This is a genomic window from Faecalibacter bovis (genome assembly GCF_017948305.1).
Classification (GTDB): domain Bacteria; phylum Bacteroidota; class Bacteroidia; order Flavobacteriales; family Weeksellaceae; genus Empedobacter; species Empedobacter bovis.
Genome location: NZ_CP072842.1, coordinates 1,020,414 through 1,251,099, shown reverse-complemented (window position 1 = coordinate 1,251,099; position 230,686 = coordinate 1,020,414). Strand labels below are relative to the sequence as shown.

214 protein-coding genes, 3 tRNA genes and 1 other RNA gene (2 of these 218 only partly in view) are annotated in these 230,686 nt (G+C 31.2%); 112 read left to right on the top strand and 106 right to left on the bottom strand.

What is annotated here, in order from left to right; all coding sequences use genetic code 11:
• The 3 genes in view from J9309_RS05960 to J9309_RS05950 are tightly spaced (at most 59 nt apart) and all read right to left on the bottom strand, a layout consistent with a single transcriptional unit that may run on beyond the window.
• Positions 1-1,801: the 5' portion of a DNA gyrase/topoisomerase IV subunit A gene (locus J9309_RS05960; RefSeq protein WP_230477646.1), read on the bottom strand. It extends 761 nt beyond the left edge of the window; the window shows 1,801 of its 2,562 coding nt (coding positions 1-1,801); it begins with the start codon at positions 1,799-1,801; its stop codon lies beyond the left edge, outside the window.
• Position 1,802: 1 nt separating this feature from the next.
• On the bottom strand, positions 1,803-2,294 hold the full coding sequence (locus tag J9309_RS05955) for a hypothetical protein (protein WP_230477645.1): 492 nt from the start codon (positions 2,292-2,294) through the stop codon (positions 1,803-1,805).
• Positions 2,295-2,353: 59 nt separating this feature from the next.
• On the bottom strand, positions 2,354-4,210 hold the full coding sequence (locus J9309_RS05950; RefSeq protein ID WP_230477644.1) for a DNA topoisomerase IV subunit B: 1,857 nt from the start codon (positions 4,208-4,210) through the stop codon (positions 2,354-2,356).
• 122 nt (positions 4,211-4,332) lie between these two features.
• Between J9309_RS05950 and J9309_RS05945 the strand changes: the two genes are divergently transcribed.
• Positions 4,333-5,478, top strand: a complete 1,146-nt coding sequence (locus J9309_RS05945) for a methionine aminotransferase (RefSeq protein ID WP_262897286.1) — start codon at positions 4,333-4,335, stop codon at positions 5,476-5,478.
• A 32-nt stretch (positions 5,479-5,510) separates the two neighbouring features.
• On the opposite strand, the gene J9309_RS05940 is transcribed toward J9309_RS05945, so the two are convergent.
• The 3 genes from J9309_RS05940 to J9309_RS05930 form a co-directional block, all read right to left on the bottom strand.
• Positions 5,511-6,323 carry a T9SS-dependent choice-of-anchor J family protein gene (locus tag J9309_RS05940; RefSeq protein WP_230477642.1) on the bottom strand — a complete coding sequence of 271 codons (813 nt, stop codon included), beginning with the start codon at positions 6,321-6,323 and terminating at the stop codon, positions 5,511-5,513.
• Between the two features lie 100 nt (positions 6,324-6,423).
• Positions 6,424-7,515 (bottom strand): redox-regulated ATPase YchF, encoded by a 1,092-nt coding sequence (ychF, locus tag J9309_RS05935; RefSeq protein ID WP_230477641.1) that lies wholly within the window; start codon positions 7,513-7,515, stop codon positions 6,424-6,426.
• A gap of 97 nt (positions 7,516-7,612) precedes the next feature.
• Positions 7,613-7,993: a hypothetical protein gene (locus tag J9309_RS05930; RefSeq protein ID WP_230477640.1), complete on the bottom strand. Its 381-nt coding sequence runs from the start codon at positions 7,991-7,993 to the stop codon at positions 7,613-7,615.
• 92 nt (positions 7,994-8,085) lie between these two features.
• Between J9309_RS05930 and J9309_RS05925 the strand changes: the two genes are divergently transcribed.
• The gene (locus J9309_RS05925; RefSeq protein WP_230477639.1) at positions 8,086-8,601 is read left to right on the top strand and encodes a thioredoxin family protein; all 516 of its coding nucleotides are present in this window, start codon (positions 8,086-8,088) and stop codon (positions 8,599-8,601) included.
• Positions 8,602-8,636: 35 nt separating this feature from the next.
• Here the strand turns inward: J9309_RS05925 and J9309_RS05920 are convergent, their stop codons facing one another.
• A complete protein-coding gene (locus J9309_RS05920; protein WP_230477638.1) occupies positions 8,637-9,332 on the bottom strand; it encodes an ABC transporter ATP-binding protein in 696 nt (231 codons plus the stop codon).
• 237 nt (positions 9,333-9,569) lie between these two features.
• Between J9309_RS05920 and J9309_RS05915 the strand changes: the two genes are divergently transcribed.
• From J9309_RS05915 to J9309_RS05850, 14 genes are all read left to right on the top strand, one after another.
• A complete protein-coding gene (locus J9309_RS05915) occupies positions 9,570-10,391 on the top strand; it encodes a prephenate dehydratase (RefSeq protein ID WP_230477637.1) in 822 nt (273 codons plus the stop codon).
• A complete protein-coding gene (locus tag J9309_RS05910) occupies positions 10,388-11,524 on the top strand; it encodes a pyridoxal phosphate-dependent aminotransferase (RefSeq protein ID WP_230477636.1) in 1,137 nt (378 codons plus the stop codon). Before J9309_RS05915 ends, J9309_RS05910 begins: the two co-directional genes overlap by 4 nt.
• A complete protein-coding gene (locus tag J9309_RS05905) occupies positions 11,521-12,372 on the top strand; it encodes a prephenate dehydrogenase (RefSeq protein ID WP_230477635.1) in 852 nt (283 codons plus the stop codon). The genes J9309_RS05910 and J9309_RS05905 overlap by 4 nt, the downstream gene beginning before the upstream one ends.
• A 36-nt stretch (positions 12,373-12,408) precedes the next feature.
• Entirely contained in the window at positions 12,409-13,488 is a 1,080-nt protein-coding gene (locus J9309_RS05900; RefSeq protein WP_230477634.1) for a bifunctional 3-deoxy-7-phosphoheptulonate synthase/chorismate mutase type II, read from the top strand.
• A gap of 6 nt (positions 13,489-13,494) precedes the next feature.
• Entirely contained in the window at positions 13,495-14,412 is a 918-nt protein-coding gene (gene rsgA / locus J9309_RS05895; RefSeq protein ID WP_230477633.1) for a ribosome small subunit-dependent GTPase A, read from the top strand.
• Positions 14,413-14,481: 69 nt separating this feature from the next.
• Positions 14,482-14,709, top strand: a complete 228-nt coding sequence (locus J9309_RS05890) for a hypothetical protein (protein ID WP_230477632.1) — start codon at positions 14,482-14,484, stop codon at positions 14,707-14,709.
• Between the two features lie 39 nt (positions 14,710-14,748).
• Complete coding sequence (locus J9309_RS05885; RefSeq protein WP_230477631.1) at positions 14,749-16,716, top strand: tetratricopeptide repeat-containing sensor histidine kinase; 1,968 nt, start codon at positions 14,749-14,751, stop codon at positions 16,714-16,716.
• Complete coding sequence (locus J9309_RS05880) at positions 16,713-17,381, top strand: response regulator (protein WP_230477630.1); 669 nt, start codon at positions 16,713-16,715, stop codon at positions 17,379-17,381. The genes J9309_RS05885 and J9309_RS05880 overlap by 4 nt, the downstream gene beginning before the upstream one ends.
• Positions 17,382-17,473: 92 nt before the next feature.
• Entirely contained in the window at positions 17,474-17,746 is a 273-nt protein-coding gene (locus J9309_RS05875; protein ID WP_230477629.1) for a hypothetical protein, read from the top strand.
• Positions 17,747-17,950: 204 nt separating this feature from the next.
• On the top strand, positions 17,951-18,403 hold the full coding sequence (dtd, locus tag J9309_RS05870) for a D-aminoacyl-tRNA deacylase (protein WP_230477628.1): 453 nt from the start codon (positions 17,951-17,953) through the stop codon (positions 18,401-18,403).
• A 9-nt stretch (positions 18,404-18,412) separates the two neighbouring features.
• On the top strand, positions 18,413-20,305 hold the full coding sequence (locus J9309_RS05865; protein ID WP_230477627.1) for a DUF3857 domain-containing protein: 1,893 nt from the start codon (positions 18,413-18,415) through the stop codon (positions 20,303-20,305).
• A gap of 3 nt (positions 20,306-20,308) precedes the next feature.
• Positions 20,309-22,327 carry a DUF3857 domain-containing protein gene (locus J9309_RS05860; RefSeq protein WP_230477626.1) on the top strand — a complete coding sequence of 673 codons (2,019 nt, stop codon included), beginning with the start codon at positions 20,309-20,311 and terminating at the stop codon, positions 22,325-22,327.
• Between the two features lie 93 nt (positions 22,328-22,420).
• Positions 22,421-22,747 carry a nucleotide pyrophosphohydrolase gene (locus tag J9309_RS05855; RefSeq protein WP_121934014.1) on the top strand — a complete coding sequence of 109 codons (327 nt, stop codon included), beginning with the start codon at positions 22,421-22,423 and terminating at the stop codon, positions 22,745-22,747.
• 1 nt (position 22,748) lies between these two features.
• Positions 22,749-23,978 carry a 3-phosphoshikimate 1-carboxyvinyltransferase gene (locus J9309_RS05850; protein WP_230477625.1) on the top strand — a complete coding sequence of 410 codons (1,230 nt, stop codon included), beginning with the start codon at positions 22,749-22,751 and terminating at the stop codon, positions 23,976-23,978.
• A 40-nt stretch (positions 23,979-24,018) separates the two neighbouring features.
• On the opposite strand, the gene J9309_RS05845 is transcribed toward J9309_RS05850, so the two are convergent.
• Together J9309_RS05845 and J9309_RS05840 are read right to left on the bottom strand one after the other, a co-directional pair.
• A complete protein-coding gene (locus tag J9309_RS05845) occupies positions 24,019-25,854 on the bottom strand; it encodes an ABC transporter ATP-binding protein (RefSeq protein WP_230477624.1) in 1,836 nt (611 codons plus the stop codon).
• A 143-nt stretch (positions 25,855-25,997) separates the two neighbouring features.
• Positions 25,998-26,423, bottom strand: coding sequence for a DUF2147 domain-containing protein (locus J9309_RS05840; RefSeq protein ID WP_230477623.1), 426 nt, complete (start codon positions 26,421-26,423; stop codon positions 25,998-26,000).
• A gap of 299 nt (positions 26,424-26,722) precedes the next feature.
• Here J9309_RS05840 and epsC point away from each other — a divergent pair, with 299 nt between their 5' ends.
• The 6 genes from epsC to eco all read left to right on the top strand — a co-directional run bounded on the left by epsC (position 26,723) and on the right by eco (position 32,757).
• A complete protein-coding gene (gene epsC, locus J9309_RS05835) occupies positions 26,723-27,499 on the top strand; it encodes a serine O-acetyltransferase EpsC (protein ID WP_230477622.1) in 777 nt (258 codons plus the stop codon).
• A 15-nt stretch (positions 27,500-27,514) separates the two neighbouring features.
• The gene (gene cysK / locus J9309_RS05830) at positions 27,515-28,423 is read left to right on the top strand and encodes a cysteine synthase A (protein WP_230477621.1); all 909 of its coding nucleotides are present in this window, start codon (positions 27,515-27,517) and stop codon (positions 28,421-28,423) included.
• A gap of 162 nt (positions 28,424-28,585) precedes the next feature.
• Complete coding sequence (gene clpB / locus J9309_RS05825) at positions 28,586-31,195, top strand: ATP-dependent chaperone ClpB (protein WP_230477620.1); 2,610 nt, start codon at positions 28,586-28,588, stop codon at positions 31,193-31,195.
• Between the two features lie 102 nt (positions 31,196-31,297).
• Positions 31,298-31,972, top strand: coding sequence for a TIGR02117 family protein (locus tag J9309_RS05820; protein ID WP_230477619.1), 675 nt, complete (start codon positions 31,298-31,300; stop codon positions 31,970-31,972).
• A gap of 137 nt (positions 31,973-32,109) precedes the next feature.
• Positions 32,110-32,183: transfer RNA gene (locus J9309_RS05815), tRNA-Asn, on the top strand.
• Between the two features lie 112 nt (positions 32,184-32,295).
• A complete protein-coding gene (gene eco / locus J9309_RS05810; protein WP_230477618.1) occupies positions 32,296-32,757 on the top strand; it encodes a serine protease inhibitor ecotin in 462 nt (153 codons plus the stop codon).
• Between the two features lie 39 nt (positions 32,758-32,796).
• On the opposite strand, the gene J9309_RS05805 is transcribed toward eco, so the two are convergent.
• From J9309_RS05805 to era, 3 genes are all read right to left on the bottom strand, one after another.
• Entirely contained in the window at positions 32,797-34,044 is a 1,248-nt protein-coding gene (locus J9309_RS05805; RefSeq protein ID WP_230477617.1) for a DUF445 domain-containing protein, read from the bottom strand.
• Positions 34,045-34,132: 88 nt separating this feature from the next.
• Positions 34,133-34,918, bottom strand: coding sequence for a universal stress protein (locus J9309_RS05800; RefSeq protein WP_230477616.1), 786 nt, complete (start codon positions 34,916-34,918; stop codon positions 34,133-34,135).
• A gap of 113 nt (positions 34,919-35,031) precedes the next feature.
• A complete protein-coding gene (gene era / locus J9309_RS05795; RefSeq protein ID WP_230477615.1) occupies positions 35,032-35,919 on the bottom strand; it encodes a GTPase Era in 888 nt (295 codons plus the stop codon).
• A 212-nt stretch (positions 35,920-36,131) separates the two neighbouring features.
• Here era and J9309_RS05790 point away from each other — a divergent pair, with 212 nt between their 5' ends.
• Positions 36,132-36,401: a hypothetical protein gene (locus J9309_RS05790; RefSeq protein WP_230477614.1), complete on the top strand. Its 270-nt coding sequence runs from the start codon at positions 36,132-36,134 to the stop codon at positions 36,399-36,401.
• Positions 36,402-36,434: 33 nt separating this feature from the next.
• Here J9309_RS05790 and J9309_RS05785 read toward each other — a convergent pair whose 3' ends face one another.
• Entirely contained in the window at positions 36,435-37,469 is a 1,035-nt protein-coding gene (locus J9309_RS05785; RefSeq protein ID WP_230477613.1) for an acyl-CoA synthetase family protein, read from the bottom strand.
• A gap of 129 nt (positions 37,470-37,598) precedes the next feature.
• Here J9309_RS05785 and scpA point away from each other — a divergent pair, with 129 nt between their 5' ends.
• The 3 genes from scpA (at position 37,599) to J9309_RS05770 (ending at position 43,118) form a co-directional block, all read left to right on the top strand.
• Complete coding sequence (scpA, locus tag J9309_RS05780; protein ID WP_230477612.1) at positions 37,599-39,731, top strand: methylmalonyl-CoA mutase; 2,133 nt, start codon at positions 37,599-37,601, stop codon at positions 39,729-39,731.
• Positions 39,732-39,812: 81 nt separating this feature from the next.
• Positions 39,813-40,334, top strand: coding sequence for a hypothetical protein (locus tag J9309_RS05775; RefSeq protein WP_230477611.1), 522 nt, complete (start codon positions 39,813-39,815; stop codon positions 40,332-40,334).
• 48 nt (positions 40,335-40,382) lie between these two features.
• On the top strand, positions 40,383-43,118 hold the full coding sequence (locus J9309_RS05770) for a TonB-dependent receptor (RefSeq protein WP_230477610.1): 2,736 nt from the start codon (positions 40,383-40,385) through the stop codon (positions 43,116-43,118).
• A gap of 46 nt (positions 43,119-43,164) precedes the next feature.
• Here J9309_RS05770 and J9309_RS05765 read toward each other — a convergent pair whose 3' ends face one another.
• Entirely contained in the window at positions 43,165-43,677 is a 513-nt protein-coding gene (locus J9309_RS05765; protein ID WP_230477609.1) for a DUF2480 family protein, read from the bottom strand.
• Between the two features lie 130 nt (positions 43,678-43,807).
• Between J9309_RS05765 and lpxB the strand changes: the two genes are divergently transcribed.
• The 4 genes from lpxB to J9309_RS05745 all read left to right on the top strand — a co-directional run bounded on the left by lpxB (position 43,808) and on the right by J9309_RS05745 (position 47,393).
• On the top strand, positions 43,808-44,923 hold the full coding sequence (gene lpxB / locus J9309_RS05760) for a lipid-A-disaccharide synthase (protein ID WP_230477608.1): 1,116 nt from the start codon (positions 43,808-43,810) through the stop codon (positions 44,921-44,923).
• Between the two features lie 119 nt (positions 44,924-45,042).
• On the top strand, positions 45,043-45,486 hold the full coding sequence (locus J9309_RS05755) for a hypothetical protein (RefSeq protein ID WP_230477607.1): 444 nt from the start codon (positions 45,043-45,045) through the stop codon (positions 45,484-45,486).
• Positions 45,487-45,505: 19 nt separating this feature from the next.
• Positions 45,506-46,072, top strand: coding sequence for an RNA polymerase sigma factor (locus J9309_RS05750; protein WP_230477606.1), 567 nt, complete (start codon positions 45,506-45,508; stop codon positions 46,070-46,072).
• Entirely contained in the window at positions 46,047-47,393 is a 1,347-nt protein-coding gene (locus tag J9309_RS05745) for a porin family protein (protein ID WP_230477605.1), read from the top strand. The genes J9309_RS05750 and J9309_RS05745 overlap by 26 nt, the downstream gene beginning before the upstream one ends.
• A gap of 15 nt (positions 47,394-47,408) precedes the next feature.
• Here the strand turns inward: J9309_RS05745 and J9309_RS05740 are convergent, their stop codons facing one another.
• The gene (locus J9309_RS05740; protein WP_230477604.1) at positions 47,409-47,813 is read right to left on the bottom strand and encodes a DUF2141 domain-containing protein; all 405 of its coding nucleotides are present in this window, start codon (positions 47,811-47,813) and stop codon (positions 47,409-47,411) included.
• A gap of 112 nt (positions 47,814-47,925) precedes the next feature.
• On the opposite strand from J9309_RS05740, the gene J9309_RS05735 reads away from it, so the two are divergent.
• Positions 47,926-49,929 carry a ComEC/Rec2 family competence protein gene (locus J9309_RS05735; protein WP_394369294.1) on the top strand — a complete coding sequence of 668 codons (2,004 nt, stop codon included), beginning with the start codon at positions 47,926-47,928 and terminating at the stop codon, positions 49,927-49,929.
• Here J9309_RS05735 and J9309_RS05730 read toward each other — a convergent pair.
• The 4 genes from J9309_RS05730 to J9309_RS05715 all read right to left on the bottom strand — a co-directional run bounded on the left by J9309_RS05730 (position 49,919) and on the right by J9309_RS05715 (position 56,041).
• Positions 49,919-50,362: a thioredoxin family protein gene (locus J9309_RS05730; RefSeq protein ID WP_230477602.1), complete on the bottom strand. Its 444-nt coding sequence runs from the start codon at positions 50,360-50,362 to the stop codon at positions 49,919-49,921. The two genes, J9309_RS05735 and J9309_RS05730, sit on opposite strands and share 11 nt — an antisense overlap.
• A 15-nt stretch (positions 50,363-50,377) precedes the next feature.
• Positions 50,378-52,141, bottom strand: coding sequence for a peptide MFS transporter (locus J9309_RS05725; protein WP_230477601.1), 1,764 nt, complete (start codon positions 52,139-52,141; stop codon positions 50,378-50,380).
• A 136-nt stretch (positions 52,142-52,277) separates the two neighbouring features.
• Entirely contained in the window at positions 52,278-53,861 is a 1,584-nt protein-coding gene (locus J9309_RS05720) for a peptide MFS transporter (protein ID WP_230477600.1), read from the bottom strand.
• A gap of 17 nt (positions 53,862-53,878) precedes the next feature.
• Positions 53,879-56,041, bottom strand: a complete 2,163-nt coding sequence (locus J9309_RS05715; protein ID WP_230477599.1) for a S9 family peptidase — start codon at positions 56,039-56,041, stop codon at positions 53,879-53,881.
• A 180-nt stretch (positions 56,042-56,221) separates the two neighbouring features.
• On the opposite strand from J9309_RS05715, the gene J9309_RS05710 reads away from it, so the two are divergent.
• From J9309_RS05710 to J9309_RS05695, 4 genes are read left to right on the top strand one after another with little or no spacing between them, the layout of a single operon-like run.
• Positions 56,222-57,574: a hydroxymethylglutaryl-CoA reductase, degradative gene (locus J9309_RS05710; RefSeq protein WP_230477598.1), complete on the top strand. Its 1,353-nt coding sequence runs from the start codon at positions 56,222-56,224 to the stop codon at positions 57,572-57,574.
• Position 57,575: 1 nt separating this feature from the next.
• Positions 57,576-58,064 (top strand): YkgJ family cysteine cluster protein, encoded by a 489-nt coding sequence (locus tag J9309_RS05705; protein WP_230477597.1) that lies wholly within the window; start codon positions 57,576-57,578, stop codon positions 58,062-58,064.
• Positions 58,064-58,348, top strand: a complete 285-nt coding sequence (locus J9309_RS05700) for a hypothetical protein (RefSeq protein WP_230477596.1) — start codon at positions 58,064-58,066, stop codon at positions 58,346-58,348. Before J9309_RS05705 ends, J9309_RS05700 begins: the two co-directional genes overlap by 1 nt.
• Before the next feature lie 53 nt (positions 58,349-58,401).
• Complete coding sequence (locus J9309_RS05695) at positions 58,402-58,812, top strand: PH domain-containing protein (RefSeq protein WP_230477595.1); 411 nt, start codon at positions 58,402-58,404, stop codon at positions 58,810-58,812.
• Positions 58,813-58,970: 158 nt separating this feature from the next.
• Here J9309_RS05695 and J9309_RS05690 read toward each other — a convergent pair whose 3' ends face one another.
• From J9309_RS05690 to J9309_RS05585, 22 genes are all read right to left on the bottom strand, one after another.
• Positions 58,971-60,011 carry a TonB-dependent receptor gene (locus J9309_RS05690; RefSeq protein ID WP_230477594.1) on the bottom strand — a complete coding sequence of 347 codons (1,041 nt, stop codon included), beginning with the start codon at positions 60,009-60,011 and terminating at the stop codon, positions 58,971-58,973.
• Between the two features lie 28 nt (positions 60,012-60,039).
• On the bottom strand, positions 60,040-60,699 hold the full coding sequence (locus J9309_RS05685; protein ID WP_230477593.1) for a hypothetical protein: 660 nt from the start codon (positions 60,697-60,699) through the stop codon (positions 60,040-60,042).
• The gene (locus J9309_RS05680; RefSeq protein ID WP_230477592.1) at positions 60,689-61,258 is read right to left on the bottom strand and encodes an RNA polymerase sigma factor; all 570 of its coding nucleotides are present in this window, start codon (positions 61,256-61,258) and stop codon (positions 60,689-60,691) included. Before J9309_RS05680 ends, J9309_RS05685 begins: the two co-directional genes overlap by 11 nt.
• A 202-nt stretch (positions 61,259-61,460) precedes the next feature.
• A complete protein-coding gene (locus J9309_RS05675; RefSeq protein WP_394369293.1) occupies positions 61,461-62,234 on the bottom strand; it encodes a type III pantothenate kinase in 774 nt (257 codons plus the stop codon).
• Positions 62,234-64,090 carry a M1 family metallopeptidase gene (locus tag J9309_RS05670; RefSeq protein WP_230477591.1) on the bottom strand — a complete coding sequence of 619 codons (1,857 nt, stop codon included), beginning with the start codon at positions 64,088-64,090 and terminating at the stop codon, positions 62,234-62,236. The genes J9309_RS05675 and J9309_RS05670 overlap by 1 nt, the downstream gene beginning before the upstream one ends.
• 114 nt (positions 64,091-64,204) lie before the next feature.
• Positions 64,205-65,593 (bottom strand): NADH-quinone oxidoreductase subunit N, encoded by a 1,389-nt coding sequence (locus tag J9309_RS05665; protein ID WP_230477590.1) that lies wholly within the window; start codon positions 65,591-65,593, stop codon positions 64,205-64,207.
• A gap of 20 nt (positions 65,594-65,613) precedes the next feature.
• Positions 65,614-67,026, bottom strand: a complete 1,413-nt coding sequence (locus J9309_RS05660) for a complex I subunit 4 family protein (RefSeq protein ID WP_230477589.1) — start codon at positions 67,024-67,026, stop codon at positions 65,614-65,616.
• A 6-nt stretch (positions 67,027-67,032) separates the two neighbouring features.
• Positions 67,033-68,925: an NADH-quinone oxidoreductase subunit L gene (nuoL, locus tag J9309_RS05655; RefSeq protein ID WP_230477588.1), complete on the bottom strand. Its 1,893-nt coding sequence runs from the start codon at positions 68,923-68,925 to the stop codon at positions 67,033-67,035.
• Positions 68,926-68,929: 4 nt separating this feature from the next.
• Entirely contained in the window at positions 68,930-69,256 is a 327-nt protein-coding gene (gene nuoK / locus J9309_RS05650; protein ID WP_230477587.1) for an NADH-quinone oxidoreductase subunit NuoK, read from the bottom strand.
• 22 nt (positions 69,257-69,278) lie between these two features.
• Positions 69,279-69,797 (bottom strand): NADH-quinone oxidoreductase subunit J family protein, encoded by a 519-nt coding sequence (locus J9309_RS05645; RefSeq protein WP_230477586.1) that lies wholly within the window; start codon positions 69,795-69,797, stop codon positions 69,279-69,281.
• Positions 69,797-70,300, bottom strand: a complete 504-nt coding sequence (gene nuoI / locus J9309_RS05640; RefSeq protein WP_230477585.1) for an NADH-quinone oxidoreductase subunit NuoI — start codon at positions 70,298-70,300, stop codon at positions 69,797-69,799. The genes J9309_RS05645 and nuoI overlap by 1 nt, the downstream gene beginning before the upstream one ends.
• A gap of 20 nt (positions 70,301-70,320) precedes the next feature.
• Positions 70,321-71,370, bottom strand: coding sequence for an NADH-quinone oxidoreductase subunit NuoH (nuoH, locus tag J9309_RS05635; RefSeq protein WP_230477584.1), 1,050 nt, complete (start codon positions 71,368-71,370; stop codon positions 70,321-70,323).
• A gap of 25 nt (positions 71,371-71,395) precedes the next feature.
• Positions 71,396-72,478, bottom strand: a complete 1,083-nt coding sequence (locus tag J9309_RS05630) for a 2Fe-2S iron-sulfur cluster-binding protein (protein ID WP_230477583.1) — start codon at positions 72,476-72,478, stop codon at positions 71,396-71,398.
• A gap of 7 nt (positions 72,479-72,485) precedes the next feature.
• Complete coding sequence (nuoF, locus tag J9309_RS05625; protein WP_230477582.1) at positions 72,486-73,841, bottom strand: NADH-quinone oxidoreductase subunit NuoF; 1,356 nt, start codon at positions 73,839-73,841, stop codon at positions 72,486-72,488.
• Positions 73,841-74,332 carry an NADH-quinone oxidoreductase subunit NuoE family protein gene (locus J9309_RS05620; protein WP_230477581.1) on the bottom strand — a complete coding sequence of 164 codons (492 nt, stop codon included), beginning with the start codon at positions 74,330-74,332 and terminating at the stop codon, positions 73,841-73,843. The genes nuoF and J9309_RS05620 overlap by 1 nt, the downstream gene beginning before the upstream one ends.
• Positions 74,333-74,349: 17 nt before the next feature.
• Positions 74,350-75,597, bottom strand: a complete 1,248-nt coding sequence (locus J9309_RS05615; RefSeq protein ID WP_230477580.1) for an NADH-quinone oxidoreductase subunit D — start codon at positions 75,595-75,597, stop codon at positions 74,350-74,352.
• Between the two features lie 7 nt (positions 75,598-75,604).
• Entirely contained in the window at positions 75,605-76,141 is a 537-nt protein-coding gene (locus J9309_RS05610) for an NADH-quinone oxidoreductase subunit C (RefSeq protein WP_230477579.1), read from the bottom strand.
• Positions 76,142-76,154: 13 nt separating this feature from the next.
• Entirely contained in the window at positions 76,155-76,727 is a 573-nt protein-coding gene (locus J9309_RS05605; RefSeq protein WP_230477578.1) for an NADH-quinone oxidoreductase subunit B, read from the bottom strand.
• A gap of 31 nt (positions 76,728-76,758) precedes the next feature.
• Entirely contained in the window at positions 76,759-77,124 is a 366-nt protein-coding gene (locus J9309_RS05600) for an NADH-quinone oxidoreductase subunit A (protein ID WP_230477577.1), read from the bottom strand.
• A 223-nt stretch (positions 77,125-77,347) separates the two neighbouring features.
• Entirely contained in the window at positions 77,348-80,713 is a 3,366-nt protein-coding gene (mfd, locus tag J9309_RS05595) for a transcription-repair coupling factor (protein ID WP_230477576.1), read from the bottom strand.
• Between the two features lie 95 nt (positions 80,714-80,808).
• Entirely contained in the window at positions 80,809-81,243 is a 435-nt protein-coding gene (locus J9309_RS05590; protein ID WP_230477575.1) for a hypothetical protein, read from the bottom strand.
• Positions 81,244-81,385: 142 nt separating this feature from the next.
• Positions 81,386-82,177, bottom strand: a complete 792-nt coding sequence (locus tag J9309_RS05585) for a DUF2797 domain-containing protein (protein ID WP_230477574.1) — start codon at positions 82,175-82,177, stop codon at positions 81,386-81,388.
• A gap of 53 nt (positions 82,178-82,230) precedes the next feature.
• On the opposite strand from J9309_RS05585, the gene J9309_RS05580 reads away from it, so the two are divergent.
• The 3 genes from J9309_RS05580 (at position 82,231) to J9309_RS05570 (ending at position 85,492) form a co-directional block, all read left to right on the top strand.
• Entirely contained in the window at positions 82,231-83,745 is a 1,515-nt protein-coding gene (locus J9309_RS05580; RefSeq protein WP_230477573.1) for a GH3 auxin-responsive promoter family protein, read from the top strand.
• Between the two features lie 126 nt (positions 83,746-83,871).
• On the top strand, positions 83,872-84,420 hold the full coding sequence (gene ruvC, locus J9309_RS05575) for a crossover junction endodeoxyribonuclease RuvC (protein WP_230477572.1): 549 nt from the start codon (positions 83,872-83,874) through the stop codon (positions 84,418-84,420).
• 49 nt (positions 84,421-84,469) lie between these two features.
• Positions 84,470-85,492, top strand: a complete 1,023-nt coding sequence (locus J9309_RS05570; RefSeq protein ID WP_230477571.1) for a glutaminyl-peptide cyclotransferase — start codon at positions 84,470-84,472, stop codon at positions 85,490-85,492.
• Between the two features lie 122 nt (positions 85,493-85,614).
• Here J9309_RS05570 and J9309_RS05565 read toward each other — a convergent pair whose 3' ends face one another.
• From J9309_RS05565 to J9309_RS05550, 4 genes are all read right to left on the bottom strand, one after another.
• Positions 85,615-86,109 (bottom strand): hemerythrin domain-containing protein, encoded by a 495-nt coding sequence (locus tag J9309_RS05565; protein WP_230477570.1) that lies wholly within the window; start codon positions 86,107-86,109, stop codon positions 85,615-85,617.
• A 51-nt stretch (positions 86,110-86,160) separates the two neighbouring features.
• A complete protein-coding gene (locus J9309_RS05560) occupies positions 86,161-86,595 on the bottom strand; it encodes an RrF2 family transcriptional regulator (protein WP_230477569.1) in 435 nt (144 codons plus the stop codon).
• A gap of 137 nt (positions 86,596-86,732) precedes the next feature.
• Positions 86,733-87,317: a 50S ribosomal protein L25/general stress protein Ctc gene (locus J9309_RS05555; RefSeq protein ID WP_230477568.1), complete on the bottom strand. Its 585-nt coding sequence runs from the start codon at positions 87,315-87,317 to the stop codon at positions 86,733-86,735.
• Positions 87,318-87,361: 44 nt separating this feature from the next.
• Entirely contained in the window at positions 87,362-88,297 is a 936-nt protein-coding gene (locus tag J9309_RS05550) for a ribose-phosphate pyrophosphokinase (RefSeq protein WP_230477567.1), read from the bottom strand.
• Positions 88,298-88,581: 284 nt separating this feature from the next.
• On the opposite strand from J9309_RS05550, the gene J9309_RS05545 reads away from it, so the two are divergent.
• From J9309_RS05545 to J9309_RS05535, 3 genes are read left to right on the top strand one after another with little or no spacing between them, the layout of a single operon-like run.
• Positions 88,582-90,498 carry a polysaccharide biosynthesis protein gene (locus J9309_RS05545; RefSeq protein ID WP_230477566.1) on the top strand — a complete coding sequence of 639 codons (1,917 nt, stop codon included), beginning with the start codon at positions 88,582-88,584 and terminating at the stop codon, positions 90,496-90,498.
• On the top strand, positions 90,495-91,244 hold the full coding sequence (locus J9309_RS05540; protein ID WP_230477558.1) for a polysaccharide biosynthesis/export family protein: 750 nt from the start codon (positions 90,495-90,497) through the stop codon (positions 91,242-91,244). The genes J9309_RS05545 and J9309_RS05540 overlap by 4 nt, the downstream gene beginning before the upstream one ends.
• A gap of 1 nt (position 91,245) precedes the next feature.
• The gene (locus J9309_RS05535) at positions 91,246-93,636 is read left to right on the top strand and encodes a GumC family protein (protein WP_230477557.1); all 2,391 of its coding nucleotides are present in this window, start codon (positions 91,246-91,248) and stop codon (positions 93,634-93,636) included.
• 55 nt (positions 93,637-93,691) lie between these two features.
• Here J9309_RS05535 and J9309_RS05530 read toward each other — a convergent pair whose 3' ends face one another.
• Both J9309_RS05530 and J9309_RS05525 read right to left on the bottom strand, forming a co-directional pair.
• Positions 93,692-94,465: a TrmH family RNA methyltransferase gene (locus J9309_RS05530; protein ID WP_230477555.1), complete on the bottom strand. Its 774-nt coding sequence runs from the start codon at positions 94,463-94,465 to the stop codon at positions 93,692-93,694.
• A gap of 40 nt (positions 94,466-94,505) precedes the next feature.
• The gene (locus J9309_RS05525; RefSeq protein ID WP_230477554.1) at positions 94,506-94,838 is read right to left on the bottom strand and encodes a DUF4377 domain-containing protein; all 333 of its coding nucleotides are present in this window, start codon (positions 94,836-94,838) and stop codon (positions 94,506-94,508) included.
• Between the two features lie 197 nt (positions 94,839-95,035).
• On the opposite strand from J9309_RS05525, the gene J9309_RS05520 reads away from it, so the two are divergent.
• The 3 genes from J9309_RS05520 to J9309_RS05510 all read left to right on the top strand — a co-directional run bounded on the left by J9309_RS05520 (position 95,036) and on the right by J9309_RS05510 (position 97,242).
• Positions 95,036-96,328, top strand: a complete 1,293-nt coding sequence (locus tag J9309_RS05520) for a peptidase U32 family protein (RefSeq protein ID WP_230477552.1) — start codon at positions 95,036-95,038, stop codon at positions 96,326-96,328.
• A 15-nt stretch (positions 96,329-96,343) separates the two neighbouring features.
• Positions 96,344-96,574: a ferredoxin gene (locus J9309_RS05515; RefSeq protein WP_121933947.1), complete on the top strand. Its 231-nt coding sequence runs from the start codon at positions 96,344-96,346 to the stop codon at positions 96,572-96,574.
• 110 nt (positions 96,575-96,684) lie between these two features.
• Positions 96,685-97,242 (top strand): 5-formyltetrahydrofolate cyclo-ligase, encoded by a 558-nt coding sequence (locus J9309_RS05510; protein ID WP_230477550.1) that lies wholly within the window; start codon positions 96,685-96,687, stop codon positions 97,240-97,242.
• Here the strand turns inward: J9309_RS05510 and J9309_RS05505 are convergent.
• Together J9309_RS05505 and J9309_RS05500 are read right to left on the bottom strand one after the other, a co-directional pair.
• On the bottom strand, positions 97,206-97,793 hold the full coding sequence (locus J9309_RS05505) for a hypothetical protein (protein ID WP_230477549.1): 588 nt from the start codon (positions 97,791-97,793) through the stop codon (positions 97,206-97,208). The genes J9309_RS05510 and J9309_RS05505 overlap by 37 nt on opposite strands.
• Positions 97,794-97,797: 4 nt before the next feature.
• A complete protein-coding gene (locus tag J9309_RS05500) occupies positions 97,798-98,874 on the bottom strand; it encodes a hypothetical protein (RefSeq protein ID WP_230477548.1) in 1,077 nt (358 codons plus the stop codon).
• 275 nt (positions 98,875-99,149) lie between these two features.
• On the opposite strand from J9309_RS05500, the gene J9309_RS05495 reads away from it, so the two are divergent.
• Together J9309_RS05495 and J9309_RS05490 are read left to right on the top strand one after the other, a co-directional pair.
• Positions 99,150-99,380, top strand: a complete 231-nt coding sequence (locus J9309_RS05495; protein ID WP_230477546.1) for a hypothetical protein — start codon at positions 99,150-99,152, stop codon at positions 99,378-99,380.
• A gap of 24 nt (positions 99,381-99,404) precedes the next feature.
• Positions 99,405-99,635, top strand: coding sequence for a hypothetical protein (locus J9309_RS05490; protein ID WP_230477544.1), 231 nt, complete (start codon positions 99,405-99,407; stop codon positions 99,633-99,635).
• 49 nt (positions 99,636-99,684) lie between these two features.
• Here J9309_RS05490 and J9309_RS05485 read toward each other — a convergent pair whose 3' ends face one another.
• From J9309_RS05485 to J9309_RS05475, 3 genes are all read right to left on the bottom strand, one after another.
• On the bottom strand, positions 99,685-100,734 hold the full coding sequence (locus J9309_RS05485) for an NAD(P)-dependent alcohol dehydrogenase (RefSeq protein ID WP_230477543.1): 1,050 nt from the start codon (positions 100,732-100,734) through the stop codon (positions 99,685-99,687).
• A 71-nt stretch (positions 100,735-100,805) separates the two neighbouring features.
• Positions 100,806-102,923 (bottom strand): prolyl oligopeptidase family serine peptidase, encoded by a 2,118-nt coding sequence (locus J9309_RS05480; protein WP_230477540.1) that lies wholly within the window; start codon positions 102,921-102,923, stop codon positions 100,806-100,808.
• Positions 102,924-102,930: 7 nt separating this feature from the next.
• Positions 102,931-104,256: a hydroxymethylglutaryl-CoA synthase family protein gene (locus J9309_RS05475; protein WP_230477538.1), complete on the bottom strand. Its 1,326-nt coding sequence runs from the start codon at positions 104,254-104,256 to the stop codon at positions 102,931-102,933.
• A gap of 156 nt (positions 104,257-104,412) precedes the next feature.
• Between J9309_RS05475 and J9309_RS05470 the strand changes: the two genes are divergently transcribed.
• Positions 104,413-104,994 carry a DUF308 domain-containing protein gene (locus J9309_RS05470; protein ID WP_230477537.1) on the top strand — a complete coding sequence of 194 codons (582 nt, stop codon included), beginning with the start codon at positions 104,413-104,415 and terminating at the stop codon, positions 104,992-104,994.
• A gap of 34 nt (positions 104,995-105,028) precedes the next feature.
• Here the strand turns inward: J9309_RS05470 and J9309_RS05465 are convergent, their stop codons facing one another.
• The 4 genes from J9309_RS05465 to J9309_RS05450 form a co-directional block, all read right to left on the bottom strand.
• Complete coding sequence (locus J9309_RS05465) at positions 105,029-105,934, bottom strand: SPFH domain-containing protein (protein ID WP_230477535.1); 906 nt, start codon at positions 105,932-105,934, stop codon at positions 105,029-105,031.
• Between the two features lie 50 nt (positions 105,935-105,984).
• Positions 105,985-106,311 carry an iron-sulfur cluster assembly protein gene (locus J9309_RS05460; RefSeq protein WP_230477533.1) on the bottom strand — a complete coding sequence of 109 codons (327 nt, stop codon included), beginning with the start codon at positions 106,309-106,311 and terminating at the stop codon, positions 105,985-105,987.
• A 202-nt stretch (positions 106,312-106,513) separates the two neighbouring features.
• A complete protein-coding gene (locus J9309_RS05455; RefSeq protein WP_230477528.1) occupies positions 106,514-107,677 on the bottom strand; it encodes a hypothetical protein in 1,164 nt (387 codons plus the stop codon).
• 36 nt (positions 107,678-107,713) lie between these two features.
• Positions 107,714-110,458: a TonB-dependent receptor domain-containing protein gene (locus J9309_RS05450; RefSeq protein WP_230477526.1), complete on the bottom strand. Its 2,745-nt coding sequence runs from the start codon at positions 110,456-110,458 to the stop codon at positions 107,714-107,716.
• A 198-nt stretch (positions 110,459-110,656) separates the two neighbouring features.
• On the opposite strand from J9309_RS05450, the gene J9309_RS05445 reads away from it, so the two are divergent.
• Together J9309_RS05445 and J9309_RS05440 are read left to right on the top strand one after the other, a co-directional pair.
• Complete coding sequence (locus J9309_RS05445) at positions 110,657-111,337, top strand: response regulator transcription factor (RefSeq protein WP_230477524.1); 681 nt, start codon at positions 110,657-110,659, stop codon at positions 111,335-111,337.
• A 176-nt stretch (positions 111,338-111,513) separates the two neighbouring features.
• On the top strand, positions 111,514-112,377 hold the full coding sequence (locus tag J9309_RS05440) for a sensor histidine kinase (protein ID WP_230477523.1): 864 nt from the start codon (positions 111,514-111,516) through the stop codon (positions 112,375-112,377).
• Here J9309_RS05440 and J9309_RS05435 read toward each other — a convergent pair whose 3' ends face one another.
• Positions 112,378-112,782, bottom strand: a complete 405-nt coding sequence (locus tag J9309_RS05435; protein WP_230477520.1) for a hypothetical protein — start codon at positions 112,780-112,782, stop codon at positions 112,378-112,380.
• 120 nt (positions 112,783-112,902) lie between these two features.
• Here J9309_RS05435 and J9309_RS05430 point away from each other — a divergent pair, with 120 nt between their 5' ends.
• Together J9309_RS05430 and J9309_RS05425 are read left to right on the top strand one after the other, a co-directional pair.
• Positions 112,903-115,896 (top strand): leucine--tRNA ligase, encoded by a 2,994-nt coding sequence (locus J9309_RS05430; RefSeq protein WP_230477519.1) that lies wholly within the window; start codon positions 112,903-112,905, stop codon positions 115,894-115,896.
• A gap of 263 nt (positions 115,897-116,159) precedes the next feature.
• Positions 116,160-116,702, top strand: a complete 543-nt coding sequence (locus J9309_RS05425) for a GNAT family N-acetyltransferase (RefSeq protein WP_230477518.1) — start codon at positions 116,160-116,162, stop codon at positions 116,700-116,702.
• A gap of 40 nt (positions 116,703-116,742) precedes the next feature.
• Here J9309_RS05425 and J9309_RS05420 read toward each other — a convergent pair whose 3' ends face one another.
• On the bottom strand, positions 116,743-117,819 hold the full coding sequence (locus J9309_RS05420; RefSeq protein ID WP_230477517.1) for a baeRF3 domain-containing protein: 1,077 nt from the start codon (positions 117,817-117,819) through the stop codon (positions 116,743-116,745).
• A 180-nt stretch (positions 117,820-117,999) separates the two neighbouring features.
• On the opposite strand from J9309_RS05420, the gene J9309_RS05415 reads away from it, so the two are divergent.
• Entirely contained in the window at positions 118,000-118,944 is a 945-nt protein-coding gene (locus J9309_RS05415; protein WP_230477516.1) for a hypothetical protein, read from the top strand.
• Between the two features lie 37 nt (positions 118,945-118,981).
• Here J9309_RS05415 and J9309_RS05410 read toward each other — a convergent pair whose 3' ends face one another.
• From J9309_RS05410 to J9309_RS05395, 4 genes are all read right to left on the bottom strand, one after another.
• Positions 118,982-119,416: a cytochrome c oxidase assembly factor Coa1 family protein gene (locus J9309_RS05410; RefSeq protein WP_230477515.1), complete on the bottom strand. Its 435-nt coding sequence runs from the start codon at positions 119,414-119,416 to the stop codon at positions 118,982-118,984.
• Between the two features lie 18 nt (positions 119,417-119,434).
• On the bottom strand, positions 119,435-120,127 hold the full coding sequence (locus J9309_RS05405; protein ID WP_230477514.1) for a hypothetical protein: 693 nt from the start codon (positions 120,125-120,127) through the stop codon (positions 119,435-119,437).
• Positions 120,128-120,625: 498 nt separating this feature from the next.
• Positions 120,626-121,252 carry a WG repeat-containing protein gene (locus J9309_RS05400; RefSeq protein WP_230477513.1) on the bottom strand — a complete coding sequence of 209 codons (627 nt, stop codon included), beginning with the start codon at positions 121,250-121,252 and terminating at the stop codon, positions 120,626-120,628.
• A gap of 6 nt (positions 121,253-121,258) precedes the next feature.
• Positions 121,259-122,869, bottom strand: coding sequence for a T6SS effector amidase Tae4 family protein (locus tag J9309_RS05395; RefSeq protein ID WP_230477512.1), 1,611 nt, complete (start codon positions 122,867-122,869; stop codon positions 121,259-121,261).
• A 539-nt stretch (positions 122,870-123,408) separates the two neighbouring features.
• Here J9309_RS05395 and J9309_RS05390 point away from each other — a divergent pair.
• The 4 genes from J9309_RS05390 (at position 123,409) to J9309_RS05375 (ending at position 125,278) form a co-directional block, all read left to right on the top strand.
• Positions 123,409-124,164 carry a hypothetical protein gene (locus J9309_RS05390; protein WP_230477511.1) on the top strand — a complete coding sequence of 252 codons (756 nt, stop codon included), beginning with the start codon at positions 123,409-123,411 and terminating at the stop codon, positions 124,162-124,164.
• The gene (locus tag J9309_RS05385; protein WP_230477510.1) at positions 124,164-124,565 is read left to right on the top strand and encodes a DUF5675 family protein; all 402 of its coding nucleotides are present in this window, start codon (positions 124,164-124,166) and stop codon (positions 124,563-124,565) included. Before J9309_RS05390 ends, J9309_RS05385 begins: the two co-directional genes overlap by 1 nt.
• Positions 124,566-124,947: 382 nt before the next feature.
• Positions 124,948-125,127 carry a hypothetical protein gene (locus J9309_RS05380; protein ID WP_228063639.1) on the top strand — a complete coding sequence of 60 codons (180 nt, stop codon included), beginning with the start codon at positions 124,948-124,950 and terminating at the stop codon, positions 125,125-125,127.
• Positions 125,128-125,137: 10 nt separating this feature from the next.
• Positions 125,138-125,278, top strand: coding sequence for a hypothetical protein (locus J9309_RS05375; protein WP_230477509.1), 141 nt, complete (start codon positions 125,138-125,140; stop codon positions 125,276-125,278).
• A gap of 33 nt (positions 125,279-125,311) precedes the next feature.
• On the opposite strand, the gene J9309_RS05370 is transcribed toward J9309_RS05375, so the two are convergent.
• Positions 125,312-125,731, bottom strand: a complete 420-nt coding sequence (locus tag J9309_RS05370) for a DUF6943 family protein (protein ID WP_230477508.1) — start codon at positions 125,729-125,731, stop codon at positions 125,312-125,314.
• Positions 125,732-127,144: 1,413 nt separating this feature from the next.
• Here J9309_RS05370 and J9309_RS05365 point away from each other — a divergent pair.
• A complete protein-coding gene (locus tag J9309_RS05365) occupies positions 127,145-127,351 on the top strand; it encodes a hypothetical protein (RefSeq protein ID WP_230477507.1) in 207 nt (68 codons plus the stop codon).
• A 157-nt stretch (positions 127,352-127,508) separates the two neighbouring features.
• Here J9309_RS05365 and J9309_RS05360 read toward each other — a convergent pair whose 3' ends face one another.
• Together J9309_RS05360 and J9309_RS05355 are read right to left on the bottom strand one after the other, a co-directional pair.
• Positions 127,509-128,039, bottom strand: a complete 531-nt coding sequence (locus J9309_RS05360; RefSeq protein WP_230477506.1) for an ImmA/IrrE family metallo-endopeptidase — start codon at positions 128,037-128,039, stop codon at positions 127,509-127,511.
• 11 nt (positions 128,040-128,050) lie between these two features.
• Positions 128,051-128,374, bottom strand: a complete 324-nt coding sequence (locus J9309_RS05355; protein ID WP_230477505.1) for a helix-turn-helix transcriptional regulator — start codon at positions 128,372-128,374, stop codon at positions 128,051-128,053.
• Between the two features lie 586 nt (positions 128,375-128,960).
• On the opposite strand from J9309_RS05355, the gene J9309_RS05350 reads away from it, so the two are divergent.
• From J9309_RS05350 to J9309_RS05340, 3 genes are read left to right on the top strand one after another with little or no spacing between them, the layout of a single operon-like run.
• Positions 128,961-129,605: a multiubiquitin domain-containing protein gene (locus tag J9309_RS05350; RefSeq protein ID WP_230477504.1), complete on the top strand. Its 645-nt coding sequence runs from the start codon at positions 128,961-128,963 to the stop codon at positions 129,603-129,605.
• Entirely contained in the window at positions 129,580-130,752 is a 1,173-nt protein-coding gene (locus J9309_RS05345; protein WP_230477503.1) for a ThiF family adenylyltransferase, read from the top strand. The genes J9309_RS05350 and J9309_RS05345 overlap by 26 nt, the downstream gene beginning before the upstream one ends.
• On the top strand, positions 130,742-131,059 hold the full coding sequence (locus J9309_RS05340; RefSeq protein ID WP_230477502.1) for a DUF6527 family protein: 318 nt from the start codon (positions 130,742-130,744) through the stop codon (positions 131,057-131,059). The genes J9309_RS05345 and J9309_RS05340 overlap by 11 nt, the downstream gene beginning before the upstream one ends.
• A gap of 27 nt (positions 131,060-131,086) precedes the next feature.
• On the opposite strand, the gene J9309_RS05335 is transcribed toward J9309_RS05340, so the two are convergent.
• The 8 genes from J9309_RS05335 to ssrA form a co-directional block, all read right to left on the bottom strand.
• Positions 131,087-131,839 (bottom strand): hypothetical protein, encoded by a 753-nt coding sequence (locus tag J9309_RS05335; protein WP_230477501.1) that lies wholly within the window; start codon positions 131,837-131,839, stop codon positions 131,087-131,089.
• Between the two features lie 6 nt (positions 131,840-131,845).
• Positions 131,846-132,298, bottom strand: a complete 453-nt coding sequence (locus J9309_RS05330) for a hypothetical protein (protein WP_230477500.1) — start codon at positions 132,296-132,298, stop codon at positions 131,846-131,848.
• Positions 132,299-132,351: 53 nt separating this feature from the next.
• Entirely contained in the window at positions 132,352-132,957 is a 606-nt protein-coding gene (locus J9309_RS05325) for a P-loop NTPase family protein (protein WP_230477499.1), read from the bottom strand.
• Between the two features lie 14 nt (positions 132,958-132,971).
• On the bottom strand, positions 132,972-133,844 hold the full coding sequence (locus tag J9309_RS05320) for a transcriptional regulator (RefSeq protein ID WP_230477498.1): 873 nt from the start codon (positions 133,842-133,844) through the stop codon (positions 132,972-132,974).
• 183 nt (positions 133,845-134,027) lie between these two features.
• A complete protein-coding gene (locus tag J9309_RS13635; protein ID WP_394369291.1) occupies positions 134,028-134,303 on the bottom strand; it encodes a helix-turn-helix domain-containing protein in 276 nt (91 codons plus the stop codon).
• Positions 134,304-134,618: 315 nt separating this feature from the next.
• The gene (locus J9309_RS05315; protein ID WP_230477497.1) at positions 134,619-135,437 is read right to left on the bottom strand and encodes an RteC domain-containing protein; all 819 of its coding nucleotides are present in this window, start codon (positions 135,435-135,437) and stop codon (positions 134,619-134,621) included.
• A gap of 75 nt (positions 135,438-135,512) precedes the next feature.
• A complete protein-coding gene (locus tag J9309_RS05310) occupies positions 135,513-136,739 on the bottom strand; it encodes a site-specific integrase (protein WP_230477496.1) in 1,227 nt (408 codons plus the stop codon).
• Between the two features lie 320 nt (positions 136,740-137,059).
• Positions 137,060-137,456: a transfer-messenger RNA gene (ssrA, locus tag J9309_RS05305) on the bottom strand.
• Between the two features lie 141 nt (positions 137,457-137,597).
• On the opposite strand from ssrA, the gene J9309_RS05300 reads away from it, so the two are divergent.
• The 3 genes from J9309_RS05300 to J9309_RS05290 are packed head-to-tail and all read left to right on the top strand — an operon-like array spanning position 137,598 to position 140,560.
• Entirely contained in the window at positions 137,598-139,103 is a 1,506-nt protein-coding gene (locus tag J9309_RS05300; RefSeq protein ID WP_230477495.1) for an aldehyde dehydrogenase family protein, read from the top strand.
• Positions 139,104-139,131: 28 nt separating this feature from the next.
• The gene (locus J9309_RS05295; RefSeq protein ID WP_230477494.1) at positions 139,132-140,175 is read left to right on the top strand and encodes a zinc-dependent alcohol dehydrogenase family protein; all 1,044 of its coding nucleotides are present in this window, start codon (positions 139,132-139,134) and stop codon (positions 140,173-140,175) included.
• Between the two features lie 10 nt (positions 140,176-140,185).
• Complete coding sequence (locus J9309_RS05290) at positions 140,186-140,560, top strand: DUF779 domain-containing protein (protein ID WP_230477493.1); 375 nt, start codon at positions 140,186-140,188, stop codon at positions 140,558-140,560.
• A gap of 86 nt (positions 140,561-140,646) precedes the next feature.
• Here the strand turns inward: J9309_RS05290 and gltX are convergent, their stop codons facing one another.
• Entirely contained in the window at positions 140,647-142,155 is a 1,509-nt protein-coding gene (gene gltX, locus J9309_RS05285; RefSeq protein ID WP_230477492.1) for a glutamate--tRNA ligase, read from the bottom strand.
• A gap of 143 nt (positions 142,156-142,298) precedes the next feature.
• On the opposite strand from gltX, the gene J9309_RS05280 reads away from it, so the two are divergent.
• The 4 genes from J9309_RS05280 to J9309_RS05265 all read left to right on the top strand — a co-directional run bounded on the left by J9309_RS05280 (position 142,299) and on the right by J9309_RS05265 (position 147,609).
• Positions 142,299-143,165 carry an MBL fold metallo-hydrolase gene (locus J9309_RS05280; protein WP_230477491.1) on the top strand — a complete coding sequence of 289 codons (867 nt, stop codon included), beginning with the start codon at positions 142,299-142,301 and terminating at the stop codon, positions 143,163-143,165.
• 88 nt (positions 143,166-143,253) lie between these two features.
• A complete protein-coding gene (locus J9309_RS05275) occupies positions 143,254-144,831 on the top strand; it encodes a PSP1 domain-containing protein (protein WP_230477490.1) in 1,578 nt (525 codons plus the stop codon).
• Between the two features lie 16 nt (positions 144,832-144,847).
• Positions 144,848-145,279: a gliding motility lipoprotein GldH gene (locus tag J9309_RS05270; RefSeq protein WP_230477489.1), complete on the top strand. Its 432-nt coding sequence runs from the start codon at positions 144,848-144,850 to the stop codon at positions 145,277-145,279.
• Between the two features lie 8 nt (positions 145,280-145,287).
• On the top strand, positions 145,288-147,609 hold the full coding sequence (locus J9309_RS05265; protein WP_230477488.1) for a penicillin-binding protein 1A: 2,322 nt from the start codon (positions 145,288-145,290) through the stop codon (positions 147,607-147,609).
• 48 nt (positions 147,610-147,657) lie between these two features.
• Here the strand turns inward: J9309_RS05265 and J9309_RS05260 are convergent, their stop codons facing one another.
• Positions 147,658-147,939 carry a hypothetical protein gene (locus tag J9309_RS05260; protein ID WP_230477487.1) on the bottom strand — a complete coding sequence of 94 codons (282 nt, stop codon included), beginning with the start codon at positions 147,937-147,939 and terminating at the stop codon, positions 147,658-147,660.
• A gap of 90 nt (positions 147,940-148,029) precedes the next feature.
• Here J9309_RS05260 and metG point away from each other — a divergent pair, with 90 nt between their 5' ends.
• Positions 148,030-150,066, top strand: a complete 2,037-nt coding sequence (metG, locus tag J9309_RS05255; protein ID WP_230477486.1) for a methionine--tRNA ligase — start codon at positions 148,030-148,032, stop codon at positions 150,064-150,066.
• A gap of 132 nt (positions 150,067-150,198) precedes the next feature.
• The gene (locus tag J9309_RS05250; protein WP_230477485.1) at positions 150,199-151,170 is read left to right on the top strand and encodes a hypothetical protein; all 972 of its coding nucleotides are present in this window, start codon (positions 150,199-150,201) and stop codon (positions 151,168-151,170) included.
• A gap of 21 nt (positions 151,171-151,191) precedes the next feature.
• On the opposite strand, the gene cls is transcribed toward J9309_RS05250, so the two are convergent.
• Positions 151,192-152,670, bottom strand: coding sequence for a cardiolipin synthase (gene cls, locus J9309_RS05245; RefSeq protein ID WP_230477484.1), 1,479 nt, complete (start codon positions 152,668-152,670; stop codon positions 151,192-151,194).
• A 150-nt stretch (positions 152,671-152,820) separates the two neighbouring features.
• Between cls and J9309_RS05240 the strand changes: the two genes are divergently transcribed.
• From J9309_RS05240 to J9309_RS05230, 3 genes are all read left to right on the top strand, one after another.
• Positions 152,821-152,893, top strand: a tRNA-Phe gene (locus J9309_RS05240).
• Positions 152,894-153,035: 142 nt separating this feature from the next.
• Complete coding sequence (locus J9309_RS05235) at positions 153,036-153,383, top strand: phosphomannose isomerase type II C-terminal cupin domain (protein WP_230477483.1); 348 nt, start codon at positions 153,036-153,038, stop codon at positions 153,381-153,383.
• Between the two features lie 41 nt (positions 153,384-153,424).
• Entirely contained in the window at positions 153,425-153,859 is a 435-nt protein-coding gene (locus J9309_RS05230) for an adenylyltransferase/cytidyltransferase family protein (protein WP_230477482.1), read from the top strand.
• A 38-nt stretch (positions 153,860-153,897) separates the two neighbouring features.
• Here J9309_RS05230 and J9309_RS05225 read toward each other — a convergent pair whose 3' ends face one another.
• Positions 153,898-154,815: an AEC family transporter gene (locus J9309_RS05225; protein ID WP_230477481.1), complete on the bottom strand. Its 918-nt coding sequence runs from the start codon at positions 154,813-154,815 to the stop codon at positions 153,898-153,900.
• A 130-nt stretch (positions 154,816-154,945) separates the two neighbouring features.
• Here J9309_RS05225 and der point away from each other — a divergent pair, with 130 nt between their 5' ends.
• A complete protein-coding gene (gene der / locus J9309_RS05220; protein WP_230477480.1) occupies positions 154,946-156,253 on the top strand; it encodes a ribosome biogenesis GTPase Der in 1,308 nt (435 codons plus the stop codon).
• A 114-nt stretch (positions 156,254-156,367) separates the two neighbouring features.
• On the opposite strand, the gene J9309_RS05215 is transcribed toward der, so the two are convergent.
• Positions 156,368-156,441, bottom strand: a tRNA-Arg gene (locus J9309_RS05215).
• 188 nt (positions 156,442-156,629) lie between these two features.
• Here J9309_RS05215 and J9309_RS05210 point away from each other — a divergent pair.
• Both J9309_RS05210 and J9309_RS05205 read left to right on the top strand, forming a co-directional pair.
• The gene (locus J9309_RS05210; RefSeq protein WP_230477479.1) at positions 156,630-157,688 is read left to right on the top strand and encodes an ABC transporter substrate-binding protein; all 1,059 of its coding nucleotides are present in this window, start codon (positions 156,630-156,632) and stop codon (positions 157,686-157,688) included.
• A gap of 1 nt (position 157,689) precedes the next feature.
• Entirely contained in the window at positions 157,690-158,181 is a 492-nt protein-coding gene (locus tag J9309_RS05205) for a MepB family protein (protein WP_230477478.1), read from the top strand.
• Between the two features lie 45 nt (positions 158,182-158,226).
• Here the strand turns inward: J9309_RS05205 and pheS are convergent, their stop codons facing one another.
• The 6 genes from pheS to J9309_RS05175 form a co-directional block, all read right to left on the bottom strand.
• A complete protein-coding gene (pheS, locus tag J9309_RS05200; RefSeq protein ID WP_230477477.1) occupies positions 158,227-159,246 on the bottom strand; it encodes a phenylalanine--tRNA ligase subunit alpha in 1,020 nt (339 codons plus the stop codon).
• A gap of 135 nt (positions 159,247-159,381) precedes the next feature.
• Positions 159,382-160,824 carry a pyruvate kinase gene (gene pyk, locus J9309_RS05195; RefSeq protein WP_230477476.1) on the bottom strand — a complete coding sequence of 481 codons (1,443 nt, stop codon included), beginning with the start codon at positions 160,822-160,824 and terminating at the stop codon, positions 159,382-159,384.
• Positions 160,825-160,853: 29 nt separating this feature from the next.
• The gene (locus tag J9309_RS05190) at positions 160,854-161,312 is read right to left on the bottom strand and encodes an IPExxxVDY family protein (protein WP_230477475.1); all 459 of its coding nucleotides are present in this window, start codon (positions 161,310-161,312) and stop codon (positions 160,854-160,856) included.
• Positions 161,313-161,316: 4 nt separating this feature from the next.
• Complete coding sequence (gene rnc, locus J9309_RS05185; RefSeq protein WP_230477474.1) at positions 161,317-162,069, bottom strand: ribonuclease III; 753 nt, start codon at positions 162,067-162,069, stop codon at positions 161,317-161,319.
• Positions 162,069-163,322, bottom strand: coding sequence for a beta-ketoacyl-ACP synthase II (gene fabF / locus J9309_RS05180; RefSeq protein WP_230477473.1), 1,254 nt, complete (start codon positions 163,320-163,322; stop codon positions 162,069-162,071). Before fabF ends, rnc begins: the two co-directional genes overlap by 1 nt.
• An 18-nt stretch (positions 163,323-163,340) precedes the next feature.
• A complete protein-coding gene (locus tag J9309_RS05175) occupies positions 163,341-163,577 on the bottom strand; it encodes an acyl carrier protein (RefSeq protein ID WP_019975541.1) in 237 nt (78 codons plus the stop codon).
• A 226-nt stretch (positions 163,578-163,803) separates the two neighbouring features.
• Between J9309_RS05175 and pckA the strand changes: the two genes are divergently transcribed.
• On the top strand, positions 163,804-165,375 hold the full coding sequence (gene pckA / locus J9309_RS05170; RefSeq protein ID WP_230477472.1) for a phosphoenolpyruvate carboxykinase (ATP): 1,572 nt from the start codon (positions 163,804-163,806) through the stop codon (positions 165,373-165,375).
• Between the two features lie 58 nt (positions 165,376-165,433).
• Here pckA and J9309_RS05165 read toward each other — a convergent pair whose 3' ends face one another.
• The 7 genes from J9309_RS05165 to J9309_RS05135 all read right to left on the bottom strand — a co-directional run bounded on the left by J9309_RS05165 (position 165,434) and on the right by J9309_RS05135 (position 173,574).
• Positions 165,434-166,435: a class I SAM-dependent methyltransferase gene (locus J9309_RS05165; RefSeq protein ID WP_230477471.1), complete on the bottom strand. Its 1,002-nt coding sequence runs from the start codon at positions 166,433-166,435 to the stop codon at positions 165,434-165,436.
• A 2-nt stretch (positions 166,436-166,437) separates the two neighbouring features.
• Positions 166,438-167,145, bottom strand: coding sequence for a tRNA1(Val) (adenine(37)-N6)-methyltransferase (locus J9309_RS05160; RefSeq protein ID WP_230477470.1), 708 nt, complete (start codon positions 167,143-167,145; stop codon positions 166,438-166,440).
• Positions 167,138-168,538: a sensor histidine kinase gene (locus J9309_RS05155; protein WP_230477469.1), complete on the bottom strand. Its 1,401-nt coding sequence runs from the start codon at positions 168,536-168,538 to the stop codon at positions 167,138-167,140. Before J9309_RS05155 ends, J9309_RS05160 begins: the two co-directional genes overlap by 8 nt.
• Positions 168,539-168,601: 63 nt before the next feature.
• A complete protein-coding gene (locus J9309_RS05150) occupies positions 168,602-169,189 on the bottom strand; it encodes a riboflavin synthase (RefSeq protein ID WP_230477468.1) in 588 nt (195 codons plus the stop codon).
• Positions 169,190-169,291: 102 nt separating this feature from the next.
• Complete coding sequence (gene glmS, locus J9309_RS05145; protein WP_230477467.1) at positions 169,292-171,139, bottom strand: glutamine--fructose-6-phosphate transaminase (isomerizing); 1,848 nt, start codon at positions 171,137-171,139, stop codon at positions 169,292-169,294.
• A 12-nt stretch (positions 171,140-171,151) separates the two neighbouring features.
• Positions 171,152-172,741: a DUF4270 domain-containing protein gene (locus tag J9309_RS05140; protein ID WP_230477466.1), complete on the bottom strand. Its 1,590-nt coding sequence runs from the start codon at positions 172,739-172,741 to the stop codon at positions 171,152-171,154.
• A gap of 20 nt (positions 172,742-172,761) precedes the next feature.
• On the bottom strand, positions 172,762-173,574 hold the full coding sequence (locus J9309_RS05135) for a glycogen/starch synthase (RefSeq protein WP_230477465.1): 813 nt from the start codon (positions 173,572-173,574) through the stop codon (positions 172,762-172,764).
• Between the two features lie 131 nt (positions 173,575-173,705).
• Between J9309_RS05135 and panC the strand changes: the two genes are divergently transcribed.
• From panC to J9309_RS05120, 3 genes are all read left to right on the top strand, one after another.
• Positions 173,706-174,548 carry a pantoate--beta-alanine ligase gene (gene panC / locus J9309_RS05130; RefSeq protein ID WP_230477464.1) on the top strand — a complete coding sequence of 281 codons (843 nt, stop codon included), beginning with the start codon at positions 173,706-173,708 and terminating at the stop codon, positions 174,546-174,548.
• A gap of 70 nt (positions 174,549-174,618) precedes the next feature.
• Positions 174,619-174,966, top strand: a complete 348-nt coding sequence (gene panD, locus J9309_RS05125) for an aspartate 1-decarboxylase (protein WP_230477463.1) — start codon at positions 174,619-174,621, stop codon at positions 174,964-174,966.
• A gap of 23 nt (positions 174,967-174,989) precedes the next feature.
• The gene (locus tag J9309_RS05120) at positions 174,990-176,018 is read left to right on the top strand and encodes a lysylphosphatidylglycerol synthase transmembrane domain-containing protein (protein WP_230477462.1); all 1,029 of its coding nucleotides are present in this window, start codon (positions 174,990-174,992) and stop codon (positions 176,016-176,018) included.
• Here the strand turns inward: J9309_RS05120 and J9309_RS05115 are convergent.
• Positions 176,002-176,721, bottom strand: coding sequence for a hypothetical protein (locus J9309_RS05115; RefSeq protein WP_230477461.1), 720 nt, complete (start codon positions 176,719-176,721; stop codon positions 176,002-176,004). The genes J9309_RS05120 and J9309_RS05115 overlap by 17 nt on opposite strands.
• A gap of 284 nt (positions 176,722-177,005) precedes the next feature.
• Here J9309_RS05115 and radA point away from each other — a divergent pair, with 284 nt between their 5' ends.
• Entirely contained in the window at positions 177,006-178,370 is a 1,365-nt protein-coding gene (gene radA / locus J9309_RS05110) for a DNA repair protein RadA (protein WP_230477460.1), read from the top strand.
• A 48-nt stretch (positions 178,371-178,418) separates the two neighbouring features.
• Here radA and J9309_RS05105 read toward each other — a convergent pair whose 3' ends face one another.
• Together J9309_RS05105 and J9309_RS05100 are read right to left on the bottom strand one after the other, a co-directional pair.
• The gene (locus J9309_RS05105) at positions 178,419-180,113 is read right to left on the bottom strand and encodes an Ig-like domain-containing protein (protein ID WP_230477459.1); all 1,695 of its coding nucleotides are present in this window, start codon (positions 180,111-180,113) and stop codon (positions 178,419-178,421) included.
• A gap of 27 nt (positions 180,114-180,140) precedes the next feature.
• Positions 180,141-180,806, bottom strand: coding sequence for a ComF family protein (locus J9309_RS05100; protein ID WP_230477458.1), 666 nt, complete (start codon positions 180,804-180,806; stop codon positions 180,141-180,143).
• Positions 180,807-180,847: 41 nt separating this feature from the next.
• On the opposite strand from J9309_RS05100, the gene J9309_RS05095 reads away from it, so the two are divergent.
• Entirely contained in the window at positions 180,848-181,294 is a 447-nt protein-coding gene (locus tag J9309_RS05095) for a 6-pyruvoyl trahydropterin synthase family protein (protein ID WP_230477846.1), read from the top strand.
• A complete protein-coding gene (locus J9309_RS05090) occupies positions 181,270-182,097 on the top strand; it encodes a UDP-2,3-diacylglucosamine diphosphatase (RefSeq protein ID WP_230477457.1) in 828 nt (275 codons plus the stop codon). Before J9309_RS05095 ends, J9309_RS05090 begins: the two co-directional genes overlap by 25 nt.
• Here J9309_RS05090 and J9309_RS05085 read toward each other — a convergent pair.
• On the bottom strand, positions 182,032-182,976 hold the full coding sequence (locus J9309_RS05085) for a DUF6427 family protein (protein WP_230477456.1): 945 nt from the start codon (positions 182,974-182,976) through the stop codon (positions 182,032-182,034). The two genes, J9309_RS05090 and J9309_RS05085, sit on opposite strands and share 66 nt — an antisense overlap.
• Positions 182,977-183,015: 39 nt before the next feature.
• Between J9309_RS05085 and J9309_RS05080 the strand changes: the two genes are divergently transcribed.
• The 9 genes from J9309_RS05080 to J9309_RS05040 all read left to right on the top strand — a co-directional run bounded on the left by J9309_RS05080 (position 183,016) and on the right by J9309_RS05040 (position 192,830).
• Positions 183,016-183,207: a hypothetical protein gene (locus tag J9309_RS05080; protein ID WP_230477455.1), complete on the top strand. Its 192-nt coding sequence runs from the start codon at positions 183,016-183,018 to the stop codon at positions 183,205-183,207.
• A gap of 156 nt (positions 183,208-183,363) precedes the next feature.
• Entirely contained in the window at positions 183,364-184,290 is a 927-nt protein-coding gene (locus J9309_RS05075) for a eukaryotic translation initiation factor 2 subunit alpha (protein WP_230477454.1), read from the top strand.
• Positions 184,291-184,305: 15 nt separating this feature from the next.
• Positions 184,306-185,550, top strand: coding sequence for an oligosaccharide flippase family protein (locus J9309_RS05070; protein ID WP_230477453.1), 1,245 nt, complete (start codon positions 184,306-184,308; stop codon positions 185,548-185,550).
• Entirely contained in the window at positions 185,547-186,794 is a 1,248-nt protein-coding gene (locus J9309_RS05065) for a hypothetical protein (RefSeq protein ID WP_230477452.1), read from the top strand. Before J9309_RS05070 ends, J9309_RS05065 begins: the two co-directional genes overlap by 4 nt.
• Complete coding sequence (locus tag J9309_RS05060) at positions 186,791-187,903, top strand: glycosyltransferase family 4 protein (protein WP_230477451.1); 1,113 nt, start codon at positions 186,791-186,793, stop codon at positions 187,901-187,903. The genes J9309_RS05065 and J9309_RS05060 overlap by 4 nt, the downstream gene beginning before the upstream one ends.
• Positions 187,900-188,985, top strand: a complete 1,086-nt coding sequence (locus tag J9309_RS05055; protein ID WP_230477450.1) for a DUF1972 domain-containing protein — start codon at positions 187,900-187,902, stop codon at positions 188,983-188,985. Before J9309_RS05060 ends, J9309_RS05055 begins: the two co-directional genes overlap by 4 nt.
• A 23-nt stretch (positions 188,986-189,008) precedes the next feature.
• A complete protein-coding gene (locus tag J9309_RS05050) occupies positions 189,009-190,280 on the top strand; it encodes an O-antigen ligase family protein (protein ID WP_230477449.1) in 1,272 nt (423 codons plus the stop codon).
• 1 nt (position 190,281) lies between these two features.
• On the top strand, positions 190,282-190,998 hold the full coding sequence (locus tag J9309_RS05045; RefSeq protein ID WP_230477448.1) for a glycosyltransferase: 717 nt from the start codon (positions 190,282-190,284) through the stop codon (positions 190,996-190,998).
• A gap of 2 nt (positions 190,999-191,000) precedes the next feature.
• Complete coding sequence (locus J9309_RS05040; RefSeq protein WP_230477447.1) at positions 191,001-192,830, top strand: glycosyltransferase family 39 protein; 1,830 nt, start codon at positions 191,001-191,003, stop codon at positions 192,828-192,830.
• A gap of 269 nt (positions 192,831-193,099) precedes the next feature.
• On the opposite strand, the gene J9309_RS05035 is transcribed toward J9309_RS05040, so the two are convergent.
• The 3 genes from J9309_RS05035 to wecB all read right to left on the bottom strand — a co-directional run bounded on the left by J9309_RS05035 (position 193,100) and on the right by wecB (position 196,350).
• Positions 193,100-194,527 (bottom strand): exopolysaccharide biosynthesis polyprenyl glycosylphosphotransferase, encoded by a 1,428-nt coding sequence (locus tag J9309_RS05035; protein WP_230477446.1) that lies wholly within the window; start codon positions 194,525-194,527, stop codon positions 193,100-193,102.
• A gap of 18 nt (positions 194,528-194,545) precedes the next feature.
• A complete protein-coding gene (locus J9309_RS05030; protein WP_230477445.1) occupies positions 194,546-195,103 on the bottom strand; it encodes a hypothetical protein in 558 nt (185 codons plus the stop codon).
• 131 nt (positions 195,104-195,234) lie between these two features.
• Complete coding sequence (gene wecB / locus J9309_RS05025; protein ID WP_230477444.1) at positions 195,235-196,350, bottom strand: non-hydrolyzing UDP-N-acetylglucosamine 2-epimerase; 1,116 nt, start codon at positions 196,348-196,350, stop codon at positions 195,235-195,237.
• 138 nt (positions 196,351-196,488) lie between these two features.
• Between wecB and J9309_RS05020 the strand changes: the two genes are divergently transcribed.
• The 8 genes from J9309_RS05020 to J9309_RS04985 all read left to right on the top strand — a co-directional run bounded on the left by J9309_RS05020 (position 196,489) and on the right by J9309_RS04985 (position 206,443).
• Entirely contained in the window at positions 196,489-197,085 is a 597-nt protein-coding gene (locus J9309_RS05020) for a thymidine kinase (protein ID WP_230477443.1), read from the top strand.
• A 13-nt stretch (positions 197,086-197,098) separates the two neighbouring features.
• On the top strand, positions 197,099-199,537 hold the full coding sequence (locus J9309_RS05015; RefSeq protein ID WP_230477442.1) for a bifunctional UDP-N-acetylmuramoyl-tripeptide:D-alanyl-D-alanine ligase/alanine racemase: 2,439 nt from the start codon (positions 197,099-197,101) through the stop codon (positions 199,535-199,537).
• Between the two features lie 45 nt (positions 199,538-199,582).
• Positions 199,583-201,832, top strand: a complete 2,250-nt coding sequence (locus J9309_RS05010; protein WP_230477441.1) for a patatin-like phospholipase family protein — start codon at positions 199,583-199,585, stop codon at positions 201,830-201,832.
• 4 nt (positions 201,833-201,836) lie between these two features.
• Positions 201,837-202,259 carry an rRNA maturation RNase YbeY gene (gene ybeY / locus J9309_RS05005; RefSeq protein WP_230477440.1) on the top strand — a complete coding sequence of 141 codons (423 nt, stop codon included), beginning with the start codon at positions 201,837-201,839 and terminating at the stop codon, positions 202,257-202,259.
• Positions 202,260-202,312: 53 nt separating this feature from the next.
• The gene (mnmG, locus tag J9309_RS05000; RefSeq protein WP_230477439.1) at positions 202,313-204,184 is read left to right on the top strand and encodes a tRNA uridine-5-carboxymethylaminomethyl(34) synthesis enzyme MnmG; all 1,872 of its coding nucleotides are present in this window, start codon (positions 202,313-202,315) and stop codon (positions 204,182-204,184) included.
• A 3-nt stretch (positions 204,185-204,187) separates the two neighbouring features.
• Positions 204,188-205,081 (top strand): class I SAM-dependent methyltransferase, encoded by an 894-nt coding sequence (locus J9309_RS04995; RefSeq protein ID WP_230477438.1) that lies wholly within the window; start codon positions 204,188-204,190, stop codon positions 205,079-205,081.
• Positions 205,082-205,208: 127 nt separating this feature from the next.
• The gene (locus tag J9309_RS04990) at positions 205,209-205,724 is read left to right on the top strand and encodes a lipocalin family protein (protein ID WP_230477437.1); all 516 of its coding nucleotides are present in this window, start codon (positions 205,209-205,211) and stop codon (positions 205,722-205,724) included.
• A gap of 17 nt (positions 205,725-205,741) precedes the next feature.
• Entirely contained in the window at positions 205,742-206,443 is a 702-nt protein-coding gene (locus J9309_RS04985; protein ID WP_230477436.1) for an OmpA family protein, read from the top strand.
• A gap of 72 nt (positions 206,444-206,515) precedes the next feature.
• On the opposite strand, the gene J9309_RS04980 is transcribed toward J9309_RS04985, so the two are convergent.
• From J9309_RS04980 to J9309_RS04965, 4 genes are all read right to left on the bottom strand, one after another.
• Positions 206,516-207,604: a hypothetical protein gene (locus J9309_RS04980; RefSeq protein WP_230477435.1), complete on the bottom strand. Its 1,089-nt coding sequence runs from the start codon at positions 207,602-207,604 to the stop codon at positions 206,516-206,518.
• Between the two features lie 109 nt (positions 207,605-207,713).
• Positions 207,714-209,108, bottom strand: a complete 1,395-nt coding sequence (locus tag J9309_RS04975) for a chloride channel protein (RefSeq protein ID WP_230477434.1) — start codon at positions 209,106-209,108, stop codon at positions 207,714-207,716.
• A 26-nt stretch (positions 209,109-209,134) separates the two neighbouring features.
• Positions 209,135-209,848 carry a pirin family protein gene (locus tag J9309_RS04970; protein WP_230477433.1) on the bottom strand — a complete coding sequence of 238 codons (714 nt, stop codon included), beginning with the start codon at positions 209,846-209,848 and terminating at the stop codon, positions 209,135-209,137.
• A gap of 423 nt (positions 209,849-210,271) precedes the next feature.
• Positions 210,272-211,228 carry a 2-hydroxyacid dehydrogenase gene (locus tag J9309_RS04965; RefSeq protein ID WP_230477432.1) on the bottom strand — a complete coding sequence of 319 codons (957 nt, stop codon included), beginning with the start codon at positions 211,226-211,228 and terminating at the stop codon, positions 210,272-210,274.
• A gap of 248 nt (positions 211,229-211,476) precedes the next feature.
• Between J9309_RS04965 and J9309_RS04960 the strand changes: the two genes are divergently transcribed.
• Together J9309_RS04960 and J9309_RS04955 are read left to right on the top strand one after the other, a co-directional pair.
• Positions 211,477-211,902: a SufE family protein gene (locus J9309_RS04960; RefSeq protein WP_230477431.1), complete on the top strand. Its 426-nt coding sequence runs from the start codon at positions 211,477-211,479 to the stop codon at positions 211,900-211,902.
• Positions 211,903-211,909: 7 nt separating this feature from the next.
• Entirely contained in the window at positions 211,910-212,908 is a 999-nt protein-coding gene (locus J9309_RS04955; RefSeq protein ID WP_230477430.1) for a glycosyltransferase family 9 protein, read from the top strand.
• A 67-nt stretch (positions 212,909-212,975) separates the two neighbouring features.
• Here the strand turns inward: J9309_RS04955 and J9309_RS04950 are convergent, their stop codons facing one another.
• The 4 genes from J9309_RS04950 to rpiB form a co-directional block, all read right to left on the bottom strand.
• Positions 212,976-213,653, bottom strand: coding sequence for a LysE family translocator (locus J9309_RS04950; protein ID WP_230477429.1), 678 nt, complete (start codon positions 213,651-213,653; stop codon positions 212,976-212,978).
• A 47-nt stretch (positions 213,654-213,700) separates the two neighbouring features.
• Complete coding sequence (gene rnr / locus J9309_RS04945; RefSeq protein ID WP_230477428.1) at positions 213,701-215,857, bottom strand: ribonuclease R; 2,157 nt, start codon at positions 215,855-215,857, stop codon at positions 213,701-213,703.
• Positions 215,858-216,279: 422 nt separating this feature from the next.
• Entirely contained in the window at positions 216,280-217,284 is a 1,005-nt protein-coding gene (gene asnA, locus J9309_RS04940) for an aspartate--ammonia ligase (RefSeq protein ID WP_230477427.1), read from the bottom strand.
• Positions 217,285-217,516: 232 nt separating this feature from the next.
• On the bottom strand, positions 217,517-217,951 hold the full coding sequence (gene rpiB, locus J9309_RS04935) for a ribose 5-phosphate isomerase B (protein WP_230477426.1): 435 nt from the start codon (positions 217,949-217,951) through the stop codon (positions 217,517-217,519).
• Between the two features lie 540 nt (positions 217,952-218,491).
• Between rpiB and J9309_RS04930 the strand changes: the two genes are divergently transcribed.
• The 11 genes from J9309_RS04930 to J9309_RS04880 form a co-directional block, all read left to right on the top strand.
• Positions 218,492-219,682 (top strand): phosphoglycerate kinase, encoded by a 1,191-nt coding sequence (locus J9309_RS04930; protein ID WP_230477425.1) that lies wholly within the window; start codon positions 218,492-218,494, stop codon positions 219,680-219,682.
• A 780-nt stretch (positions 219,683-220,462) separates the two neighbouring features.
• On the top strand, positions 220,463-221,446 hold the full coding sequence (locus tag J9309_RS04925; protein ID WP_230477424.1) for an AAA family ATPase: 984 nt from the start codon (positions 220,463-220,465) through the stop codon (positions 221,444-221,446).
• A 14-nt stretch (positions 221,447-221,460) separates the two neighbouring features.
• Entirely contained in the window at positions 221,461-222,333 is an 873-nt protein-coding gene (locus J9309_RS04920; RefSeq protein WP_230477423.1) for a DUF58 domain-containing protein, read from the top strand.
• A 1-nt stretch (position 222,334) separates the two neighbouring features.
• A complete protein-coding gene (locus J9309_RS04915; RefSeq protein ID WP_230477422.1) occupies positions 222,335-223,300 on the top strand; it encodes a BatD family protein in 966 nt (321 codons plus the stop codon).
• Positions 223,300-224,316, top strand: coding sequence for a vWA domain-containing protein (locus J9309_RS04910; RefSeq protein WP_230477421.1), 1,017 nt, complete (start codon positions 223,300-223,302; stop codon positions 224,314-224,316). Before J9309_RS04915 ends, J9309_RS04910 begins: the two co-directional genes overlap by 1 nt.
• Complete coding sequence (locus tag J9309_RS04905; protein ID WP_230477420.1) at positions 224,316-225,329, top strand: VWA domain-containing protein; 1,014 nt, start codon at positions 224,316-224,318, stop codon at positions 225,327-225,329. The genes J9309_RS04910 and J9309_RS04905 overlap by 1 nt, the downstream gene beginning before the upstream one ends.
• 13 nt (positions 225,330-225,342) lie before the next feature.
• Complete coding sequence (locus J9309_RS04900) at positions 225,343-226,200, top strand: tetratricopeptide repeat protein (protein WP_230477419.1); 858 nt, start codon at positions 225,343-225,345, stop codon at positions 226,198-226,200.
• On the top strand, positions 226,200-228,020 hold the full coding sequence (locus J9309_RS04895) for a BatD family protein (protein WP_230477418.1): 1,821 nt from the start codon (positions 226,200-226,202) through the stop codon (positions 228,018-228,020). The genes J9309_RS04900 and J9309_RS04895 overlap by 1 nt, the downstream gene beginning before the upstream one ends.
• A 158-nt stretch (positions 228,021-228,178) precedes the next feature.
• Entirely contained in the window at positions 228,179-228,802 is a 624-nt protein-coding gene (locus J9309_RS04890; protein ID WP_230477417.1) for a hypothetical protein, read from the top strand.
• 66 nt (positions 228,803-228,868) lie between these two features.
• Complete coding sequence (locus tag J9309_RS04885) at positions 228,869-230,374, top strand: histidine kinase (protein WP_230477416.1); 1,506 nt, start codon at positions 228,869-228,871, stop codon at positions 230,372-230,374.
• A gap of 2 nt (positions 230,375-230,376) precedes the next feature.
• Positions 230,377-230,686 carry the 5' end (the start) of a LytR/AlgR family response regulator transcription factor gene (locus J9309_RS04880; RefSeq protein WP_230477415.1) on the top strand. Its footprint extends 431 nt past the window's final position, so only the first 310 of its 741 coding nucleotides appear in the window; the start codon lies at positions 230,377-230,379; its stop codon lies off the right edge, out of view.

The window sequence follows — 230,686 nt, the reverse complement described above, 5'->3', positions numbered from 1 at the left end:
CTTCTGCTTCACCATTCGGATTAGCCGAAAAATAAAGAACTTCTGAACCCTTATTTCCGTTTGTTAAATCGTATTCTTTATCACGAGTAATTCCTGTAACAGCAAATCTTTTTTGATATGCCGGTCCATTTTTACCATCACGATAAATTAAGTTATAAATTGTTCTTTTATCGTTTTTACGCCAAACACCAATATGTATAATTCCTTTGCCGACAAATGTTTTAACGTCGACTTTAGTAATTAACATACTACCATCTTGTTTAAAAACAATAATATCGTCAATATCAGAACATTCGAAAACATACTCATCTTTCTTTAAAGATGTACCGATAAAACCTTCTACTCGATCTACATAAAAACGAGTATTGGCAACAGCTACTTTAGTAGCGTCTATATTATCAAACGTACGAATTTCTGTTTTTCTGACTTTATCTTTCCCGTATTTCGCTTTTAAACTCTTGAAGTATTCAACTGCAAAATCAATTAAGTTTTCTAAATGATGTTTAACTCCAACAATTTTATCTTCTAAAGAATCTAAATATTGTTGTGCTTTATCTAAATCAAATTTAGATATACGTTTAATTTTAATTTCAGTTAAACGAATGATATCTTCTTCGGTAACATCGCGTAATAAATGAGAAATGTGAGGTTGTAAACCTTTACGAATTGCTTCTATTACACCTTCCCAAGTTTCTTCTTGTTCAATATCATGATATATACGATTCTCTATAAAAATTCTTTCCAACGAAGAAAAATGCCATTGTTCTTGTAATTCATCAAGTTCAATTTCTAATTCGCGTTTTAATAATTTTAAAGTATTATCTGTATTGTATCGAAGAATTTCTGAAACAGTTAAGAATTCTGGATGTTTGTCATTAATTACACATGCATTTGGTGAAATAGAAATTTCACAATCTGTAAATGCATAAAGTGCATCAATTGTTTTATCTGGTGAGATCCCAACCGCTAAATGAACTAAAATTTCAACTTCGGCCGCTGTGTTGTCTTCAATCTTTTTGATTTTAATTTTGCCTTTATCATTGGCCTTTAAAATAGAATCGATTAAAGAACCTGTTGTAGTTCCGTAGGGAATTTCTGTAATTTTAAGAAGTGTTTTATCTTCTTGTATAATTTTAGCACGAACTCTTACTTTTCCACCGCGTAACCCATCGTTATAATCAGAAACATCAATTAAACCAGCTGTTTGAAAATCTGGAAATATTTGAAACTTCTTCCCTCTAAGATGTGCGATTGAAGCATCAATTAACTCGTTAAAATTATGAGGTAATATTTTAGTTGATAAACCTACCGCAATCCCCTCTACACCTTGTGCTAATAGTAGAGGGAATTTGATAGGTAAATCAATGGGTTCTTTATTTCGACCATCATAAGATGGTTGCCATTTTGTAGTTTTTGGATTAAAAACAACTTCTAATGCAAATTTTGTTAATCTTGCTTCGATGTAACGAGCTGCTGCTGCACGGTCACCAGTATATACGTTACCCCAGTTTCCTTGCATATCAATTAACAAATCTTTTTGACCAATCTGAACAATTGCGTCCGAAATTGCTCCATCCCCGTGAGGATGATACTTCATTGTATTTCCTACAATGTTTGCTACTTTGTTGTAACGACCATCTTCTAATTCACGCATTGAATGTAGAATACGGCGCTGTACGGGTTTTAATCCATCATAAATTGATGGTATTGCACGTTCTAAAATCACATAAGAGGCATAATCAAGAAACCATTCTTGGTACATTCCTGATACTTTCTTGATACTCTCTTCTTCTATATGCATATTATGCTACTTTTGATTTTATTTGTTTTTGGTTTTGTTGAATAATTTTATCAAGTTCTGAAGTGATGCTATTTCTTTCTTCAGAAGAAAGAATTGATAATTGCAATTTAACTTTAACAACATTTGACTCTTTTTTACTGTTAATAAATAAAGTAAGATTGTCGTTTAAGACACCTCTTTTTATTTCATAACTGTTCAGTTTATACTTTGGTAAGTCAACTCTTTTGTCTTTTGAGCTTAAAAATGAGAAAATCCCTACTCTTTTAACATTAAGAGTTAATCCTTCACCGGAAGTATCAAATTCGTAATATTGCCAGCCTACAAATAGCATGGATATAGCAATAGGAGAAATTAAAATTCCAACATATAATTCGTCAATTGCCGTAAATGATAGGATATTTAGATACAATAATGCAAATCCTACCAATAAAGTTAAAAGAATTATGTTTAAAATTTTAACAAGACTCTTTACTTTTTTGTTATTCAATTTCATAATTAAAAGTTTAGTTAGTGTATTTTATATTTAGTTAGTTTGGTAAAAATAATAAAAATTTATATTTCGTTTGTAACCATATCTAGGGATAAATTATTAATAATAAATTCTTGTCTTGTGGGTGTGTTTTTACCCATATAAAATTCTAGCATTTCGTCAATAGAACTATCTTTTCCTATCATTACAGGTTCTAAGCGAATATCTTTGCCGATAAAGTTTTTAAATTCATCTGGCGAAATTTCTCCTAATCCTTTGAATCGTGTAATTTCAGGGTTTTTTCCTAGTTCATTTATTGCATCTATACGCTCTTGTTCCGTATAACAATATCTCGTTTCCTTTTTATTTCGCACCCTAAATAAAGGTGTTTGCAAAATATATAAATGACCATCTTTTATCAACTCTGGAAAAAATTGTAGGAAAAATGTAATCGCTAATAAACGAATATGCATCCCATCAACATCGGCATCGGTAGCGATAACGACATTGTTATAACGTAAATCTTCTAAACCTTCTTCAATATTTAAAGCAGCTTGTAAAAGATTAAATTCCTCGTTTTCGTATACAATTTTCTTAGTTAATCCATAAGAATTTAATGGTTTACCACGCAAACTGAAAACCGCTTGTGTTTCTGGATTTCTACTTTTTGTAATTGATCCAGAAGCTGAATCCCCTTCGGTAATAAAAATGGTAGTATCTAAACGTAATTGAGCTTTTGGATCGTTATAATGCTGACGACAATCTCTTAATTTTTTATTGTGTAAACTTACTTTTTTAGCACGTTCACGAGCTAGTTTACGGATTCCTGAAAGTTCCTTGCGTTCAGTTTCAGATTGTTTAATCTTACGTTCTAACGCCTGAGCAACTTCTGGGTGTTTATGTAAATAGTTATCTAAATTCGTTTTAACAAAATCATTAATAAACGTACGAACCGTAGTCATACCTGGTCCGATTTCGTTTGATCCTAATTTTGTCTTCGTCTGAGATTCGAAAACTGGTTCAATAACTTTAATAGAAACTGCACTGATAATCGACTTTCTAACATCTGCAGGATCGTAGTTTTTATTATAAAACTCTCTCACCGTCTTAGCAATCGCTTCTTTAAACGCTGTTAAATGCGTTCCACCTTGCGTTGTGTTTTGACCGTTAACAAATGAATAATATGTTTCTGAATATGATTTTGAACTATGCGTTAATGCAATCTCGATATCTTCACCGCGTAAGTGAATGATGTCGTAAATCGTTTCATCCTCGATATTATCGCGTAATAAATCTTTTAAACCTTCAGTCGAATAGAATTCTTCACCATTGAATGTAATCTTCAAACCTGGATTTAAATACACGTAGTTTTTCAACATACGTACGATGTATTCTTTTCTGAATTTAAAATTTAAAAAGATGTTTTTATCTGGAACGAAAGTAATTTTAGTTCCTTTACGCAACGAAGTTTCCTTCTCTTCTTCTTGATTAATTAAATCTCCTTTAGAAAATTCAGCAATTCTGGTTTTACCATCACGAACAGACTGAACTTTGAAATATGTAGATAAAGCATTAACTGCTTTTGTACCAACACCATTAAGACCAACAGATTTCTTAAAAGCTTGTGAATCGTATTTTCCACCAGTATTCATTTTAGAAACAGCATCAACCATTTTCCCCAAAGGAATACCACGACCGTAATCTCGGATCGTCACCTCATCATCACGTAGATTAATTTCAACTGATTTCCCAGCTCCCATAACGAACTCATCGATACAGTTATCAATAATCTCTTTAAGTAAAATATAAATTCCGTCATCTTGAGAAGACCCATCCCCTAACTTACCGATATACATCCCTGGACGCATACGAATATGCTCTTTCCAGTCTAAGGTTTTAATATTATCTTCTGTATAATTGACTTGATTTAATTCAGACATTGGCGTTTATCGTATTAGAATTCTGTAATTTACAAATTTACTAAAAAAATACTAAAATCTTTTTGGTAACTTTAATCTTAAAATAATTGTAACAATACTTCAAACTCCTACATAACGTAATTATGTCAAATATGAATTCCAAATTACCTCATTTAGAAACTACTATATTCACGGTAATGAGTAAACTGGCGAGCGAAAATCAGGCAATAAATCTTGCACAAGGTTTTCCTGATTTTGATCCACACTCATCATTAATAGAGAGTTTAAATTATTATTCGTACCAAAATTACAACCAATACGCGCCAATGATTGGCGTCGAAAAATTAAGAAATTTTATTGTAGAGAAAGTTGAAAAATTTCATAAATCAATTTATCATCCTGAAAATGAAGTCACAATTACAAACGGAGCAAGTCAAGCAATCTTTACAGCTATTGCCGCTGTTATTGAAAAAGGTGATGAAGTAATTATTTTCGAACCTGCTTATGATTTGTATAAACCTGCGGTAGAAATGTTTGGTGGCGTTGTAAAACCAATTCGACTTACCTATCCAGATTATAAAATTGATTATTCTAAATTAAAAGAATTAGTAACTGAACAGACTAAACTTGTCATCTTTAATAACCCGAATAATCCTTCAGGAAAAATTTTTAGCGAAGATGATTTAATTCAAATCGAAGCGATATTAAAAGATAAAAATTGTTTTATTATCAGTGATGAAGTTTATGAACACATGACTTTTGACGGCAAAGAACATCAAAGTTTTGCTCGAATTCCTTCGTTAAAGGATAGAACATTTATTACTTCATCTTTCGGGAAACTGTGTCATGTTACTGGATGGAAAGTTGGTTATGTTTTGGCTGGAGCTGAATTGATGAAAGAATTTAGAAAAGTACATCAATACAATGTTTTTTGTGTACATACTCCTTCTCAATACGCTATTGCGGATTACTTAGAGGATGAAAATAATTATTTGGAATTGAATAATTTTTTCCAACAAAAAAGAAATTATTTTGTAGATGGTTTGGCCTCAACAAAATTTGAACTTATTCCTTCTGAAGGAACATATTTTATTTCGGCGAATTATAAAAATTATTCTGATTTAAATGATCGTGCTTTCGCTGAAGAATTAACCATTAAAAATAAAGTTGCAACCATTCCTTTTTCAGCTTTTTATCATGATAAATTTGATGAGAATGTGATACGTTTTTGTTTTGCTAAACAAGAAGAAACTTTAGACGCTGCATTGGAACGTTTAAATCAGTTATAAAAAAAAAGCCACTCGTAGGAGTGGCTTTTTTTTTATTGAATAACAATTTTTCGTGAAACAACTTCTTTCTCGTTGTAGAAATTCACAATATATATTCCTTTTGATAAAGCAGAAACATCTACCGATTGTCCTTTAACTTGACTTACTTTTTTACCAGATAGATCAAAAACTCTTACTTCGTTTACATTTTCAAAACCTTGAATTTTAACAACTTTTTGATCTTGATAAACCATAGCTTTTTCTTTCTTAATATCAGATGTATTTAAACCAGGTGTAAATTCCACTTTCACATCATCAACCCCAATAAATAAAATATCTTCACAATCGTAATGTCTAAATACAATTTGAACATCTTGCCCTCCGAATTCAGATATATCAATATTTACAACTTTTGCCTCTGTTGCATATCCTCCATCTAATGTTTCTTCGAAAACTGGTGTTTCGTTTCCTGTAAATTCAGCACCAGCTGGAATAACATAAACAGCATAGTGTTCTTCGAAATAACCTTCTTCATTATCGGCAGCAGCTACCTTAAAAGTTAAATCTAATGTTCCATTTTCTGGTAATAAAATTACTGGACTTGTTAATGTATTATCTGGAGTTAATGGCGCGTAGAACCAAGACCACGACCAAGCAAATCCTCCTACAAAAGACAAAACTTCTGCTTCACCCGAATCTTCATCTGTTACCAATTCCCAAGAATCATTGTCTCCATCCCTATCTGCTATCGTCCATAAACTATGAGTTTCTGTTGTAGCAAATGTTTCTTCAAAAATTGTTGTGGTTTGAGCTGTAGTAAATGAACCAACTAAGATTGATCCAAGCAAAAATAAATTTTTAATCATATGTAATTTTTAATGTAATTCATTGTTAATCGCTTCAAATATAGATAAAAAAAATCTCAACCAAATTGGTTGAGATTTTATATGTGATGAATTTAAATTCTTATACATTAAATAAGAAGTGCATAATATCACCGTCTTGTACGATGTATGCTTTTCCTTCTACATTTAATTTTCCTGCTTCACGACATTTAGCTTCCGATCCGTAAGTTACGAAATCTTCAAACTTAATTACCTCAGCACGGATAAATCCTTTTTCGAAATCAGTGTGGATAACACCAGCAGCTTGTGGTCCTGTAGAACCTTTTTTGATTGTCCAAGCTCTTACTTCTTTTACACCTGCTGTAAAGTAAGTTTCTAAGTCTAATAATTTATAAGCAGAAACAATTAAACGGTTTACACCTGGTTCTGTTAATCCTAATTCTTCTAAGAAAATTTGACGCTCTTCGAAAGTTTCTAATTCGTTGATATCTGCTTCGATTTGAGCAGCTAAAACTAAAACTTCAGCTTTCTCATCTTTTACAGATTCTTTTACTTTCTCAACCCACTCGTTACCATCTTTCGCATCAGACTCGTCTACGTTACATAAGTATAAAACAGGTTTAGCTGTAATTAACTGTAAAGAATCAACAATTTCTTGTCCTTTTTCGTCTAATTCCATTACACGAACATTCTTTAAGTCTTCTAAGTGAGCTGTAACTGCTGTTAAAACCTCAACTACTTTTTGCTCATCTTTGTTACCTGCTTTTGCTGCTTTTTTAGACTTTTCAATACGTTTTGTAACTGTATCTAAATCTTTTAATTGTAACTCGATATCAATCGTTTCTTTATCACGAATTGGATCTACTGAACCATCAACGTGTGTAATGTTTTCATTTTCGAAACAACGTAAAACGTGGATAATCGCGTGACACTCACGAATATTTCCTAAGAATTGGTTTCCTAAACCTTCACCTTTACTCGCACCTTTCACTAAACCAGCAATATCTACAATTTCTACAACTGCAGGTACAACACGCTCAGGATTTACAATTTCTTCTAACTTGTATAAACGAGGATCTGGAACTGAAACTGTTCCAACATTTGGTTCAATAGTACAGAAAGGATAGTTTGCCGATTGCGCTTTTGCATTCGATAAACAGTTAAATAAAGTCGATTTACCTACGTTTGGCAATCCAACGATTCCACATTTCATATATGATGATTCTTTTATTATTACTTATAAATCAGAATGATGTTCTGATAAAATCTGTGCAAAGATAATGATTTCCATCAAAGATTACTAAACCTAATTATCTAACCCATTTAACAAGAACGCTTCGACCGTTATAACTTTTAAATTTTCCGTTAAAACAATCACACTCTTTTATATATTGCATCTGGTAAATATTATACGTTTTATTGTAATTCTGTTTTCTAAAATTTAAATTAGGATACTTTAATATGATTGAATCTGCACTATCCGCTGCTAATCCATCATTATAATCAAAAATTATTTGTGGACTTTTAGCTAAATTTAAAGTTATCAATGCTGAATCTGATACAAATCCATTTTCGTTTGTGACTTCATATCCTAAAAATATCTGTCGCCAATTACCGTTTAGAGATTTCGTCTTCGTTGCACAACTTGTTACAGTTAAAATGAATATGATAAAGAATACTATTTGCTTCATATTATTAAATATTAAAGATCAATAAGTTAATAAAAACATTTCAAAATTCTAAAACTTCTACTTACATTTACTCTACAAATTCAATAGAGATTATGAAAATCAAAGCAATCATCTTCAGTTTATTCATTCTTTTTGCAAGCAATATTAAGGCGCAAACTGCTTCAGAAATTATGGATAATGCATACAATCAAGCGAAAATTGAAAATAAAAATGTCTTTTTAATCTTCCATGCCTCTTGGTGCGGATGGTGTAAAAAGATGGAAAAAAATATGGAAGACGATTTAGTAAAAGAATATTTCGATTCTAATTATGTCAAAGCCTTTATTACTGTAGAGGAACGTGGCGAAAAAGCAAAATTAAATACTCCTGGAGGAAACAACTTGGTTGAAAAATTAGGTGGTAAAAATCAAGGTTTACCTTATTGGGTTATTCTTGATGAAAAAGGTAATGTTTTGAAAGATTCAAGAATCAACGGTGAAAATGTTGGTGGACCAGCTTCTGAAAAGGAAGTTGATTTTTTAATATCTGTTTTAGAACCAACTTCTAAAAATCAAAAAATTGATCCTGATAAAATTAAAGAAGTATTTATTCTGAAGAAAAAATCTTAATGAAATATAAAAGCCATCATAAATGATGGCTTTTTTTATTTTGTTAACGCTTGAAACGCTTCTTCTAAATTTTGATATTGTCCTTTGAAATCTTCAATTGGTTGATCGGCTACAATTTCACCTTTATTCAACAAAATCACACGAGAGCATAACGCTTCCACTTCTTGCATAATATGTGTAGAAAGTATAATCGTCGTATTTTTCCCTATTTCGCGAATCAATTCTCTAATTTCAATAATTTGATTTGGATCTAACCCATTTGTTGGTTCATCTAAAATCAAAATTTGTGGTTTGGATAAAATAGCTTGCGCCAAACCAACACGTTGTTTATATCCTTTTGATAGTTGATTTATCTTCTTATGTTGTTCCGGATTTAAGCCAACTTCTGCAATAACTTCTGCAACTCTTTGCTTTTTTTCTCCGCGAATGTTCATCACAAATTCCAAATATTCTTTCACATACATATCCATATACAACGGATTATTTTCCTGTAAAAAACCTATTTGACTTTTTGTTTCTATCGGATTTGTATTAACCGAAGAATTATTTACTAAAATATCTCCACAATCTGGAATAATAGCATTGGTAATACTCTTCATTAATGTTGACTTTCCAGCTCCGTTCGGACCTAGTAAACCAACTACTTCACCTTGCTCTATCGAAAACGACACCTTATTCAGTGCCAGTTGATTACCGTACTTTTTTGTTAAATCTTTGATAACAATTCCCATCCAATGAAAAATTTTTGATAAAATTATAAAAACGTAATTAGGATTAAAAAATTATTTATAGCTTTGTTTCAGATTTTTACAGAAATGACAATGTTTAATTATTTTAACGCATTTTTCTTTTACTTTTTTGGATGGTATTCAGAAGAGCAGGGACTGCGTTGTCATAATTGATTATATATATTAATAAGATAAAAAGTCCCACGGAAACGTTGGGACTTTTTTTTTGCCTAAAACAAAATGAAAACAAAAGTTGCAATCCAAGGCGTAAAAGGTTCGTATCATCACGAAGCAGCAGCCAATTATTTAGGAAATGATATCGAATTATTAGAATGCGATACTTTCAAACAATTAGCAAAGGCTTTGGAGAAAGGAAAAGTAGATAAAGCAGTGATGGCAATTGAAAATACAATTGCAGGAGCAATTTTACCAAATTATGCTTTAATTACTAAATATGGATTAAAAGTAGTTGGTGAAATCTATTTATCGATTCAACATCAATTGATGGTACAAAAAGGAAAAACAATTGACGATATTAAAGAAGTTCGCTCGCATCAAATGGCTCTTTTACAATGCGACAAATTTTTGGAAAAACATCCGGATTGGAAAATTGTAAATGATGTTGATACAGCTTTAACAGCAAAAGATATTGTTGATCAAAATTTAGATTTCGTTGCGGCAATAGCTTCTCGTAAGGCGGCAGAAGTTTATGGGTTAGATATTTTAGCATCGAGCATACAAACTTTTCAAGATAATTTTACTCGATTTTTTGTTTTAGAACGCGAGCATATCGATTACGAAGATTTCAATAAAGTTTCGATGCGCTTCTCTGTAAATCACAAAGCAGGTGCATTAGTTGAGGTTTTGAATCATATTGCGGAATGTGGAATTAATATGGATAAAATTCAGTCCGTACCAATCATTGATAAACCTTGGGAATATTCATTCCACATCGATATTACATTCTATGATAAACAACAATATTATACGCTTTTAGGCAAAATCGCGAAAAAATTAACAGATTTAGAAATCTTAGGAGAATACAAAAAAGGAAAAGAATGATAGCAGAAGCCCAACGTTTACAAAGTGTTCAGGAATACTATTTCTCAAAAAAATTACAAGAAATAGCGAACATGCAAACGGATATTCCAATAATTTCTTTAGGAATTGGAAGCCCTGATTTGCAACCAGCACCAGAAGTTATTGAAACTTTAATCAAAGAATCACAAGCTGGTGTAAATGGCTATCAAAGTTATCGTGGATTACCTGAGATGAGAAACGCAATGGCTCAATTCTATCTTTCAAAGTTTGAGGTTGAGGTCAATTCTAATTCTGAGATTTTACCATTAATAGGTTCTAAGGAAGGAATTATGCACATTTCAATGGCTTTTTTAAATGAAGGTGATAAAGTTTTAATTCCAAATCCTGGTTATCCTACTTATACTTCGGTGACTGAATTGATACAAGCCGAACCTTTATTTTATGATTTAAAAGGTGAAAATAATTGGTTGCCTGATTTTGAACAATTAGAAAAATTAGCCGAACAAAAACCAAAAATTATGTGGATCAATTATCCCCATATGCCAACTGGAGCAACTGCTTCACGAGAAGTTCTTGGTCAATTAGTTGCTTTTGCAAAACGCCATCAAATTTTAATTGTGAATGACAATCCATACAGTTTCATTCTAAACGATCATCCAACAAGTATTTTATCGATCGATGGAGCGAAAGAAGTTGCCATAGAATTAAACTCGTTAAGTAAAACTTTTAATATTGCGGGATGGCGAATTGGAATGGTTTTAGGAAAAGAAGAATTTATCCATTCGATTTTAAAAGTGAAATCGAATATGGATTCGGGAATGAATTATGCGATTCAGAAAGCTGCTGCTAAAGCTTTAGAAGTTTCAGAAGAATGGTACGATAATTTGACAAAAATATATGCTGAAAGACGACAAATCATCTATCAAATCTGTAATAAACTAAATGTAAAATACGATCCAAACGCAGTTGGAATGTTTATTTGGGCAAAACTTCCGGAAGGAATTGATGATAAATCTTTTATCGACGAAATCCTTTACACTAAAAAAGTATTTATCACACCGGGAAGTATATTTGGAAGCAATGGCGAAGGTTATATTCGTTTTTCACTTTGTGCACCAGTTGAGAAATTAACCGAAGTTTTAAAAAGATTATGAAAAATGTAAGTATTGTCGGATTAGGATTGATTGGAGGTTCGTTTGCTTTGGCTTTGAAGAAAACTGGTTTAGCTGAAAATATTATAGGAATTGATACCAACATCAATCATCAAATAGAAGCATTAGAACTTGGTATTGTTAATGAAATAGATAATCTGAAAGAAGCTGTTTTACGAAGCGATTTAGTTGTATTAGCCATACCGATAAATGCAGCTCAGCAATTTTTACCAGAAATCTTAGATTATATACCTGAAGAATCTATCGTGATGGATATGGGATCTACGAAAGCAGGTATTTGTGAGATTGTAAAAAATCATCCGAATCGTAAAAATTTTGTTGCCACACATCCAATTGCCGGTACAGAAAATTCAGGTCCAAGCGCTGCTTTTGCTGAATTATTTCTGAATAAAGTTTCAATCATTTGCGATCCTGAATTAAGTGCTCCAAGTGCGGTAAAAAAAGTTAAAAAGATTTACCAAAATTTATGGACAAACGTAAGCACAATGTCGTCTGAGGCGCATGACAAGCATATTGCATTCGTTTCTCACCTTTCTCACATTACATCTTTTGCTTTAGGGCAAACTGTTTTGAATATTGAGAAAGATGAAAAAGCAATTTTTGATATGGCTGGTTCTGGTTTCGAATCAACGGTTCGTTTAGCTAAAAGTTCGCCGGATATGTGGACACCAATTTTTATCCAAAACCGAGAAAATTTGCTAAATGCTATTGATGCTTATGAAGAACAAATAAAAAATATGCGCCGAATGATTGAGGATGCAAATCCAGAAAACATTCACCAATACCTATCGAATACCAACGATATAAGAAGAATATTAAATAAAAAATAAATACCTAAATCTATATACCTTAAATTTGTAACAATTATGGAAAATAATAACTGGATTAACCAATTCGAAAAACCACTAATTATCGGTGGTCCATGTAGTGCGGAAAGCGAAAAGCAAATGATGACAATAGCAGAAGAAATTGACAAAGATTATGTCAAAGTTTTTCGTGCTGGAATTTGGAAACCACGTACAAAACCAAACTGTTTTGAAGGTGTTGGTGCAATCGGATTAAACTGGTTGAAAAAAGTAAAAGACGAACATGGTATGATGATCGCTACTGAAATTGCGAACGCAAACCATGCAAAATTAGCTTTAGAATATGATGTTGATGTTTTATGGATCGGAGCTCGTTCTACGGTAAATCCATTTACAGTTCAAGAAATTGCTGAAGCTTTACGCGATACAGATAAAATCGTTTTAGTAAAAAATCCTGTCAATCCAGATTTAGATTTATGGATTGGAGCATTAGAACGTTTAGCTGGTCAAGGAATTAAAAATTTAGGTGCAATTCATCGTGGATTCTCGACTTACAAAAAGACGAAATACCGTAATAATCCGCAATGGCAAATCGCATTAGATTTTAAAAATAAATTACCAAATATTCCTATGATTTGTGATCCATCACACATCTGCGGAAACAGAGAAGGATTATTCGATGTATCTCAGCAAGCTTTCAACTTTGAGTATGATGGTTTAATGATCGAGACACACTGTAACCCTGATGAAGCGTGGTCTGATGCTTCACAACAAATTACACCTGCTCGATTAAAAGAAATTTTAGTAGATTTAGAATTGCGTCAATCTGACGATCCTGATTCTATTTATAAAGCAGGAATCGATAATTTACGTCATCAAATTGATGAATTAGATAGCTCTATTTTAGATACCATTGCACAACGTATGAAAATTGCTAATGCTATTGGAAATTTAAAGAAAGAACATAATGTTGCAGTATTCCAACCAGAACGTTGGAAACAGATTAAAGAAAATTCAGTTAAAGCTGGAGCTTCTTTAGGATTGTCAGAAGATTTTATTGATAAATTATTACAGGCAATACATCAAGAATCTGTTGCGCAACAAAACAAGATTATGATTAAAAAAGAAGAAAAAATATAATTCAGTTTGAAGGGAATTGTAACAAAATCTACAGGTAGTTGGTATCATCTTCGCACAGAAGATGGTTCAACTTACCAAGCCAGAATAAGAGGAAAATTTAGAATTGCTAACATCAAACACACGAACCCTATTGCGGTTGGTGATGAAGTTGATTTTGAAATAGACAAAGACGATGTCGCAGTAATTACTAAAATCCACGATCGAAAAAATTATATTATCCGTAAATCGGTTAATTTATCAAAGAAAACACACATCATCGCCTCAAATATTGATGTTGCGTTTTTGGTTGTAACAATGGCAAATCCTAAAACATCTTTCGGTTTTATCGATCGATTTTTAATCACTGCCGAAGCTTATCACATACCTGTTGTCATTTTATTCAACAAGATTGATGCTTATACAGAAGATGAATTAGAAGATTTAGCGTTATACAAACACATTTATAATACTATCGGATACGAAAGTTTGGATATTTCTGCTGAAACTGGTTTAAACTTAGATTTAGTTAAAGAACGAATGAAAGACAATATTAGTTTAGTTTCAGGACACTCAGGTGTTGGAAAATCTACATTAATTAATGCTTTACATCCAGATTTAAACTTAAAAACGCATCAAGTTTCTGATTTCAATAGTAAAGGACAACACACGACAACGTTTGCACAAATGTTCGAATGGCCTTTCGGCGGATTTATTATTGATACGCCAGGAATTAAAGAATTTGGTTTAGTTCATTTAGAAAAATCTGAACTTCAGAATTATTTTCCTGAGATTTTTGAATTAAGAAGCGAATGTAAATTTGATAATTGCATCCACGTTAACGAGCCTAAATGTGCTGTTCAGGATGCGGTTGAATCGATGCAAATCGCACCTTCTCGTTACGAGAATTACGTCACTTTTTTAGAAGAAGAAATTTATAATCAATAAATAGTTTACATAAAAAGCATAATCATTAGATTATGCTTTTTATATTTGACATTGATTAACAAATTGATTTTGAAAGCCTTTTACATTACACTTTTCCCTCTTTTCTTTTGTCTTACTTCAACAAGTATTTCAACAACAAATTCTACAGAAGTTTATTTATGTAATAGTAAATACGGTGAAAAATATCATTTTTCATCAAATTGTAGAGGATTAAAAGCATGTAAAAATCCAATTATAAAAGTTACACTTTCTGAGGCTAAAAAACGTGGAAAAACTATTTGCAGATACGAAGATTAATCGTTTTTTTTATCAGAAATTTTTGCTAATTTTTCAAAGATGAAAATACGCACAATATTAAAATATTTACTTGCCTCAATCTTCTTAATTTTATTATTTAACTGTAATAAAAATAAAGTAGAAAATATAAAAAATCAGGTTACGGATTCTTCTTCAATTCCAACTTTAATAGAAGAAGCGAATGACAATAATCTTCCTGATAAATCAAGAATTCAACGTCTTGATAAAGCGATTTCACTCGCAAAAGAAATCAATAATGATTCTTTAGAGTTCAGAGCCTTAGAATCGAAAATGTATCTTTTGTCTGAACTTGGAATGAAAGAAAGTGCGTTAAAATTAAATCATGAAATTTTAAAAAGATCTAAGGATTTAAAAAATAATAAATACATCGCTAACTCTTATTTCTTATTCGGAAACTACTATTACGAGGAGTATAATACAGATAGCGCTTATTACTATTTTAATAAATCGAAAGACGAGTTTATTAAGCTGAAAGATAAAGATGGTATTGCTAAAAACAGTATTAATCTTGCCATGATTTTAAACGATGTGGCATCTTATTTTGAAAGTGAAAAATTATCGTTAGAAGCTTTAAATCAAGTTAAACACAATCAAAATCATCCATTTTTAACTCCAATTTATAACAATCTTGCTGTTTCCAGCGGAAGTTTGTTAAACTACAAAGAGGAATTATATTGGTACGATAAGGCTTTAGAACTTACTGATGATCCGTATTACATCATATCAATCAATCATAATAAGGCAGTTGCTTATACTTTGTTAAAAGATTACGACAAAGCAATTTATATTTTAGAAAAAATAAAACATGACGATATTTTAAAACAATATCCAAACATAAAAGCACGTATTTTAGATAATCTGAGTTATGCAAAATGGTTGAAAAATAACAATGCTGATGTAATTGATGATTATAATGAAGCTGTAAATATTTTTATTGAGACTGAAGATAATTTTGGACTTAGCACCGTTTACGATCACTTATTTGATTACTACAAAAAAATTGATACAAAGAAAGCATTAGATTATGCTTACAAAAAATATCAGATTACTGAATCTTCTAACAATACAGAAGGTAAAGTAAATGCCCTGAAAAGAATTATTGTTTTAAATCCAAACCAAAAGGATATTGAAAAGTTTATTGATCTTTCAGATAGTTTGCAACACATCAACAGTAATTCAAAATATCAATTCGCAAAATTAGAATATGATGTGGATGAAAACAGAAATAAGGTTTACACACTTTCGTTAGAAAATGCAAACAAAGAAATTAATTTACAACGAGCTAAAGTTTCAATAATTATTGCTGTTGCAAGTTTAGTTATCGGAATCATAATATTTCTTAGTTATTGGTACAACATCAAGCAAAGACTTAAACAGGAAACATTAGAAACTATTTATGAAACTGAGGTAAAATTCTCTCAGAAATTACACGATGAGTTGGCGAATGATTTATTTACAACCATCACTTTAGTAGAATCTATTGCTTTTGAAAATACCGAACTAAAAAATAAATTAATTCATAATCTAGATCACATATATTCACAAACACGAAATATCTCTCGTGAAAATAATATTATTGATACAACTAATTTTAAACAAGAATTAGACATCATGCTGGGCTCGTTCAAATCAGAACAAGTCAATGTATTATCGAAAGGAATTGAAAGTATTAATTGGGATAAAATTGAAAATCAAATCAAAATATTAATTTATCGTGTTTTGATGGAGCTGATGACCAACATGAAAAAACACAGCGATTGTAGTTTAGTTGTATTAAATTTTCAACAAGAAGCCGATCAAACACTTGATATAAAATATGTTGACAACGGCACAAAAATTATTGATGAAAATAAGATCCATAAAAATGGTCTTAAAAATGTGGAAAACCGTATTATTCAATTAAATGGAAGTATTAATTTTGACGGCTCAAAAGGCTTCAGAGTCTTTATAAAAATTCCAACAAGTAAGAAATACAAGCTATTATGATCCGAAAAATATTAATCGCAGAAGATATTGATAGTATCAATACTGGTATAATTTCTATACTAAAAGATAAATATGACTTCGAAATTGAACATGCAAACTCGTGTGATAAAGCACTTTTAAAAATCAAAAAAGCAACTTTAGAAAACACACCTTTTGATTTGTTAATTTCAGATTTATCCTTCAAAACAGATGGTCTTTTAGATCCAGAATTAAAAAATGGTGAAGAATTGGTTTCTGCTGCAAAGAAAATTCAATCCAATTTAAAAACTATTATTTATACCATTGAGGATAAACCAGCCTTATTAAAAAGATTAAAAGATGAGGTTGAAGTCAATTCTATCGTCTTAAAAGGATTAAATAGTTTAATTGAATTATGTACAAGCATCGAGAAGCTTAACACTGGCGAAAATTATTTTACGACGGAGGTTTTACATAAAATAAAAAACAATTCTACGACAACCATCGAAGAATATGACATTACAATTTTAGACTTATTATCGCAAGGTTTTACACAACAAGATATTTCAACTACCTTAAAATCTAAAAAGATTAAACCTTCGTCTGTTAGCGCTATCGAGAAAAGAATTGGCGAATTAAAGACTACACTAAAAGCGAATAATAGTATACATTTAGTTGCTATTGCAAAAGATATGTTTCTTATTTAAAGAAATAAATTAATTTTTTTTCTTCATTTTACGGAATTCCGTAAAAATATAATTTTTAATCAATCTACATTTGCTGTGAAATAATAACCGACATGAAACACTTATACGTGGAAGTCACTTTCGATTTCGATGAGCAATACAAAAATGAAAAAGAAATATTTTTGGATTATTTAATAAGTGAAGATTGGGTTAATCTTGATTGTGAAAGAAACTGGAAAGTTGGTTTCAATCAAAAATTAATTATTAACGACAGAATAGCAATTATAAAAGATGATTTAGAAATTGCATCTAAAATTTCAAAAATAAAAGCTGTGGATTATGCAATTGTCTTAGAAGACAGTTTCTATTTCGGCACTATAAATTAATAAAAAACTAACGAAACTTAAATACCTACAACATCTAACTAAACTTAAAACAAACTAACCCTAACAACCAACTAACCCTAACAACCAACTAACCCTAACAACCAACCTTATTATAATCAAGTCTGTTCTGTCCTAACACTTAACAGGCTTTTTTATTTTTATATCTCTCGATATTCTCTAATTTTATAATCTGAATAAAGCTAAATGAGAATTATAATACAGCGCGTTCAACACGCTTCAGTAAAAGTTGAAAACAATATTACAGGAAAAATCAATCATGGTTTATTGGTACTCGTTGGCTTTGAACCTGATGATAATAAGGAGGATTTTGAGTGGATTAGCAAAAAAATTGTTCAATTACGCATTTTCGGAGACGATAATGGTGTAATGAATTTAGATATCAAACAAGTTAATGGCGAAATATTAGTTGTTTCTCAATTCACATTACACGCTGCTACAAAAAAAGGGAACAGACCTTCTTACATCAGAGCATCCAAACCAGAGGAAGCTAAAATACAATATAATACGTTTTTAAACGTTTTAAAAAATCATATCGATTCTGACATTCAAACTGGTATTTTTGGAGCAGATATGAAAGTTGAACTTTTGAATGATGGCCCTGTAACAATCTTTATAGATTCAAGAAACAAAGAATAAAATTATACAATGAATAAATTTCTACCTGCTACTCTATTTTTAATCCCAATAAGTTTATTATCACAATTTTATCCTGTTGATCAAATTCCTACAGAATTAAAGAAAGATGCTTATGCTGTTATTCGATCAGATAAAACCGATGTTCAACTCAATTCAATCAACGAATTTAAATACACCAACGAAGTTGTAATTTCAGTTTTAGACAAATCAGGAGATAGTTACGTTGATGCTTATCAACACTACGATCCAAATACGAAAATCGACCTTTTTGAAGTTGAAATTTTTGATGGAAACGGAAAATCGATCAAAAAATTTAAACCTAAAGACTTGTCTGATGCAAGTGCTGTTTCTGGTGGACAATTATATACAGATAATCGTATAAAATATTTAGAGTTTACACCAACATTTTATCCTTATACGGTACGATACAAAGTAACGACTACTAATAAAAATACCTTGTCATTGCCAAGATGGTTTCCTATTTCAAACGGAAATCTTGCAGTAGAAAAATCAAGTTATACATTCACTAACAACACTTCGTTTACACTTCGTCATTTAGAAAAAAACTTAGAGAATTATAACATTATTAAAAATAAAACGGATAAAACGTTTAATTACGAATTAAACAATTCAAAACCTTTACAAGACGAAGATTACATGATTAATTGGCGAAATATTATGCCGCATGTAATTATTGCAAGTGACCAAATTAATATAGACGGTACACAAGGTAAATTTGATAATTGGAACGATTACGGAAAATGGTCGTATCAATATCTTGTAGATGGTAAATTAGATTTTACACCTGCACAAAAAGCTTATTTCCGAGATTTGGTAAAAGATGCTAAAACAGAGAAGCAAAAAGTCGCAATTTTATACCAATACATGCAGAAAAAAGTTCGTTACATTGGTGTACAATTAGGTATCGGTGGGCTTTCGCCATTTCCAAACTCTTATGTAGAATCTAAAAGTTACGGCGATTGTAAGGCACTTTCTAATTATATGATTGGAATGTTAGATGCAGTCGGAATTAAAGGATATCACACGGTGCTTTTTGCCAACAATAATTCTGTTGATATTGATGATCAAATGATGTATCAGCAAGGAAATCATATGATTGTTTATGTTCCATTAGCTGATGAAGATATTTGGATTGAAGCGACAAGCCAAACAAGTCCATTCAATCACTTAGGGCAATTTAGTGGGAACAGAAATGTTTTAATCTATCATGAAAATGGTGGTAAAATTATTCCTTCTCAGGTTTTTGATCACAATAATAATATCTTAACAACGAAAGGTACAATTGAAATCACACTTGAAGGAAATGCTAAAATTGATTTGCACGAAACTTCTAAAGGATTATTTTACGATGATAATTCGTTTGTGAAAACTTATTTACATAAAGATCAGATCGATCATTTCAAACGTAAATTTCCAGTTTTAGCTCAACCAAATATTAATGATATTCGCTTCGAAAACGATTGGGAAAATGCTAGTTTCGAAACTTTCTTAAAAGTTACTTCTTCCAATTTTGCTAAGAAACAAGGAAACAATTTAATTTTTAATTTAATACCGGCCAATAACGAAACTTCTACGTTGAAGAAAGCGAAAGAAAGAAATTACGATTTCCACATTTCACGAGGTTATACTGATATTATGGAATTTGAAATTATTGTTCCCGAAAATGTAAAAACTCCAATTCAGATTCAACCTATTGAAATTAAATCTGAATTTGGTTCGTATCATTTAACAGTAGAAAAAACAGCTCAAAACAAGTATATTTTAAAAAGAACTTACAAACAAATTAAAGGAAATTACGAAAAAGCTAAATTTAATGATTATGTTGAATTTAGACGTCAAGTGTCAGCCAATGACAATATCAAAACACTACTAGAATTCTAACACATGAAACAATACATTACAATTGGTATAGCATCTTTAGCTGCTATTTCTACACAAGCACAAGATATTAAATTCGGAAAATTTACAACCGAAGAAATTACAAAAACAAAAAGTACAATTACACCAACTGCTCCTGCAGAAGTGTTATATTCTAGTGCTAAACATAAAATTGATTGGGATCAGAGTACGGGTGATTTAATGAAAACTTCTATCATTACTTACCGTATCAAGATTTTTGATAAAGATAAAACACCAGATCATTTACTAACGTTAGAAATTCCTCTGGGTAAAGGAAATTCAAAATCTGATTTTGAAAAAATTCAGTCTTTAAAAGCTTCAACTTTTACTCCTGAAGGAAATGGAATGAAAGAATATAAAGTTGAAAAGAAAGATATTTTTACTAAAAATGTTCACAACTTTCTAGATCTTCAAACATTAACTTTTCCTAATGTTCAAAATGGATCAATCATCGAATATGCTTACGAAGTAAAATCACCATTTTACTACAATACAGACACTTGGTATTTCCAAGAAAGTGTTCCTGTTGTAAAAAGTAATTTAGTTTTAGAAACAAACGAAGTTTTAAACTATAGCGACGATTTTAGAGGTCAATATATTTTAAAACCTACAACTTCTAGCAAAAGAGAAACTGCAAATTACAAAACTCAAGGAAGTAGAGGTATTAATAATACAACGGATGAATTTAGAGCTAGCTCAATTGGATCTTATGAATATGTCATAAACACTAAATCTTATTCAGCAGAAAATTTACCTGGTTACGAAAAAGAAGCTTATGTATTAAATCCACGTAACTTGTTATCATCTGTTCGATTCGAATTAGCTTCATATATGCCTAAAAATGGAACGCCACAATATTTCTCAACAACTTGGGAAAAAATTGGTAGAGATTTAATGGATAGCGAAAGTTTTGGACGTCAATTAAATGGTAATTCATTTTTAGATGATAAAGTAAAAGAAATAATTGCTGGTAAAACTGATGAACTTGAAAAAACGACTGCAATTTTTGATTTTGTAAAAACAAATTACAAATGGAATAATTACAGCGGAAAATCAACTGATTCAGGAATCCGTAAAACATATAACGAAAAAACAGGAAATGCGGCAGACATCAACTTAATGCTAATTTCTATGTTAGAAAAAGCTGGTCTTAAAGCGAATCCTGTTGTTTTAAGTACAGTTCAAAACGGAATGTTGAATTACGTTTTCCCTTCTATGGCAAAACTTAATTACGTTATTGCTGCGGTAAACATCAACGGAAATGAAGTTTTAATGGACGCTACTGATCCAAACTCTAAAGTAAATTTATTACCATTAAGAGCATTAAATCACCGTGGAATTTTAATTTCTAAAACAGGAGTTAAAGAAGTTAATCTTGTCAATACAATTATGTCTACAGACAAAACACAAATTGTCGCTACATTAACTGCTGATGGAAAACTAAACGGAACATATAACAATTATCATGATAATTATTTCTATATCAACGATAAAAGCGAAATCCAAGAAGATCCAAAAGCATTCGAAAAAGATTTTATCGAGGAATATACTTTCGATATCGAAAACTTTAAATCAGTAGATAATAATGAAAATTTAATTCGTCATTCATTCAAATTCAGTAATGTACAAACGGATGTTATCGGAAATAAAATAATTTTAAATCCTTTAATTTTCACAGCTTTAGAAAATCATAACCTAAACTATGAAAACCGTAATTATAATATCGAATTTGGAACTCCGATGACAATTTCTAAAATTGTTAAGATTAAAATTCCTGAAGGTTATAAGGTAGAAAGTTTACCAAAAGAATATCAAGAAAAAATCATAAATGATGCAGCTGGATATGCTTATAAATTCGAGGAAAAAGACGGATTTATCCAAATCACTTCTGCTCGTGTTTTACCATACAGTATTTTACCATCAGACTATTATAAACCATTCAAAGAGTTTATGAATAAAGTCGTAGAGGCAGAAACTCAGCAGATAGTATTAGTTAAAATCTAATCAACAATATATTTTAAATTATAGCCAATGGAAAACTCCATTGGCTTTTTTTATTTTGTACATTTACTATTCATAATTAAAAAATCAGACGAAATGAGTTTAAAACAAGCACAACAAGACGTAGATAATTGGATCAATAACCATGGTGTTCGTTATTTTAACGAATTAACAAATATGGCTCAATTAACAGAAGAAGTTGGAGAAGTTGCGCGAATTATCGCTCGTCGCTATGGTGAACAATCAGAAAAAGAATCAGATAAAAACAAAGATTTAGGTGAAGAATTAGCAGATGTTATTTTTGTTGCTCTTTGTTTAGCTAATCAAACTGGTGTTGATTTAGAATCTGCCTTTTACAAAAAATTAGATATTAAAACACAACGCGATCACGACCGTCATCAGAATAACGAAAAATTAAAATAAGATGATTTTAATTTCGAAAGAAAACACAATCATAAAAGATAAATTACAAATCACTGGATCAAAAAGTGAGAGTAATCGTCTTTTATTATTAAATCAATTATTTCAAAATGCTTTGACTTTAGAAAATGTTTCAAATTCTGAAGATTCTCAACTAATGGCAAAAGCGTTAGCAAATACAAGCGATTTAATTGATATACATCACGCCGGAACTGCCATGCGTTTTCTTACCGCGTTTTATTCTATTCAAGAAGGTCGTTCGGTAACCCTAACAGGTTCTGATCGTATGAAACAACGTCCGATTGGAGTTTTAGTTGATGCTTTAAACCAATTAGGTGCAGATATTACATACCTAGAAAACCAAGGATTTCCACCTCTTAAAATTAACGGTAAAAAAATTACAACATCTTCTATTACAATTCCAGCAAATGTAAGTAGCCAATATATTTCGGCTTTGATGTTGATTGGAACGCAATTAGAAAATGGATTAACAATAATATTAGAAGGTAAAATAATTTCTGTGCCTTACATCCAAATGACGATTCAATTATTGAATAAAATTGGGGTAAAAGCTGAAATGAATGGTCAAGAAATTAAAGTTGAATACACGCCTAAAATTGAATCTAATATTTTGCAAGTGGAATCAGATTGGAGTTCTGCTTCATACTTTTATTCTTTGATTGCCTTAAGCCCAAATAGTGAAGTTACTATTTCTACCTATTTTGAGGATTCTTTACAAGGTGATTCGGCTTTACAAACAATTTATAAAGATCATTTTGGTGTTGAATCGACCTTTGATAATGGGAAATTAACTTTAAAAAATATTCCTGATTTCAATTATTCTGATGTTATAACTTTAGATTTAAATAACACGCCAGATATTGCTCAAACAATTGCTACGACTTGTGTTGGTTTAGGTTTAAAATGTCATTTAACAGGATTAGAAACTCTTAAAATTAAGGAAACCGATCGTTTAATTGCTTTGCAAAACGAATTGACTAAATTCGGTGCAATCGTTGTTATTACAGAAGATTCTTTAACAATTAAAGGATATAATATTTTCGAAGAAACTCCTATTCTAGCAACATACAACGACCATAGAATGGCAATGTGTATGGCTCCTTTAGCGGTAAAATATCCTATCAAGATAGAAAATGAAATGGTTGTTGAAAAATCTTATCCAACATTTTGGGAAGATTGGAAACAACTAGGTTTTGCAATAAAAAATTTATAAAAAAAAGCATCGATTAATCTCGATGCTTTTTTTATGTTACTTAGCTAAAATTTTGCATGCTGACCAAATTCGCATAAGCACCATTTTTATCAATTAATTCGTTATGACTTCCTTGCTCGATAATTTTTCCAGCTTCCATCACAACAATTTTATTCGCATTTTGTATCGTAGATAAACGGTGTGCAATAACCAAAGATGTTCTATTTTGCATCATGTTATTCAATGCATTCTGAACTAATTTTTCTGATTTTGTATCCAATGCAGATGTCGCTTCGTCCAACACCATAATAGGAGGATTTTTATAGACAGCACGAGCAATGGACAATCGTTGTTTTTGCCCACCAGAAAGTTTACTTCCACCTTCTCCTACACCTTCATTGTATTGTGCTGGTTGCTTTACAATAAACTCTTCAGCATTCGAAATTTTTGCAGCTTTAACAATTCCTTCCTCACTCGGTTTTGGATCGCCTAACGCGATATTGTTAGCTATAGAATCATTAAATAAAATCGAATCTTGAGTTACCAAACCAAATAAATCACGATAGTTTTTAAGATTAATATCCTTAATATTTATTCCATCAATTAAAATCTCTCCTGATTTTACATCCCAAAAACGAGTCAAAAGATTTGCAAGTGTTGATTTTCCTGAACCTGACTGACCAACAAGAGCTACGGTTTCACCTTTATTTATTGTTAGGTTAAAGTTCTCTATGATGGTTTCATCTCCATATCCAAAACTTACATTTTTAAACTCAATTTTATCTTCGAAAGAATCTAATTTTTTAGCATTTTCATTATCTTTAATCGACACATTTGCATCTAAAATTTCGAAAACACGTTGTGCAGAAACTTCACCTTTTTGTATGTCTGATAAGGCTTTAGAAAACTTTTTAATTGGATCTAATAAGGTGTAAAATGTACCGATATAAAAGATAAATTCTGATCCTGACAATCCATTTCCTTCTAAAGATAATTTACCTCCGAAAAACACAATTAAACCTATTGTTACTGCACCTAAAAATTCGCTGGTTGGCGATGCTAAAGCGCGTTTTTTCATTACTTTTTGCAAGTAACTTCTATAGCGATTTATCGATACATCAAACCTTCCTTTTATTTGATCTTCAGCATTAAAAATTTTAATAATCTTTAAAGCAGCTAACGTTTCATCAACATAGGTAATAATGTTTGATAATTCGGTCTGTGCATGTTGTGCAGCACGTTTTAAACTCTTTCCAATCAAAGAAATAATAGTTCCCATAATTGGGAAAACCAGTATTGCAAACAACGTTAATTCTGTACTTGTAATAAACAATACGGTTACGAAGACAATAATCATAATCGGTCCGCGTATAATTTCTACAATTGAATTTAAGATATTGCTTTCTACTTCATTCACATCATTTGATATACGCGTAATCATATCTCCTTTTCTCTTTTCTGTGAAGTAAGAAATAGGCAATTCTAAAATTTTATTGTGCAAATCGATACGCAAATCACGTGTTACTCCTGATCGTAAATCGACTAAACACGTTTCTGACAAATAACTAAATATGTTTCTAAAAAGAAATGCAACGATAAATAGCACACACGAAATGGCTAGAATATAAATTGGACCTTCAGCATTTGCTAATTGACTAATGTAATAGCCTGAATAATTAGATGCAAAATCTTTTAGATCCATTATTTTTCCTGAAAATTCAGGTTTTGATATAATCTTACCTTTTTCTTCCCCGAATAAAATTCCTAAAATAGGCATCATAAATGCCAAGGCTACAACATTAAATATTGCATAGAGTATATTAAAAAATATCGCTGTTGCAAAGGAGGTTTTATAGGGTTTTATATAAGATAATGCTCTTTTTTTGTATGAACTCATTGATATGAATAATTTAAAGATTTCAGATGAATCTGAACGTGCAAATTTAAGTAAAAAAATAATGACTATTTTCAAAGTAGAAAATAGTCATTATCAAGAGTTTTGTTTTGAGTTTTTGTGGTTTGATTACTTGAGTAACCTTTTTATTTTACTTTTTGCCAAGTTTGAGTTCTGCCGACTAATGATATTCCGACATACCCTCTAACATCTAATTTATCTTTTCCGTTTAATCTTAAAGACGCTTTATATTCTTTTCCGCTATTTGGATCAATAATTTTGCCACCAGACCATTCATTTCCGTCTTTTTTTAGACCTGAAAGAATAACCAATCCTTTAATTGGTTTTCCAGCTAAAGCTCCTTTACATTTATCACATTTAGAATTCTCTTTACCTTTCGTCAAGATTTTTATTACTTTTCCATATAACATTCCATCTTTTTCGAAAATTTCCACGTGAGATTTTTCTTTCCCCGTTTCATCATCTATAGTTTTCCACGTACCAATTGGAGATTGTCCAAATACTAAAGTTCCGATGAACATGAAAAATGTAAATAAAAATGATATTTTCATAAATAGTGATTTTGTGTTACTAAAATATGAATTTTTAGTGTAAAATAAACACTAGAATTGAAAAAAATCAATTTTAATCAAAAGTTTAACATTACTTCAATTAAATATTGATTTTCAAGCCATTAAATTAAACTCAAATAGATAAACATTGGTGTGTTTTATTCAATCAAGAACATTATTGTGTAACCTATTTTTTTACAGATTTTAGTTTATGATTAATTTTTGGAAGATTTTTAATTAATTATGAAATATTACTACATTTGTCTATAAATATTATAGAGTTAATAGGTAATTAAAAAATGAACTCACTTAGTAAATATAGTTTACCATTTAATAAAAAGGAAGTTGAAAAAATTGTAGAGTCTATTATATATGATTTAATTTTTAGTCAGCCCAATAAAGAAAATACACCTGATCAAGTAAAGTCGTATTTTATTGATATATTAAATAGAATTGTTCCCGAAGAGAAAGCTAATTTCATTGCAGAAAAATTTTTCGACCAATTAGAAGATATCAAAACGGAGTTAGAACAATTAATTTTAATATTCTTTAATAATGATCCTGCTTCCAAATCCGAGATAGAAATCATTGTTTCATATCCTGGATTTTTTGCAATAGCTGTTCATCGTTTAGCAAACACATTGTACAAATTAGATACACCAATACTACCTCGTTTCTTTGCTGAATACGCCCACAAACAAACCGGTATTGATATACATCCAGGTGCAAGTATTGGCAAAAATTTTTATATCGATCACGGAACTGGAATTGTAATTGGAGAAACTACAATTATTGGTAATAATGTTAAAATTTATCAAGGTGTTACGCTTGGTGCATTTTATGTTTCAAAAGATTTAGCTGACCAAAAACGCCATCCTACAATAGAAGATAATGTTACCATATATGCCGGCGCAACAATTTTAGGTGGAACAACGGTGATTGGCGCAAATTCTACAATTGGTGGAAATGTATGGATTACGAAAAGTGTACCGCCCGATTCTATCGCTTACCAAGAATTTCAACCAATTATCAAACAAAAAAATAACAATCAATCAGATGATTTTTATGTCATCTAATCAAAATTTTTAATAATGATTTTAAATAATATCCTAGAAGCTATCGGAAATACACCGATAATTAGATTAAGCAGACTTTTCCCAAATCACGAAGTTTACATCAAATTAGAAAAACAAAATCCTGGTGGATCTATCAAAGATCGCATTGCTTTAGCCATGATCGAAGATGCTGAAAAAGCAGGGATTTTAAAACCCGGAGGAACCGTTATCGAACCAACTTCTGGAAATACCGGAATCGGATTATCATTTGTAGCAGCTGTAAAAGATTACAAAATGATTATTACTATGCCAGAATCAATGTCGATTGAAAGACGTAAAATCATGGAAGCATATGGTGCTGAATTTGTTTTAACTCCGAAAGAATTAGGGATGAAAGGTGCAATTGCGAAAGCACAAGAATTAGCGGAAACGATTGAAGGTGCTTGGGTTCCTCAACAATTCGAAAATAATTCGAATCCAACTATTCATTACAATACTACTGCAAAAGAAATTCTAGCTGATTTTCCACAAGGTGTTGATTATTTAATAACAGGTGTTGGAACTGGTGGTCATTTATCTGGAATTGGAAAAGCTTTAAAAGAAGTTAATTCTGCCACTAAAGTTATTGCTGTAGAACCTTTAGATTCTCCTGTAATTTCTGGTGGAAATCCTGGTCCTCACGCAATTCAAGGAATTGGTGCTGGATTTATTCCAACTAATTTAGATATAAATGTATTGGATGAATCGATTCAGATTTCAAAAGAAGAGGCTTTTGATTTTGCACGCAAAGCAGCGAAAGAAGAAGGTTTATTTGTCGGAATTTCAACCGGAGCGTCATTAGCTGCAGTTGCTAAATCGCTAGATAAAATTTCTTCTGATGCAAAAGTTTTAACTATAAATTACGATACTGGTGAACGTTATTTGTCAGTTGAAGGTTTGTTCTAAAAGTATCTAAATTTGAAAATATAAAGGAGATATTTGTCAAAATGTCTCCTTTTTTTATATAAAAACGACAAAAAGTCAGTATAAATCATTGAATATCAATTTGGAATTTATTTTGATTAAACCTATCCGAACAAACAAATCAACGAACAAAATAAAAAACAAATGGATTTTAATCAGTTTACAATAAAAGGGCGCGAAGCAATTCAAGCTGCACAACAAATTGCGGCTGGAAATCAAAATCAAGCCATAGAACCAAGCCATATTTTAAGTGGAATGTTTGATGTTGATGAAAATGTAATTTCATTAATATTAGAACAACAAGGCGCAAACCTTACGCATATCAAAAACGAATTGGATATAGAAATTAATAAGTATCCAAAAGTACAAGGACAACAAGGTAATCATCTATCCAATAGTGCAAATGCTGTTTTACAATCTGCTCAGCAATACGCTAAGGAAATGCAAGATGATTTTATTACGTTGGAACATATTTTATTAGGAATAATTAAGAATGTATCACCTACAAGCCAAATTCTGAAAGATCAAGGTGTAACATTCGATAACACCAAAAAATTAATTACAGAATTGAGAAAAGGAGAAAGAGTAACATCAGAAAATGCAGAAGGAACTTACAATTCCTTAAACAAATACGCGAAGAACTTAACTGAATTAGCCAAAGAAGGAAAATTAGATCCTGTAATTGGTCGTGACGAAGAGATTCGTCGTGTTTTACAAATCTTATCACGAAGAACTAAAAACAACCCAATTTTAATTGGTGAACCTGGAGTTGGTAAAACTGCAATTGCTGAAGGATTAGCGCATCGTATCATTGATGGTGATGTGCCTGAAAATCTTTTAAACAAACAAATCTTCTCATTAGATATGGGAGCTTTAGTTGCTGGTGCAAAATATAAAGGAGAGTTTGAAGAAAGATTAAAAGCTGTTGTAAAAGAAGTAACTTCTTCTAACGGGGAAATAATTTTATTCATCGACGAAATCCACACTTTAGTTGGTGCCGGAGGTGGTGGTGAAGGCGCTATGGATGCCGCAAATATTCTAAAACCAGCTTTAGCGCGTGGAGAATTACGTTCGATTGGTGCAACAACTTTAAATGAATATCAAAAATATTTTGAAAAAGATAAAGCATTAGAACGTCGTTTCCAGAAAGTAATGGTGGAAGAACCAGATGAAGAATCTGCAATTTCGATTCTACGTGGTATCAAAGATAAATACGAACAGCACCACAAAATCGGAATTAAAGATGAGGCAATTATTGCTGCTGTAAAATTATCAACACGTTATATTTCTGATCGTTTTTTACCAGATAAAGCCATCGATTTAATGGATGAAGCTGCATCGAAGTTAAGAATGGAAATGAATTCTAAACCTGAAGAATTAGATAAATTAGACCGTAAAATCGTTCAGTTAGAAATTGAAATTGAAGCGATTAAACGTGAAGATGACGAGAAAAAATTAAACTTATTACGCGAAGAATTATCAAATCTTCAAGATGAAAGAAATCAATTCAGCGCGAAATGGCAAGACGAGAAAAACAAAGCTGATGAAGTTCAAGATTTACGTAAGACAATTGAAAACATCAAATTTGAAATCGAAAAAGCAAAGCGTGAATATGATTATGCAAAAGCATCTAAATTAGAATTTGAAGATTTAGTAAATGCTAAAAAAGCATTAACAGAAGCTGAACAAAAATTAGAAGAAAATAAGCACAATAAATTGGTAAAAGAATTTGTTGATGCAGATGATATCGCAGAAGTTGTATCGAGATGGACAGGAGTTCCGGCTCAGAAAATGATGCAATCTGAACGTGAAAAATTATTACACTTAGAAGACGAATTACACAAACGTGTACTTGGGCAAGAAGAAGCGATTGTTGCAGTAGCAGATTCAATTCGCCGTTCTCGCGCAGGATTAAGTGATGAAGGAAAACCAATTGGTTCGTTCTTATTCTTAGGATCAACTGGGGTTGGTAAAACTGAATTAGCGAAAGCTTTAGCAGAATTCCTTTTCGATGATGAAAATGCAATGACGCGTATCGATATGTCCGAATATCAAGAACGCCATGCAGTTTCTCGTTTAGTTGGAGCACCTCCGGGATACGTTGGGTACGACGAAGGTGGACAGTTAACGGAAGCGGTTCGTCGTCGTCCATATTCGGTAATTTTGTTAGATGAGATAGAAAAAGCGCATCCAGATGTATTTAATATTTTATTACAAGTATTAGATGATGGACGTTTAACTGACAACAAAGGACGTGTCGTAAACTTTAAGAATACGATCATTATTATGACATCGAACTTTGGTTCGCATACGATCTTAGAAAAGTTTGCAGATATTGATGAGGATAATGTGGCTCAGATTTATGATGATACAAAAACAGAAGTTTTTGACGAGTTAAAACAAAACTTCCGACCAGAATTCTTGAATCGTATTGATGAGATAATTCTATTCCGTCCATTAAGTCAAAATCAAATCAGCGGAATAGTTGGAATTTACTTAAATGCTGTCGCTAAAAAATTAGCACAACGTGATATTACTTTAGATATTACACCAGAAGCATCTGCTTATTTAGCTCATAAAGGATATGATCCACAATTTGGTGCAAGACCATTAAAACGAGTGATACAACAAGATGTATTGAACGAATTATCTAAAGAAATTCTGAAAGGAAATATCAATGATAATGATGCTGTATTAATCGATTACTTAGATGAAAAACCAGGAAACAAATTAGTTTTCAGAACGAATGCTTAACATATAATCCATTTATGAAGTCGATTTCATATTAAATATTTTAGTTAATTGTATCCCGTCACGTGTGACGGGATTTTTTTATCTTTAAGGAAATCAATCTCTATGAAAAAAATATTCAAATACTTTCTAAAATCAATCGGACTTTTGTTTGGATTATTATTCGTCTACATCTTAGCTGTTATCATCCTACCATTAATCCCTGTAAACAAAACAACCTCATCATCAAATGATTGGGTAGAAATCTACATTTTAACCAATGGAATGCATACCGATATTGTACTTCCTGTTGAAACTGATGTGATAAATTGGTCTGATTTAATTCCTTTTAGTGATACAAAAGCAAAACAACCCATGAAATATATTGCTTTTGGTTGGGGAGATAAAGGTTTTTATTTGGATACACCTGAATGGAAAGATCTAAAATTTTCTACTGCTTTTAAAGCTGCATTTTGGTTAGGAGATTCTGCTATGCACACCACGTTTTATAATACAATTACTGAAAATGAAGATTGTAAAAGAATGACAATTAGTAGAGATGAATATATTAAAATAGTAGAATATATAAAGAATTCTTTTGAATTGGATACAACAGGAAATGTACAACTTATACCAACTGAAATGGTTTACGGAAATAATGATTCTTTTTACGAAGCGAAAGGTACATACAACATCTTTTTTACTTGTAATACTTGGGCAAGTGATGCATTAAAAGAAGCAAAACAGACGGCTCCGCTATGGACTGCATCGCAACAAGGGATTTTTCATCATTATAATTAAAAAAAAATAAAATTTTTTCTAATTCATTTTCAATAAGTTGCCCTATTTAAGCGACTTTCAAGTGAAAAAAAGTTTAAAAAATATTTGGAGATATAAATTTTCGCTCTATATTTGCAACACAATATCGATAACGATACTCCTCCTTAGCTCAGTTGGTTAGAGCATCTGACTGTTAATCAGAGGGTCCTTGGTTCGAGCCCAAGAGGAGGAGCAAAAAAGACAATCAAATTTTGATTGTCTTTTTTTTTGGCTTTAATTTAACAAACTTCGCACAACCATTGGCACTACTTTTTCATCTTATCGATATAATCAAAAATTAAAAAATGAAAAAGTTACTGTTATTAAATATTTTAACTTTCAGTTCAATAACAAGTTTTGCACAAATGAAAGAAGATATAAAAATGTTTCCAAAACCAGATAAAGATCAAGTACAGAAAGTCATTCGAGTTGAACCTCGCGACAACGAAAATGATTTTATGATTGAGATTATGATCGGTAAAAAAACGATGACAGATTCTTGTAATAATCATTTCTTGATGGGAAAACTTGAAGAAAATAATCTGGAAGGTTGGGGATATTCATATTATAATTTTACAACTGACGGAAATATAGCTGGAACTTTAATGGGATGTTCTGATAATAAGTCAGTAGAAAAAATAGTTTATTCACCATCAGAAAAAGTAAGATACAATAGTCGTTTACCAATTGTAATTTACACGCCTAAAGGGTATGAAGTAAATTACAGAATTTGGTCAGCTTCTGATAAAACATATAATGCTGAATAATAATTAAAAAAGCTCAACAATAAATGTTGAGCTTTTTTTTTACCAATTCAAAAATAATTGGGTAATTGCATATATTATCAAACCGACGATACCACCGACAATTGTACCATTGATACGAATAAACTGTAAGTCTTTACCAACTTCTAATTCCAACTTATCACTTAATTCTTTACCTTCCCAATCCCCTACTGTTGTACTGATTAAATCTTCAACTTCAGTAACATTTCTTAAAATCATACGGTAAAGAAAATGACGTATCCAACCATTAATTTTATGGACTAAATCTTCATTATCATTTAAATTATTAGACAATTTTTCGATGTTTTTATGGATGTATTTCTGCAAAGTAGAATCCTCTTGATCAAAGCTTTCAGTTAAATTCTCTTTGATTGATTGCCATAAATCCGTAGCATATTCTACAATACGTTCTGGCGTTACAAATTCATCACGCATTGCGTTTATTTTTTGTTCCCAATACGGATCTGATTTCGCTTTATTAGCAATGTTTAATAATGAATTTTGTATATTTTTTCGAATTGGATGTTCCTGATCCTGCTCTATTTCTTCAATAAAACTAATCACACCATTTACAACACCTTTCGATATTTTTTTACCTGCAAAAAATGAAATAACAGGATGTTTTTCATTGATTTTGTCTTCTATTAAAACATCACTTTCTTCTATGTAAGCTTTAGCTTTAGGCAAAATAACATCTAAAATTTCGCTGTGTTTATCTTTTTCAACCAGATAAGTAACTGCGGTTGAAGCTAATTCTTTAAGATCAAATTGTTTTAGAATTTCATCACCTTTTAAAGACAAAAAATCCACCACTTCTTTATCATCTAAATCTTTGACAACTTTCTTTACAAAACCTATTATCTCTTCTTGTAAAACTTCTTGATTCGTTTTTTTATTTAACCAATCAGCAACAAATTTTACAACGTCTAACTTTTCTATATAAGGACGAATATTGGTTGAGGTTAAGAAATTATTTGTTACAAAACTTCCTAGATTATCACCGATTGAATTTTTACTACGTTCAATCAAATTTGTATGCGGAATTTTTAATCCTAATGGATACCTGAACAATGCAGTTACAGCAAACCAGTCGGCTAGTGCACCAACCATTGCAGCTTCAGAAAATGCTTCTACGTAACCAATCCATTCTGCTTCAGATTGCTTGCTTAAATATACCATTGCTGCGTATAATAAAGCCATAAGTACAAACAAACCTGTTGCGATAGATTTATGTTTTACTAGACTTTGTTTTTTTTCTACTTCTGTCATCTGTTCAAATTGTATTATAAATTTCGCAAAAATTTAGCCAATAAAAAAAGCGATGTTAAACATCGCTTTTCAATGGTATTGGATTTGATTATTTTTCTTTTAAAACTAAGATTGCAAAATCAGCACTTGTTAATAAATGTTTACTGTAGCTTTCTGTAAACAAACGTTGAAATGGATTTAATTCACGATTCATTATTCCTAAAACATCTATGTGATACATTTTACAGTAATCTAATAATGCAGATTCTACATCATCGTTTTTAATAACTTCTACCTTCACATCTGGATGATTAACTTCTAACTCGCGTTTGTTCATAATCATATCAACACTCATATTTTTATTCTCGACATGAACAATATCTAAAGTTGATTGATGTTTTTTAGCAAAACTTATCATTTGGTTAATCGCTGATTCTTCTTTTGGATCAAACATAGATGCGAAAGCGAATTTTCTATTTTCCTCAAAAACTACATTATGAGGAACTGCAAGCACAGGAACCGGCGAATTGTTGATTACTGCAAGAGTTTGAGAACCGAAAAATTTCTGTCCAAAGCTATTTTCACCATTCGTTCCCATTACGATGTAATCTATATTTTCTTTATTTACAACATCAAGAACTGTTAATAATAAATCTCCAATTTCTAAAGAGCTTTTTATATTAATATCTTCTAATTGATTTTCCTTAGCGATTGCTTTTAATTGGTTTACTTTCGTTTCAAATTCATCTTCATGCATATTTAAATACTCTTTTAGATGAGTTTTTAATGTAATTAAACGAATATCTGCATCGATTGCTTTCGCAAGATTCAACGCATATAAAAATGCATTATTAGCTGTTTTAGAAAAATCTGTTGGAAATAATATTGTTGCCATAAGGGTTTATTTTAGATTTTGTTTTATCTCTTTATAAATTTACAAAAAATCAAAATCTTATGCATAAAAAAAGCGTTGAATATCAACGCTTAACTTTTATTTAAAATGATTATTTAATAACCAAAACGACGTAAATCATTTTCTTTCTTACGCCAGTCTTTCTTAACTTTAACAAAAAGCTTTAAGAAAACTTTTTTATCGAAGAATTTTTCTAACTCTTCTCTCGCTTCCTTTCCTACTTTAGATAAAGATTCACCTTTATGTCCGATGATAATTCCTTTTTGAGAATCACGTTCAACAAAAATTTCAGCTTCGATTGAAATTAAATTAATTTCTTCTTTGAAACGTTCTGTTACAACTTCAACCGAGTATGGAATTTCTTTTGAATAGTTTAATAATATTTTCTCACGAATTACCTCGTTTACGATAAAACGCTCCGAACGATCTGTTAATTGTTCTTCTGGATAATATTGTGGACCTTCTGGCAACATGTCTTTAATTTTAGTGACTAACATGTCTACATTTACATTTTCTTTTGCAGAAATAGGCAAAATCTGTGCAGCAGGTAATAATTCGTGCCAATATTCAACAGCTTCGTTCAGACGGTCAGGTGTAGCTGTATCAATTTTATTTAATAATAAAATTATTGGTGTAGAAGTTTTTTGAAGACGAGCAAATACTTCTTCGTTTTTTAAACGTTTTTCTCCGATTTCAACAACGTAAAGAATCACATCAGCATCTACTAATGATTCGTTAACGGCATCCATCATCTTAGTTTGTAATTCGTACGCAGGATCTAAAACACCAGGTGTATCAGAAAAAACAATCTGATAATCATCCCCAGTTAAAATTCCTTTGATACGATGACGTGTAGTTTGTGCTTTATGTGTAGCAATTACTAAACGTTCTTTCATCATTAAATTCATTAACGTTGATTTTCCTACGTTAGGATTACCAATGATGTTAACAAAACCGGATTTAAATTTCTTTTCGTCTGACATATTGCAAAATTACGAAATTCAGATGATATATTAAGAATAAATAAATCTTGGTCAACTTTTTGAATATTATAAAACAACACTTTATCACGCGTATATTGGTGTAATAATTTTATGAAATTTTTAATGACGTTTGTTAGTTTTTTAATTTCCGATTTTGTACATTCGGTAACGTGTGAAAAGAAAAATATTAAAACCATAAATAAGACAGAACGATGATTAAAGCTGAATTAATTGAAAAGGAGGAAGTTCAAAATTATAAATTTTTAAATGCGCCATTAACTGAAGTTCACGTACAGAAAGAAAAATTATTAGGAGCTGTACGTTTAGGAAACGAGTTTAAATCAAAAGCTTACATTACATTCCAAACAGATCAAGGACCAAAGAAAATTGAAACTACGGTTTGGACTGTAACTGAAAAATATTTACAAATTAAAAATGGTGTTTTAATACCATTAACTTCATTAATAGATATTCAATATTAAAAAAAGCCGACTTATTAGATAAGTCGGCTTTTTTTAATTTATGGTTAATAATCTTTTCACTTCTTTACGAATGGCTGCTCGGTCATTATTTTCTGGAAATTCTCCTAAAAAGAATGTTTGTTTAGGAATTTCATGTTCTTTTAATCCGTCAGTTGGGTAATTAAATTCTTCCATATAACGTCTTTCAACAATCAACGTTACCACTTCTTGACCCGATTCTTTTTCTGGGAAATTCATTACCACAAAACGCGTTGCAATATATGGTTTCAAAACTTCTTCGATATGATCAAAGTTTATAATTGTATCGTTATCATCATCTAAATATTCTCCCGAAGTTAGCCATCTAAAGCTATGATCATCATTAATTACAACTGCTTTTTGGGTATTGATACGTTCTTGAAAATTTGGCGAATCTATAATTAATTGTCCGTCGTTAGATCTAACAATGTTTACATTTCCAATCGTCGAATAGTTTTCTTCATTCAATTTTCTCACTGCAATTGGAAAAGATTTCACACTAAAAACTTCATAAATCATTTGATCTTGATTGTTACTAATTAACAATTCTTTTGTTTCATCTTTTATTCCATTGGTTTCGACTGCAATTTTTTCAATTCGGTGTAATACATCACTAGATTGTTGCACTTGTGCCTCTGTTAAATAAACATAATTCAATCCCCAATGAATCGTATTTTGATCCTGCCCTGTGTACGGAATCCTAATATCATTAGTTGGCTCTACGCAATACGCTTCCATTTTACCTTCAATTGCTTGTGCTAACGCAATAACACCATCTTTCATGGTAATAGAATTAGCAATCAAAGTCGTATCACCTTGCTTTACATTTGTATATTTATTTAATTCTTTAACAGTATTCTGAATATTTTCACGCTTCATTGCAATTGTAAAAATATTTTCACCTTGCATCTCGTTAATTTGAATTTCACTATTTAGTTCTTGATATTTTTTTAAAAAATTTAAAATATCCAATTGCCATTCCGTCGCTTTATTTTCATCGATAGTGGCAATAATCTCATTAATTGTTTGATTATTAAAGTCTAATTTCATGTTGGTTGTTTTTTGATTTAATAAAAAACTTCAATAACCCTACCAAAAACCTCTTTATCATATAGTTGCAAAAATCATTTTACATAAAGATTTGAAAAATTATCTGTCGATATTTTTTATATTAGCGTTATGAATCACAAAACAGATTTTTCAAATTTAAAATTTGAAAGAAAATTAAATTCAACTCAACCAGAAATGGTAGATTTTGAATTAGATAGTTTACAAGTCAAGAATAATTATACTTATAGCGATGTAAAAAATCTAAAACAAACAGATTTTTTACCAGGTTTTGCACCCTTTTTAAGAGGGCCATATACAACAATGTATGTGCGTCAACCTTGGACAATTCGCCAATATGCAGGTTTTTCTACTGCAGAAGAATCAAATGCATTTTATAAAAGAAATTTAGCAGCTGGACAAAAAGGACTTTCTGTTGCCTTCGATTTAGCTACGCATCGCGGCTACGATTCTGACCACGAACGTGTAGTTGGCGATGTTGGAAAAGCTGGTGTTGCTATTGATTCTGTTGAAGATATGAAGATTTTATTTGATGAAATTCCATTAGATAAAATTTCAGTTTCGATGACAATGAATGGTGCAGTTTTACCAATTTTAGCATTCTACATTGTTGCTGCAGAAGAACAAGGCGTTTCGCAAGAACAATTATCTGGAACAATCCAGAATGATATATTAAAGGAGTTTATGGTGCGTAATACGTACATCTATCCTCCTACACCATCGATGAAGATTATCGCGGATATTTTTGAATATACTTCTAAATATATTCCTCGTTTCAACTCTATTTCTATTTCGGGTTACCACATGCAAGAAGCCGGTGCAACTCCTGTTTTAGAAATGGCCTATACATTAGCCGATGGTTATGAATATGTGAAAACAGGATTAAATGCAGGATTAAAAGTTGATGACTTTGCTCCACGTTTGTCTTTTTTCTGGGCTATTGGTATGAATTTTACGCAAGAAATTGCAAAAATGCGTGCAGCTCGTATGCTTTGGGCAAAATTAATGCAAGAATTTGAGCCTAAAAACCAAAAATCGTTGATGTTACGTACACATTGTCAAACATCTGGATGGAGTTTAACCGAACAAGAACCTTACAATAATATAGGTCGTACAGCAATCGAAGCGTTAGCTGCTGCGTTAGGTGGAACACAATCTTTACATACGAATGCATTGGACGAAGCGATTGCCTTACCAACAGATTTCTCGGCTCGTATTGCACGTAACACGCAGATTATTTTACAAGAAGAAACTCAAATTTGTCGTACTGCCGATCCAATGGGTGGAAGTTTCATGATTGAAGCTTTGACTAATGAAATGGCAAATCAAGCGTGGGAATACATCCAAGAAGTTCGTGAATTAGGTGGAATGACTAAAGCTATCGAAGCTGGCATTCCGAAAATGCGAATAGAAGAAGCTGCTGCTAAAAAACAAGCGAAAATTGATTCTGGCGAAGATGCTATTATTGGTGTCAATGCGTATCAATCTAAATTAGAGCAACAAGAATTTGATATTTTAGATATTGATAATACTGCAGTTCGTCAAAAACAAATTGATCGTTTAGATCAAATTCGTGCAACGCGTGACCAAGCTAAAGTTGATGAAATTTTAGCGCAGATTACGGAAGCTGCTAAATCTGGAAACGGAAATTTATTAGAATTATCAATCGAAGCTGCTCGTCGTCGTGTAACTTTAGGAGAAATTTCTGATGCTTTAGAGGTTATTTACGGAAGACATAAAGCTATTACAAGAGGAATACAAGGAGTTTACGCTATGGACGCAGGAAAAATGGAAAGCTTTGAAAAAGCTAGAAAATTAGCTGACGAATTTGCAGAATTAGAAGGTCGTCGACCAAGAATTATGGTTGCTAAAATGGGACAAGATGGGCATGACCGCGGCGCTAAAGTAGTTGCAACATCTTATGCTGATATGGGATTTGATGTGGACATTGCTCCATTATTCCAAACTCCAGCAGAAGTTGCAAAACAAGCCATAGAAAATGATGTTCATATTTTAGGAGTTTCCTCATTAGCCGCAGGACATAAAACTTTAGTACCTGAAGTGGTTAAAGAGTTAAAATCATTAGGTCGTGATGACGTTTATATTGTTGTTGGAGGCGTAATACCTAGACAAGATTATGATTTTCTTTTAGCTAACGGAGCTCATTCTATCTTCGGTCCTGGAACTAATTTAGCAGAATCTGCTATAGAAGTTTTAGAAAATTTAATTAAAGAATATAAATAAAAAAATAAAAAGATTGATTCCTGTCAAATACTTTGGTTAGCAGGAATTAATCTTTAATTTTACAGAAGTAAAAATCAGAATATGAACAGATCTCTACGATTAACCTTAAAAACTACCTTTATCCTTATTATCGTTTGGTTTATTAGTTATTTCGTTTTCGGAGAACACATTAGTTTAGAGTTTTCTGATTATAATTTTGCTCTTTTCTTTCCAAAAATTTTAACTTTCGCAACAGGTGCTAGTATTTACTTTTTATTCTTACTTAGCATAAAAAAAGCTGACGGTTGGAATATAAAAAATATCCTAAAATTTGTATTCGGAATTATAATCGGAATTATCCCTTTCTTTCTTTTTAAATACTACTCTTCAGTAGGAAATTGCCAAAATTGGGAAGTAACAAAAAAAGTAAAATCTACCTTATACGAATCAGTTTCATCATCTTCAGAAACCATAAAATTAATAGAAACTTATTGTTTAGAAATGGATTTGCGTGAAGAGAAAACGTATAGAGTAATGGCAATAACTCCAATTTTCAATACAATTTCTCCGATTGATACATTAAAAATTAATGATACAAACTGGAAAAAAATAAAAAAGAATTAAACTTTAGGTAAGATTTTTGGTCTAATCTGTAGACTATAAAATCAATATATGCCAAAATTACTTTCATTCTTGATTTTCGCTTTATTTAGTACTTTAACTTTCGCACAAGAAAAAATAAGTTTAAAGGGAAAAATTCAAGATCAAATCCAACTTCCATTAGTTGATGCAACTGTTATAATCGGAAATACTGCCGATTCTTTACAAATTGCTTCAACTGTAAGTGATGAGAATGGAGATTTCACAATTGAAATACCTGTTCAAAACAAACCTATCTACGTCATTATCGAAGATCCTATCGAAGGAATCTACAAAAAAAGTTTTGATAAATTAACGACTCCTTACGATTTCGGAAATGTTGAATTAAGCATTCAACGTTATGAATTAAAAGAAGTTTTATTAACAGTAGATCCTGTTGTTGTAAAAAATGACACGATTGAATACAACGCGAGTTCTTATACCGTAAAACCTAATGCTAATTTAGAGGCACTTTTACGAGAACTTCCTGGCGTTGATGTTGATGATGATGGAAAGATTACTGTAAATGGTAAAGAAGTTAATGAAATTTTGATTGATGGAGAGCCATTTTTTGGAACTGACGGAAAAATTGCTTTAGAAAATATTCCAGCAGATATCATCAAGAAAGTTCAAGTTTCAGATTTCAAAACTCGTAACGAAAAATTCTCAGGAGAACGCTCTCGTTCTGATAAATCTTCTATCAATGTTACTTTAAAAGAAGACAAAAAACAAGGGTATATGGCTGAGGGTACAGTTGGTTATGGGACAGATAATCGATACGAAAGTAATTTGATGGCAAATTATTTTAAAGGAAGTCAAAAATTTAGTTTAGTAGCTTCTTCAAATGATATTGCAAGTACAGGATTAGCCAATGGTGCAGGTTCTTTCGGTCGTGGTCGTATGGGCCGTCGAGGAGGAAATGGAATCACAAATAGTTCAAGTATTGGTTTTAATTATAATGATAAATTTAGCGATAAACTTACTGTTGGCGCTAATTATAACTTTAATCATACTTATAATAAAAACGAGAATTATACTCGTCAAGAGAACTTATTACCAGAAAATATTTATACAACTGAGTCTAATTTAATTTCAAAATCTGAAAACTTTAGTCACAACTTTGGTGGTACGTTAGAGTGGAATAATAATTTAACTAAAATATTCTTTGCTCCGAAATATACTCATAGCATCAATAATTCATCAACTTTAAGCGATAGTCAATCGATTGATGAAAATGGTGAATTACGAAATGAAAGTTTTGCGGATAATAAAAAGGAATCTAAATCAGATAATTTTGGTTCAGAGATTACACTTTACCAAGGTTTTAAAGATAATTCATACATCAATGTAATCGGTAATTTAACTTTTGATCAATCGAAGCAAAACAACAGAATCAATTCAAGTACAATATTCAACAACAATAATTCTCCAGATGATATTCGTAATCAATTAGAGGATTATAACTCGAAGAATAATAATTTCAATTTTGAGTTGAATTATACACGCCCAATTAGTGATTCATTGAAAATTGCAGTTGGATCAAGATACAATTATAACTATATCGAGAACGATGAAATAACTTGGGATTATGATGAAATCACAGGTCAATTTGTATCACAAAACGATTTATTTACACGTTTTACTGAAACAAAACTGAATAAAATTACACCTTATGCTGAATTACAGTTAACGAAAAGTAAAATTTCAGGTACGTTAAAAGCTGGTACTGATTTTTATAATCAAAGAAATTTTGGTTTATATAGAGGTGATGATTACAACTTAACAGTTCAGGAAACTTTACCAATGATTGAGGCGAATATTAGATATAAATTAGGAAATAATAATTTATCTTTCAATTACCGTTATAATACAAGTTTAGCTTCGTCTAACCAATTATTAGCAATCGAAAACTTATCAAATCCATTGAATATTTTTGTGGGTAATCCTGATTTAGATCCGAATCGTGCACACCGATTATCTTTAAACTTTTCAAACTTTGATCGTAAAACAAAACAAGGTTTCAATGTTAATTTAGGATATAATTACAACGAATCTAGTATTGTAAATTATTCAACTGTTGACGAAAATTTAATCACTCGATCAACTTATACAAATATCGAAGGTAATTATAACGTAAATGCTGGTTTCTTTTACAGTAAACAATTAAGTAAATCTGGAAATAAATTAAACTTAAACGCAGGTGTACAAACAAATTATGCTCGCCAACAAGGTTACAGAAACTCAAGATTATACACAGCATACAACTCTAGTATTACACCAAACATTCGATTAACGTATAAATGGAATGAATATTTAACATTATCGCCATCGTATAACCTAAGATTCTCAAGCTCTAATTACGAGAACTACACGATAGATCAACAATCTAACACGGTTCATAATTTTAGTTTAAGAACAATTACAACTTGGCCAAAGAATTTAACTTGGACGAACGAATTTTCTTACAATAACAATTCGAGAATGGCAGCTGGTTTCAAAAGAGATTTCTTCTTATGGAACATGCAAATGATGTATTCTTTCTTCGATAATAAATTACAAGCCGGAGTTAAAGTGTATGATTTATTGAACCAAAATAATAGTTACACAAGAACAATTTCTGACGAATATATTCGTGATGAAAGAAACAGTATTTTAACTCGTTTCGTGATGTTCTCTGTAACATTTAATTTAAATCAATTTGGTGGAAAATCAGCAGGAACTCCAAATCCACAAAGAGGTGGAGGAATGAGACTAAATCAAGGATTTTAATCCAAACCGAAATAAAAAAAAGCCACTCGAATCGAGTGGCTTTTTTTTATGCTTTTTTCTTTTTATAAAGAGGAACGGTACTACAAGCTTCGCCAAACATAATTGAATTGGCAACAGGTTGTAACTTTTCGACCAACTGAATATAAGCTGAATCTGGAACCGGTTTTTTAGAACAACCTTTTACAATAATACGTCCATCTACATATTCATCAATCGGTAATGCATTAATGATTTCTGTGTACAAAATCTGATCTAAATCTTGTAAAGTTCCATGAATTACACGTTTTGCAATAGGCTGTAAATAAGTCGCTACTAAAATATAAGCCCACGATGGTACAATTGCATCAGCTGTATTAGTCATTGCAACATATTTCCCTTCATACTGCGACCAATCGTGTTCTTTTAAATTCTGACGGAAATCTTTTTCTCTCAAGATTAACTCTTCATAAAGCCAATCTTTTAGATCAAAAACTACACGAGGACCTTCTGGGTAAAAATCCTCTAAATCCAGATTAATTAAGCCACTATTGGCAATTTTATTTATTATTTCGTCTGACATTTTGTTCAAATTTGATGTAGTAAAATTACGAATATTAATCAATATCAAGAACATTGTCATTCGTGTTTCGAGATAAACTAATTTCTTATTTGTAATTAATTATCTTTGTATCAAAGTAAATTATATTCCTTTGAAATATTATATTATTGCAGGTGAAGCTTCGGGCGATTTACACGCTTCGAATTTAATGAAAGAAATCAAAATCAAAGATCCAAACGCGCAGTTTCGTTGTTGGGGTGGCGATTTAATGGAAGCTCAAGGTGGTGAAATTGTTAAACATTACCGTGATTTGGCTTTTATGGGATTTGCAGAAGTGATTATGAATATTCGTACAATTACAAAAAATCTTTCATTCTGTAAAAAAGATATTCAAGCTTACCAACCCGATTGTGTAATCATGGTTGATTATCCTGGTTTTAACTTACAGGTTGCACCTTTTATCAAGTCTTTAGGCATCAAAATTTACTATTATATTTCTCCACAAATTTGGGCTTGGAAAACAGGACGTGTACATAAAATCAAAAAATTAGTTGATAAAATGTTCGTGATTCTTCCCTTTGAAGAAGAGTTTTATCAACGATATGATTATAAAGTTGATTTTGTAGGAAATCCATTATTAGATTCATTAAATAATTTACCAGAAGTAAATGAAAAGGAATTTAAAACGAAATTTGGATTAGATGACCGACCGATTATAGCAGTTTTACCTGGAAGTAGAACGCAAGAAATTAAAGTTAAATTACCTTTGATGTTATCGGTAGAAAAAGATTTTCCTGATTATCAATTTGTTGTTGCAGGAGCACCATCACAACCAACAGAAAACTACAAAGCCATCGCAGGGAATGATTTAAAAATTGTAGAAAACAGAACCTATGATTTACTTCGAATTTCTCATGCTGCGTTAGTTACATCAGGAACGGCTACTTTGGAAACAGCTTTATTAAAAGTACCTGAAGTGGTTTGTTATAAAGGAAATGCTCTTTCTTATGAAATCGGAAAACGAGTAGTAAAAAATATTAAATTCATTTCTTTGGTTAATTTAATCATGGATCGTGAAGTGGTAAAAGAATTAATTCAATACGATTTAACGTACGAAAATATTAAACACGAATTGAACTTAATTTTAAATTCTCCTAAGCGTGAACAAATCTTGAATGATTACGAAGAATTGTATCATAAGTTAGGTGGTGTTGGCGCATCTGTACGAACAGCCAACTTAATTACAAAAGATTTATTCCTAAAATAATTTGATCCTCTTACTTCAAGTAAGAGGATTTTTTTGTTTAAATGTTAAAATTTAAATACTTACGCAACCTTTTCAGTTTTTCACATCTTATCTTTATATAACTTTAAAAAAACATGATTATGAAGATGACTAAATTTTTCAGCTACCTATTTTTATTAGTATTTATTGGTGTTACAACTGTTAGCTGTTTAGATGATGATTCTAACGAACCTTTTTACACTTATGGTTTTATACCAGCAACTGCCATTGATGTAAATTTAGATTCAATCCAACCAGTTTCGCAACCTACAAACGTTAAAATCTCGTTTAACTTAGCAGGAAGTTGTCAAGAATTTTTAGAATTCAGAAGAATTTTACCAGCAGATGCAAACGATACAAAAATCGGAGTATTTGGTTCACAAAAAAATAATTCTGCATGTACGAATGATATCATTACGACTGTTAAAACTTTAAAATTTACTCCAACAACTGCAGGAGAACAAACAATTAGAGTTTGGGCTGGTAAAGATCCAGGAGGTGCAGATATCTACATTTCAAAAACTATTACAGTACCATCAGAATAAAAATACGTTTATATAAGTTTTGGGAAACCCAATAGAAAAAATTGTACTGCTATGCAAAAAAAAGGATAGGAAGGGACAAGAACTTTTATACCAACAGTTCTCTCCTATTCTTTTTTCTATTTGTCTACGATATGCAGATAATTACGAAGACGCGCAGGATACTTTTCAGGAGGGTTTCATTTTAATTTTTAATAAGATCGATCAATACAATTTTGAAGGTTCTTTCGAGGGTTGGATGAAGAAAATTATGGTTAATCTTTCACTTGATAAATACCGCAAAAATCATAATTTTAGTAACAATGAAATTGATCAAATCCCTGATTTATCATCTGATGAAGATAATGACGAATTTGATTATGAATATGACGAAATACTCTCAGTCATTCAGACACTTCCCTCCCAATACCGACAGGTTTTTAATCTTTATGTAATCGAAGATTACTCGCATCAAGAGATTGCAGATTTACTCCAAATTTCAGTAGGAACATCAAAATCAAATCTCTCACGAGCACGAAGTTTTTTAAAACAAAAATTACATCAATTAAAATCTCAAGTAAACAATGAACAAGTTCGATCATCATATTAAAAATAAACTTTCAGAACATCAAACTCCTCCAATTGATGCGTGGAAAAATATTGAAGAGAAATTAGATCAAAAGAAGAAAAAAAGAATTATTCCTTTTATTTTTTGGATCTCATCTTCTGCTGCATGTTTAGGTATAGCTGGTGTAACTTACTTTTTTCATGCGAAAGAAAATACAACAAATCAACCTGAAATTGTACATAAGGATAAGACTATAAATTCTATTCTAAAAAAGAATAACACTTTAGATTCTTTAAATAATTTAAAGGATACTAACAAAATTATTAACATTGTTAATAACGGAAACAAACACTCAAAATCAGAAAGTTACAATAAAACAAATCAGTTAAATTCGGTCAAAAATTCAGATTTTAAAAGCGCTGAAAATGATTATAATAATTTTGATTTAGGAGAATATTTAGGAACTAAAAAAACTAATTCAACAAATAATCAACAGGTTATTGATGAAAAGATATTTTCTAATCAATTGATAACTCAGAATCAAATTGATCAAAAAGATGAATCAAATAAAGAGAAAACAATCGAGGAAATCTTGATTGAAGAGAAGGCAAAGGTTGATCTTGATCCGAAAAAACTCGATCCTAAAACTAAGTTTTCTGTTTCTACATTTGTTTCAACTTCAACTTTTTTAAAAGAAGAATCAATACTTTCAAACTCGTTTAATACACACGAAATTGACAATAAAGTAACTGTGGCTTATGGTGCTAAATTAGCCTATCAAATCAACGATAAATTAAAAATACGAACGGGAATATCTAAACTTGATTTTGATCAAAACACAAAAGATGTTGTTATGGCGAGCACTTCTGCAATACAAAGTACAAATGTTATCCCGTTGTCTTCTAATATTAGAACAAACAATAATAACATCAAATACAACGGAAATTTGCAGGTTATTACCAATCATCAAGATTATCCAACTACGTTTTATAGTACTGAAAAAAATACCATGAATCAAAGGGTTGAATTTCTTGAAATTCCGGTTGAAATTGAATATCGTTTAAATAACAAATCTCAATTTAACATTTATTTAGTTGGTGGTGGAAGTTATATGATTTTAACTAAAAATGATATTTTTATTGACAATCAAACCTACGGCAGAAGTAAAATTGGTAAAGCAGAAAACTTAAATGATTATAGCTATTCGGCTAATGCAGGTTTAAAATTTGAATATTTGCTTTCTGAAAAAGCTGGAATTAATCTTGAACCTAATTATAAATTTTTAATTAATCCGTTAAATAATTTTTCAAATAAAGAGAATTCTTTACTCGGAATTGGGATTGGATTTTCATATAAATTTTAACAACAAAGGCGAAGATTATTCTTCGCCTTTGTTGTTATTTAATTCTATAATAATGTTATTATTTTTCTTCGAAGCATACACTTTTGCTTCTTCAAAAGTTGGTTCGCGTAAAAATGGTTCTTCATCTCCAGAATAACCATAAGGTTCTTTACGAACTCCAAAAAAACTTCTGTCTAATGTTTTGTTTCCATTAGTATCTACAAAAACTTTAACTGCGTAATACGTTTCCTCAATGTTCTTAAAAGTTGTTTCGTACTGATTTAAATCTTTAATTGGAACGTATAATTTTTTAAATGCGTTTTGTCCTTTCGTATAATTTTCTACATTTCTATAAAATTCGATTGACAAAAAACCTTCCACTTCTCTCAGGTTTTTAATTGTAAGTTTTACATCTGTTTGCGCCATTAAAAACTGAGACATAAACAGCGTAATAAACAATAAAAAATGCTTCATATATACATTTATTTTTAAATAAATGAATGTCAAATAATTAAAACCTAATATTTAGACCTTCATTTTGTAAATTATTAGGATGAAAAAGCACCTATTTTCATATCTAGTAATTTGTCTTGCTCTTGGAATTTTTCTTTCTGAAAAGCTAATTCTTGCCGCAAATTTACGAATTTATTTTATTATTCTGTTCTTTAGCTTGTTTACCAGCCAATTAATCAATAACAGTATAATTAAAACTTTTGCATTTTGCTTTCAATTTGTAATCATTGGATTTTTGATAAATAATGCAAATAAAACCAATCATACAGAGACTTTAAGGCTAAGTGATCAAGCTAAAATTAACTATCTCGTTTTAGATAACAAGTACAAATCTACTTCCAAATATTATAAGTATAAAGCAAAAAATTTAACAAATGATCGTGTCGGATTAGTTCATATTCCGATAGATTCTATCAATTATTATCCTCAAGATACTTTGATCATTTATGCTAAAACCTATCCCTTAACTTCTGTCAAAAATCCGTACCAATTTGATTATGCAGCGTATTTGCGTAGACAAAATATAGATCATACGATTTACGTAAATCATGTACTAAAACATAAATCAAACCATAATTCTTGGAAAAAATTTACCGTAAAATCAAAGGATGAAATCAGAGAAAAGATGAAAAAATTTGGTTATTCAATCGAAACCAGATCTATTATTTCATCCATGCTTTTAGGTGACAGAAGCGAAATTTCTACAGAATTAAATGATAGCTATGTAGCGACTGGTGTTGTACATATTTTGTCCATTTCGGGTTTACATGTAGTGATGATTTACTTTATTCTGAATTTTATATTAAAGCCTATTTTATGGTTGAAAAATGGTAAATATATCCGAATCATCGTATCGCTAATCATCATTTGGATATTTGCTTTTTACGTCGATATGCAACCTCCTGTGTTTCGTTCAGCTCTTATGATTTCAATTTATTACATCTCCGATTTACTAAAAAGACCGAAAAATATCTATCATACCATTGCTCTAAGTGCGTTTATTATATTAATTTTTCAGCCAAAATACTTGTTTGATGTTGGTTTCCAATTAAGCTTTTCGGCTGTATTTTTTATCGTTTGGTTAAATCCTATTTATAAAAAATTCTATCAACCAAAACGTAAAATCAGTTCTTATTTATACGATTTATCCACTACAAGCATTAGTGCGCAATTAGGTACAATGCCATTTTCAACCTACTATTTTAATCAGTTTTCCGGACTATTTTTATTAGGTAATCTGGTATTAATTCCAGCTTCTTTTTTAATGATTGTAGGTTCTATAATTGCGATTTTACTTCTTAGTTTAGATATTAATTTTTCAACTTTTACATTCATTTTCAACTTTTATATTGAGTCCTGTAACTCTTATATCAAATGGTTATCAAATTTTGATTCTTTCGTTTTTAAACAAATTTATATTGGATCTTTTTCAGCGATTTTAATCTTACTTATCCTGTATCATATCAGACCATTAATTTTAAAATATTCAAAAACTTCTTTGATCGTTATTTTAATCTCATTGTTTGGAATAGCTGTAAATAGATTTATTGATGTAAATCGAATTAGAAAGAGCAGAGAAATTGTGATTTTCAATCAATTTAAATCAAGTTTAATTGGAGTAAGAAATGGACAAAATTTAAAAATATTTAGTTCAGAAAATTTAGATTCTAGCCTCACGAAACAATATACAATCCGACCTTTTGAGATAAGAAATAGAATTAAGAAAACGGAGTATTACGCTATCGATTCTGCTACTATTAGTGATGAATTTTATAAATCAAAATCATTTTTAATCGTTGAAAACATATCCATATTTGTTGGTCAAAATCTGAATCAAATTCCAGAGAAAACCGATTATATTTTAGTTCGAAATTCGAGTTTTAAACCTGAAAATTTATCCAATTTACAGCAAATAAAAAGGGTAATTGCTGATGGAAGCAACTACCCTAATTATGTTGATGAATTAGATTCTGTTCTAAAAAAACAATCTAATTCTAATTTATGGAAAACCTCTGAGAGAGGTTATTTTCAAATTAAATTTTAATGTCTGAAGTAAAATTTTCAGCTGAACGATATCCAAGAATTATCTTATCTGTATTCCCTTTATTATCAAGAATTACTGTAGCTGGATAACTTAATCTACCGTTAGTCATCACATAGGCTAAATAATTAGCTTTTGCTCCAGCGATATAAGTAAAATTAATACCTAAAAACGAAACCATTTCTTTTGTTTCTGCATTAAATTTTACTGGTATGTAATTCTCGTTTACATATTTTACTACGGCAGGATCAACGAAAGTTTCTTTATCTAATTTCTTGCAGTATCCACACCAATTTGTATAAATATTGAATAAAATTGGCTTTTCCGGATTCGCATTACTTGCTTTTGTAGCATCATCTAAAGACATCCAATTGATTCCTTGCGCAAAGGTAATTGATGTAATAAATAAAGCTAATACGGTAATTAAAATTCTCATATTGTTCAATTAAAATTATTTAACTCCGTGCATTAATTTCTTCATAATTGGATTTAATCCAATAACGATAACCCCTGCAACAATCGGTACAATTGTAAAAATTAAGAAGAAAGTTGATAACGAATATGCTTCTGTAATTTTTTCGATTTGTCCTCCAATAATCGCTGCTAATTTGTTACCAATTGCGATTGCTAAATACCACATACCAAACATGAATGCAATCATACGTGCTGGTACTAATTTAGAAACGTAAGATAACCCTACTGGAGATAAGCATAACTCACCTAAAGTGTGGAATAAATAAGCTAATACTAACCAAATCATAGAAACTTTAACACCTTCTTGAATTCCGTGAGATCCGAAAGCTAATAAACCAAATCCAATCGCCATAATGATTAATCCTAAACCATATTTAACAGCTGCTGGTGGGTTTAATTTAGAATCCCAAATCTTAGAAACTGAAGATGCAAATGCAATGATGAAGAAAGAGTTTAAGATAGAGAACCAAGAAACTGTAATTTCAGACGATTCTGCTGTAAACTCACGGTATAACATCCAGATCGCTACTCCCCAAATTCCAACAAAACAAATTACTTGTACAATGTTTGTTAAAGGTGCTTTTCCAAATGTTTGTTTTGATAATAATGCAACTACATAAGTGATAATTATTAATGGAATAATTGTTAATGCAGCATTTACAAGATTAAAAATCGTTAAAGAAGTTCCTTCTAAAGTTCTATCAACATTATCACGAGCAAAGATTACTAATGATGACGCTCCTTGTTCGAAAGACATCCAGAAGAAGATTACGAAGAATGCGAAAATAATTACCGCAATCATACGCTCACGAACAACTTTTGTATAACGTGTTAAACGAGAAATTACAACTCCTAAGAATAAGATTAAAGCTACTAAAATTGCAACATCTTGTCCTTTTAATCCAAACATTTCAAAGTTGAATAAATTCATATTTCCAACTTTAGATAATGGATCGTTGAATGCATAACCTAAACCTAAAACAGTCATTACAGCGATTAAAACTTTATCAATCATTGTAAATGGATTTGGCTTATCGTTAGGATCCGTAGATTCTTTAGCTACACGAGCAGCTTCAGCTTTTTGCTCAGCAGTTGGAGGATCTCCAATAGTACCAAAAATAGGTTTAGCAAACCAGAACTGTAAAGTACCTAATAACATGAAGATACCAGCTAAACCGAATCCCCAGTGCCATCCTACTTTTTCTGCTAAGTAACCACATAACATCATTCCGAAGAATGCTCCAGCGTTTACACCCATGTAGAAAATTGTATAAGCACCATCCTTTTTCTCAGGATAATTCTTGTACATTTCTGATAAAATAGATGTCATATTAGGTTTAAAGAAACCTGTACCAATTACTAAACAAGCTAAACCAATGTACATAAAAATTGGTGCTTCTAAAGCCATCGAGGCATGACCTATGGTCATAATTAAGGCTCCAATTACTACTGCCCAACGGTAACCTAAATACTTGTCAGCTAAGATTCCACCAAAAATTGGCGTAATGTATAATAACATCGCATAAGTTCCATATAAAGCTCCTGCTTGTTCAGCATCCCAACCCCATCCAGAGAATGGACTTCCGTTGATAATTGCTGATGTTAAGAAGTTGATTAATAAGACACGCATCCCATAAAAAGAGAAACGCTCCCACATTTCTGTAAAGAATAGGACAAACAATCCCGACGGGTGTCCTAATACTTTAGAGTCGAAAAAGTTTTGTTCTTGAACTGCACTCATTATTGTTTATTTACTATTTGTATTGAAAAATTATACTAACATTATCTTAAGATTTTGTTAGCAATCAACGAAAATAAAAAAAACCTCTGATAAAGCAGAGGTTTTTTTTATTTAAAATACTTTTTTTGAAAATTGATTAATTAATTCCGTGCATCATTCGTTTTAAGATAGGATTTAATGCAACCAAAATCAATGCAGTAACTGCAGGGATAATTGCAAAAATCATAAAGAAATACGACATCGAATGTGTTTCTACAATTTGATCGATATAAGAACCTAAGAAACCACCAATAAAGTTGGCGATTGCCGAAGCACAGAACCAGAATCCGAATAGTAATCCTAAGAATTTTTTCGGAGATAATTTCGATACATACGATAATCCTACTGGAGATAAACATAATTCTCCCGTTGTATGGAAGAAATAAGCAATTACTAACCAAACCATACTAACAGAAGCTGTTTTTGCTCCTTGTGGAATTTCCAATGCACCGTATGCTAATGCAGCGAATCCTAATCCTACTAACACTAAACCTAAAGCAAATTTTACTGGTCCAGAAGGATTCCAGATTTTCTCCCAGAATTTACTAAATGATGATGCTAATGCAATAATGAAGAATGAATTTAAGATTTGGAACCATGAAGCCGCAACTTCTGTTTCAACAGAGTTAAACTCTCTAAATATTTTCCATAATCCTAATCCCCAAATTATCACAAAAGAAATCGCTGTGAAAATAATTGTTAATGGATATTGTTTATAAATCTTTTTTGCTAATGCATAAAGTACAATTGTTACAATTGCAATTGGTACAATTGTTAAAATCGTATCAATCCATTTGAATGAAGTTGCAGCTCCACCTTCTAATACTCGTTGTGTATAATCTTTTGCGAAAATAGACATAGAACCTCCTGCTTGTTCAAAAGCTAAGAAGAAAACAATACTCGCTATCATCAATACAGCAACTACGATTAATCTATCTCTAACTACATTGGCAGGAATTACTTCTTCCTCTTCTTCGTTATTAGCGATTTTTTTATCATGAAAAGCCTGAACTTCTTTAGGAGATTCACCAATAATTCCGAAGATTTTTTCTCCAAAATAGAATTGTAACATTCCAAAGAACATAAAAACTCCAGCTAATCCAAAACCATAATGCCAACCGATTTTTTCTCCAATGTATCCACACAATAACATTCCTAAGAATGCACCTGCGTTAATACCCATGTAGAAAATCGTGTACCCAGCATCTTTTTTAGAACTTGTGTCAGGATATAAATTACCAACCATCGACGAAATATTTGGTTTGAACATTCCATTTCCAAGAATCATTAATGCTAATCCTAAATAGAAGAACCAAGGAGCGATCCCTTCAAAAGCCATTGATAAATGTCCTAAAGTCATAATCAAAGCTCCGATCAAAATTGCTTTTTTGTAACCTGTAAATTTATCGGCAATAATTCCTCCTAATAACGGTGTTAAATAAACCAATCCTGTGTATACTCCATATAATTTCATGGCTTCAGAATTCGTCCATCCCCAACCTCCATCGGCAATTGTGCTGATTAAGAATAAAGTTAATAATGCACGCATTCCGTAGTAACTGAATCGTTCCCACATTTCTGTAAAGAACAAAACAAATAATCCTGCAGGGTGACCATTTACCATTTTATCATCCATCCCCAAGCTGTGAAGATGTTTAATTAATCCTGTGTCTTGACTCATATTTTAGTGTTTTGATTTTATAAATTTTTCTTTAAGAAATTTGTCATTTGACGGTATAAATGAACTCGTGTATTTCCACCATAAATTCCGTGGTCTTTATCTGTGTAATACAACATTTCGAAATCTTTATTGGCTTGGATTAATGCTTCAGATAATTCGAATGCATTTTGTGCATGTACGTTATCATCTGCTGTTCCGTGAACCAATAAGAAACTTCCTTTCTTAAATTTATCCACATGGTTAATTGGCGAATTGTTGTCATAACCAGATGCATTTTCTTGTGGAGTTCTCATAAAACGTTCAGTATAAACAGTATCGTAAAAACGCCAGTTTGTAACCGGAGCTACAGCAATAGCTGCTTTGAAAACGTCATTTCCTTTGAATAAAACATTAGACGACATATATCCACCGTAAGACCATCCCCAAATTCCGATTCGTGACGCATCTACATAAGGTAATTTTCCAATCTCAACAGCAGCTGCAATTTGATCTTCTACCTCATATTTTCCTAATTGCATGTATGTTACTTTTTTGAAAGCTTCTCCTTTGTAACCAGTTCCACGTCCATCAACACAGAAAACTAAATAACCTTCTTGTGCTAACATTTGGTGCCAATAGTCATTTGTCGATTGCCATGTATTATTCACGTTCTGAGAACCTGGTCCAGAATATTGATACATCAATACTGGATATTTTTTATTTGGATCAAAATCTTTTGGTTTAATCACATAAGCATTCAATTCGTGACCTGCAGCGGTTTTTAAAGTGAATAATTCTTTTGTTCCGATATTATCCGCATTCACACGCTCTTTCACGTGCTCATTATTCATGATGATTCCTAAATCTTTACCTGTTTTAGTTTCTACTAAACTTACTGTACGAGGTGTATCGATATTTGAGAATGTGTTGATGAAATAAGTGAAATTCTTAGAGAATGCCGCATTATTTGTACCTGCTAACTTTGTTAACTGTGTTGTTTTCTTTCCATCTAATGAAACAGCAAAAATCTGACGTTCAGTCGAAACACGTTTTCCATTATTAGCTGTCGATTGGTAATAAATTGTTTTGTTCGTAGGATTATATCCATAGTAACGTGTTACTTCCCAATCTCCTTTCGTAATTTGACGAATTAATTTTCCATTCTCAGCATAGTGGTACATGTGATTGTTTCCGTCACGCTCAGATGCCCATAAGAATGAATTATCATTTAAGAATTCTAACGTAAAATGATCCGTTTCAATCCACGCTTTATTAGTTTCAGTAAATAACTTGTTTACTTTTTGCGTGTTGATGTCATAAAAAGAAACATCTACATTATTGTGATGACGGTTTGAAGTGATTACCGTTAATAAATTCGATTTTTTCGAGAATTTGATTTGAGGAATGTAATAATTCTGTACTCCACTTAAATCAACTTTATCCGTTTTATTTGATTTTACATAGTACACATGTAAAGTAACCTCTGAATTATCTTCACCAGCTTTTGGGTATTTGAATCTTAATTCTTCTGGATATAAATTGTTGTAATAAATCGGAATATTAATTTCTTTTACTTTCGATTCATCAAAACGGACAAAAGCTAAAGCTGTTCCGTCTGCATTCCAATCGAAGTGACGAACAAATCCAAATTCTTCTTCATAAACCCAATCACAAATCCCGTTGATGATTTCATTTTTCTTACCATCTTTTGTGATTTGTGAAACTTGATTTGATTTTAAATCTTGAACATATAAATTATTCTCGAAAGCAAAAGCTACTTTAGAAGCATCTGGCGAGAATAAAGGTTCTTGAATTGCTTTACCATTAAAAACACTTACTTTAGATTTCGTTTGCGTATCAAAAACTTCATAAGTTGCCGTATTTGAATGACGGTAAATACTAACTGTGTTGTTTTTTAATAATACATAACGCTCGTCTGAAGAAAATTCGTACCCTTGAAATTTTCCAGGAACCAAAACGACATCTTTATCGATTGATTTATTCAAAGTTGATTGATACGTTTTCTTTACTAAACCTTGTTCGTTTAATATGGTATAATTTTCTCCATCATTCATCGAGTTCACACCACGCAAACTACGTTCGCTGTATTTTCCTCCATAAATATTTTCTAAAGTAATTTTCTGTGCATAAGTATACATACTTACCGTACAAACCAGAAAACTTAATAAAGTCTTTCTCATAATCTTATCCTAAAACATGTGTATAAACAATCAAATATAGTAAAATACTTATTCGCTCAGTCGTTAAAGCATCGCATTTGTACTAAAGAATGTTAAATAATTATGCAATTCAGTAATATTTATTCACCTTTATAAAACAAAGGTTCTTAATTTTGCAACAATTAAAATTTATCATCCAATATGAAACATCAACCAGTTGAAGGATTTTCGAAATTATCGAAAGAAGGAAAAATTGAATGGTTAGTAAACGAATATCTTAACGGTGACGAAAAAGCTATCCAAACATTGAAACAATATTGGAACGACGATGCAGACTTACAAAAACTGCACGACGAATTCTCTGAAAATACAATTTCTAACTTTTATATGCCTTTTGGTTTAGCACCAAACTTTTTAATCAACAACGAATTATATACCATTCCAATGGCCGTTGAAGAATCTTCGGTAGTTGCTGCTGCTTCTAAAGCTGCAAAATTCTGGTTAGATCGTGGAGGATTTAAAACAACTGTTCTTTCTACAACAAAACTAGGACATGTACATTTTATGTACGAAGGTGATGTTGAAAAATTAAGAACTACATTCGAAAATACAATCAAAGCTAAATTAATTGAGGAAACCAATGATATTACTAAAAATATGCGTGCGCGTAATGGTGGTATTTTAAATTTAGAATTAATTGATAAAACTGCTGATTTAGAAAACTATTTCCAAATTAAAGGTTCTTTTGAAACAGTAGATTCAATGGGAGCGAATTTCATTAACTCATGTTTAGAGCAATTTGCAAAAACATTGAAAAATGAAATTGATGCTGATAACACATTTACTTTTGAAGAGAAAGAATCAGTACAAATCGTGATGTGTATTTTATCAAACTATACTCCAGATTGTATCGTACGAGCAGAAGTTTCTTGTCCTGTTGAACAATTAGCAGAAGGAAATGTTTCGGCTGAAGAATTTGTTGAAAAATTCTCTCTCGCCGTTCGTATCGCAGAAATTGAACCTTATCGTGCAACTACGCATAATAAAGGAATCATGAACGGAATTGATGCGGTGGTTATCGCAACTGGAAACGATTTCCGTGCTGTGGAAGCTTGTGCACATACTTATGCAGCAAAAGATGGTCAATATTCTTCGTTAACACATTGCGAAGTGAAAGATGGAGTTTTCCGTTTTTGGATTGATTTACCAACAGCTTTAGGAACAATTGGTGGATTAACATCTTTACACCCAATCGTAAAATTAGCTTTAGGAATCTTAGGAAAACCTTCAGCATCTGAGTTGATGGGAATTGTTGCTGTTGCAGGATTAGCACAAAATTTTGGCGCTTTACGTTCGTTGGTAACAACAGGAATTCAGAAAGGTCACATGAAAATGCACTTGATGAATATCTTGAATCAATTAGAAGCTACAGACGAAGAAAAACAATATTTTGTAAACTTTTTTAAAGATAAAACAGTTTCTCACCACAACGTAATTGAGGAATTCTGTAATTTAAGAGGTGTAAAATCTGTAGAAGAAATTAAAAAAGATTAGGTTGAATTTAGAAGAATATTTCAGAAAAGCACGCGAAAAACAAAAAGAACATCAAGCGTTTTTAGCAAAGCTGAAGAAAAAACCACCTAAAAATTTAGACCAACAAATGGAGGAAATCCACGAAGAGGTTTTTGATCGTATCGATTGTCTTTCGTGTGCCAACTGTTGCAAAACAACTGGACCTCTATTTACCAATAAAGATATTGAACGTTTGGCGCATGTGTTTCGTTTGAAACCGAGTCAATTTATCGAGAAATATCTGCGTATTGATGAAGATAACGATTACGTCTTACAACAAACACCTTGTCCATTTCTGGATTCGGATAATTATTGTTTGGTGTACGAAGATCGACCAAAAGCTTGCCGCGAATATCCACATACGGATCGTAAGAAGTTTTATCAAATCAATCATCTCACAATTAAGAACACATTAATTTGTCCGGCGACTTATGAAGTGGTGGAACAAATGCAAAAAGAAATAAAATTGTAATGATAGTAACGTATACAATTATTGCTTTTATCTGTTTATTGATTCCTACAATTCATCAATTGATTTGGGGTTTTAAAGCAAAAGATCGTTTAACGATTAATAAAACAGGAATTAGAAGTGCAATCATGCAATTGGCAGGAACTGCAATCGCATATATTTTATTTACTAAAATGGAAGGAACTAATCCTAATTTAGCATTTCAAACCGGAATTACATTTTTAATATCGGTAGGATTGGTAGTTATAATTCAGCATTTACTAATGACCATTCGATCGAATAAATAAAAGATTAAGCTACCTTTTGGTAGCTTTTTTTATCTTTATACAAATCGAATCATATGATTATAAAATATCCATCTAAAATTGGAATTGAATTGGTCGTTTTATTCTTATTTGTCCTTTTACCCGTTTTCTATTTCTTAATAACAGATTTTAAGATTGCAGGATTTCTTGTGGTAGTATTTTTAATTCTATTTTTCATTTATCTCTTCACAAATACGTATTACCTTATCAATAAAAATTCGAATCAATTACTTGTAAAAAGTGGGATTTTAGTAAAAATTACAATTGACATTGATAAGATTAGAAAAATTAAACCATCCAAAAGTTTAATAAGTTCTCCTGCATTATCGCTTGATCGAATTGAAATCTTTTTTAATACATACGATTCGGTACTAATTTCTCCCAAAAACAGAGAAGATTTTATACGTCAATTAAAACATATTAATCCGACTATTGAGTTTGAATAAATACACAAACGCGAAGCTAAAGGCCTCGCGTTTGTTTATGTTATAAAATTAGTTTCTTCAACAAGTTCTGAATCTCAGCCATTGTCAAGGTGAACTTGTTTCAGCTTATCATTTTTGCATTATGTGATTCTGAAATAAATTCAGAATTATTATTCTTATTAAAATCCGAAATTAACACCAAATTGAAACATTTTACGATCGTCAAAAGTGTTTTTATCAAAATAATTTGAAAATTCTTTGCGAGCATAAATATTGACTGAATTAATTCTGAAAGTTAGTTGCGCACCGTAAACAAAAGGGTTCAGATTATAATCTTTTTTATCGCGTTGGCTAATATCATCACCTTTTACAATGTTATTGTTCGATAATTTTACACCACCATAAACATTTGCTGTAATTGCTAAATCTTTCTCTTTGTAATATGTAAAATCATCTACCGAAACCTTATTACCAAAGGTATATTGTAACCCTAAAGGTACAATTAAATAAGAACCTCTTAGCTTACTTTTATCCAATTTAGTTTCGCTATGTTGCAATGTTGTATTTCCATCCGCACCTCTTACAAATTTATAATCGTCATCCAAACGAGTTGTACGCCAAGAGAAAACCATACCTGATTTTAACGACCATGGACTAGCAGCGTTAAACTGTTTTGTATAAGTTAAACCTAATTCAAAATTATTTGCAAAACCTAAACGATCATCCAATTGTTCATCCTTTTTTTCTGTAAACCCCATGAATCCATAACCGATATAACCTGTTAGATTATGCGTTGCTCTGTGCTTCTTTTTTAAATCTTCTAAAGTTGGAATTTCATCTGTATCATTTCCATTCAAAATTGCAAAAGCAACTTGCTTTTTAATCAAATCATCTAAATCAAAATTTACTTTCTGGATTCTTTCATTAATAATTTCTGAAGAAGCTTCCGCTAACTGAATTTTAGTTTCATCTGCTTTTTCTTTCGTTATTTTACCTTCCGCAATATCTTTTTCTAATTGCTGGATTGCTGAATCTAATTTCGCTTTTTCTTCATTTACAATTTCTTTGATTTGCAACTGAAATTCGTCCATTTTTTCACGAACTTTAGGACTTACTTTATCTTGATCTCCTTTTTTATTAAAGTCAATTCCGATACTTTGTGCCAACATTGGTGTAGCAAAAAAGCACAGCATTCCTGCTACAATAATTTTCTTTATCATATGTAGTATTTTTTAATTAGTGAATGGATTATTTTTTATTCAGATCGATAACTGCAACTTTCGATTTCTGATTGTTTGATTCTTTTAAAGATTCTTTATTTTCGATAGAATACAACAACATATTTGGATCCACATAATTTCCTTTTTTCTTAGGATTTACTTTCACCGTATCTAAATTCGTTGCAATTTGATTCTGATTTGATTTTAATCCAGTTGCCAAATTCGGCACTTGTATAGGATTTGCAACTTTAGGTTGTTCTTGAATTATTTCTTTTGTTGGTTGGACTGCAATTTGAATATCAGATTCTGAATTTTCGCGTTTTAGAGATTCAACTTTAGTTTCAGCATCAGCTTTAGAATTTGAACTTTCTACCAATTGAACTTCATTTCCTGAATTGATTTTAGATTTATCTTCAACCGTTTCTTTAGTAGAAATTGTATCCTTTATCGCATTAAGATCATGAGATACAAATTCTGTATTTTGAGTTTTATTTTGAGTAAAAAATATCGTTGTACAAACAGCTAATCCGATAACCGTAGCTGCAATAGCCCACCATTTTGTCGTTGATTTTTGTAAAACAATTTCTTGTTGATTACCTAATCTGGCTTGAATGCGGTCAAAAGCATCGTGCGATGGTTCAATTTCCTTTTGATTAACTTCTGATTGTATATATTCTTTAAATTTCATTTTGAACTCTTTTTTGGGTTAGGATGATTTCTTTTAACTTGGCTTTTGCACGAAACAATTGTGTTTTACTTGATGAAACCGAAATATTCAAAACTTCTGCAATTTCTTGATGCGAATAATCTTCTAATATGTGAAGATTAAAAACTAATCTATACGCTTCTGGTAATTGCTGTAAAACCTCTTCTACATTAAACGTAAATTCTAATTCGTCTAATTCATCATCAATACCATCATAATCTGTTACTCTGGTATCGTCCAAATAAATCAAGGTTTTGTTTGATCGTAAAAAGGTTAAACATTCATTAACCATTATTCGGCGAATCCACCCTTCAAAGCTTCCCTTATTTTCAAATTTTTGAATGTGATTAAATATTTTACAAAATCCATTAATCATACAATCTTCCGCATAAAAGTTGTCAGAAATATAGCTTCTACAAACGGCTAGCATCTTTTTAGCGTGTAGATCGTATAATTCGCGTTGAGCTTTTTTATCATTTTTTTTTAACCTTTCGATTAAAAGCTCTTCCACTGATTTTTTAGATTTTATAAATAAATTCATGTGTGTAATTTGGGTCGCTTTATAAATAAGATGCAGCTTTTAAAAAAAGGTTACACTTACTATTGAAATTTTATTAAAAATAAAAAAAGTGACTCAGAATATCCGAGTCACTTAATAAAGATTAAACTATTTTATAATCTGAATATTTTACTTGTTTGTAATGATGTTGCCAAGTACATCAACAGTTTGATATAAAGTCCTATTATTTCTCGAATGAATCTTTATTTAATTCATAAAGAATTTTTAATCCTTTAATCGTGTGTAAGCGATCATCATGATGAATCTTATCTGAAAGTGGTTTATAGATTCCGCCTAAACCTCCAGTTGAAATCACCGTACAATCTGCACCTAATTCTTTGTTGATACGATCAATCATTCCTTCGACCATTGAAAGGTAACCAAACACCATTCCTGATTGCATACATGTTACCGTATCGCGACCTAAAACCGTACTCGGAGCCTTTAACTCGATTTCTGGTAACTGAGCAGTTTCTCCAACCAAAGAATTTAAAGCAGTGATAATTCCAGGCGCAATAATTACTCCTGTCACTTCCCCAACCTCATCAATTGCCAAGAAAGTTAGAGCTGTTCCGAAATCGATAACAATCTTTTTTCCCTCAATTCCTGAATGATGTGCAGAAACTGCATTGGCATACAAATCAGTTCCCATTTGTTTCGAATACTGAATGATTCCTCCTGGCGTATCACGATTTACAATCATCGGATTGAAACCATGGATTTTTTTCAACGCTATTTTAACATTCATTGTCAAAGGAGGAACAACAGATCCAATTACAATATCTGTAATCTCTTCTTTTTTGATCCCAAACGGTTCGTACATGTTACTAAACTTTGCAAAGAATTCGTATTCTGTACGTGCTGGTTTGGAATTAATTGTCCAAGTAACTACTGAATCGTCTGATTTAAAAACGGCAAAACGAATATTCGAATTGCCGATATTTACTGCTAATAACATTATTTGTTGTATACGTTATTTTTGTAATCTACGTCTGCTAAACGCTTTGTAGGATCAATTACAATTGTCTTAACAGCTTTAGAAGTTTTCACTTCATAAACTGGATTTGTCCAGAAAGCATCTGTTAAAACTGTACGTTTTACACCTTGGTATTCTACTAAATTTTCTACTGGTTTTTCTCCACGCATTTCACGTAATGGAATGTAGAATAACTCTTTTGTTCCGTCAGTATATTCAACTAAAACATCTAAAGGCATTGCAAAATCTGATTTATTTACAACGTTGAAACTGTTACCTTGAACATTCTCTATCGCGTAATCAATTTTACGGGTTGTATTGATGAATAAGTTGAAATACCATTTTAAATTAACTCCAGAAACTTCCTCCGCAACACGTTTAAAATCGTTTGGCGTTGGGTGTTTGAATTTCCATTGTTTGTAAAATTCTTGGAAAGTTTTATCTAAATTTTCGTTTCCGATAATATATCCTAATTGAATAGCTAACACTTGACCTTTGTAGTAAGCTTCTAAAGAATACGCATAGTTTGTGTTGTAATAATCAGCTAATAAACTTGCTGGTTCCTCTTTTCCTGATAATGCTAAATTAATGTAACCTTTGTATGCATCTAAATTTGGATTAGAAGCTAAAGTAGTCTGTTTTTCGAAAACTTGTAATGATGCTAAATTCTCAACATACGATGTAAATCCTTCATCAAACCACTCATCAACCGTTTCGTTGATTCCGAATAAATGTTGGTACCAAGAGTGAGCTGCTTCGTGGTAAATTACACCTACTAAAGAAGATAAACTTCTTTCTCCTGTAATTAAAGTAACTGTTCCGTATTCCATACCACCGTCACCACCTTGTACTACAGTGTACGTTGGCCAAGGGTAAGCACCGAATTTATCTGCTGCATAATCAAAAAATTCAGTTGTATAAGGCATTGCCTCTTTCCAAACTTTAGTAGTTTTTTCTCCTGGAATGTAAACTAAATAAACTTTTACACCACCTTTAGAAGTTCCTTCATCCACTACGAAGTTTTTGTCGGCTGCCCAAGCAAAATCGTGAATATTGTTTGCTTTAAACTTCCATGAAGCTCTACCGTTTTTCTCTACAATTTTTGCATTCGCATCATAACCTTTTACTTCTTTTGGATTTTGTAAAACTCCAGAAGCACCAATTACATAATCTTTACCAATGTTAATTGTAACATCAAAGTTTCCGAAAGGTGCGATAAATTCACGTCCTACATACTCATCTAAATGCCATCCGAACTCATCAAATTGAGCCATTTTTGGATACCATTGTGTCATCGAATATGCAACTCCTTCTTTTGAATTACGTCCCGAACGACGAATTTGTTCTGGTACTTGTGCTTCCCAAACCATATCAAATGTTGTTGATTTTCCTGGTTTAATAGGCGTTGCTAATGTTACTTCTAAGATTGTTCCGTCCACTTTGTAAGAAGTTGCCTTCCCGTTTTGAGTTAACGATTTAATCTTTTGATAACCCATATTATCTGGTCCTAAAGTCGCGATACGCGATTGCATTTTAGGGTTTTCTTTTGTTCCAATGTTTGAAACCATACGTTTATCTGGATCAGCAATATTTGCTAAACGGTAATCCATCATCGATTGTGGTTGAAACGCATTGAAGTATAAATGGAAATACACTTTATTCAAGCTTTGACCTGAATTGTTTGTATACTTCAACTTCATCTTACCATCGTATTGATATAAATCGTCTTTAATATCAATCGTCATTTTGTAATCTACCTTTTGTTGCCAATATCCTTTGCGTTGTCCAAAAACAAATTGAACTAAGAATAAGCAAAGAATTAATGTAAATTTTCTCATGTTAACTTATCTATAAACTTTAGTATTTCAAACATACAAAAAAAGCCCGGTATCCTCTTTCGATTCAACCGAGCTTTTTCACTTTATGGGTGAGAATTTAGTTGTTTTTAATTGTTACCACATTGGTGTTGCTAAAAATGAAGGCAAGATTCCAGGGAAAATTCCCATTACAATTAACACAATAATTCCGACAACTAATAATGCAGTTGTTAAACCATCTTGCGTTTTAATGTTAGATTGACCTTCTTTAAAGTACATATGAATAATCACTTTAAAATAGTAATACATTGACAATACCGCCATTACTAAAGCAATTACAATAATCACTAAGTTTTCAGCATTTGCTCCACCAATACTTAATGCCATAAATTTCGCAATAAAACCTCCTGTTAATGGAATTCCTGCTAGTGAAATTAATGCTACAGAAGTTGCAGCGGCTAAGAATGGATTGGCTTTTCCTAAACCAATTAAATCTTCGTATTTCTCTGCTTTTGTTTGTTGAATCGTATAGAAAATAATGAAATTCGCTACCGAATAAACAATTGTATAAAAGAATAACGCTTCTTTAGAAACTGAATTGACTTGGAATAAAACGAACAACATGAAACCAGCTTGAGCGATGGATGAATAAGCCATCATTTTCTTCACTGAATTTTGCGTTACCGCTCCGAAGTTTCCTAACACTAAAGTTAAAACGATAATTGTGCCTAATAAAACTCTTAAGTAGCCACTATATTCAGCATCTGCTGGGAATTGTTGCATCACTAAGATAAATCCTAAGAATGAACCTCCTTTCACAATTGTCGACATGTATGATGTGAAAACTGTCGGCGTTCCTGCATAGACATCTGGTGTCCACATGTGGAAAGGTGCAGCACCTACTTTAAAGCAGAACGAGAATATGATTAAAATCCATCCTAAGTAATAAATCATTTCAAAGTTTTGATCAAACTTGTCAATGTTTTCTACTAAAAATGTTCCTGTTGCTCCGTATAAAAATGTAATTCCTAATAATAAAAATCCAGTTGAAAAAGCTCCCATCAAGAAGTATTTTACAGAAGCCTCTGTACTTTTTAAACTTTCTTTGTTTGTTCCTGCAATGATGTACATCGGAATCGACATTAATTCAATCCCTAAGAACATTAAAACCAAATTATTGAATTGCCCTAAAACAGCAACTCCTGTGAAAGAGAAGAAGATCAGTGCGAAATATTCGCCAACGTGATTTCCAACTTTTCCAAATTGGTCTTTATTGATTAATAAATAGAATACTGCCAACGCAGCTAATCCTATGATAAATGATACTCCGTAAAGCGACTCTCCAATCATATTTGGGAATCTACCATCCAACATCTTGCATCCATTCAATTCGAATACTCCACCAATAATGATTGCGATAAACATTAAAGCTGAAATAAAAGTTAACGCACGACTGTTTTTGATGTAGAAACCACTAAACATTAAAATGATTCCTGAAAGTGCTGAGATTATAATCGTATTCATACTGTTTAATTCAAAAATGTTTAACGTGCGATAATTTCAAAGATTGGCGTTGGATAAATTCCTAAGAAAATCACGATAATAGCTACAACAGCTAAAACCAAGATTACTCCAGACGTATCTTTTGTACGGTCGTTCAAGTCGATATTCTTTACTTCACCGAATAAGATTGCTCCGGCTAATCGAAGCGTATAAACCGCTGAAAGGATAACTCCTAAACACGCAAATACTGCTAAGATTTTATTGTAACTAAATAAAGCATTCAACATCATAAACTCACCAATAAACGAACTTGTTAACGGTAAAGCCACATTTGCTAAACCAAAAATCATCAACAGAATTGCTAATGTTGGATTGGCTGTAGCTAAGCCTTTGATCGAATTGATGTCTTTTACGTTGTATTGACGCTCTAACACATCAACAATTAACCAAAGCCCTAAAACCACTAAACCGTGAGAGAACATTTGGAAGTAAGCACCTTGCGTTCCGATTTCGTTTCTTGTAAATAAAGCCACAAAAATTAACGCTAAATGCGCAATCGAACTATACGCAATAATCTTCTTGATGTTTTTTGTACTTAAAGCAATTAAAGAAGCATAGATTAAACCGAAAATTGCTACATATAAGAAGTAATCAAAAAGCTCAGAAATTGAAGGAAATAATCCTAAAAACCAATGAACCACTGCAAATAATCCCATTTTTGCCATCAATGCACTTAAAACAACTGTAACCGGAGTTGGCGAAGTTTTGTACGCTGTTGGTTGCCACGTGTGGAATGGGAAAATTGGAATTTTAATTACAAAAGCAATCAAGAATAATAACGCTAAGAATGTATTCGTTGAGAAATATGGCGTTGTTACTTGCTGTACATCTGTAATTAAAAATGAAACTGGTTTCAAGTTAAATCCGATATAGATGATTCCCGCTAACATAAACATCGATCCTAAAACTGTGTAAAGGAAGAAAGTCATATTCGCTTTAATCTTATCTGCACCTTTCCCCCAAATTCCGATTAAGAAATAGATAGGAATCAAGACGATTTCCCAAAAGAAATAGAATAAAATTAAATCGTTTGCTAAGAATACACCGTTCAATCCAGCTAATGCGATTAATAATAATCCGTAAAAACTGTTAGAATATTTTTGATCTGATGAACCAATGTAAATGAATAAAGCAGCATAAACCAGATTCGATAATAACAACATCAAACCACCTAAACCTGTTCCGTCTAAGGCGATGTATGTTTTTACATTATTAAACGAAAACCAGTCGGCTTGATACGCCATTTCTTTTCCGTTACAAGACAAGTAAAAGAATAAAGCTACCAATGCACCGCTCACTAATGCTCCTAACCACTTTTGTGGTTTTTGTCCATTCATAAGGAGCATAAAAACACCTACGATGAATGGGAATATGATAAATAAAGGTAAAAGCATTTCTGTCTATTTTATAAAATAATCAATGAAAAATATTCCGATACCTAATGTTACACCAACGATAATCATTAAGATATAGAAACCTACATTTCCGTTTTGTAGCGCACGAACACGTTGCGAAGCACGAGCTGAAAAAGTTCCAACTCCACCTACTAAAGCAACTAATCCTGCTTTCTCTACATATTTCTTTAAAACATCACCGATTTCAGTGATTGGCTTTACAATTGCGCCATCGTATACCTCATCGATATACCATTTGTTCGCAAAGAATTTCGCCAAACCTGTCGCTTCACCTTCCTCAACATTGCTGCTGAATTTTTTCACGGCAACTAAAATTGCTGCGATAACACATACAAATAATGCAATCATCATGATCCATTCTGTTGAATTTGCTACATGATGCGCTTCCCCAACATTTACTACCCCACTTAAGAAGGTTTGTAATTTGTGTCCGTCTTGCATGAACAATGCTGGAATTCCGATGTAACCAGCAACAACAGATAAAACTGCTAAGATGATTAATGGAATCGTCATTGGAGCTGGACTTTCGTATGGATGAGCTTCTTTGTTTCTTAACTCACCTAAGAAAGTCATTGCATATAAACGGAACATATAGAATGCTGTCATTACAGAAACGATAAATCCTAAACCGTAAATCACAGGGTTAGAAATAAACATTCCTAATAACATTTCGTCCTTTGAGAAGAATCCTGATAAACCTGGAATACCTGCAATCGCTAAACATCCAACTAACATGGTAATGTGAGTGATTGGCATATATTTTTTCAGTCCACCCATCTTCGTCATATCTTGTTCGTGATGCATTCCGTGAATCACAGAACCTGCACCTAAGAATAATAACGCTTTGAAGAACGCGTGCGTCATTACGTGGAAAACGGCTGCGATATAAGCACCAGAACCAATTGCTGCGAACATTAAACCTAACTGAGAAACTGTTGAATAAGCCAACACTTTCTTGATGTCGTTTTGTTGCATCGCGATTGAAGCTGTGATTAAAGCAGTTGCCATTCCGACATATTGAATAATTTCTAATGTAAATGGTGCTAAAGCAAATAACTCATTGCAACGTGTAATCATAAAGATACCTGCTGTAACCATCGTTGCTGCGTGAATTAAGGCAGAAACTGGTGTTGGTCCGGCCATCGCATCTGGTAACCACGTGAATAATGGTAATTGTGCTGATTTACCTGTTGCTGCTAAGAACAACAATAATGTAATACCTACAATTGTTCCTGAAGCAATTGCTTTAGAATTTTCGCCTAATTGCGCAAAAACAACTTCGTATTCTAACGTTCCGAATTGGTTAAAAATCCAAAACATCGCTAATAAGAAACCAACATCACCAATACGGTTCATAATGAAGGCTTTCTTCGCTGCTTTTACATAATCTGGATTTGTGTACCAAAATCCAATCAATAAGAATGAACATAATCCTACACCTTCCCATCCGATAAACATAATGAAGAAGTTGTTCCCCATTACCAATAACAACATAAAGAAGATGAACAAGTTTAAGTAAGCAAAGAATTTCCCGAATCCTTTGTCTTCACTCATATACGCTGTACTGTAAAGGTGGATTAAAAATCCAACTCCAGTAATAATCAATAAGAATAAACTTGTTAATGCATCAATCTGAAAAGCAAATGGCACTTTGATTGTTGGTAAGTTGATGATATCAAAATACTTTACAATAATTGGTGCTGCATCCGCGCCAGAAGGTACATTCATAAAAACGACAACAGACAAGATAAAACTTGTTAAAACTGCTGCGCTTCCGATAAATCCAACTAAAGAGTTAGATAAAACTTTTCGTCCTAAACCGTTAATTAAAAATCCAATGAATGGAATTAACGGGATTAACCATAAATAACTTTCCATTCTATTATCCTTTTAAACGTTTTAAAACATTAATATCTACACTATACACTTTACGGAATAATAAGATAATTACCGATAAACCAACGGCAACCTCAGCAGCGGCAACAACCATAATAAAGAATACTAAAAGTTGTGCATCTGTTCCGTTTTGTAACTCAGGATTTTTCATGTAGTGCATTTTAGAGAATGCCACTAACAATAAATTGACTGAGTTTAGCATTAATTCGATACACATAAAAATGATGATTGCGTTACGACGAATCGCCACACCTGTCATTCCTATCGCGAAAAGAACTAATGATAATATTATATAATAACTAATTGGTAACATTTTGTACTTCGATTTTTAATTATTAATTCACTAATTCATCGTCTTTTTTCGACAAGATGACTGCTCCAATCATCGCTGAAATAAAAAGAATACTACTTAATTCGAATGGCAAAACATATTCTGAGTATAACAACGTTCCAAGGTTGTTGATTAAACCAACTTCTCCTTCGAATAATTGTACTCCTTGCTTCGTTGCTTCTGGCTGACCAATTAAAATTCCTGCTGTTAACGCGACAAATAAAAGACTCGTTAAACTAGCTGCTAATAATTTGGTTGCTTTTCCAAACGTTTTCTTTTCCTCGTTCAAGTTCATTAACATCACTACGAATAAGAACAGTACCATAATTGCACCGGCGTAAACGATAATATTAACAATAGCCAAGAACTGCGCATTCAGTAAAATGTAATGTCCACTGATGCAAAAAAAAGTAATGATTAAGTATAAAATAGAATGCACAGCACTTTTACTGAACACCATTAATAACGCACTCAACACTGTTAAGCCCGATAAAACGTAAAATAAAATTTCTGTTATTTCCATTATTTCGTTGCTTTTGGGTGAGGAATTAATAAATCTTCTTTTGTATAAATGAAGTTTTTACGATCATAACTTGCTGGCGCTACTGTTTGAGATAAATAAACCGCATCCTTCGGACAAGCTTCTTCACAGAATCCACAGAAAATACATCTCAACATATTGATTTCGTATTTTGCTGCATACTTTTCCTCGCGGTATTTATTTTCTTCACCTGGTAAACGTTCAGCCGCTTCCATCGTAATCGCTTCCGCTGGACACGCTAAGGCACAAAGTCCACAAGCTGTACAGTTTTCACGACCTTCTTCATCTCTATTTAAAACGTGTAATCCTCTAAACACAGGACTAAACGGTCTTTTCTCTTCTGGATAATTGATTGTTGCTTTCTTCATAAAGAAGTGCTTCAACGTAATCATCAATCCTTTTACGATTGCGATTAAATAGATGCTTTCCCAAAAATTCATTGGTTTGCGGTCTATCTCTTTCGCTCTATTTGTAAGTTTTTCCATTTTTGTTGAGGTTTTGATGATTAATTATTCATTAATAAAATTACTAATCCAGTGATCAACATATTAATTAAAGCCAATGGCAATAATTTTTTCCAACCTAAATCCATTAACTGATCGTAACGGAAACGAGGAATTGTCCATCTTACCCACATATAGAAAAAGATGAAGAAACATGCTTTTCCAAATAATGTAGCAAAATGTAAGATTGCTAACCAGTTTGCACCAATTGTTTCTCCTAAAGCCACATCATTTACAAATGGAATATCATATCCACCAAAATAAATCGTTGCGATAATTGTTGAACTGATGAACATATTGATGTACTCGGCAAATAAGAAGAATCCCATTTTCATTGATGAGTATTCTGAGTGATAACCTCCGATTAACTCATTCTCTGCCTCTGGTAAATCAAAAGGTGTACGATTCGTTTCAGCGAATGAACAGATTAAGAAGATTAAGAATCCTAAAGGTTGTAAAATCACAAACCAGAAACCATCTTGTTGTTGAGCTACAATATCACTTAATTTTAATGATCCTGTAAACATCAAGATTGTAATCAATACTAATCCCATTGGTAACTCGTAAGAGATAATTTGTGACGCTGCACGTAATCCTCCCATTAACGAGTATTTGTTGTTCGATGCCCAAGCTCCTAACATAATTCCATACACTCCTAAACTTAATACACCTAAAATGTATAAGAATCCGATGTTGATGTCTGCAATTTGTGGAACCACGATGCGATCTCCAATCTCAAAAGGTGTTGACCAAGGAATAACTGCACCCGTCATACAAGCAACAATCATTGCCAGAGCTGGACCTAAGATGAATAAGAATTTATTTGCATCTTTTGGTGTGATTTCCTCTTTCGAGAATAATTTTAAACCGTCGGCTAAAGGTTGTAATAAACCAAAAATACCGGCACGGTTCGGACCTAAACGGTCTTGTAAGAAAGCAGCAACTTTACGTTCTGCCCAAGTAGAATAAGCTGCAACAGCTAGCGAGAAACCAATCATAACGCCAACTAAAGCTAACTTTTCTAAAACAAAAGCAATTTGTTCTTCCGTCATTTGTGTTAATTTAATTTACGTATGATTAATCTTTATAGTCGTTACTTGTTGCTGGACCATGAATTTTAGAAATATCACGATCTGGCTCATTCACTTCCGAAACATTATGAATGTCTAACAAGATTTTTGGATCTCGTTTAACAACTTTCGGGAATGTTTCTTCTGGTTGAATTTTATTCGCTGTATAATGTCCTTGTCGAATCACCGAAGTTTTCGATACCTCTGCTGGTTTTTCTAATGTCCAATCGTTAATATCTTTCTTATCGAAACGACATGTATTACAAATCCAATCTTCCACCTCGTTCCATTGATTCTTGCGAGCTGTTACACGGAAAACTTCATTTCCACGGAACCAAATCTGAGCTTTACCCGAACAAGTTGGACAATCGCGATGTGCATCAACCGGTTTTAAGAACCACACACGATTCTTGAAACGGAAAGTTTTATCTGTTAATGCCCCAACTGGACAAACATCAATGATATTTCCGATGAATTCGTTGTCTAATGCTTTATGAATATGTGTTGAAATTTCTGCGTGATCTCCTCTGTTCATTACACCGTGCTCACGACAACCTGTAATTTGGTCGGCTGTTTTTACACAACGGTAACAAAGAATACAACGATTCATATTCAACTCGATGTTTGGACCTAAATCTTCTTTTGGAAACGTACGACGATCAAATTCGTAACGTGTTGCTTCTGCACCGTGTTCATAGCTTAAATCTTGTAATTTACACTCACCTGCCTGATCACAAACTGGACAATCTAACGGGTGATTGATTAACAACATTTCAACGATACCTTTACGCGCTTCAACAACTTTTTCAGAAGTTTTGTTTCCGACAACCATTCCGTCCATCACCGTTGTACGACACGATGGAACTAATTTTGGCATCGGACGTGGATCAGCCTCGCTTCCTTTCGAAACTTCAACCAAACACGTTCTACAGTTTCCACCAGTGTTTTCTAATTTTTCGTAGTAACACATCGCTGGCGGAGCAATTTCTTTACCAAGCATACGAGCGGCCTGAAGGATCGTCGTACCCGCAGGAACTTCGACCGTTTGGTCATCTATGGTAACTTTAAATAATGGAGTTTCTTCTGCCATCTTCGTATTAATTTGTGGTTTGAATTATTTCTCTCGGTTTACCATAATTTGCTAAACCATAATTACGAACTAAACATTCAGGATTATCAATGTGCCATTCGAACTCATCACGGAAGTGACGAATTGCTGCTGCAACTGGCCAAGCCGCTGCATCTCCTAATGGACAAATTGTGTTTCCTTCGATTTTACGTTGAACATCCCATAACAAATCGATATCAGACATTTTTCCTTGTCCTTCGTGGATTCGTTTTAAGATTTTTTCCATCCAACCTGTTCCTTCACGACAAGGCGAACATTGTCCACACGATTCGTGACGATAGAAACGAGCCAATGTATAAGTATGATAAACAATATCTTGATCTTCATCTAAGACGATAAATCCTCCAGAACCTAACATTGTTCCGGTTTGGAATCCACCTTCTGATAAACTTTCGTAGTTCATTAATCGAGGTGAACCATCCGAAGTTGTTAACAATAAAGTTGCAGGAACAATCGGCACAGAACTTCCTCCAGGAATACACGCTTTTAGACGTTTTCCATTGGCAATTCCGCCACAATATTCTTCTGAAAAGATGAACTCTTCCACCGATAAATCAAAATCAATTTCGTAAACACCTGGTTTGTTAATATTCCCACAAGCTGAAATTAATTTAGTTCCTGTTGAACGTCCAACACCTCTTTCTGAATAGGCTTGTCCTCCAATCTCGATAATTGGAACAACTGCAGAGATCGTTTCAACATTGTTCACTACTGTTGGTCTTCCCCATAATCCTTTAACAGCTGGGAAAGGTGGTTTTAAACGAGGATTTCCACGCTTACCTTCCAAAGATTCTAATAATGCAGTTTCTTCTCCACAGATGTAAGCTCCACCTCCACGTTGAACCACGATTTCTAAATCGTAACCAGAACCTTGGATGTTTTGTCCTAACCAACCTGCTTCTTTTGCTTCTGCAATGGCTTCTTCTAATATTTCAGCAACCCAAGCGTATTCGCCACGGATGTAGATAAAAGAAGTATTTGAACCTAAACAATACGATGAAATTAAAATTCCTTCAAGTAATAAATGAGGAATATATTCCATTAAGAAACGGTCTTTGAATGTTCCTGGTTCAGATTCGTCAGCATTAACCACCAAATGTCTTGGAACACCTTCTGGTTTTGCTAAGAAACTCCATTTCATTCCCGTTGGGAATCCAGCTCCTCCACGACCACGTAATCCTGAAGTTTTAACTTCTTCTAAGATTTCGTCCGTTGTCATTTTTAATGCTTTAGCAGCATTAGCATAACCGCCGTTTTCGAAGTATGTTTTAAAATATCGAATCCCTGGAACATCAATATTTTTCAATAATAACTTTTGTCCCATTAGGCTAATTTTTTCAATTCTTCTAACAATTCATCCACCTTTTCTATCGTCAAATTCTCACGATAGGTTTTACCCAATTGCATCATTGGTGCATATCCACAAGCGCCTAAACATTCAGCTGGCTTTAACGTGAATAATCCGTCGGCAGAAGTTCCACCTTCGGTAATATCAAGTTTAGTTTTGATGTGCTCGATAATTTTGTCCGAACCACGTAACATACAAGGTCCTGTTTGACAAACTTCTAAAACAAATTTCCCAACTGGTTTTAAATTAAACATCGTATAGAAAGATGCTACTTCGTACACCTCAACTGGTAAAATTTGTAAAATCTGAGCGACATAATCTAAATGAGGCGTATCTAACCAACCTCCAAACTCTTCTTGTGCAACGTGTAAAATAGGAAGCAACGCACTTTTTTGTTTTCCTTCTGGATAACGTGCGATAATTTCATCAACTTTTCGTTGTGTTTTCTCTGAAAACTGAATACTCATTTTCTTAGTAGTTTTAGTTACGCATCAAGTTCACCAGCAATCAAGTTCAAACTACTCATCGTAATGATGGCATCTGAAATCATTGAACCTGTGATTAATTCTGGATACGCTTGATAATAAATGAAACAAGGACGGCGGAAATGTAAACGATAAGGTGAACGACCTCCGTCTGAAATTAAATAGAATCCTAATTCACCATTCGCAGCTTCGATGGAATGATAAATTTCGCCTACAGGCATTTCTACCTCTCCCATAATAATTTTGAAGTGATAGATTAAGGCTTCCATTTTGGTATAAACGTCCTTTTTCAGTGGTAAATAATATTCTGGTGCATCAGCATGATGAACAGTTGCCTCTTCACCTTCTAATGCATTAATTTTTTCTAAAGCTTGTTCGATAATGCGAAGTGATTGTCTCATTTCAGCATTACGAACCATAAAACGATCGTAACAATCCCCCGTTTTACCAATTGGTATATCAAAATCGAATTCTTCGTAACGGCAATATGGTTTTGCAACGCGTACATCATAATCAACACCTGCCGCACGTAAATTTGGCCCTGTAAAACCGTAGCTTAAAGCACGTTCTGCTGATATTCCACCAACGCCTTGTGTACGATCCATAAAGATTCGGTTACGCACAAAAAGGTTTTCAAACTCAGTTAAAACATCTGGAAATTCTTTTACAAAACGATCAATTTTTTGCCAAGCTACATCAGAGAAATCACGTTCGAATCCACCGATACGTCCGATATTAGTTGTTAAACGAGAACCACCAATTTCTTCGTAGATTTCGTAAATTAATTCACGGTACTTCATCATATAAAGGAATCCTGTAAAAGCTCCAGAATCAACTCCCATAATTGATGAACATACAATATGATCGGCGATACGCGCTAATTCCATAACAAGCACACGCATATAAGATACACGTTTAGGAATTTCAATTCCTAAGAATTTTTCTACTGTTAAGTGCCATCCTAAATTATTTAATGGCGCTGAACAATAATTTAAACGGTCTGTTAATGGTGTGATTTGATATAACGGACGACGTTCTGCAATTTTTTCGAATGCACGGTGAATATAACCTACAGTTGGAACTGCAGATTTGATAATTTCACCATCAATCTCTAATATATTTTGGAAAACCCCATGCGTTGCTGGGTGAGTTGGTCCTAGATTAAGTGTAATTGTACTTTTCTCTAAAGATCCGTCAGGAAGTTCTATTGTTCCTCTTTTTTCCTTTTTTTCTTTAATTTTTCCCATTACTCAATTAAGATTTAACGTTAAAATGTCCAAAATTGAAATCGCCACCACGACCAAACATTTCGTCATCTTTGTCTTTACGTGTTTGATCTTCTAAAGGATATTCTTTACGTAATGGGTGATAATCCATTTCATCTACATTCATTACACGAATCAGATTTGGATGTCCTAAAAATTCTACACCATAAAAATCGAAACATTCGCGCTCTAACCAGTTCGCTGTTTCAAAAATCTTAGTTGCCGTAAAAATTTTTGGTTCTGAAATAGGCAATGCAAATTTTAATCGCACATAAACATTCTTATACATATTATATAATAAGTATGTTACGACTAATTCTTCATTGGTATTATTCGGGTAATGAATGGCAGTTAAATCTGTTAAAAATTTAAACCCTAATTGCTCATCATCCACAAGATGTTGAATGATTTTTAAGTTATAATCTTTATCAGCGTGAATAATTAAGATTCCGTGTTGTTCTTCCCAACCGTAAATATGTTCTTGGAATTTGTGAACTAAACGGTCTTTAATAAAACTATTTTCCATCGCGTTTATGTTCTTATTTGATTCCGTAACTAGCTAATAATTCTTGGTATTCTGGACTACTACGACGTCTTACACTTTCCGTTTCAACTAAATCTTGAATACGCATAATTCCGTCGATAATCGCTTCCGGACGTGGTGGACAACCTGGCACGTAAACATCTACTGGAATTACTTCATCAATTCCTTGTAAAACTGAATATGTATCGAAAACTCCTCCCGAACTTGCACAAGCACCAACCGCAATAACCCAACGAGGTTCTGCCATTTGGATATAAACTTGTTTAAGCACAGGCGCCATTTTCTTAGAGATTGTACCCATTACCATTAACAAGTCGCACTGACGAGGTGTAAAGGCTAAACGCTCAGATCCGAAACGTGCTAAATCGTATGTTGAACCCATTGTCGCCATGAATTCAATCCCACAACAACTTGTCGCAAAAGGCAATGGCCAAATCGAATTTTTACGAGCCAATCCAACTACTTTAGATAATTGCATTGCCATAAACCCTTCGCCCTGATGTCCTTCTGGCGCATCTACAACTTTTACGTTTGTATTATGCGTTACAGGTCTTTTATTATGTATCATTTTGTGTTTTTTTTAGAAGTAAAACAGAAGATTATTTTTCCCAGTTTAATGCACCTTTTTTACGAGCATAAGCGTACATTACAAAGAATAAACCTACGAATGTTACAACTGCTGCAAATCCTTCCCAACCTAATTCTTTAAAGTTTGCCGCATACGGATAAAAGAAAATCACCTCTACATCAAATAAGACGAATAAAATCGCAACTAAGAAGTATTTAATCGCGAATGGTTGGCGAGCATTTCCTTGTTTTTCAATTCCAGATTCGAAGTTCTCTAACTTTTCGTCGGTCTTACGAGAAGGTCCTAAAAAATGTGTAGCAACGATTGTAATTGCAACAAATGCGAATGCACAGATGAATAAGATTAAAATTGGAAGATAATTATATGATGTTTCCATAACAGAACTATTTTTTTGTGGTTTTTGAGTGCTAAAAATAATAATATTTATCCTAAATTAAATCATTAAGACATTTTGCATCAAATAGTTAAATTCTTATTAAGATAAATATCAATATATTTTATCCGTAACAGACATTACGGTTATTGAAAAAAAAAAGAGCAAAACCGAAGTAATGCTCTTTCATTCAAATTCAATATTTTATAAAATTTGTAAGTTTTTTTTAACTATTTATTAAATTATTTAAGTATTCTAATGCTTGTTTCACATTTTTCACATTCTCAAACCTCAATAACAAAGTCGGATACTCCTCACCATTTTTAGGCGGTTTTTCTTTAAAACTAATATTTTTAGAGTTTGATTGCACGTTATTTAAAACCAGTCTAAATTCATCTGATTGATAAAATTCTGATTGAGGTTTACTTATAAAATAACATAACATAGAACCCTTTTTCAATACAACCTTTTCAAAACCTAATTTTTTCGAAACCCATTTTAATTCTACTGATAAAAGTAAATTCTCTGCTTCTTTTGGCAACTCACCAAAACGATCAATTAAATTAGATCTAAACTTTTCTAAAACTTGCCTATCCTCAACATCTGCTAATTCTTTGTAAAGAATTAAACGTTCTTCTGAACTTTCTATATATTCATCAGGTAATTGAACTGGCAAATCTGTATCTATCTGAACTTCTTTTACATATTCGACTACTTGACCATTACGCTCTTCTTCAAATAAATCTTTAAAATCAGTTTCTTTTAATTCTTCGATCGCTTCATTTAGAATTTTCTGATAAGTTTCAAACCCAATATCCATCATAAATCCGGTTTGTTCACCTCCTAAAAGATTACCAGCTCCACGAATTTCCAAATCTTTCATTGCGATATTAAATCCTGAACCTAAGTCCGAAAATTGTTCAATTGCTTGAAGTCTTTTACGAGCTTCATCCGTTAAAACAGAGATTGGAGGCGCAATAAGATAACAAAATGCTTTACGGTTACTACGACCTACACGACCACGCATTTGATGTAAATCTGCTAAACCGAAATTTTGAGCATCATTAATTAATATTGTATTTGCGTTTGGTACATCTAAACCTGATTCGATAATCGTAGTGGAAACGAAAACGTCATAACGACCATCAATAAAATCTAAAAGAACCGCTTCTAATTCTTTTCCGTCCATTTGCCCGTGACCTGTTGCTACGCGAGCATCCGGAACTAATCGTTGTACCATTCCGGCAATATCTTTTAACGATTGTACACGATTATGAATGATATATACTTGTCCTCCACGCTGCATTTCGTACATGATTGCATCACGGAAAACTTCTTCATTAAAACCGACCAATTGTGTTTCGACAGGTTGACGATTAGGTGGAGGCGTTTTAATTACAGATAAATCACGAGCCGCCATCAATGAGAATTGAAGTGTACGAGGAATTGGCGTAGCCGTAAGTGTTAACGTATCAATATTTTCTCGTAAAGTTTTTAATTTATCTTTAACTGCGACACCAAATTTATGCTCTTCATCAACAATCAATAATCCTAAATCTTTATATTCTAATTTTGAATTAACTAATTGATGAGTACCAATGACAATATCAACTTGTCCCGATTTTAATCCCTCTAATGTATCTTTTTTCTTTTTTCCTGTAACAAAACGATTTAGGTAAGCCACTTTTACAGGCAAATCTTTCAAACGCTCTGAAAATGTTTTATAATGTTGGAACGCAAGAATTGTTGTAGGAACCAAAACTGCAACTTGTTTTCCATCGACTGCTGCTTTTAATGCGGCACGGATCGCAACCTCAGTTTTTCCAAACCCTACATCACCACAAACCAATCGGTCCATTGGACGATCAGATTCCATATCAGCTTTAACATCTTGTGTCGCTTTGAACTGATCTGGTGTATCTTCATAAATAAACGAAGCTTCTAACTCGGTCTGTAAATAGGTATCTGGTGAAAAAGCAAACCCTTTACGAGTACGGCGTTTTGCGTATAATTTAATCAAATCGAAAGCAATTTCTTTTACTTTTGCTTTCGTTTTATTCTTCAGGTTTTTCCATGCAGGAGAACCTAATTTAGAAATTTTTGGTTCGGCACCGTCTTTACCACGAAACTTTGCAATTTTGTGTAAAGAATGAATATTGACGTATAAAATATCGTTGTTTTGATAAATTAATTTGATCGATTCTTGCCTTGTTCCATTATTATCAACAGTTACTAAACCAGCAAATTTCCCAACTCCATAATCAATATGTGTTACAAAATCTCCGACTTGTAACGTGTTGATTTCTTTTAATGTGATGGATTCTTTTTTAGAGAAAGACGAACGAACATTGTATTTATAATAACGTTCGAAAATCTGATGATCTGTAAAACAAGTAATCTTCAACTCTTCATCGACAAAACCTTGATATAACGAGCCTAAAACCGGAATATAAGAAACATCCTTTCCTATATCGTCAAAGATTTCTTCAAAACGCTTGATCTGTGTTTCATTTGAACATAATAAAGCATTACGAAATCCATTTTCCTTTCGCTCATTTAAATCATCAATTAATAATTCGAATTGTTTGTTAAAAGACGGTTGTGGCTTAAAAGGAGAATCTAATGTTTCTACGGTTTCGAAATACGATTTATTTGATAATTCAATCACACCGAAATTCACCAATTGATGTAAAAAACCATTCTGATCCAAGAATAAATCTTTAGGTTCAGCACGTTTAATTTCAGATTTTAAATTAACATAAATTTCTTCTGCTTTCTCGAAGTTCTTTTTAATCTGATTAGAAACAACATCGATATTTTTTGTGATAAACAATGAATCTTTCGGAATGTATTCCAAAAAGCTTTCTCGTTTTTCATCGATTGCTTTATTCTCTAAGTTTGGAATAATTGTGATTTCTTTTGTAGTAGCAATTGAAAGTTGAGAATCGATATCGAATGTACGAATGGTTTCCACTTCATCCCCAAAAAGAGAAATACGGTAAGGATGTTCACCCGAATAAGAGAAAACATCTATAATTCCTCCACGAATAGAAAACTCTCCTGGTTCTGATACGAAATCAACCTTATTGAAATTGTACTCGAATAACATTTCAGAAATGAATTCAATTCCAAGTTCAGATCCAACTTTAACTTTTAACGTATTCGCCGATAAAGCTGTTTTTGTCACTACTTTCTCCAGTAATGCATCGCTATAAGTAACTATAATTTTCGGTTTCTTATTGGCTAAAGCATTTAATACTTCTGTACGAATTACTACGTTTGCATTCTGAATTTCTTCTATTTCATAAGGTCTGCGATACGAACTCGGAAAAAATAAAACTTCCTCTTTAGAAAATAGAGATTCTAAATCATTCAAATAATACGCAGCTTCCTCTTTATCATCTAAAAGTAAAAAAATAGGACGTGGTAAACGCTGATAAAGTTGTGCAGTTAATAGACTTAATCCAGAGCCTAAAAAGCCTTTTATATTTAACTTTTGTTGTGGATTATTCTTAAAATTAGCAATAAGCTTCTGTACGAATTCTGATGAATCGTATAAGCTTAGGACATTATGAATTGTTTTTTGTTCCAAAGTAGAACAAATATAATGAAACTATATTTTTTGTGTGCAAGTTTGATAATTAGCAAATTGTTAAAAAAAAAGAAGTCCTAAGACCTCTTTTAATTTTATTTTACTGAATCAACTTTTATCGTATCTACGGTAGCAGCTTTTTCTTTAATATCGTAAGAATATGCAACCACTTTCGGATGTTTTTTTATCGATTTAATTTTAAATGTTTCTGTACCAATTCCATTCTCATATTCAACATCGTATGTCGATACATAAACCACTTGTCCGTTGTCATCTTCTTCTTTAATATCCTTTAAGTTGAAGATATCTATTTTACCAAATTTCCCTTGTGCTTCTTTCACTTGCGCTTCTGTAATACCCTCCAATACATAAGGCAAAGAATCCTTTATAGTTTCACGATATTTAAAAACATCTAACGCAGGACGTTCAATCTGATATTTTTGTAATTCACCTTTCTTCTTTCCTCCACAAGATGTGAAAACAAAAGCAGAAATAGCAACCAATCCTAATAATAATTTATTAAAACTCATAATTGTTAATTTTTTTGTGTTTTGATACAGACTAATATAATCATTTTTTTAATAATTTATGATTTATTTAACTAAAATTCAATTCATTAAAAAAAGCGCATCATTACTGATACGCTTGTTATATTAGTTAAATTTATTGCGATTAAATCTCAACTTTCACATAAAAACCTTCGTGTCCACGAACGTTGAAAACAGAATTATCTTCAAAAATTAAATACTGTCCTTTAATTCCTTTTAAAACCCCTTCAATAACAGACGTTTTTTTCAAATTCGTTGATTTCACTTTTTCAGGATATTCCAAAACTGGATAATCTAATTTATAAACTTCTGGCTCATCAACTAAAAATTGACGAAAATCTGGATTTACATTTTCTTTTACAATTTCGAATTGTTCATACAGATTAATTTCAGGCACATCATTTTTTAACATGCGTTGCCAATTGGTTTTATCAGCCATTACATCTTTCAAAGACACCTCAATCATACCTGCTTCATAACGATTATTTGTACGAGCGATTACAATTGCTTCAGAAGCACCTTGATCAATCCAACGTGTAGGAATCTGCGTTTCGCGAGTTACACCAACTTTAATACCTGATGAATTAGCTAAATAAACAATATGAGGTTGTAGTTCAAATTTTTGTTCCCAAGCCAAATCACGTTGTTCTATACCTAAATGTGCAGTTGATAATTCTGGACTTATGATGCTTGGATTAGCTTCAGGTAACGTAAAAAAACAGTTTTTACAGTATCCCATTTGATAAATTTCCTTATCATCACCACATCCTAAACATTCGTAATGATCAAAAGTAACCTTGATTTTCTTTCCTAAAACTCGATTCATTGTTACAAAATCGTGCTTAAAATCCCAGTAATATTTTATCGGATTTCCATTTTCAGTAATCATTTTACGAATTTGCCCTTCAAACTGCATATCTTATCAAAGTTTAATTAAATTTGTGAGTAAATCTACAAATTTTTTGAAGAATGGGATTAGTTAATAAGATCATGGAAATTATGATGCGCAGCCGTATGAATGCGATTGAAGATAGCATCAAAAATCCAGTTGGTACGCAAGAACGTGTCTTATTTGATAACATTAAAAAAGCAAAACATACTATATACGGACGTGAGTTTGGATTTAATGAAGCGAATACAATTCATAAATTTCAAAATCAAGTCCCAGCAGTTCATTACGAAGATTTTGAACCTTATATCGAGTTAGCTCGTAAAGGTGAAAAAGACGTTACATGGAACGGAAAAATTAAATGGTTTGCTAAATCTTCAGGTACAACAAATGCAAAAAGTAAATTTATTCCGATAAGTAATGAATCTTTAGAAGATTGTCATTATGCTGCCGGAAAAACTATGTTTGCTTTGTATTTGAACGCTAATCCTAATACTGAGATTTTCTTAAATAAAAACCTTCGTATTGGAGGAAGTAGTGAATTATTTCAAAAATACGATACTCGTTTTGGAGATTTATCAGCTATTTTGATTGATAATTTACCATTTTATGCAGAAATGAAAAACATACCGAATCGTGAGATTTCGTTGATGTCGGATTGGTCTCTAAAAATGGATGCAATTATCAATGCTACAAAAAATGAAAGTGTAGGTTCTTTAACAGGTGTTCCGTCTTGGATGTTGGTTGTTTTAAACAAAATGTTGGCAGACACTGGAAAAACAAACGTACATGAATTATGGCCAAATTTAGAAGTTTTCTTCCATGGTGGAATTAGCTTTACGCCGTATGCAGAAAATTATAACTTAATAACAGGTAAAAAAATAAATTACTTCGAATTATATAATGCATCAGAAGGATTCTTTGCAATACAAGATCAATTAATTGAAAAAGACATGTTGCTTTTATTGGATAATGGAATTTTTTATGAATTTGTTCCAATGGAAGAATTTGGTTCTGAAAACGCACGTTACTTGACGATTGGAGAAGTTGAAGTCGGAAAAAATTACGCCATGGTTATTACGACAAATGGTGGTTTATGGCGATACATTATTGGTGATACAATCAAATTTACATCTATAAATCCTCATCGAATCGTTGTTACTGGACGAACGAAACATCATATCAATGTTTTTGGGGAAGAGTTAATGATTGATAATGCGGAAACAGCTTTGAAACGTGCTTGTGATAAAACTAATGCTATTGTTTCAGAATATAGTGCCGGACCTATTTTTATGCAAGGAAAAGAAAAAGGTGCGCACGAATGGATTATTGAATTTGATCGTGAACCGTCTAACTTTGATGAATTTGTAACTATTTTAGATCAAAGCTTACAAGAAATTAATTCGGATTACGAAGCAAAACGATATAATAATATGACCCTGAATCCTCCAATTGTTCATCAAGCTAAACCAAAATTATTTATTGAATGGATGGCGTCTCGTGGAAAATTAGGAGGCCAAAATAAAGTCCCTCGATTATCTAATACAAGAGAATTCATCGAACCGTTGATTGCTTTAAACAAAACAAATTTTTAATATTATAAAAGCTAGGATAATTTCTAGCTTTTTCTTTTTAGTCAAAAGTTTTATTAAATCAATGAGTATTTATCAGAACATTAATGCAAATCAAAATTCGTAATAAAATATCGTAAATTTGTTCCGATGGAAAGAATCATATTAGGTATTGATCCTGGAACAAATGTCTTGGGTTATGGTTTGATAAAAGTGCAGGGAAACAAAATTTCGTTAATTGCTTTGGGTGAATTATTATTGAATAAATTACCAAATCAAGAAATGAAACTGAAACGTATATTTGAAAAAATTATTATGTTAATCGACGAATATCATCCCGACGAATTAGCCATCGAAGCACCTTTTTTAGGACAAAATGCACAATCAATGTTAAAATTAGGTCGCGCACAAGGTGTTTGTATTGCTGCTTGTTTATCAAGAGAAATTCCATCTACCGAATATGCACCAAAGAAAATAAAAATGGCAATTACCGGAAACGGAAACGCTTCTAAAGAACAAGTTGCTGCAATGTTGGTACATTTAGTTAATTTGAAAGAATTACCAAAACGTTTAGATGCAACAGATGGTTTGGCGGCAGCAGTTTGTCATTATTTGAATTCTGGAAACAAAATAACACAACAAAAATCTTATTCGGGTTGGGATTCGTTTGTAAAATCAAATCCTAATCGAACAAAGTAATATATTTGTAGTAAGATTTCATAACATACTATATTAGAATTAATTCTCTATGAAAAAGATATTTTTAATGGCTCTTGTAGCCTCTGCTATGATTACTTCTTGTAAAGATGAAGGGGCAGCAAATAACAATGCAATTACTGAAATTGTATCAGGAATTGAACAAAAACAGTATAAGTTAGGTGATAAAATCAACATCGATTTTTCGGCTTTAGAAGGAGTTGATAATGTAAGAATTACTATTGATGGAAAAGATGTTCCTAATGGATCTACCATAACAAATGAAGTTGTAGGATTAGGAAATCATTCTATTTTTATTGAATTCTTAAAAGGTACAGAAGTTAAAAATTCGAGAGAATTTACCTTTATCGTTTTTGGAAAAGAAGCAGCAGCTACTTGGTCATACGAATTGGTAAATACATACCCTCACGATAATAAATATTTTACACAAGGATTTTATTATAAAGATGGAAACATTTTTGAAGGAACTGGTTTGCGCAACGAAACATATTTGGCAAAATACAAATTGGGTGATGCTAAAGCAAGTAAAGAATATAAGGTTGTTGAAAATGTTTTTGGTGAAGGTATAACTGAATTGAATGGAAATATTTACCAATTAACTTGGCAGGATAGAGCAATTTTAAAATACGATCAAGATTTTAATAAACTGGATCAAATTAACATGCCTGGCGAAATCATGGAAGGTTGGGGAATTACAACAGTTGGCGATCAATTAGCTGTTTCCGAAGGTACTCAACGAATTCATTTTTTTGATGCTAATTTCAAATATCAACGCACTATTCAGGCCGTTGACAATCAAAATGTGTATTTAAAATTAAATGAGTTAGAGTATAAAGATGGTTTAATTTACGCGAATGTTTACGAATCGGGAACTATCTTGGCTATAGATCCAGCTTCAGGACAAGTAAAAGCTAAATTAGATTTAAGTGAGTTTAAAACGAAACAAACAGGTCCACAAGCTGATGTACTAAATGGAATTGCTTTTAAAGGCGATAATATGTTAGTAACAGGTAAGAAGTGGGATAATATATACGAGATTAAGATTAAGAAATAACATAAAAAGAAAGCCTTGCAATAGCAAGGCTTTCTTTTTACCACAAATAAAAATTCACACTGCAAATAGAATTCTTATTATTCAAAAATCATCTAAAAAATTATAAGTATTATTTTACGTTATTATTCCCAAAAGTGGTCATCCCAATTAGCATTTGTTGGTAATTGACCTAAAGCTTCGTTAATAGCTTTTAATTGTTTTTGAGTCGCTACATTTTCAATTTCTGGTAAGATATTTTTCTCTTCGAAACGAATATGTAAATCTAACTCTTCTTCTATATAAATTAAATTCTTCATCGGATTTGACCCGATTTTGAATAATCTTCTAATTCTTCTGTGCTCCTTTAAAGCTCGTTTTACTATATAATTATCCTCACTTAAAATTGTAAACAACAACTTCTCCTCTATTTCCATTTTCGGAAATAAAATATTTTCACCGTACCAATTAACATAAGCTACAATTCTCTCAATCTCAACATTTCGATCAATTCCTGTTCTAATATTCCAACAAAAAAACAAAGTTTTATGATGTTTAGAACATGCTTCATATACTGTCTGGTTAAGAGACGATGTAAAACTTAATTGATTTGAGCTTTGTATTTCGGTAAGTAGTTTCATAATTGGAATCTATTAATCGGATATTTTTGTCTTATTTAGTTTCAAATTTTTTTAATGTTTTAGAAATGCCAAACCATTATCAATGTCGTCAATTAAATCATTCATAGACGTCACTTCCAACATTTTTTGCAAATCTTTACGAACCATAAAAATTCGTTTATGTAAAGCACATGGTCTTGCTGCATCACATTCATTCAAACCTAATACACAGCTGTGGTATAACCCATCTCCGTCTATGGCTTTAATGATGTGTACTAATTTAATTTCTGTTAAAGATTTTGGATCCATTTCAAATCCTCCCATTTTTCCTTTGACAGAACTTATAATCCCATTCTTCACAAGTTCTTGTAAAATTTTAGCTGTATATGCTTCAGGCGAATTGACAGAAGCTGCAATTTGCTTCAAATTCACACGATTTCCACCGATAGATTCACGAGCGATAAAAATACTCGCCTTAATACCATATTCGCATGCTTTTGAAAACATTATACCTCTATTCTTGTTTAATTTTACTTTGCAAATATAATAAATTATTTAACTCGGACAAATTTATCTTTATTAAAAATATGAAAATAAAAAAACCACCTCGATTGAGGTGGTTTAAATTTATTTAAAGAGAAATATTAATCTTCATCTTCTTCTAAATCCGCATCTTTAACAGCGTTACGAGAAGTACGGATAGCAACAACTACTGCATTGTCTGGGTGAGCAAAAGAGTACTTTTCGTTCTTTAAAGACTCGATGTACATTTTGTGACCAATTCTCATTGGAGTAATGTCGATTTCGATTTCGTCTGGTAAATTAGCTGGAATAGCACGAACTTTAACTTTACGCATGTTGAAACGTAAAACCCCTCCGGCTACTAAACCACGAGCACGTCCTACTAAACGAACTGGAACTTCCATAGTAACTGGTTTGTTCTCGTCTAATTGGTAGAAATCAGCGTGGATGATACGATCTGTAACTGGGTGGAATTGGATATCTTGTAAGATAGCCTCAAACTTAGTTCCATCGTTTAATTCGATAGTAACTGTGTGAGCTTCTGGAGTATATACTAATCCTTTGAATGCTTTTTCATCTGCAGAAAATGCAACTGGCTCAGTTCCACCGTAAATCACACAAGGTACTTGTTCAGCATTACGTAAGGCACGTGTAGCAACTTTACCTACGTTTTCTCTTTTTACACCTTGAATTGTAATAGATTTCATAATAAAATTATATATAAAAATTAAAAATTTGTTTTTGTAACCAATTAGATAACAAAACGTTGACTAATTGATTTATTGCTATGTACTAGATGCATAACATCAGCAAAAAGCGGAGCGCAAGATAATACTTTTATTTTACTTACACTAGAATTTTTTAATGGAATACTATCAGTTACAGCAATTTCTGTTAACATTGAGTCTTGTAAACGCTCAAAAGCAGGTCCAGATAAAATTCCGTGAGTTGCGATTGCACGTACTGATAATGCGCCTTTAGACATAATTAGTTCAGCAGCTTTAGCTAAAGTTCCAGCTGTATCAATCATATCATCAACTAAGATTACATTTTTACCAACAACATCACCAATTAACATCATGCTATCCACATGATTTGCTTTTTTACGCTCTTTGTGGCAGATAACAATTTCCGCGTTTAAATGCTTAGCATAAGTATTTGCGCGTTTTGCTCCTCCCATATCAGGCGAAGCGATGCATAAATTATCTAAATTTAAACTATTGATATAATCTACGAATATTGTTGAAGCAAATAAATGGTCAACAGGAATTTCAAAAAATCCTTGGATTTGATCAGCATGTAAATCCATTGTCATTACACGAGTCGCACCGGCAGACATTAACATTTTCGCTACTAATTTAGCTCCGATTGGAACACGAGGAGCGTCTTTACGATCTTGACGCGCAAACCCGTAGTAAGGAATTACTGCTGTAATCGATTTTGCAGATGCACGTTTTGCAGCATCACACATTAATAATAACTCCATTAAGTTATCTGTTGGTTGATGTGTAGATCCAATTAAGAAAACGCGTGCACCACGAATTGGCTGTTCGAAAGCTGGAGTAAATTCTCCGTCGCTAAATTCAACGATTTTTAAATTACCTAATTCTTGACCATAATGGTCTGCAATTTTAGTGGCTAACTCATGTGAACCACGTGTAGAAAAAAGAAATGCTGATTGTTCCATTGTTTGTTTTGGGAATATTTGTGCAAAAATACTATTTTTATAGGATTTACGTTGTTAAAAAAAGTAAAATTTCCAATGAAATTAATCGGTTAATTCTGCTTAAAATATCTATTTTTAAACTGTTATAAATACTTCTACTTGAAAAAGAAGTTTTAATTAGACATTATATCAAAATTATTTTATGATATTTGTAAAAATCTTTTAATAAATCATTAAAAGTTAACAACAAACACATAGTCAAAATAACAGCCTAATTTATTAACTGTTATCTCTAAAAGAACCAAATGATAAGTAAAACTAAAAATAATTTACTTAAAAATTTACCTCGATGGGTGATATTGGTAATTGATTTAAATATTGTAGCCTTTACCTACATAATTAGTAACTTTATTATAAACAATTTCACTAATAATTTCAACCTGGTAAATGTATATTTAAAACTACCTATAGTTGTTACTGTATACGCTATATTATATTTACTTTTCGGGACCTACAAAGGTGTAATAAGACAAACAGGGTTAAAAGATGCCCAAAATGTATTTATAGCAAATATTTTATCCTTTTTTGTACTTTTAACTTTCTCTGTTTTTATTAGAAACACAATGGATTTGACAGATGAAACGGTTCATTTTTATCGTTTCTCTTATTCAATTTTATTCATCCACTCTTTTGTTGCAACTGTGGCAATGGTTTTTGCGAGGATTTCCTATAAATCAACATATGCCTATTATTTAGGGAATAATAAAAGAGGTAAAAAAGTAATCATTTACGGTGCAGGAGATTCTGGAGCAATTACATTAAATGCACTTGCAGCTGACCAAAAATCTGATGCTCAAGTATTATGTTTTATTGACGATGATCCTAAAAAATCTGGAAAAAAGATTAACCGATTAATGGTTCATCATTCATCAATTTTAACTGATGAATTTATCCAAAATAACCAAGTAGATGAAGTAATCATTTCTATCCAAAATATTTCAAAATCCCAATTATTAAAAATTTCAGAAAAATTAACTGAATATCCAATTAAGGTTAAAATTACTCCTGCAATTAATGATTGGATTAATGGAAATTATTCTACAAGACAGATTAAGCATTTAAAAATTGAAGATTTATTAGGTCGTGACTCAATCGAATTAAATAATCCGATCGTTGAAAATGAATTAGAAAATAAAACGATTTTAATTTCAGGAGCAGCAGGATCTATTGGTAGTGAAATTGCTCGTCAAGTGGCACGTAAAAATTTCAAAAAATTAATTTTATTAGATATTGCTGAATCAGCATTGTACGACGTGGAACAAAGCATGGTTTCTAACAAAAAAAATGATATTGAATATATCATTGGAAATGTAAGAGATTTAGATCGAATGAAAAATATTTTCGAGCTGCATAAACCTGATTATATCTACCATGCAGCAGCTTATAAACACGTTCCTTTAATGGAAAAATATCCCTACGAAGCGGTTAATACGAACGTAAGAGGAACTAAAATAATGGCAGATTTATCGCATGAATATAATGTTGAGAAATTTGTAATGGTTTCTACGGATAAAGCTGTTAATCCAACAAACGTAATGGGCGCAACAAAACGATGTGCTGAAATTTATGTTAGTTGTTTAAATGCGCTTTCAAATACCAATTTCATTGTGACTCGCTTTGGTAATGTCTTGGGTTCTAACGGATCTGTTATACCTTTATTTAAACGTCAATTAGAACAAGGTGGACCTTTAACAGTAACTCATCCTGAAATCACGCGTTATTTTATGACAATTCCGGAAGCTTGTCAATTGGTATTAGAAGCGGGGACAATGGGAAAAGGTGGTGAAATTTTCGTATTTGATATGGGCGAATCAATGAAAATAATTGATTTAGCTAAGCGAATGATTCGATTAAGTGGTTATAAATATCCACAAGAAATTGATATTAAAGTTATTGGACTAAGACCTGGTGAGAAAATTTTTGAAGAATTACTTGCTAGTGATGAAAACACAACCAAAACTCATCATGAAAAAATCATGATTGCAAAGGTTAATTATTCAAAATGTGAAAATACGTTTGAAAATATTTCAACACTTTGTTATTTTGCGAAAGAAACAGAGTATAATAGAGATAATATTGAACTTGTTCGAAAAATTAAACAAATCGTTCCTGAATTTAAATCTCAAAATTCTACCTTTGAAATTCTAGATCAACAAGCATGAAAATCAAATTAAAAAACATTCTATATCTAATTGTGTTTTCATTCATCATTTTTTCTTGTGCAAAAAGAGAAGATGTTGTCTATTTTAATGATGCGCAAACCATCAATACTTTTGTGCAAGAAAACGCACCTAAAATTCAGATTAACGATAAATTAAAAGTTAGCGTGTACGCTACTGATGCAACAACTACAGCTCCTTTTAATTTACAAAGTTCCTCTACAAACGATACGGAAGGTAAAACATATTTAGTAGACCAAAATGGTGCTATAGATATGCCTATTTTAGGAAAAGTTAATGTGAAAGGTTTGACTCGTATTGAGGCTCAAGATTTAATTCAAGAAAAAGTATCTTTTTATATCAAAAACACTTCTGTAAATGTATCATTTGCAGATTTTAAGATTACAATTTTAGGTGAAGTTAATAGTCCTGGAACTAAAGTTTTACCATCTGAGAAAGTTTCTATTATTGATGCAATTGGTTTAGCAGGAGATTTAAAAATTAATGGTGTAAGAAATAATATCATGGTAATTAGAAATACTGAAGGACAAGTTGAATCTCATCGTGTTGATTTAACATCTAAAGAAGTATTTAATTCACCTGTATATTATTTAGCTCAAAACGACGTAATTTACGTTGAACCAAACAAATCAGCAATACAAAATGCTTCAAGTACAAGAACTATAACAATTGCTGCAAGTATCATTGGATTAGTACTTTCAATTACAACTATCATCACTCGATTATAAAATGGAAAACAACAAAGAAATTGATTTTGGACAAAATTCAAATAGTTCATTTGATCTTCGTGAAATCATTTTTCCTTATTTAAAATATTGGTATTTATTTGCTATCGGATTAATCATCGCATTAGTTTGTGCAAATACCTACTTAAAATATGCGATTAGTACTTATGCTGTAAGCGCCAAAGTATTGGTTAATAGTAAAAATGCTAAAAATATTGAGTTAGCTGCTTTAAATAACAGCATGTTAAATAAAGAAGCAGATGCTGAATTAGCTGATCAAATAGAAATTATTAAATCTCGTCGAATCATCTCTCAAGTTGTTGACGCCAAAGATTTAAACATCTCTTATACACGAGTTGGTCGAATTAAAGAAATTGAAGTTTACGGTAAAAATTCCCCAATACAAGTTAAATTCATTAACCCTTTAACTTCAAATAGTGATAAACTTTACGGAAATTATAGAATTCGAATTCTATCGCCAACAAGTTTTGAATTAATTGATGAAATTGGTGGAACAAAAAAATATAATTTCGGTCAGAAGATTTACAATTCTACTGGCGATTTTATTATTTTACCAAATCCTGATAAAGATTTAAGAAGTGAAAATGGTTCTGAAATTATCATTCGATTTTCACCATTTATTTCAACAGTAAATTCATATAAAGGTAGAATTCAGATTTCTCCTTCAAGCGAAAATTCTCGTATTTTAAATTTAAGTTTAGTTGATAATGTTCCTAATCGTGCCATTGAATTTATTGACGAATTAGTTAATGTTTATAACGAAGATTTAAAAAGTGATGATGCGAAAATCACTGAATCAACATCTAAATTTATCAATGATCGTTTGGTTATTGTTACGAACGAATTACAAGGTGTTGACCGTAGTTTAGAGAGTTATAAAACATCAAATAAAATCACAGATTTAGAATCAGAAGCTAGTATTTTCTTAGGCGAATCTACACAAACTGAAAAACAAATTTTAGATTATAATACACAATTATCGTTAGTAGACTTTATGAATAAAGCGCTACAAACAAATCGTGATAATTTGTTGCCAACAAACATTGGGTTAACTGATGGTACTATCACTAGCACAATTAGTCAATACAACGACTTAATTTTAGCAAAAGAAGAAAAATTAAAGAATGTAACGGAGCATCATAATGATGTAAAAACGCTTCAAAAACAAATTAATGATGTAAAAATTAATTTAAAATCAAGTTTTAAATTATATCGTAATAATATTCAAACATCATTAAATTCATTACAATCAAAACAATCAAATCTTAACAATCGTATATCTAAAATACCTGCTCAAGAACGTGTCTTTAAAGACATTTCAAGACAGCAACAAATTGTAGAAGCTTTATATTTGTTTTTACTACAAAAGCGTGAAGAATCTGAAATTAAAGCAGCTTCTACACCAGAACATATAAAGATTGTTGACAGTGCTTACGGAAACGGAGGTGCGGTTTCTCCTAATTCTCGTATGATTTATATGGGATCTATTGCGTTAGGATTAGCCATACCATTTGCGTTTGTTTTCTTACGTCAATTATTAAATAATAAAGTACACACAAAAGAGGATTTAGAAAAAATTGTTGGAGCACCAGTTGCTGGTCAAATCCCGAATAGTAAGGTTAAAATTATTGAAAGAAATGATACTTCTGTTACGGCAGAATCTTTCAGAATGTTACGTACCAACATCAATTTCTTTATCGATAAAAATAAAAAAGACGGAAAAGTTATCTACATCACATCTTCAATTTCAGGTGAAGGTAAAACTTATGTAGCTACCAATTTATCTCAAATCTATACATTTTCAAATGACAGAGTTTTATTAATTGGAGCTGATATTCGTAATCCTAAAATTTTAGATTATTTGGATTTGGATGGATTTTCGAGAAAAACGGCAGGATTAACTAATTTCTTAGCAGATTCTGACATTTTACCTAGTGATATAATTATAAATAAACCTGGTGGTTTTAACTTTGATTTTGTAAATGCAGGTGTAATTCCACCTAATCCAGCAGAATTATTAATGAATGGCCGATTTGCTGAAATCATTAATTACGCAAAAGAACACTACGATTATATTATTGTAGATACTGCACCTGTAAATTTAGTTACAGATACGGTTTTAATTGCTGAAAATGCTGATCTAACTCTGTATATTTCTAGAGCAAATTATACAGATAAAAATGTAATGGATATTCCAAAGCATATGTACCAAGAAAACATCTTAAAAAACATGAATATGATTATTAATGATGTTGACATGAATAGAGGTTATGGATACCGCTATGGTTACGGATATGGCTACGGGTATGGCTACGGTTACCAATACAATGGGAAATTACCATGGTACAAGAAAATTTTAAGAAAATTCAAATAACAGTAAACATAAAAAAGCCACTCAAATTGAGTGGCTTTTTGTTATTTTAAAAGAATTATTGTCTTTGTCTTACGGCTTCATACACGCAAATTGCTGCTGCATTACTCACGTTTAAAGAATCTACAAATCCTAACATCGGAATTTTAATTAAAGCTGCTGAATTATCGGCCCAAAAATCAGATAATCCTGTCGCTTCTGTTCCTAAAATAATTGCAGAACCTGAAGTAAAATCAGCTTCGTATAAACTAATGGTTTCGTCGCGCAAGAAAGTTGAAATGATCTGAACATTTTTATTTTTTAAATAATCTAAAACATCTTCTTTAGATGCCGACGCAATTTGATTCGTAAATAAAGTTCCGACCGATGATCTAATTACATTCGGATTAAAAAAATCTACCGTTTCATCACAAACTATTACAGCATCTACTTTTGCACCATCACCGGTTCTTAAAACAGCACCTAAATTCCCTGGTTTTTCAACCGCTTCTAATACGACAACTAAAGGATTTTCAGGTAAATTTAAATCTTCTAATTTTGATGCTTTCGTTTTATAAACTCCAATAATACCACCTGTAGATTTACGATATGCAATCTTTTCAAAAATAGCTCGAGTAATTTCAAATCGTCTTGGATTATCGAATTTTATATTTGCATCATAAATATCTTCACAGATATAAATTTCAACTGCTTCGTAACCTCCTTTAATTGCTAATTCATTTTCTTGAGTTCCCTCAACAATAAACAATCCTTGATTTTTACGTTCTCTCGATTTATCTTGCAATTTCAGCAAGTTTTTTATTTTTTGATTTTGAAGACTTTCTATTTGCATACTGCAAAATTAAAATAATTTCAGGCAATCGCAATCTATATTATTTCTTTGTCTTTTTTAACACTTTAATCAAATGATATTGAATGGAAGATGCATCAGCTGGAACTGGATCCGAAACCTTAGTTTTCTTTATAAGTAATTCATATTCATAACCTGATTCATACGAAAATCCATCAATAGCAGAATAAAAATAAGTCCAATTATCGTCTTTAGATTCTTTTACTTGTAAACATTTCATAGGTACAACTCCTACACAATCTACTTGTTCTGCCGCTATATACATTAAAACTTCATCTTTCCCTAAATTTTGAGTCGTATTACAAGCATTTAGTGATAACAAACCGATTAAACATCCAAAATATAATTTTATCATTTTTTATCTATTTTAATTCATTAGCCTAATTTAGCAATAAGTTATTTATTATAAACCACTTATCTAATTCATCATTTCAAATATTTTTACGATTGTATTTCTTATAATTTATAACGAAATAAACATCCTCTATTTTAATTCATTATAAAGTTCTTTCAATTTTTTATACCTTTGCACCTTAAAATCAGAAATTTCGTATGACCAAAGATGGAAAAATGGAGTTAATGGCTCCTGCTGGTAATTTTGAATCTTTACAAGCGGCCCTTGACAATGGTGCAGATTCTGTATATTTTGGTGTAGATCAATTAAATATGCGTGCACGTGCTTCGATTAACTTTACAATGGGTGATTTACCTGAAATTGTAGAGCGTTGTGAAGCGAAAGGTGTGCGTTCTTACCTTACATTAAATACAATCATTTACGATCACGATTTATCGTTGATCAAAGTGTTATTAGATAAAGCGAAAGAAGCTAATATTACGGCTGTTATTGCAATGGATCAATCGGTGATTGCCTATGCAAGACAAATCGGAATGGAAGTTCACATTTCAACTCAGATTAACGTTACTAATATCGAAACAGTAAAATTCTACGCAATGTTTGCTGATACGATGGTATTATCTCGTGAATTGAGTTTGAAACAAGTAGAAAAGATTTGTGAATTAATCGTGAAAGATGACGTTCGTGGACCAAGTGGAAACTTAGTAGAAATTGAAATTTTCGGACACGGTGCATTATGTATGGCTGTATCTGGAAAATGTTACTTAAGCTTACACTCGCACAATTCTTCTGCAAACCGTGGAGCTTGTAAACAAAACTGTCGTAAAAAATATACTGTTATCGATCAGGAAACTGGATTCGAAATCGAATTAGATAACGAATACATGATGTCGCCTAAAGATTTATGTACAATTGATTTCTTAGACCAAGTCGTAAACGCTGGAATCAAAGTATTAAAAATTGAAGGTCGTGGTCGTGCTCCAGAATATGTTGCAACTGTAATTCGTTGTTACCGTGAAGCTATTGATTCTATCGCTGACGGAACGTACTCAAAAGAGAAAGTTGATTACTGGATGGGATTATTACAAACTGTATATAATCGTGGTTTCTGGTCTGGATATTACTTAGGTCAAAAATTAGGTGAATGGTCTGCTGTACCAGGATCTATGGCTACACAAAAGAAAGTTTACATTGGTAAAGGTGTACATTTCTTCCCGAAAGCTAATATCGGTCAATTCGTTATCGATGCTTATGATTTAAAAGTTGGTGATACAATCTTAGTTACTGGTCCAACAACTGGTGCAAAAGAAATGGAAGTTACTGAAATGATGGTGGAAGATGTAAAAGCTGATATTGCAACAAAAGGTAATAGCATTACAATTCCATTAGATTTCCGTATTCGACCTTCTGATAAATTATATAAATTAGTAAAGGTTGAAGATCCAGGAACGCAACAAAATAATGTGGAAGAAGGAGCTTATTCGCACTAAAAAATAAAGTAAAAAATGGTAATTATTACTTTACAACGCGATAAATGTATCGGATGTAACTATTGTTATGAGTTAGCACCAGAACGTTTCCGTATGTCTAAAAAAGATGGGAAATCTGTTTTATTAAAAGCTACTGATAAAAAGGGATTCCATACATTAAAAGATCCAGATCATGGGATTGCTGATAGCTGCGAACGCGCTGCAAAAGCATGTCCTGTAAACATTATTACAGTAAAAGAAATATAACGATATTATATCGAACTATATAAAAACAAGCCATCAAGCAATTGATGGCTTATTTATTTTCTATCAAATAATCAATTCATTTCATAACTTCGTTTTTTAAAACCAATTGAATGCAGAAAGCTGAAGCAAGAAAACATTATCGTTCGTTACGCAAACAATTTTCAAAAGAGGAAGTTAATTCATTAAGTGCTCAAATTTTTGAACAGATTAAAAAATTTGATTTTGAAAATGATCAAGTCTTTCATATTTTTTTACCCATCGAAAAGAACAATGAAATAAACACTTATCCAATTATTAAATGGCTTTATGAGAATAAAAAAACTGTAGTTTTGCCGTTAGTCATAGGTGACGATATGATTAATTGTAGGGTTGAAAATGGATTTGAAACCCAATTAAATTCACTCCAAATTCCTGAACCTATTAATTATACTGAAATAGATTCTGAACAAATTGACGTGGTATTTGTACCTATGTTTGTGGCAGATAAGTTCGGAAATCGCGTGGGTTACGGTGGCGGATATTATGATAAGTTTTTAGCCAGATGTAAACCTGAAACAAAAAAAATAGGCCTAACTTATTTTAGACCTATTGATAATATTACTGACGCTTATGAGGGCGATATTTCTTTAAATTATTGTTTAATTCCTGACGAAATTGTATCATTTTGAATTGAATCTTTCATCAAATTTAAAGTCTGAAAATAGAATTTAAACTCTCTTTTAAACTGAATTGGTTCTTGTTTTAATACGAAAACCGAAGTTCTATCAATCGTTTTAACTAACTTTTTATCTTTATTAAATAGATTTAAAGTATAATCAGCTTTTTTGATTGTATCAGGCGTTAAACTATCGTTTGGGATAATGTTAAACTTAGCAACAGAAACGAAATGAATGTTTCTATTTTTTAGCTTACTTAATAATGTATCAACTTCAGATACATCTTCTTTAGAAAAATAACTTCTTAATTGAGTGATCAAAATTTCTTGGACCACACTATCATTATTGTTTGATGCCAACGCAGACAACTCATAAAACTCTCTAAGTTTCTGCTTCGAAATAAAGTTAATTGCCTCAATAGAATCCATTTTAGTAGTAACTGTTGAAGCTTCGTTTTTATATCCTTTAATTACTTCTGGATTATAATCTCCTTCGTAAGTTGTATCTTTTTTACAAGAATATATGATCCAAATCGATAAAATTGCACAAAAGCACAAATTCATCAGTTTAATTATCCTCCTCATCTTGCTGAATTTTAAATTTTAGTTTAACGATTTTTCCGTTCTTACTTTCAGACTCTATCAAAGAATAATTCTTCAACGAAGTTGTTGGTAAAGAAACTAGGTTTATGTATTGTTGTTTGGTTAAAATTTCTACCCCAAAATAATCATTATCATACACTTGATAAATCAAGGCATTATCATCGATCATTTGGTTTAATTTTGCAATTCTTTGCTTTAAATCTTTAGCCGAATTAGAATAATAATAAAGCATAACTTTATAATCATCTGGCTCTAACAATATCTTTTCAGGTTGTCTGTATTGATGCAGATTTACATTAAAAGTATCTAATTTATGGTAAGGTGTAGCAACAACCATTTGAACCGAATCACTTTTAGATTCGAATTGAATACAACCTGTTTTAGAATTTAAGTACAACGGAGTAAATCCTTGACGAAGGATGGTAACCTCAACTGAGTTTTTTACCAAAGTTTGTCGATCCGAATCAACAAAGCAGAATTCGTAATTTTTTGTTTGAAAAAAACTAAAATAAACAACTAAACCAGCTAAAAGAACAGCGCTAATAATAGAAGTAATAACAGCGATTTTTTTAATTGACGAGTTGGTTTTTTCTTCTTTGGTTGGAGTTTGACTTTCTTTATTTGTTTGTAAAGTTGGTGTAATTTGTTCAACTTCGTTTATTTCTTGATTAATATCTTTCGAAATATCAATCTCAGGTCTCGAAATTATGTAAGGCTCCTTCTCTTTCTCAGTTTTACCAAATACTTCTATTTCTTTTTGATGTAAAAAATGAGCCCAATTTTTAAATCCACAATATTGCGACAATAAATTTAGCATGTCAATGCGAGGAAGTTTCTTAAAATCTGATTTAAAATAAGTATAAAACCATTTCTCGCTTACTGTAGATTTAGTTCGATTGAACAAATCTTCTTGAAAAACGACAATTTCTTGTCCTTTCCATTTAGAAATATCTGATGATTGAGCAGAATTTTCCTCTAAAAATCGATCAGCGATTGATTTTTTCAGAATTTCGAAAATTTCTATGTCTGTAAATTTGCTCAATTTATTATTTTCATTTAATTGAATTACATTGTTTTGTAAATAAAATTTCCGATTTACAAAACAATGTTTTTCCTATTACAAATAAAACAAAAATATCGATACATCAAACAGAAATTAACTAAAATCGATCAATAAATCCTTGTAAAATCACCTTTCAAAATCATGTAAAATTGTTACAATCACAATACAACTAATATTCTAAACAGTGGAAAATTGGTGATCTAACTTTGGAATATCAAACAAATCAAATTATTGTTTAAAATCAAAAAATATAAATGATGAAAAAGTTCGCATTAAACGCATTTGCTGTATTAGCATTAGGAGGATCATTAACATTAGTATCATGTGGAGAAGAAAAACCAGCTCCAGTTGATGTAGAAGCTACAAACGATTCTATCGTTACTGTAGATTCTTTAGTAATAGCAGACAGTGTAGTAGTTGATTCTACGAAAGTAAATGATTCTGTAGTTGTTACAGAAACAAGCACAACAGAAAAAGTAAAATAATTTATAAAATAAATATATATTAAAATGAAAAGATTTTTCGCATTAGTTGCAGTTGCAACTTTATCATTAGGAGCAGTATCTTGTGGAGAGAAAACAGAAACTACAGATGTTGAAACAGTTGTTGATTCTGCAGTATTCGCTACAGATTCAGTATCTTTAGATTCTACAGCAGTTGAAACTCCAGGTGTTGCTGCTGATTCAGTAGAAAATGTAACAGTTGATTCTACAGCTGCTACTACAGAAGAAGTAAAATAATCTACTTTTATATACAAGAAAGCCGCTCATTGAGCGGCTTTCTTTTTTATTATATTTTATTGAAAGATTTAATATCAATTACAAAACGATATTTAACATCTGATTTCATCATACGTTCGTAAGCTTCGTTTATATTCTGAATATCAATAATTTCTACATCAGAAACAATATTATGCTCACCACAGAAATCTAACATTTCTTGCGTTTCTTTAATTCCTCCGATTAATGAACCAGCAAGATTTTTACGTTTTAAAATTAAATTCCCACCATGTACTGCTTCTAACGGTTCTATCGCACCAACTAAACACATCGTTTTATCTAATTTCAATAAGTTTAAATAAGGATTAACATCGTGTTTTACCGGAATTGTATTCAATAGAAAATCAAACGAATTTTTATGAGCTTTTAATTGATCTTCGTCTGTAGAAATCAAAACCTCATCAGCTCCTAATTTTTTTGCATCTTCACCTTTAGAAGTCGAAGTCGTAATCATCACTACATGTGCACCCATCGCTTTTGCGAATTTCACACCCATGTGTCCTAATCCTCCTAAACCAATTACACCAACTTTATCGCCCGTTTTAACGTTCCAATGGCGCAATGGAGACCAAGTTGTAATACCTGCGCATAAAAGTGGCGCAGCAGCTTTAATATCGATAGTATTAGGAACACTTAACACGAAGTCTTCTTCTACAACAATATATTCTGAATATCCTCCATAAGTAATTCCACTGTATTTAGATTTTTTAGAATTGTAGGTTCCTGTGAATCCGTTTTCGCAATATTGCTCGATGCCATGATTACAAGGATCACACGATTTACAAGATTCAACCATACATCCAACTCCAACTAAATCTCCAGCTTTAAATTTAGTTACTTCTGCTCCTACTTCTTTTACACGACCAATAATTTCGTGACCTGGAACAACTGGATAATTTGGTCTACCCCAATCTCCTTTTGCTGTATGAATGTCGCTGTGACATACACCACAATACTCGATATCAATAGCAACATCGTTTGCTTGTATTTGGCGTCTTTCTATGGTATATGGCCCTAAAGGATCAGTTTCGTTAAAGGCTGCGTATGTTTTTATGTTCATTTTTTACTTTTTTATAAAAATAAAAAATCCATCTGAATTTATCAGATGGATTTAAATTTAGAATATTGATATTATTTCAGTTTTTTAATTCCCATATTCCACAAAGTGAAAGCGTACTTATCAACTGTTTCGTTAATAATTACTTCTGTAGAACGACCAGCACCGTGACCAGCTTTAGTTTCGATTCGGATCATTACAGGATTATCACATGCTTGTTTTTTCTGTAATTCTGCAGCGAATTTGTATGAATGTGCAGGAACTACACGATCGTCATGATCTCCTGTTGTAACTAATGTCGCAGGGTAACAAACACCTTCTTTTACATTATGAACAGGCGAATATGCTTTTAGATATTCAAACATTTCTTTCGAATCATTTGCTGTACCGTAATCATATCCCCAACCTGCACCAGCAGTAAATGTGTGGTAACGTAACATATCTAAAACCCCAACAGCTGGCATAGCAACTTTTGCAATTTTAGGATTGATTGTCATTGTTGCTCCAACTAATAAACCTCCGTTAGAACCTCCTGATAAAGCTGTATAATCTGGCGAAGTATATTTGTTGTTTTGTAAATATTCTGCAGCTGCAATGAAATCGTCAAAAACATTTAATTTATTAAACTGACGTCCTCCATCGTGCCATTCTTTACCATATTCACCACCACCGCGTAAGTTTGCTACTGCGTAAATTCCGCCATTTGCAACCCAAGCAGCAGTTGCTGCGCTAAATGCAGGTGTTAAAGAAATATTGAATCCACCGTAACCGTAAACGATTGTAGGATTTTTACCATTTTTCTTTAATCCTTTCTTATAGGTAATAATCATCGGAACTTTAGTTCCATCTTTTGATGTATAGAAAACTTGTTCAGAAATATAATCTTCAGAATTAAACTTCACATTTGGTTTAATGTAAACTTCCGATAAACCAGTTTCTACATTGTATTTGTAGCTTGTAGATGGAGTTACGTAATTAGAAAATCCAAAGTAAATTTCCTTATCATCTTTTTTACCACCAAAACCTGAAGCTGTACCTACACCTGGTAATTCGATTTGACGAACTTTAGTTCCGTCATATTTATACTGCTCTACAACCGAAATTGCATCGCGTAAATATTTTGCAAATAAATATCCTCCGGCTTTAGATACTGATAAAACATCTTTAGTTTCTGCGATTACAGTTTGCCAAGTGTTTTCATTATCAATTGTCGATAAATTAGCTTTAACTAATTTATTATTTGGCGCATTTCTATTTGTCATTAAATAGAACGTTTCACCATCATTATCTACAACATTTGTATTCGAATTAAAATCAGCTAAAATTGTTTTAATTGGCGAATTAGGAGTAGATAAATCTTGATAATATAATTCGTTACCTGTTGTTGTATTTGCTGCTGTAATGATTAAATATTTCTCATCATTAGTTAAATAAGCACCAACGTAACGGCGTTTCATATCTTCACCACCAAATACTAAAACGTCTTTCTTTTGAGATGTTCCTAATTTGTGGTAATATAATTTGTGTTGATCTGTTTTTTGAGATAATTCTGAACCTGTTGGTTTATCGTATGAAGAATAGTAGAAACCTTCGTTTCCTTTCCATGCGATTCCTGAGAATTTAACATCAACTAAGGTTTCACCAACTACTGATTTATCTTTTGCGTTTAAAACGATTACTTTTCTCCAATCAGAACCTCCTTCTGAAATCGAATAAGCAACTAAAGATCCGTCTTTAGAAAACGAAACGTCAGCTAAAGAAGTAGAACCATCTTTAGAGAAAGTATTTGGATCTAAAAAGATTTCTTCTTTCCCGTTTTCACCTAACTTACGGTATAAAACAGAATGTTGTTGTAACCCGTCGTTTTTGTAATAGTATGTAAAATCTCCTTCTTTGAATGGAGTTGAAATTTTTTCGTAATTATAAATTTCAGTTAAAGATTTTTTTAACTGTGTTCGTAATGGAATTTCATTTAAATAAGCATAAGTTGCTTTATTTTGTTCAATTACCCATTTTTTTGTGTCATCAGATAAATCATCTTCTAACCATCGATACGGATCTTTTACTTCAGCATCAAAATATTTATCAACGTGGTTGATTTCTTTTGTTTGTGGGTAACTTTTTTTATAACTCTGAGCATTCATAGATGTCATTAATGCAAGGTTAAATAAAATTAAAGCCTTTTTCTTCATTTACTAATTATGATTTGAATGTGTAATATCTTGCGCCTTCTAAATTAGGAATTTCTTTTTCAATTTCAGATAAAGCAAAACCTTTTCTATCGTTAATTGGTGTTTTTAACACTTTATTATGCAGATCTTCGTATTGCTGATATGTAATATTCTTACGATTTGATAACATTTCGAATAAATTTACTCTAGTCATCACATGTTTCCAATTCTCAGAAACGACACCTTCAAAAACTTTTGCTTTTGAACCTGAACCATATCCAATGAAACCAATTTTTTGACCTTCTAATTCTTCTTGATTATCTAAACTTACTTGCAATGCTGATAATAAAGCTGTAAAAATTGAAGCTGTATACATGTTTCCAATTTCTGAAGATGCGCGTTGCGTTGCTTCTAATTTTTCTTTCACTAATTGTTTATAAGCTTCTGACTTAGCAATTAATTTTAAATTTTCAGGAGAATTTTCTTCGCCATTTTCTAACGCAAAAACATCGTTAAACATTCGTTTTCCTTGAAATGCATATGGCAAGTGAAACGCAATATAGCGCCAATCTTCATACAATTTACCTGTTATATTGTATTTTTCCTTAAAGTTAAAATACGCCTCGCGAACACGATTTTTGTAACATTCGTTTGAGTATTGACCATCAAAAACAGGCTCGTCCGAGAAAATTTCGACTTCTGTTTTTGTCGTTTCTAATGTTTCTAAAATAGATTGATTTGAAGTAATTTGGCGAGGTTTGAAAAAGTCAAAAACAGATTCCATTCCCACACCCCATTTATTTTCAATTTCGATTAAATTTGGTTCATTCGAAATTAAAACTGCTACTGCACCAGCACCTTGTGTATACTCGCCAGTTGATTCTAATCCATATTTTGCATAATCTGCAGCGATAACGATAGCTTTTTTATCCGGATTAACACGCACATAATCAATCGAATTATGCATTGCATCAACACCACCAATACAAGCAAATGTCATATCAACAACATCAGTATGCTTAAAAACTCGTTCTCCATGATTTTCTGCAAGAACCTTTTCTACCATTTGCACAGCATAAGTAGCGGTTGGCTTTGCTCCATCTAAAGCACTTTCTGTACCTAAATAAATACGTCCTATAGACTTTGGATCTACGGAATAATCTTTAAAAATCTTTAATAACGCTTCAGCTGCAATAGTTGCTGTATCCTCATCAGCATCAAGAATTGCCATTTTTTTTAAACCCAATCCAAGTTCTAATTTATCTGGATCTATACTTCTTTTTTCTGCTAAATCTTTAATTGGCAAGTAATTTGTTGGAATATATATTGTAACGGCTTCTATACCTACTTTCATTATGAATTATTTTAAGATTCAAATTTAAAGGTATTCACTGTAAATACTGAATTTTACCCGTTATTATTAATAATATTTCAATAATTATATCAATAAATAATTAATTATTATTATATTGTTAATTACTTAACTAAAATATAACTAAAACCTTAACCAATGAAATTAACTAAAGTTTCAGCAAGCCCGTATTCCCTAAATTTTCCTCCATTTATTATTGGATTAATTTTTTTAATCATTGGTATCATAACTTATTTCAATCTTGCAAAAGAAATCGATTCTATCAACACTATTTTTAGTGTAATATTTATGGTTTCTGGAGTTTTGGAAATTCTTTTTTCTGTTCGTAATAAAAATATATTTTCGAACTGGAAATGGAGTTTTTCTTTTGGTCTGTTAACTTACATTATTGGGATTCTTTTGATTTCTGAACCATCAACAACAACTGATATTGTATCATTCTATACTGGAATATACTTTTTTCTGAGAGCTATTTTCTCAATTAATTTTGGAATTGAAATTTTTGAAAGTAATAGTACATCTGCATATATAATAATAGGCTTATCATTTATTTTAATTTTGTTAGGATCAAGTTTATTGTGGTTGCCTCATATGATTAAAAACTTTATGTATTTTATTGATGGAACAGCCTTTTTAATTGCAGGATTTTTGATATTTTATATCTACAATCAAATTAGAAAACAAGAACATAGAGTGGATTACCAAGCACTTTATAATTAAAATACCATATTTATAATAACAAAAAAAGGCTCTATTAAGAGCCTTTTTTATTATCATTATTTAATTCGTTTGCTGCTGTAAAAGAAGTTACCATGGTATTTAACATTTCTGAAGCGGCAGTTGGTGAATTTGGAAGAAGAACTAATTTACTTCCTGATTTTTCCCCAATAGCCTGTAACGTATCATAATGTTGTGTAACTACTATAAGAGCGGAAGCTTCTTGTGAAGAAATTCCTACCCCGTTTAAAACATCAACAGATTCTAATAAACCTTTGGCAATTTCACGTCTTTGATCGGCGATACCTTGACCTTGTAAACGTTTAGATTCAGCTTCTGCTTTCGCTTTTTCTACAATCAAAATACGCTGAGCATCACCTTCGTATTGAGCTGCAATTTTTTCACGCTCTGATGCATTAATGCGATTCATGGCATGTTTTACTTGTTCATCTGGATCAATATCTGTAACCAATGTTTTAATAATATCATATCCGTAAGTATTCATTGCTTCTTGCACTTCATTTCTTACTGCAATTGCGATATCGTCTTTTTTCTCGAAAACATCATCTAATCGAAGTTTAGGAACCTCTGCACGAACCACATCAAAAACGTAAGATGTAATCTGTGTGTATGGATTATCTAACTTGTAAAATGCATCGTACACTTGATCTTTGATGACTTGATATTGAACTGAAACTTTAATTTTAATAAACACATCATCTTTTGTTTTAGTTTCAACCAAAACATCTAATTGTTGTATTTTTAAAGATACTTTACCTGCTATTTTATCCACAAGAGGAATTTTGATTTGTAAACCGGATGATCTTGTACTATGGAACTTCCCAAAACGTTCCACAATAACAGCTGTTTGTTGCTTAACAGTGAAAATACCTAAGAAAATAAGTGCAGCTACGATAAATAAAATAACATATAATGTAGTCATAGAAAATAATTTAGATTTGCCATAAGATACAAAAAAAATTAGGAATGTTATTATAACATTCCTAACTCAAATTTTGCTTCTTCGCTCATCATATCTCTGTCCCAAGTTGGTTCGAAAGTAATTTCTACGTATGCTTTTGTAACGCCTTCAATCTCTTCAACCTTTTGTTCAACCTCTAATGGTAATGACTCAGCAACTGGGCAGTTAGGCGATGTAAGTGTCATTAAGACTTTAACTTCACCTTCCTCGTTAATATGTGCGTCGTAGATTAATCCTAATTCGTAAATATCTACTGGAATCTCTGGATCGAAAATTTGTTTAAATTTACCTACCAATTGTTCTCCAATAGCATCGATTTGATTTTCTGTTAATGCCATTTTTGATTAATGAATTTCTATTTGCAGTTGCAAATGTACAACACTTTGTCCAATTTGGACTTTTTCTAAATAACTTATTTTAATTCAGTCATTTGATTTAACTTATAATTGATAAAAAAGTCGCCTTTTCAGAAATTTGATATCTGAAAAGACGACCACAAACACGAAGTACTATATTTTTAGTACTTTATTATAAATTAAATTATAATCCTACTGTCCAACCTTGTGCCCATGATGGAGTATTTGCTCCATTACCAGCTCCTTGATTATTTTGTACGTTGTATGCTGCTGAAACTGATGTAGAAGTTCCGTCTGATTTTTTACCTGTAGCTTCAGTTGCAACATTTACGAATTGTACATTTCTTATAAATAAATCATTTGGAATACCAGCTAAAGTTGCATCATGCTCAATATCGATACCTTTTGCCCACTCTGCTAAAACTACATTTTCTAATTTACCTTTAGTTCCTACACGCAACTTCATCGCTTGATTTTCTGATCCATTGTAAGAAGCTCCTAAACCTACTAAAGTCATATTCTTGATTGTTGGGTTTGAAACTGGTCCTAAAGTGTGGTTATTTGAATTATTATCAGCTTCGATACCGCGGTTACCACGACCTAAACTTGCTTTAGAATACCAAAATTCATTTGATCCATTCCAACCTTCAGTCCAGTCAAATTGATCATCTTCATTTCCGTTAGCAATAATATATTTAGTATTTACAGTTCCACCAAAGAATTCTATCCCATCATCAGCACCTTCGTGTAATTGAACATATTCTACAGTAGTTGCATTACCAACACCGAATAAAGATAATCCGTTGAATTCTTTTTCAGAATTGTAAGCTGCTCCTGCATATTCGATACGAACGTATTTAATAACACCTGAATTATCGTTTGCTTGAGTACCACCGTAAGTTAATTCAGAAACCTCAGCAGAAGCAGTAGTTGCTTTGTTGATCGGCGCTTTACCACAAACTACAACACCTCCCCATGCACCTGGAGTTCTGTTTTCAGATGTAAAAACTACTGGATTTGTAGCTGTACCTTCAGCGAAGATTTGTCCACCTTGTGCAACTGCAACGAAAGATGAAGTTCCGCCATTAGCAACAATTCTAGTTCCTGCTGGAATAGTTAATTTTCCACCTTCGTTGATTTGTAATTTTCCTGTTAAATAATATGTTTTAGATGGATCTAATGTTACATTATCTCCTGCTTTAATTTCACCTTTGAAATCTGCTGGATTTGCAACGAAACCTGAAGGGTTTTCTCCTCCATCGTTAGAATCGTCATCGCTTGAACATCCTACTAATGCTACTGATGATACAGCAAATAAAGCTAATAATTTTAATACTGATTTTTTCATTGTTTTTTATGTTTATGTTTGTGTTTTATATTGATTTTAAAATTGGTAGTTGATTCCTAAGCTAAAATTCATACCTCTTTTGTAGCTTAAAATGTCTACCGCTCCGTTTAAGTTATCTTGAACTCGGCGGATATCTGGATTTAATAAATTTTTAGCTGCGAAGTTGATCCCGATGTTTTTATCTAACTTAGATCGTAAAATAAAATCTAACGTTCCGAAACCTTTATCAACCTGATTTCCTCTTGTTTCAGTACCTAAAGAATATAAACGGTCTGAGAAGTAATTGTAAGCAACAGTAGCTAAAACGCTTCCTCCTTTTTCCCATTTTTTAGAGTAAGATATATCTGCATTTAAAACTAAATCTGATGCTCCTGTGAAACTATCTTCCTCGAAAGTGAAATTTGTATTAATTCGACCACCATTAAAGTATGTTTCTTCAAAAACTTTATCATCATTTAACTCTTGTTTCGTCTGCATGTAAGCGGCATTTAAACCAATTGTAACCTGTTCAGAATTTAAACCTTTGTTATCAATAATTGCTTTACGCGCTTCAACCTCAACTCCGATTGCATAACCCCAATCACCTGTGTTTGCATAAGATTGATCGTTTGCAGAAGATGCGATCGTTACTTTATTAATTGGATCGATGATATACTTACCAAATGCTGCAACCGATAAAATTTCCCCTTGTTTTGGGAACCATTCCCACTTAAGATCAGCATTATAATTAGTCGAAGCATATAACATTGGATTCCCTCTTTCAATTTCAGTTACATCTTCGTAAACGAACATGGCACGTTCCTTAAATTGCGGTAAAGTGTATGTTTTAGAAGCTGCGAAACGTAAATTATTTTTATCATTTACTTTGTATCGCATGGCTAAACTTGGTAAAATTTCGAATTGATCAAATTCATTTTTCCCTTGCGATAAAGCTGTACGCCAATCAACTAATTGATTGATATGTTCTCCACGTAAACCTACAATTGCCATAAAACGATCTGAGAAGTGATATTCTAATTCTGCAAAACCAGCATTAATTGTTTGCTCACCAGAATATTCTTGTGGACGGTAAGTTCCGTTATAGCTGTCGAATGTTGAAATTAAGAAGTGAGATCCATAATTCGCTTGATTAAAAAATCCATCTAAATTATTAGGATCAACAGCAACATCTCCTTTATTAACTTTTAAATTGAATTGATTTGCTTCTAAATTTCTTTCCTTGAAACGACCTTGGTAACCAACAGTTAATTTGGCTTTGTATGTAGAATTATCAACACCAAACTTTAAACTATAAGCTAAATTCGCTGCCATTTCATCTTCCTTTAATTCTTGAAAATAGCGGTGTGATAAAGATGCATCTTGATTTGCTAAATAATATTGACCATCATTTTCGTCATATCTTAATGTATTTTGGATACGGTCTGGCATTTCGTTTTTAATCGTGTTGAAAGAAATTCCCCAATTAAATTCAGATCTTTCACTGAAGTTGTGCTCTCCTAATAATTGGTTGATTAATAACGTATTTCTTTCATAAGTTCCACGACGAACTAAACCATTTTCATTCTCATTAATATCACGAACATACCCATTATACTCGTTTAATGATTGAGAAGAATTATTAATTAAAATGCTATTTGCTCTTAATTTATGATTTGGATTAATATCATAAAATAAATTAATTAATCCTGTTGTATTTGTATTGTATTTGTTGCTTGTAAAAGTGTGAAAATCTTTAATTCCATTTCCATGTGCATCTACAGTTCTTGCAACTCCGTTTTGTAATCGCTCCCCATTACTATCGAATGAAGCTGCTGCAAAAAATCCGAATTTTGATCCGTTATTCAATCTAAAACTCTTTCCACCTTTTAAGTTAAAAGAACCTCCTAATGATGGTTTTGAAACTGGATTTAAACTATTCTCGAAATTATAACCACCTAATACATTGTTTGGAATTTTAGTTGTTTTAAAACCAAAATAATTAGGTCCATCTTGTAATTTGTATGCTTTATTGTCTAACGCATTTGAATTGATGGTAGTTCCTAAACCAACCTGAAAAAATCCTTTTCCGTCGTATCTTTTAGAAGTAATATCAACGTTTGCTCCACCAAAATCAGCATTAATTTTGCTGCTATAAGTTTTGTACATCGATATATATTCGATAATATCAGTTGAGAATAAATCTAACTTAATATTTTTATTTCCAGGATTCTCCGAAGGAATAGGAAGACCGTTTAACGATGTCGAATTGTAACGATCTCCTAACCCTCTTACAAAAACATTTCCTGTCCCTTCTTGTTTTGTAACACCAGACATTTTCGCTACAGCTCCTGCTGCATCGCTAATCCCTTTTCTATCCATCTCAACCTGTCCAATATTTTCGACGATTTGAGTAGATTTCTTTTGCATGTTAAGAAGATTTGCCTCTGCGGCTTTATTTCTTTGTACGGTAATTGTTGCCGTTGCTAAATCTATATCTTCAGATTTTATATCATCTGGTTTTAGGAAAAAATTTAAAATTGTTTGTTCACCTAAAGGTTGTTTCACTTTTTCGTAACCATCAACTGTTAATTCAACTTCGTAAGCATCTTCCGGAACTTCTATTTTGTAATTTCCTTGGTTGTCTGTTGTAGCTTCTAATCCTAAATCATCGATTTTAAATTTTGTATCAGCTAATACAGTTTTTGATAGTTGATCGTAAAGTACTCCTTTAATTTCTACATTAGTCTGTGCAAATACACCTGCACTTACTAAGGCGAATAATAACGTTAAATTCTTTTTCATTTCCGTGTTTGTTTGACGCAAATTTCTTGAGTCTAAACAAAAAAGTGTTTTTCTTAATGTAAAGGATTTGTTACGGAAATGTTAACAAATTTTTGTAATTTTAAATCAATGTTAAGAACCTGTTTAAATGTAGTATTAAACAAATATTAACTTAATTTTACGTGTGGATTAAATCAACGTTAATCAACAAAAACAAACATGAAAAATATTAAAATACTTTTAGTAGACGATGAGCCAGATATCTTAGAATTTATAGGATATAATCTAAAAAAAGAAGGGTTTGAAGTAGAGACCGCAAACAATGGTATTGAAGGTCTTAAGCAAGCTAAAGTTTTTCGTCCTGATTTAATTTTACTAGATGTTATGATGCCACAAATGGATGGTATGGAAATGTGTAGCGAATTAAGAAAACTAGATTCTTTTAAAGATACATTGGTTGTTTTCTTATCAGCAAGAGCTGAAGATTTTTCTCAGTTAGCTGGTTATGAAGCTGGTGCGAATGATTATATTTTAAAACCAATCAAACCTAAAGTATTAATTAGTAAATTAAATGCTTTATTAAAACTTAAAAACAACAACGAACCTGCTCAGGACGAATTAATCAAATTAAATAATTTCGAAATTAACCGAGAAACTTATAAAGTAACTTACTTAAACGAAGAGTTTCTTTTACCTCGTAAGGAATTCGAATTAATCGCATTATTAGCATCTAACCCAGAAAGAGTTTTTAAACGTGAAGAAATTCTAGAAAAAGTTTGGGGTAATGAAGTAGTTGTTGGTGGACGCACAATTGATGTACATATGCGAAAATTACGCGAAAAATTTGGTAACGAACGTTTTTCGACAATAAAAGGTATCGGATATAAAATAAATGACTAAACGAAGGAATGGCTTCAAATTTTAAAATTTATAATCTCTTCCTTTACGCCCTTTTTACAGCACTTGCAATTGGTTGTGGATTTGTCGGCTTTACATTTTTATGGTTCGGAAATATCAACTTTATCATTGCAAATATCCCATATTTTAGTACCATACTTCTGCTAATATTAATCGGGTTGAATATCTTTTTCTTTTTGATCGTAAAAAATCAAAGACGTAAAGACTTTACTGAAATTTCTAAGAATTTACCCATTATTCCAAGAACTGAAGAAGTTGATTTTGAAGGTTTATCTCAACAAATTTCTAATATTACCGAAGTTCAATCAAAAGAAATTGATTACTTAAAAGAACGCGAAAATTATCGTCGTGAATTTTTAGGAAATATCTCTCACGAACTTAAAACTCCTTTATTTTCAGTGCAAGGTTATCTTTTAACTTTAATTGAAGGTGGAATAGACGATGAAAATATTCGTGATAAATACTTAAACCGAATCAACAAATCTGTAGACCGTTTAATTTACCTTGTTAAAGATTTAGATATGATTTCTGAATTAGAAAAAGGTCGAATTAATATTCAAAATTCTCCTTTCAATATCGTTGCTTTAGCACAAGAAGTTATTGATTTATTGGAAATTAAGGCAGAAAAAAACGACATTCAACTTACATTAAATCACCCAACTAATTATCAGTTAAAAGTGATGGGTGATATCGAAAAAATTCAGCAAGTTTTAATCAATCTTGTTGTAAACGCTATTAATTATTCTGATCCAAATACTGAAATTAAAATCGAATTTCAGGAAACTGAAGAACGTATTAAAATAATGGTAAAAGATCAAGGTGTCGGAATAAAACAAGAGGATATCGATCGAATTTTCGAACGTTTTTATCGTGTTGATAAATCAAGAAATCGTAACCAAGGTGGTTCTGGATTAGGTTTAGCAATCGTAAAACACATCTTGGAAGCCCATAATCAACGAATCGCTGTTCAAAGTAAATTAGGCAAAGGTTCAAACTTCTTTTTCCATTTGCGCAAAGTCTGATTAATCAGCCTTAACAAACCTCAAAGTCTTTTCGTTTTTAAAAACTTTTAACGTATCATTTTTTGGATTTTTCCATACAACATAAGGTGGTTTTAAATTTAAAACTGAACCCTTATTTACCGTAGAATCAGAAAAAAGTTCCTTTACGATAACAGAATCTTTTTTTGTAAAAGTTTCGATAGTTTGACTTTTACAGATGTAATAATTATTAGCCAAATAAAGAGGCTCTTGGATACGCAATACAGAATCTGACTCGTCAACCTGCCATTTAATCTCAACCGGATTCACACTTTCTTCGTAACCTACAAACACACGAGTTGTATTTACGATATAGCGCACCGAGAATAGTATGACAACAAAAAATAATGCAACAATAGCATAGTAAAACAAAAGATCTTTTTTCATAGGGTTGGGTAAATTCAAAGAATCAAATTCTTATGACTACAAATATCGTCAATCTTCCTTAAAAGATAAGTAAAAAATGTAAATTTGCTATAATTTTTAATTATAATATAATCTTCAGTAATGCAATATAATCCAAGTGAAATCGAATCAAAGTGGCAAAAATTTTGGATCGATAACAAAACATTTAAAGCTGATAACAATTCAGACAAACCTAAATTTTATGTGTTAGATATGTTCCCTTATCCATCTGGAGCGGGATTGCACGTTGGTCACCCATTAGGGTACATCGCGTCTGATATATTTGCACGTTACAAAAAATTGAAAGGTTTTAATGTTTTACACCCAATAGGATACGATTCATTTGGTTTACCTGCAGAGCAATATGCAATCCAAACAGGACAGCATCCAGCAGTGACTACTAAAGTGAATATTGAAGGTGGAGTTGATAAACAAGGTAATGTAATCGCTGGTTACGAAAACCAATTAAAGAAAATTGGGATGGGTTACGATTGGGATCGTGAGATTCGTACATCTAACCCTGAATATTACAAATGGACACAATGGATTTTCAATCAATTGTTCGATTCTTACTACGATAATTCAACAGATAAAGCAGAAGCAATCAGCAAATTAGTTGAAACTTTCAAAGCAGAAGGAAATGCTAATGTAAATGCTGTTGCAGATGAAGATGTAACAATTTTTACGGCTGATGAGTGGAATGCTTATACTGAAAAAGAACAACAAGCAATTTTATTAAAATACCGTTTAACGTTCTTAGCAGAAGCAGAAGTAAATTGGTGTGCAGATTTAGGAACTGTTTTAGCGAATGACGAAGTAATCAACGGATTATCTGAGCGTGGTGGATTCCCAGTTGTGCGTAAAAAAATGACACAATGGATGATGCGTATCACCGCTTATGCAGATCGTTTATTAACTGGATTAGACGGTTTAGATTGGTCAGACGCGATTAAAGAAGCACAACGTAACTGGATTGGAAAATCTCAAGGTGCGTCTATTTTCTTTGATGTAGTTGGAAACGAACAAAAAATTGAAGTTTTCACGACTCGCCCTGATACTGTTTTTGGTGTTTCTTACGTTACATTAGCACCAGAACACCCATTAGTTGCTGAGATTACAACAGAAAAATACAAAGCAAAAGTTGACGCTTACGTAGATTACACATCAAAACGTTCGGAACGTGATCGTTTAGCGGATGCAAAAAATATTACAGGAGAGTTCACAGGAGCTTATGCAATTCACCCATTTACAGGAAAACAAGTTCCGATTTGGATTGGTGATTACGTATTAGCATCTTACGGAACTGGAGCTGTTATGGCTGTTCCAGCTGGTGATGAGCGTGATTTTGCTTTTGCAAACCACTTCAATTTACCAATTATCAACATCTTCAAAGGTCAAGATATTTCAGAAGCTGCGTTTACTGAAAAAGGTGGGTTCGAATTACAAGATTCTGATTTCTTAAACGGATTAGATTACAAAGAAGCCGTTGAAAAAATTATTGCAGCTTTAGAAGAAAAAGGATACGGAAAAGGTAAAACAAACTTCCGTTTACGCGAAGCGGTATTCTCTCGTCAACGTTACTGGGGAGAACCAGTTCCGGTTTATTTTAAAGACGGAATGCCTTATACAATTCCAACGGAAGCGTTACCAATTATCTTACCTGAAGTCGATGAGTATTTGCCAACTTCAGACGGTGAGCCACCATTAGGACGCGCTACACAATGGGCTTTTGATACAACGACAAATCAAGTAGTAGATAATAGCTTAATCGACAACGAAACAATTTTCCCTATCGAGTTGAACACAATGCCAGGATGGGCAGGTTCTTCTTGGTATTGGTTACGTTATATGGATGCGAAAAACGAAGAAGAATTTGTTTCTCAAGCAGCAGTTAACTATTGGCAAAATGTAGATTTATACTTAGGTGGATCAGAGCACGCAACAGGTCACTTATTATATTCTCGTTTCTGGCAAAAATTCTTATTCGACAAAGGATTAGTTCCAACGGATGAATACGCGAAAAAATTAATCAACCAAGGAATGATTTTAGGAATGAGTGCGTTTGCTTATAGAGTAAATTTCGAATATTTCATTAACGATATGAATATTGAAAATGAAAAATCTGAAATTTTATTCGTTTCTAAAAAATTTATTGATAATAAACTAGTTTTAACGGATGAAGGTATTCAAGTTATTTTAGATTATATCAAAGTAAAATATAATTATTCAAATGATATTAATTTAATCTATCATATGGATTCTGTTTCTCCTATCCACATTGACGTGAACATGTTAAAAGATGGAGGTGATGAATTAGATACAGATCAATTCAAAGCGTGGCGTGAGGATTTTTCTAATGCTGAATTCATTTTAGAAGACGGAAAATTTATCACAGGTCGTGAGGTAGAAAAGATGTCTAAATCTAAATTTAACGTTATTTCTCCTGATACTATTTGTGACGAATATGGTGCAGATTCTTTACGTTTATACGAAATGTTCTTAGGACCATTAGAACAAACAAAACCTTGGAATACACAAGGATTATCTGGAGTTTACTCATTCTTAAAGAAATTCTGGCGTTTATATCATTCAGGACCAGAAGAAACTTTCTTCGTATCGGATGACGAACCAACGAAAGAGGAAATGAAAGCGTTACACCAAACAATCAAGAAAGTAGATGAAGATGTAAACAACTTCTCATTCAATACTTCAGTTTCTACATTTATGATTGCAGTGAACGAATTAGGAAAATTAAAATCGAATAAACGTGCTATTTTAGAACCTTTAGCGATTGTTTTATCTCCTTATGCGCCTCACATCGCTGAAGAATTATGGTCGAAATTAGGTCACGAAACTTCTATTGCTGAAGCTGAATTCCCTGTTTTCGAAGAGAAATGGTTAGTAGCAGATTCAAAAGAATATCCGGTTTCTTTCAATGGTAAAATGAAATTCTTATTAGAATTACCTTTATCATTATCAAAAGATGAAATTCAGGAAATTGTGATGAATGACGAGCGTACAATCAAACAATTAGGAGATCGTACACCGAAAAACATCATTATTGTTCCTGGTAAAATTATTAATATCGTAGGATAAAAATTAGATACTATTTTTAGTATTGATAAGATAAAAGCCCCAAAATCATTCAGATTTTGGGGCTTTATTTTTTATGATTATTTGATTATATCAGCCATAAAAATTAATTGAAGATATGAATAAATACGTTGAAATTAATTCGATAATCTTAATCTAAACACCAAATGTAACTTATTGATTTTAATTATATTTAATACAACAATTAACGTTTAATTCATTTTTTTGGGCTAATTTTTGAAATGAAATATTTAAACCACATCACTATGAAATATTTGCCTTTTTTAGAAACTGAAAGATTGATCATCAGACCAATCACTTTGGAAGATACAATGGAATTTTTCGAGATGGATTCTCAACCAGAAGTACATACCTACTTAAGAGATAAACCTTTAAAAACCATTGATGAGGCGCTGAATTTATTAAATTCAATTCGGCTACAATATCGTAAACATGGAATAGGACGTGTTGCTGTTATTGAGAAAAGTACATTCCGCTTTATCGGTTGGACAGGATTTAAATTTATTGAAGAATCTTACAACAATCACTCAAAATATTTAGATTTTGGCTATCGTTTAAAAAAAGAAGCGTGGGACAAAGGTTATGCGACTGAGGCTGCAAAAGCATGTATGAATTATTATTATGAAACTTTAAAACATTTTAATCTACACGCTATGACGCATCAAATGAATGAAGCTTCTAAAAATGTATTACAAAAAGTTGGATTTGTAATTTCAGATGAATTTATACTTGAAGGTTCTGATACAAAATGCTTTTGGTATGATTTAAAAAAGGATTCAAGCTTTTAACTTGAATCCTTTTTTACTATTTATTTTGTTATATATCTGTTTAATAACGTGTTTTTAGAACCACATTTCCTAAATCTTTAATTTCATCTTGGCCCGTAAAAATTGCTTTTCCTTTCTTAGAAATTACTTCCCAAGCAATTGTACTTATAATATCATCTAAAACTCCTGGCGCCGTAGCATCATCTACAATTTCAAAAGTACGATCGTCTTTCATAAGAACTGGCTGTTGATAATCTTGATAAACAATTAGTAAATCGCCACGACCATCAATAGCTGCTTGATAAATCTCTTCTAAATCTGTTAATACTAAACCTTTTCCTACTGCTTCGTTCATTTCGTTAATAGATTTCGTTCTATTATCGTGCTGATATTTTTGGATAAATTCACCTGCAGCTTCCATAAAATCATGCTTTTGAGTTGGTGAATTAAAATCAGTTGAAATATTACCTAAGTAAATCGTAGGATGATCAGCTTCAGCGATAAATAAACCATAATTATCATCTGTTGAAACAACTAAACATTGTAAAGTTCCTTCTGGATTTGCGCGATGTACAGCTTTATCTACTTGATTATAAAATTCTCTAATCTTGTTCGTTTGATCATCTGAATCGCTAAACAAATGACTTAAATTGTAATTATTTTCTGTGAATGGAAAATCTTCATTTTCAATTTCTCTAACAATCGAATCGTTAATCGCAACATATAAATGAACTCCTTTTTTCGTTAAATAAAGTACCAAATATTCAGTCACACGATTCATTGCTTTAATTAAAGGTCTGATATGAAAAGTATCGTCAACCCAAACACCTTCATTAGTTACTGGAATATTTGTACGAATAAATTCGAAAGTGTCTTTGGATACATATATATGTAAACTTTCTATATTTTTATGAACTTCTAATTGATCTGGAAGAGCTTCCAATTTTTCTAAAACATCAGCGATTTCTCTTTTCGTATATTTTTCAAGCAATCTTTGTTCTGCTTCTTTTACAAGATTTTTTAACTTAATCAGATCTTGTTGATTATCTGGAATTGTACGATGGGTGTTAAATGCTATTGTAATACAAGGCGAATTTGTTTCGTTTGCAAGTTTTAATAATTGATCTTTTATACTCATAAATCTATGGGTTTATATGGTTATATATTATTAAGGTAGTTATTTAATACCACAATAAACATTAATAATCAACATTTTAACAAATATTTAAAGTTTAAATGAAGTTGTATGGTTATAAATGTTATAGAAATGATAAATTTGATTAAAAGGTTATACTACTTAAAATTAGCATATAAAAACATGAAAAAAATAATCTCTATAACACTAAGTTTAATCGGGCTACAAATAGGATTTTCTCAAGAAATTTCAATAAATGAATACCAACCTTTGGTAAAATCAACCGATTTTAATTTAAAAGGAAATGTTGAAAAAATAATTTCTACATCTTATGATGCAAATGGAAATACGACAACGATTCCTTTTCTTGATAACGAATATTACAATCAAATAAGTTTAAATTTTAATGAAAAAGGAAAGCTAATACAACGTGTAAATTCATTAGATTATAAAGGAAAAATAGGAACATATAGTTATGTAGATTATTCGTACGATTCGGCAAGTCGATTAACTGAACAAAAAACAACAGTTATTAACAATGGCGAAGATCCATTGCGCATAGCGTCATTAAAGAATTTTACATATAATACGGATGGAAAAATTTCTTCGCTACACGAAACTGTGAAGAGTAAAACCTCAACCTCTTTGTATCAAACGAATTTTGATTATACAAATCAGTTAAACGAAATTACAACCAAAATTGACAACTACGTTTCAAGTAAAAATAAATTTACTTATAATAAATTAGGCCAATTAATCAAAGAAGAAACTGTTTCTTTTGACGGCAGAAAAGGATTAACAAAATATTTTATTTACGACCAAAATACGCCTGTTTATTTGGAAGAAGTGGTTGATAATCGAAAACAAATTACATATTACGATTTGGATCATCAAACTTCTAAATTTCAAAAATATGATCACAATCAAAACCTGAAATTAGAATTGGTTTTCAACAATCAAAAAAATGTAACCTCAGCAAAGGTTCAGACATTTCAGAATGGAAAATCAATGTTGAAAACCTATGATATAAAGTATCAATTTGATACAACTGGAAATTGGACAACCTGCGAAATTTACAATAATCACAATTTAGTATATGTAATTAAAAGAACGATTACATATTATTAAAACAAAAAAGGTTGAACTAAGTTCAACCTTTTTTGTTTTAATATTGTTTTTGAATCTGAATTACTTCGCCTGTTTCATCAATCTGAACTGCAATTTTTTCATAATTCCATTTACCGAATTCTTTTTCAGCAATTATTATTGCTGTTCCTGTTCCTTTGGAACCTTTTACTGGTACAGAAATATTCATTTCTCCGGTGTTATTAGACGTAGAAATATTTCCGCTAAAAATTCCGTCAGTTTCTATATTCTCACCTAATTTTTCTTTCACATTTTGATCTTGATTAATAATACTAACTGCTTGTGTAGTTCCATCATTACTACTCATCATCTTAGATACACCAAAAAACAACCCGCCAAATAATAAGACGAAAAATAAACCAATTGTAGATAAACATCCTAAAGGTACGGCCCACTTCCAGTTTCTATTAAACCAGCTTTTTGGTTTTACTAATTCATTATCAAAATCTGTCATAAGTTTAGGAATTGTGTGTTAATTTTCTTGTGCTAAACGAGCCATTGCTTTCTCGTGTGCACTTTGTACATCAGCTTTAATTTTTTTGTCTTGTGATGACTTTCTAATCCTTTCTGCATGGTAAGCTAAATCATCCAACGACATTTTATAACTAATATAAAAACCTCTGTTGTAACGAGAATATGATGCTAATCCCCAATCGGAAATTAATTTATTTTTAATTTTTTTTGTTTGGTATTCGTTGTAATAACGTTTAACTTTTTCCGACAAAAGTTCTTTGTCTATCGACTTTACATTTCCATCGATACGACTAAACCAATATTTATTATCTAGTTTAATGTACGATTTAGAACCTAAAATACTTTTAAATGCTAAATCGCCTAAAAGTAACATACGTTCAAATTCAGTCTTTTCATTATTAAAATAATCCCAGTACATCTCAGAACTCATACCAACCATTGGGCTTTTTTCTATAGTTGCATCATACAAATTCTTTCCATTCTGATAAGCTGCTGCGATATTTTTAAACTCGATTCCAAAATCACTACATGCCTGTTGGTAACCTGTAAATGATCCAGAATATTTCTCAAAATTATCAAAGAAAACACGGTATATACAGTAGTGCGAAATGTCTATTAAAACTTTTTTAGGGTCATCTAAAAAACCTTTCACTAGTTGTATAGGAAAATTGTAGTATTCGTACGAACTCATTTTGTATCAATTATGCGTATTGGTAATGTTAATTCATCGACTAAGATAAGATAGTTTTGAGGAATGAAAAAAATATGATGTGAATAAGTCATATTTAAACAGTAAGAAAATATAAGAAATAAATCATGGAATGATGGTAGACCAAATAAGATTTCATCTAAATTTAAAAATCCCTTATCTCTTTCGAAATAAGGGATTATCTTATAAGTTGTGGAGCTGGCGGGATTCGAACCTACGCCAGAAATCCTTTATTTCAGAGGGATTGAATATCTATTTTATCAAATGGTCTCGATTTGGTCTCTACCATTCTTTAAAGAACTCTTGTATTCTTTTGCAAAGATACAAACTAACCATCTGATAATAAAACACCTAACTAAATATTAGTTAGGATTTACAATATTATTTTACATAATCTCTGTTATATCTGTTTTTATCGATTTATTCAATTGGCATACCTAAATTTTTCGTAATAGATATTGTTATTTATTTATTAAAAGTTTAAATTCTATTCAATCCGGGTAGAAAAACTTCGTGTTTATTTCCTTTCTTTTTCAGAATAAATCTTTCTTTTCCAACCACAATTTCATCGTATTTTATTTTTTTAATAAAATTATTCTGATAATCTACAATTCCAAACTTGTCATTTAACTTAACGATAAAATAATCCCATCGGTTAGAACTTATGATTTCATCGTAGACAGGACTAATCATAAGATTATTATAAGAATCAATAAGTCCTATTTTTCCTTTAAATGAGAAAATTTGGAAAAATTTCTCATTTGATGCATAGTGTTTAGTAGTAGTAATAAAATTTATATTTTCATCTAAATATATTACACTATTTGGAGAGGTATAATCAATAATCTGAGATTTACCAAGTCGTTTAGCGAAAATTTTATGATAATTACTATCTATTGTATAAAATTTATATTCCAATGGCAAAACAATTTTTCCTAAACTATCTGCAATTCCAAAATTTTCGTTATCGTTACTTATAACATAAAATCCATCATCTAAGGAGCGTGCAATTGCAAATACAGATGATAGCGAATCTTGAACATTTTGTTGCTGAGAAAAAGTATATTCACTAGAAATAAACAAAAAAATAAACAAAAAATATTTCATAATAAATTAATCTAAAATCCAAATATCTATATATTCTATTGGGGCTGGTGGATTATCATTAAAATGACAACCATATGTGCATAAACGATTTTGAATTAAATCTGCGTGTCCAGATGCCCACTCTGCATTATAAGAAACTAAAGAATAAATTCCTTTAATATTATTACTTATTAAATTAGGGAAATTTTCTCCATTTCTACCGCCATCTGAGCCTTTTATGTACAGATGTTTAGGATTAATAGGGTTTATACCAAAGGTTTTCCTCATCCACGCATTTAAAGCTTTCGCATTTAAAAAATAATATTTGCCGTCACCCCCCCGAACAGTTCCCAAAGCTGTACCTGTTGTAGGTATATTTGGAATGGTTACTCCCGAATAGTTAAGAGCATATGAAAGAGTAACAGCACAAAAACCTCTGACTAATTGAGGGTAATCAATAAAAGCTTGTTTAACAGGACCTCCAATTTCATTAACTAATAACATACGGTCATCAGGATTACTATATTTTCTGTAAGCACTATTAAAATTGTTCCATGTTGGTAAGTTTTGACGCTGAAATGTTAGATTTGGATTTTCCCAATAACTTGCATCATAAGTGTAATCTTTTTCTTCTCTTGTTTTAAAAAACCAATTTTCTAAATAACTCCAACTAATATTAGGGTTTTGATTAAAGAAATCTATACCCAAGGCAAATAAAATATCTAAATCCTGCGGATTTTTTATAAAATAATCACTAGCACTATGATTATTATTTAGGATCGAGTTTATTTTATTAATTATAGCATCATCATCACACTGCATCCCTTGACAAGAAGGAGGTAAAGTAATCCCTGTATTTATACCATCATTAGCTCCTCCATTTCCGTTATTACCTCCAGAGCCAGAAGGTCCTGTTTCTGTCCCACCTGAACCACTACCTGGTCCACTCGGATTATAACCGCCTCCGCCACCAGAACTACCACAAGATAAATATACCTCGTAAGTAGAATAGGGACCATAGCCTTTATGATCACATTTTCCTGATTCCCCTGCACCAAAATGTTCATTACTATAACATGAATGTTCAGTTTCTATTACTTCATAAGAACATCCTCCGCCAGATGATTTGCTAAGAGGTATTGAAGATTTACTAAAATGGCTAATATCAATATCTAAAGGTGTTGAATTTAAAACTTGAAAATTTTTATTTTCTACATTGTATCCTTGAGGAAAGAAATAAGTAACTATTGCAGCTTCAAATTTATCAGAGTTCTTCTTTTTAGAAATAACAAGATTTTCTACAAAATTTAGATTTCGCTTATATTCTTTTTCTACAAAAAAAGTGTAAGATTCTCTTTCTCCGTCTAAAGTTTTTATATACGTAATGTTTTCTTTATGGATAATAAAATCATATTGATTGGATGATTGAGTGTTTTTATTGGATTTTTGTATGTTGCTCAATTCGTTAATAATAAAATTAACATCTTCATTTTTTTCTAAAAAAGAATTATTTTTATGAAGCATTAAGTTTTCCTCTTTAGAAGATTCAAATGTCGATGTTTCATCATCATTACTACAACTGCTTATAAATAGCAAACAAAAAAATGTTAGAATGTAGTTAATAGTGTTTTTATTCATTTTTATATTGTTAATAGTACACGAATATATATTAATAGCATTTAAGATTAAAATAATATATGTCACTAAATATATTATTGTAGTTTGATTACCAATTTATTCTGATATTATAAAACTTATTAAATTTATATATAGCACATTAGTGTATTTAAGAACTTTAAAAGGAATTTTAAGAAATCCCTAAAAAATCCTTTAGCTCCTTCCAGGTTACGACTTGATGAGGTTGTTTATTATAATGTGCTTTGATTTTGTTATAGATGCGAAGTGATTGTCTATAACTTTTGCCTGTTATGATTTGGATATCCTTTGGGTAAACGCAAATCCGTTGTAGCTTCTTGTTTTGCATAATTATACATTTTCATACACTATCCATACTTCATCTATGCTGTATCTATACTTCATCTATAGGTCATTTATGGACATTAAATGATATAAACGCCATTCGGTATTTGCTGGTTTTAATAAAGTTACGGTTTTTTCTATACTTGTATTATATACCGGTAGAATATAGAATGTTGAATGATTAAAATGTTGAAGAAATGGCAAGACAAAAGGGCATTATTAAGCTATTAGGTACTGTTGGAGACATTACCTTTTACAAAGCAAAGGAAGGTTTTTTAGCACGCGAGAAAGGTGGCGTGGATAAAAGCCGAATAATGAATGATCCTAACTTTCAGCGTACACGTGAAAATGGAGCTGAGTTTGGACGTGCAGGTGCATCTGGAAAGATGTTGAGAACTTCGATTCGAGGAATTTTATTAAACTCTGCTGATTCGAGAATGGTTGGACGTTTGACACGTGAAATGGTGAAGGTGATTCAGACTGATATGATTAGTGAACGTGGGGATAGAAATGTAATTAACGGTGATTTATCACTGTTAAAGGGATTTGATTTCAATATCAATGGTAAGTTATCTACAACAATTTATGCACCTTATACGACGACTTTAGATCGTGCAGATGGTGATGTGATTGTGGATATTCCGGCATTCGTTCCGATTAATATGATTAATGCGCCATCGGGAACTACACACTTTAAAATTGAAGCTGCAGCATCAGATGTCAATTTTATTGATGGTTCTTTCAATGTATCTACAGCGGATACTGGTATTTTACCGTATGATTCTGTAGAAACTTCGGCAATTAGTTTGGCGACAACTTTACCTGCAAATAGTACAGAACCTATTTTTTTTGTTTTGGGTGTGGAATTCTATCAAGAAATTAATGGTGAAAAGTATGTACTGAAAAATGGTGCGTACAATGCGTTGCAATTGATTGAGGTAGATCAAGTCTAATGAAGTTAGAACTGATCCGTTCATATTTCCCTAATGGAACAAATGGCATTTTGCAAAATGCAAAAGGTATTATTTGTTATACGATTGAGTTGCCTTGGTTGAACAATGAAGTGAGAAAATCGTGTATTCCGGAAGGGAAATATGTTTTAGCAAAGCGATACAGCCAAAAATTTGGATGGCATATATGGTTAAAGGATGTTCAAAACAGGACTTATATTTTGATGCATCCTGCAAATAATGCGAAAAAAGAATTGTTAGGTTGTATTGCTCCGGTGACTTCCTTGGGTGGAGCTGGAATAGGATGGGAAAGCAAAAAAGCTTTTAATAAAGTGAAGGATTTGGTATATCAAGCGATTGATAAAGGGCAAAAGGTTGAATTGGTGATTAGGAGTGAGATGTAAGGCTTAAGATATAAGACTTAAGACATAAGGATATTTCACTTGATGTGATTCTGAAATGAATTCAGAATGACTAATTCAGTTCCTTTCTTGTTAGAAATTAATTCTCTCAAGACTTCACTTCTATATGTTCATTTTTGTCTTGACACAAAAACGAACCAAAAAAGTCAAGGCTTTAAATCGTTTACGCTAAAAATCCTTTTCACTTCGGGAATGAATTAAATCGCTCCCTCTGGTCGGTAATTCATTCTTGTCCTTCATGAAAATGATTTTCTTCACGCGAACGATTTAGATGCCATTTTAAAAAATTGTGTAATTAAAACGGATGATTTAACGGATGAAAATAGTTGATCGAATTCAATCCCCGACGCCTAAGTTGTTTCAATTGCTCCGAAATATTGGTTTGGTATTAGCTGCAATTGGTGGAGTGCTTTTAGCCTCTCCGGTAGATTTACCAAGTTGGTTAAATGATCTTGGCGGATACTTAACTGTTGCAGGTGGAGTACTAAGTTCTGTCAGCCAATTGACCGTTGTAGATGGTGTCAATACACATGATTCAGGATAGTCAATTGAAAATGGGTACACTTTGGGGTACACTATTTAGTATTGTGGGGAACTTAGGCATAAATGATTTAGTACAAACTGCGGTTTTAGCTGGTGTAGGTGCATTTGTGAGTTTCGTAGTTTCGTATATTCTTAAAAAATTAGAAAAATAAATAAAAGGCTCTTCGTTGGAAGGGCCTTTTCTGTTACTTGATGTTTCGCATAATATACACCTGTTTCAATTCTCGAATGAGTTGCAATTGCTTAGCGATTGAAGTTTCGTATTTCTCCAATTCTAGATAACGCTGAAAATCATTATTAAATCTTTTGTAATTACTAAACGCTTTATGAGCCTTTTCAGTAACTACTTTTTTAAAATCATTGATTCGTATAAACGGAATGACTGATCCACATAAATAATTATCGAATGAATTGGTCTTCCAGGCTGCATAAAGAATTGCTTTGTACGTTTCTTTTTGTTTCCAATTGGTACAACGAATGACAAAACAGTTAGGGCAAGATTCTTCCAGTGGCTTTCCCACGTTTAGACCTTTGGATAAAGCAAATAGATCATTTGACTGAATCTCTACTTTGGCTGAATAATGTTTAATTTCTGGTAAGTTCATAGCTTGGCATTTAAAAATTTATGCTCGCCATGCTTCGCAGGATATTCTTTAAAAGAAAAAAGGAAAAAAAAGAAAGCTCTTCGATATAGCAGGAGCATTTTTTAAGGCAAGGTTTTACATCCAAATACAACCTGTATAGGTGGAGATTTTGATGTAAATCTACAAGGCTTGACCTTGACTAAAAATGAAACTGATAGACCTTTGCGGTTCTTTTTGTTGGATTTTTTTGCTTTACATTATTGACTTTTAGTTGATTACTTTTTAAATTAGTGTAACAATTATATTCATTCAATAAAATTTGGTAACTTCATTTGAATTAAAAAAACCCTTGTTCTTTTCATTGAATGAGGGTATTTTATTGTTTATTCGATTCTATTCAAAATTGGCGGTTTAAGGTTGTTTTCATGGGAATCAGGCTTTTAAAAACGGGGCAATACGCGCAGGAGACTTACAGCAGACCACTTTCAAAAAGGGTGGCGAGGATAAAGTAGGGCTACGATGTTGTTGTGAGTTTGGAGTGATGAGTATGCATTGGCTTTGTATAAAATGAATAGCAGTTGTGTAGGCCTACTCCTCGCCATTTTGAGCACTGGCAAAATGCAAGGAATAGTAGCACATCGGTTGGTAACTTATTTAACACCAACTGTGTGCTACCCTTGCATTTTTGTCTGTGCCAAATGTCCCACTTAATACTTCTGCTGTAAGTCTCCTGCATCCATTGATGGGGTGGCGGGGAAATGAGGAAATCTTATCGCTAAACAAGCATTTTTTGCACCTAACGAAAGCCCTTATCAGCATTGGTTGCTTTTGTTTTTCTGCTTTGTGAAAAACAGTACAGAGCAACGAATGCAAGGGCTGATTTTGCCCAATGGTGTGCAACTTTTGGTTTGAATAGTAATTTTCTAATCAAGTTTAAAATGGATAGGTTTTATATTTCTTACTCAAAACCTAGCCATTTTTATAGGTTAGAATGATTGTTACTGAATGAAATTGAAGTTGCACATTATTGGAGTAAATCGTTGGTGCAATAAAATGATTGTAGCGATAATTTAAAACTTCAACAATCTTCAAAAAGCCATCATCAAGGACTTTCGGAAAATGGAAGGAATCAGACCATCGGAAAGCGCCGGAACTTCAATCCAATAGCGTCTAACATGCGCTGTATATACGCAGTACCTTTTTTTCCTATGATCAAAAAAATTACTTCAGCCCGAAAAGGTATTGCGTATATACATGTTATACGCTGTTGGATGGGTTTTACTTCCGAAACGTTTGAGCGCTACTGAATTGTTGTTTGTTGGGTTCTGGATGGATTTTGGAGAGGGTTGACAATTAAATAATTATTAATCAACTATAAATAATTCATATTTAACTTAATCATATGATTTTCTTTAAATTAATAATAAAAAAAACATGAAATATCTATGTTTACTATTATTAGGAATTTTATTCATCAATTGTAAACAAAAGATGAATAAGGATGAACATTTACAAGCGATTTTAATCTATAAAGTTGAAGAATTGAATCATGTCAACGATTCTTTACAACGTGAATTGAAATATTTACAAGATAATTTAGAAGTGTGTAAGAGTAGCTATTTAGAGGAACTAAAAATGTAAAATTTAGAAATTTGGATTTTTTTAAGATCAAAAAAAAAATAACGACTTGCGTATTAGATAAATAAAATAAAAATCAAAAAAATAAGGCCTAAATTGGCCTTACTAAAAAATTATATTTTAAATTTTAAATTAATTTTAAATTAATTTTAAATTAATTTTAAATTAATTTTAAATTAATTAATCTATACATCATAGCAGAACTACTTACATTAAATTTTTTGGCTAATTCAGCTACTGCATCGTCTTCAAACCAATCGTTTTCTAAATTTGCAATCTCTTTTTTTACTAAATGTTCTGGCATAAGTATATTAGCTGCAAAATAATTAGCTTCTTTCTCGATTTTCTCTTCTTTTGATGTGTAACCATCGGCTTTTTTTCTAAAGAAAATATTATCAACGAAAGTGTTAGACATATCATTATTATGAAGAACAAAATGTCCTAATTCATGAGCAATCGTAAAATTTTTACGTTGATCAGTACCTTGTTTATTAATACCAATCGTAAATTTATCTTTAGATTTATCAATGATTAACACTCCTGAAATATCATCTTCAAACGCATATTCTTTCTTTTGGATATTAAAATGGCTAATGATATCATCAATAATAACAGGAGCTTCATTAAAAAACTGTTCATTATTAATAATGAACTGTTTTGTTGCATTACTTACTTCCTTACTAATTGCCATAAAATGATATTTTAAATTTCATCTAAAAAACTTATAAAGTTTTCGCTAAATAAATCAGACTTAGTTTTATCTAAGCTTATAACGTTTCCAATATCTATCTTATTATAAGAGATAATTGATTCCGGTAATAATTCTTTAATATCTACACCTAATATTTTAGATAATTGTAATAAAATATAGATACTAGGACGTTGTTTTCCTTTTTCAATATTAGCTATTGAGGGTCTAGACAAACCTATTTCTTTTGCCAAATCGTCTTGACTGATTCCTTTTCTAGTTCTAATTGATAAGATATTATTACCTAATTCACTGTAAAACAGGCTTTCATCTTTCATAAAACTCATTTTTTTTCTAGTTGCAAAGTTAAATAAATTTAATAATATAAAAAAAAAAATATTAATTAACGTTTATAATACTTACAAACAACCTTTGTTAATATGGTACAATATATGTATTTACAACCAAATAACCAATTATAAAGATTAATAACGTTAAAATTTTAATATAAATTAATGAAAGTTTTATAATTATTTTTTGAAACGAATTTTTTATTATATTTGCATCGAAAGTTTAGATAAAAAAAAACCAGTCGATATGGTTCGCCTGGTTTTTGGTCAAAACTAATGATTCTAAATAGCAGTAGCCCTTGCAAGGCGTTTAGCAAAAAAATAAGAATCAGTTAGATACTTGAACGTAGGAAATTCAAATGTATTCTACTTTAGTTTTTAAACCAAATTTTTCTAAGACTTTAACAATGTTTCTGATAAGAAACATATTTACGTTAACAATTTTAAAACTTTTAAAAGTCGCAGAAACAATTATTCGAGTACGATTATTATATGTACATCAAATTATTTAGAAAGATTGCTCTAGGCTCTAGAGCTTAAGTAAATTAGGTTTAAAAATTTAAAAAGAAGTCACATGACATTAAAATATACATTTGAAGGTGTTGAATATGAAACACCAAATCAATACATCAATGGGCAAGAATTAAAAGACCTATTTGGCGTACCACACACTACAGAATTATTTTTAGCAATTAAGCGTCCTTATGAAGACGAATTAATTGAAAACACCACTAAAGTCAATTTAGCTAGACCTGGGATCGAACAATTCTATGTAAAGAAGAAACTCGATTATTCAGTAAACGGTATTAGTTTCATCTCATACAAACAATTTATATCAGGTGAAGAAATTAAGTTAAAAGCTGGATTATCACTAGAATCAATATTATTTATTGATGTAGATGATGAGTGGGAAGATTCTGTAATAGAAAACGATGAATTAGTCGATTTAGCTAGACCAGGTAAAGAGAAATTTTATACAAAAGATCAATTCGAAATTATAGTAAATGGAGAATTAAAATTTTGGAATAAAAATCAAATCACATTTGATGAAGTTCTTGAGCTTGCAGGGCTAGATACAGCTGGTAATCCTAATACCGCTTACACTATTAGTTACGATAATGGACATCATTCTAAACCTGAAGGTGTCTTAGTAAAAGGAAAGAAAGTTAAAGTAGTAAATAAAATTCGTTTTTATGCTTCAGCAACTTATCAATCGTAACATGGATATAGAAAGATTAGCAACTGAAGGTTACAGTGTTAATTTTATAGACGGTCATCTTGTTTTAGAACATATCCCATATGTAAATCAAGATAAACAAATTAAATGGGGAGCTCTTGTAGCTCCTCTAAATTTAAAAGATGATTATACACTTGATCCACCGACTGATCATGTAATTAATTTTATGGGCGAATTTCCGTGTGATAATGAAGGAAATCGTATTAATGGAATACTTTTAGGAGAGAATATCGATCTTTCAAGTAATTTAAAAACTAATTATTCTTTTTCAAACAAACCACCTGAGGGTTTTACGAATTATTACGATAAGTTTATCCATTACACTAAAATAATTAGTCAGTATGCACAAGAAATAGACGCTAAATGTAAACCTAATTTAGGGAAACCATTTAAATTGTTTGAGAAGTCATCTGCAATAAATAATTTAAAATATTACGACACTAATTCTTTACGCGCTAGAATCTATAAATTAAATGAAAGGTTCAATGAAATGAGAATAGGTATAGTAGGCTTGGGAGGTTCCGGCAGTTATATTTTAGATTTTATTGCTAAAACTAACGTGTCAGAAATTCATTTATATGATGATGATATTTTCTGTTCTCACAATTCTTTCAGAGCGCCTGGAGCACCTGAAGTTGAATTACTACATTCCCAAACCTTAAAAATTGATTATTTAGAGAGTGTATATTCTAGAATGCATCAAGGAATTAAAAAACATCCTACAAAGATTAATTCAGTTAACATACATGAATTAAAAAATTTAGATTTTGTTTTTTTAAGTATTGATACTATTCCTGTTAGACAAAATATTATAGAATATTTAAAAACTAATCAAATCCCATTTATAGATGTAGGAATTGGGATAAATCAACAAGGGGAACAACTTTCCGTAATGGCACGTGTTAGTTTAAATCAAGGTAATGATCCCAATAATACGATTGAAAATCCTGAACATGATTTAAATGAAATCTATAAATCTAACATACAAATTGCTGAAATAAACGCTTTAAATGCTTGTTTAGCAGTAATCAAATGGAAACAGTTTTATGGATTTTACACAAACTCACAAGGTAATTATGTAACTAATTCATTCTGCGGTGAACCTTTCAAAATAATGAATGATGAATAATCCTGTTTTCAAAAATTCATTTGTAGAGTACATCCCATCTGATTTAAAACAAAATGTACTTTACATCTCTATGGAGAATAGTATTTGTATTCATTTATGTGCTTGCGGATGCGGAGAAAAAGTCGTTACACGATTATCACCCAATGATTGGGATTTATATTACGATGGTAAGCATATCACTATGTATCCTTCCATCGGAAATTGGAATTTCAATTGTAGATCACATTACTGGATTAGAGATAATCGTTTCGTTTTTATACCTGATATTAAGAAAAAGAAGAAAAAACCTTGGTTTATATTCTGGTAAAAAAAGCAACCCAAACGGGTTGCTTTTTTAATTAATCTTAGTTATCGATTTATATAAATCGATTGTTTCTTGATTTAAATCTTCGTTTATCTCAACATTTTGATGTAATTTATCTATGTAAATATTTATCTTATTTTTTAGCCAAACCAATTTTAATTTCACATCATCTCTTTGATTATCAAAATCTTTAAAAAATAATTTTAACTTTTGAAGATATTCAACAATTCCATGCTCATTGTCAAGATCAGGCGAAACTTCAATATAATCTAAATAGAATTTTCTATCATCGTCTATTCTTAAGGCACTATTAAAATAATTCAAAGTATCCTTTTGTCTATGTTGATCTTTAATTTCTGAAACTGTTTCTATAAAAAGTTTACTAATTATGATTCTTGGATAAAACGCTTTTTTAGATTCTAACTCATACGCTTCAACCATTGCAGGTCCAAAAATCATATTATCTTCATGAATTAAATCATCAACCGTAACACCGCCACGAACCAAATATCCTTTAGCTGCTAACTCTATTGAAAGAAATTTTAAATCCTCTAAGAAAAAAAATATATTATCTGTTTCATCATATTTATACGATATTACTATTGAATCAGAAAAATGAGTTATCTTTTTGGATATAAGTCCGTCTTCATTAACAATTTCACGATTTAATTTTAATATGTTAGCTATGGAATCAATCTTACTATCATTATTTTTAGATTCATCTATATGCGCTTTAAATCCTAAGATATCAATAAAGCAACATAGTCTTTTTTCGTATGTCATATGTTTTTAATTTATATTTAAAACTTGAAAATCTTGAGTAATTAAATATTCTGGTTTTAGATTAAACAAATAACTTTTAGCAATATTGTCACCTATTAACAAATCTTTATTTTCAATTTTATAAATGGTAATGAAGTAATTATCGTACTTTGGATTAAATAACTTACTCTCCGAAGTGATTAAAAGTAAAAGATAATTATATTCAGATGGATTACCTATACCTTGATTTGTCTTTTGAGAACTGTTATTAATTTTTATTTGATATTTAATGCCATCTTTTACTGCGTCATAGCCTATTTCTCTTTGATTTTCACAAAGGGTTAATCCATATATTTCTTGACAAAGGTATTCTGCAATATCTCCAGAAAAATTTGAGCTTCGTATGATTTGGTTTTCTTTAAGTTTCTTTGTGGAATCAAAAAAACTTATTAATTGAATTTTAATTTCAGGATTAATCATATTAGTTAGTAAATTTTATACAATATATGTAATTAATGAAAATTTATTAGCATTTACTCTCTCTTATCCTTACTTTCTGCAGGAACAGATAATACATTCATCATCTCACGAAGGCGTGAACGGACACGCTTAGTATAGAACTTTTCAATTTCTGGAGCCGAAAGGTTTGTGGTGATATATGTTTTAATACCATGTGAGATATACAAGTCGTATCTACTGAGAATTACTTCTGTCATCACATTACATTCATTTCCAAAGTATTTGAAATTATTTTCAGTACCTAGATCATCAAAACATATATTCTTTGGTGAGAAAGTATGTATATCTCCCCTACTGTATTTGTGAATAACCTCGTACCCATTCTGTATAAATTCGAATGTTACATTTCTGCAAGTTGTGTAATAAAATTTCTGATTAGCTACAGTGATTTCTTGAATCAACTGAAACCATGTAGTTTTTCCTATTCCAATTGGTCCAGTTAATAAAATGCCTTTGTTTAAATCCATTTCTAGTTCGTTGCATTTGGCTTCATCATTTAAGAAATACGCTGCAATACGAATGATGAAAGGATAATCTTCTTTTTGTAATGTGAACTTAGGATTGAAACGTTTTCTTCCCCTTTGTTCTAAATGAAATAAAAGTTTTTGATAATTAATCATAGCTAGTGTATTGGTTATAATGGTTCGTCGTATCGTTTGTTTGGTGAGGTATCTAAAGGTTTCTGAACTCCAAATGTATTTAGGTTTGGATTATTGTATTTATTCATATTGATCATCCAATTATTAGCAGCTGCAGTCCAATTTTTCATTTGTGTTTTACCTCCTACTAACCAACCATTGGATTCAAAATAGTAGAAGAACTTCTCTCCCTCCTGTTTGTTTTCGTATTTCTCTTGGAAAAACTCAATCACCTCATCATATGTGGGAATTGTACCTTTTTCTTTTTTAGCGGAACTTTTTTCTTTTTGGTTCATTTCTTCCATCTTACCTGTCTGAATATTACTTAGGTTATTTTGTTCTTTTTTATCAAAAATTAAAGATGGAATTTGTGCTTGCTTACACACATTCTCTCTATTGTTTATATGTTTATTATTTATATGTTTATATATAGGCTCTATTGGTGTTTCGGTAGGTGTTTGCATAGCATTGTCTATATCTTGCTCTTTTTTGGTACGGGTCTGTTTGCTAGGTTTAGCAACTGCCTTTTTCATACCGTTACTGTTTTTTAGTATGGTGTTTTTCGCTGAATTATTAAGTTTAGATAAATCTTGGAAATAGATTTTACTGCCCATATATGGGTTATAAGACGGTTCGTATATAATGTATCCGTTATCGTGTAGAATATTCATAGAACGATGATAGGTGCTCTTAGAAGTTATTTTACTTAAACGCATTACCTCATCTCTAATAACGAAGATTGGATTCTCAAAACGCTGTCTGTTCCAGCATTGGAATAAAGCTAAGTATAATGCGATTTGACAAGGTGCGATTTTATGATCGTACTGAATTTTGTTGTAGAAGTAATTTAATTGCTTGATGTAATTCATTGCTGTTGTATTATGGGATTTGTAAAATGTATTTAGATTTGAGATGTTGTATTCTAGTGATTAGTTTATCGTCTTACTTCTCGAAGTGACGAATGATTATTATTGGAAAAAATAAAGGCAGGCTTATTACTTTTTTGTCGTAAATAAACCTGCCTAACCAAACCAACTAACCAAATGAAATTATTATATGTTCAATCTATCTACTTTGTTTTGTTCGAGTAAATAATTGATGTCTTCTATGTTGTAGTAATATACTTTCCCAATGCGGGAAAATGTTATTCTGTTACTGTTTCTAAATTGTTTAAGTGTAGAATCTGATATTCCTAACTGTTTACATGTTTCTTTGGATCGTAACCATTTTGATTTTACGTTATTTTCTAAATAATTTTTAAGATCGATAAAGAGTACTTCACGTATGTGTTGAATATCTTCTGGATGGATTCGTTTAAATTTTTTCATTTTGATTTAGGTTTATTTCATTGACATTACAAAGTTCTGTAAACCTTAATGAATTTTTTATGTACTACATATCAACTACATAAAAATAAAATTAAGAATCCGCTGGTGATGATGGATTGAAAAGGACTGAAAGAAATGTTTTATTTACTCATTTAAGACAAATATGTTAACTCATAAGATGTAAATGAATTTTTAAGTGTAATTATATAATTACATAAAAGTTAAATAATATTTCTTGAAATGATGAGAGATTTGTAGAAGTAATAAACTCTGTGTAAAGTATAACGATGTAATAGAATGTAAGATTGATTTATATTAATCTAATAGTTTTTTACTGAGATATTCTCGTAACATATCGATAAACTTAGTTTTATTAATCTTACGTGCTTTAATATTTTGAATGATACTATTGTGATTATCGAGTTCTACATTAAATAATATTTCGAAATGTAAAATAAGTTGATTTAATTCTACTTCACCATCATTTATACATCCTGTAAGTGATAAAGCATATATTAATTCCACTAATAAGACTTTAGAAGATGTCCATTGAAGTGGAGATTTTTGGATAGTTGACTTATTATTTAAGTCATCTATTTTTTTTTGAAGATAGTGTATTACATCTGCTTTAGCATGTCTTTTACCAATTGCAACAGAAATTGAACTTGTCACATAAGTTTCATTCATTGCAGTAGTTAAATTTTGCCGCCTCCATTTGAAATATTTACGCAAGTATAATTTTTTACTTTTATGGTTAAAAGTAGACTTTGATTCTCTTAATAAGTTAATTTCATCTTCATCAATTGAATTAAGTTGAGGTATATGAGCAGAATAAAATTCAATTTCTTGAAATTTAGAAATACAATTAAAATACTTTTGACTCTCAATATTAAATAATGTTTTGTAGTAATAATAAATTCTAAATATCTTAGGAAATTCTTCTTTAAAATAATTTATCTCATCTATTGTAGAACAGAAATTATGATTAGTCAACTTTTCTTGAATAACAGATAAACATTGTTCGATTAATTGAATGGCATTTTCTGCTTCATCAATACTGTTAAGATTTTTCCTTTTTAATACAGTTAAATCTGCTTCTAATTTGCTGTAAATAATTTTTAATTGATAACTCATTTAAGTATATGATTAGTATTAATTACAATTAAATTATTAATAATCAATTTTTTACACAAAATAAAAAGACATTTTTTACAATGCCTTTTTATTATTTATTATAAATTTTAGATGATCCATATCGTTACTTACTTTCTGTTCAGTAATACGAGCATAATGTTGTGTAGTTGTAATATTTGTGTGTCCTAACATCTTAGAAACTGATTCGATAGGAACTCCATTGGACAATGTAACCGTTGTAGCAAATGTATGCCTGGCACAATGGAAAGTTAGTTCTTTATCTATCTCAGCAATTGTTGCAATTTCTTTTAAGTAAGCATTCATTTTTTGATTACTGAAAATGGGTAGTAATTTACCTTTCTTACATAAAAAATGATCTTTATACTTTTCAATGATTTGTAAAGGAATATCTAGTAATGGGATTTTAGTTGCTGTTGAGGTTTTTTGTCTGTAGGTATGAATCCATAATTGACCATCTATTCCCTTTACAATATGATTTTTTGTAAGGTTATCCACATCTACATAGGCTAAACCTGTATAGCATGAAAAGATAAATATATCGCGTACAAGGTTTAATCTTTCTGCCGGATGTTCCTTTTCATAAATTTTATAGATTTCATCTTGAGATAAGAAAACCCTCTCTACTTTTTCAATTTTTACTTTATAATTTATAAATGGGTCTTTCTGAATCCAATCATTTGCTAAACAATAATTAATAATCTTTTTGAAATTCTTGATATACTTTACTGTAGTATTGTTATTACACTTGCGCTCTGTACGAAAGTAAAAATCAAAATCCATAATAAATGCATGATCAACTTTATCGAGTCTGATATCTTCCACGTTATACTTATGTAATAAGAAATCTTTTAGATGTTTTAATGTAGTATCATACCGAACAATAGTTCCTGGAGCAAATTCTTTGTTTTCGAGTTTTTTAATTTGCTTGTTATGGTGTTCGAATATTGGAATAAGCATTCGGACTACTTCCTTTTTCTTATTGGTTAAGAAATTTTTAATATCCTCCAATGTGAGATGTTCGTCTCTTAAACTGTATTCGATTTCGAGGTTAACAATCTTCATTTTTAATACATCAAGGTAACCATTAATTGAACTGGCTTCTTGCGAACTTCCTTTGATTTTGGCATTTTTTGCATCCCAAGTCTTAGGATCAATGAATTTGTTAGTACTGAAATCCCATCTTTGCCCATTAATGGTAATTCGTAAATAAATTGCAACTAGCCCTAGTTTATTGACTCTTGCATTTCTTAAATAGACATTTAGTCTTAAATCTTGTTTCATTTGATCAATTTTTAATGGTTAGAAAAAAATTAATTAGTTATTGATTAAGAATCAAGATGTTCGATAAATGGACATGTTCGTGGTTAGGTTAAAAAAAAGGCTATCCACACGCCCAAAAATAATGTTAAAAAATTCGTCTGTAGACCTGATGTATAAAAGGATTATCAAAATTCTGGTGACCATAAAATGATGTTTTGTTTATGGTCACCAAATGGTCACTCGAAATATGTCTATATATGTCCGCAAACGGTATATTAAGGACATAAAAAAAGCCCTATTTCTACTGAAATAAGGCTTTTAACCGCTAATTGCTGTTAAAAAAGTGGAGCTGGCGGGATTCGAACCCGCGTCCAAACAAGCAACAAATAAGCTTTCTACATGCTTAGTTTATTTTTAATTGTCGGCGTAATCCTGAGAACAAACACCCTGTCATACGCTTATTTTCTAAAATTTCAAGATTCCTTAGAAACATCAGAATCTCTATTCTTACTTTCCCGTATCCCTTGATCAGACGCCGTAAGTCAAGGCTTCTGAGGGATATTCAGCTTCCGTATCTAATACGGATAAAAGCGAATCCTACTATAATTCGGATTATGCAGCTAAAGCGTACTCTTCGTTGCCAGTTAAAAAGTCGAAGTGCCTGATTAAAGTGAGTACACAACATTTCACTGCATGCTTACTTACCCATTGGACTTGCTGTCAAAACCAGTCAACCCCATTAAATAAGTTCATCTATACAATAGATGAATCACAAATTTACAAATTTTATACCAATGTTAATTAACTTTTTGTAAACATATTTTACAAATTTAAAACTCTAAATTGTAGTATTTTTAAAACATTAAACTACAAATATTTATGGATAATTTAATAAACCTTCCAAAACTAAAAGAGAGGTATGATAATTACATTAACGGGAAATTTACCGCACCAGTTAACGGGAAATATTTTGATGTAATTACTCCTATTACAGGTAAAGTTTTTGCTCAAGCGGCTCATTCTTCTGAAGAAGATCTAACCCTTGCTGTTGATGCTGCACACGAAGCATTTAAAACTTGGAGTCAAACTTCGCCAACCGAAAGAAGTATTTTATTAAACAAGATTGCCGATCGTATGGAGCAGCATTTACAAGAGATAGCTGCTGTGGAAACGTACGACAACGGAAAACCTGTTCGTGAAACATTAAATGCTGATATTCCTTTAGCTATTGATCATTTTAGATATTTTGCATCTGTTATTCGTGCGGAAGAAGGTTCTATTAACGAATTAGACAAAGACACTGTTTCTATCATTGTGCACGAACCAATTGGTGTTGTCGCACAGATTATCCCTTGGAATTTTCCAATCTTAATGGCTGTTTGGAAATTAGCACCTGCTTTAGCTGCTGCAAATTGCGTTGTGCTAAAACCGGCCGAATCTACTCCAATTTCAATTTTATATCTTTTTGAAATTATTGGAGATTTATTGCCTCCAGGAGTTGTAAATATTGTGAATGGTTTTGGATCTGAATTAGGTCGTGCATTAGTTACAAATCCTAAAGTTTCTAAAGCTGCCTTTACTGGTTCAACTACAACAGGTCGATTTGTGATGCAATATGCAACAGAAAATATAATTCCTGTAACATTGGAGTTAGGTGGAAAATCTCCTAATATCTTCTTTGAGTCAGTGATGGATCATGATGATGATTTTTTAGATAAAGCTATTGAAGGTGCTGTATTATTTGCCTTAAACCAAGGAGAAATTTGTACATGTCCTTCTCGCTTATTAATCCAAGAATCAATTTATGATAAATTCATAGAAAAAGTAATCGCTCGTGTGAATGCAATCAAAGCCGGAAATCCTTTAGATCCTAACACAATGATTGGTGCACAGGCTTCACAAATTCAGTACGAGAAAATTTTAAGTTATATTAAACTTGGAAAAGAAGAAGGTGCTGAAGTTTTAACTGGTGGAGAAGCAAATCTTTTAGGTGGTGATATTGAAAATGGATATTACATTAAACCAACTTTACTAAAAGGTCATAACAAAATGCGAATATTCCAAGAAGAAATTTTCGGACCAGTATTAGCTGTAACAACTTTTAAAGATGAAGCTGAAGCGCTAGAAATTGCAAATGATACCATTTATGGTTTAGGAGCAGGTGTATGGACTAGAGATGCACATCAACTATATCAAATACCAAGAGCAATACAAGCAGGTCGAGTTTGGGTTAATCAATACCATAATTACCCAGCCGGAGCTCCATTTGGAGGATATAAATTATCGGGGATTGGTCGTGAAAATCACAAAATGATGTTAGATCATTACCGTCAAACAAAAAATATGCTTGTTTCATATAGCAAGAAAAAATTAGGATTCTTTTAATCATTACATAACCAAAAAAAATAATACAATGAAAGCATTAGTATACAAAGGAGAACATAATATTGTCTTTGAAGAAAAACCAAAACCTGAAATTCTTAAACCTACAGACGCAATTGTTAAAGTTTTAAAAACAACAATTTGTGGAACTGATTTAGGTATTTATAAAGGTAAAAATCCAGAAGTTGAAGAAGGTAGAATTCTTGGTCACGAAGGTGTAGGAATTGTTGAACAAGTTGGTGATAGTGTAACTAATTTTAAAGTTGGTGACAAGGTTATCATTTCTTGTGTTACTGTTTGTGGGTCGTGCGAATATTGTAAAAAACAATTATACTCACATTGTAAAGATGGTAGTTGGATTTTAGGATACATGATTGATGGTACACAAGCCGAATATGTTCGTATTCCACACGCCGATAACAGTTTATATAAAATACCAGAAACTATTAGCGACGATAATGCAGTTTTAATCAGTGATATTTTACCAACTGGTCACGAAATTGGTGTACAATACGGAAATGTAAAACCTGGTGATACAGTTGCTATTATCGGTGCTGGTCCTGTTGGATTATCAGTTTTAGTAACGGCACAATTATATTCGCCTGCTCGAATTATTATGATTGATTTAGATGATAATCGATTAGAACTTTCAAAAGAACTTGGCGCTACAGATATTATTAATTCTGGTTCAAGCGACGCTGTTGCTAAAGTTTTAGAATTATTCGAAGAAGGTGTTGATGTTGCTATTGAAGCTGTTGGTATTCCATCTACTTGGGATATTTGTCAAAAGATTATTAAACCTGGCGGATATATCGCAAACGTTGGTGTACACGGTAAAAGTGTAACTTTTGATATTCAGAAATTGTGGATTAAAAATATTACAGTTCGTACAGGATTAGTAAACACAAACACTACTCCTATGTTAATTAAAAGTACAGCTGCAAATAAATTTAATTTAGATAAAATTATTACGCATCATTTTAAACTTTCAGAAATTGATAAAGCATGGGATGTCTTTAAAAATGGTGCAAAAGAAAAAGCAATTAAAGTTATAATTACCAACGATTTATCTTAAAATTTAAAACATGGTTTCAAGAGTAAACATTACAGAAAATGCCAAAAAGTTAATTGATACTTTAAAAGAAAAATATGGCGAATTGATGTTTTACCAAGCCGGTGGATGTTGTGAAGGTACACAACCACAATGTTTTAAAAAAGGAGAATATTATTTACGATACAAAGATGTTTGTATTGGGATAATTGAAGATTGTGAATTCTGGGTGGATAAAGATTTATTTGAATATTGGAAACACGCACATTTTGAATTAGATGTGATTGACGCAATAGGAGCTGGTGGTTTTTCTTTAGAAGTTCCCTTAGGGAAAACATTTAAGGTAAACTATCGAATCTTTTCTCCAGATGAATTAGAATTGTTACAACCCGTAAAATTCAACTTATAATTTTTTCATTATTTATTTTTAGTTTTAAAATGAAAAGCCACTGACAAAATCAGTGGCTTTTTATGTATTCTTTTAGAAAAAAGATCTTATCCTAAAGTTTCAATAATCTTATTGATACGTGCAATCGTCTCCTCTTTTCCTAACATAGCCATAATTACAGGAACATCTGGTCCTTGTAATGCACCAACTAAACTTAATCGTAAAGGCATTCCGATTTTTCCGAATCCAATTTCTTGTGCTGTAACAAAATTAGCCATAGCATCATGTAAAGCTTCAGCTGTAAATTCAGTTAAATTTAAAACGTCGATAAACTTCGTTAAAATTTCTGTAGAATCTTCTTTATATGCTTTTTTAGCAGCTTTTTCATCGTAAGATGTAGGAGCTATATAAAAGAATTCTCCTTGTGTATAAATATCTTTTACAAAATCAGCTCTTTCTTTCAATAATTCAATTACTTGAGTATTTAAAGTTGAATTAGCTTCTACTCCATTCGCTGCTAAAACTTCTTCAAATGCTGGTAACAATTCTTCAGCTGATTTTTGCTGTAAGTATTGATTATTGAACCAAGTCGCTTTTTCTGGAGAAAAACGAGCTCCTGATTTTGAAACTTTTTCTAATGAAAATGCTTGGATCAATTCATCCATAGTAAAAATCTCCTGATCAGTTCCTGGACTCCATCCTAATAATGCTAACATATTAATTACAGCGTCAGGGAAATATCCTTCCTGTTTGTAACCTTTAGCAACACCTTCTTCCGTTTCCCATTCCATAGGGAATACAGGGAAACCATGCTTATCTCCATCACGCTTACTCAATTTTCCTTTACCTTCTGGTTTTAGAATTAATGGTAAGTGTGCAAATCGAGGCGCTTCCCAACCAAAAGCATCATATAATAATTCGTGTAATGCCATTGATGGTAACCACTCTTCTCCACGAATAACATGTGTAATTTCCATTAAATGATCATCAACAATGTTAGCCATATGATAAGTTGGCATTCCGTCAGATTTAAATAATACTTTATCATCTAAAGTTGATGCGTCAATAGAAATTTTACCACGAATTAAATCGTCTAATAAAACTGTTCTTGTATCATCTATTTTAAAACGAACAACGTATGGGGTACCATTATCTAATAAAGCCTTAGTTTCTTCTTCACTTAAAGATAAAGAGTTTTTTAAAGCTCCACGAGTTGACCAGTTGTAGATAAAAGTTTCCTTATTTTCTTCTGCTTTTGCACGAGCTTCGTCTAACTCTTCAGCTGTATCAAATGCATAATAAGCTTTTCCATTCGCTAATAATTCTTCAACATATCCTTTGTAAATTTCTTTACGCTCAGATTGTTTATAAGGTCCTAATTCTCCTCCAAAACCTACTCCTTCGTCTGGAGTTAATCCTAACCATTTAAGAGAATCAATTATATATTGTTCAGCACCTTCCACAAAACGTGTTTGGTCTGTATCTTCAATTCTTAATAAGAATTTCCCGTTATGATGTTTTGCGAAAAGATAATTGTATAACGCCGTACGTACTCCTCCAATGTGTAATGCACCAGTTGGACTCGGCGCAAATCTTACACGAACTTCTTTTGCCATTGATTTGTATCTAAATTTTATACAAAAATAAGGTCTTCAATAGAATAATGGCTGATTATTTTTATAATATTCTATTTTTTTATCTTCGTTTTTAGAATAATAATTTATTCTTAACGAATTTTATCACAATAAATAACCACAAAATGAAATTATACACAATAGAAACCGGAAACTTCAAACTAGACGGAGGTGCGATGTTCGGAATTGTTCCAAAATCAATTTGGAATAAAACTAATCCTGCAGATGAAAAAAACTTAATTGATCTTGGGATGAGATGTTTGTTGATTGAAGATGGAGATAGATTAATCTTAATCGATACAGGAATCGGAAATAAACAAGACGATAAATTCTTTAGTTTTTATTATTTATTTGGAGATTTTTCGCTTGATATATCATTAGCCAAACATGGATTCCATCGCGACGATATTACTGATGTTTTTTTAACACACCTTCATTTTGACCACTGTGGTGGAGCCATAAAATATAACTCCGAAAAAAACTTTTTAGAACCTGCTTTTAAAAATGCAACATTCTGGACAAATGAAAATCATTGGGATTGGGCAGTCAATCCAAACCCACGCGAGAAAGCTTCTTTCCTGAAAGAAAACATACTTCCAATGCACGAAAGTGGTCAGTTAAAAATGTTATCCTTACCAAAAAACGGAGAAGATAGAATCACTGATACACCTTTAGGTTTTGATATTTTATATGTTGACGGACACACCGAAAAACAAATGCTTCCGATGATTACTTACAAAGGAAAAAAGATTGTTTATGTAGCGGATTTAATTCCAACAGTAGGACAAATTCCTTTAATTTATGTCATTGGATTTGATACGAGACCACTTATAACAGTTGAAGAAAAAGGAAAATTTCTAGAAGAAGCTGTAGAAAATGAATATATCCTATACTTCGAACATGATTGTTACAACGAATTAGCAACATTAAAACGCACCGAAAAAGGGATCAGATTGGATCAAACCTACTCATTTAGTGAAGTTTTTGGTTAAATCTTACCTTTCACACACAACGTAATATAAATCATAATACAGAACTTTTTTTTTTTACCTTTGTGTTGTCATTTTAAAAATTAGAAGCATGGCTTGTGGATCTTGTGGAACTTCTAGCAGTGGCCTTCCGAAAGGATGTAACAATAACGGTGCCTGTGGCACTGATGGATGTGGTAAATTATCAGTTTTCGACTGGTTATCGAACATGAAATTACCGAATGGTCAACAACCATTTAATTTCGTTGAAGTTCGATTCAAAAACGATCGAAAATTCTATTATAAAAACGAAAATAATATTTCGTTAAACGTAGGCGATATAATCGCTGTTGAAGGAACTCCGGGACATGATATCGGAATTGTTACACTTACGGGTGAGCTGGTTAGAATCCAAATGAAAAAGAAAAATCTTTCTTGGGAAGGTGAAGATATTAAAAAAGTATATCGTAAGGCAAACCAAAAAGATATAGAAACTTGGCAAGAGTTTCGTGAAAGAGAAAAACAAACAATGATTGACTCAAGAATCATGGCTAAAAACCTTGATTTAGAGATGAAAATTTGTGATGTTGAGTATCAAGGAGATGGTGCGAAAGTAACATTTTATTATACTGCTGAAGGACGTGTCGATTTTAGACAATTAATCAAAGAATACGCTGGGAAATTTGGTGTAAGAATTGAGATGAAACAAATTGGTTTCCGTCAAGAAGCAGCAAAAATTGGAGGTATTGGATCTTGTGGACGCGAATTATGTTGTTCAACTTGGTTAACAGACTTCCGCTCAGTAAGTACAGCAGCAGCTCGTTACCAACAATTATCAATTAACTCACAAAAGTTAGCTGGTCAATGTGGTAAATTAAAATGTTGTTTGAATTTCGAGTTAGATTCTTATTTGGATGCATTAAATCATTTTCCATCAATCGAAAGTAAATTCGAGACTGAAAAAGGATTTGCACATTGTGTAAAAATTGATGTTTTCAAGAAAGAAATGTGGTTTGCTTACGAAAAAGGAAGCGTTTTATGGTATAAATTCTCTGTAGAAGATGTACAAGAATTTTTACAAATTAACGCAAACGGAGAAAAAACTGAATCGTTAGAAGATTTAGCAAAATCTGTTGTTGATAATAAACCTTCTTTCGGTGACGGAATCGAAGAAGATTCTTTAGAACGTTTTGAGCGTAAAGAAAATTCAAAACGCAAACGTATTAAGCCAAAAAGAAAGCCTAATACCAAAGAATCTGCAAACGCGTCTAATTCGAAGCAAAATGCAGTTGAAGTAAAAGAAAAAGCTAAGAATCCTAATCAACAACAGAAAAGGAATCCAAACCAAAACAATTCTCAACGCAATAATAACAATAATAAGAAGCGTAATCCGAACCAGAATCAAGTTGCAAAACCTCAGCAAAATCAAACTGAAGGAAATACACAACAAAATTCTGAAGGACAAAAACAGAATCCTGTTAAGAAGAATCCAAATCAACAGAAAAGGAATCCGAATCAACAAGGAAAACCTCAACAGAACAAACTTGCAGAGCAACCTCAAGTACAAAAAGTTGAACAAAAAAGCACGAATCCTGCTGGTGGAGAAAATCAATCAAATGGAACAAAACCTAAAAGCAAAAACAAAAAAAGATTTCATCGTGGACCGAAACCAGATAATTCGAAACAGTAGTTTTTTATTGTTTTTAATGTTCTTATTCACAGCTTGTGAATCGAAACATTATCATCAAGAAACAAAAGATTTAAAAGGAGAATGGTCTGTTAAAAAACCTATTGAATTTACGTTTGATGTGAAGGATACAACACTAACAAAAGTAAATATGGGATTTGTTTTTAGAAATAATACCGATTACGAATACAGTAATGTTTATTTGTTTACAAAATTTACTGACCCTAAAGGAAATGTAATGGTTGATACTTTACAATATTACATCGCAAATCCTGATGGAACTTGGATTGGTAAAGGTATGAATACCAAAGAAATGTTATTGGTTTATCGTGAGAATTTAGCTGTAAAAGATACCGGAAAATACAAACTAAAAGTTTGGCATGGTATGCGTACTGATAAATTAAAAGGAATTGAAGATATCAGTTTGATTGTTGACCAAACCACTGATTAATTATAAAAATGGAAAACAAAAACAATACAAAAAAAGTAACCAAACCAGTTAAGAATAAATCCTTTTTAGGAAGAATTGTTACTCTTATTTGGATCGGATTTTTTGCTGCAATAATTGGTATTGCAGGTATATTTTGGGCTGCATCTAACGGATGGTTAGGTGAAATTCCTGATGTTCGTGACCTGGAAAATCCAGATATTTACGTTTCATCAGAAATTATTTCGTCTGATGGAGTTTTATTAGATCGATTTGAAACCGAACGTCGTACTCCTGTTGATTACAAAGATCTTCCACCTCATTTGGTTGATGCATTATTAGCAAAAGAGGACATTCGTTTCTTCGAACATCCTGGTATTGATGCTAAGGCAGCAATGCGTGCTGTAACGTCTGCTGGTGAAGCTGGTGGTGGTTCTACTATTACGCAACAGTTAGCAAAGCAGTTATACACGAAAGAGCCTTCTTCTAATGTAATCATGCGTGGTTTACAAAAGATTAAAGAATGGGTAACATCTGTTCAATTAGAAAAATTGTACACTAAAGAAGAAATTATTGCAATGTACTTCAATAAATTTGACTTCATTTTTGGAGCAAAAGGTATTGAATCAGCATCAAAAGTTTACTTCAATAAAACAACAAAAGAATTAGATGTTGTAGAAGCTGCTACTTTGGTTTCTATGTTCCAAAATCCTGTCGCTTTCAATCCTATCAAATATCCTGAAGTTTCTAAAGAAAAAAGAAACTTAGTGATTGATCAGATGGTTAAATACAACAAATTATCTTCAGCTGAAGGTGATGCTTTAAAAGCTAAACCTTTAGTTACAGATCGTCAGTATATCACAGCGCAAGACGAAACATATTCAGCATACTTTAAAACTGCTTTACGCAAAGAAATTGAAGAATGGCTAGTAGAATATGAGAAAGAAACAGGTAAAACATATAATCTTGATAAAGATGGATTAAAAATTTATGTAACTCTTGATTCTCGTATGCAATTAATGGCTGAAGATGCTGTTAAAAAGCATTTGAAAACGATACAAGAAAGATTTTTTGCAGAACAACGTGGGCGTAAAATGGCTCCGTTCTACAACATTACTGAAGCTAAAAGAAATACTTTATTAGATCAGGCTGTAAAACGTACTGATTTGTATAAATTAATGAAAGAAAACGGAAGTTCTGATGAGCAAATTAGCACTGCTTTCAATACTCCTCGCGATTCAGTAAAATTCTTTACTTGGGAAGGGATTAAATACATGAAGGATCAAACTTTGATGGATTCTATTATCTATCACAAGCATATCTTACAAGCTGGTTTAATGTCGATGGATCCTAAGGATGGTACAATTAAAGCTTGGGTTGGAGGAATTAACTGGGATTACTTTAAATACGATCACGTAAAACAAGCTCGTCGTCAGGTTGGTTCTACCTTCAAACCTTTCGTTTTTGCTACTGCAATTAATCAATTAGGATTAACTCCATGTCATACTATTTCTAATGATCGTATTCCAGGAAAATGGTCGCCAAGAAATGCAAATGGACGTTACGGTGGTTCGCAATCATTAAGAACAGCCTTAGCACAATCAACAAACGTAGTTGCTGCTCGTCTTATTATGCAAACAGGTGAAGAGGCTGTTATTCAAATGGCACGTGATTTAGGTGTAGAATCTCCTATTACAAAAGATCCTACGATCGCATTAGGTTCAGCAGATTTATCATTGTATGAAATGGTTGGAGCTTTAAGTGCATTCGCAAATGGAGGTATTTACATCAAACCACAGTTAATCTTAAGAATTGAAGACAAACAAGGTAAAGTAATTCGTGATTATACACCAACAACACGAGAAGTTGTTAATGAATACGTTGCTTATACCATGATTGATTTGATGAAAGGTGTATCTGATGGTGGAACCGGATCTTGGATCAGAACAAAATATGGAATCACTTCTGAAGTTGCTGGTAAAACAGGAACTACAAATGAAAATTCAGATGGTTGGTACATGGGATTAACTCCAAACTTGGTAACTGGTGTATGGGTCGGTAACGAAGACCGTGCGGCACACTTTGGTAGTACTGCAAACGGACAAGGTGCTGCAACCGCATTACCTATTTGGGCTTATTATATGCAATCTGTTTATTCTAGAGGTGACACATTTGGAGTTTTAGCAAGCGATAAATTTGATAAACCTGCAGATATAGACTCTCGTTGGGACTGTTCATCGCTAATGGGATTCCATCAATATAATCAAGTTCATAACAATGATATTATTGAAGGTACAGGAGAACCATTGGATCAAAATGCTACAGAAACTGGCGAAGAAATTATAGAACAATAAAAACTTCAAGATAAATAAAAAGCGACCTAATTTTTTAGGTCGCTTTTTTTATTCATTTAAATTATCATTTTCACCTGCGTGATAATCTTTCATTAAATTTCTACGTTGTTCATCCAATAATTCTTCCTGCTCTCTCCTTTTCTTCTTCATGTAAGCCGAAATTTGCTTAAAGGTTATATAAATCATTAAAGCTACTAAACCAATAATCAGAAACAATTGTATGTGATCTAAAACATTAAGGATTTTTTGATCCACTAATGCTTTTTCCATTAACTCTCTGTCTATCGACTCTTTAGTTATTTCTTCTGGTTTAACTTCTGTATTTATCATAGAATAATTATTCGAACTTAAATTTATGAAAATAGCATTTATCAAACAACAACAAATCGTATCTTTGCGAACCTATAGATTATCAATAAAATGTGTAAAACTAATAGATATACAATTACGGCTGCGTTACCTTACGCAAACGGACCATTACATATCGGGCACATGGCAGGAGTTTACGTACCTTCTGACATCTTTGCGCGTTACTTAAGAAGAAAAGGAAAAGATGTAGCATTTATTGGAGGTTCTGATGAACATGGTATTCCAATTACAATTCGTGCGAAAAACGAAGGTGTTACGCCACAAGATATTGTAGATCGTTACCACGAGAACATCAAATCTACATTAGAAAACTTTGGTGTTACTTTCGATATTTATTCTCGTACAACTTCGGCTAAACACAAAGAAGTTGCACAAAATTTCTTCAAAACTTTATACGAAAACGGGAAATTTACTGAAGACGTTACAGAACAATATTACGACGAAGAAGCTAAAGAATTCTTAGCAGATAGATACATCCGTGGTGAATGTCCTAAATGTCAGAATCCTGATGCTTACGGTGATCAATGTGAAAAATGTGGATCAACTTTAAGTCCAGAAGAATTAGTAAATCCTCGTTCAGTTTTATCTGGAAATACGCCAATTCGTAAAGAAACTAAAAACTGGTATTTACCATTAGATCAATACCAAGATTTCTTAAAAGAATGGATTATTGACGGACATAAAAACGATTGGAAATCGAATGTTTACGGACAAGTTAAATCGTGGTTAGACGATGGTTTAAAACCTCGTGCAATGACGCGTGATTTAAACTGGGGAATTCCAGTTCCAGTGGATGGAGCTGAAGGAAAAGTAATGTACGTTTGGTTTGATGCACCAATTGGATATATCTCTTTCACGCAAGAATGGGCAGAGAAAAATGGAAAAGATTGGAAAGATTACTGGCAAAATGAAGAGACTAAATTAGTACACTTCATCGGTAAAGATAACATCGTTTTCCACTGTATCATTTTCCCTACGATGATGAAGGCACACGGTGATTACATCATGCCTGATAATGTACCTGCAAACGAATTCTTGAACTTAGAAGATGATAAAATTTCAACTTCAAGAAACTGGGCAGTTTGGGCACACGAATATTTAGAAGATTTCCCAGGACAAACAGATACTTTACGTTATGTTTTAGCCGCAAATATGCCTGAAAATAAAGATAACAACTTTACATGGAAAGATTTCCAAACGAAGAACAACTCGGAGTTAGTTGGGATTTTAGGAAACTTCATCAACCGTGTAATGGTTTTATCGCACAAATATTACCAAGGAATTGTTCCTGCTAAAACAATGGAATTTGAAGAAGTTGCTCAAATCAAAGGGTTTGCAACACGTATCGGTGAACACATCGAGAAATACGAATTCCGTGCAGCTTTAACAGAATACATGAACTTAGCGCGTTTAGGAAACCAATTTTTACAAGCGCAAGAGCCTTGGAAAAAAGGAGATAATCCGGAAGAAGTAAAAGGAATTATGAACGCAGCAACTCAAATTGCTGTTGCTTTAGGACAATTAGCTGAGCCATTCTTACCATTTGCATCAGAAAAGATGTTAAATATGATGAATGTTGATAAAATCGACTGGAATATGTTAGAATCTACGGACGAATTCGTTGCTGAAGGTCATCAATTAGAAGAATCTGAATTAATTTTCGGTAAAATCGAAGACGAAGCGGTAGAAGCTCAAATCAATAAATTACAAGAAAGTAAAACAAAAAATAATATGACGAATCCAAATGCTGAACCTCAAAAAGAATTAATTTCTTTTGATGATTTCCAAAAAATGGATATCCGTATCGGAACAATTTTAGAAGCGAAGAAAGTAGAAAAAGCGGATAAATTATTCGAATTAAAAGTGGATACAGGAATGGATGTTCGTACAATCGTTTCTGGAATTGCTGAACACTTTACTTTAGAAGAAGTAGTTGGTAAACAAGCTATGGTTTTAGCAAACTTAGCGCCTCGTAAAATTCGTGGAATCGAATCACACGGAATGTTATTATTCGCTGATAAAGCTGACGGAAAATTAACGTTCGTTAATCCTGAAGCTGAAACGCCAAACGGTGTTCAAGTTGGGTAATATTTCTTTGTAAAAAGCAAAATGTATTAAATATAATAAGTTAAGCCACTTCATTCGAAGTGGCTTTTTTATTTTAAATTTTATTTTAGTTCAACATTAAGAAATATAGTATTTTAGTTAAAATTTTAATCGATGCCAAAAATACTTTTCAGTTTCATTCTTTTTATTTTACATGTAAATACATATTCACAAGAAACTAAACTTTTTGGAAATTGGATACTTGTCCGAACATTATATGATGATTTAAAACCTTTAGAAATCAATCATCCTGATTATTCACAATCTTTAATTTACGAGATAAGAAAAGATCATTTCAAGGTGAATGGTGTTAAAAATGAATTTGTAGAATTTAAGAACGGACAAATTGACTATCCATTACAAACGATTAATTATAGCTTTAAAGATGATTATTTAATTACTCAAATTAAAGGAAGCAATTTAAAACACTTCTTTTTAAAACGAGAAGATCTTTTAAAAAAACACCCAGATTTGATACCAAGTCTTTCTCAAAATAAAGATTATATCTATGATAATGCCATCGCAAATTATTCTTTTGAACAAAATGTTCCTTTAGAAAGTTATTTAATTCGTGAATTGAATCAAATTGGTATTAGTCCAAAAAATAAAGAATTTGAAATTAATTTTATTTTGAATTCTTCCAATAAAATTGAAAATATCAAGATCGAGCCATCTTCAAAATACGATGAAACAATAATTGAATTACTAACTAAATCAGAAAAATTTTTTAAAAATAATACAGATCAAAATTTGTTAATTAGCAAGAATATCAATTTAGACATACTTGGAAGTTTTTATTTAAACTCTTCAATTAGAAGAATCAAAGATGAGATTGAAGACAATTATAAAAACAATAATTTTAAAAAAGTAATAGAATTATCTCCAAAATTTAATAAAGCAATAGAAGATGAAAATGAGAATCAACAATTAATTAAATCAACAAAAAAATTAATAGCGATTTCTTATTTAGCGACTGGTAAAACACAATTAGCTTGTTTTGATTTATTTGAAATTGGTGGTAAATCAGACTTTTCAGTTAGAAATTATTTCTTGGACTTTTGTAAAGATTATACTCATATTAAATAAAATCAGTTTTCTAAATACATCTTATAAAATTGGTGCTAATAAACGACATACTGAAGCAAAGGCTCGTCTAAAAATTGAAGTATTTTTCCACATAGCAAATGTCATTAAACTCGAATCTCTTTTATCTTGCTCATAATCTGCAATCATTTTAGTGATGAGTGCTTGATCATGTACAATAGCGGTTAACTCGAAATTAATAAAGAAACTTCTATTGTCTAAATTAACAGTTCCGATAAAGGCCAAATCATCATCAATAACTATTGTTTTCGCGTGTACAAACCCTTTCTCATACAAATACACCTTTACATTTTGTTCCATCAATTTCTTAGTAAAAGACAACGAAGCTTCTTGTACAATTATCGAATCTCCGTTCTTAGGCATCAATAATTCTACTTCTACTCCACTGTTTACGGCAATTAACAAAGCTGATTTAAACTCATCACTTGGTATAAAATAAGGAGTTGTTATTCTAACTTTCTTTTTAGCTAAAGTAATCGCCAAAATCATCGATTCCATTGCCGATTGTATGGGCGCACCAGGTGTAGTAAAAGCAAACCCAACGATGGCTCCATTTTTCACCTCATCATGTATTTTTATATAATCATAACTAAATATATTAAAATCCAATCCATCGGTCATCTTCCAATCCATCCAAAATTTTAATTGTAATAAATTAACCGCTTCTCCTTTAATTAACAAGGATGTATCTCTCCAATACAACTTATTAGAATCATTGTTAATGTATTTATCAGAAATGTTGATTCCGCCTACAAAAGCAATTTCACCATCAATAATCAAAATTTTACGATGATTTCTAAAATTGGAATTAGCTAAAGAATTAAACTTTACAGGTAAAAATGTTTGATATTGAACATTCGTATTTTTAAAAAGTTCCAAATAATTTTTATTGAGTTTTGGAGATCCAAAATCATCCGTAGTTATCCTAACTTCAACACCATCATTTGCTTTCTCTATCAGGATATTTATGATTTCGTTTCCAATATCATCCAGTTCGAAAATATAATATTCCAAATGGATGTGATGTTTAGCATTTCGTATGGCGTGTATAAATTCAGGAAATTTTTCTTCTCCGTTTTGCAATAATTTAACTTCACAATTCATAAAAGGCGGAGATGATAAACTATGATTCAGGTATTTAAAGACTTTTACTTTTGCGCCAATTCTTTCCTCTATAACTTCAAAATCCTTTTCAATTAAATGATTAATCTTTCGCCAATTTTTTATAAAATCAGCAGAAGTTTTTTTATCATTCTTTTTAAAATATTGATCTTTCTTAAAATCTTGTCCAAAAAAATAGTAAATAATAATTCCAACAATCGGAATCATAATTATGACTAAAATCCAAGCAACCGTTTTGGTAGGATTTCTATTTTCTATTAAAATTGTAAAAATTACTGCTAGATAAATACATGTTAACGGAACCCAATACCATTGTTTAAAAAAGTTCCAGATTTGAAGTAATTCAATGCTAATATCCATTTATTGAAAAATATTTTAAAAATAATTTTAATTTTATTCATATCATAATCAACATGGTAAAACATAACGGATAAAAATTTTTATAAATATTTTAAAAAACATTTGGTAAAATCAAAATTCGATGCGTATATTTGCAGTCCCAAATGAGAAGGTGCCTTAGCTCAGTTGGTAGAGCAAAGGACTGAAAATCCTTGTGTCCCTGGTTCGATTCCTGGAGGCACCACTTTCTTTAAAACCTCAAACAAATTGTTTGAGGTTTTTTTATTTAATATTAAAAAATTTAAAACATAAGTTTAAAGAAAAAAAATTCTTTAACTTGCATATAAGTTAAAACTTATTGTTTTAATCAAAACATACATTCATATATGGAAATTGGCAACAGACCTTGGGGTACATACTACGTTTTAGAAGACGAAGAAACGCATAAAGTTAAACGCATCGAAGTAAATATCGGTGGTCGTTTGTCTTATCAGTACCACCAACACAGAGCTGAAGTTTGGACAATCGTTAAAGGAACTGCAAAAGTTACTTTAGACGGTGTTGATACTATTTACCATCCTGGTGAAGTAGTTATCATTCCTTTACAAGCTAAACATAGAATCCAAAATATAGGTGATGAAACTTTAATTTTTATTGAAGTACAGCATGGGACATATTTTGGCGAAGAAGATATCATCCGAATTGAAGATGATTACGATCGAGGAAACGATTAAAATACCTAACCAAATATACTAAACTCTTAAAAAAGACAACTATGAAAATTGGAATAACTTTTAGTGCTTTTGACCTATTGCATGCTGGGCACATTAAAATGCTGGAAGACGCTAAAGAACATTGCGATTACTTAATCGTTGGTTTACAAACTGATCCTACATTAGATAGACCGGAGAAAAACAAACCTACGCAAACTGTTGTAGAAAGATACATCCAGTTAAAAGGTTGTAGATTTGTTGATGAGATCGTTCCCTACGCTACTGAACAAGATTTGGAAGATATTTTAAAATCTTTCAAAGTTGATGTTCGTATTCTAGGTATTGAATACAAAGACAAAAACTTTACAGGACGCGAATACTGCGAGGAAAAAGGAATTGAGTTATATTATAATTCAAGAGACCACCGTTTTTCAAGTTCTGGATTAAGAAAAGTTGTCGCAGAAAAAGAACAAATGAAACTTTTAAAGAAAGCATAAATAAAAAAGGATTGAAATCGATTTCAATCCTTTTTTTATTATCCTAAATACCATTCTAAAAACATATACCAAATTGCCATTGTAATAAAAGATAACGGAATACCTACGCCAATCATCATATTTGCTAATCTTGGCTTCAAACCATATTGCACTGCAACAATAGCTCCTGTAATCATTGGCGGCATCGCAGCTTCCATAATCGAAACTTTAATCGGTAAATCATTTTGTTTAAACCCTAAACAATAAATCAAGAAACAGATCATTGGCCAAATAATTAAACAATAAAATAATCCTAAAGCCAAAAACTTCCAATGTTTACTTCTTCTTTCTATTTTTAACTGAAAACCAACCGAAACTAATGCTAAAGGACTAACAGTTGCCATTAGTTTTCCCAAAACTTCTTTTGTATAACTTGTAAAGTGAAGATTTAATAACAGCATTCCTAAACCTACTAAAAACGCAATAAATGGCGGAAATTTAATTAGATTGATTAAGATTGATTGTATACTTTTCTCTCCTTTAGAATAACTCATCGCTGTTAACATTCCTAAACTTGATAAAACCACTACAGTTCCTGGAATATCTACAATTATTAAAGTCTTTATCCCTTCATCACCGTATAAAGCTTGAATAACCGGTATTCCAACAAAAGAGGTATTACCTAAACCCGCGGTTAAAAGCAAACATCCAATCAATTTATTTGACCATCCAAAATACTTTCCAAGAGGAATAAATAGAATCGCGGCAAATAAAAATCCTATATAAGCTACTGATGTCGGAAACAACAATTCCCAATTCAATTCAATCTCAGGTAAATGATACAATGCCATCGCTGGCACAGATATAAATAATACAAATTGATTTAAAACAACATGTGTATTATTCGGGAAATTTGGTAATCTTTTGATAACTAAACCAATAAATAAGCAGAGAAATAATAATATAATACTAGACAAAGGGTTAGAATTTTTATTAAAATTACATTTAAAATCACTGAAAAGCTTGATAAAACCTAAGAATTTTATTTATTTTTCTAAATATAAAATTCTTAATTCAGATTATATCAAAAGGTTGTACCTTTGCACCATGTCAAATTTAGTTGCAATTGTAGGAAGACCAAACGTTGGTAAATCAACTTTCTTCAACCGTTTAATCCAAAAAAGACAAGCTATCGTTGATGACACTTCTGGTGTTACACGTGACCGTCATTATGGAAAATCGGAGTGGATTGGTAAAGAATTTACCGTAATCGATACCGGAGGGTATGTCGTTGGATCAGATGATACCTTTGAAGAAGAGATTCGTAAGCAAGTAGAATTAGCAATCGACGAAGCAAATGTTATTTTATTCGTTGTTGATAATCAAGCTGGTTTAACGGACATGGATAAGGAAGTTGGCAACCTTTTAAGACGCACTAAGAAGCCTACATTCTTAGTTGTGAACAAGGTTGATACTAACAAAAATTTACACGATACTTATGAGTTTTACAACTTAGGTTTCGAAAAAATGCACACGATCTCTGCTATGACAGGATCTGGTACAGGTGAATTATTAGATGAAGTAGTTGAATGTTTTGAAGATGTCGTTTACGAAGATCCATACGAAGGTTTACCTCGTGTGACTATCGTTGGACGTCCAAATGCAGGAAAATCTACATTCATCAATGCTTTATTAGGTGAAGAACGTAACATTGTTACAGACATCGCCGGAACAACTCGTGATTCGATCGAGACTTTATATAACAAATTTGGGCAAGAATTCGTTTTAGTGGATACTGCCGGAATGCGTAAAAAAGGTAAAGTAAGCGAGGATTTAGAGTTTTACTCTGTAATGCGTTCAATCCGTTCTATCGAAGAATGTGATGTATGTGTTTTAGTTGTAGATGCTACACGCGGTATTGAAGCTCAGGATTTAAATATTTTATATTTAGCTGAAAGAAACAAAAAAGGTGTGGTTATCTTAATCAACAAATGGGATTTAGTTGAAAAAGAAACAAATACAATGAAAGAATACGAAGATCAAATTCGTAGACGTATCGCTCCTTTTAACGATGTTCCAATTTTATTTATTTCTGCGTTAACAAAACAACGTGTACACAAGGCTGTAGAAACATTTATTCGTGTTTACGAAAACCGTACTCGTCGTATTCGTACAAGTAAATTAAATGAAATTATGTTACCAATTATCGAGATTACTCCTCCTCCAGCAATTAAAGGAAAGTACATTAAGATTAAATATGTAACACAATTACCAACAAAAACGCCTCAGTTTGCATTTTTCGCGAACTTACCACAATATGTGAAAGAGCCTTACAAACGTTTTATTGAAAACCATTTAAGACGTGAGTTTGATTTCTCTGGTGTTCCAATTGAGATTTATTTCAGACAAAAATAATTGCATTAGCCATTCCATTTCGGAATGGCTCTTTTTATTTCTTCACTATAAATATGCTGACGAAAAGTTATTGCATAAAAAAAACTCATCAATTGCTTGATGAGTTTTAGTTTGTGACGTTGGCAGGATTCAAACCTGCAACCTCTTGAGCCGTAATCAAGTGCGCTATTCAGTTGCGCCACAACGCCATTTGAAAATCAGAATGTTTATTCCTTAATTCGAGTGCAAATATAAGGCTGTTTTATTCAATAATCCAAGTTTTAGCTTAAAAATTTTCAAACATTTTTATAATCAGCTTTATATCAACCAATTATTAAATAAAATAATTTAAACTTTATAAATTTATTATCTTGTTCCTCATTAACAAAGGATTCATATGTTCAAAAAAATACTTTTCGCCACATTAATATCACTTACTTTCAGTTGTAAAAAATCAGAAGAAACTAAACAAAACATTTATAAAACTGATTTTAAGTACGCAAAGGAAATTCTATATACGGAAGACGAAAATAGCATTACAATAAAATCTGGAGTAAATTCAACCACATTTAATAAAAAGGAATTACCAATTACCAATATAATGGTTGAAACTGTTTCTGGAATCGCCTTTTTAGACGAATTAGGAACTGTTTCTACCATAAAAGGTGTTGCTGATTCAAAGTATATTTATAATCCAAAAATCGCCGCTAAAATTAAGAATAAAGAAGTTTTAGAAATTGGAAATGTGAATGAATTATATCTGGAAGTTATTTTACAACACAAACCTCAAGTAATTATCGCCAGTACAAATCCTGTTTTAGCTAAATATCATCAACAATTGGAACAAAATGGAGTTAAAATTCTTTACATTGATGAATATCTTGAAAATGATCCGTTAGGTAGATTAGAATATTTAAAGGTTTTTGGGAAAATTTTAAATAAGGAAGATTTAGCTCTACAACGATTTGAAAAAATTGAGAAAAAATACGACTCAATCAAATCTATTATTCAAAATCATGGTAAAGGCAACGTTAAAACTTTAGTAAATACGATGTTTGGTGATGTTTGGTATTTACCAACGAAAAACAATTTACAAGCGAAATTAATCAATGACGCTAAAGGAAATTATATTTTTAACGATAAACAATCCGAAAATACTTTAAACTTATCTTTTGAAGAAGTTTATACCGAAGCCAAAAATGCAACGCATTGGATTAATCCTAATTACAATTCCTTAGCTCAAATGAAAGCTTCTTACCCGAATTATGCTTGGTTTGACGCATACAAAACAGGTAAAGTTTATAATTCAGATAAAAGAAGTAATATCTACGGCGCGAAAGATTATTTTGAACAAGGAATTATCAGACCAGATCTAATTTTGAATGATCTTGGTAAGATTTTTTATCCAGATCTTTTTCCAAAATACAATTTGTATTTTTATCAACAACTGAAATAAGATGAATCTTATTATTCACGAATTTGAAAATTATATTTTAAAAAATTTAAATTATTCAATTTCAAATCTTCAAAAATACGAAGAATGTAACGAATATTTGGGCTATAATTTCATCGCTAATAATCAGTTATTTAAATTTAGAAAAGCAAAAATAACTCCTAAAAAAGTTGGGCAATTTGTAACTTTATGGAAAAGAAATGAACAGAATATAACCGAACCATTTCACGAGAATGATTGTTTTGAATATGTAATCATAGCAACATTAGACAATGCTTATCTTGGGTATTTTATCTTTCCGAAAGCAGTTTTGATTGAAAAGAATATTATTTCATCTAATATAAAAGAAGGGAAAAGAGGATTTAGAGTTTATCCTAAATGGTGTAATCCTACGAATAAACAAGCCATTAAAACCCAAAATTGGCAACTTGAATATTTTATAGAAATAATTAAAAATCAACCTGATTTAAATCGAATTAAATCATTATTAAAATAAAAAAGGAGCTTAAAAGCTCCTTTTCAAATTATATTTTAAATTCGATTAGAATAATTCAGATTTGAATTGCTCTAAGAAACGAACGTCATTTTCTGTGTATAAACGGATATCTCCAATTTGATATAATAATAAAGCTATACGCTCAATTCCCATACCGAATGCGTAACCAGAATAAACTTCTGGATCAATATTTACGTTTTTCAATACGTTAGGATCAATCATACCACATCCCATAATTTCTAACCATCCAGTACCTTTTGTCATACGGTAATCTGTTTCAGTTTCTAATCCCCAGTACACATCAACTTCTGCTGATGGCTCTGTAAATGGGAAATAAGATGGACGTAAACGAATTTCTGACTTACCGAATAACTCTTGCGTAAAGTAGCTTAATGTTTGCTTTAAATCTGCAAAAGAAACGCCTTTATCGATATATAAACCTTCAATTTGATGGAACATCATATGTGAACGAGATGAAATCGCTTCGTTACGGTAAACACGACCTGGCGCTAAGAAACGCATGGGTGGTTCGTGGTTTTCCATGTGACGAATTTGTACAGACGATGTGTGTGTACGTAAAACGATATCTGGATCTTGCTCGATGAAGAAAGTATCTTGCATATCACGCGCTGGGTGATATGTTGGTAAATTTAATGCTGTAAAGTTATGCCAATCATCTTCGATTTCTGGACCTTCAGAAACTCCAAAACCAATACGTTTAAAAATCTCTAAAATTCTATTTTTCGTGATGTTAATTGGGTGACGAGAACCTAAAGTAAACGGTTCACCAGGACGAGTTAAATCTAATCCAGCATCAATAGTTCCTTCAGATGAAGATTCATTTTTAAGAACTGTTGATTTCTCTGTTGCTAATGTTTTTAATTCATTTACAACTTGACCAAATTCTTTCTTCTCTTCGTTTGGAACTGCTTTGAATTGCGCAAACAAATCATTTAAAATCCCTTTTTTACCTAAAAATTTAATTCTAAACTCCTCAATTTCGGCAGGATTAGTCGAATGGAAGTTTTTAACTTCTTCTATATATTGTTTGATTTGGTCAATCATGATTATAAATACAATTTGAATACAAATTTAACAATTATTCAACTGAATAGACAAGTTTTAACGTGGATAAAAGAAAATAAAAAATCCTTTCGAGTCTAAACTCGAAAGGATTGTATGTAAAAACTTCGTAAAAGATTAAACCATTGAAATACGTAACGTATTTGTGATTCCTTTTTCGAAAGCTGGCATTGCATTTAAGTTTACGATGTAATCACCGTAATCAATATAACCACTATTTTTCGCTAAAATATTAACTTCTGTTACCGTTTGATCTGTCGATGTATCACGTGGATCGTAATTAATCGCTTTAACACCCCATAATAAGTTTAACATTCTGTTGATGCGTTTACTTGGATTGAAAACTAAGATGAACGCATTTGGACGATGTGATGAAATTTGGAACGCTGTATAACCAGAATATGTTAATGTAGCAATTGCTTTTGCATCTGTATGAGACACCATTTTAGCTGCATTATAACAAACAATATCTGTTACGAAACGTTCGTTTCTAACTTTTGGTTTGTGCTCTGGAATTCTAATGTGTTCATCATCTTCTACCGTTTGTAAAATCTTCGTCATTTTTTCAATAACTTGGATTGGATACATACCTACAGAAGTTTCTCCTGATAACATCACCGCATCAGCACCATCAAAAACAGCATTTGCAACATCAGAAACTTCTGCACGAGTTGGTGTTAAACTCGAAATCATTGTTTCCATCATTTGTGTAGCAACAATAACTGGTTTACGAGCTAATTTAGCTTTGTCAATTAATTGTTTTTGAGCTTTTGGAACGATTTCAAACGGAACTTCAACTCCTAAATCTCCACGCGCTACCATTAATCCATCCGAATGAACTAAAATATCATCAATATTATCTAAAGCTTCTGGCTTTTCGATTTTTGAAATAATTGGAATTTTAAAAGAAGCGTGTTCTTTAATAAAATCTTGTAAATCTACTACGTCTTGACCTGAACGAACGAAAGATAATGCAAACCAATCTACTCTATTTTCAATAGCGAATTTAGCATCTTCCTTATCTTTTTCAGTTAAAGCTGGTAATGAGATTTTAGTGTTTGGTAAGTTTACTCCTTTTTTAGAACGTAACGGTCCACCTTGAATTGTTTCTGCCTTAACGATATCTACACCGTTAGTTTCTACAACTTTCAAGATTAATTTACCATCATCAATTAAGATGTTTTCACCAACTTGTACGTCTTGAGCAAACTTTTTGTAAGTCATAAAAACTTTTTCGTTTGTCCCAATTACATCTTCATTTGTAAAAGTTAAAATATCACCAGGATTAATAACAAAATCCTCGTGCTCCATTTTACCTATACGAAGTTTTGGACCTTGTAAATCGGCTAAAATAGCTGTATTGAATCCAAATTCTTCATTTAATTCATGAATTGTATCTATTTTATTTTTTACGTCTTCATAATCAGCATGAGAAAAATTGATACGAAATACATCAGTACCTTTTTTCATCATTTCTAAAATTACTTCTCGACGTTCTGTTGCTGGACCTAAGGTTGCAACAATTTTTGTTTTTTTAAGATAGTTTTTATCGTAAACCATATTTTCCTTTTTTTTGCACACGTTTATATTTAAAATATCAATCGATTAGCATCGCTAATGTCATCGACATCATAAATTTCAATATTATCTATAAAATTATTGGTTTTGAAAGGAATTATCAAATTATCAATATCATCATCCCATCCAGTTACCTTTAAAATATAGTTACAATTCTTGTATTTTGAAATTAAAGGAAAATCTGCTTGAAATAATTGAGTTAAATCTACTTCATTATTTTTAAAAACCGATTCAATTGGTCGATTTTTAATAATATGATAATCTATTTTATTAAAATCATCATACCAATGATAGCTTGAAAAAAAGAATTCCTGCTGATTTATTAAGTAATCATAATCTTTAATACGTTCAAAACAGGTATTAAAGTTAAGATTTAAATGGTATATAAACTGAAAAGGATCCTCGAAAGAAGAATTAACTCCTACTAATTGAAAATCGATAAAATCGTCTAATAATAGGATTTCCGCCATTCAATTATATGTTTTCTATTTTTTTCTGAAGAGTATAATAAGCTCTTTTTGAGGCACTTTCTTCAGCTTTTTTCTTTGATGTTCCTCTTCCTTTAGAAATTACTTTATCATTTAAACGGATGACAGATACAAAAACTTGTAAATCTTCCGCATTTTGTTCTTCAAAAGTATTGAATCTTAGCGTATTTCTTGTTTTTTGACTCCACTCTAAAATCAAAGATTTATGACTTGTAATGGTAGATTCTAAACGGTCTAAATCCGCGTAAGGATCAATAATCTTAAATTTGATAAAATCTTCTACAGCTTTAGCTCCTTTATCCACATAAATTGCACCCACTAAAGCTTCCAATAAATCACCATTTACATCTTCTCCAAGATTTGCGTGGTTATTTTTTGGTTCTAGGTAATTAAGTAATCCTAATTGTTTTGAGATTGAATTTAATTGTTTTCTGGAAACGATTTTTGAACGCATTTTAGTTAAATAACCTTCCTGCTGTTCTGGTGCTTTGTTATACAAATGTGTAGCGGCAGAAGCGCCAAGTAATGCATCTCCTAAAAATTCTAATCTTTCAAAATTTACACTATTTCCTTTATCGTCTTTTTTTTGTGCCGATCGGTGTGTGAACGCTTCCGTAAAAACATCGATATTCTCTGGATAATATCCTAAAATAGACTTCAAAAATTCAAATAAAGGCTCTTGAGCTGAAAAATTAGCTCGTTTTTTTTTAAAAGAAAATAAATTTTTAAAGAAAAACATTACTTATACTTCTTAAATATCACACATGCATTGTGTCCACCGAATCCGAATGTATTGCTTAAGGCATAGTTGATCACTTTTTCTTTCGCAACATTGAATGTATAATCAATTCTAGGATCTAGATTTTCATCGTCCGTAAAGTGATTAATTGTTGGGGGAACAATGTCGTTTTTAACTGCACTAATAGCTGCAATCGCTTCAACAATACCAGCAGCACCTAAAAGGTGACCTGTCATCGACTTAGTAGAGTTAATTTGAATATTGTATGCATCTTCACCAAATAATTTAGTGATTGCTTTAGATTCTGCTATATCTCCTAAAGGAGTTGAAGTTCCGTGCATATTGATATGATCAATATCTGCAGTTCCAATACCTGCATCTTCTAATGCGTTTTTCATCACGTTGTATGCACCTAATCCTTCTGGATGTGGAGCTGTTAAATGATGAGCGTCGGCAGATAAACCACCTCCAACTAATTCTGCATAAATTTTTGCTCCACGAGCAATTGCATGTTCGTATTCTTCAAGAATAATACATCCACCACCTTCTCCCATGATAAATCCATCACGATCTTTGTCGAAAGGACGAGATGCTGTTTTTGGATCATCATTACGAGTAGATAATGCGTGTAATGCATTAAAACCTCCGATACTTGATTCTGTTACCGCTGCTTCTGAACCACCTGTTACGATTGCATTAGCTTTTCCTAGTTGGATTAACATTAATGCGTCGATAATCGCGTTAGTAGATGATGCACAAGCTGAAACAGTTGTATAATTAGGTCCCATAAGACCAAATTCCATTGAGATATGACCTGGAGTAATATCTGCAATCATTTTTGGGATGAAGAATGGATTGAAACGTGGCGTTCCATTTCCAGTTGCGTAGTTAGTAACTTCTTCTTCAAAGGTCTTGATACCACCAATACCTGATCCCCAAATTACACCTATACGCTCTTTGTTTACATTGGCATCCTCTAGAATACCACTGTCTTTGATTGCTTCTCTAGCTGCTATAATCCCCAATTGTCCGCAACGATCAAGTTTACGAGCTTCTTTGCGGTCGAAATGATCTTCAATATTGAAGTTTTTCACCTCGCATGCAAATTGAGTTTTGAACTGTGAAGCATCAAATAGCGTAATAGGCGCAGCGCCACTTACTCCATTTTTCAATGCTTCCCAGAATTCTGGGTAAGTATTTCCAATTGGAGTAAAAGCGCCTAAACCTGTTACTACTACTCTTTTTAATTCCATTTATGAAATAAGGAATTATTACTTGTTTAAGTCTTCGATGTATTTAACAGCTTGACCAACAGTTGAAATTTTCTCAGCTTGATCGTCTGGAATTTGGATATCAAATTCTTTTTCGAATTCCATGATTAATTCAACTGTATCTAATGAATCAGCTCCTAAATCGTTAGTGAAGCTTGCTTCTAGAGTTACTTCGCTTTCGTCAACTCCTAATTTATCTACGATAATCGCTTTCACTCTTGATGTAATGTCAGACATAATATTCTATTTTTAATTGTTGTAAACTATTGCAAAAATAAAAAACTTAACTGATATGCAAGTTTTTTTTTATATGCATGCATAAGAACCACTAAATATATAATATTTTTTGGTTTACGAAAACGATTAAGTTAATGACATAAATCAAAAAAAATTATTATAATTTAGCTTAAATTTGTACGATAATTTTATCGAAATTCTAAAAAACTATAATAAAATCACAAAAATGAGCATAGAATTGGAAAAGTACGGAATTAAAAATTCCTCGGCACATTATCAATTATCTCCTAAAGAATTAACTGAAAGAATGGTAGAGATTGGTCAAGGTGAAGTAACTTCATCTGGAGCTGTTAATATCTTAACTGGAGAATTTACAGGTCGTTCGCCTAAAGATCGTTTCATTGTAAAAGATGAATTGACTGAAGAAACTGTATGGTGGGACGGTAACATAAATATTCCTTTCGACTCTGATAAATTTGATGCTTTATATGATAAAGTTGTTGCACACTTAAGTGGAAAAGACATCTATGTTCGTGATGCTTTTGCTTGCGCAGATGATAGATTCAAAACTAAAATTAGAGCTATTACCGAAACTCCAGGAGCTAATTTATTCATCTATAATATGTTTATTCGCCCAACTGCTGAAGAATTAGCTAGTTTTGGTGATGCTGAATGGACAATTATTAATGCTCCAACGTTTGTTGCTGATCCTGAAACTGATGGTACAAGACAACACAACTTCTCAATCTTAAACTTTAAACGTAAAATCGTTTTAAACGGTGGTACAGGTTATACAGGAGAGATGAAAAAAGGTATTTTCTCTGCCTTAAACTTTATCTTACCTGTTGATAAAAACACATTACCAATGCACTGTTCTGCTAACTCTGGTGAGAACGGAGATACAGCAATGTTCTTTGGTTTATCTGGAACAGGTAAAACTACTTTATCTGCAGACAAAAATCGTCGTTTAATCGGTGATGATGAGCACGGATGGACTGATGATAATACTGTTTTCAACTTTGAAGGTGGATGTTACGCAAAAGTAATTAACTTATCTGCAGAAGGTGAGCCAGAAATTTATGGTGCAATTAAAGAAGGTGCATTATTAGAAAACGTAGCATACTTTGAAGGAACTAAAGAAGTTGACTTTGAAAATACTGAAATTACTGAAAATACACGTGTTTCTTACCCAATTGATTTCATCGAAAATATCGCTGAACCATCATTAGGTAAAAATCCTAAAAATATTTTCTTCTTATCGTTTGATGCTTACGGAGTTTTCCCTCCAATCGCTAAGTTAAATCCAAACCAAGCTGCTTACTTATTTATCTCTGGATATACATCTAAAGTTGCAGGAACTGAAGCAGGTGTTACTGAACCTCAGACTACATTCTCTTCTTGTTTTGGAGCACCATTTATGCCGTTACACCCAACTAAATATGCTGAAATGTTAAGCGATAAAGTTGAGAAAACTGGTGTTAATGTTTGGTTAATCAATACAGGTTGGAACGGACAGAAAAAACGTATGTCTTTAAAAGATACACGTGCCGTAATTAATGCAGCTTTAAACGGAGATTTAGACAATGTTGAATTCAAGAAAGATCAATTCTTTGGATTTGAAATTCCAGTTGCTATTGACGGTGTTGATGCTGAAAAATTAAACCCAGCAACTTCTTTTGATTCTGCTGAAGCTTACGAAGCTAATGCGAAAGAATTAGCTGATAAATTTAAAAAGAACTTTGAGAAATTTTCAGAATATGCAACTCCAGAATTACTTTCTGGTGGACCATTAATCTAAAATTAGCTTAATTTTTAAATATAAAGAGTCGATTTCTTACGAAATCGACTCTTCTTTTTTATTGATATTTTAATACTATAATTGGCGCTAATTTGATCCCGTATTTTGGATTATTTAAAATAAAATAATTTAAAGCTTTTACGATAATTTTTTTTATTCCAGTTTTATCTATTTCACAATAAAAACTATTATCAACAGCTAATTTCAAACCATGTTTTTCACCAAGATTTTTGTAATAATTTAAAGGTAAAATTCGTTCAGTCCAAGCACCAAATTCGGGTTCACAACAATTATAAGAATCGATATTTATCTTCTGAAAAGTCTTATATTCTTGATAAAATTTCACAAAATCATCTAAATCTACATATCGTAAACCTCTTGATTTTTCTGCTAAAAGATTAATTTCATCGTCATTTAAGTTTAAATAATTTTTTGAAATATATGATTTTCTCTTGGGTATAAAATCTTCGACCTCATCTTTAATCATTGCTTTTTGCAATTTTTTAGATTTAATTTTATTATCAAAATTAGAAGCAGTAGTAAAAATCATTTTGATTTTAGGGTTGATTTGAACTAAATTTTTAAACATTTCATCCAAATCATACACATGTTCAATTGTATCCGTAGAAATTAAATACTCAACATTTAAATTTTCCTGACGAACCAACTTTAAAATATCTTCTGATGATCCAGTTACATAATAATCTGGACCAAAACCAAGTGATTGAGCTATTTTCTGAGCTGTTTTAACAGAGTTTGGGTTAAAATCGCAATAGATTACTTTAAAACCTAAAAGCTTCAAATAAAGGCTTAAAAATCCATGACCACCACCAAAATCTATAATCCATTTGTCTTTAAAATCGTTTTTAGAAACAAATTCTTGCACTGAAAAATCAAATAATTGAATGTAATAGAAAAAAGTAGGCTTCATTCCTAAAATATAATTCAGATTATAATCTGTTAAACCTAATTTCTCGAACTCAATATTGTTCAATAAATCATTGAATTTAATTACATTTTCGGAAGTAAAAGTTGATTTATAGTTTTGATAAATTGACATTTTTACATTTTTAAATAAAATTCCTTCGTAAGATTGATATAATCTTCCGTGTACTGATGTCTAGCAATTTCTACAATTAATTCTGAGAAAATTGTTTCTTGAGAATTAAATTTTAGATTGATTAAACTACGTTTAGCTTCAGCTTGTTTGTTGCCTTTTACACGAACAATTTTTGACGGAAAAAGACTTAATTCTTTTGCAATTTGAAGGAAATTAGCTTCCAAATCATAAGGAATTACAAAACTAGCAACTCCATTTTCGGTTAATAATTGTGCAGTTTTGGAAAGTAAATCATCAAAAGTAAGAGTTTCTTGTTGCCTCGCTTTTTTTCGTGCATCTAATTCTACCTTTTCGTTTATCACAAAAAATGGCGGATTACTTACGATTAAATCATATTTATAATCTGAAATAAAATCTTGAATTGCTGTTTTTTGAACCTGTAAACGATCAGAAAATTTTGAATTCGTAAAGTTTTCTTGCGCTTGAATAAATGCATCATCGTCTAATTCTACTGCATCAACAATAGCTTCAGGAAAACGCTGCGCGAGCATCAAAGAAATTAAACCTGTACCTGTACCAATATCCAGAATTTTGTTTCCAGATTCTAAATTTGACCAAGCTCCTAAAATTACTCCATCTGTTCCAACCTTCATTGCTGTTTGATCTTGATAGATATCAAACTGCTTGAATTTAAAAGGTTTTCTATTCATGATTATAAGGTAAATGAATAATAAATTTAGTTCCTACGTCTTCGGTACTTTCAAAAGTTATTTCTCCGTCATAATCCTCAATAATCTTTTTAACCATTGATAAACCAATTCCAGAACCACTTGATTTTGTAGTAAAACGTGGTTTAAAAATTTCTTTTTTATCTTCTTCCGATATTCCTTTTCCGTTATCTTCAATAATAACCACTAATTTGTCTCTATTAATTGATAAATCGACTAAAATAATTGGCTCTCTTGTGTGTGGAATTGCCTGAAACGCGTTTTTAACAATATTAGTTATTATACGATTCAAATACTGTTTATCAAAATACATTTTGATAACCGGTTTAGATGAAGTGAAGGTAATATTTGGAACATTAAAAATATCTAATGTGTTTTTTGTAATTTCTACAACATCAATTAATTCATCTTTACGAGAAGGCATTTTTGCAAAATCAGAAAATGCATCTGCAATAGATTCGATGGTATCGATTTGTTGCATCAAGATACTTGCGGTACGTTTAGTTCTTTCATCTAAAAGAGCATCATCAGTTTCAAATTTTCTCATATAATTTTGAATCATCAACTTCATAGGAGTTAATGGATTTTTAATTTCATGAGCAACTTGACGTGCAAATTCTCGCCATGCTTCCTGACGTTCAATATCAGCTAGTAATTCCGATTGATCTTTTAACTTAATCAACATTTCGTTATAAGCATCAACTAGCAATTTAATCTCATCATCTTTATCGTAGAGAATGGGTAAATTGTTCGTAATAACTTCCGTTTCTTTGATACGATCTGCGAAAGATGTTAATCGATTAAAGGTGTTTTTACTTACAACATAAATCATAATAGCACCTAAAAGAATAATAAATACGAAAGCAACTCCATAACTTCCTATCAACGTATTCATGTCTTCTTGTAAAAAGACATCATTCGTTTCATAAGGCAATGCAACTATCGCTAATTTCTTTGTTTCAGTTACGTCTTTGATGTAATTATAGGAAGCGTAATATGACCGCTCGTCATCTAAATCTTCTCCATATTCGATGTATTGATCATTCTTGTTTAAAGAATCTAAAATATTTTGTGGAAGAACTGGATATTTTGGATTTCTTGCTTCTGTTGTTAAGACTTGATTTCCTCGTAAGTCATAAATTACGATAGATAATTTTTGGATATCATTAATTTCAAGAATCCTAGTTTCTAAAACCTTAACAATATTATCTTCGTTTACTTCTGGGTACGAGTCTAAAAGATAATTTATTGAAAGAAGTACAGCTTTTTCCTTCTTCATTAAAATATCCTCGTGATAACGTTTTGTTTGTTCGTTAAAATGACGGTTAGTAATGATTAAAATTAAAACTGCAGTTGTGAGCAATACTCCTAACATATAGAGTGTAATTTTAATAGGGAGAGAGTTAGGAATTATGCGAAAACGTTTCCACATACACTTTTATTTAACCATTAATCGTTTAATGTATTTTCCTAAAATATCAAATTCTAAATTTACTAAAGAACCTTCTTTTAGTGTGTGTAGATTTGTAAACTCCCAAGTATAAGGAATAATTGCTACAGAAAATTCGCCAATAGAACTATCAACAACTGTTAAACTAATTCCATTGATACATATTGAACCCTTTTCCACTGTTACATTTCCATATAAAGCTTCGTCGTAATTTATAGTAATAATAGTACTACCCTCTTTATTTACTATACTTTTTACAACACCTGTTTGGTCTACATGTCCTTGTACAATGTGTCCGTCAATACGCCCATTAAATTGTAAGCAACGTTCTAAATTAACTAAGTGATCAACTTCTAAAGTACCTAAGTTTGTTTTATTAAGCGTTTCTTGAATTGCAGTTACTTTGTATTGATTATCTTTAAAATCAACAACTGTTAAACACACTCCGTTATGAGCAACACTTTGATCAATTTTTAACTCATTCGTAAATTCAGATTCAATCCAAAAATTAACATTCGTTTGATCTTTTTCTATGGCAGTTACTTTTCCTACTTTTTCAACAATTCCGGTAAACATTTTCTTATATTCTATAATTTATAAATATACTTTTTTTAATTAAAAGGCGTAAAAAAAGGATAGCAAAAAGCTATCCTTTTTTAAATATATAATTGTTAAAAATTATTCAACAGTTACAGACTTAGCTAAATTACGAGGTTGATCTACGTTTTTACCTAATTTAACAGCAATCCAGTACGATAATAATTGTAATGGAATAGCAGTTAAGATTGGAGAGAACTCCTCTGCCGTTTCAGGGATAACGATTACGTCATCTGCCATAGCTGAAACTTGCTCATCACCTTCGTTTACGATAGCGATAACTTTAGCTGAACGAGATTTAATTTCTTGGATATTAGAAACTACTTTTTCGTAGTAACCTTTTTTCGTCGCAATAACGATAACTGGCATGTTTTCGTCTAATAAAGCGATTGGTCCATGTTTCATCTCAGCAGCTGGATATCCTTCTGCGTGGATATAAGAAATCTCTTTTAATTTTAATGCACCTTCTAAAGCTGATGGATAATTGTATCCACGACCTAAGTAAATTGCATTTCTATTGTCTTTGTATTTTTCTGCGATTGCATCAACAACACCTTCACAATTATCTAAGATTTGTTGTACTAAATCTGGGATACGCTCTAACTCATTTGTTAATAAGTTAAATTGTGCTGCTGATAATTGTCCATTGTGTTTACCTAATTTTAAAGCAATTAAAGCTAAGATTGTTAACTGAGCTGTAAATGCTTTTGTAGAAGCAACACCAATTTCTGGACCTGCATGTGTATAAGCACCTGCATCTGTAATACGTGCGATTGAAGAACCTACAACATTATTAATACCGAAAATAAATGCACCTTTTTCTTTAGCTAATTTTAAAGCAGCTAAAGTATCAGCAGTTTCTCCTGATTGAGAAATAGCGATAACTACATCACTTTTCTTAATAATTGGATTACGGTAACGGAACTCTGATGCATATTCAACCTCAACAGGAATACGAGCAAAATCCTCAATCATGTATTCAGCAACTAAACCAGCATGGTAAGATGTACCACAGGCTACGATGATGATACGTTTAGCGTTTAAGAATTTTTCTTGGTGATCCCAAATTCCAGCCATCTTAATTACACCTTCGTCTACTAATAAACGACCGCGTAAAGTATCACGAATAGAACGTGGTTGCTCGTTAATTTCTTTTAACATGAAATGTTCGTAACCACCTTTTTCAATCGCCTCGATGTTTAATTGTAATTCTTGAACATCTAAAGAAACTGGTTCGTTATTATGAATTGTGCGTACATCTACTTCTTCACCTAAGCGAATTGTAGCCATATCGCCATCTTCTAAATAAACTGCATCTTTCGTAAACTCAATAAATGGCGAAGCATCTGAAGCTACGAAAAATTCATTTTCTCCAATACCAATAGCTAAAGGACTTCCTAAACGTCCTACAACAACTGTATCAGGATTTTGATTATCTAAAACTGCGATTGCATAAGCTCCGATCACTTCATTTAAAGCCATACGAACAGCATCCGTTAAAGATAAATTTTGTTCCTCTTGGAATAATTGGATAAAATTTACTAAAACTTCAGTATCAGTATCACTGTGGAAAATATATCCTTTATCAGATAATAACTTTTTGATTGATTCATAGTTTTCAATAATACCGTTATGTACTAAAACTAGTCTTCCGTTATTTGATAAATGTGGGTGTGAATTAACATCGTTTGGTACTCCGTGAGTAGCCCAACGTGTATGTCCAATCCCAATTTTTGGAGTCTTGTCTAAATCTGCTGCCTTTTCTTCAAGATCAACAACTTTACCTTTAGTTTTCGCAAGTTGAAAACCATTTGGAGTAGATAATACTAAACCAGCACTATCATACCCTCTATATTCTAAACGCTTTAATCCGTTTACGATAATAGGATACGCTTCACGATGTCCTATATAACCAACTATTCCACACATATTAAGTTGTTGTTATTTTTTTGTGTAATATACTAAAAGTTTTAGTTTTTTCTCTAAATCTTCTGTTGCATTTCCATGTAATACAACACGATAAGGATTCGCGATGGTATTTCTATAGAATGGACTTGAAGAGAAAATAGTAGATGTATCTGATGTTCCCATTAAGAAGTTACCCATCGTAACAATCATTTCTTGATCTTCGTAAGTTTTACCAAACTCTACCATATTTTTGATATGTTTTGTAATATCAATCGTATAATATTTAGTATCTCCACCTACAAAAGGATTAAAATGAACGTTATTTGGATAAGCATTATAGAAACCTAATACGTCATCAAATAATTCATTAACATACTTCCCATCTTTTTTGTAATTGTTCCAAGCCATGATAAAACCTGGTTTTGGGAAGTTATAAGATTCATCAATATGAAATTGAAGTTTAGCACCGATAATTACCCAATTATTAGCCGCTACATTCGATTTTAATTGATTGATTTGATCTTCAATAAATTTAACATTAACGCGAGTACCGTCAGTTCCATTTAAAAATAAGCGAGATGAACCGTTAATTGTCTTGTTCGGATCATTTAAATTACTTACAAAAGCAGAACCTTTTTCTGAATTATGTATTTGATTTACTTGTACATTGTATCCAGTTGTGCTACTCCAAACGTTTGTGAATGAGAAATCTACTGATGTATTATTTCGCTCTCCTTCTGTTGAAGAATCGTTTGAATAATACATTTTTATTGACAATTGATTTGGATTAAAAGCAAATAAGAACCCATTATCTTCCTCAACTGAAATATCAATACCCTGAATTACACGACGAATAAATGTTGCATAATCACCTAATAATCCAGTGTTTTCGTTATTAATAATTTTTGTTTGGAAGTAATCTTTATCTAAAGAGATTTTATAACCAACTTTTTCTTCGTAGATATTAGACGTACTTACTTTCTGTTTAATCGTAATATTTTGCACTTTTCCTCCAATAATCTTAGATCCTAAAATTGTTGGATTGATTGTGATTTGATCTTGCGCTCTATGATTTGGATTAGAATAATATGATGAATCTGAATATAAAACCGTGTTGATTTCACGCACATTCAATTTCATATTTAAATCTTTGTTTCCGTAAATAGAATCTACTTTATACGTTTTACGAATTAAGATTGTATCTGTATCCTCTGGTTTTACACCTGGTTTACTCAAATTTAAAGTATCTGTAATAACAGAATCTTTAGTTGTATTATGATAAACTGGAATAAATAAATGAACAGAATCTACAGAAGGGTTTTTACCAAAAATTGGTCCTGTAGTGTTCATTCTGAATTGCGAAATAAAATTAGCTTTTGTTTTACCAAAAATTGGCTCTTGATAAGCCCCTAATATTGCATTTTGCAATACTTTTTGATCAGCTTTTAACGAATCATAGTATGTATTGTATGCGATTACATCATAAGAAGCTACATTTCCTTCTGCATCTCCACCGACTAATCCACCTCCTAATCCTAACGTTTCTTCTTCACACGAAACAATTGTACTACCAACTGTAAGTGCTAAAACTGACGTAAGTAGGATATTAAAAATTTTTTTCATTGTAATTTAGAGTGGTTGATTTAATTAGAGTTCATTACCTCTTCCGTATAAAAAGTATTGTAAACCTCTTTAGATTGCTCTTTTTCGCAGAAATCTAATAACAGAATATTCTTACTTTCTATGTATTCTTTTACATCTTGTGGAATTACTTCTTCACCTTTAGCAACTGCATCTGCATACTCTAAAGAAGCTTGTATCATTCCTAAATGTGTAGGTTTTTCTAAATACTGTTTGATTTTACCATCAACTTGGTCAAAAGCTAATTTTTCAACTAATTGATTATCTAACTCACCTTCAAAACCATTATCAAATAAAGAAACAACTACTTTCGCGTCTTGGAAGAAAGGATCATCAGAATAATACTCTTTTAAATAAGTAGGTACTAAACTAGACATCCATCCCATTACGTGAACTACATCTGGTTTCCAATTTAATTTTTTAACCGTTTCTAAAACACCTTTTGCGAAGAAAATAGCTCGTTCATCATTATCTGAACATAATACTCCATCAGTATCATAAACGTCCTTACGTTTGAAGTATTCCTCATTGTCAATGAAATAGACTTGTAACCTTTCTCCTGGGACAGAGGCAACTTTAATAATTAATGGTTGATCTAAATCATTCACAATCATATTCATTCCTGAAAGACGAATTACTTCGTGTAACTGATGTCTTCTTTCGTTAATTGCGCCAAAACGAGGCATAAATATACGAACATCTGCTCCATTGGATTGCATCACTTTTGGTAAGTCTAATGCTTGAGACGACATCGGATTTTCAGGAAAGTAAGGAGTCATTTCTGTTGTTACATACAATATGCGCTTTCCTTCCATAATATTTTATAATATTTTATATACTATTTTCCTAATGAATAAATAAGGCACAAAATTACAAAAAAATGTTGATATATTATTTGCTTATAGTAGCTTTGCTCCTATATTAGTTTTTTTTTAACAACATTGATATGGTTGTATTTACAGAAAAGGATAAATTAACGCCTTTTATACAAAACCTAAAAAAAGAAGGGAAAACAATAGGATTTCTTCCTACAATGGGTGCTTTACATAGCGGACACTTATCGTTGGCTAAAGCTTCTATCACACAAAATGATTATACCATAGTAAGTATTTTCGTGAATCCCACACAATTCAACAATCCTGAAGATTTAGAAAAATACCCTCGAACGGAGGAAAAGGACATACAATTATTAACTGAAATCGGGGTTGATTTTGTGTATTTACCTCCAGTTTCTGACTTATATAATGAAGGTGAAGTTGCAAAGTCTTATGATTTTGATGGAATTGATAAAGTGATGGAAGGCGAATTTCGTCCAGGTCATTTTGATGGTGTAGCCACAGTAGTTGCTAAATTATTTAGAGCTGTAAATCCTACGAAAGCATATTTCGGAGAAAAAGATTTCCAACAAATCCGTATCATTCAAGAAATGGTAAAGCAAGAGCAAATTGATGTTGAAGTTGTTCCAATGCCAATTTTCAGAGCTGATAATGGTTTAGCTTTAAGCTCTCGTAACATGCGTTTAACTACTGAAAATCTTGAAGCTGCACCGTTCATTTATCAAGTTTTAAAAGAAGCTGTTGCTTTAAAAAATGAAGGTAAAACGCCAGCTGAAATTATTTCATTTGTTGAACAAACATTTGCGAAATCAACATTCGAATTAGAATATTTTTCTATCACAGATGAAGAGAATTTACAACCTATAGATTCCTTTAATCCAAACATTCCTGCAAGAGGTTTTATCGTTGCTTATGCAGGAGATATTCGTTTGATAGACAATATTCAATTCTAAAAATTCAATAAAAAATCGTAAATTAGCGGCATAAAAATATTAGCTCTATAAAAGCGCAATTTTTGCAAATATGATGATAGAAGTATTTCACTCTAAAATTCACAGAGTAAAAGTAACAGATGCAAAACTAAATTACATTGGAAGTATCACAATCGACGAAGATTTAATTGATGCTGCTAATATGGTTGTTGGTCAAAAAGTACAAATTGTTGTACAAGAAAACGGTGAACGTTTCGAAACATATATTATCAAAGGTAAACGAGGAAGTGGAGAAATTTGTTTAAATGGACCTGCTGCACGTCGTGTACAAGTTGGTGACACAATCATTATCATTACCTATGCAATGATGGATTTTGAAGAAGCCAAAACTTACGAACCTACGATCGTATTCCCTAACGAGAATAATCTTTTAGACTAGATTTTAAATCGTATATAAAACTTATGAAGAGTAAATTAAAGCAATCGCTCTTCCTAATCTTTGCTTCATTGTTAGCGATATTTTTTATCGTAATAACAGTGAAGCAAATTGATTTTGGGAGGGTACTATTAGCCCTAAACGAAGCCAATTATTTTTGGATTATCGCATCTATGGTAATCAGTATTTTTTCTTATTGGCTGCGTGCTGCCCGATGGAATTTATTATTACATCCTATGGGATATCAATCTAAAACAGAATCTGGGTTTTGGGCGATTGCATTTGCGTACTTCATGAATTTAACTATTCCACGAAGTGGCGAAGTGGCTCGTGCGACTTCTATGTACAAAATGGAAAAAGTTCCGTTCGAAAAATCTTTCGGGACAATCGTATTAGAACGTGTAATTGACGTTTTATTTTTAGGTCTATTTTTCGGATTAACATTTATTTTCAATTACGAAACTCTGATTCAGTTTGTTGAATTAGGTAATCAAGAAAATGCAAATGCCGTTGCGACAGAACCTTCTTACACCAAATTTTATATCGCTGGTGGAATCTTATTGATAGGATTAATTTTAGTAGGAGCTTTTTGGAATAAAATTGTGCAAACTGGACTTTATCTTAAAGTTTTAGGTTTTTTACAAGGTCTTTGGGAAGGAATATTATCCATTTCTAAATTACAAAAACGTGGGTTATTTGTATTCTATTCCTTTGCAATTTGGATCAGTTATTTCTTAATGACTTACCTTGTCTTCTTTGCTTTTCCAGACACATCACATTTTGGTGTTGCAGAAGGATTTTTCCTTTTAATTGCAGGATCTTTAGGTATGATTTTACCCGTTTCTGGTGGATTAGCTTATCCATACATTATGTCAATCGCATTTTCTGCTATATACTTAGCAACAGGCGGACAACAGAGCGAAGGAAAAGCGATTGGAGATTATTTTGGTTTAATTCTTTATATAGCTCAAGTAATTTCAATGATATCTTTTGGTTTAATTTCAATTTTAATGATTGGAAGAATTAGCACAAAAAATTCTAAGATTGAGAATTAATTAATCTTAAAAATACTGGAGCTTCTAATTCCATATAATACACAATCATATCGTAATCTTGTTTTTTTAATAAAGCTCTAAAATTGTATTTGTTTACACAAAATGCAACAAAATCTTGTATCTTATTTTCAGGAATAGTTAAGCTATTAACAAAATAACTTTCTGGATAATAGTCTTTCAATTTTTGAGTGACTTCAAAATTTGTTAATTCTTTCGGTGGCTTAGGTTTATCTTTTCCTCCAAAAATAGCCATCCCAATTCCTAATAAATTAACACCACCTGTTTGAGTAATTGCTCTTCTAGCTGCTGCATTTTTATGTTCAGCAACCATTGCTTTCTTAAACTCTTGCGTATCGAAACCCAATTCTTTTTTCAACTTGTAATCGGACGTTTCTTCAGTGCTCATATTATTTTTAAGATTTGGATCTAAAGGCCGAATATTCGCTTCAGCTAATTCAATCGTTTCAATATCTAAATGGATTTCAACATATTTTTTAGACAAAATATTTTCTGAAATTTTAATTTTTCTTGATACAGTTAAACTACTTTTCACCTCAATAATATCATTCAAATCAACTTCTATACTAAACAATCCTTCATCATCTACCAATGCTCTTTTGTTGGTTTGATGATTTATAACGATTATATTTTTTCCAGCAATGGATTCTTCAGATCCATCAATTATTACACTTCCAGAAATCATTGTTTGTGAATATCCAAAAATTGATAGCAGAAAAAAGAGAGAGAAAAATAGCGTCTTATACATTCTTAGTGTTTTGATTTTGAACTAAATTTAGACTCAATTCAGTTTCAATTTTAACATTTAACGCAAGTTTATCTAAACTGTTCATATTGTTAATAACACGATATTTTATTTAACTAAACACGCTATTGATGTGAAAATATTTAAGATTTTGACCACTTATAAAACCATAGTTTGTCGTTGTGAATGTTTAAATTTGTTCAGATCAATAAAAATTAAAAACAATGGCTAAAACAAAAACAACCTATTTCTGTCAAAGTTGCGGAACACAAACTGCCCAATGGATGGGACAATGTAAAAGTTGCGGGGAATGGAATACCATTGTGGAAGAAATTGTTGATAAAGGCGAAGAAAAGAAAACGTGGAAAGAGAAAGGAACGAAAACTGAAAAAACGTTTGCTTTAAATATCCGCGAAATTAACCCTTTAGGAGAAATTAGAATTTCCACTAAAAACCAAGAGTTAGATCGTGTTTTAGGAGGCGGAATTGTGCCTGGATCGGTAATTTTAGTTGGTGGAGAACCAGGAGTTGGGAAATCAACTCTAATGCTACAAGTAGCTTTAAAATTGGATACGATTAAGATTCTTTATGTTTCTGGTGAGGAATCTGTTTCTCAAGTAAAATTAAGAGCTGAACGAATTGGTATTGAATCGGATCAATGCTTTATTTTACCAGAAACTAATACGCAGAAAATATTTGCGCATGCGAAAGAAATTCAACCGCAATTAATCGTTGTTGATTCAGTTCAAACATTACAAACTCCACATGTAGAGTCATCTCCAGGAAGTATTTCTCAGATTCGTGAAACTACATTCGAGTTGATTCAATACGCCAAAGAAACCAATACGCCTATTATTTTAATTGGACATATTACAAAAGAAGGTGTAATTGCTGGACCAAAAATTTTGGAACATATGGTGGATGTTGTCCTTCAGTTTGAAGGCGATCGTAACCACATTTATCGAATTTTACGCGCCAATAAAAACCGTTTCGGATCAACTGCCGAAATCGGAATTTACGAAATGCAAGGTGCAGGTTTACGCGAAGTAACCAATCCATCCGAAGTTTTAATTACCAAGAAAGACGAACTTTTAAGTGGTAATGCAATCGCAGCGACGTTGGAAGGTGTTCGTCCGATGTTGATCGAAATTCAGGCTTTGGTTTCTACCGCAGTTTATGGAACGCCACAACGTACTGCAACCGGTTTTGATGCTAAAAGACTAAACATGTTATTAGCTGTTTTAGAAAAACGTGCTGGTTTCCGATTAAATATGAAAGATGTTTTCTTGAATATTACAGGAGGAATTCGTGTAGACGATCCGGCGATTGATTTAGCGATTGTTGCTGCTATCCTATCTTCGAACGAAGATTCTGCTGTGCCAGATAATGCTTGCTTTGCTGGAGAAGTTGGTTTAAGTGGAGAAATTAGAGCTGTAAACCGTGTAGAACAACGTATTATGGAAGCTGAAAAACTTGGTTTTGATGTGATTTTTGTATCGAAATATAATAAGATTAAAGATACAGATCACGGAATTAAGATTGTTCGAATTTCGAAAGTTGAAGATATTTATAGAATGTTATTTCAGTAAAATTTAATATTATATAAAACATAAAAAGCTCGCTAATGCGAGCTTTTTTTATTGTCTATTATTTGGTTGCTGTTCTGTATTTAAAATTCCTTCTTTTGGTAAAATAAACTGTTCACTTTCTTTACCAATAATCCATGTTTCGTCCGAATCCCACATCGCTCGAACGACTATTTTTGAAGGATAAATATAAACAGGTTCTGGTTGTTTGCCCGATAAAATATCGCCCGTATCCCAAACTCCATTTTTATTTTCATCAACAAACAATCTTAAGTAATAATCTCCTGGATTTAGATTAGGAAATAAAAATTCTCGTCCCAAACCTACCTTCTCCTCGATTACATCAAACTTCTGATTTTTCTTGATTAATTGCAAGAAAATTGGTGAATCTTGTAAGTTTTGAATATTCACTTTCAAATTTCCATAATCCTCTCTTTTTCCTGTTTTCATTTGATATATTAACGTATCATTGGGTACATCAAAATGATCGATAATCCCTTTTGGATAAACATTAACTTCGAAATTTTCGCCTAAATTTTTATCAAATTTAAAACGCACAATTTGTTTATCAATCGAATCAACTACCGCATCAAATGGAATTTGAACTGTGTCTTTGAAAACATTAATTAAAGATTTATTAATTGATTTAATTGGCGCTAAAGCCGCTATTTTAAAATCTTGTGTTGGTGCTAATTTCGAATCATTTAAAGGCTTAAATTCAGACTTATATTCTTTTGTAGGTGTTGTATATAAAACGCTTACAGAATCAACTTTTTCGCCATGTTGAACCTCAAATTTTAATCGTTCCGATTTATTTGTAAAATTCTCTTTCGCAGGATTGAACCAAATATTTACAGAATCTTGTTTTGGATGAATATCGTATAAAGCTGTTGTTAATTCTTTATTAGAAGGTGTAATTTTAACTGGTTGTGTAGCACCTTCAGTTTTAATCACAATATGTCCGTATCCTTTTTGTTTAGAATCAGCAACACGATAATTCGGTTTTTGATCGAATAATTTTAAGTTAACTTCTTTGTTCGATGTTAAATCGATTATATCCGAATTAAAAGCAATACGTTCTTTCCCAAAATCGAATTTCGTATTCTCTACCTTGTCTTCAAAAGCAACTAATTTATATTTCCCACTTTTCAAGAATTTTAAATCATATTCACCTTTTTCGTTTACACGAGAAATGTAATATGGTTTCGATTTTAAAATTACACTATCATTATAATTATCATCAACCGTAAATAAACCAACTAAAACTTTTTTAGGAAGTTCGAATTCAGCACCAGGAAAAACACGACCTTTTACGTTTAAAGAATCGATAAAATTACCGGTAGAAAAAACGTAAGTAAAATTTGATAACTTGTTGTTTTCGTTGAAATCTTGAATTGCATCACCAAAATTGAAACTATACGTTGTATTGGGTTGTAGTGGTTCGCGTAATTTAATTTTTACACTTTTTTCTGCCATAGAAATAGGTGTAACCGTAGGATTACGTTCGAAAGGTGGAGATACAACTACATTTTTATTATACTCTTTTAGTTGTACATATTCATCAAAATTAATCTCAATTTCTTTAATATTGGGATCTACATTTACAGCTAACGTATCTGGAAAAGAACCTAATAATTTTGGAGGCGTAACATCTTTAGGACCACCCGACGGAGTTCCTTGACGCGCACAAGAATTAACCGAAAAAATACCTACCAAAAGTAGGCTTGCAACAACAAGTTTCTTCATGGGTGCAAGTTAATAAAAAGCATTGTATTACGCACATGCGATTGTGATGACACTGATTTTAACATCTGTTATTCCGTTAAAAGATTTCACAGCTTGACTTAATGTTGCACCAGTTGTTAACAAATCGTCTATAATTATATAATGTCCTTTGATGGACTTATCAACTAACTCAAAAGCAGATTCCATATCTTTCAAGCGTTCTTGCTTATTTTTAAAAACTTGTGAACTGTTGAAATGAACACGCTTTAAAACATTATCCACAAAACGGATATGATTAATTTGAGCTAATTCTTTTGCAAAACCATCAACCTGATTATAGCCGCGTTGTTTTAATCTTTTTTGATGAATCGGAACCGGAATTATGCCATCATATTTAGATAAATCTAATTGCAGTAATCGAGCAAGCTCTTGACCAATTTCTGGTCTATTGTTATATTTAAGTTCATGCAACAAAGATTGTGTTGGGTTTTGCTTGTTAAAATGTAGTAAACTATAACATTCTTCTACATTACAATATTGGTATAATTGCTTGAAAGCTTTGTTATTTTGATCAAATTGCCAATGTGTAAAGGATAAATTTCCGACACAGGAAACACATAAATATTGAGAAGATTGTATTACATCACTGCAATGAACACATCTCATTGGAAAAAATAAATCAACTAAAGAATTTAGGATTGTTTTGATTTCCATTACCTTTGCAGATTAAAGCATTAATTATAAATTTAATGAAAATTGTAAGACTTACAAAAACATTTAACTTCGAAACTGCACATGCATTACACGGTTACGATGGAAAATGTAAAAACATACATGGACATTCATACAAATTATTTGTAACAGTTAAAGGACAACCATCTGAAGACGTTAGCGACGTAAAATTAGGTATGGTGATGGATTTTGGCGATTTAAAAAAGATTGTAAACGAAGAAGTTGTTGAAATCTTTGATCATGCAATTTTATTAAATCAAAACTCTCCACATAAAACTTTAGGAGATAATTTAATAAAAGAAGGACACCGAGTAATCTTTACTGATTATCAACCATCATGCGAAAACATGATGCTTTGGATGGTGGACCGAATTAAAAATCGTTTGCCAAAACACATCGAATTAGTTGCATTAAAACTTCACGAAACAGAAAATTCTTACGGAGAATGGTTAGCGGAGGACAACCAATAAACATACAATTAGAATCTGGTAAAAAGGTTTACTTTTCGTCTGATCATCATTTTGGTGCTCCTAATGAAGAGGAAAGCTTGGTACGCGAAAAGTTATTCGTTCAATGGTTAGATGAAATCCAAAACGATTGTGGCGTATTATTTTTATTAGGTGACTTATTTGATTTTTGGTTTGAATATAAACATGTAGTTCCGAAAGGGTTTGTGCGTGTATTAGGAAAATTAGCCGAACTATCTGATCGTGGAATTCCGATTTATTTCTTTGTCGGAAATCATGATTTATGGATGAAAGATTATTTGGAAGAACAAATCAACGCGATTGTTTTTAGGGATAAACAAGATTTCATTATCAATGGGAAGGAATTTTTTATTGTTCACGGTGACGGAAAAGGACCTGGAGATGTAGGTTATAAACGCATGAAAAAAGTGTTTACAAATAAATTTTGTCAATTTCTTTTTTATCTACTTCATCCAGATTTAGCAATGTGGCTTGGGATAACAGCTTCCCGCAAAAATAAAATGATTTCTGGTGACGAAGATGTTCATTTTTTAGGTATTGATAACGAATGGTTAATTCAATATTCTGAAAGACAATTAGAGCGAAAACACTACGATTTTCTTGTGTATGGCCACCGACATTTACCGATGGAAATTGACATAAAAAAATCCAAACACATTAATTTAGGTGATTGGATTAATTATTTTACTTATGGTGTTTTTGACGGTGAAACCTTCGAGTTAAAAACTTACTTCAGTAATCAAACTATAGATACGAGGAATACGATCATAAAAGTTAAAAAATAACATACAAATTAAATAACCCCATAGAATTGTTTCTTTCAACCAATTGTATTGGGGTTTTTTATTGGCGAAATCTTTTGAAAAGATAATCATCATTATAAGTCCAAAGAAACTTAAATAGATTAATTGACTTCCACCAAATAAAGCTGATATTATTAGAAACGAAATCAGCATTAAAAAGATTAAGAAGAAAACTCTTTTTACTTCTACAACTTCTTTATTTACCGATCTTACGTAGTTTAATAAAGCCATTGCCAACAATCCTACAACTGGCAATAAAAAAATGTGCTTAATCTCGAAATTATAATAATCTAAAAATAAAGCTTCGCGATAATAGTCTACTAGAAATTTAAAATCCATTAAATAACTGATTTGCGCGAACACTAAAACTGGAACTAAAAAACCAAGTATAGCTAATATTAAAATTGATGGATCTATTGCTTTTAAAGTTAAAAAGTAAGCAAATATTACAATTCCCAAAATAAATAATGGTGGGTTTAATAAAATTGCAAAACTTAAAAACATACCGATATCAAAAGCCTCGAATTTTGATGTATGCTCAGTTTCAAAATACATCAACTCTGTTGTTACATAAGTTATCAATAACAAACTTCCTGCAATTTTATAGTCTAATAATTGACCAATACAAGGCATCATACACAACATGTAAAACCAGGTTGAATATGAATTTTTTGATATTAATTCGTTGTTCGAGTCTTTGTAGGCTACATAAGCGATGGTTAATATCGTTAAAGCAAATCCAATAAACTCTAATTTACTCAGGTAAATGCTGTTAAAATTTGTAGCGCCAAGCCCAAAAAATAGAACAATGATAAATATTTGGATAAAAAAATTCCTTTTAGCAAGTAGATTAACTAACATTTTTATAACTTTGGTACAAATTAAGCAATAAACTAGGATATGGGATTAATAACTGATTTATTTTTTGCAATTGGGTCTGTTTTTACTTGGGCATTTGAAAACCTATTAGTACCAATCGGTTATTGGGCCGGATGGTTTTTTACAATTATCGGAATCGCATTAATGATTTGGTGGTTAGTAAGATTGGTAGAATTCGGAAACGATAACGAAAAAGATTACACTGGTTGGTAATATATCCAACTGTTAAAATATAAAAGCCTTTGAATTTATTCAAAGGCTTTTTTTATATCATACTTTTATATAAGATTTAACGTTATAGGCTTAGATAATAGTACAAGATTAGTATATTTGATTCACCAATTTTAAAAATTAATAAAACACACTATAATGAGCGAAAACTCAACTAACCAGGAGATTGACTTATTGAAAGTTGCAGATGGTTTTTCTAAGAAATTATCTCAATTAACTACTAAAGCTGTTAATTTTATAAAATTTATCAAAAGAAATATCATTTACATTTTAGCTTTATTTATTATTGGAGCTGTTTTGGGCTACTTCTATGATAAAAACAATAAATCTTATTATACAGAAATCATCGTTTCGCCTAACTTTAATACTGTTGATTTTTTAAATAATCAGATCGATGTTGTAAACTCTAGAATAGAATTACAAGATGAAAAATTTTATGCTCAAGTTGGAATATCTAAGCAAACAAAAATCGGTAAAGTTGAAGTAAAACCTATTACTGATATCTATAGAATTATTGATAATAACGAGTTGTATTTAGACCTTTTTAAAACAATGACGGAGAATAATGACGCTTCGAAAATTATTGAGGATTATGCAACAAGTAAAAACTTTCCATTACATCAAATAACAATTCATTCGGGTGAAGTATTAGATCAAAAGGTATTAGATAACATCATGAAGTTTATCAATACAAGTGATTATTACAATAAAAGTAGAGTTGAAATTGCTGAAAATTTAAAAGATAAATTAGCTAATAACAACACTTCTATTGACCAAATTAATGCGATTTTAAATCAAGTTGGTTCTAGTCGTAATGTAAACGCAACTGTGTTTTACAATGACAATAAAGAATTAAATGAATTGATTAATAATAAAACAAAGTTAATCCAGGAAAACCACGAGTTAAAAGTGCACCTAAAAAACCTTGATTACATTGTTACTCCTATTAATTACGCTACAAACATCAATAACAAGAGTGGATTAAATAACAAAATGAAACTTGTCTTCCCTATCGTATTTGTTGGAGGATTCTTTGTTTTTGCATTTATCAGAAGATATTTCTAGTATAATATTTTATTAATGAAAAATAAGATACTAAATTTTCTTATTTACGGTTTTGGGCAATCTATAAATATTTTAGGTCCATTACTTATTGTACCTTTTATTATTGCTATTTGCAATGAAGACGGTTTAGGGAAAGTTGGTATCTCGTTTTCTTTATCATTAATTTTTTGTTGTATAATTGATTATAGTTCAACCATTATTGGTACTAAAAACACCTCTATCAACAGAGATAATGTAGAAATATTAAGAAATTTATTTTGTGATTTTTTCTTAACCAAACTGTTAATACTATCAATTCTAATTGCATTATTGATTTTTGGAGTTTATTCTATTCCATATTTACAACAAGAAAAAACGCTTTTTTTATTGATTATTCCGCTATTAATAGCTCAACTTTTTAATATAAATTGGATTTTACAAGGGTTAGAAAAATTTAAACTCATAGCAATTTTCAATGTTCTTTCTAAAGGATCTTATATACTACTTGTTTTCTTGTTAATAAATAAAAAACAAGATTATATATGGGTTAATTTTTTCCTTGGAATAAGTAATTTATTTTTTAATATAATTGCTTCAATTTATATCATTAAAAAGCTGAATATTAATTTAAAATCATTTTCAATACAGAATTCCATCAAGTTATTAAAAAGTGATTTCAGGATTTGTGCTTCCGAATTTTGCTTAGCAATTTATCAATTTTTTCCAATTATAATTGTTGGCTATTTAGTAGGAAATACGGGTGCCGGAATATTTAAAATTATAGAACAAATCATCTCAGTTTTTAGAACTTACATTTTTATGTTCTTTAATTTTTCATACCCAACGATTTGTTTTGATTTAGAAAAAGATTCAAACAAAGGTTACAAAACTTGGTTAGTATATCATACCGGAAATACAATTATAATTGCTTTTGGTTGTTTGTTTATTTACTTTATTAAAGATTACGTTTTTGATTTTTTTAGAGTAAGTAACGAGTTACTTCCGACATTAAATTCGTTGTTGAAAATAGGAATCTTTATTCCAATAATCATTTCGATTTCACAAGCATTTAGACAATTACTTTTAGGTAAAGAAATAATCAAACCTTATACTATGATTATTTACGCATCAACAATTATTAATATCGTTTTAATATACCTTTTAACAAAAGTATTCGAACTTAAAGGAGTATTATTCGCTACTATAATTATTGAATTTTTAGTAATATTTAGTTTCGCTTATTTTATCAAAAAAAATAATAAATATCAAACTGTGTTATGAAAATAAAACTATCATCAGAATGGATATATCAGCTTTTATTTTTTGTAGCAGTAATCTTTTCTTACATTACAAATTATGAATTAAGTCTTTTAGTTTGGTTAGTAATTTTGATGCTAACTGTTAAGAGATTTTATTCAAAATCTATATTAATTTACATTTCTTTATTCGTAATAATCTTGGCTATTGGATGTATAAGATCACTTTATTACGACCATAGTACATATAATATTCTACGTGATATTTCCTATTTCATCAAACCCATAGTTGGTTTATTAATAGGTTATCAATGTTTTAGAACTAAAGAAAATAACTTCTTTCGAACGATTATTTACTCGGCATTTGGAATTGCTATTTACCACTTTATAACATTATTTATTGGTTCGTTTTACTTACCTCTAAATAATTTACACGACATTAGACATATTGGTGGTTATTTTTCTGATTTTGAAACTTTTGCATTTGTGATTTTATTATTCCATAAAAAATTTGAATTGAATTTTTCTCAAAAAAAATTATGGTTTTTTACTGGAATTATTGGATTATCGTTACTTCTATATTTTGCAAGAACCAACTTTATTCAGTTATTCATTTTAATATGCGGAATGTTTGGCCTTTATCAAATAACTAAGAAAAAATTAATCATTCTTTCTAGTTTACTTTTGATTATTGGAGTTGGATATAAAATCGTTTATGATATGAATCCAACAAGAAATGGAAAAGGTCTTGATGCTTTTTTATATAAAGTAAAAAACGCTCCAACAGAGATTTACGATCCCTATGTTGTCAATGATAATTCGTCTCGATTCCATGATAATTTTAGATCTTTTGAAACGAAAGTAACCATTGCTCAAGTTGTAAATAGAGGCGATTATGGTGTATGGTTAGGAAATGGCTTTGGATCTTCAGTAAACTACGGATCATTAATGTGGACTAATGATGGAAACTACATTAGGCATGCTCCTATATTACATAATGGTTATTCAACCATATTTCTAAAGACGGGAATTGTTGGTTTATCAATCTTTGTTTTTAGTATGGTTTATCTTTCATTTGTATACAAAACATCAGACATATCGTTACATAACAATATTAAACTTTTAGTAAATAGCACCGGAATTTTCTTATTTATTTCTACTCTTGTATTTCTTGGTTATTATTTAAAATTAGATAATAAATCTTTATTTGTAGGAGGATTAATCGCTTATTACGAAATCATTACCAAAACTGATAAATCTATTACATGAGAATACTATTTCAAACAAGAACTAATTTATACTCAGCCCCTGGAGGAGATTTAGTTCAAATGCAGAAAACAAAAGAATATTTAGAAAAATTAGGTGCTAAAGTTGATATTTCATTAGAATTTGAGCCCGATTTATCTAACTATGATATTGTACATCTGTTCAATTTGATGGAACCTCAGGATATTTATAGACAATATAAAAACGCTAAAAAGCAAAATAAAAAAATTGTCTTATCCACTATTTATGGTTTATATACAGAGTACGAAAGAAAAGCTCGTGGTGGATTATTTCAAAAAGTTGCAAACTTTTTATCACCATACCAAATTAGTTATATAAAAACCATTGTAAGACATTATCATGAAAACAGAATGCACAAAGGTGTAATTCAAATGATGTTGAAAGGGCATTATAATTTGATGAAGGAAATCGTAACAGGAGTCGATTATCTTTTACCAAATTCTGATAACGAAATGAGAAGAATAGCAAAAGAGTTTAATTTAAAAGATTATAATTATTTTAATACTCCAAATGCTATAGATATTAATGTATTTAATGATAATGTAGAACTTACACAGGAAGATTTAGATAAATACGGTCAATACAAAGGTTGTGTTTTATGTGCCGCTAGATTAGAAGGAAGAAAATCTACATTAAACTTAGTTCGTGCCATGAAAGATTTACCATACCAACTTGTTTTGGTTGGGAATGAATCTAAAAATCAGGCCGAATACGTTAGGCAAATTCATCAAGAAGCTGGTGAAAATGTTCATTTCTTAGGACCAGTTCCACATGCTGATTTAGCAAAATTATATAAATTAGCTAATGTACATTGTTTGATTAGTTGGATGGAAACTCCAGGTTTATCAACTCTGGAAGCTGCTGCAATGGATTGTAATATCGTTATCACGAAAAAAGGTGATACAGAAGAATACTTCGAAGATTACGCATTTTATTGTGAACCAGATAATGTTGCTGATATTGCAAATGCAATACAAAAGGCATATACAGCTCAGTTAAATCCAAATCTAAAAAAGAAAATTAATTCTAAGTACAATTGGGAAGAAACTGCTAAAGCAACCTATTTAGCATATCAAAACTCTTTATCATGAAAATAGCAATTTTAGGAACACGAGGTATCCCAAATTACCATGGTGGATTTGAACAATTTGCTGAATTTTTCGCTGTTTATTTAGCAGAAAAAGGTGAAGATGTTTACGTTTACAATTCATCATTACATCCATACAAAGAAAATCAATTTAAAGGTGCCAAAATTATCACTTGTAACGATCCTGAAGATAAATTGGGAACTGCTGGGCAATTTTTGTACGACTTAAATTGTATTGTTGATGCACGTAAACGCAATTTTGATATCATATTGCAATTAGGCTACACAAGTAGTACAATTTGGTGGTGGTTAATGCCTAAAAAAGCTAAAATTGTAACTAATATGGATGGTTTAGAATGGAAACGTACCAAATATTCTAAAAAAGTACAGAACTTTTTAAAATATGCAGAAAAACTTGGTGCAGTACATTCAGATCATTTAATATCAGATTCGTTAGGTATTAAAACTTATCTAAAAAACAAGTACAATAAAGAGTCTACATATATCGCTTACGGTGCAAATGTTTTTGAAAATCCTGACGAAACTATTCTTGAAAAATACAATCTAACAAAAGAGAATTACAGTATGTTAATCGCTCGTTTTGAACCTGAAAATAATCTTGAAATGATTTTAGATGGTGTTTCAAAATCCGAGCTAAAAGAAACATTTTTAGTCATTGGTAAACACGAAACTGAATATGGAGAATTCTTAAAAAAGAAATACAGTTCGTTTGAAAACATTAAGTTTATCGGAGGAATTTATAATCTTGAAGAGTTAAATAATTTACGTTATTTTTCGCGCTTATATTACCACGGACATTCTGTTGGTGGAACTAACCCATCGTTATTAGAAGCAATGGCTTCTAATTGTTTAATTTGTGCAAATAATAACGAATTTAATAAAGGTGTTTTAAAAGAAAATGCATTCTATTTTTCCAATTCTGAAGAAGTGAAAGCATTTCATCTAAATCTTGTAAAATCATCTGAAAATGCTAAAATAGTTGCTAATACAAAAGCTATTTATAACGAATTTAGCTGGGAAATAATCAATAAAAAATACTATGACTTGTTAAAAAGTATAGTATAAAAACCATCTTAAAACTACCTGAAATGAATTTTATAAAAAAAATCAAAAAAGAGATTTTTATTGATTGTTGTCTTGGTTTATTACTGGCTAGTTTACCTTTACCTTTTGGGTTTATTAATATTGCATTAGGACTCTTTATCATAAGTTGTATAATTTCTTATAAAGAATTAAAGTTCAATCGAAATATTGCTTTATTTATTCCTATTATTTATTACTGCTTATGCGTGTTTTCACTTGCATTTAGTATTGATACACAAGCAACTTTAAAATATTTATCAAAAGGTATATTTTTTCTGATTATCCCTTTGTTTTTTCTTTTTATTCCAAAATTATCCAAAGAACGCTGCCTTCGTATTTTTGATATTTTTAGCTATTCTATGGTAGTTGCATCTATAATTTATCTTATTCGTGCTACTATCAACTATTATATTTCAGGGGATACAGATCACTTTTTTTATCATTCTTTAGTAACGTTAGATGTTAACGCTATTTATATTTCTTTGTTCATCGGTTTGGCTTTTATTAATCTATTAAACAAAGCTTCTAAAAAGATTTACGATTACATATTTACATTTATACTTTTCGGTTTTTTAATTCTATTATCTTCCAAAAATGTCATCGTTATTACACTTATCGCGATGGGATTTTCATTACTTAGGTTAATTAAAATCAAACAAAAAAAACCAATTATAGCCTTATTAATTGTAGGTATTCTTATGTCTATACCTTTATCAAAGAAGATATATGAACGTTTTGATTTGGAATTTATAAACACAAGTGAGAATGTTGTTTTAGAAAATGGAATTATTAATGTTTCGATCAAAAATGCATGGGATCAAAAACATTTTGATGGTAATCATTATTTCAACGGATCTTCATTTAGAGTTTATCAAATCCGAATTTTTAATGAAATAATGCAAGAAAACAATAGCTATTTAACAGGTATTGGAGTCTCAGCTGAACAAGAAAAAATAAAAGAAAAACAAATAAATTATGAATTAGATAACTATTATGGTGATCTAAATTTTCATAACCAATACATTCAATCTTTTGCAGGTTTAGGTGTTATGGGAATAATTTTAGTAGTGATCTTAAATTTAAATAATTGGATAAAATCTATTCGACAACGTGATATTTTATTCTTTTATTTTACTTTATTAACCACTTCTATCATGTTTACCGAGTCTTTGTTTGAAAGACAAAGAGGTATTGTATTTTTTGTAATATTGTATTGTATATTCAACCAAATCAACACTTCCATACCTAACACTAAAAATCCACCAAATAAACTCTAATATGCCTACAATCGCAATAATAATTCCTTGTTATAATGAAGAATTAAGGTTAAGTAAAAACAATATTCAGGATTTAATTAACGGAAATAAAAACATAAAAATTTATTTCGCGAACGATGGAAGCACAGATAATACCAAAAATTTAATAGATGAAATTTGTGCCGAAATTCCTAATTGTTATGCGATACATTTCATGCAAAACGAAGGAAAATCTAAAACTATTTATAAGGCCGTTCATCAACTAAATGCACAAAATCAATTTGACTATATTGGCTATTTTGACGCTGATTTTTCGACGCCAAGTAATGAACTTTTAAAGTTAATTCATCAACTTGAAATCCATCAACCTAATTTTATTTTTGCTTCAAGAATCAAAACTTTAAATGCTACAATCAACAGAAAAGTTCATAGACATTTTATTGGAAGAGCTATTTTAACCATCATTAATATAAAACATCATTTAGGGATTTATGACACACAATGTGGTTGTAAAATCTTCTCGAAACAGATGATTAATGAAGCTTTTAAAGATAAATTCTTTACAACGTGGTTATTTGATGTAGAAGTATTTGTACGCTTAAAGAATAAAAATCTATTAAATCAGGGAACAGAATTCCCAATAAAAGAATGGTATGATGTTGAAGGTTCTAAATTAAAATTTACTCACTTCTTCAAAATATTTAAAGAAATCATCATTTTATATACAAAATACAAATAAACATGAATAGATTATTAACACTTGCTAAAAACAATTATATACTGTTTATAATTCTGATAATATCTTTAGCGTTAAGGTTATATCAATTAGATTTTCAAAGTTTATGGGTCGACGAAATGTTTACATACATTGCATCGAATCCGACCAACTCATTTTCAGAAATTTACCAAATAATTAAATCCGATGGACCGCATCCTCCACTGTATTATTATTTAGTAAAAATAACATTTCATTTATTTGGTTATTCAAGCTTTAGTTTAAGGTTTTTATCTGTTATTCTTGGGGTATTAAGCGTATATGCAATGTATGTAATTGGTAAAACAGCTTATCATAAAAACTTAGGTTTAATAGTTGCAGCGTTACTTTGTTTTAATCCTTTTCATATAGAATATTCACAAGAAGGTAGAATGTATGCTTTATTGATACTTGTAACAATTTTCTCATTCAATTACTTGATAAAATACTTACAGGATAACAAAATTAAAAACTTTGTTATGTATTGTATATTCAGTTTTTTAATGATTTACACGCATCTATACGGAGTTTTTACTTTAGTTGCACAATATGTAATTTTTGCTATTTTCATTTTATATAAAGATAAAAATCAATTAAAGAATTACATCTTACATTTATTTACAGGAGGTATTTTACTTGCAATTACTTACATCCCTGTTTTTAATTTTTTAATTAAAAATAAAGATCGTAATGATTCTTGGATTCCCGTACCAACCAATGATTTCTTATATCAATTAGTAAGAGATTTATTTGGTAAAAGCGATTTATTAGTTTCAGTATTTATAATTTTCGTTACCTATATTTTATTTAAAGCATTTGAAAAAAAGAGTGTTATTAAAAATAAAATAGAAGCCAATGATTATCCTTCTATTATCTTTATTTGCCTTATTTGGATATTGGTAACTTTATTAATTCCTTATTATATTTCGCTTATAAAGATTCCTATTTTAGTAAGTCGATATCTTATCCATATATTACCAGCAATATTATTAATATTAGGTTTTGGATTAATCAAGATTTCTAATGATTTATTGAAAAAGTTTATGTTTTCATTTATCATTTTTTTATCAGTCTCACAGATATTTTTTGTTGAAAAATATTATTCTACGATTACTAAATCACAATTTAGAGAAGTTTCTAAATACATTTCTCAAAACACAAATAATAAAAATGATGAATATATTTCTTCTCTTGCTTTCTATTATGATGTTTATTTAGAGCAAGATTTAAACAAAAAATTCAAAGCAAACAATTTAGATGAATACATATCTAAAGTGATAAATAAAGAAGAAAAATTAAAACCCTTCTGGTATGCAGATGGTCACACATCAACCTATGCACCTTCTCAAATGACGGAAGAATTTATAAATAATAATTACATTATTGAAAAGGAAATCACATTATTCGGAAGTTGGGCAAAATACTTTACTCCAAGTGCATCTTATACGTTAAAAACATTTAACCTAAATGAGTTTAAATCAAATCAGAAATATAAGGCTTGGGTAGAAAATTTTGAAATAGCTGATGGTAAATTGTTAATTTCTGGATGGGGATTTCTTGAAAATTTAGATTCTAATAAAAGTAAAATCAATTTTATATTAGTTAATAATGATACGGTTTATCAACTTCCAACAAATGTATCACGAAGAGAAGATATTGTAAAATCATTCAACGATATTAATTATGAAATATCAGGTTTAAATACTAAAACACCAATCCAAATAATTCCTAAAAACGAATATAAAATTGGAATAATACTAATACAAGATAGTAAAATTGGTTTATTTATTAGTGATCATAAAATAACTATAGAATAATTAGAAAACCTATTAATTTTCACTGCTAAATAAACAGTATAAATATAATTATCATAATAAAAGAGTCCGATATTCTATCGGACTCTTTTAATTTTAATTTGGTTTTAATCATCCATTATAATTAATTTTTTTGGCTTTAAATTTCATTTACATAAACTCCTATAAACAACTTTATTTAAACCTAACATTCATTTTTATTACAATAAAAAAAGCCCTCAAAAAGTTTAACACTTTTTTGAGGGCTTTATAATTAGAGCATTTGCTTTATTTTATATCGCATTCTCATCTCCTTTTAAAATCAGTACTATTGTTTGATATATGATCTGTATATCTAATAAATAAGACCAATTTCTAATGTAATATATATCTGTTCTAATTCGATTTTCCATATCCTCGTCAGAATCTATCGCTCCTCTATATCCTTTTACCTGAGATAATCCCGTTATACCTGGCTTTACGTAATGTCTAAGGTTATATTTGTTGATAATTTCACGATAATGATGATCTTGTGAAATCATATGCGGTCTAGGACCTACAATCGACATATCACCTTTTAAAACGTTTAAGAATTGAGGTAACTCATCCAAACTAGTTTTTCTTAGAAATTTACCAATCCTAGTTATTCGAGAATCATTTCTTTCTGTTGCTTTAATTGAATTTAAGTTAGAATTAAACATCGTTCTGAACTTATAACAATTAAATTCCTTTCCATTTAATCCGTTTCTTTTTTGAATAAATAAAATAGAACCTCTAGAATCTAAAAATATTAGAATTGAAATAATTGGAAATAACCAGCTTAATAAAAAAATACAAACTAATGCAGCAAAAATGAAATCGAATATACCTTTAATAATCTGGTTGAATTTTAAATCTAAAGGAAAACGTTTAATTTCAAAAACTGGTAACGTATCAATATATATAATTTTTAATTCTGTAAATCCATTATAAATCGAATCTGGAATGTATGCAACCGGAATTAAATTTGTTTCAGCTGAATTAATAATCGCGTGCACATTTGCCGATGCCATTTTACCCTTTTGCGAAATAAAAATCTTCTCTATATCATGTTCTTCAATATAATTTCTAAATTCTACCCCGTTAAGACATAATTTCCCTTCAACAAAGCTTAGATTATTTTCTGTGATTCTATCTATTATTCTAATACCAATATCTTTTCTTTGGTCTAATAAATCCTCAAATTTTGATGTATTATCATTTTCATCTACAACTAATACTTTAGAAATATCTTTATTATTAATGTGTAAATTTTGTTTGTAATAAAACAAATATAAACGAGAGATAAGCCCAATTAAAAATAATGTTAAAACATATACAATAGCTAGTTGTGGTGAAAATAAATCGGATGTTTTAAATCCTGAAATAGCAAACACAACAATAGAAAATATAGAAGTATGATAGATTAAATTCTTAAGAATATCTACAAACTTCATGCTTTTAGTTAAATCATATAATGATATATTTTTTGCAAAAATAAACCATGTGAATATGAAAAGAATTAAAGCTTTGTAATGAGATTGAAACAATTCTAGATAAGACGGAATCTTCTCCAACGGATAACTTTCTGTCCAAAAAAATTGATATTGAATTTTCAGAAACAAAAAGAACGTAACTATTAATACAAATGTATCTAAGAATTCCTGTAGAAATTGAATCTTTAATGATTTTCTACGTTGCATTTAAAGAATTTTCAATTATTATTTTGCTTCTTTTGCTTGATTGTAAAGCTTATTTAAATTTTTCTTTAATTCATCTGTACTTACAGCATTTGGATCAAAGTTTCCATCTGGATTTGGTTTTATATTGATGCTTAATGTTACTGGATCATAAGATGTTCCTTGTCCATCAACAAAGTATTTACCATAAAAATCAACTCCTGGTACTTCAAATGAATTACCTAAATATGTAAACTCAATATTTTTAACTGTTATTACTGTTTGATTTTGGTTAAATCCGTAATCTAATCGTAGATTTTGTGGCTTCGCATTTTCTGGTAATTCAACAACTATTTTCTGTAAAACAGGCTGTCCAATTACAGGAACTTTTACAGAATTATCTTCAGTAAATTTACCATCATTACTATAGAATATTTGATACGTATCGTTAGTAGGAAAAACTCCTTCTAAAGTCATTACTAATCCTTTTGATTCTGAAGCTGAATTTTCAGTTGAAACCTCTTCTTTTTTATCGTTATTACAAGATCCTAACATCAATAATGATGATATAAATAATGATCCTAACACAAATTTTTTCATAATAATTTTTTCCTAATGTTTTGGTTAACGAATATATTAATCTTTTTCTTCTAAGTTTAATTGTTGATATTATAAATTTATTCTATTATCAACGTAAAATGTATTACTTTCTTATAAAAAAATTAAGTGTATTAGGAAATTGTCTTCATAAAGGAAATAATTCTTTCAACTGCCTTACCATCTCCATATGGGTTATGCGCATTACTCATTTTAAGATAAGATTCTTTATCATCAATTAAATGTTGAACTTCTTTAATAATTAAATCAGTATTTGATCCTACTAATTTTACAGTTCCCGCTTCAACAGCTTCAGGTCTTTCTGTCTCATCTCTTACTACAATAACAGGTTTTCCTAAACTTGGCGCCTCTTCTTGTACTCCACCACTATCTGTCACTATAATTTTAGCTTCATTCATCAACCATATAAAATTCGGATAATTTAAAGGCTCTATTAAAATAACATTACTAATACCTTCTAATTCTTGATGTACAATTTTTAGAATTTTTGGATTTAGATGAACCGGAAAAACAAATTGATAATCTGTATTTTTTAGAGCTAATTCTTTGATTGCTTTACAAACATTTAAGATACCTTCACCATGATTTTCTCTTCTATGGCAAGTGATCAACACAATTTCTTTATCTTTTAATAACTTACTTTTTAAATCAAATACTAAAGATTCATCTGATTGAACTTTTTCAATTCCAAAGAAAAGAGCATCAATTACAGTATTCCCCGTTACTATTATTGTATCTGGATTAATATTCTCTCTTAATAAATTATTTTTTGATGATTCTGTAGGCGAAAAATGAATATTAGTTAAAACTGAAGTAATCCTTCTATTTGCCTCTTCAGGAAATGGATTTCTTAAATCTGAAGTTCGCAAACCAGCTTCTATATGACAAATTTTAGATCCATGATAAAAAGATGCTAAACTAGCAGCCATTGTCGTAGAAGTATCTCCATGTACAAAAACATAATCTGGATTATAATCTTCTAAAACATCTTTCATTTTATTTATAATCTTTTCAGTAATACTATAAAGTGTTTGATTTTCTGTCATTATATTTAAACGATAATCACAAACCAAATCAAAAAAATCTAATACCTGATCCAGCATTTCTTTATGTTGTCCAGTATTACAAATTTTAACGTCAAATGCTGTATCTTTTTTTAACTTCTGTATTAAAGGAGCTACTTTTATCGCTTCTGGTCTTGTCCCAAAAACAACTAATATTTTCTTCATTTTGATTTTATAGTATGTTAAAGATCCTAAATATAAGACTTGTTTTAATAACATGTCCTAACAAATAATATTATTTTCAAGCATAAATTTATTCCGTAAATTTGCTAATCATTTCTAATAAACACTAACATATCTTTTATGTTTATCGAAAATACATTTCATGATCAATCCAAAACAGGTTGGATAGAAGTAATCTGTGGTTCAATGTTCTCTGGCAAAACAGAAGAACTAATTCGTCGATTAAAACGCGCAGAATTTGCTAAACAACGTGTAGAAATTTTTAAACCTACTGTTGATACGCGCTACGCAGATCGAGAAGTTGTTTCGCACAACCAAAACTCTATCACAAGTACACCTGTAGAATATTCGTCAAGCATTTTATTACTTGCTGATGATTGTGACGTGGTTGGTATTGATGAAGCTCAATTCTTCGACGAAGGTATTGTTGATGTGGCTAACGAATTAGCAAATCAAGGAAAACGCGTTATCGTTGCCGGTTTAGATATGGATTTTAAAGGTCGTCCTTTCGGACCAATGCCTAACTTAATGGCTACTGCCGAATATGTAACAAAAGTACATGCGATTTGCGTTCGCACAGGTGGATTAGCACATTATTCTCATAGAAAAATCGACAGTGATAAATTAGTCGAATTAGGAGAAACTTCTGAATACGAACCTTTAAGCCGAAAAGCTTTTTTGGAAGTAAATAATAAAATTAAAATTGAAAAGTTATAAACTACAAACTATAGTGGAGATTGTCTCTGGTCAACTGATCGGAGACGGTCAAACGCCCATCGAACAAATATTTTTCGATTCTCGTTTAATTGTTCATCCGATCAACGGAATCTTCTTTGCACTTTCGGGTAACCAAAAAGATGGACATACTTTCATTGCAGACGCCTATCATAAAGGGATCAGAACCTTTGTAGTTCAGCATCCAATCCAACAATACAACGATATTAACCAAATAATTGTAGATGATCCCTTAGCAGCATTACAAGCTTGGGCAAAACATCATCGTCAGCAATTCAACATTCCTGTTATCGGAATTACAGGATCTAACGGTAAAACTATCGTTAAAGAATGGTTGAACCAATTATTATGGAAAAACTTTAATATTTCTCGAAGTCCTAAAAGTTACAATTCTCAATTCGGAGCTGCGCTTTCTGTCTTACAATTAAATCAAGAAAATAATCTTGGTATTTTTGAAGCCGGAATTTCAATGCCGAACGAAATGGAAAAGTTGGAAGAAATAATTCAACCAACAATTGGAGTATTGACAAAAATCGGAAATGCGCACTTAGAAAATTTTGATCATGAAAAACATTTAATTCTTGAAAAATTAAAATTATTCAAGAATGTTGATCAATTGATCTATAATATCGAAAATGATCAATTACATCAAATGATCATGGAAGATGAGCATTTGTCTAAAATTGATAAAATAACATATGGTTTTAGCGAAACTGCTTTGGTACAAATCAAAGAAATTACACAAGTAGATTCAAATACAAAAATTTCTATTTTACATAATCAAGAAATTTTTGATTTTACTATTCCTTTTCAGGATGATGCTTCTATTAAAAATAGTTTGATTTGTTTAACGACATTAATCGGATTAAATATTGATTATAAACAATATAAAAACAATTTTTCTGAATTATTACCGATTGAAATGCGTCTTGAAATTAAGGAAGCAATCAACAATTCAATCTTCATTAATGATACATTCAATTCGGATCTAAATTCTTTAAAAATTGGTCTAAATGTTTTAAATCAACAAAAAAAGACAAGAAAAACATTAGTTCTTACTGATATTTTACAAAGTAACTTATCAGACGAAGATTTATACAAACAAGCAGCAGATTTAGTTAATCCGTACCAATTCACAGAAATTGTTTTAATTGGGGATAAGATTTCAAATTATAAAGATTTATTCCAATCTTATGTTCGATCGTATAAATCGACAGATGATTTTTTGAAACAGTTCAAAATTCAAAATGTTTACGACGAAGCAATTTTATTAAAAGGCGCACGTCCTTTTCATTTGGAAAAAATTGCGGAAGAATTAGAAACTCGTTCGCATGATACGGTTCTTGAAATTAATCTTCAAAACTTAATCGAAAATATTAAAACCTATCGCTCACTTCTTAAACCAACCACAAAAATGATGTGTATGGTGAAAGCTAATAGTTACGGTGTAGGAAGTTTTGAAGTTGCAAATGTATTAGAAAATAATGGTGTCGATTATTTAGGAGTTGCGATTGCTGACGAAGGAAAAGAACTACGAAAAGCTGGAATTTCTGTTCCGATTATTGTGATGAATCCAGAACAAAGTAGTTATTCAACAGTCATTGAATATCAACTTGAACCTGAAATTTACAGTTTCCGAGTGTTAGATTTATTTGTGAAAAAACTAAAAGAAAAGCAAATTTCTCGACCATATCCAATCCATATAAAATTAGAAACTGGAATGAATCGTTTAGGATTTCATGAATCAGAATACGATCATTTAATCGAAACTCTAAAGAATACACCACAAGTTTACGTACAATCAATTTTCACCCATTTGGCAACTGCTGATATGGAAAATGAAAAAGACTACGCAAACTATCAATTTAATCGCTTTGATAATGGTTATGATATTTTATCAAAAGGATTAAATATAAAACCAATCAAACATTGTTTGAATTCGCCAGGAATTGTAGCGTACAATGATCATCAATACGACATGGTTCGTTTAGGTATTGGAATGTACGGTTATTCGGAATATTCAGATTTTATGACTAAAAAATTAAAACCTGTTATCCAATTTAAAACAGTAATTTCTCAAATTTCAGAATTAAAAGTTGGTGAAACGGTAAGTTATGGAAGACGTTTTAAAGCCGAAAGAGATTCTCGCATTGCAACACTTCCTGTGGGATATGCAGATGGTATTAGACGATCGTTAGGTTACGGAAAAGGTAAAGTAGGTGTCAATGGAAAATTAGCGCCAATTACAGGAACTATTTGTATGGACATGATGATGATTGATGTTACAGATATTGATTGTAAAGAAGGTGATGAAGTTATCATTTTTGGTTCTTACCCAACTTTAGCCGATTATACAAAGGATCTAGAAACGATTCCTTACGAAGTTTTAACATCGATAGCTCTTCGTGTAAATCGAGTATATTATAAAGAATAAAATAAAGGTTGTGAATGTTCACAACCTTTATTTTTTCATTTAAAATTGAAGTATCTTTATAAAACTATTCCTGATTTGATGAAGTTAAAAAAGTTTCTAATTACCGTTTTATTTGTTCCAATTGTCAATTTTGCTCAAGATTCTATCCAACAAAATACGCGTCCTAAAGTAGGAGTTGTTTTAAGTGGTGGCGGCGCGAAAGGTTATGCACATATTGGCGCTTTAAAAAAAATTGAAGAGGCTGGAATTAAAATTGATTACATTGGTGGTACAAGTATGGGCGCAATTGTTGGTGGTTTATATGCTGCTGGATATTCGCCAAATGAATTAGAGATAATCATTAAAGAATTGGATTTAACATCGCTAATTATTAATGAAAAAACTCGCCAAGACATTCCATATTTTGAGAAAGCAAATAGTGAAAAATATATTCTTGATTTGCCTTTTAATAACTTCAAATTAACAATACCACAAGCTGTATCTTCAGGGCAAGGTCCGTTAGATTTATTAACGTATTTATTCAGACACGTTCATCACATCAAAGACTTTTCACAACTTCCAACACCATTTGTTTGCATTGCGACTAATATAGAAACAGGAGAGGAAATTATTTTAAAAGAAGGTTTTTTACCACTAGCGGTTTTAGCAAGTGGTGCTTATCCATCTATGATTAAACCCGTAAAAATTAAAGATAAATTGTTAATTGATGGCGGTGTTTTAAATAATTTTCCTGTGAAAGAAGTTAAGGATATGGGAGCTGATATAATTATTGGTGTTGACCTTCAAGATCCTTTAAAAAAACAAGACGAATTAAGTTCTGCGACTGATATTCTGCAACAGATTATCAAGTTTAATATGGAGAGTAAATCGGATGAACAACGTAAGCTAGTCGATTTAATGATTCAGCCAGATACAGAAGGTTTCAACGTCGCAAGTTTTGCAGATATTAAACCAATATTGGAACGTGGAATAACTGCTGCAGAATTAAAATTTGATCAATTAAAACAGATCGCCGCTTTACAAGGCAATCAACCAAACGACAGAAAATCATTAGACCTAAAAGAATATATTTTGATTCGTGATGTAAAAGTTAATGGAGCAGAAAAATATAATCTTAACTATTTGGAAGGAAAACTTAAAATTAAATCTCCTCAATTAGCTAGTTTCAAAGAAATTCAAGAAGGGATTAATAGGTTATATTCTTCAGGAAATTTTAGTAAAGTTGATTACAAATTGATTCAGGAAAAAGAGAACGAATTCATGCTGGAACTTACGATTACAGAAAACCCTATTAAGCAAAAAATCCGTTTCGGATTACATTATGATGACTTCTTTAAAACGGGTCTTTTAATTAATTATACTTCGAAAAATACTGTCTTCAAAAATTCAACTTTATCCACAGATTTTGTGATTGGAGATTACATGAGGTACAATATAAATTATTATATAGATAATGGATATTTGCCAAGTTTCGGAATACGATCAAGAATGCATCGCTTCAATAAAGAGGTTAATTTAAGTGAAACAAGAAGTCCAGAATATCCAAATTTAAACGAACTAAACTATACATTTAATGACTTTGTCAATCAAGTTTACTTGCAATCTACATTAAAAGAGCGCTACGCAATTGGTATTGGATTAGAACATCAATACATAGAACTTTATACGAGAAATGTAATAGAAACCGACAATTTTCCATTTGCTGTAAACGACAAGGGAAACTACTTTAAAGCATATGCATATATTGGCGCAGACAGCAGAAATAATCCTAACTTTGCATCAAGAGGGTTAATGTTTGCTTCATCCATTAAATACATATTTGATTCAAATGTTAAAGACTTTGAAAAAATTTATGAATTTGAAGCTGATTTAGAGAAGAATTTTCACATTAATAATTTCCTAAGTTACAGATTTACTGCTAACTTTGGAACCTTTTTTAACGGGAACAATACAAACGCTCAAAAATTTATTGTAGGCGGATATGTTCAACAAAGATTTTTAAATTATACTAAATTTTATGGTTTACCATTTGCTACAGCTTTAGGAAATAATAAGCTTGTACTTGGATCTGAAGTTCAGTTTAAAATTTTAAAAAATCATTACGCTGGAGTTCTCATGAATTTAGCAAATGTTGAAGACAGATTCGAACATCTACAACTTACAAAATTTAAATATTCTGGTTACGGAATTAAGTATGGATACGATAGTCCGCTAGGGCCAATCAATTTTATTTGGGCTTATTCTCCTCACACAGAAAAAGGGTTGTTTAATTTAAGCTTAGGCTATTGGTTTTAGAACAATGATAGAATTATTTTACGAAACAGAATTTGAAATTAAAGACAGTCAAATCTGGATTGATTGGGTTACAGAAAGTATGAAAAATGAAGGAAAATCAATCGATGAATTGAACTACATTTTCTGTGACGACGAATATTTATTAGAGATTAATCGTCAGTATTTAGATCATGATTACTACACAGACGTAATTGGATTTGACAATTCTGAAGATGATGTTTTAACAGGAGATATTTTCATTAGTGTGGAAAGAATTGCAGATAATGCAAAACAAAATAACGTTTCTTTCGACAATGAATTAGCTCGTGTTATGATTCACGGAATCCTTCATTTTGCTGGTTATCCAGACAAAGAAGAAGAACAAAAGAGAATCATGACTGAAAAAGAAGATTTTTACTTAAACAGATTTCAACAAATAAAAGCATAATGTTCCACGTGGAACATTGTTTGTTTTTAGACAAAATATAAAACACGATTATTATGATATTTCAATCAGAATATGACGTAATTGTAGTTGGTGGTGGACACGCAGGTGCCGAAGCCACAGCTGCAGCAGCAAACCTTGGAGCTAAAACTCTATTGGTTACAATGAATCTACAAATGATCGGACAAATGTCTTGTAATCCTGCTATGGGTGGAATTGCAAAAGGACAGATTGTAAGGGAAATTGATGCCTTAGGTGGTTATTCAGGTATTGTAACTGATAAAACGATGATTCAATTTAAAATGTTGAATTTATCTAAAGGTCCTGCAATGTGGTCACCAAGAGCACAATCAGATCGCATGCGTTTTGCAGAAGAATGGCGACTAACTTTAGAACGCATACCTAACGTAGATATGTTCCAAGACATGGTTAAATCATTAATCATAGAAAATGGAAAAGTTTGCGGAGTACGTACAGGAATGGGAATGGAAATTCGTGCAAAAGCAGTTATTTTAACAAACGGAACTTTCTTAAATGGTTTAATTCATATTGGTGAAAAACAATTTGGAGGTGGTCGTATGGGTGAAAGTGCTGCATTCGGAATTACGGAACAATTAGTTGATTTAGGTTTCGAAGCTGGACGTATGAAAACTGGAACTCCTCCTCGAGTTGATGGTCGTTCAATTGATTATTCAAAAATGATCGAACAACCTGGAGATGAAATCCCAGGTAAATTCTCTTACACAAATACACCAAAATTAACAAAACAAAGATCTTGTTGGATTACTTATACCAACCAAGATGTACACGATATGTTAAGAGAAGGTTTTGATCGTTCACCAATGTTCAACGGTACTATTAAATCTACTGGACCAAGATATTGTCCTTCTATCGAAGATAAAATTAATCGTTTCGCAGATAAAGATCGTCACCAAATTTTTGCTGAACCAGAAGGTTGGGAAACAATGGAATTCTATATTAATGGATTTTCTACTTCTTTACCAGACGAAGTACAAGCACGCGCATTAAGAACTATTCCTGGTTTTGAAAATGCTAAAATTTTACGTCCTGGATACGCAATCGAATATGATTATTTTCCACCGACACAATTGAAACATACATTAGAAACTAAGATCATTGATAACTTATACTGTGCTGGACAAATCAACGGAACTACAGGTTACGAGGAAGCGGCTTCACAAGGTTTAATGGCTGGTATTAATGCTGCATTAAAAGTTCAAGAAAAAGACGAATTTATCTTAAATAGAAATGAAGCTTATATTGGAGTTTTAATTGACGACTTAATTACTAAAGGTACAGAAGAACCATATCGTATGTTTACTTCGCGCGCTGAATATCGTATTTTATTACGTCAAGATAATGCTGACGAACGTTTAACTCGTAAAGGTTTTGATATTGGTTTAGCCAAAGAAGAACGTTTAGTTAGAATGGAAAATAAATATAAAAATGCTGAAAAATTAGTTCAGTATTTTGAAGAACATTCTATCAAACCAAATGAGATAAATGAAGTTATTGAAGAACGCGAAGGTTCTCCTCTAGCCCAACCAAATAAAATGGTTAATGTAATTTCTCGTCCGGAATTAAAATTAGCAGATTTCACAAAGTTAGATCGTGTTGCAAATTTTATTGAAGAAAATAATATTAACGAGGAAGAATTAGAACAAACAGAAATTCAAATTAAATACAAAGGTTATATCAAGAAAGAGAAACAAAATGCTGATAAGCTAACTCGCTTAGAAAACCTTCGTATTCCAACGAATATTAATTATGAAGCGATGGGTTCAATGTCTATTGAAGCTCGCCAAAAATTAACTAAAATTAAACCTACAACTGTAGCACAAGCTTCACGTATTAGTGGAGTTTCACCTGCAGATATTAGTGTTTTATTAATCCACATGGGTAGATAATATATGAACAACGTTCCACGTGAAACAATAAATGAAAATCCTTCAATTGAAGGATTTTCTGGTATAAAGGTATTAGATTTACAAGACTACTTTTTAACTCAAGAAAAATTCTCTTTGCACAAGGATGATAAAACTGGAGTGCATTACACCTATCCTCAACCTTTAGAAAATCTTTCGAAGTATTACGAAAGTGAAAATTATATTTCACACACTGATGGTAAAAAATCAATTTTTGAAAAAATATATCAAATTGCTAAGCAGTATAATTTAGATCAAAAATTGAAATTAATTCAGAATTCTACACAAGGAAAAAGCATCCTAGATTATGGTTGTGGAGCTGGTGACTTTTTACAACATATGCAAAAAAATGGATATGATGTAACGGGAATGGAACCTAATCCTAAAGCATTTGAAATATCTCAGAATAAGATTGGAAAAGAAAACGTAGTTAATTGTGAATTAAGAGAGATAAATCGTAAATTTGATATAATCACGATGTGGCATGTTCTTGAACATATACCAAATTTGAATGAAATTTTAACTGAATTAAAGCAACATTTGAATCCTGGTGGAACATTAATCATCGCGGTTCCAAATCATCTTTCTTACGACGCAAACTACTACGGTAAACATTGGGCTGCCTTTGATGTTCCAAGACATCTTTGGCATTTTAATCCTGAGAGTTTACAGCTACTAATTCGCAATTTTGGTATGAATATTGTAAATGTTAGCCCAATGGTATTAGATGCATTTTACGTGAGTTTACTTTCTGAAAAATATAAAGGAAATAAAGTTCCATATTTGAAAGCTTTCTTCGTTGGATTGAAATCTAATTTATCTGCTAAAAAGACAGGCCAATATTCGTCTTTAATTTATACCATTAAGATTAGTAAATAATATAATGCACTTTAACGAACGATTTTAGTGCTTAATGTATGATAACATTAATTTTTTCTGAAATGTTCTTAAAACGAATTTATGAAGGCCGTTTTTAGCCAATTATTTGATCTAAAATAAAACAACTATGAAAAAAGTAATTTTAATGTTAACTGTTGGTGCTACATTTATGTTAGGTTCATGTGCATCTACAAATGTTCAAAAATCTCAAATGGAAACAGGTAAGGAAGTACGTGGTGCTTGGACTTTATCTGATGTGAGTTATGAAGGTTTAGCGAACCAGCAAGTAAGCGGAAAAGTAAAAGTAACTGAAACTGTTTCTAACGTTTTTGATATGGCAAAGCCAGAATGTTATGTTGGCTCTACTTGGAATTTAGTACAAAATAATAAAACGGGTACTTACACATTTAATACTGCAGATTCTGCTTGTCCATCTGGAACTGCTAAAATTATCTGGAACATTGTGGAAGAAGGTACAACAACATACTTCACTTTCAAAGATGTTACTGGTATTAAAGCTAAACAAAACACAGCTGGTTACAAATTAAGAGTTTCTTATTTAGATGCTACAAACATGACTTTGGTACAAGATGTTAATGTGAATGGAAAAATAGCACAAGTACTTTACTCTTTTCAACGCTAATCTATAAATCTTAAATTATGAAAAAATTAAATACAAAATTAACTGCAATCGTATTAGGTGGAGCATTCGTTCTGTCTTCATGTTCTGCTGTTCAAAATGCCAATAACACACAAAAAGGTGCTGGTATCGGAGTAGTTGCTGGAACTGTTTTAGGTGGTATTTTAGGAAATAATATTGGTAAAGGTGGAAACACTGCTTTAGGTGCTGTAATCGGTGCTGCTGTTGGTGGAGCTGCTGGAACAATTATTGGAAATAAAATGGATAAACAAGCTCAGAAAATTGAGCAAGTTTTACCTGGAGCTGAAGTTGTTCGTACGGAAGAAGGGATTAACTTAATTTTAGATGAATCTTCTAAAGTTACTTTTGAATATAACAAATCAGGATTAACATCAACAGCAAAAACTAACTTAGATAAATTAATCGAAGTTTTCAAAGAATACCCAGATACAAATTTATTAATTGTTGGTCACACTGATAACGTTGGTTCACAAGGTTACAATAAACCATTATCTGAGCAACGTGCAAATTCGGTTAAACAATATTTAGTTGCTAATGGAATTTCTGCTTCACGTTTAACTTCAACAGGAAAAGGTTTAGAAGAACCAATTGCTGATAATGCTACAGCTGAAGGTCGTGCGGCTAACCGTCGTGTAGAAATTGCAATTACTGCAAATGAAAAGATGAAAGCTGATGCTGAAAAAGAAGCTGGAGTAAAATAATAAACTTATATTTTCTTATAAAAGAAAAGCGTCCAAATTTGGACGCTTTTTTTATGTTAAATAAGGATTGCTCTATTTTACGTTAACAATGAACCATTTCCCGTTAAGATGTTCTAGTGTTAAAATATATTTTTTATTAGAATCATCATTCAAAGTTACATTTGACTCTATTAAAACTACTTTCTCGTCTCCATCAATAACTTTTGTATCTTTTATTTTAGCACTTTCTAAAACGGTTACAAAATTATCTTGCGAAAACTTTTGATAAGTTGCCCAATCACTATTTCTTGTTAAAGCAAAAGCTGCTGAATAATTCTTTTTAGAAATATTTTGCATAAAACGATTACTTAAATTCGTAACCATTGCGATGTCTTTACTAATCGTTTTAGATACAGAATCCATCTTCGTCTCCACTCCTGCTCTAACCAAATCAGAAGGAATTGTAACAGTTTTTCTTTGTGTCAAATATCTTTCTGGATGTGGAATTCTTACCAAAACATCAACAGAATTTGATTTAATTTTTGATGGATCTAAGCTAGAATATTTTAATAAAATACCATTATTTCTATACAAAGCATCTATCGAATTTGGATCGATTGTAGCCCTTTGTGTATAGATAATTTGCCCACCACTAAATACTTCCATTGTAGCTGTAACAGCTTTTTCTAATTGAATTTCTTGTCCTTCAACATCAAAGAAAAATGGATCTAAACGAATACCTTCCTCTTCATTTTTAACTCTGAAATCAAATCGTTGTATCTTAATTGACGGTTCTTCAGAAACTTCTACCTCAGTTGTAGGTGTAATTGTTCCAGGTAATGGAATTCCATTTGCTAAAGGAACTTGATTTCTATTCCATGAAAAGTTATTTTCAACGGCAATTTTTTCAGCCATATCAAATATCTCGCTTGAAGTTTTATTATCAACTAAATTTCGAACAGCAGCCCAACGTTGCTCATCATTATTGGTTGCATTAGTTTTGTAGTGATAAACTATATCTAACGCTTCCTTAAATTTATCTTGTTGCAACAATGGCAATTCTTTGGCAATTTGATCCACAGTTTCGTTAAAAGCTGCTTGATCACGACCATCTATTTTCATATTATCGTTTGAACAACTAAAAACAAACAATAATGAAGCAATTAGTAATATTCTTTTCATAGGTACAATTTCCAATTTTATAAATCTCTAATCGGTTTAATATAAATCGATTATATCTAGATATTCTTATATTTTGCAAAAGTAATCGAATAAAATTATCCGAAACTATTTATGCTAAGTTTTCTTCAATTTTTTTGGACTTATTTTTCTCTTTATTCTCTAATTGAGTTAAAAGATCTTCTGTAATAGTTTCTGCTGTTTTCTCGTAAAATGATTTCTTATCGATACGATTCGCAATTAAATTAGCTCCCCAAGCTGCAACCAACATGTAAAATATAACCGAATGTCTATCAGTCATTTCTAAAACCAGAATTGCACACGTAAAAGGAGAGCGCGTAAAAGCAGTTAAAAAGGAAACCATTCCTATTAAAACCAACATATTAATCTGTCTTGGTTTTAATGTAAATAAATCGCCAATAAAAGCTCCAATAGAACCTCCGAAACTTAAAGCTGGTGCAAATATACCTCCTGCTCCACCATTTGTAAACGAAATAATCCCGTTAAACAAACGAGCCGGAATCGTATACCATTCTACTTTTTTATCAGCTTCAAACAACAAGCGATCTAATAATAAATTCCCTGCTCCAACACTATCTTTATCTGTATAAAAAACAACTGTTGCAAATGCCATTACAGCCAAAAATCCAAAAATAAATTGTTTCTTTTTGGATAACTTTTTCTTGAATGAATTAACATTAAAAGCTATTTTACCAAAATAAGCACCAAAAATTCCACAAACTAATGTTACTAATAAAAGTATCAGAAAAAATTGCCATCCATCAGGATCTACTTTTGGGAAACCAAAAACTAAATATGGTCCTAAAATAGTTTGTGCAGTAAAACCTGCAATGATTACCGCTGAAAAAACAGTAGTTCTTAAATACTTAATATGGTTTTTTGATAATTCTTCTATTGCAAAAACTATTCCACCTAATGGTGTGTTGAATGCTGCTGCTAAACCTGCCGCTCCTCCTGTAATAATCATTAACTTCTGAGAAATCTTTGGCCAAGAATCAGGAATAGTTTTATTTACAACATGTAAAACTGAAGCTGCAATCTGAATGGTAGGACCTTCTCTTCCCACTACTCCACCTCCAAGAGACATGAAAAAACTACTTAGTATTTTAATGAATATGATTCGAACACTTAAAAGTTGATCAATTAGTTTTTTAGATTTTTTCTTTGGTAAAGAAAGTGACGCAATAACTTGTGGAATTCCACTTGCGTTAGAATATTTTGAATACTTCTGAACAGAAATATAAGATAAAAAGAAAAACACAGGTGCTAATACAAACACCCATGCTTTATTATGTGCATATATTTTTAAAAAAGTTGATTCGCCAAAATGTAAAATTTCAGCATATAAAACAGCTAATAAGCCAATCACGCAAGAGGCAATCCAAAGTGGAATGTTTTGAAAAATAAAAGCAGTAGATTCAAATCTTTTTTTTGTAACCTCTTTTATTTTTAACTCGCTCAATTTCTCCTTTTTAGCTGATTCCATTTTTTAATTCAAGTTGATACTCAAAGTTAAAAAACTAAAGGAACTTCTATTAATAAAACTTCAGAATTTGATAATACTTTAAATTGGATTTCGTTTTCTGGTGTAATTTCAACTGAATCTCTTCTTTGAAGTAATTTACCATCAAATTCAATCTCACCTTCAACAACCATTAAAAACACTCCTTGATTTTGATTGTGAATTTTATAATTAACTTCTTTATCAACATTAAATTTACCTTGGAAAATCCATGCATTTTGATGAATCCATACTCCTTGATCATCTGCATTTGGAGAAAGAATTTGATACAATTCATTCTCTTTTTCAAATTGCTTAATTGATAATTGTTGATATCTTGGTTCTACATTTTGTGCATTTGGAAAAATCCAAATCTGAAAGAATTCAGAAGTAACATCTTCATAAGCATTCATCTCAGCATGAAAAACTCCAGTTCCAGCACTCATTACCTGAATATCTCCTGCTTCTATAACAGAACCAGTACCCATAGAATCGCTGTGTTTTAGTCCTCCTTTGGTTGGAATTGTAATAATTTCCATGTTGTCGTGAGGATGTTTACCAAATCCCATTCCACCCGTTACAATATCATCATTCATCACACGTAATGCTCCGAAATGAATTCTTTCTTGATCAAAATAATTTGCGAAAGAATAAGAATGTTTAGTATTTAACCATCCATGATTAGCTCCTCCTCTTTCGTCTGCTTTAAATATTTGGTATTTCATGATTTTATTTCTTTTATTCAAAGTTACTATAAAGCAAATTTGAAATTCTTGATATGTGTTAATTAATGTTTTAAAATGTGTTATTTAAACATTTGAGTTATTAAAATTAACAATTTATAAAAATTGTTAATTAAGTCAATTTTGTTATAATTTACAATAAATTAACTATTTATAAGTTATAAATAAGTTGTTAAAATGTATAATTAATTGATGTGAATATCTAGCTATTCACAATTGTGAATAACGCTAAATAAAATTAATGGAAATAACATCTATATCATTCAAATTGGTAATTTGGACATTCGTATGCTTAATCGCAATGATTGGAGCGATATTTATGGTTTGGAAAGTTTACAGAGCTTTATCTAAATAAAAAAAGCACCTCGAAATGAGATGCTTATAGGGTTATTAACATTGTTAACATTACTTGTTATCTTTTTGCCATGCAATGATTTTATCTCGAATAAACTCGGCTAATTTCACTTTTGATTGATGTGTCCAACCAGCTATATGCGGAGCTAAAACGACATTATCAGCTTCAATTAAATATTGAAACTCTTCAGGCAATTCTGAAGCAACCAATTTCTCAAAACTTGATTTTTCAAATTCTAAAACATCTAAAGCGGCTCCTAAAACCTTTCCTGATTTCATCGCATCAACCAAATCTTTTGTCACAACACTTTTTCCTCTTGCAGTATTAACAAAATAAAATGGATTCTTGAAGTTATTAATAAACTCTGCGTTAATCATTTGCATCGTATCTGGCGTTTGCGGCGTGTGTAAACTAACAACTTGTGCACAATTAAAGAATTCTTCTAACGAAACTTGTTTTGCAAACTCATTTCCTTTATTTGGTAAAATATCATAACAAATAACTTCTACGCCAAAACCTTGTAAACGTTTCGCGAAAGCATTTCCCATGTTTCCATAACCAATGATTCCAACAGTTTTACCCATCAACTCATCGCCACGGTTTTCTTCACGTTTCCAAATCCCATTACGAACTTCTAAATCTGCACGTCGTAAATGATGCATCAACATCAACAACATTCCTACCGCATGTTCACCAACCGAATCACGATTTCCTTCTGGAGAATTGAATAAAGTTATTCCACGTTCAGCAGCATATTCTTCATCTATATTCTCTAAACCAGCTCCTACTCGACCAATAAATTTTAGATTTGTTGCTTTTTCTAAAAACGAACGATCTATCGGGAAGCGAGAACGAACAATCAATCCGTCGTATTGATCAATTTTCTGTTCAATTTCTTCTTTTGATGAAATGTAATCTTCATCAACAATAAATCCAGCTTCTCGTAAACCATTATTTAAACATTCGTGATTAGAATCTATTGCTAATATTTTATAGGAAGTCGACATGTATATTTTTCTTTCAAATTTACGATAGATTTTCTATTTCAATCAGTAATTCACAAACTATTCATAAACATGTTGATAAAATATTAAGTTAAAGATTATCAACATCTAACAATGTTTATAACTACAACTAATAAAGTTTATTTTAGTAATAAAATCTAAATAATTGAACTTTTACAATTACATTATAAGCCAATAAAATAGGTTGTATAGTAAGGCATAAATCGTATAATTCTTCATAAATTTGCAGCATGACAATTAAAGAAATTCAAAACGAAATAGTAGACGAATTCTCATTTTTTGATGATTGGGAAGAGCGTTATGAATATTTAATCGAATTAGGTAAAAGTTTAAAAGCATTACCAGAAGAATCAAAAACAGATGATAAAATCATCAAAGGTTGTCAATCTTCAGTTTGGTTAGATGCGGAGTTAGATGGTGATAAAATTATTTTTAAAGCAGATTCTAACGCTATTTTACCAAAAGGAATCGCTGCATTATTAGTACGCATGTACAACAATCAAGCACCTAAAGATATTTTAGATTCTGATACAGATTTTATTAATGAAATTGGTTTGTCTGAATTTTTATCTCCAACGCGTGCGAATGGTTTATTAGCCATGGTTAAACAATTTAAGTTTTACGCGATTGCATTTCAATCTAAATTGAATTCATAATAAGTTTATGGCGAAGAAGAAACTGTTAGTCTTACGTTTTTCGGCATTGGGTGATGTAACGATGATTGCTCCTGTTTTGGAAGAATTTTTGGAACAAAATCCTGATGTGGAAGTATATGTAGCTTCTCGACCATTTATGGGAACGATTTTTAAATCGAACCCTAAAATAAAATTCTTACCAATTGATCTGAATAACAAGTACAAAGGTTTCTTTGGTTTGATTCAATTATTTAATGAATTGAAAGTACATCATTTTGATTACGTAGCAGATATGCACAATGTAATCAGAAGTAAGGTTATTACTACTTTATTTAGTTTAACTGGTACAAAAACAGCAACTTTAGATAAAGGAAGAGCGGAGAAAAAAGCATTAATTGCGCAAGAAAATAGAGTTTATCAACAGCTAAAGTTAACAACTGAACGCTATGCTGATGTTCTTCGATCTTTAGGCTTCACAGTTCAATTATCGCATCAATTAAAACCATCGCATCAGAAAGAAGATAAAGCCATCGGAATTGCACCTTTTGCTGCTTTTACAAGTAAAATGTTTCCCATTGATAAGATGAAAATCGTAGCTACAAAATTAGCAGAAGATGGATACAAAATTTATTTGTTTGGCGGTGGACAAAAAGAAGTGGATGAGTTAAAAACTTGGGAAAATTTTCATCCGAATATCATTTCGTTAGCCGGTGCTTTGAAATTTGAACAAGAGTTGGATAAAATAGCAACCTTACAAGCCATGATTTCTATGGATAGTGCTAATATGCATCTGGCTTCTTTAAAGGGTACACGTACCATTTCTATTTGGGGCGGAACGCATCCTTTTGCTGGTTTCTTGGGGTATGGACAATCGAATGATGATGTTATTCAGGATGAAAATTTATCGTGTAGACCAACATCAATCTTTGGGAAAGATCCTAAAGGTTTCGAAAATTTTGATTATTTCCAGAATTTAGATGCTGAATATATGTATCAAGAAATTAAACGAAGAATTGAAAATATATAAATTTTATCAAACTTAATTCTAAAATAAAAGCCACTCAAATTGAGTGGCTTTTTATATCGGTAAGATATTATCCTTTTTGATGAATCAACTGATTTTCAATTTCTTTATCAATTTCTTTAAAGAAACCAAAACCTTTTAGTGTAATTATTATTCCGAAGATTAATAAACAAATACCAACGCCTTTTCTGATTTTATAAACCATATCATCCGTAATACGTTTTTGTAACTTTCCTGCTAAGAAAATTTTGACCAAGTCAATACAGAAATAAGTTAATAAAACTACTCCCATGTATAAGACAAAATCCTGAGGAATAGGATACTTAATCATAATTGATGATACAATTACAAACCAAAAAACTATGACACCAACATTTAAAAGATTCATGATAAATCCATTAAAAAATGTTCGTAAATAGTTTTTACTCACGAGCTGCTGATCATTTTCTAAATGCAATTTTGGTTTTGAGTAGTACATAAAAATCCCATAAATAATCACGAAAAAACCAGCGATTATATAAATGCGATAAAATTTTGGATGAGTTGTCACATAATCTGTAAAGTCTTTACTACCAAAATAAGCTGCAGCAATACATAGAATATCTGCTGCAATTACACCTAAATTTAAGGTAACTGCAGATTTCCAACTCTTTCTAATACTAGTTTCAATCAATAGAAAGAAAACAGGTCCAATTAAAAATATACTTAGAATAAAACCAATCAGTATGGCTGAAAAAATTAATTCCATAACTTGATTTAAGGGCTGCAAGATAACATTTTATCTCGAATTAATAATTAGTCTACTAATTCGAAATCTAATTGTTTCTTAATTAAGTCAGCGTTAATTACCTTAATTCTAATAGATGCTCCTAATTGATATTTAATACCAGTACGACGTCCAACTAAAGCATGATTCTTATCGTCGAAATAGAAATGATCTCCTTCCATATTACGAGAACGAACTAAACCTTCGCAGCGAGTTTCAGGGATTTCAACAAATAATCCATACTCTTGAACACCTGTAATAAACGCATCAAAAGTTTGTCCTACGAATTGCTCCATGTACTTCACTTGCATGTATTTGATCGAGTCGCGTTCTGCATCAGAAGCTACTTTCTCACGAGCAGAACTGTGCTTACATTTTTCTTCATAAACATCTACAGCTGGCGATTTTTTACCATCTAAATAATCTTGTAATAGACGATGCGCCATAACGTCTGGATAACGACGAATTGGTGATGTAAAGTGTGAATAATAATCAAATGCTAAACCGTAGTGCCCAATATTTTCAGTCGAATATTTTGCTTTCGCCATACAACGTAAAACTAAAGTTTCGATCATATTTTCTTCTGGTTTACCCTTTACTTCGGCCAATAATTTATTAATCGATTGGATCGTTGTTTTGCGATCTCCTACTTCTAATTCATAATCAAATTGACGAATGAATTTCTTTAAATCCAATAATTTATCAGGATTTGGATCATCGTGAATACGGTAAACATAAGTATTTCCGTTTTCTTTTCCTTTCTTATCTAAGCTTACAAATTCAGACACTTTTTTGTTGCATAACAACATAAATTCCTCGATTAATTTGTTCGCGTCTTTCGCTATTTTAAAGTAAATACCTTCTGGATTATGGTCTGCATTTAATTGGAACTTAACTTCAACTTTATCAAAATTAATCGCTCCAACTTTCATACGTTTAGCACGCATAATTTTTGCTAATTCGTCTAATTTTAAAATTTCAGCTTTAAAATCTCCGTCAGCTCCTTCTATAATTTCTTGCGCTTCTTCATATGTAAATCGACGATCTGAATGCGTAACGGTACGACCAAACCAAGTATTTACAATATTCGCTTGATCGTCCATTTCAAATACTCCAGAAAATGTGTATTTATCCTCGTTCGGACGTAATGAACACGCCACATTAGATAATATTTCTGGTAACATTGGTACGACACGATCTACTAAATAAACCGATGTGGCACGAGCGTAAGCTTCTTTCTCTAGCAATGAACCTGGACGTACATAATGTGAAACATCAGCAATATGAACACCAATTTCCCAATTCCCGTTTTCTAACTTACGAATTGATAAAGCATCATCAAAATCTTTAGCATCTTTTGGATCTATTGTAAACGTAGTAATATTACGCATATCGCGACGACGCGCAACTTCTTCTTCCGTGATACGTGTATCAATGTTATTCGCCTCTTCTTCTACTTCAGCAGGGAATTCGGCAGGTAAATCATATTCTAATAAAATCGCATGAATTTCAACATCCGTATCGTTTGGATCTCCTAAAACGCGAATAATTTCACCGAATGGAGAATTTGAACCTTCTGGCCAATTAGAAAGTCGAACAACTACTTTCTGACCTGGTTCAGCACCGTTAAAACGTTCTTTTGGAATAAAGAAATCATGGTTCCCGTTTTGCATAACCACAAAACCAAAATTTCCATTTTTTCCTAATTCAAAAATTCCTGTAAAGTCAGTTTTATTGCGTTGAATAATCTCTACAATTTCACCTTCTAATTTAGAACTTTGACGTTTTCTTGGGTACATGTAAACACGAACTTCATCACCTTGTAAAGCGTTTTTAGTTCTTCCTTTTTGTACAAAAATATCTTGTTCTAAATCTTCTACAACAATGTAAGCGCTTCCTGATGAAGTTAAATCAACTTTACCAACGTAGTAATCTTTGGTTGCATCAACTTTGTATTTACCACGTTCTACTTCCTCAATTTTTTTATCGGCTAATAAAACGTTGATATTTTTAATTAATAATTCAATCTCAATTCGGTTATCTAAACCAATTGCGGCTGAAATTTGTTTATAGTTTAAAGCTTTCTTTGGATTTTTAAATAATACTTCAATAATAGCTTTAGTATATTTGGTAATGTTCTTCTCTTTTTTAGAAGCTTTATTATTTTTAAAATTCTTTCTTGGCATAATTTGTTTTTCCTCTGATATATTTAAATATCATTCTTAATTTAATTTCTCTATCAACATCTTAACAAATTAGAATTCAGCAATATAATAACATATTAATATAAGATGTTAATAACCTTAATAACATAACCGTTGCAAAGGTAATATAACTTTTGCGGAGTATAACGTATTGACGAGGAAGTATCTAATTTTATAATATTAAATGATTGTTATACGCTATTACATGTTGCTAAAATTGAGCCAAAAATATTTTACTCTAATTACTAAATAATATTTTAACCTAATTAATGCTTATCAACATCTTAAAATAATTGATTTAAAACAAATTAACATCTATAATTAACAGTTATAAACATGTTAATTATAGATGATTTTTCAATAAAAAAAGAGTTTTAACCAATGGTTAAAACTCTTTCAAAACGCTATAATAATTCGATTCCTTCCTTTTTTAGTGATTCTCTTGTTTTACAATCCCAAATACTAGCTTGTACTTCTCCTATGTGTCTTAATTTCAACATAAACATAACCAATCTTGATTGTCCGATTCCTCCACCAATCGATTCCGTTAGTTGATCTTCTAACAACATTGTATGAAAAAATAAACTTTTTCGATCTGATAATCCTCTTAGTTCAAGTTGTTTTAATAAAGCAGATTTATCAACACGAATTCCCATTGATGATAACTCAAATGCCTGCTCTAATACAGGGTTCCAAACTAAAATATCACCGTTTAATCCTTTATAACCAGCTTCATTTTCAGTACTCCAATCATCATAATCAGCTGCACGAGCATCATGAAATTCACCGTTTGATAACTCTCCTCCAATTCCGTAAATAAATACCGCTCCAAATTCTTTTGTAATGGCATTTTCTCTTTCTTTAGGTGAAAATGTTGGATATTTTTGTAATAATTCTTCAGAAGAAATAAATGTAATTTCTTGTGGTAAAACAGCTTTAATTGTAGGATATTTAGCCTCTACTATTTGTTCAGTTTCCTTTATTGATTTATAAATTGATTTAACCGTCGATTTTAAATATTCTAATTTACGATCTTCAGGTTTTATCACTTTTTCCCAATCCCATTGATCTACATAAATAGAATGAATTGGAGAATAATCTTCATCAGGACGTAAGGCTTTCATATCGGTAATAATACCTTCACCTACCTCTAATTCTAATTCTTTTAAACGAATACGTTTCCATTTTGCTAAAGAATGAACCACAACTGCTTTCTGATCATCTAAAGATTTTATCGGAAATTTTACAGGACGCTCTATACTATTTAAATCATCATTTATTCCAGTTCCGTCTAATACAACTAAAGGACCTGAAACCGGAATAAGGTTAAGGTTTTGTTGCAAACCTTTTTCAAATTCTTGTTTCACAAATGATATAGCTTGTTCGCGTAGTAATAGTGCTCTGCTCATTTCTAATAAATTTTTTAACTAATTATTTTTATCGAGTTGTAAAAGTAGAATAACGAACAATAGACAAACAAATATAAAGCGTAATTGCTTCAATAGTTGAATTTAACAATATAAATAAGGTGATATAATTTAAAATTTAAACTTATTTAGATATTATAATTTAAAATTTAAAAATAAAAAAAGAGATTATTTGGATAAAATAATCTCTTATATAATTTAAGTAAACTTATTTTTAGCAAGAACAAGCAATCTTGTTCACACGCGCTTCGTGGCGACCACCTTCAAAATCAGTAGATAAAAAAGTATCTACAATTTGCTCTGCATATTCATAAGCAATAAAACGAGCTGGTAATGTTAATACATTAGCATTATTATGCTGACGTGCTAAAGCAGCAATATCTGTCATCCAACATAAAGCAGCACGCACTTTTTGATGCTTATTTGCAGTCATTGTTACACCTTGTGCACTTCCACAAAGTAAAATACCAAATTCAGCATTTCCTTCCTCAACTTTCGTAGCCACTGCATGCGCAAAATCAGGGTAATCAACACTCTCTGTTGAAAAGGGACCAACATCCTCAATATCAAATCCTTTACCTGTTAAAAAGGCTACTAATTTAGCCTTATATTCATACCCAGCGTGGTCTGATCCAATTACAATTTTCATACTATTAACAACTGTTTTTTATGTTTTTGTTTTAATTCATTGTAAATCAAACGTTAAGTTAAAGTAACAACTTGTTAAGATTTGGATTAATAATTCTAATAAGTTTTGAGCACAAAAATTTGGAAATGTGATTCAAATTTCGAATTAGAAATATTTTAATACAAGTCAAGTAAAACTTTTCATCTTGGCATGAAAAATTTACACACGTTTATTAATACTTTTCACAATTCAACTTTTTCACAAAAGTTGTTTATGAACAGATTTAATAAAATGTTGATACCATTTCTAAACCTTTAATTATAAAGCAAAATTACGAATAATAACCTGTTAATAGAAGTGAAACAAAATTTATCTCACTTTAGTTATTCACATATTAACAGTGCTAATAATAGGTATATATTTTTCTTTTTTTTAAAAATTAAAAACTTAGTTAATTATTATATATGTTTATAAATGTTGAAAGTTGAAAAAGGTTGAAATCAAAATTCAATTAAGAATCAAAGATTAATTACATTTGTACTACAAATTATACCAAACAAAATGAAAACAATTAACGACTTCAACTTTGAAAACAAAAAAGCCCTAATTCGTGTTGATTTTAATGTTCCGCAAGACGAAAACTTAAAAGTTACCGATGACACAAGAATTAAAGCCGCTGAACCAACGATCGCTAAAATTTTAAAGGATGGTGGCGCAGTTGTGTTAATGAGTCATCTAGGACGTCCTAAAGGGGAATTTAACGACAAATACGCTTTAAAACATATCGCATATAAAGTTTCTGAAATTATTGGAACAGAAGTTATCGTTGCTAATGATGTAATTGGTGATGATGCTAAACAAAAAGTAGAGAATCTAAAACCAGGCCAAGTTTTATTGTTAGAAAATGTTCGTTTCCACGCTGAAGAAGAAAAAGGAGATGAAAACTTTGCTAAAGCTTTAGCTGATTTTGGAGATATTTATGTAAATGATGCGTTCGGAACAGCTCACCGTGCACACGCTTCTACTGCAATTGTTGCAGAATTCTTCCCAGAAAATAAATGTTTCGGTTTATTAATGGAACAAGAATTAACAGCTATTAACAAAGTGTTAGCTGATGGAGAAAAACCTGTAACAGCGATACTTGGAGGTGCAAAAGTGTCGTCAAAAATTACAATTATTAACAACATTTTACCAGTTATTGATAATTTAATTATTGGTGGAGGGATGACTTATACTTTCGTAAAAGCAAATGGTGGACAAATCGGAAATTCATTAGTGGAAGATGATAAATTAGATTTAGCCAAAGAAATTTTAGCAGCTTGCGAAACCCACAATGTTAAAGTTTATTTACCTATTGATAATGTAATTGCAGATGATTTTAACAACGATGCAAATCGTCAAATTACTCCTGTTGGTGAAATTCCTGACGGATGGATGGGAATGGATGTAGCTGATGAAACAATCAAACAAAATGCTGAAGTAATCAAAAATTCAAAAACAATTCTTTGGAATGGTCCATTAGGTGTTTTTGAAATGTCAAACTTTGCTGCCGGAACTGTTGCATTAGGTGATGCAATTGCTGAAGCTACTGCAAACGGAGCGTTTTCGTTAGTTGGTGGTGGAGATTCTGTTGCTTTTGTTAAACAATTTGGTTACGATACTAAAGTAAGTTATGTTTCTACAGGTGGTGGAGCAATGTTAGAGTCTTTAGAAGGTAAAGAATTACCAGGTGTTGCAGCTATCTTAAAATAGAATATTTTAATTCAATATATAACATAAAAAAGTCGGAATTATATTCCGACTTTTTTATTGGTTAATTTTATTTTGTTAAAAACTTAGAATTGATATTCAATCAATTAAAAGGTTATTAATATGCTTTGTTAATAAATGTTGATAACCAAAAACGCCTTAAAATTGGTTTATACAAGAATGATAATTAATCAAAAAAGCGAGTATTAATACTCGCTTTTTTGATTGAATAATTTTGGTTAGTAAAAAGGGATTGACCTTATATTTTTGTAAATATGATTTAGAAAAATTCAACTTATACTTTTATAGAATATTAAAAATATAGAAAGTATTAGTTCCGTTTTTAAATACATATTTCATACCAAAATCAAAAAATGAACACTGATAATTTTTAATAATTCAAACCAAGAAAATATTTAAGGGATTCATATTATCATTTATTCCAATTCCATTTCAACATAATAGTCTTGTATTTTCACTGCATTTTTTTACTCTGATTTTGAAGCTAAATTTCAATTTTATAATAGTAAGGTCAACTTATTTTTTAATGATTTAATAAAAATCTGAATTATTTAAGACAGTAAATCAATGTTGAAAGTTGTTCAAAATTTGTAAATAATTTACAGAAACCATTGTGAAATCTTCAATAGATTCTATTGTATATTCGTTTTAACAAAGTTTAACGTATTTACAATAAACTTTTAAATACAAAACTTATACATTGTTCTTATTTTTAGTGAAATTTGAATGATTAAACCGAACTAAATAAATTTTATCGGAATTTTGGATATACAACAACTTAACGAACAGATTGAAGCTAAGAGCGAATCTATCACTCGCTTAACTTCTGAAATCAATAAATCGATTATTGGACAAGAGAAAATGGTCGAAAGTTTATTGATAGGATTATTAGGTAATGGACACGTATTATTAGAAGGTGTTCCTGGATTAGCCAAGACATTAGCAATCAAAACACTTTCTGAAGCTGTAGATGGTTCATTTTCTCGTATTCAATTTACACCCGATTTATTACCTGCAGATGTAGTTGGTACCATGATCTATAATGTAAAAGAAAACGATTTTAGAATAAAGAAAGGTCCAATCTTCGCGAACTTCGTTTTGGCCGATGAGATAAATCGTTCGCCAGCGAAAGTACAATCTGCTTTATTAGAAGCGATGCAAGAAAAACAAGTAACAATTGGTGATGAAACTTACCGATTGGATACACCTTTCTTAGTATTAGCAACTCAAAATCCGGTAGAACAAGAAGGTACTTATCCACTTCCTGAAGCTCAAGTCGATCGTTTTATGTTGAAAACTGTGATCACGTATCCAGAGTTAGAAGCGGAACGAATGATTTTACGTCATTCCATTAATCAATCATTTCCAAAAATTAACAAAGTAATTTCTATCCAAGAATTATTGGAAGCAAGAGAAATGGTGAAACAAGTTTATATGGATGAAAAAATCGAAAAATATATTCTTAATATTATCAATGCAACTCGTTTCCCTGAAAAAGTAGGTTTAGAAAAATTAGTTCCAATGATTTCATTTGGTTCATCACCACGTGGATCTATCAACTTAGCTCAAGCTTCTAAAGTTTACGCATTCTTACGTAGAAGAGCTTATGTAATTCCAGACGATGTTCGTGCCATGGCAAAAGATGTTTTACGTCATCGTATCGGAGTTAGTTATGAAGCAGAAGCAGAAAATGTAACGACAGAAGAAATTATTGATAATATTCTGAATGTTGTTCCAGTTCCTTAATCTTTCAATTTATTGTGGATACTAAAGAAATTTTAAAACGTGTAAAACGTATTGAATTAAAGAGCAAGCGTAAAGCGAGTAATTTATTCATGGGCGAATACCACAGTTCGTTCAAAGGGCGAGGTATGATTTTTAGCGAAGTTCGTCCTTATCAATACGGCGACGATGTTAGAAATATAGATTGGAACAAAACTGCTCGCTACAATGAACCTTATGTAAAAGTTTTTGAGGAAGAACGCGAATTAACCATGTATTTGTTAATAGATGTTTCGGAATCGGGAAACTTTGGAACACGTAAGCAAATAAAAATGGAAACAATTGCTGAAATTGCTGCTTCGTTGGCTTTTTCGGCAACTACATATAATGATAAAGTAGGTTTGGTTTTATATACAGATCATATCGAAAAATTTATTCCTCCTAAAAAAGGAAAACAACATGTTTTACGAATCGTAAGAGAAATTATCTCGTACGAACCAATTAGTAAAAAAACTGATTTAGCGGAAACGTTAGAACAATTTATGAAATATGCACGTCGAAAATCGAATGTGTTTATTATTTCAGATTTTATAGATTCATCAGATTACGATAAACCTTTGCGAGTAGCATCAAAAAAACATGATATTACAGGTTTACGAATTTTTGATGAAAAGGAAACTATTTTTCCAAACATTGGTTTAGTTAATATACAAGATCAAGAAACTGGAGAAATTAGATTAATTGATACATCATCGGCTAATACTCGAAAAATGTACGCTGCATATTTTCATGAATTAGATAAAAGATACCACGCAATTTTCAAGAAAAACAATGCAGGAAGTTTATCAATTCGTTCCGATCAAGATTATGTTCATCCATTGTTAAACTATTTTAAAAGTCATCGTTTTTGATATGAAGAAGCTATTTCTTTTAGGAAGTTTATTTTTTTCGTCTCTTGGTTTTGCTCAAGAATTAGATGCGAAAATTGATACGACAAAGATTAAAATAGGTGAACCTGTTCGATTAATTTATTCTATTGATTTTACGAAAGGTGATAAAATTCAATTTCAATCATTAAAAGATACACTTTCTCATCACATCGAAATTATTGATCAAAAAATTGATACAGTAATTGAAGGTGAAAATAAGAAAATTGTACATCAATTGGATTTGACTTCTTATGATGCGGGCGAATATTTTATACCGACAATTCCGGTTGAAAAAAATGGACAAGTTTTAAGAACGCCATCTTTCCAAATCGAAGTTCAGGATGTTGAAGTAGATACTGCACAAGCTAAAGTACATCCAATTAAACCAATTATGACGGTCGAGTATTCATTGCGTGATTATTGGAATAAATATTGGATTTATGGAATTACAGCTTTAATTCTGTTTATTATAGCTCTTGTTTTAATCATCTTATTTATTCGTTCAAAATCTAGAAATTTAAAAAATCTTGAACCAAAAACTCCTTACGAGGAAATGATTGCAGGATTAAAATCTTTGGATGCAAAAAAATATTTAAAGAGAGGTGAACAACGAGAATATTACACACAACTTTCATTTATTTTGCGTAGATATATTGGTAAAGTTTATCATTTTTCAGCATTAGAAATCTTGTCAGATGATTTGGCACAAACGATAGAAAATCGTGAAGATATTGTTGCTGAAGATAAACATTTATTCAGAAAATTCTTATCTGATTCAGATTTAGTAAAATTTGCGAAGCAAGAATTAGATGAAGAAAAAAATGTAAAATACAGAACGTGGGTTGGTGAATTTGTAGAACGTATAAAACCGCTTGATCTTCCGGAAAATGATTCCGAAACTGAAGATAAAGTTACAGGTGAGAAGTACAAAAAGTGGGATAATAGCTAATGTTTAACTTTGAATTTCAGACGCCTTGGGTTTTACTTTTGTTATTGATTTTACCATTTTTCATTTTTAGAGAAATAAAAAAATCAAAACAAAAAAAAGCGTCTTTAAAAATCAGTTCTCTAAAACCATTTGGTTCAGCAAAGAGTAATTTATCACGATACAAACCATTACTTTTTGTTATGCGAATGTTGGCTATGGCTTTATGTATTATTGCTTTGGCTCGACCTCGTATTGTTGATGTAACGACTCAAATAAAATCAGACGAAGGTGTTGATATTTTGGTAACTGTAGATACTTCTTTAAGTATGATGGCGCAAGATTTAAAACCTGATCGTCTAAACGCTTTAAAAGAAGTTGCGAAAGAATTTGCCAATCAACGACCAACAGATCGTATTGGTTTGGTAGAATATTCTGGCGAAGCATTAACTCGTGTTCCCCTAACAACGGACAGGGAAATGTTAGTCTCTGAAATCGATCGTTTACAATCTGGAATCTTAGAAGATGGAACAGCAATTGGTGTTGGATTAGCAACAGCTATCAATCATTTAAAAGATAGTAAAGCAGTTTCTAAAGTTATTATTCTGATTACGGATGGTGTTGAAAGTATCAATCCGTCTGCCGATTTAATGTATGTTTCTCCAAGACAAGCAGCAGAAATTGCAGCTTCTAAAGGAATCAAAGTTTATACAATCGGTATTGGTACAAACGGACAAGCTCCTTTTCCTACTGGATATGATATTTATGGTGGATTAATTTTTGAAATGCGTCCAGTGGAAATTGACGAATTACTTTTAGAAGAAATTGCTGATAAAACAGGTGGTTTATATTTCCGAGCTACAAGTAACGAAACATTAAAAAATATTTATTCGGAAATTGATCGATTAGAAAAATCAGAAATTAATGAAATCAAATTTTATAATTATACAGAACTTTTCGCAAAATTCTTGTTACCAGCTTTAATTTTATTGCTGTTAGAAATTGTGCTAAGAAGAACCGTTTTTAAAGAATTAATTTAATGCAGTGGGGTGATTTTGGACAAATAATATGGTTATTGGCTTTATTTGTAGTTATATTTTTATCGGTTAATGTTTACCGATGGAGAGAACGTGTAAAAACAACTTTTGCTGATAAACATCTCCTTCCTTTTATATTTCCGATGATTTCTTCCAGACGATTTTTATTAAAATTGTTCTTATCATGTGCTGCAATATTTTTGATAATTATTTCTTTGATGGATCCTTTATTTGGACAAAAGGAAGTTGAAGTGAAACGCGAAGGAATTGATTTGGTTTTCGTACTAGATTTATCTTCAAGTATGAACGCGCAAGATGTGGCACCATCAAGAATTGAAAAATCGACGAAGTTTATTGCTGATTTTATGAATCAATTAGGTGGCGATCGTGCTGGATTAGTGGTTTTTGCTGCAAATGCTTACACAATTTCTCCATTAACTAATGATTATGCTGCCATTGAAAGTTATCTTCATAATGTAAACACAGAATTAATTTCTAGTCAAGGAACCGATTTTCAGAATGCTGTACAAGAAGCTTCTAAGTTATTAAGTAAGTCTGCTAATCAAAGTAAAATGATCGTGATTATTTCTGACGGAGAGGATAACGAAAATAGTACTGGTAACGCAATCGATTTAGCGAAAGATCAAAATATACACATAGTTTCCATTGGTGTAGGAACAGAAAAAGGTGGTCCTATCCCAATGTATTATAACGGATATCAAGATGATTTTAAAAGAGATAGAAATGGGAATACTGTAATATCTAAATTAGAATCTAGTAATCTACGCAAGTTAGCCGAACAAACTAACGGAACTTATATCCAATTAAATTCTATTCAAGACGGCATTTCAAATTTAGCTTTTTATAAAACAAGATTAAATAAAAATGAGATAGCAACATCTACTACGAAGGATATGAATCATATCTATCAGTGGTTTTTAGGTTTAGCTATATTGTTACTTTTTATAGAATTATTAACATCTGAATATAAGTTTTTTAAGAAGAGAATTAAGTAGATTTGTAACAGAGATGATTTACTTTTTAAAACATTATGGTTTTTTTATAGCTATTGTAATTTCAACGATAACTTTTGCTCAAAATAAAGCAAAAGATTATATCATTGAAGGAAACAGCTATTATGAAGATGGAAAATTTGATAATGCTGAGTATTCGTATAAACGTGCTGCATTAGAAGATCCTACATCCGTTAAGGCAAATTATAATTTAGGTAATGCTTTGTACAAACAAAAGCGTTACAAAGAAAGTATTTCTCATTATAATCGTTCGGCAGAAGTTGCAACTTCTAAAGCAGATAAACATTCGGCTTATCATAACGCCGGAAATGCTTATTTGGAAGAACAAAATTTTGAGAAAGCGGTGGAAAGTTTTAAGAATGCCTTAAGAAACGATCCGCACGACGAATCAACTCGATACAATTTAGCTTACGCTAAAAAAATGCTTGAAAAGCAAAAACAAAAAGATCAAAATCAATCTAAACAATCTTCAAACAAAGAAGATCAGAAGAAAGATAAAAATGATCAGCAAAAGCAAGATCAACAAAAAGATCAGAACCAACAAAATCAACAACAGAACAATAATCAGAATGATCAGAATCAAGAAAATCAGGCTGATAAAAATCAAAGAGAAAAAGATGGTGGAAATCCTAAAAATGGTGGACAAAATGGAGACCAAAAAGGAGATGGAAATCAACAAAATCCTCAGATTTCACAAGGTTCTAAAGGTGAAGGTGCAGACAAAGAAAATGCTCCAATTGGTTTAGGTGAAGGAATGTTGAAAGCTTTACAGGAACAAGAAATGAGAACACAACGACGTATTATTCAGCAAAAAGCGGATAAACAACGATCTAATACATCGAAAGATTGGTAATGAAAGCGTTTAGGATTTTTAATACATTATTTGTTTTAGTCTTTGCATCTACTTGGGCATTAGGACAACAAGTGTCGTTTAAATCTGAAGCGAACAGAAAATTTTTAGCAGTTGGCGAAAGCTTACAAGTAGGATTTTTTATTGAAGCTGAAGATACAGATTATAGTATAGATTCGCCGATGAAATATCCAGACCATAATGGGTTTAGATTAGTTGGTGAGAATAAAACACAACATGTAGAATATGTAAATGGAAAAGGTTTGATTCAGGACGGAATTATCTTAATTTTCACTCCAGAACGTGAAGGGAAATTAAGAATTGGTTCAGCCAGAATTGTAATTGATGGTAAAACATATACTACAAAACCTATTGATGTAGAAGTTTCTAAATCCTCAACTTCTGCCCTATCAAATCGTGCTAATACAAATCAACCAGTTTTTTTACAAACAAACGTTTCTAATACGAATCCTTACATTAATGAACAAGTTGGTTTAACTGTAAAAATGTATTCTCGTGATTTAGGATTATTAAACCGTAAACGTAATTTCCGACAAGGAAAATTAGAAGGTTTAAGTCCAAAAATGGTTACAAGCAGACCAGAAACTATTAAACAAGAAATGGTCTCTGGAAAACCATATTTTTCGGAAGAAATTGCAAAATATAATTTATTTCCTCAACGTGAAGGTCGTATAGAAATTGATCCATTTTCTATGGATATTTTAGTTTCTGGAATTTACGGAACGGAAGCGTACGAAATTAAAAGTAATCCGGTTGTAATTAATGCGAAAGCATTACCAGAAGAAGGAAAACCAAATAATTTTTCGGGTGCTGTTGGTGATTTTAAATTAAAAACATCAATCAATAAAAAAGAATTAAGCGTAAACGAAAGTGCTAATTTGAATATTGAAATTTCGGGTAAAGGAAACTTTAATACGATTATAGTTCCGGAAGTTAAAACTCCTGGAAATATTGAATTTTATGCACCTAAAAAGAAAAACGATTTTAAAGTTTACGAAGAAGGAATGCAAGGTTCTGTTTCTACAGAAATAGTGATGGTTCCATCTTTTGGAGGTGATTACACCATTGCGCCAGTTGAGTTTTCTTATTTTGATCCTGAAAAAGAAAAATATATTACGCTAAAAAGTGATGCAATAGATTTATCAGTTGATGGTTTAACTGCGAATGAAGTTAAGAACAATTCAGACGATTTAAACTTAAATGATCACAGCGAATCGATAGAAAAAGGAATTACAAAATCGGTTTCAGAATTAGCAAATGATGTAAAAAAAGGAAACGGAAAATGGTTGTGGACTGCAGGTGGAATCATCGCTGCAAGTGTTTTAGGTTTATTTTTATTGCGTCGTAAAAAAGATGATACTGAAGAAAATGAAGATGATAATCAAACTGATGTAAACGAGAATAAATTTGCTCGAAAAGCTATAAAACCTAGTATTAATGAAAATATGATTTCAACTTCTGTAAATGTTTCAACCGAAGGAAAAAGAATATTAAATGCTAAATTAGAAGCTTTACAACAAAATATTCATCATCCAGATTTTAAAACATTTTACCAATTACAAGAAGATTTGTTATGTGAAATCGGTATGAAATATTCAGGTACAGATTTAGCTAATTTTTCGGATTACAGCGTTGGCGAAAAACTTGTACAATGTGGTTGGAATCAAGATTTAGTTAACGATTGGAAAACACTTTTAAACAAAGCAAGACAAGCAAAATATTCAGCGATTTCATCTTCAAATGAAGATTTAACAGATGTATATTTCAAAACAGAAAAGCTTGTCAATCAATTTATCAAATAATTTTAACATTAAATAAATCTTTCAGGGGAAATTCAATTACGGTTGATTTCCCCTTTTTTATGCAGTTCATCTACGAAAATCTACAATTCGTCCACATTTATTTTATTTCGGTTTTGTTTTGAAGCAATTTTACATCAACAAATTAAAACCATTTCAAAATGAGAACACTTATAATAACAATCACAACATTAATTTCTAGTTTAACTTTTGCTCAAACAACTTTTGATCAAGAAATGAATCAAGCCTTTTCTGATTGGAAAATTGGAAATCAAGCTGGAATAGAAGCTTTTCAAAAAGTTCAAAAAAATAACCAAGACAATTGGATTCCTAAATATTATGTAGCTTTTATACAAACGTTACAATCTTTCGAAGGATCGGACCAAAATTTAAGACAAAATTTAATTGATGATGCTCGAGTTTTAATTCATCAATTAGAATATTCAAATCCTAATAATCCTGAAATTTTAAATTTAAAAGCGATGAATTTAACTTCAGAAATTGTGCTAAATCCAATGGCAAACGGTATGCAATTGATAGATGATGTTAATTCTATTTATGCTAAATCAATTCTCTTAAATCCTACAAATCCACGTTCTCTTTTAGGAAAAGCAGAATTTAATATCAATGCATCAAAATTTATTGGGGGCGATACAACAAATGATTGTAAAGCTGTTAAAAATGCTTTAGTTTTATTTGGCTCAGAAAAACCAGCGAAATTTGAACCAAATTGGGGTAAAGAACGTGCTGAGAACCTGCTAAAAAATGAATGTAAAAATCAATAATATGATTTTGTTGTTTCTATTTTGGTTAGGAAAATTTATCCGTTTAATAATTGAATTAATAGCGTAATGAACAATTTTAAAGATTCTATTTTATATCTAATTTCAATCATTTTGGTTGTTGTAATTATGTTATTAACGATGTTGTTTAAAAAAGGATTTGCTTTCGAAATTTATGGTGTAGAAGATATTATCAGCATAGTTATCGCATATATTTTATTAGGCGTGTTAACTTTTCAAGTGCTTAAAGGAATTGTGGTTGTAGACAAAACAACGCTGACCAGAAATATACTAATCATGATTGGTATAAATTTTATTATTTATTCAATCATGTTTTTTACAAATCCGAACACGCAATTGGCTTATTTCTTTAATAGCACGGCATTCAACTATTTTATTGGTTATTTTCTTTTCAGTTTATGTGCTTCGTTTATAGGCTCAAGTTTGTTTTATGAATACAAGAAAGAAATCGACAAAAATGGATTCCATTCTTATGTCATTTGGCGATATTTTCTTCAATCAATAATTGTTATTCAGTTTCTTTATTATGTTTTTACAGTTTTTGTAAATGATTTATTTCCGATAGATATTTTCTACAATCAAACAGCAAATTATGTTTTGGTAGGAATTATCACCTCAATATTTCTTTCGATATTTTATTACTTGGAAAAAAATCGAAATAAATTCGAGAAACAAATCAAAAAAGAAACATCTAAAGCCGAAACTGCAACCGCTAATTTCGAAACGCTAAAAAATCAATTAGATCCTCATTTTTTATTTAATAGCTTAAATGTTTTAACAGGATTAATAGAAGAAAATCCAGAAAAAGCAGTTGATTTTACGACTTCACTTTCTAAAATCTATCGTTATTTATTAGAACAAAAAGACAAAGAAGTTGTTCCGTTAGAAGAAGAAATACGATTTGCCAAAACGTATATTAATTTATTAAAGTTAAGATTTGAAAATAGTATTCATTTTCACATGAATCTAATGGATTTTCAAGAAGATGAATTTATTGTTCCGCTTTCATTACAGATTTTATTAGAAAATACAATCAAACATAATATTGTTTCTGAATCCAAACCTTTAAAAATTAGAATTTATAAAGAAGATAATTTCTTGATTATAGAAAATTCTTTCCAACCGAAAGATTCAATCAAAGATTCGACAGGTGTTGGTTTAAATAATATTAAAAAACGATACGAATTGATTTCTGATCAAAAGATTGAAATTTATCAAACTGAACAAAATTTTAGTGTTAGACTTCCAATATTAACAAACAAAATAGATATAACAACTCAAGAAAATTTATCTTATCAAGAAGCAGTAGATCGCACGATTGAATTAAAGGATTTTTATAGCAACTTGGTAAAATTAGGATTAGGTAATGTATTTTTATTTTGTATAAATTATTTAACAAGTCCAACTTATTTGTGGTATTTGTACATATTATTAGGAACAGTTATTTCTATTGCTATAATGTCTGTAAAAATTTTCGGTTTTAATAAAAAATGGGAAGTACGTAAAACAAAAGAGATTTTAATGAAAAAGAATCAGCTTAAAAAGTGGAAATAGCGATGAAAATTATAATTATAGAAGACGAAAAACCCGCTGCTCGCCTACTCCAACGTCGTATAGAAAAATTAGGATACAACGTAGAAGTTATGTTGCATTCTGTACAAGATAGTATCCATTGGTTGATAAATCATCCGCACCCCGACTTAATTTTTTTAGATATTCAATTGTCGGATGGTTTATCATTCCAAATTTTTGATGAAATTGACGTGAATTCTGCAATTATTTTCACCACTGCTTATGATGAATATGCGTTGAAAGCATTCAAATTAAATTCTGTTGATTATTTATTAAAACCAGTTGATACCGACG

What these genes read in the sequence shown, in the direction of transcription:
- J9309_RS05955 (WP_230477645.1), bottom strand. Translation starts at nt 2,294, where the DNA reads ATGAAATTGAATAACAAAAAAGTAAAGAGTCTTGTTAAAATTTTAAAC.
- J9309_RS05950 (WP_230477644.1), bottom strand. Translation starts at nt 4,210, where the DNA reads ATGTCTGAATTAAATCAAGTCAATTATACAGAAGATAATATTAAAACC.
- J9309_RS05945 (WP_262897286.1), top strand. Translation starts at nt 4,333, where the DNA reads ATGTCAAATATGAATTCCAAATTACCTCATTTAGAAACTACTATATTC.
- J9309_RS05940 (WP_230477642.1), bottom strand. Translation starts at nt 6,323, where the DNA reads ATGATTAAAAATTTATTTTTGCTTGGATCAATCTTAGTTGGTTCATTT.
- ychF (WP_230477641.1), bottom strand. Translation starts at nt 7,515, where the DNA reads ATGAAATGTGGAATCGTTGGATTGCCAAACGTAGGTAAATCGACTTTA.
- J9309_RS05930 (WP_230477640.1), bottom strand. Translation starts at nt 7,993, where the DNA reads ATGAAGCAAATAGTATTCTTTATCATATTCATTTTAACTGTAACAAGT.
- J9309_RS05925 (WP_230477639.1), top strand. Translation starts at nt 8,086, where the DNA reads ATGAAAATCAAAGCAATCATCTTCAGTTTATTCATTCTTTTTGCAAGC.
- J9309_RS05920 (WP_230477638.1), bottom strand. Translation starts at nt 9,332, where the DNA reads ATGGGAATTGTTATCAAAGATTTAACAAAAAAGTACGGTAATCAACTG.
- J9309_RS05915 (WP_230477637.1), top strand. Translation starts at nt 9,570, where the DNA reads ATGAAAACAAAAGTTGCAATCCAAGGCGTAAAAGGTTCGTATCATCAC.
- J9309_RS05910 (WP_230477636.1), top strand. Translation starts at nt 10,388, where the DNA reads ATGATAGCAGAAGCCCAACGTTTACAAAGTGTTCAGGAATACTATTTC.
- J9309_RS05905 (WP_230477635.1), top strand. Translation starts at nt 11,521, where the DNA reads ATGAAAAATGTAAGTATTGTCGGATTAGGATTGATTGGAGGTTCGTTT.
- J9309_RS05900 (WP_230477634.1), top strand. Translation starts at nt 12,409, where the DNA reads ATGGAAAATAATAACTGGATTAACCAATTCGAAAAACCACTAATTATC.
- J9309_RS05885 (WP_230477631.1), top strand. Translation starts at nt 14,749, where the DNA reads ATGAAAATACGCACAATATTAAAATATTTACTTGCCTCAATCTTCTTA.
- J9309_RS05880 (WP_230477630.1), top strand. Translation starts at nt 16,713, where the DNA reads ATGATCCGAAAAATATTAATCGCAGAAGATATTGATAGTATCAATACT.
- J9309_RS05875 (WP_230477629.1), top strand. Translation starts at nt 17,474, where the DNA reads ATGAAACACTTATACGTGGAAGTCACTTTCGATTTCGATGAGCAATAC.
- dtd (WP_230477628.1), top strand. Translation starts at nt 17,951, where the DNA reads ATGAGAATTATAATACAGCGCGTTCAACACGCTTCAGTAAAAGTTGAA.
- J9309_RS05865 (WP_230477627.1), top strand. Translation starts at nt 18,413, where the DNA reads ATGAATAAATTTCTACCTGCTACTCTATTTTTAATCCCAATAAGTTTA.
- J9309_RS05860 (WP_230477626.1), top strand. Translation starts at nt 20,309, where the DNA reads ATGAAACAATACATTACAATTGGTATAGCATCTTTAGCTGCTATTTCT.
- J9309_RS05855 (WP_121934014.1), top strand. Translation starts at nt 22,421, where the DNA reads ATGAGTTTAAAACAAGCACAACAAGACGTAGATAATTGGATCAATAAC.
- J9309_RS05850 (WP_230477625.1), top strand. Translation starts at nt 22,749, where the DNA reads ATGATTTTAATTTCGAAAGAAAACACAATCATAAAAGATAAATTACAA.
- J9309_RS05845 (WP_230477624.1), bottom strand. Translation starts at nt 25,854, where the DNA reads ATGAGTTCATACAAAAAAAGAGCATTATCTTATATAAAACCCTATAAA.
- J9309_RS05840 (WP_230477623.1), bottom strand. Translation starts at nt 26,423, where the DNA reads ATGAAAATATCATTTTTATTTACATTTTTCATGTTCATCGGAACTTTA.
- epsC (WP_230477622.1), top strand. Translation starts at nt 26,723, where the DNA reads ATGAACTCACTTAGTAAATATAGTTTACCATTTAATAAAAAGGAAGTT.
- cysK (WP_230477621.1), top strand. Translation starts at nt 27,515, where the DNA reads ATGATTTTAAATAATATCCTAGAAGCTATCGGAAATACACCGATAATT.
- clpB (WP_230477620.1), top strand. Translation starts at nt 28,586, where the DNA reads ATGGATTTTAATCAGTTTACAATAAAAGGGCGCGAAGCAATTCAAGCT.
- J9309_RS05820 (WP_230477619.1), top strand. Translation starts at nt 31,298, where the DNA reads ATGAAAAAAATATTCAAATACTTTCTAAAATCAATCGGACTTTTGTTT.
- eco (WP_230477618.1), top strand. Translation starts at nt 32,296, where the DNA reads ATGAAAAAGTTACTGTTATTAAATATTTTAACTTTCAGTTCAATAACA.
- J9309_RS05805 (WP_230477617.1), bottom strand. Translation starts at nt 34,044, where the DNA reads ATGACAGAAGTAGAAAAAAAACAAAGTCTAGTAAAACATAAATCTATC.
- J9309_RS05800 (WP_230477616.1), bottom strand. Translation starts at nt 34,918, where the DNA reads ATGGCAACAATATTATTTCCAACAGATTTTTCTAAAACAGCTAATAAT.
- era (WP_230477615.1), bottom strand. Translation starts at nt 35,919, where the DNA reads ATGTCAGACGAAAAGAAATTTAAATCCGGTTTTGTTAACATCATTGGT.
- J9309_RS05790 (WP_230477614.1), top strand. Translation starts at nt 36,132, where the DNA reads ATGATTAAAGCTGAATTAATTGAAAAGGAGGAAGTTCAAAATTATAAA.
- J9309_RS05785 (WP_230477613.1), bottom strand. Translation starts at nt 37,469, where the DNA reads ATGAAATTAGACTTTAATAATCAAACAATTAATGAGATTATTGCCACT.
- scpA (WP_230477612.1), top strand. Translation starts at nt 37,599, where the DNA reads ATGAATCACAAAACAGATTTTTCAAATTTAAAATTTGAAAGAAAATTA.
- J9309_RS05775 (WP_230477611.1), top strand. Translation starts at nt 39,813, where the DNA reads ATGAACAGATCTCTACGATTAACCTTAAAAACTACCTTTATCCTTATT.
- J9309_RS05770 (WP_230477610.1), top strand. Translation starts at nt 40,383, where the DNA reads ATGCCAAAATTACTTTCATTCTTGATTTTCGCTTTATTTAGTACTTTA.
- J9309_RS05765 (WP_230477609.1), bottom strand. Translation starts at nt 43,677, where the DNA reads ATGTCAGACGAAATAATAAATAAAATTGCCAATAGTGGCTTAATTAAT.
- J9309_RS05755 (WP_230477607.1), top strand. Translation starts at nt 45,043, where the DNA reads ATGAAGATGACTAAATTTTTCAGCTACCTATTTTTATTAGTATTTATT.
- J9309_RS05745 (WP_230477605.1), top strand. Translation starts at nt 46,047, where the DNA reads ATGAACAAGTTCGATCATCATATTAAAAATAAACTTTCAGAACATCAA.
- J9309_RS05740 (WP_230477604.1), bottom strand. Translation starts at nt 47,813, where the DNA reads ATGTCTCAGTTTTTAATGGCGCAAACAGATGTAAAACTTACAATTAAA.
- J9309_RS05735 (WP_394369294.1), top strand. Translation starts at nt 47,926, where the DNA reads ATGAAAAAGCACCTATTTTCATATCTAGTAATTTGTCTTGCTCTTGGA.
- J9309_RS05730 (WP_230477602.1), bottom strand. Translation starts at nt 50,362, where the DNA reads ATGAGAATTTTAATTACCGTATTAGCTTTATTTATTACATCAATTACC.
- J9309_RS05725 (WP_230477601.1), bottom strand. Translation starts at nt 52,141, where the DNA reads ATGAGTGCAGTTCAAGAACAAAACTTTTTCGACTCTAAAGTATTAGGA.
- J9309_RS05720 (WP_230477600.1), bottom strand. Translation starts at nt 53,861, where the DNA reads ATGAGTCAAGACACAGGATTAATTAAACATCTTCACAGCTTGGGGATG.
- J9309_RS05715 (WP_230477599.1), bottom strand. Translation starts at nt 56,041, where the DNA reads ATGAGAAAGACTTTATTAAGTTTTCTGGTTTGTACGGTAAGTATGTAT.
- J9309_RS05710 (WP_230477598.1), top strand. Translation starts at nt 56,222, where the DNA reads ATGAAACATCAACCAGTTGAAGGATTTTCGAAATTATCGAAAGAAGGA.
- J9309_RS05700 (WP_230477596.1), top strand. Translation starts at nt 58,064, where the DNA reads ATGATAGTAACGTATACAATTATTGCTTTTATCTGTTTATTGATTCCT.
- J9309_RS05695 (WP_230477595.1), top strand. Translation starts at nt 58,402, where the DNA reads ATGATTATAAAATATCCATCTAAAATTGGAATTGAATTGGTCGTTTTA.
- J9309_RS05690 (WP_230477594.1), bottom strand. Translation starts at nt 60,011, where the DNA reads ATGATAAAGAAAATTATTGTAGCAGGAATGCTGTGCTTTTTTGCTACA.
- J9309_RS05685 (WP_230477593.1), bottom strand. Translation starts at nt 60,699, where the DNA reads ATGAAATTTAAAGAATATATACAATCAGAAGTTAATCAAAAGGAAATT.
- J9309_RS05680 (WP_230477592.1), bottom strand. Translation starts at nt 61,258, where the DNA reads ATGAATTTATTTATAAAATCTAAAAAATCAGTGGAAGAGCTTTTAATC.
- J9309_RS05675 (WP_394369293.1), bottom strand. Translation starts at nt 62,234, where the DNA reads ATGTTATTAGCAGTAAATATCGGCAATTCGAATATTCGTTTTGCCGTT.
- J9309_RS05670 (WP_230477591.1), bottom strand. Translation starts at nt 64,090, where the DNA reads ATGAGAAAATTTACATTAATTCTTTGCTTATTCTTAGTTCAATTTGTT.
- J9309_RS05665 (WP_230477590.1), bottom strand. Translation starts at nt 65,593, where the DNA reads ATGAATACGATTATAATCTCAGCACTTTCAGGAATCATTTTAATGTTT.
- J9309_RS05660 (WP_230477589.1), bottom strand. Translation starts at nt 67,026, where the DNA reads ATGCTTTTACCTTTATTTATCATATTCCCATTCATCGTAGGTGTTTTT.
- nuoL (WP_230477588.1), bottom strand. Translation starts at nt 68,925, where the DNA reads ATGGAAAGTTATTTATGGTTAATCCCGTTAATTCCATTCATTGGATTT.
- nuoK (WP_230477587.1), bottom strand. Translation starts at nt 69,256, where the DNA reads ATGTTACCAATTAGTTATTATATAATATTATCATTAGTTCTTTTCGCG.
- J9309_RS05645 (WP_230477586.1), bottom strand. Translation starts at nt 69,797, where the DNA reads ATGGAAATAACAGAAATTTTATTTTACGTTTTATCGGGCTTAACAGTG.
- nuoI (WP_230477585.1), bottom strand. Translation starts at nt 70,300, where the DNA reads ATGGAAAAACTTACAAATAGAGCGAAAGAGATAGACCGCAAACCAATG.
- nuoH (WP_230477584.1), bottom strand. Translation starts at nt 71,370, where the DNA reads ATGACGGAAGAACAAATTGCTTTTGTTTTAGAAAAGTTAGCTTTAGTT.
- J9309_RS05630 (WP_230477583.1), bottom strand. Translation starts at nt 72,478, where the DNA reads ATGGCAGAAGAAACTCCATTATTTAAAGTTACCATAGATGACCAAACG.
- nuoF (WP_230477582.1), bottom strand. Translation starts at nt 73,841, where the DNA reads ATGGGACAAAAGTTATTATTGAAAAATATTGATGTTCCAGGGATTCGA.
- J9309_RS05620 (WP_230477581.1), bottom strand. Translation starts at nt 74,332, where the DNA reads ATGAGTATTCAGTTTTCAGAGAAAACACAACGAAAAGTTGATGAAATT.
- J9309_RS05615 (WP_230477580.1), bottom strand. Translation starts at nt 75,597, where the DNA reads ATGGGAAAAATTAAAGAAAAAAAGGAAAAAAGAGGAACAATAGAACTT.
- J9309_RS05610 (WP_230477579.1), bottom strand. Translation starts at nt 76,141, where the DNA reads ATGGAAAATAGTTTTATTAAAGACCGTTTAGTTCACAAATTCCAAGAA.
- J9309_RS05605 (WP_230477578.1), bottom strand. Translation starts at nt 76,727, where the DNA reads ATGATACATAATAAAAGACCTGTAACGCATAATACAAACGTAAAAGTT.
- J9309_RS05600 (WP_230477577.1), bottom strand. Translation starts at nt 77,124, where the DNA reads ATGGAAACATCATATAATTATCTTCCAATTTTAATCTTATTCATCTGT.
- J9309_RS05590 (WP_230477575.1), bottom strand. Translation starts at nt 81,243, where the DNA reads ATGAGTTTTAATAAATTATTATTAGGATTGGTTGCTATTTCTGCTTTT.
- J9309_RS05585 (WP_230477574.1), bottom strand. Translation starts at nt 82,177, where the DNA reads ATGCAGTTTGAAGGGCAAATTCGTAAAATGATTACTGAAAATGGAAAT.
- J9309_RS05580 (WP_230477573.1), top strand. Translation starts at nt 82,231, where the DNA reads ATGGGATTAGTTAATAAGATCATGGAAATTATGATGCGCAGCCGTATG.
- ruvC (WP_230477572.1), top strand. Translation starts at nt 83,872, where the DNA reads ATGGAAAGAATCATATTAGGTATTGATCCTGGAACAAATGTCTTGGGT.
- J9309_RS05570 (WP_230477571.1), top strand. Translation starts at nt 84,470, where the DNA reads ATGAAAAAGATATTTTTAATGGCTCTTGTAGCCTCTGCTATGATTACT.
- J9309_RS05565 (WP_230477570.1), bottom strand. Translation starts at nt 86,109, where the DNA reads ATGAAACTACTTACCGAAATACAAAGCTCAAATCAATTAAGTTTTACA.
- J9309_RS05560 (WP_230477569.1), bottom strand. Translation starts at nt 86,595, where the DNA reads ATGTTTTCAAAAGCATGCGAATATGGTATTAAGGCGAGTATTTTTATC.
- J9309_RS05555 (WP_230477568.1), bottom strand. Translation starts at nt 87,317, where the DNA reads ATGAAATCTATTACAATTCAAGGTGTAAAAAGAGAAAACGTAGGTAAA.
- J9309_RS05550 (WP_230477567.1), bottom strand. Translation starts at nt 88,297, where the DNA reads ATGGAACAATCAGCATTTCTTTTTTCTACACGTGGTTCACATGAGTTA.
- J9309_RS05545 (WP_230477566.1), top strand. Translation starts at nt 88,582, where the DNA reads ATGATAAGTAAAACTAAAAATAATTTACTTAAAAATTTACCTCGATGG.
- J9309_RS05540 (WP_230477558.1), top strand. Translation starts at nt 90,495, where the DNA reads ATGAAAATCAAATTAAAAAACATTCTATATCTAATTGTGTTTTCATTC.
- J9309_RS05535 (WP_230477557.1), top strand. Translation starts at nt 91,246, where the DNA reads ATGGAAAACAACAAAGAAATTGATTTTGGACAAAATTCAAATAGTTCA.
- J9309_RS05530 (WP_230477555.1), bottom strand. Translation starts at nt 94,465, where the DNA reads ATGCAAATAGAAAGTCTTCAAAATCAAAAAATAAAAAACTTGCTGAAA.
- J9309_RS05525 (WP_230477554.1), bottom strand. Translation starts at nt 94,838, where the DNA reads ATGATAAAATTATATTTTGGATGTTTAATCGGTTTGTTATCACTAAAT.
- J9309_RS05520 (WP_230477552.1), top strand. Translation starts at nt 95,036, where the DNA reads ATGACCAAAGATGGAAAAATGGAGTTAATGGCTCCTGCTGGTAATTTT.
- J9309_RS05515 (WP_121933947.1), top strand. Translation starts at nt 96,344, where the DNA reads ATGGTAATTATTACTTTACAACGCGATAAATGTATCGGATGTAACTAT.
- J9309_RS05510 (WP_230477550.1), top strand. Translation starts at nt 96,685, where the DNA reads ATGCAGAAAGCTGAAGCAAGAAAACATTATCGTTCGTTACGCAAACAA.
- J9309_RS05505 (WP_230477549.1), bottom strand. Translation starts at nt 97,793, where the DNA reads ATGAATTTGTGCTTTTGTGCAATTTTATCGATTTGGATCATATATTCT.
- J9309_RS05495 (WP_230477546.1), top strand. Translation starts at nt 99,150, where the DNA reads ATGATGAAAAAGTTCGCATTAAACGCATTTGCTGTATTAGCATTAGGA.
- J9309_RS05490 (WP_230477544.1), top strand. Translation starts at nt 99,405, where the DNA reads ATGAAAAGATTTTTCGCATTAGTTGCAGTTGCAACTTTATCATTAGGA.
- J9309_RS05485 (WP_230477543.1), bottom strand. Translation starts at nt 100,734, where the DNA reads ATGAACATAAAAACATACGCAGCCTTTAACGAAACTGATCCTTTAGGG.
- J9309_RS05480 (WP_230477540.1), bottom strand. Translation starts at nt 102,923, where the DNA reads ATGAAGAAAAAGGCTTTAATTTTATTTAACCTTGCATTAATGACATCT.
- J9309_RS05475 (WP_230477538.1), bottom strand. Translation starts at nt 104,256, where the DNA reads ATGAAAGTAGGTATAGAAGCCGTTACAATATATATTCCAACAAATTAC.
- J9309_RS05470 (WP_230477537.1), top strand. Translation starts at nt 104,413, where the DNA reads ATGAAATTAACTAAAGTTTCAGCAAGCCCGTATTCCCTAAATTTTCCT.
- J9309_RS05465 (WP_230477535.1), bottom strand. Translation starts at nt 105,934, where the DNA reads ATGACTACATTATATGTTATTTTATTTATCGTAGCTGCACTTATTTTC.
- J9309_RS05460 (WP_230477533.1), bottom strand. Translation starts at nt 106,311, where the DNA reads ATGGCATTAACAGAAAATCAAATCGATGCTATTGGAGAACAATTGGTA.
- J9309_RS05455 (WP_230477528.1), bottom strand. Translation starts at nt 107,677, where the DNA reads ATGAAAAAATCAGTATTAAAATTATTAGCTTTATTTGCTGTATCATCA.
- J9309_RS05450 (WP_230477526.1), bottom strand. Translation starts at nt 110,458, where the DNA reads ATGAAAAAGAATTTAACGTTATTATTCGCCTTAGTAAGTGCAGGTGTA.
- J9309_RS05445 (WP_230477524.1), top strand. Translation starts at nt 110,657, where the DNA reads ATGAAAAATATTAAAATACTTTTAGTAGACGATGAGCCAGATATCTTA.
- J9309_RS05435 (WP_230477520.1), bottom strand. Translation starts at nt 112,782, where the DNA reads ATGAAAAAAGATCTTTTGTTTTACTATGCTATTGTTGCATTATTTTTT.
- J9309_RS05430 (WP_230477519.1), top strand. Translation starts at nt 112,903, where the DNA reads ATGCAATATAATCCAAGTGAAATCGAATCAAAGTGGCAAAAATTTTGG.
- J9309_RS05425 (WP_230477518.1), top strand. Translation starts at nt 116,160, where the DNA reads ATGAAATATTTGCCTTTTTTAGAAACTGAAAGATTGATCATCAGACCA.
- J9309_RS05420 (WP_230477517.1), bottom strand. Translation starts at nt 117,819, where the DNA reads ATGAGTATAAAAGATCAATTATTAAAACTTGCAAACGAAACAAATTCG.
- J9309_RS05415 (WP_230477516.1), top strand. Translation starts at nt 118,000, where the DNA reads ATGAAAAAAATAATCTCTATAACACTAAGTTTAATCGGGCTACAAATA.
- J9309_RS05410 (WP_230477515.1), bottom strand. Translation starts at nt 119,416, where the DNA reads ATGACAGATTTTGATAATGAATTAGTAAAACCAAAAAGCTGGTTTAAT.
- J9309_RS05405 (WP_230477514.1), bottom strand. Translation starts at nt 120,127, where the DNA reads ATGAGTTCGTACGAATACTACAATTTTCCTATACAACTAGTGAAAGGT.
- J9309_RS05400 (WP_230477513.1), bottom strand. Translation starts at nt 121,252, where the DNA reads ATGAAATATTTTTTGTTTATTTTTTTGTTTATTTCTAGTGAATATACT.
- J9309_RS05395 (WP_230477512.1), bottom strand. Translation starts at nt 122,869, where the DNA reads ATGAATAAAAACACTATTAACTACATTCTAACATTTTTTTGTTTGCTA.
- J9309_RS05390 (WP_230477511.1), top strand. Translation starts at nt 123,409, where the DNA reads ATGGCAAGACAAAAGGGCATTATTAAGCTATTAGGTACTGTTGGAGAC.
- J9309_RS05385 (WP_230477510.1), top strand. Translation starts at nt 124,164, where the DNA reads ATGAAGTTAGAACTGATCCGTTCATATTTCCCTAATGGAACAAATGGC.
- J9309_RS05375 (WP_230477509.1), top strand. Translation starts at nt 125,138, where the DNA reads ATGGGTACACTTTGGGGTACACTATTTAGTATTGTGGGGAACTTAGGC.
- J9309_RS05370 (WP_230477508.1), bottom strand. Translation starts at nt 125,731, where the DNA reads ATGAACTTACCAGAAATTAAACATTATTCAGCCAAAGTAGAGATTCAG.
- J9309_RS05365 (WP_230477507.1), top strand. Translation starts at nt 127,145, where the DNA reads ATGAAATATCTATGTTTACTATTATTAGGAATTTTATTCATCAATTGT.
- J9309_RS05360 (WP_230477506.1), bottom strand. Translation starts at nt 128,039, where the DNA reads ATGGCAATTAGTAAGGAAGTAAGTAATGCAACAAAACAGTTCATTATT.
- J9309_RS05355 (WP_230477505.1), bottom strand. Translation starts at nt 128,374, where the DNA reads ATGAAAGATGAAAGCCTGTTTTACAGTGAATTAGGTAATAATATCTTA.
- J9309_RS05350 (WP_230477504.1), top strand. Translation starts at nt 128,961, where the DNA reads ATGACATTAAAATATACATTTGAAGGTGTTGAATATGAAACACCAAAT.
- J9309_RS05345 (WP_230477503.1), top strand. Translation starts at nt 129,580, where the DNA reads ATGCTTCAGCAACTTATCAATCGTAACATGGATATAGAAAGATTAGCA.
- J9309_RS05340 (WP_230477502.1), top strand. Translation starts at nt 130,742, where the DNA reads ATGATGAATAATCCTGTTTTCAAAAATTCATTTGTAGAGTACATCCCA.
- J9309_RS05335 (WP_230477501.1), bottom strand. Translation starts at nt 131,839, where the DNA reads ATGACATACGAAAAAAGACTATGTTGCTTTATTGATATCTTAGGATTT.
- J9309_RS05330 (WP_230477500.1), bottom strand. Translation starts at nt 132,298, where the DNA reads ATGATTAATCCTGAAATTAAAATTCAATTAATAAGTTTTTTTGATTCC.
- J9309_RS05325 (WP_230477499.1), bottom strand. Translation starts at nt 132,957, where the DNA reads ATGATTAATTATCAAAAACTTTTATTTCATTTAGAACAAAGGGGAAGA.
- J9309_RS05320 (WP_230477498.1), bottom strand. Translation starts at nt 133,844, where the DNA reads ATGAATTACATCAAGCAATTAAATTACTTCTACAACAAAATTCAGTAC.
- J9309_RS13635 (WP_394369291.1), bottom strand. Translation starts at nt 134,303, where the DNA reads ATGAAAAAATTTAAACGAATCCATCCAGAAGATATTCAACACATACGT.
- J9309_RS05315 (WP_230477497.1), bottom strand. Translation starts at nt 135,437, where the DNA reads ATGAGTTATCAATTAAAAATTATTTACAGCAAATTAGAAGCAGATTTA.
- J9309_RS05310 (WP_230477496.1), bottom strand. Translation starts at nt 136,739, where the DNA reads ATGAAACAAGATTTAAGACTAAATGTCTATTTAAGAAATGCAAGAGTC.
- J9309_RS05300 (WP_230477495.1), top strand. Translation starts at nt 137,598, where the DNA reads ATGGATAATTTAATAAACCTTCCAAAACTAAAAGAGAGGTATGATAAT.
- J9309_RS05295 (WP_230477494.1), top strand. Translation starts at nt 139,132, where the DNA reads ATGAAAGCATTAGTATACAAAGGAGAACATAATATTGTCTTTGAAGAA.
- J9309_RS05290 (WP_230477493.1), top strand. Translation starts at nt 140,186, where the DNA reads ATGGTTTCAAGAGTAAACATTACAGAAAATGCCAAAAAGTTAATTGAT.
- gltX (WP_230477492.1), bottom strand. Translation starts at nt 142,155, where the DNA reads ATGGCAAAAGAAGTTCGTGTAAGATTTGCGCCGAGTCCAACTGGTGCA.
- J9309_RS05280 (WP_230477491.1), top strand. Translation starts at nt 142,299, where the DNA reads ATGAAATTATACACAATAGAAACCGGAAACTTCAAACTAGACGGAGGT.
- J9309_RS05275 (WP_230477490.1), top strand. Translation starts at nt 143,254, where the DNA reads ATGGCTTGTGGATCTTGTGGAACTTCTAGCAGTGGCCTTCCGAAAGGA.
- J9309_RS05270 (WP_230477489.1), top strand. Translation starts at nt 144,848, where the DNA reads ATGTTCTTATTCACAGCTTGTGAATCGAAACATTATCATCAAGAAACA.
- J9309_RS05265 (WP_230477488.1), top strand. Translation starts at nt 145,288, where the DNA reads ATGGAAAACAAAAACAATACAAAAAAAGTAACCAAACCAGTTAAGAAT.
- J9309_RS05260 (WP_230477487.1), bottom strand. Translation starts at nt 147,939, where the DNA reads ATGATAAATACAGAAGTTAAACCAGAAGAAATAACTAAAGAGTCGATA.
- metG (WP_230477486.1), top strand. Translation starts at nt 148,030, where the DNA reads ATGTGTAAAACTAATAGATATACAATTACGGCTGCGTTACCTTACGCA.
- J9309_RS05250 (WP_230477485.1), top strand. Translation starts at nt 150,199, where the DNA reads ATGCCAAAAATACTTTTCAGTTTCATTCTTTTTATTTTACATGTAAAT.
- cls (WP_230477484.1), bottom strand. Translation starts at nt 152,670, where the DNA reads ATGGATATTAGCATTGAATTACTTCAAATCTGGAACTTTTTTAAACAA.
- J9309_RS05235 (WP_230477483.1), top strand. Translation starts at nt 153,036, where the DNA reads ATGGAAATTGGCAACAGACCTTGGGGTACATACTACGTTTTAGAAGAC.
- J9309_RS05230 (WP_230477482.1), top strand. Translation starts at nt 153,425, where the DNA reads ATGAAAATTGGAATAACTTTTAGTGCTTTTGACCTATTGCATGCTGGG.
- der (WP_230477480.1), top strand. Translation starts at nt 154,946, where the DNA reads ATGTCAAATTTAGTTGCAATTGTAGGAAGACCAAACGTTGGTAAATCA.
- J9309_RS05210 (WP_230477479.1), top strand. Translation starts at nt 156,630, where the DNA reads ATGTTCAAAAAAATACTTTTCGCCACATTAATATCACTTACTTTCAGT.
- J9309_RS05205 (WP_230477478.1), top strand. Translation starts at nt 157,690, where the DNA reads ATGAATCTTATTATTCACGAATTTGAAAATTATATTTTAAAAAATTTA.
- pheS (WP_230477477.1), bottom strand. Translation starts at nt 159,246, where the DNA reads ATGATTGACCAAATCAAACAATATATAGAAGAAGTTAAAAACTTCCAT.
- pyk (WP_230477476.1), bottom strand. Translation starts at nt 160,824, where the DNA reads ATGGTTTACGATAAAAACTATCTTAAAAAAACAAAAATTGTTGCAACC.
- J9309_RS05190 (WP_230477475.1), bottom strand. Translation starts at nt 161,312, where the DNA reads ATGGCGGAAATCCTATTATTAGACGATTTTATCGATTTTCAATTAGTA.
- rnc (WP_230477474.1), bottom strand. Translation starts at nt 162,069, where the DNA reads ATGTTTTTCTTTAAAAATTTATTTTCTTTTAAAAAAAAACGAGCTAAT.
- fabF (WP_230477473.1), bottom strand. Translation starts at nt 163,322, where the DNA reads ATGGAATTAAAAAGAGTAGTAGTAACAGGTTTAGGCGCTTTTACTCCA.
- J9309_RS05175 (WP_019975541.1), bottom strand. Translation starts at nt 163,577, where the DNA reads ATGTCTGACATTACATCAAGAGTGAAAGCGATTATCGTAGATAAATTA.
- pckA (WP_230477472.1), top strand. Translation starts at nt 163,804, where the DNA reads ATGAGCATAGAATTGGAAAAGTACGGAATTAAAAATTCCTCGGCACAT.
- J9309_RS05165 (WP_230477471.1), bottom strand. Translation starts at nt 166,435, where the DNA reads ATGTCAATTTATCAAAACTATAAATCAACTTTTACTTCCGAAAATGTA.
- J9309_RS05160 (WP_230477470.1), bottom strand. Translation starts at nt 167,145, where the DNA reads ATGAATAGAAAACCTTTTAAATTCAAGCAGTTTGATATCTATCAAGAT.
- J9309_RS05155 (WP_230477469.1), bottom strand. Translation starts at nt 168,538, where the DNA reads ATGTTAGGAGTATTGCTCACAACTGCAGTTTTAATTTTAATCATTACT.
- J9309_RS05150 (WP_230477468.1), bottom strand. Translation starts at nt 169,189, where the DNA reads ATGTTTACCGGAATTGTTGAAAAAGTAGGAAAAGTAACTGCCATAGAA.
- glmS (WP_230477467.1), bottom strand. Translation starts at nt 171,139, where the DNA reads ATGTGTGGAATAGTTGGTTATATAGGACATCGTGAAGCGTATCCTATT.
- J9309_RS05140 (WP_230477466.1), bottom strand. Translation starts at nt 172,741, where the DNA reads ATGAAAAAAATTTTTAATATCCTACTTACGTCAGTTTTAGCACTTACA.
- J9309_RS05135 (WP_230477465.1), bottom strand. Translation starts at nt 173,574, where the DNA reads ATGGAAGGAAAGCGCATATTGTATGTAACAACAGAAATGACTCCTTAC.
- panC (WP_230477464.1), top strand. Translation starts at nt 173,706, where the DNA reads ATGGTTGTATTTACAGAAAAGGATAAATTAACGCCTTTTATACAAAAC.
- panD (WP_230477463.1), top strand. Translation starts at nt 174,619, where the DNA reads ATGATGATAGAAGTATTTCACTCTAAAATTCACAGAGTAAAAGTAACA.
- J9309_RS05120 (WP_230477462.1), top strand. Translation starts at nt 174,990, where the DNA reads ATGAAGAGTAAATTAAAGCAATCGCTCTTCCTAATCTTTGCTTCATTG.
- J9309_RS05115 (WP_230477461.1), bottom strand. Translation starts at nt 176,721, where the DNA reads ATGATTTCTGGAAGTGTAATAATTGATGGATCTGAAGAATCCATTGCT.
- radA (WP_230477460.1), top strand. Translation starts at nt 177,006, where the DNA reads ATGGCTAAAACAAAAACAACCTATTTCTGTCAAAGTTGCGGAACACAA.
- J9309_RS05105 (WP_230477459.1), bottom strand. Translation starts at nt 180,113, where the DNA reads ATGAAGAAACTTGTTGTTGCAAGCCTACTTTTGGTAGGTATTTTTTCG.
- J9309_RS05100 (WP_230477458.1), bottom strand. Translation starts at nt 180,806, where the DNA reads ATGGAAATCAAAACAATCCTAAATTCTTTAGTTGATTTATTTTTTCCA.
- J9309_RS05090 (WP_230477457.1), top strand. Translation starts at nt 181,270, where the DNA reads ATGGTTAGCGGAGGACAACCAATAAACATACAATTAGAATCTGGTAAA.
- J9309_RS05085 (WP_230477456.1), bottom strand. Translation starts at nt 182,976, where the DNA reads ATGTTAGTTAATCTACTTGCTAAAAGGAATTTTTTTATCCAAATATTT.
- J9309_RS05080 (WP_230477455.1), top strand. Translation starts at nt 183,016, where the DNA reads ATGGGATTAATAACTGATTTATTTTTTGCAATTGGGTCTGTTTTTACT.
- J9309_RS05075 (WP_230477454.1), top strand. Translation starts at nt 183,364, where the DNA reads ATGAGCGAAAACTCAACTAACCAGGAGATTGACTTATTGAAAGTTGCA.
- J9309_RS05070 (WP_230477453.1), top strand. Translation starts at nt 184,306, where the DNA reads ATGAAAAATAAGATACTAAATTTTCTTATTTACGGTTTTGGGCAATCT.
- J9309_RS05065 (WP_230477452.1), top strand. Translation starts at nt 185,547, where the DNA reads ATGAAAATAAAACTATCATCAGAATGGATATATCAGCTTTTATTTTTT.
- J9309_RS05060 (WP_230477451.1), top strand. Translation starts at nt 186,791, where the DNA reads ATGAGAATACTATTTCAAACAAGAACTAATTTATACTCAGCCCCTGGA.
- J9309_RS05055 (WP_230477450.1), top strand. Translation starts at nt 187,900, where the DNA reads ATGAAAATAGCAATTTTAGGAACACGAGGTATCCCAAATTACCATGGT.
- J9309_RS05050 (WP_230477449.1), top strand. Translation starts at nt 189,009, where the DNA reads ATGAATTTTATAAAAAAAATCAAAAAAGAGATTTTTATTGATTGTTGT.
- J9309_RS05045 (WP_230477448.1), top strand. Translation starts at nt 190,282, where the DNA reads ATGCCTACAATCGCAATAATAATTCCTTGTTATAATGAAGAATTAAGG.
- J9309_RS05040 (WP_230477447.1), top strand. Translation starts at nt 191,001, where the DNA reads ATGAATAGATTATTAACACTTGCTAAAAACAATTATATACTGTTTATA.
- J9309_RS05035 (WP_230477446.1), bottom strand. Translation starts at nt 194,527, where the DNA reads ATGCAACGTAGAAAATCATTAAAGATTCAATTTCTACAGGAATTCTTA.
- J9309_RS05030 (WP_230477445.1), bottom strand. Translation starts at nt 195,103, where the DNA reads ATGAAAAAATTTGTGTTAGGATCATTATTTATATCATCATTATTGATG.
- wecB (WP_230477444.1), bottom strand. Translation starts at nt 196,350, where the DNA reads ATGAAGAAAATATTAGTTGTTTTTGGGACAAGACCAGAAGCGATAAAA.
- J9309_RS05020 (WP_230477443.1), top strand. Translation starts at nt 196,489, where the DNA reads ATGTTTATCGAAAATACATTTCATGATCAATCCAAAACAGGTTGGATA.
- ybeY (WP_230477440.1), top strand. Translation starts at nt 201,837, where the DNA reads ATGATAGAATTATTTTACGAAACAGAATTTGAAATTAAAGACAGTCAA.
- mnmG (WP_230477439.1), top strand. Translation starts at nt 202,313, where the DNA reads ATGATATTTCAATCAGAATATGACGTAATTGTAGTTGGTGGTGGACAC.
- J9309_RS04995 (WP_230477438.1), top strand. Translation starts at nt 204,188, where the DNA reads ATGAACAACGTTCCACGTGAAACAATAAATGAAAATCCTTCAATTGAA.
- J9309_RS04990 (WP_230477437.1), top strand. Translation starts at nt 205,209, where the DNA reads ATGAAAAAAGTAATTTTAATGTTAACTGTTGGTGCTACATTTATGTTA.
- J9309_RS04985 (WP_230477436.1), top strand. Translation starts at nt 205,742, where the DNA reads ATGAAAAAATTAAATACAAAATTAACTGCAATCGTATTAGGTGGAGCA.
- J9309_RS04980 (WP_230477435.1), bottom strand. Translation starts at nt 207,604, where the DNA reads ATGAAAAGAATATTACTAATTGCTTCATTATTGTTTGTTTTTAGTTGT.
- J9309_RS04975 (WP_230477434.1), bottom strand. Translation starts at nt 209,108, where the DNA reads ATGGAATCAGCTAAAAAGGAGAAATTGAGCGAGTTAAAAATAAAAGAG.
- J9309_RS04970 (WP_230477433.1), bottom strand. Translation starts at nt 209,848, where the DNA reads ATGAAATACCAAATATTTAAAGCAGACGAAAGAGGAGGAGCTAATCAT.
- J9309_RS04965 (WP_230477432.1), bottom strand. Translation starts at nt 211,228, where the DNA reads ATGTCGACTTCCTATAAAATATTAGCAATAGATTCTAATCACGAATGT.
- J9309_RS04960 (WP_230477431.1), top strand. Translation starts at nt 211,477, where the DNA reads ATGACAATTAAAGAAATTCAAAACGAAATAGTAGACGAATTCTCATTT.
- J9309_RS04955 (WP_230477430.1), top strand. Translation starts at nt 211,910, where the DNA reads ATGGCGAAGAAGAAACTGTTAGTCTTACGTTTTTCGGCATTGGGTGAT.
- J9309_RS04950 (WP_230477429.1), bottom strand. Translation starts at nt 213,653, where the DNA reads ATGGAATTAATTTTTTCAGCCATACTGATTGGTTTTATTCTAAGTATA.
- rnr (WP_230477428.1), bottom strand. Translation starts at nt 215,857, where the DNA reads ATGCCAAGAAAGAATTTTAAAAATAATAAAGCTTCTAAAAAAGAGAAG.
- asnA (WP_230477427.1), bottom strand. Translation starts at nt 217,284, where the DNA reads ATGAGCAGAGCACTATTACTACGCGAACAAGCTATATCATTTGTGAAA.
- rpiB (WP_230477426.1), bottom strand. Translation starts at nt 217,951, where the DNA reads ATGAAAATTGTAATTGGATCAGACCACGCTGGGTATGAATATAAGGCT.
- J9309_RS04930 (WP_230477425.1), top strand. Translation starts at nt 218,492, where the DNA reads ATGAAAACAATTAACGACTTCAACTTTGAAAACAAAAAAGCCCTAATT.
- J9309_RS04915 (WP_230477422.1), top strand. Translation starts at nt 222,335, where the DNA reads ATGAAGAAGCTATTTCTTTTAGGAAGTTTATTTTTTTCGTCTCTTGGT.
- J9309_RS04910 (WP_230477421.1), top strand. Translation starts at nt 223,300, where the DNA reads ATGTTTAACTTTGAATTTCAGACGCCTTGGGTTTTACTTTTGTTATTG.
- J9309_RS04905 (WP_230477420.1), top strand. Translation starts at nt 224,316, where the DNA reads ATGCAGTGGGGTGATTTTGGACAAATAATATGGTTATTGGCTTTATTT.
- J9309_RS04900 (WP_230477419.1), top strand. Translation starts at nt 225,343, where the DNA reads ATGATTTACTTTTTAAAACATTATGGTTTTTTTATAGCTATTGTAATT.
- J9309_RS04895 (WP_230477418.1), top strand. Translation starts at nt 226,200, where the DNA reads ATGAAAGCGTTTAGGATTTTTAATACATTATTTGTTTTAGTCTTTGCA.
- J9309_RS04890 (WP_230477417.1), top strand. Translation starts at nt 228,179, where the DNA reads ATGAGAACACTTATAATAACAATCACAACATTAATTTCTAGTTTAACT.
- J9309_RS04885 (WP_230477416.1), top strand. Translation starts at nt 228,869, where the DNA reads ATGAACAATTTTAAAGATTCTATTTTATATCTAATTTCAATCATTTTG.